The organism is Streptomyces sp. NPDC001153, from assembly GCF_053598315.1.
Map to the genome: position 1 here is coordinate 56,828 of NZ_JBSFJZ010000007.1, position 222,898 is coordinate 279,725.

Below are 222,898 nucleotides of genomic sequence, written 5' to 3' on the forward strand. Positions count from 1 at the left end.
CCAGGTCCTGCCCGGACCGCTCGTCGAAGATCTGCATGGCCTTGGCGGTCACCGGACCCGGGGTGCCGGGCAGCTCGCGGTCGTCGACCCGGTGGTGGTCATCACCGGTGTTCTACCCGCGGCCGGCCGTCGAGTCAGCCCGTTTTCCGGTACCGGGCGCCGGGCCCCGCAGGCCCGGCTCAGGGGTCCAGGTCCTGCCCGGACCGCTCGTCGAAGATCTGCATGGCCTTGGCGGTCACCGGACCCGGGGTGCCGGGCAGCTCGCGGTCGTCGACCCGGTGGACGGCCTGGACGTCGCGCAGGGTCGAGGTGAGGAGGACCTCGTCGGCGCGCCGCAGGACGTCCAGCGGCAGGTCGGTCTCCTTCGCACCGGTCCACTCGACGGCCAGCGCGCGGGTGATGCCGGGCAGGCAGCCGGAGGCGACCGGCGGGGTGTGGATCTCGCCGTCGAGGACAACGAAGACGTTCGACCCGGTGCCCTCGCAGAGCTGTCCGACCGTGTTGCCGAACAGCGCCTCCGACGCGCCGTGTTCATGGGCGCGGGCGAGGGCGACGACGTTCTCGGCGTAGGAGGTGGTCTTCAGGCCGGTGAGGGCGCCGCGCTCGTTGCGGGTCCACGGGACGGTGATCACGGCGGTGGAGTCCGGGCGGCGGGTGGTCTCGCCGAGGGCGACCACGAGGGTCGGGCCGTGCTCGCCGCGGTCGGAGCCGAGCGGGCCGTGGCCGCCGGTGTAGGTGATCCGCAGCCGGCCGAGCGGCATCGGGTTCGCCTCCAGGACCGCGGCGCAGGCCTCGCGGACCTCGTCGTGGTCGGGGTCGGGCAGGCCCAGGCCCCGGGCCGAGCGGGTGAGCCGGTCCAGGTGCCGGGTGAGGGCGAAGGGCCTGCCGTGGACCGCCTTCACCGTCTCGAAGATGCCGTCGCCGACCGTCAGCCCGTGGTCGAACACGGAGACACGCGCGGATTCCAGGTCCCGCAGCCCGCCGTCCAGCCAGATCCTCATGCCAACACCCCTCCGCTTGCCTCGTACGTCCCCGACGCTACCGCGAGCAGCCGGGACGCCTTCAGCTCGGTCTCCCGCCACTCCCCTTCGGGGTCCGAGCCCCAGGTGATGCCGGCGCCGGTGCCGAAGCGCAGCATCCCGGTCTCCCGGTCGATCCAGAAGGTACGGATGCCCACGGCCAGCTCGCCGGTGCCCCGGTCGGCGTCGACCCAGCCGATGCCGCCGCAGTACGGCCCGCGCGGAGCGGTCTCCAGCGCCTCGATGATCCGCAGGGCGCTCGACTTGGGCGCACCGGTGACCGAGCCGGGCGGAAACGCGGCGGCCAGCAGGTCCGGCCAGCCGGCCCCGTCCCGCAGCTCGCCGTGGACCGTGGAGACCAGGTGGACCAGGCCAGGGTGCTTCTCCACGGCGCACAGATCGGGGACGGTCACACTGCCGGTGGCGCAGACACGCCCGATGTCGTTGCGGACCAGGTCCACGATCATCACGTTCTCGGCGTAGTCCTTCTCCAGCAGGTCCGCCTCCGTGCGTCCGGTGCCCTTGATGGGCCCCGACTCCACGACACGCCCGACCCGGCGCAGGAACAGCTCGGGTGAGGCGGTGGCGATCTCCACGCCGTGCTGCGGCAGCCGGATGGTCCCGGCGTACGGTGCCGGGTTGCCGCGGGCCAGCAGGGCGGTCAGGGCGTCGACGTCGGCGTCCGGGGCGACCGGCGCGCTGAGCACGCGGCAGAGGTTGGCCTGGTAGACCTCACCGGCCGCGATGTACTCACGTATCCGGCGGACGCCCGCCGTGTACGCCGCCCGGTCCAGGGACGAGGTCCACTCCCCCACCGCCGGGCCCCGCCAGTCGCCCGGCACCGGGACGGGCACCGGTTCCTCGCGTACGTCCGCGAAGCGGGCGCAGGTCAGCCGCCCCTCGAAGTCCGCGCAGACGGCCCAGAAGCCGGTGGAGTCCAGGGCGGCGGGGTCGCTGGTCACGTCGAGGAGGCCGGTGGCGACGCGGTCGCCGAAGCGGGCCAGGGGCGGGAGGCCGGAAGGGTGGTGCAGCACGTGGTCGAGTCTAGGTCGGGTGTCCGACAGGTGGCCCGGGAGTGTCCCGGAGGAGGCTCCGGCCACGGGGTCCCCAGGGGGCAGCGCAGCACGCTGCGCAAACGCGTTTTTGTACTGGCCCGGGAATCCGCTAGAGTTCAACACGTCGCCGGGACGCGGAAGCGGACCGAAACGACAGGCGGACGTAGCTCAGTTGGTAGAGCGCAACCTTGCCAAGGTTGAGGTCGCGAGTTCGAGCCTCGTCGTCCGCTCGAAGGAAGAGGGGTCGTTCCGATCCCCTACACTCCTGGTGGAGTGGCCGAGAGGCGAGGCAACGGCCTGCAAAGCCGTCTACACGGGTTCAAATCCCGTCTCCACCTCCAAGGACGATTAGCTCAGCGGGAGAGCGCTTCCCTGACACGGAAGAGGTCACTGGTTCAATCCCAGTATCGTCCACTGGATCTTCTCGCAGGATCCACGGGTCTTCTCGAAGATCCCCGCCCGCGCGATTAGCTCAGCGGGAGAGCGCTTCCCTGACACGGAAGAGGTCACTGGTTCAATCCCAGTATCGCGCACTGTCCGTGACTCGCGGGTCACGGCCTGCGGACGATTAGCTCAGCGGGAGAGCGCTTCCCTGACACGGAAGAGGTCACTGGTTCAATCCCAGTATCGTCCACACAGCAAGAAGCCCCCGGCCGACTCGGCCGGGGGCTTCTTCGTGCCCTCAGCTGGAGAAGAGCATGTGCGCCCAGCTCTTGTGGTGGCCGTCGTGGTGTCCGTGGTGGTCGTGGTGTCCATGGCCGCCGTGGTGACCGCCGTGCGGGGCACCCCAGGCCGGCGCGGGCGCCGTCGGGTACGCCTGCGGGGCGGGAGGCACCGGCCTGGACCACTGGGCCTCCAGCTGGGTCAGCGCCTCCAGCTCGCCGTAGTCGAGGAAGATGCCGCGGCAGCCGCTGCACTGCTCGATCTGGACGCCGCTGCGGTTGTAGGTGTGCATCGGCGCGTGGCATTTCGGACAATGCATGGTCGGCTCAACTCCTCGCCGGTCGGTCCCGCTTCGTGCTTCCCCAGGACAGACTCCGTCCGGCCCAGGACGGTTGCAGCCTAGTCGGTGGCTTCGGGCGCCAACTGGTGTGGAATCAGGGCCATTCGGGCACATGCGTCGATGACCGCCTGTTCCACCTCGTCCAGCGGACGGCCGGCCCCGAGCGCCTTGGTGACCGCGAGGGCGGCCGTCTGCACGGTCAGTGCGCGGGCCGGGACGTCCAGGGCGGGCCAGGGGTCGCCGGCCGCGGGCACGGCCGGGCCGCCGGCCCGCTGGTACGCGCCGAGGAAACGGGTCCACTCGTCCGGCGAGAGGAGCCCGCAGGCGTACCAGGCGGCGGGGCGGGCGAGGTCCCAGGCCGGGACACCGGTTCCCAGGTCGTCGACGTCGATCAGGCGCCAGGGGCCGTCCGGTGCCGGGTGGCGGACGAGCTGGCCGAGGTGCAGGTCGCCGTGACAGAGGGCGGGCGCGCCGGGCATGGGCGCTTCGCCGCGGGCCCAGGCGGGGAGCGCGGCCCAGGCGGCGAGGACGGCACCGGCCGCCGGACGGGGCTCGGCGCGCAGGACCGAGCGCAGCCGGGCGATGGCGCGGGCGGCCTTGACAGGGCCGCGCATCGGGGGCAGGCCGGCGTGCGGGAGCGTGCGGTGCAGACGGGCGAGGAGGGTGGCGCCGGCCTCCCAGGGCGCCGCGTCCCGGTCGTCGGGGTCCACGGGGGCGCCGTACGGCCAGAAGGTCACCAGGCGGTCCAGTACGGCCGCGGGGGCCGGGGAGAGCGGGGGCAGCAGCACGTCCGGGAGGCGGGCGGCCAGGGCGAGGCGCCGGGTCAGCTCGGCGCGGTCGGTACCGGGGGCGTGGGCCTTCACGACGGTGTCGGCGTGCCGTACGACGGTGGCGTCGGGGCGGTCGGCGAGGACGGCCGGGCCGGCCGCACAGGTGCAGGGGGCTCCGCCGGTGTCCGGGTGTACGGCGGCTCTCGCCTTTGCGGTGAGTGCGGGTATGAGGGCGGGGCTGTCTGCGGTCAACGGTGCCTCGGATGGGTGGACTGGCACCTGAGCGTACTGGCGTCGGCCGGGGGCGGGACCGCCTGCCCGCGCCGGCGGGGTGCCGCACAGCTCACGGCGTCCCGGAAACGGCGCATGCCGGCGCAGCTCCCCAGCTGCGCCGGCATTTGTGCCGTCCGCCGCACCCCCGTCCCCACGGGGTTTCCTGGATGGATGTCCCCGCCCGGACCGCTCTTCCGGGCCTGGGGTCGCCGCTCAGCGCCCCAGCATCACACCCACGGACGACGCCTGTGTGGCCACCGTCTCCCAGCCGTCGCAGACGAGCAGGAGCAGGGCCGCCAGGGGAAGGGCCATGAGCGTCGCCACCAGGGGGTGGCGGCGGCCCGTCCGGCGCGGTGCGAACGCCGGGCGTCGCGGTGCCGTGTGGGCCATGGTCCCTCTCCTGACCGTGTCGGTTGTCTTCGGCAGCGGCGGGTGTCTGACCTCGGGGGACGAGTGCTGCACCCGCCGCTTGACCTCAAATCTAGGCGCGGGGCGGCTGCCGGGCGTCATGCCCTCGTATCGATTGCCGGGCCTCCCCGAGGATGAGCCACAACTCGGGACGTACTCCCCTGGGTGGAGACGCGGGCCGGGGTCTCGGGGTCTTCCCGGAAGGGGTGGCCACTGTGTCCGGTCTTTTCCGAAGCGTCCGACGACCACGAGGAGTGACTTCGATCACTCCGGCCGGGTGCGGGACCTGTGCCGCGCCAGGTGCCCGGCCCGTCCCGCGCCCGGGTTCGCGGCCGGTCCGCGGCGGGTGTCGGACGGCCGCCCGAACCGGCACCACCTGACGTCTCCCGACCTCAACACCCGGACGCCGAGGATCGGTTGAGGGGATAGGCGCCCCAAGGGCCCCGCGCACGCCTGCTTCCTGACCGCCTTTCATGTCGTGCCGGTGGTCGGCACAATCCGTCCGGCCCGGAGGGCGCGGCCTCTGCGCGCAGGCGGCCGTGGAAACGTAAGCTGTGCCACGTCACAGGGACCGGGCAGCGGGGATGAACATGGCGATGATGCGCCTGAGGCGCGAGGACCCGCGCGTCGTCGGCTCGTTCAGGCTTCACCGACGGCTCGGCGCGGGCGGGATGGGTGTGGTCTACCTCGGCTCCGACAAGAAGGGGCAGCGGGTCGCGCTGAAGGTGATCCGGCCCGATCTGGCGGAGGACCAGGAGTTCCGTTCGCGGTTCGCCCGTGAGGTCTCGGCGGCCCGGCGGATCCGGGGCGGCTGCACGGCCCGGCTGGTCGCCGCGGACCTGGAGGCCGAGCGGCCCTGGTTCGCCACGCAGTACGTACCCGGACCCTCCCTGCACGACAAGGTCGCCGACGAGGGTCCGCTGAGCGCGGCCGACACCGCGGCGGTCGGCGCGGCGCTCTCCGAGGGCCTGGTCGCGGTGCACGAGGCCGGTGTCGTCCACCGGGACCTCAAGCCGTCCAACATCCTGCTGTCCCCGAAGGGGCCGCGGATCATCGACTTCGGCATCGCCTGGGCCACCGGCGCCTCCACGCTCACCCACGTCGGTACGGCGGTCGGCTCCCCCGGTTTCCTCGCGCCCGAGCAGGTGCGCGGCGCGGCCGTCACCCCGGCGACGGACGTGTTCTCCCTGGGCGCGACCCTCGCCTACGCCTCCACCGGCGACTCGCCCTTCGGGCACGGCAGTTCCGAGGTGATGCTGTACCGGGTGGTGCACGAGGAGGCGCAGCTGCACGGCGTACCGGACGCGCTCGCCCCGCTGGTGCGGGCCTGTCTGGCGAAGGACCCCGAGGACCGGCCCAGCACGCTGCAGCTGTCCCTGCGGCTCAAGGAGATCGCGGCCCGCGAGGCCCAGGGCCTGGACGGCGTACGGCCGCCGGCACCGCGCGCCGCGGAGGCGGACCGGCCCACCGGGCGGCTCCTCGACACCTACCCCGAGCAGCAGCGCACCCAGCGGCGCACCGCCCCCGGCACGCCGGTGCCGCGCGCCGGTGCGCCCGCCCGGGGCGGTGCGCCGTCGCGCGGCGGAGCGCCCGCGCGGACCGGCAGCGGCTCGCGCGGCAACGGCACGGGCGCCTCCGCGCGGCCGGGCCCGGCGCGCTCGGGCGGCGGGAGCCGTCCCGCTGCCCGGGGCGGTTCCGGGCGGCCGGCGCAGCGTACGACGGGCACCGGGCTGCGGCCTGCCAATCCCCGGCTGCTGCGCCAGCGGCTGTTCGTGTTCGTCGTGGTGACGCTGCTCGTGGCGCTCGGCATCGCGGTGGCCCAGGGCTGCCAGGGCCCGGCCCGCGGCCTCGGCGACGACGGCGGCCGGCGCCAGCGGTACGCACAGCCGAGCCGTCCGCCGGCGGACACCGAGGGGGCGATGTCCGACCGGTACGGGTCGGCACCGGGCCGGGTTTCCGGGAGCTGAGGCGCGCTCCGGGACCCCGGCCGGGGAGGGCCGGAGCGAAGGCGCCGAAGGTCAGGCCTCCGGGCGGCCGCTGGTCACCGCGTAGAAGGCGACCGCCGCGGCCGCGCCCACGTTGAGCGAGTCGACGCCGTGGGACATCGGGATGCGGACCCATTCGTCGGCGGCGACCAGGGCCTGGGTGGACAGTCCGTCGCCCTCGGCGCCCAGCATCAGGGCCACCCGGTCCATCCGGTGCGGGGCGGCCTCGTCCAGGGTGCGGGCCTTGTCGTCCGGGGTGAGCGCCAGCAGGGTGAAGCCGGCCTCCCGGACCGACTCCAGCCCCTTCGGCCAGGTCTCCAGCCGGGCGTACGGCACGGAGAACACCGCGCCCATGGAGACCTTGACGCTCCGGCGGTACAGCGGGTCGGCGCAGTCGGGCGACAGCAGGACCGCGTCCATGCCGAGGGCGGCGGCCGAGCGGAAGATGGCGCCGATGTTGGTGTGGTCGTTGACCGACTCCATGACCACGACCCGGCGTGCGGAGCGCAGCAGTTCGCCGGCCGTGGGCAGCGGCTTGCGCTGCATGGAGGCGAGCGCGCCGCGGTGCACGTGGTAGCCGGTGACCTGCTCGGCGAGTTCGGGGCTCACGGCGTAGACCGGGGCGGGCAGTTCGTCGATGACGTCGCGCATGACGTCGATCCACTTGGCCGAGAGCAGCATGGAGCGCATCTCGTAGCCCGCTTCCTTGGCCCTGCGGATGACCTTCTCGCCCTCCGCGATGAACAGGCCCTCGGCGGGTTCGCGCTTGCGGCGCAGCTCGACGTCGGTCAGGCCTGTGTAGTCGCGCAGGCGCGGGTCGTCGGGATCCTCGACGGTGATGAGATCGGCCACAGGGTGATACTGCCTTGTCCTGGGTGTGCTGCCAACGGCTGGGAACGGGTAGGTTACCCCGGGTTACGCGTGATCAAGCGGTGGATGATCAGGCGGCGGGCTGCGGGCCGACCGTCACGACCTCGCCGATGACGATGACCGCCGGGGGCCTGACCTCCTCGGTCCGCACCGTCTCGGCGACCGTGGCCAGGGTGGCGTCGACGCGGCGCTGCGCGGCCGTCGTCCCCTCCTGCACCAGCGCGACCGGGGTGTCCGGGGACCTGCCGTGCGCCACGAGCGTCTCGGCGATCTTCCCGATCTTGTCGACGCCCATCAGGATCACGAGCGTGCCGGTCAGCTTCGCCAGCGACGGCCAGTCGACCAGCGAGCGCTCGTCGTCGGGGGCGACATGGCCGCTGACGACCGTGAACTCGTGCGCCACGCCCCGGTGGGTGACCGGGATGCCGGCCGCGCCGGGCACGGAGATCGAGCTGGAGATGCCGGGGACGACGGTGCAGGGGATGCCGGCCTCGGAGAGCGCCTGGACCTCCTCCATGCCCCGGCCGAACACGAACGGGTCGCCGCCCTTGAGCCGTACGACCGACTTGCCCTGCTTGGCGTGCTCGATGAGCGCGTTGTTGATGGCCTCCTGGGCCATGAACCGGCCGTACGGGATCTTCGCCGCGTCGATCACCTCGACGTGCGGCGGGAGTTCGGCGAGCAGGTCGCGCGGTCCGAGCCGGTCGGCGATGACGACGTCCGCCGCGGCGAGCAGCCGGCGCCCGCGGACCGTGATCAGGTCCGGGTCGCCGGGGCCGCCGCCGACCAGGGCGACGCCGGGGGTGCGGGTGCGGTGGTGGGGCGCCACCAGGGTGCCGTCGCGCAGGCCCTCCACCACCGCGTCCCGGATGGCGGCGGTGTGGCGCGGGTCGCGGCCGCGCGCGTCCGTGGTCAGTACGGCGACGGTGACGCCCTCGCTGTGACCGGTGGCCGGGGTCCAGGCGGTGGCCTGGTCGGCGTCGTCCGAGCGCACGCACCAGACGCGGTGGCGCTCCGCTTCGGCGGAGGCGGCGGTGTTGGTCTCGGGGTCGCTGGTGGCGATGAGGGCGTACCAGGCGTCGGCGAGGTCGCCGTCCGTGTAGGGGCGCCGCTCCCAAGTGATCTCGCCCGCGTCCGCCATGGCCTCGACCGAGGGGGTCGCCTCGGGGGACACGAGCACGATGTCCGCGCCTGCCGCGATCAGTGCGGGGAGGCGGCGCTGGGCGACCTGACCGCCGCCGAGGACGACCACGCGGCGGCCGGAGAGGCGGAGGCCTACGGGGTAGGCGGGGTGTTCGGCCATGGCGGCGGCTCCTCGTGCAGTTGTGCGGTGGGGCGCGGGGCGCGCTGCACCTTCGGAGCGGCCCTGACGTGCGATTTTAGCTATGCGCAGGGCAGGGGGCACCGGGTGGTCCGGCAGCTGAACACCGGACCGCCCAGGCCGTGTCGCCTACTTCTCGGTGACCCCCGCCGAATCGAACGTCGCCACCTCGTGCATCGCCCGCGCCGTGCTCTGCACCAGCGGAAGCGCCAGCAGCGCGCCCGTGCCCTCGCCCAGGCGCAGATCGAGGTCGACCAGCGGGCGCAGGCCCAGCTTGTTCAGGGCGGCCACATGGCCGGGCTCGGCGCTGCGGTGGCCCGCGATGCAGGCCGCCAGCACCTCGGGGGCGATCGCACGGGCGACCAGGGCCGCGGCGCCGGCGCTGACGCCGTCCAGGATCACCGGCGTACGCAGGGAGGCGCCGCCGAGGAGCAGGCCGACCAGCGCCGCGTGCTCGAAGCCACCGATCGCGGCGAGGACACCGATCGGGTCGGCCGGGTCCGGCTGGTGGAGTTCCAGGGCGCGGCGGACGACCTCGGTCTTGCGGGCCAGGGTCTCGTCGTTGATGCCCGTGCCGCGACCGGTCACCTCGGCCGGGTCGGCACCCGTGAACACCGAGATGAGGGCGGCCGAAGCCGTGGTGTTGGCGATGCCCATCTCACCGGTGAGCAGCGCCTTGTTGCCGGCCGCCACCAGGTCGCGGGCGGTCTCGATGCCGACCTCGATGGCCGCCTTGGCCTCCTCGCGGGTCATCGCGGGTCCGGTGGTCATGTCGGACGTGCCGCCGCGGATCTTGCGGGGCAGCAGGCCGGGGGTGGCCGGGAGGTCGGCGGCGACACCGACGTCCACGACGCAGACCTCGGCACCGACCTGGCTCGCGAAGGCGTTGCAGACCGCTCCCCCGCCCAGGAAGTTGGCCACCATCTGGGCGGTGACCTCCTGCGGCCAGGGGGTGACGCCCTGGGCGTGCACGCCGTGGTCACCGGCGAAGATGGCGACGGCGGCGGGCTCCGGGATCGGCGGCGGGCACTGCCGGGACAGCCCGGACAACTGCGCGGAGATGATCTCCAGCATGCCGAGTGCGCCGGCCGGCTTGGTCATGCGCTTCTGGCGCTCCCAGGCCTCGCCGAGGGCCTTGGCGTCGAGCGGGCGGATCTGTGCGACGGTCTCGGCAAGCAGGTCGTGGGGTTCCTCTCCGGGCAGGGCGCGGCGGCCGTACGTCTCCTCGTGCACCACCCAGGACAAGGGGCGCCGCTTGGACCAGCCGGCCTGCATCAGCTCGGGCTCGTCCGGGAATTCGTCGACATACCCGACGCAGAGGTAGGCGATGACCTCCAGGTGCTCGGGCAGGCCGAGGGCACGGACCATCTCACGCTCGTCGAAGAAGCTGACCCAGCCGACGCCGAGGCCTTCGGCGCGGGCGGCGAGCCAGAGGTTCTCGACGGCGAGAGCGGCGGAGTACGGCGCCATCTGCGGCTGGGTGTGCCGGCCGAGGGTGTGCCGGCCGCCGCGGGTGGGGTCGGCGGTGACGACGATGTTGACCGGGGTGTCGAGGATGGCCTCGATCTTCAGTTCCTTGAACTGCTTGGCCCGGCCCTTCGGCAGCGACTTGGCGTAGGCCTCACGCTGACGCATCGCCAGTTCGTGCATGGTCCGCCGGGTGTCGGCGGAGCGGATGACGACGAAGTCCCAGGGCTGCGAGTGCCCCACGGAGGGCGCCGTGTGGGCGGCCTCCAGGACGCGGAGCAGCACCTCGTGCGGGATCGGGTCGTCGCGGAAGCCGTTGCGGATGTCGCGGCGCTCGCGCATGACCTTCAGGACGGCCTCGCGCTCGGCGTCGTCGTAGCCGGGCGCGGCCGGGCCGGTGGACTGTCGTGCTTCCGCCACGGCGGCCGTACTCTCTTCCTCCTGGTCGGCGGCCCTGGTCTGCAGGTCCTCCGCGTGCTGTACGACATCGGGGGCCGGCGCGGGTGCGGGTTCGCCCTCGCGCGGCGCGGGCACCATGGCCACCGGCTCCTGCGCCTCCTCGGTGGGGAGGACCAGGGGCTGCGGCGGGGTCGGCGCCAGGTGCGGGGTCGTGGGCACCTGGCCCTCGACCTGGACGAACTGCCCGAGCGGCTGGGCCGGGTGCCCCTGCAGCGACACGTGGGACGGCAGCGGCTCGGCCTGCCCGGCGGTCTCGGGGTGCGCGGAGGCACCGTCGGTGGGGTCGCCCGGCGTGGCCCCGGCCTCGGCGGCGGCCGGCACCGGGGCGCCCTCGGCGGCCGGCACGGCGGCGGGCTCGGCGGGCTGCGTCTGCGGTCCTGCGGGCGCGTCCAGGCCGTTCACGGGGGCCGGCCCGGCGGCGGCAGCGACCTGGGCGACCTGCTCGGCCGCGTCCTGGGCGATCGGCTCCTCCTGAGCCTGCGGCCGCGCTACGACGGCGGGCTGGGCCGTGCCGGGCACGGGCTCGGCCGGGGTCTCGGCGGTGGCCGCGACGGGCTCTGCCAACTGGGGGCCCTGCGCCGGGTAGGGCTGCGGCTCCTGCGCGCCGGTGCCGTCGGCGGCGGCTGCCGGTGCGGCGTCCTGTGTCGGTGCGGGTGCGGGGGCCGCTGCCTGCGCGGGCTCCGGAGCGTGGGCCGCAGTCCCGGGCTCGGGTGCCAGTACGGCTTCGGCGGCGGAGGGCTGACCCTCCGTCACTCCGGCCGGGCCCTCGACCATGACCGGCTGCGCCTCCACGGCAACGGGGCCGTTCGGGTCCGGCTGTGCCGGGGCGGCGGCCTGGGCGGAGACGGCCTCCTCGGCGAACGGGGCCGCGCCCGGCACCTGCTGTGCGGGAAGGGAGTCCGCCGTCTCGGCGGCGCCCGGCGCGGTGACGGTGCCCGCGGCGGGCGTGGCGGTCTGGCCGGCGTCGGCGACCGGCGCGCCCTCGCCCCGCTCCGAGGTCTCGCCGGGTCCTGCGGGAGCCGACGGCTGGGTTGGCGCGGCCGGCTCGGCGGCGGTGGCCGCCCGAGCGTCGTCCGGCACCTGACCGGGCACGGGCTCGTCCGGCACCGCCTGGACCTGGGCCGCATGAGCCGCGCCCGGACCGGCGGGTTCCACCGGCTCCGTCTCCGGCGCGGCGGCGGCGTCGGCCGGCGGCTCAGCCGCAGCCCGATCGGCTGCCGCGTCGGGGTCCACGGTGGCGGCCTGCTCGGCCTCGGGCACCACCATGGCACCCTCGGCAGCCGGGCCGGTCTCCGCCGCCACCCCGGGCACACCGGCACCGGCGGCACCGTCCACGGCGGCCGCAGCGTCCTGATGCCGCGCACCGGCCACGCTCTGACCGGCCTCGCCCGCCTCGCCGGCGAACTGCTGGGCGCCCTCGGCACCCTGACCGGTAACGGGCGCGGGCATGCCCTCGGGACCCGGGGCCGCGGCAGGGTCGAAGGCGCCCTCGGGCCCGTGGCCCGCGACAAGCGGCTGGACGTCTTCCGGCGTCCCGCCCGCGGGAGCCGCGTACACACCGTCGTGGGCATGGACCGGCTGTACGCCGTCGTGGCCGTGGACCACCTGCGGGGTGCCCGGTGCCGGTGCGGCCGCCTGGTTCGTGAGGCGGGCGACGGCGGCCTGGGCCGCGCCGGACGGGTCGGCGGCGGCCGCCGAGGCCGCGGCCGGATCAACCGTTTCGGCAGCCGGCGCCTGGGTGCCGACCTGGGCCACCGCGGCCGGTGCCGGTACGCCGGCCTCGGCCGCCGCGGCGGCGGGCGCCGCACCCCAGGGAGCCGCGCTCTGCGGCGCCGTGTCGCGCAGTGGCTGGGCGTCGGCGTACTCGGGACCGGCCGTGGGCGGAACGGGCTGCCGTACCGGCGCCCCGGCCGGGCCGCGGTCGGCGAGGGAGCGGACCGGGCCGGCGGAGACGTTCGGGATCGGCGGGCCGAGGTGCAGCGGACGGCGCGGCTGCTGCGGGGCGGCCGGCTGCTCCTGCGGCGCCGAGAGGACCGGCGACGCCGGCATGGGCGCCGGGGCCGGGTTCGGCAGGCGGACGCCGCTGAGGTCGACGGAGCCGCTGTCACGGCCGGCCGTCTCGTGCGGGCCCGGCTCGTGGACGGCCTCGACGACCGGTTCCGGAGCGGGTGGCGCAACCTCGTTGCCCCACGCGCCCTGGGCACCCGGCAGCAGCAGGTCTTCGTCCTCGGCGGGTGCCTCGGAGAGGTAGGCGTACGCACCGGGCGCGGAGACGCCCGGCTGCTCCACCATGCCTGCGCTCTCCGGCTGCCCCTCGCCCGGGACCTGGCCGGTGTCGGTCATGCGTACCCCTCGCCCATCGGTTTAGTGCTCCTACGACCAGCTCACCCGGAACGGCGCACCGACCGCCCGTAGTGAAGAACGAGCGTCCGTGCCCAGCGGCACGAACGACCCGCCGGAATAGGCGACAAAGCCATTCAGTGGCATTGTCCCGGCCGTCACGCCGTCGCGACAGCATGATCCGCGACAGCCCGCTGTGGACTGCGCCACGTTGCGCGTCCTCCGGTTCCGCAGTACCACACCCACCCCAAAACGGGCGTGCTTTCCGGACATTGGCGAACGAAGTTCCGGGCCGCCCGGTGTGGCACAACGATCGGCCAGCCTACCGCGCGCAGTACGACAACAGGATCACGGGCCGCGATCCGGAAGGGCCCGCCCGCCGCCCGGCCGCCACCCCTCAGCGAGGCGCTTCGCGCCGCAGCAATTCTCCGGTGAGCAGGAAGGCGACGCTCCGCTCGGTCTCGGTCCAGACGCGGGTGTCGAGTTCGACGGACTGCACCAGCGCGCACTCGACCCGGTATCCGTGCTCGGTCAGGTCGCGCCCGACGAGTTCGGCCGTGTCGCGGGTGGCGGCGTGCGTGACGATGCGCTGCGGGCGCCGGTCGGCGACCGCCGAGACCACGGCCGCTCCCCCGCCGCCGACCCGGACGACGTCCGGTTCGGGCAGGTTCTCCAGGACGTGGGGGGCGGTGCCCTGGACCACTTGGAGCTGGACGCCGTACCGGCGTGCGGCCGCGTCGGTCCGGGCGCAGGAGCCCGGGTCCCGGTCGACGGCGATGACGGCCGCTCCGGCGCGCGCGGCCTCGGCGGCGAACGCGCCGGAGCCGCAGCCGATGTCCCAGACCAGGTCGCCGACCCGGGGCCCGAGGCGGGCCAGTTGGGCGGCGCGCAGCAGCTCCGTCTCGCCCTCGCCGAGACCCCCACCGGGCCCGGCGCCGTACGACGCGTCGGGCTGCACCCAGCCGCGCGGTCCGGCGCCCGGGTCGCGCCCCGCGGTCCAGCCGCCGCTCTCACCTGCTCCCACGGGTCCGCCGATGACGATGACCACATTGGGGTCCCGCCAGGTGTGGTCGGCGGCCTTGTCGGAGGTGACGACGGTGACCTGCTCGCGTTCGGTGCCCAGTTCCTCGCAGATGACGAAGGTCCGGTGCACGCCCTCCAGCAGGAGTCCGAGTTCGGCGGGTCCGGCGCCGGGTGCGGTGAGGACGGCGACCTTGGTGTGGGCGCGGCACACGTTCACGGCCCGGCGCAGGGTGCGGGGGTGGGCGACGACCACCTGGGCGTCGTCCCAGGGCATGCCGGCGCGGGCGAAGGCGGCGGCCACGGAGGAGACGGCGGGGACGACCTCGACCTCCAGGCCGAACTCCGGGGCGCGCAGGGTGCGTACGACGCCGAAGTAGCCGGGGTCGCCGTCGGCGAACACGACGGCGGTGCCGCGGTGCGCGGCGATCCGGCGGGCGGCGAGCGCGACGCTGCCCAGGCGGACGCGTTCGGCGGTGGGCGGGACCTCGGGCAGCGCCAGGTGGTGGGCCGCGCCGGCCACGAGCGTGGCGGCGCCGAGGGCGGCGCGTGCCGCGTCGGTCAGCGGCGAGCCGTCCCAGCCGATCACCGTGACCCGGTCGGCCATCGTCGTTTCTCTCCAGGTCTTCGCAGGTCGTCAGGGGCGCGGGCCCATAGCGGGCTCCCTGAGCGTACCTGGTGGGGCCGGGGGGCTCAGTTCCAGTCGGAGTACGACGTGAAACCGCCCGTGTCGGCCAGCTGCTCGCCGGCCCCGGCCAGGTCCTCCGGCAGCAGGCTCCAGACGATGACGTCGGTACGGACGTCGGTCCATGTACCGTCCGCTGTTCTGCTGCGCGCTATCCAGGCGCCCCGCAGGACACCCTCGCTGATGCAGCCGATCTTCTGGGCGACCTGCTGGGAAGCGGTGTTGTCGGCGGCGGTGCGCAGCTCCAGGCGTTCGAACTTCTGGTCGTGGAACAGCCACTGCGCGGTGGCCAGGGCGGCCTCGGAGGCGTAGCCCTCGCCGCGGGCCCATGGCGCGACGACGTAGGCGATCTCCGTCGAGCGTACCCGCCAGTCGGTGTTCTGAAGATGGACGATGCCGACGAGGCGCTGGGTGAGGAACTCGTCGACCGCAAAGACGATGCCACGGCCCCCGGCGCGTTCGGCCGGGGCGATCTCGGTGATCCAGGCCCGGGCGTCGGCCTCGGTGTAGGGCTGGGGGACGGAGGTCCAGGTGGTGACCAGTTCGTCGTTCATCATCTCGGCGAAGGCCTCGGTGTCCGACTCCTCGAAGGGGCGCAGAACCAACCGCTCCGTGCTGATGGAGACGTTGGGAAAGGTGCCAGTCATGCGCCGCTCCGTAACTTCTGAAAAACCTTCAGGGCCTGCTGAACTGCCCAGCATGCAGCATGAAACCACTGAACCGCACGACGGGGTCCACCCCTGGTGAGGGAGTGGACCCCGTCGATGTGCGAGGGGGCTCAGAAGGACGGGATGACCGAGCCCTGGTACGTGTCCTCGATGAACTTCCTGACCTCGGGCGAGGTGAGGAGCCTGGCGAGCTTCTTGACCCGCGGGTCCTTCTCGTTGCCCTTCTTCACGGCGAGGAAGTTGGCGTACGGGTTGTTCTTGGCGGACTCGAGCAGGACGGCGTCCTTGGCGGGCTTCAGACCGGCCGAGATGGCGTAGTTGCCGTTCACCACGGCCGCGTCCACGTCGTCCAGGGACCGCGGGGTCTGGGCCGCCTCGACCTCCTTGAACTGGAGGTGCTTGGGGTTCTCGGCGATGTCCTGCGGGGTGGCCTCGTTGCCGGCGCCGGGCTTCAGGGTGATGAGGCCGTTCGCGGCGAGCAGCTTCAGGGCGCGGGCCTCGTTGACGGCGTCGTTCGGGACGGCGACGGTCGCACCGCTCTTCAGGGCGTCGGCCTTCTTGACCTTGTGGGAGTACAGGCCGAGCGGCTCCAGGTGCACCGTGACGACGGGCACGATGTGGGTGCCGCGCTTGGTGTTGAAGTCGTCCAGGTACGGCTGGTTCTGGAAGTAGTTGGCGTCCACCGAGCCGTCCTCGGTCGCCGTGTTCGGCGTGATGTAGTCCGTGAACTCCTTGACCTCCAGGTCGAGACCCGCCTTCTTCGCCAGGTTCTTCTTGACGAAGTTCAGGATCTCGGCGTGCGGGGTCGGGCTCGCGGCGACGACGAGCGGGCCGCTGTAGTCGTGGGAGGCGGAGGAGCTGCCGGAGCCGCAGGCGGTCAGCCCGAAGGTGAGGGCTCCGGCGGCGAGGACGGCGGTGGTGAGCTTGGCGGTGTTACGCACGAAAAGTGCCTTTCCTTAAGGGTGGTGCGACCCCGTGTATGGGTGTACGGGGAGTCTTTGAGGGCCTCAGGCGGCCTTGCCGACGTCGGCCGCGGCGGGCTCCTTCGCCTTGAGCAGGCGGAGCCTGGGCGCCGGGCCGGAGCGGCCGCCGCGGCTGTGCAGGGAGCGGGCCGCGAAGTCGCCGGCGAACTGGATGAGGGAGATCACGACGGCGAGGATCGCGACGGTGATCCACATCAGCTCGGTCTCGAAGCGCTGGTAGCCGTAGCGGACGGCGAGGTCGCCGAGGCCACCGCCGCCGACCGTGCCGGCCATGGCGGAGTAGCCGATGAGCGCGATGACCGTGGTGGTGGTGCTCGCGATCAGCGAGGGCAGGGCCTCGGGGACGAGGACCTTGCGGACGATGGTCCAGCTGTTGCCGCCCATGGACTGCACGGCCTCGACGAGACCGTCGTCCACTTCGCGGACAGCCGTCTCGACCAGCCGGGCGAAGAACGGGATGCCGCCGATGGCGAGCGGCACGATCGCGGCGGTCGTCCCGATGGTCGTCCCGGTGACCCAGCGTGTGAAGCTCATCAGGGCGACCATCAGGATGATGAACGGCATGGACCGGCCGATGTTCACGATCTGGCCGATCACCTTGTTGGCGAGGACGTTCTGCAGCAGACCGCCCCGGTCCGTGAGGACGAGGAGGATGCCGAGCGGGAGGCCTGCGGCGACGGCTATCAGCGTCGACCAGAGCACCATCCGGAACGTCTCGCCGCACGCCTGCGACAGCAGCGGCTGCATCTCGGACCAGGTCACTTGGCCCCCTCCTTCACGAGCAGAGCCTCCTGGCCCACGACGTCGATCTGGAGCCCCTGTTCGCGCAGGAACCCGATCGGCACCACGTTGTCCTCGTAGCGGCCGGGCAGCTCGATGCGCATCCGGCCGATCTGCAGGCCGCCGACGGTGTCGATGGCGGCGCCGAGGATCGAGATGTCGATGGTGTAGGTGCGCGCGAGCTGGGAGATGACCGGCTGGGTCGCGGCCTCGCCGTGGAAGGTGACGTCGACGACGGTCCGGTCGGCGCCCGTGCGCTCGCCGCTCACCGGGAACAGCGCGGCGGCCAGCTCGGAGCCGGGGGTGGCGAGCAGCTCGCTGACCGTGCCGGACTCCACGATCCGGCCCTTCTCCATGAGGGCGGCGGAGTCGCAGACCGACTTCACGACGTCCATCTCGTGGGTGATGAGCAGGACGGTCAGGCCCAGCTGCCGGTTCAGGTCGCGCAGCAACTGGAGGATGGAGCGGGTGGTCTCGGGGTCGAGGGCGCTGGTGGCCTCGTCGGAGAGCAGCACCTTGGGGTCGCCGGCGAGGGCGCGGGCGATGCCGACGCGCTGCTTCTGCCCGCCGGAGAGCTGGGCGGGGTAGGCCCTGGCCTTGTCGGCGAGGCCGACCAGGTCGAGGAGCTCCAGCGCCTTGCGCGAGCGCTCCTTGCCGGACGTGCCGAGGATCTCCAGCGGCAGCTCGACGTTGTCCTGCACGGTCCGCGAGGAGAGCAGGTTGAAGTGCTGGAAGACCATGCCGATGCGGCTGCGCGCCCGGCGCAGCTCCTTGCCGGCGCGCGTGCCGCGGCCGGCGAGGGCGGTGAGGTCCTGTCCGGCGACGGTCACGGTGCCGGAGGTGGGGCGCTCCAGCAGGTTGACGCAGCGGATGAGGGAGGACTTGCCGGCGCCGGACTGGCCGATGACGCCGTAGACCTCGCCTTCGCGGACGTGGAGATCGACGCCGTCGAGGGCGGTGACCTCGCGGCCGCGGGAGCGGTAGACCTTGGTCAGGCCCGAGGTGGTGATCACAGGATTTCCGTCACTGTCGAGTGCGCGGGCGTGGGTGTGCCCGGGCACGGGTGCATGCGGTTCAGGCATGGGAAGTGGACGTGCGTCTCGTACGGACTGCGGCGCACGGACATGCCACGGCTCTCGCTTCGGGGCGCGAGGCTCTCAGCTGATGCGGGGGCCCTCTGGAAGGCTCACATTCGGCACATCAGGCGACACATACAACGAGCACCGGGCGTCATGGTCGCCTCGGTCGCAAAGGTGCGGCAGCTCGTCGTGGTCATGCGATCAGTAAACCAGACCTACGGTCCTGACCGGTCGCCGCTGTCCGGATGGTGGACAGCGGCGGACACCCCGGACCTGGGGCTCAGCGGCGGACGGAGATCTCCACGCCCCCGTCGGTGACCAGTGCGGACAGGGCCGACAGGTCCTTCACCACGAGGTCGGCGTCGAGTTCCTCCGCCCGGTGGGTTGTGGCCAACGCCACGGTGGTCATTCCGGCGGCGCGGCCCGCCTGGAGTCCGGCCGGGGCGTCCTCGAAGACGACGCAGTGCGCCGGGTCGACGCCGAGCTGCCGGGCGGCGAGCAGATAGGGCTCGGGGTCGGGCTTGCCGCGCGTGATGTCGTCGGCGGCGATCAGCGTCTTGGGCAGGATGCCGACGGCGTCCAGCCGGGCCTCGGCGAGCCGCCGGGTGGCGGAGGTGACGACGGCCCAGACCTCGGCGGGCAGCGAGTGGAGGAGGTCCCGCGTGCCGGGCAGCAGCCGTACGCCGCCGCCAGGTACGTCGTCCACCTCCAGTTGCTCGACCCGGGCGACCCCCTCCGGGACCAGGTGGGCGGGCAGCAGGTCGGCGACTATCTCGGCGGCGGGCCGCCCGTGCAGTGCCACGCGCCCGAACTCCTCGGCGGTGATCCCGTACTCGCGGGCCCAGCGGGTCCAGCAGCGCTCGACGGAGTCGAGGGAGGAGACGAGGGTGCCGTCGTTGTCGAAGAGAAGGGCGTGCGCGTGGATCGTCATGCCTTGACCCTACGGTGTGGTCTAGACCCTGTGGCCTACAGGCGGGGTCGGGGGCCGGCGCCCGTTTCGGCCGTAATAAGGTCACCGCATGCTCAATGCCCTGACGCTGGTGACCGGGGTCGCCGCGCTGCTGCTCGCCGCCTGGTGCGGCTGGGCCGCCTACCGTGACCAGCCGACCAAGGACTGGCACTTCATCGGCATGGCCGTCGTGTCGCTGCTGGCCGTGGTCCAGCTGGTGGTCGGGATCGTGCAGCTGGCGCGGGGCGAGAAGCCGGAGCAGGGCACGACGATCTTCGTGGCGTATCTGCTGGGCGCTTTCGCGTGCGTCCCGGCGGCGGGGTTCATGTCCCTGGCCGAGCGGACCAAGTGGGGCTCGGTGACGGTGGCCGCGGGCGGTGTGGTGCTGGCTGTACTGGAGGTGCGGCTCTATGACATCTGGGGAGGCTGAGACCGAGATGACGGCGGTGGAGGAGAAGCCGGCCCGGTTGATCAGCGGGCCGGGCATGCTGCTCGTCTGGTTCTACGGCGTGATGGTGGTCGGGGCGGTGTCGCGGTCGGCGTACCAGATCTCCACGGAGTTCGACCGGGCGCCGCTCGCCTATGCACTGTCGGCGGTGGCGGGCGTGGTGTACGGGTTCATCACGTACACGCTGGTCCGGGGCGGGGAGACCGCTCGGCGGGCGGCGTTGGTGTGCTGCGCCGCCGAGCTCGCGGGCGTGCTGATCGTCGGTACGTGGACGCTGGTCGACCGCTCGGCGTTCCCGGACGCGACCGTGTGGTCGTACTACGGGGCGGGGTACATCTTCATCCCGGTGCTGCTGCCGGTCTCCGCGATGTACTGGTTGCGGAGGGCGCAGCACACCACCGTCACGCAGTAGCCGCGTACGTGCCCGCCTGCTTTTCCAGGATGATCAGTTCCACTCCGTCCGTGCCCTTGGACCTGCCCACCGTCTCGTAGCCGGAGCGGCGGTACAGGCGGAGGTTGCCCTCGCTGCGGTGGCCGGTGAAGAGGCGGAAGCGGGTGGCGCCCCGCTCCTCGGCCAGCGCCGCCTCGGCCGCGCGCAGCAGCCGCGCGCCGATGCCGTGGCCCTGCAGGCGGGGGTGGACGCAGAGCTTGCCGATGGCGGCCGCGCCGTCCTCGCCGACCTTGCCGCGCACCGAGCCGACCACCTCCTCGCCGAGCCGGGCGACGAAGACACAGTCGGAGGCGACCTCCTGGCGGACGGAGTCCAGGGTTTGGACGAGCGGGTCGATGCGGTAGTTGCCGTACAGCGCCGCCTCGCTCTGGAAGCACAGGTACTGGAGCCTGAAGATCTGCTCCGCATCCTGCTCGGTCGCCACCGAGATGGTCACGCTCATGCCCATGTGCGCACGCCTCCCGCTCACCTGATCACCTGTCGTCCCTCACTCCTATCCCCGCACTTCGCGGGACGCAACCTCCGGCGTGAGCAATCGGCGCAGACATCCCAGACATCTGGAGCGTTCCGGACCGAGACTGCCCTGTGAGATACCCAACTCCCCCGCGATCTCCCGGTATGTCAGGTCCTGCGGGGACAGCAGGGCCTCGATGAGCCGGGGGCAGCGGCCGGGCAGCCGGCGCACCGCGTCGCGCAGGGCGCGGTACCGGGCGGCCGTGAGCGCGTGCTGCTCGGGGTCGGTGTGTGCGCCGTCGGCCGGCTCGGCGCCGTACGGGCGTTCCCGGCGGGTGGTACGGCGGCTGCGGCGCGCCTCGGCGCGGACGGCCCTGCGCAGCCAGCCCTGCGGGTCCGGCGGCGGGCCTTCGGTCTCCAGCCGCTCCAGCAGGCGGAGCCAGACGGCCTGTTCCAGGTCGCCCGGCTCGCTTCCGGCCGCATATGCCTCGGCCGAGGCCTCGGCGGTGAGCAGCGGGCCCAGGGCGGCTACCAGGTCATGCGTCATATGCGGAACGACGCGCCGCCCCGGGAGGGGGTTTCCGGGGCGGCGCACAGTCACCCCGAAAGAGGTGACTACAGGACTATCGGTTGACGTGCTCAGCCGGCCAGGAAGTCCGCGCGGGCGAGCAGGCCGGTGTCGGCGTTGTCGGTGAAGACGCCGTCGATGCCGGTCGCGAAGTACGTCCTGAAGGCGCCGAAGGGGTCGCCGTAGCCGTCGGCCGCGCTGCCCTTGCGGTACTCGGCCGGCAGGAAGGGGTTCTCGTTGCGCATGGTGTAGGGGTGCAGGACCAGGCCCACCTTGTGCGCGTCGGAGACCAGGGTGGTCGGCTTGGTGAGGTTGCCGTTCGCGTCCTTCGGGATGATCAGGTCCAGGGTGGGGCCGATGCCCTGGGCGTAGCCGGCGATCTCCCTGAGGCCCTTGGGCGTGATCAGGTCGGCGACCGTACGCGGGTCGCCCGCCTCGACGAAGTCGTAGGGGCGGCTGTCCGCCGAGGAGAGCAGCACCACGAGCGGGTTGTCGACCAGCTGGTTCAGCTTCTGGATGCTGCTGGGCTCGAAGGACTGCAGGATGACGGGCGAGTAGCGGCCGTCCTTGCCGTACTTGCGCAGCAGCTTCGCCACCCGCTCCTCCAGGCCCAGGCCCAGCTTGCGGAAGTAGGTGGGGTGCTTGGTCTCGGGGTAGATCCAGACCTGCCTGCCGCGCCTGCGGGTCTGCTCGTCCTGCCACTTCAGGACCTCTTCGAACGTGGGGATCTCCCAGCGCCCGTTGTAGAGGGTGTTGTGCGGACGGTTGGCCGGTATGCGCTCGACCGCGCGCAGGGTCTTCAGCTCGGCGAGCGTGAAGTCCTCGGTGAACCAGCCGGTGGTGGCGACCCCGTCCAGCGTCTTGGTGGTCCTGCGGTCGGCGAACTCCGGGTGGGAGGCGACGTCGGTGGTGCCGCCGATCTCCGGCTCGTGCCGGCACACCAGATGGCCGTCCTTGGTGGGCACCAGGTCACCCGCCTCGACGACGTCCGCGCCCAGGTCCAGGGCCAGGTTGTAGGAGCCGAAGGTGTGCTCGGGGCGGTAGCCGGCGGCACCCCGGTGGCCGATGATCGTCGGCACCGGCAGGCTCTTCAGGCCCCGGCCGCCCGGTGCGGCCGGCCGGGTCTCGGCGGCCTCGGCCGCGCCCGGCAGCCCGAGGGCCGCTCCGCTCACGCCGAACACCGCCGCACCGAGGATCGCCCGCCGCCCGGTGCCCTGTGTCTTCTCGTTCGCCTGGTCGCTGCCCATCAGCGCCCTCCTGCCGTCCGCTCGTGAGTGCGGGCCGATCGTAGGGGCGTACACATGACCGAAGGGAGTACCCCTCCGGAACACGCGGGTGACGCGGTATGTCCTGTGGGAGGTGGATGGTGACGGGCCGTCGTATCCGCGGCCGGACCGGGCAGCCGAGCGGGTGAGGGCGTCACGCGATCTCCGTCACATCGCCGCAGCGGTGTGACGGCGCGTCCTCGTGACGTCACCGCAGGTAAACCTACGTCAACACTTCGTAAGACCTCGGTGAACCGGCCGCACCCGATGTGCGCCCTGCCCGTGGCCGCGAGTAATGTCCTCACCTGCACAGACTCATATCGACCCCTCGGCATCGGAGGACCCGTTGTCCCGCTTCGCGCTCATCAAGGCAGTGCTCGGACCGATCATGCGCCTGATGTTCCGCCCACAGGTGGAGGGCGTGGAGCACATCCCCGGCGACGGGCCGGTCATCCTGGCCGGCAATCACCTCACCTTCATCGACTCGATCGTGCTGCCGGTCGTCACCAAGCGGCAGGTGTTCTTCATCGGCAAGGACGAGTACGTCACCGGCAAGGGCGTCAAGGGCCGGCTGATGGCGTGGTTCTTCACCGGCGTCGGCATGATCCCGGTGGACCGGGACGGCGCGAGCGGCGGCGTGGCCGCGCTGATGACCGGGCGTCGGATCCTGGAGGAGGGGAAGGTCTTCGGCATCTACCCCGAGGGCACGCGGTCGCCCGACGGCCGGCTGTACCGGGGGCGCACCGGTATCGCGCGGCTGACGCTGATGACCGGCGCGCCCGTCGTTCCGTTCGCCATGATCGGCACGGACAAGCTTCAGCCGGGTGGGGCCGGGATTCCGCGGCCCGGCAAGGTCACGGTCCGGTTCGGTGAGGCGATGGAGTTCTCCCGGTACGAGGGGATGGACCGGGACCGGTATGTGCTGCGCGCTGTCACCGACTCCGTGATGGCCGAGGTCATGCGGCTGTCCGGGCAGGAGTACGTCGACATGTATGCGACCAAGGCGAAGGCCGCGTAACGCCTCTGGCAGTTCGGCCGGTTGTTCGGGTGCGGGTGCGTTGTGGTTTCTCGCGCCCACGCGGCGGAGCCGCATATCGATACCGCCCCGCGCCCCTTTGGGGCGCTTCACTCACGCGGCACTGTCCAGGTTCTGCCCCTTCAGCAAGAACCACGCCGCCGCTGCCGTTCCCAGGAGGACCACCGCTCCCGCGCCCGACGCCAGGTGCAGGCCGTGGACGAAGGAGTCGCGGGACGCGTTCAGCAGTGCCTCCGCCGTGTGCGGGGGCATTTGTGTTGCCGCCTCCACCGCCGCGCCCAGTGATTCGTGCGCCTGGGCCGGGGTGCCGGCCGGGCCGGTGAAGTCGCGGTAGGTGCCCGTGACGATGGAGCCGAGCAGCGCGATGCCCAGGGCCGCGCCCAGTTCGTACGCCGTCTCGGAGACGGCCGAGGCGGCGCCCGCCTGTTCCCTGGGCACGCTGGAGAGGATCACGTCGGCGGTGACCGTGAAGGAGAAGCCCGCGCCGATGCCCACGACCAGGAGCGCGGCGCCGAGGACCGGGTAGCCGGTGGACCGGCCGAGTGCCGTCAGCGCCGCCAGGGCCAGGCCGACGGCCGCGAGGCCGCCCGAGACCACGGCGCGGACCGAGAAGCGGCGGGCCGCGCGGCCCGCGACCAGGCCGGCCGCCACGGCGCCGACCGCGGCGGGCAGTTCGGCCAGGCCCGCCTCGAACGGGCGCCTGCCCTGGACGAGTTGGAGGTACTGGGAGAGGAAGAACACCAGGCCGGACATGCCGAGCACGGTCAGCAGGTCGGCGAGGACCGCCCCGCTGAAGCCACGGCGCCGGAACAGCCGCATGTCCAGCAGCGGGGCCGGCATGGTGAGCTGGCGGTGGACGAAGCCGGACAGGGCCGACGTGCCGAGCAGCGCCGTGGCGAGCACCGGCCAGGTGAACCCGTGCGTGGCGGCCTCCTTGACCGCGTACACGACGGCGATCATGCCGACCAGCGACAGGACGACGCTGATCAGGTCCCACGGGCCGGGGTTCGGGTTGCGGGACTCGGGCAGGGTGCGGATGCCGACCAGGACCAGGACCGCCATCACCGGCAGGTTGATCAGGAAGACCGAGCCCCACCAGAAGTGCTCGAGGAGGAAACCGCCGGTGATCGGGCCGACGGCCGTGCCGGCGGAGGCGGTCGCGCCCCAGATGCCCACGGCCAGGCTGCGCTCGCGCGGGTCGTGGAAGAGGTTGCGTATCAGGGCAAGGGTGGCGGGCATCAGGGTCGCGCCCGCGACACCGAGCAGCGCCCGCGCCAGGATCATCAACTCCGGTGTGGTGGCGTAGGCGTTGAGGACCGATATCGCGCCGAACGCCGTGGCACCGCCGAGCAGGATCCGCTTGCGGCCGATGCGGTCGCCGAGGCTGCCCATGGAGACCAGCAGACCGGCGATGACGAAGGAGTACACGTCGCCGATCCACAGGAGCTGGGTGCCCGAGGGGCCCAGGTCTTCGCTGATGTAGGGGGTCGCCAGGCCGAGGACGGTGGCGTCGACGGCCACCAGCAGCACGGCCAGGACGAGGACGGAGAGCGCGAGCCAGCGGCCCGGGCGCGTCACCGCCTCCGTCGTCGCGGCCGGCTGCAGGGTGCTGGTCATGATTCCTCTCTTCTCACGCGTTCGTACGTCGTACGCCGCCGAGCAGCAGCTCGACGATCATGTAGGTGAAGTCCTTCGTGGCCACCCGGCCCTCCGCCACCGCCCAGGCGCCGGAGGCGAGCAGGCCGTACAGCGCCTCGGTGAGCCAGGCGGGGGTGAGGTCGATGCGGAACTCGCCGCTCTCCTGACCGCGCCGGAACAGAGCCGTCAGGCGTTCGTCGATGCGGGCCCAGCCCTGGTTCTGCTGCTCGCCCTCGAACAGCTGGTTCTCGGTGTAGAGGAAGGCGAGCAGTCCGGCCGAGGGTTCGACGGCGCGGACCAGTCGGCGAACGGCCTCGCTCGCCGGGCCCTCGTCCAGGCGGGCCGCGTCCAGCGCCGCCTCGCACTCCTCGATGCCGAGCGCCTCCAGCGCCCGTACGAGAGCGTCGCGCCCGGCGAAGTGGCGGTGCAGTGTCGCCCGGCTGATCCCGGCGGCCTTGGCGACCTCGTCCATGGTCGCGGTGGATTTACGGGTCAGCAGGGCGGCCGCGCTGCGCAGCACCTGGTCACGATCGAGAGCCATGACACAAGGGTAGCGCAAGTGAGACATCAGTGTCTCATTCTGGGCGTGCGTGACTCAAAATCACCCGTCGGAGCGAGTGACGTCAGTGCCAGGGCAGCTGTCCGCGCCGCTCCCAGTAGGCGTGCGGGTCCTCGGCGAGCGTGGCAAGGCGGGTCAGCTGGTCCACGTCGAGATCGACGGCGGGAGCGTGGAGGTTGGAGACGAGCTGGGCGACCGTCGCGGCACCGGAGAGCACGACACCGGCCCAGGGCTGGCGCAGGATCCAGGCGAGGGCCACCGCGTCGCAGCCGAGACCCGTCTCCTCGGCGACCGTCCTGAGCATCTCGGGGGCATGCGGCGCGGCCAGCCGGCCGTTGGCCATGCCCTCCTTGACGATCACGGTGAGCCCGGCGTCGTGCGCCTCGGCGAGCGCGGCCGCTGCCGAGGTCTCGAGCACGTTGTACGTCGACTGGACGGTGCGGAAGAGGGGCTCACCGTCGGCGGTCAGCTGGAGTGCGGCGCGGATCGTGTCCGCCTGGGCGGGGCCGCTGGTCGAGAAACCGATGGTCAGACCCTGGGCGGCAGCCTCGGCGAGCCGGGCGTGGAGGTCCTTGTCGGTGAGGGCCGGGCTGTCCGGGGTCACCGAGTGGATCTGGTAGAGGTCGAGCCGGTCGCCGAGCACGGCGTCGGTCTCGGCGCGCTGCCGCTCGTACGCGGCGAGGCTGTGGTCCTTGACCTCGTGCGTCTCGGCGTCCGCCGACCAGCCGGCGGTGTAGGTGTAGCCCCATTTGCTGCCGATGACCACGTCGTCGATGTCGGGGCGGGTGTTCAGCCAGTCCGCGAGGAACTCCTCGGAGCGGCCGTAGGAGCGGGCCACGTCGAAGTAGCGGACGCCCTGGGCGTAGGCGGCGTCCAGGAGTTCGTGGGTGCGGGTGCGCAGCGAATCCGCGCTGCGGTTCTCGCCGAGGTCCTTGTCGCGGTCGAGGTTGATGTAGCCGGGGCGACCTACTGCGGCCAGACCGAGGCCGATGTGGCAGGTGGGGGTGGTGGCGGTGGCGAGGCGGGAGAAGGGCATCGCGGGTTCCGTTCGGTCGGCTCCGGTACGGGTTCCGACCAACGTAACCTGCGATGACCTTCGGGTCCGCCCATGAACTCGGTTCGTTCAGTGCTTTGGCGGGTTCGGGCGCGATGTGGTTGCTCGCGCCCACGCGGCGGAGCCGCATGTCGACAACAGCCCCGCGACCCCTTCGGGGCGCTCCCGCTCAGCTCTTCTTCCTGGCTTCCGCCCACTCGTGCTGGGCCGCAACGTCCGCTTTGACCTCCGTCAGCTGTACGGCGACCGCGCTCGGGGCCGTACCGCCGCGGCCGTTGCGGGAGGCGAGGGCGCCGGGGACGTTGAGGACCGTACGGACCTCGGGGGTGAGGTGGGAGGAGATCTTCGCGAACTGCTCGTCCGTGAGGTCGTCCAGCTCCTTGCCCTCGGCCTCGGCGACCTTGACGCACTCCCCCGCGACCTCGTGGGCCACGCGGAAGGGCACGCCCTGCTTGACCAGCCACTCGGCGATGTCGGTGGCGAGGGAGAAGCCGGCCGGGGCCAGTTCCTCCATGCGCTCGCGGTTGACGGTGAGCGTGGCGATCATGCCGGTGAAGGCGGGGAGCAGGACCTCCAGCTGGTCGCAGGAGTCGAAGACCGGCTCCTTGTCCTCCTGGAGGTCGCGGTTGTAGGCCAGCGGGAGGGCCTTGAGGGTCGCCAGCAGGCCGGTCAGATTGCCGATCAGCCGGCCGGACTTGCCGCGCGCCAGTTCGGCGATGTCCGGGTTCTTCTTCTGCGGCATGATCGACGAGCCCGTGGAGAACGCGTCGTGCAGGGTCACGAAGGAGAACTCCTTCGTGTTCCAGATGATGATCTCCTCGGCGATCCGGGAGAGGTTCACGCCGATCATCGCGGTGATGAAGGCGAACTCGGCGACGAAGTCCCGCGAGGCCGTGCCGTCGATGGAGTTGCCGACGCTGCCGTGCTCGAAGCCGAGGTCCCGCGCGACCGCCTCCGGGTCCAGGCCCAGGGAGGAGCCGGCGAGCGCGCCGGAGCCGTACGGGGAGACGGCCGTGCGCTCGTCCCACTGGCGCAGGCGCTCGGCGTCCCGGGACAGGGCCTGGACGTGGGCGAGGACGTGGTGGGCGAAGAGGACCGGCTGGGCGTGCTGGAGGTGGGTGCGGCCCGGCATCGCGACGTCCGGGTGGGCCTCGGCCAGGCCGATCAGGGCGTCCTGGAGGCCGGCGATCAGGCCGCCGATCGTCCGGGCGTGGTCCCTGAGGTACATCCGGAAGAGGGTCGCCACCTGGTCGTTGCGCGACCGGCCCGCGCGCAGTTTGCCGCCGAGGTCGAGGCCGAGGCGCTCCAGCAGGCCGCGTTCCAGGGCGGTGTGCACGTCCTCGTCGGCGATCGTGCCGACGAACGCGCCGGACGCGACGTCGGCCTCCAGCTGGTCCAGCCCGGCGATCATGCGCTGCAGCTCGTCCTCGGTGAGGAGGCCCGCCCTGTGCAGCACGCGCGCGTGGGCACGGGAACCGGCGATGTCGTAGGGCGCGAGCCGCCAGTCGAAGTGGACGGACGCGGACAGCTTCGCCAGGGCCTCGGCGGGACCGTCGGCGAAACGGGCGCCCCAGAGCCGTACGTCACCGCTGTTGCTGCTCACTTGCGCTGCTCCTAGGGAAGTGGGTCGGTTACGCGGGTGTGCGTCAGGCTATGCCCGCAGGTCACGCCGGGCGGCGATCCGCGACGACAGGCTGTGGATGTCGATGAAGCCCTTGGCCGCGGACTGGTCGAACGTGTCGCCCGTGTCGTAGGTCGCCAGGTTGAAGTCGTACAGGGACTCGGCCGAGCGGCGGCCGGTGACGACCGCGCGGCCGCCGTGCAGGGTCATGCGGACGTCGCCGGTCACGTGCTGGTTGGCCTCGTCGATGAAGCCGTCCAGGGCACGCTTGAGCGGGGAGAACCACTGGCCGTCGTAGACGAGTTCGCCCCAGCGCTGCTCTACCTGGCGCTTGTAGCGGGCGAGTTCGCGCTCGACGGTGACGTTCTCCAGCTCCTGGTGGGCGGTGATCAGGGCGATCGCGCCGGGAGCCTCGTAGACCTCGCGGGACTTGATGCCGACGAGGCGGTCCTCGACCATGTCGATCCGGCCGACGCCCTGGGCACCGGCGCGGTCGTTGAGCTGCTCGACGGCCTGCAGGACGGTGACGGGCCTGCCGTCGATCGCGACCGGGGCGCCCTGCTCGAAGGTGATGATCACCTCGTCGGCCTCGCGCGGCGTGGCCGGGTTGGCGGTGTACTCGTAGATGTCCTCGACCGGGGCGTTCCAGATGTCCTCCAGGAAGCCCGTCTCGACCGCGCGCCCGAAGACGTTCTGGTCGATGGAGTACGGGGACTTCTTGGTGGTGGCGATCGGGAGCTGCTTGGCCTCGCAGAAGGCGATCGCCCTGTCCCGGGTCATCGCGTAGTCGCGGACCGGGGCGATGCACTTCAGGTCGGGGGCGAGGGCGAGGATGCCGGCCTCGAAGCGGACCTGGTCGTTGCCCTTGCCGGTGCAGCCGTGGGCGACGGTCGTGGCGCCGTGCTTCCCGGCGGCGGCGACCAGGTGCTTGACGATCACCGGCCGGGAGAGGGCCGAGACCAGCGGGTAGCGGTCCATGTAGAGGGCGTTGGCCTTGATCGCGGGGAGGCAGTACTCCTCGGCGAACTCGTCCCTGGCGTCGGCCACTTCGGCCTCGACGGCACCGCAGGCGAGGGCGCGCTTGCGGATGACGTCCAGGTCCTCGCCGCCCTGGCCGACGTCCACCGCGACGGCGATGACCTCGGCGCCCGTCTCCTCGGCGATCCAGCCGATGGCGACGGAGGTGTCCAGACCGCCCGAATAGGCGAGTACGACGCGCTCGGTCACGGGTTTCTCCTCACACTGCGCTTGCGTCATGCATGAGTATGCAGAGCTCTGCATGATTCGTCAATCGAGTTCCGGGGTGAACGGATGAAACCGCTTTCCCGTATCCCCCTCCGAACGCAGGCGCCGCGTTGCCCAGAGACCGACCCGACCCAAGTGAGGCATCCGCATGTCCAGGGCTCTTCCGAAGTACAACAAGCGTCGCGTGGCGTTCATCGGCGGCACAGCGGCCGTGGTGCTGTCCGGTGCGGTGATCGCGGGCTCCGCCCTCGCCGGAACCCCTGCCGGGAGCGGCGGCGCGGCACAGGCCCGCACGCTGGCGAGCCCCGGCACGATCAGCTGCCCGGACGTCGCCGCCAAGCTGCCCGCGATCCCCGCCTCCGCCAAGGCCGAGGTCGACCGCAACCTCGCCCTCCTCCAGACCCAGATCCAGGAAGCCGACAAGCGTTTGCAAACCACCGTCGGCCAAGGCGGACCCCACTTCGTCGACAACGCCATCCTCGGACCCCTCAAGGACAAGCGCGCCTCCACCATCGACCGCATCGCCATCGCCATCGGCCGCACCACCACCAAGCCCACCGGACTCGGCTCCCTGGCCGCCTGCACCCTGAACGCGAGCGGCACCGGCACGGCGGGCGGCGGTGCCGGCACGCCGAGCACGGCCGCGCCCCAGCAGCCGGGCACCGCCACGACGGCGGCGGGAAGCGCCGGCAGCACGGGCGGGAAAACCGGCGGGAGCACCGGTGTGGGCTCGATCAGCTGCCCGGACGTCGCCGCCAAGCTGCCCGCCGTCCCCGCCTCCGCCAAGGCCGAGGTCGACCGCAACCTCGCCCTCCTCCAGACCCAGATCCAGGAAGCCGACAAGCGTTTGCAAACCACCGTCGGCCAGGGCGGACCCCACTTCGTCGACAACGCCATCCTCGGACCCCTCAAGGACAAGCGAGCCTCCACCATCGACCGCATCGCCATCGCCATCGGCCGCACCACCACCAAGCCCACCGGACTCGGCTCCCTGGCCGCCTGCACGCTCACCAAGTGACGTGACAGGTGTCCGTGGCCGCCCCGACGAGCGCCGGCCGGGGCGGCCACGGCAATTCCTTAGACAGACGAACGAGTTCCGTCGATAATCGTCGGACATGGGAAAGACCTACGAACGCATCGACGGCAGGCTCCGGACGTTCATCGAGGAGCAACCCCTCTTCTTCACCGCGACCGCCCCGCTGTCCGGCGACGGCACGGTCAACCTCTCCCCCAAGGGCCTCAAGGGCTCCTTCGCCGTGCTCGACGAACTGACCGTGGCCTACCTGGACTTCGCCGGGTCCAATGCCGAGACCGTCGCGCACCTCAGGGAGAACGGCCGGATCACCCTGATGTGGTGCGCCTTCCAGGGCCCGCCGAACATCGTGCGGGTGCACGGCCGGGGCGAGCCGGTCTTCCGGGACGACCCGCGCTTCAAGGAGCTCCTCACCCACTTCCCCGGCATCGACCCGAACCCGCACGGACTGCGCGCGATCATCGTCGTGCACGCGGAACTGGTCCGGGACACCTGCGGGTACGCCGTCCCCTACATGGCGTACGAGAGCGACCGCGACCTGCACGGGAAGCGTTTCGCGCGGGAGGACGACGTCTCGCTGAACGCCTACTTCGAGAAGAAGGAGCACGTCGCGACCAGCCTGGACGGACTACCCGGGCTGCCGTTGCCGCTTCCGCCGTCTACCGTCTGAGCCATGCGCCCCGGTGTCGTGCTCACCCTCGTGTCCGCCTCCTCGCTCGCCCTGCTCGGCCTCGCACCGGGCCACGGGTCCGCACCGCTGCCCGCGCAGCTGGCGGACACCGGCGGAGGCAGCCAGCTGATCATCGCTCAGGCACCGGGCACCGGCTCGGCATCGGGGACGCTCACCTGGTGGGACCTGAAGGACGGCCAGTGGGTCCAGGCCGGTTCGGCACCGGCGCGCTTCGGGGCGAACGGGCTGGTGGAGGGGGCCGCGCGGCAGCAGGGCACGAACACGACACCGACCGGCTTGTACGGCCTTCCCTTCGGCTTCGGGATCAAGGCCGCGCCGAGCGGGACGCGCGTCGAGTACCGGGCGGTGAAGGAGAGTTCCTGGTGGTGCCAGGACAACGACTCGGCGGCGTACAACCGCTGGGTGGATCCGCTGCCCGCCGACTGCCGCGCCTCCGAGTCCGAGCACCTCGTCTCCTACTCGACGCAGTACGCGTACGCCCTGGTCATCGGCTTCAACTACGACCAGCCTGTACGAGGCCGCGGGGCCGGGATCTTCCTCCATGTGAACGGGCAGGCGGCGACGGCCGGGTGCGTGTCGGTGCCGGAGAACGCGATGCAGCGGATCCTGCAGTGGGCGGAGCCGCAGCGGAAGCCGCACATGGCCATCGGGACGGTGGACGGGGCCACTGCCGTCACCCGGTACTGAAGGGCTCAGCCCGCCGGAAGCCGCACCGTGAACGTCGTGGATCCCGGCCTGCTCTCCAGTCCCACACTCCCCCCGTGCGCCTCCACCACCGCCGCCACGATCGACAGGCCGAGGCCCGCGCCGGAGCCGGAGGCACCGGCGGGGCGGCGGTGTTCGGCCCGGGTGAAGCGTTCGAAGACGCCCGGCTGGACCTCCTCGGGGACGCCGGGGCCGTCGTCGTGGACGGAGAGGACGGCCGAGTCGGCGCCGGCTTCCAGGGTGACCGTCACCTTGGTGCCAACGGGCGTGTGCAAACGCGCGTTGGCCAACAGGTTGGCCAACACCTGTTGGAGGCGGTGGGCGTCGCCCGGGACCGTCACCGGGTCCTCGGACAGGTCCAGGGTCCAGCGGTGGTCGGGGCCGGCGGCGCGGGCGTCGGTGACCGCGTCCAGGACCAGGTGGGTCAGGTCGACGGGCCGGCGCTCCAGGGGGCGGCCCGCGTCGAGGCGGGCAAGGAGGAGCAGGTCGTCGACCATCAGGCCCATGCGGGAGGACTCGGCGGCGATGCGCCGCAGGGCACGGGTGACCTCCGGCGGCACCGGGCCGGGGTGCAGCAGGGCCAGCTCGGCGTGGCCGCGGACCGAGGCGACCGGGGTGCGCAGCTCGTGGCTGGCGTCGGCGGCGAAGCCGCGCAGCCGCTCCTCGCTGGCGTGCCGTTTGGTCAGGGCGTCCTCGACGTGCCGGAGCATGCGGTTGAACGCCGCCGCCACCCGGCCGACCTCGCTGCGCGGGTCGCTGTCCGGGGCGCGCGGCGGCAGCGCCACCTCACCGCTGGCCAGGGGCAGCTCGCTGACCCGGGTGGCGGTCGCGGCGACCCGGCTCAGCGGGCGCAGCGACCAGCGGACCCACAGCGCCCCGGCGACCCCGGCGGCGGTCAGGGCCAGGCCGAGGACGACCACCGCGACCAGTTCGAGGCGGGTGACCGCGGCCCGTACCGGCTCCGTCGGCAGGCCCGTCACCAGGACGTCGCCGTCCTTCCCCCGCCACGCCATCAGGCGGTAGTCGTGCAGGTGCGACAGGCACACGGTGTGGCCCCGGCCGTCCACCGGCAGCCCGGCGAGGGCCGCGCGGTCCGCGGCGGTCAGGGTGATCCCGGGGTCCTGCCGGTCGCTGGCGGGCACCACCGCCGCGTTGGTGACCCGGCCGTTCAGCAGGCGGGCACCGAACGTCTCGGCGGCCTGGCGACGGGTGTCGCCGTGCTCGTCGCCGTCCTGGTCCGAGGGCTTCGAGGGCTGGTAGGTGCCGTGCTCCAGGCTCTGCGGGAAGGCCGGTCCGGCCTGCACGATCTGCTGGTCGAGCCGGCGGGTGAGAAAGCCGTTGAGCTCGACGACGGCGGCCGCGCCGACCGCGGCGCAGCTGATCGCGAGCAGCACGACCAGGCCGGCGGTGAGCCGGGCGCGCAGGGTGCGGGGCCGGGGCAGCCGGGCCAGGGCGCCACGCAGGCCGAGGCGGCTCACCTGGCCGCCGGTTTCAGGACGTATCCCGCCCCGCGCACGGTGTGGATCATGGGCTCGCGGCCCGCGTCGACCTTCTTGCGCAGGTAGGAGATGTACAGCTCGACCACATGGGCCCGGCCGCCGAAGTCGTAGGACCAGACCCGGTCGAGGATCTGTGCCTTGCTGAGCACGCGGCGCGGGTTGCGCATGAGGAAGCGCAGGAGCTCGAACTCGGTGGGTGAGAGTTCGATCAGTTCGCCGGCCCGGGTGACCTCGCGGGCCTCCTCGTCCATCGCCAGGTCGCCCACGACCAGCCGCGGCCCCTCCTCCTGCTGCCGGACCATGCCCGCCCGGCGCAGCAGGCCGCGCAGCCGAGCCACGACCTCCTCCAGGCTGAAGGGCTTGGTGACGTAGTCGTCGCCGCCGGCCGTGATGCCCGCGATCCGGTCCTCGACCGCGTCCCGTGCCGTGAGGAAGAGCACACACACGTCCGGCTTCACCTCGCGCAGCCGGCGCAGCACGGCGAAGCCGTCGGTGTCCGGGAGCATCACGTCCAGGACGACGGCGTCGGGCAGCAGCTCGCGCGCGGTGGAGAGCGACGAGGCGCCGTCGCCGGCCGCGCACACCTCCCAGCCCTCGTAGCGCAGGGCGCCGGTGAGGACCTCGGCGAGGTCGGGGTCGTCGTCGACGACGAGGACGCGCAGCGGGGTGCCGTCGGGTCGGGTGAGGGCCGGACGGCCGGAACGGGTGGTGTTCATCGCGCCTTCCAGCATCACCCATGGGGAGGGGTGCGTGGCACCGGCACCGCTCTGAGTTTTCTCTGAGAGCCCTGAGGTCCGCTGAACGCAGTCTGAGAACCGGCTCTGAGGCTGCTCTCAAAGGCCCTGGTCAGCGCCTCGCTCAGAGGTCCCTCAGAGCTTTGCGCCGCACAGTGGCCCGGTACGGCGGACGAAGGGACGGCGACTGATGACGACCGTGGATGTGCGGCGGGCGGCCCAGCCCGTGACCGCGCGGCGCTCCCCCGCGGGGCCCGTGCTGGCCGCGCTGTGGGCCGGGGCGGCGGCCGTGGTCGCGCTGTGGTGGACGGACACCGGGTCCGTGGTCGGTACGGCCGGCTGGCTGACCGGCGCCGGGCGGATAGCCGGGCTGCTGTGCGGGTACGCCTGCGCGGTGCTGGTCGGCCTGATGGCGCGGGTGCCGCTGCTGGAGAGGCGGATCGGCTCGGACCGGGTGGCGCGCTGGCACGCGATGGCCGGCCGGTACACGGTCTGTCTGCTCGTGGCGCACCTCGTGCTGATCCTCTCCGGGTACGCCGCCCAGGACCGGGCCTCGCTCTGGCACGAGACGGTGACCGTCGTCCTGGACTACCCGGACATGCTCAAGGCCACCGCCGGCACGGTGATCCTCTTCGCGGTCGGCATCACCTCGGCCCGGGCCGTGCGCCGCCGCACCAGCCACGAGTTCTGGTACTACGTCCACCTGCTGACGTACGCGGCCGTCTTCCTGGCCTTCTTCCACCAGCTGACGCTGGGGAACGAGTTCAACGGCAAGCCGGTCGCGACCGCCGTCTGGTACGCGCTGTACCTGGGCGTCGCGGGCCTGGTGCTGTGGTTCCGTGTCCTCGCCCCGGTCCGCCTCAACCGCCGCCACCAGCTGCGTGTGGACTCGGTTCACATGGAAGCACCGGGTGTGTACTCGGTCGTCGTTCGCGGGCGGCACCTGGACGAGCTGGACGCGCGGCCGGGACAGTTCTTCCGCTGGCGGTTCCTCGGCGAGGGCCTGGGCTGGACGTCGACGCCGTACTCCCTGTCGGCGCCGCCGCGCCCGGATCTGATGCGCATCACCGTCAAGGCGCTCGGCGACCACAGCGCGGCCGTCGCCCTGCTGCGGACCGGCACCCGGGTGTGGGCGGAGGGCCCGTACGGCTCCATGACCACCGACCGGGCCACCAGCCACCGCTCGCTGCTGATCGCGGCCGGCGTCGGCATCACGCCGCTGCGGGCACTGTTCGAGACGCTGCCCGGTGAGGTCACCCTGCTGTACCGGGCGCGCACCGCCGAGGACCTGGCGCTCGGCGGCGAGCTGGAGGCCATCGCCCGCTGGCGCGGCGCCCAGGTGCTGTACGCGCTGAACGGTCCCCGGGGCGAGCGCCCGGCCATCACGGCGCAGTCGCTGCACGCGACCTTCCCGGGCCTCGCCGGCCACGACGTCTACATCTGCGGGCCGCACGGCTTCGCGCAGGACGTGTACGAGGCGCTGCGGGCGGCCGGGGTGCCCGACCGTCGTATCCACCACGAGTCGTTCGAACTGTGAGAGCTGTGAGGCAGATCACGTGCATGCCCTGAAGAAGAACCGCCCCCTGCGCCGGATCGTGCTGGCCAGTGCCGCCACCGTCTCCGGGATGGTGCTGCTGCTGTCGCTGAAGCCGCACACGAGCCCCACACTGGCCACGGCCGGCACCAAGTCGCCCACGGTGTCGAGCAGTTCGGCCCCCTCGGCCGGATCGAGCGGATCGCCGGCCGGATCGAGCGGCTCCTTCGGCGGCTCCAGCTCGGGTACCAGGGGCGGCGTCTCCAAGACCGTCACCGGCGACACCGTCCAGACCCGCTGGGGCCCGGTCCAGGTGCGGGTGACGATCAAGACCGGGAAGCTGACGGACGTGACGGCGGTGCAGTACCCGTCGGACAACCCGCGCGACCAGGAGATCAACAGCTACGCCCTGCCCCAGCTGCGGCGCGAGGCGCTGGCCGCGCAGAGCGCGGAGATCGACATGGTGTCGGGCGCCTCGTACACCAGCACCGGCTACAAGCAGTCCCTGCAGTCCGCGCTGGACTCGGCGGGACTGTGACGCGGGGACTCTGAACACTCAGCACATCCGGCACGTATCTGTGGGCCAAGGGTCAAGTCCCCACGGAGGAACCGTGTCCACCACGCTCGCAGGCGGACGTGCCGCCCGCCGCCAGACGATGCGCCGCATCCGCCCGCGCCGCTCCCCGGCCGTACCGCTGCTGCTCGCCGTCTGGGCGGGCGCGGCGGCCGTGCTGTGGCTCTGGTGGCACAACACCCCGTCCATCGCCGACGACAACGGCAGGATCCTCAACGCGGGCCGGATCACGGGCCTGCTGGCCGGCTATCTGATGGCGCTGGTCGTGCTCCAGATGGCGCGCGTGCCGGCGCTGGAGCGGCGGGTCGGCTCGGACCGGGTGGCCCGCTGGCACGCGATGAGCGGCCGCTACACGCTCTGCCTGATCGTGGCGCACGTCTTCCTCACCATGTGGGGGTACGCGCTCCAGGCGGGCAAGTCGCTCGGCGACATCGTCCAGCAGACCATCGACTCCATCAACCAGCTTCCGGACATGGGCAAGGCCGCCATCGGCACGGGCCTGTTCGTGCTCATCGGCCTGACCTCGATCGGCCCGGTCCGCCGCCGGATGCCGTACGACACCTGGTACCACGTGCACCTGATGACGTACGCGGCGGTGTTCCTGACGTTCTGGCACCAGATCACCACCGGGAACGACTTCGCGGTCGAGCCCATGGCGAAGACCTTCTGGTACGGCCTGTACGGCACGGTCACCGCGCTCGTCATCTGGTACCGGATCCTCACCCCGATCCGGCTGAACCTCCGGCACCGGATGCGCGTCGAAGCGGTCATCGAGGAGACGCCGGGCATCGTGTCGGTGCTGATCGGCGGGCAGCGGCTGCACCGGATGGGCGCGGAGGCGGGCCAGTTCTTCCGCTGGCGTTTCCTCGCGCCGGGCATGCGCTTCAGCTCGCACCCCTACTCGCTGTCGGCGGCGCCCCGCCCCGGCATGCTGCGGATCACGGTGAAGGCCATCGGCGACCACAGCGCGCGGCTGCGCGAGCTGACGCCCGGCACCCGGGTGTGGGCGGAGGGCCCGTACGGGGCGATGACCGCCCAGCGCCGCAGCCGGGGCAAGGTGCTGCTGGTCGCGGGCGGGGTCGGCATCACCCCGATGCGGGCGCTGTTCGAGACGCTGCCCGGCGCGGCCGGTGACATCACCCTGCTCTACCGGGCCAACAGCACCCAGGACCTGGCGCTGTGGGACGAGCTGGCGAAGATCGCCGACGAGCGGGGCGCCCGGCTGATGTACGCGGTGAACAGCCCCGACGGGGAGCGGCCGGACATCTCCGCGGAGAACCTCCGGCGGAAGATCCCGGACATCGACCGGCACGACGTGTTCATGTGCGGCCCGACCGGGTTCGCGCAGTCGGTGTACGAGGCACTGCGCGGCGCGGGGGTCCCCGCCCGCCGCATCCATCACGAGTCGTTCGAGATGTGAGCGGGAGCTAGGAAAGCGATGAGGAAGAGCCACCCCATTCGGCGGGTCGTGCTGGCCACCGCCGCGACCGTGTCCGGTGTCGTACTGCTGCTGTCGCTGAAGCCGGCGTCCGATCCGGCCGCGGCGTCGGCGGCGGGCGCGGCACAGCAGCAGACGGCGGCGGGCCAGAAGTCCCCGCAGGGCGGTCAGCAGGGCGGTGCCCAGGCGTCCGCCGGCGCCGGCACGGTGACCGGCGACGCCACGCAGACCCAGTACGGCACGGTGCAGGTACGGCTGACCGTCAGCAACGGCAAGATCACCAAGGCGGAGGCCGTCCAGGCGCCCAAGGGCGGACTCAGCGACCAGAAGACCGCGTTGGCCGTCCCCAAGCTCAACCAGGAGGCCGTCGCGACGCAGAGCGCGCAGATCGACGCGGTGTCCGGGGCGACGTACACGAGCAACGGCTACAAGAAGTCGCTGCAGTCGGCACTGGACAGGATGAAGACGTCCGCCGGATCCTCGAAGGGGACCTCGGCCGGGTCCTCTTCGTCCGGTGCGGCGCAGGCCCGTACGGTCACCGGGAAGGTCGCGCAGACGCAGTACGGCCCGGTCCAGGTGCGGATCACCGTCAGCGGTGGCAAGATCACGAAGGCGGAGGCCGTCCAGGCGCCCAAGGGCGGACTCAGCGACCAGAAGACCGCGTTGGCGGTCCCGAAGCTGAACCAGGAGGCCGTCACGGCCGGCAACGCGACCATCGACGCCGTCTCCGGCGCCACCTACACCAGCACCGGCTACAAGCAGTCGCTCCAGTCGGCGCTGGACCAGGCCGGTGGCTGACACGGTGGCCGAGTCGGCCGAAGCGCCCGCCGCGGTGCGTCATGCGGAGGAGGTCATGGGGACCGTCTTCTCCCTCGACGTCCGCGGCGGGGAACCCGGTGCGGTGCGCGAGGCGCTGGCCGAAGCCGTCGCCGGTCTGCACCGGGCGGACGCGGTGTTCAGCACCTACCGCGAGGACAGCGAGGTCTCACGGCTGGCCCGGGGTGAGCTGACCGTGGCGGAGTGCGCGCCGGAGGTCGCCGAGGTGCTGGACCTCGCGGCCGAGGCGGAGCGGGTGAGCGAGGGCTGGTTCAGCACCCGTTACCGGGGCTCGCTGGATCCCACCGGCATCGTCAAGGGCTGGGCCGCCGAGCGGGCCGCGCGGCTGCTGGCGGAGGTGCCCGGGGTGCGCGGGGTCAGCGTCAACGGCGGCGGGGACGTCCAGCTCCTCGGTGCGCCGGAGCCGCAGCGGCCGTGGCGGGTGGGGGTGGCCGATCCTCTTCGGCCGGGCGGTCTGGCGGCGGTGATCTCGACGGCGGGTGTGGCCGAACTGTCGGTGGCGACCTCGGGTACGGCGGAGCGGGGCGCGCACATCGTGGATCCGCGCACCGGGAAGTCCGCGGTGTCGGACCTGGTGGCCGTGACGGTGGTCGGTCCTCGTCTGACCTGGGTCGACTGCTGGGCCACGGCGGCCTTCGCGATGGGCTCCCGGGCGGGCCTGGCATGGCTGGAGTCGCTGCCGGACGTGGAGGGCCTGCTGATCACCGCCGGCGACGAGGTGCGGTGCACCGGGGGGCTGGCGGCCCGCCTGGGGTGACATTTCCCGTTTCTCCAGAAAGTTCTTCCGGAACGCCATCCGACTCCGGTCCCGGGACGTATCTCGGGTACCGGATGTTTCGGGAGGAACCAGATGGCGATCTTCAGCAGGCTCATGCCTGCCCTCCACCATGACGACCACGACGACCACCACAGGAAGGACTTCACTTCGGGGCGCGACGACGGGACCATGCACCGCCGCCGCCGTGACCGTCACAGCCACCACGGTCACGACGGTCACCACGGCCACCGGTGGTGACCACCGATGCGGGCCGAGCGGGCCGGGGGCCGAGGGATCCGGTCCGCTCACGCCGTCGTGCCGCCCGCGCCCGCCGTGCCGCCGCGCGAGGTGTTCCGGCGCTTCTGGCCGTACACGCGCGGCGGCCGGCGCTGGCTCGCGCCTCTCGTCGTCCTCGGTGTGGCGGGGCCGGCCGTCGACGCGGCGGAGCTCTGGCTGTTCAAGGTCGTCGTGGACGATGTGCTGGTCCCGCGGAATCCGAGCCCCTTTCTGTGGATCGCACCTACCTGTCTGGGGCTCGTGCTGTGCTCCGGAATCCTGGGCTTCGCCGACGACGTCACGTCCACCTGGCTCGGCGAACGCTTCCTGCTCGCGCTGCGCTCCGACGTGTTCCGGCACGTCCAGGGGCTGTCGCTCGGCTTCTTCGAGCGCCGGCGGCTCGGGGACCTGATCTCCCGGATCACGGGCGATGTCGACGCGGTGGAGACGTTCCTCCTCTCGGGCGTCGCGGACGTCCTGTACCACGTGATCCAACTGGGCGTGTTCCTCGCCCTGTTGTTCTACCTGCGCTGGGACCTCACCCTGCTCGCCCTGGCCATCGTGCCGCTGTTCTGGGGTGCCGCCCGGCACTTCTCCCGGCGGATCAAGGAGGCGTCGCGGGAGCGCAGGCGGCGTGGCGGCTCGCTCAGCGCGATCGCCGAGGAGTCGCTGGGCAACGCGGCACTGGTGCAGGCGTACAACCGGCAGGGCTGGGAGGAGCGCCGGTTCGACCGGGAGAACACCGGCCGGTTCCGGGCGGTGATGGACTCGGCGCGGATCCATGCCGTGTACCGGCCCGTCGTCGAGCTGATCGAGGTGAGCGGGGGCCTGGCGGTCATGGGGCTGGGCACCTGGAAACTGGCGCAGGGTCAGCTCACGCTGGGCGGTCTGCTGGTCTTCCTGGCGCTGATCGGCAGGCTCTACAGCCCCGTTCACGGCCTGTCCCAGCTCGGCACCACCTTCTACGCGGCCTCCGCCTCGGCCGAGCGGATCATCGAGCTGCTGGACCAGCGGCCGCAGGTCGTCCAGGCGCCGGGTGCCCGCCGGCTGGGCCGGGCGCGGGGCGCGCTGGAGTTCGACGGGGTGTGGTTCCGCTATCCGGGCAGCTCCTCCTGGGCGCTGTCGGACGTGTCCTTCGAGGTGGCCCCGGGCGAGACACTGGCGCTGGTCGGCGCCAGCGGGGCCGGCAAGTCCACGGTCGCCAAGCTCCAGTTGCGGTTCTACGACCCCGGACGGGGAACGGTCCGGCTCGACGGGTCCGATCTGCGGGAGCTGCGGCTGTCCGACGTACGGGAGAGCGTGGCCGTGGTGCTCCAGGAGACCCTCGTCCTTCATGGCACCGTGCGGGAGAACATCGCCTACGGGCGGCCCGGCGCGAGCGAGGCGGACATCGTCGCGGCGGCGCGCGCGGCGGACGCCCACGAGTTCATCGAGCGGCTCCCCGAGGGCTACGACACCCTGGTCGGACAGCGCGGCCGGACGCTGTCCGGCGGGCAGTGCCAGCGTCTGGCGATCGCCCGCGCCATGATCAGGGACGCGCCCGTGCTGCTGCTGGACGAGCCGACCACCGGCCTCGACGTGCGGTCGGGCCGGCGGATCATGGGTCCGCTGCGCCGGCTGATGGCCGGGCGGACGACCGTGGTCATCTCCCACAACCTGCTGACCGTCCGCGACGCCTCGCGGATCGTGGTGCTCGACCACGGCCGGGTCGTGGAACACGGCGCCCACGAGGACCTGCTGCGCGGCCAGGGGCCGTACGCCCGGCTGCACCGGCTGAGCGCGGACACGGTGCTGTCGTGAACGGTCCCCTCGCCCAGGGCAGTGGCCCGGCGCCCCTCGTACCCGGGACGAGACCGGCGCCCGGGTACGGGATCCTGGCGCATCTGACCCGCACCGGCTGGCTCGACGTGTACGACGCGTGGAGCGAGGAACGGGCCTGCCGGTGTGTGATCAAGGTGCTGCGACCGGACCGTCGGGGCGAGGAGCGGCTGGGCGAGCGGCTGCTGCGCGAGGGCCGGTGGCTGCGCGAGTTCAGCCATCCGCATCTGGTCCGGGGCTACGAGACCGTCGAGTCGCCCGAGCCGCTCGTCGTCCTGGAGACGCTGACCGGCGAGTCCCTGTCCCACCTGGTGCACCGGTTGCGGCGCCGGATGCCCGCCGCCGATGTGGCGCTGCTCGGTGTGCAGTTGTGTTCCGCGGTCCACTACCTCCACGGCCGGGGTCTGCTGCACCTGGACCTGAAACCGTCCAACGTGGTGGTGGAGCGCGGTCATGCCAAGGTGCTGGACCTGAGCGTCGCCCGGCCGCCCGGACCGGCGCCCGCCGGCGTGGGCACGTTCTGCCGTCTCGCGCCGGAGCAGGCCCGCGGTGGTCCGCTCACGGCCGCGGCCGACGTGTGGGGCATCGGCGGCACGTTGTACGAGGTCGCGTGCGGTGACCTGCCCTTCGGCTGCGGGGACCCCGCGGACGAAACCGACGAGTCCGGCGAGGGCGGCGCGGACGACTGGTACGCGCAGGCCGACGAGGCGGCACCGCCGATCGCGTCCCGGCGGCGGCTGCCGCCCGCGCTCGCCGCCGCGATCGACGCCTGTCTGCGGGCCGACCCGGCTGAGCGGCCCACGGTCGCCGGGCTGGCCGCGGCCCTGGAAGCGACCTTGCCGCAGCGCCCCTGACGGGGGCCGGCCCCGTTGCCTACGACGGCTCCACGACGTGCCCCATCCCCAGGTGGGCGGTGGCGAGGACCGTGCCGTCGGGTGTCGTCAGCCGGGCGCCGGAGAGGGTCGACAGGTCACCGGGAGCGGCCACACCCCACTCGCCGCGTCCGGCGGTCAGGGGGAAGTCGCCGACCCGGACGGTCGTGCCGTCGGAGTGCTGCAGGAGACAGGTGACCTTGCCGGTGTACGAGCCGCGGGGGCCGGCGGAGTCGACGGACACGAAGATCCAGCCGGGGGTCCCGGGGTGGGCGTAGACCTCGCCGACCTTGCCGCCGCCGTTCGTGGCCGAGATCATGTCCCCGACCAGCATGGGCTCGGATCCGGCGGCGGGCGCGGTCGAGGCGACGACGGCCTCTACGGCGGTGCCGATCCCCCAGCCGGCGAACCCGACGGCGACGGTGAGCGCGGCGGCGACGGCCGCGAGCCGCAGCCGTCCCCGCCGGACACGCCCGCGCAGGTCCCGGGACACACGGCCGGAGGCGCCCCCGGGGGCGTCGGGCGCCGCAGCCTGCTCGGCCAGCCGGCGCGCCACCCGCGCCTCGAACCCGGCCGGGGGCTCGCTGTCCGGCAGCAGGCCGATCAGCCGGTCGCCGACCAGGGTGAGCCGGCGGACGTACTCCCGGCAGTCCGCGCACCGGTCCAGATGGGCGACCGCCTCGGCGCGCTCCCGGCCGGGCAGCACGCCCAGCGCCAGTTCGGCACCGATCTCCCGCAGCTTGTCGCAGTTCGTGTCACTGGACATGGTCGCCTCGCTTCAAAGGCGCGAGTGTGGTGCGCAGTTTCGCCATGGCGGCCCTGATCCGGGTCTTGGCGGTGCCCAGCGGGATGTGCTCGGCGTCGGCGATCTGCTGGGCCGTCATTCCGTAGATGCCGGCCATCACCAGGGCCCTGGCCTGTTCCCGGGGCAGCCGTGCCACGGCGGCCCGCAGCTGGGAGGAGGCCTCGTCGGCCAGCGCCCACTGCTCGGGGGTCTCGGTGACGGCGCCGATGACGGCGTCGAGGTCCTCGGGTGCCATCGGCTCGGTCCGCCGGGCCCGGACGGCGTCGACGGCGAGGTTGTGCGCGATGGTCGTCAGCCAGGTGGCGACCGAGCCGCGGCGCGAGTCGTAGATCTGGGCGTGCCGCCACGCGCGCTCGAACGTCGACTGGGCGACGTCCTCGGCGAGTTGCGCATCCCCGGTGACGGCCATGGCGACCCCGAAGACCCGGTGCTGGAACCGGCGCACGAAGATCACCGCGAGTTCCGGATCACCGGTGGCCAGCCCGGCCAGCAGGGCTTCGTCCGGGAGGCGGCCCACGGGGAACCGGAAACCCGACACACCCCTGTATACGGCCGACGGCCGCCAGGGGATTGCCCGCCCGCCGCGGAAGATCACACTGTCATTCTCCGCCGCCGGGCGGGGGGTCGCATGCGGGCTCAGTGGCCGTTCTGCGCCAGCCGGAGCAGGTGGTCCGCGAGGGCCTGTCCGCCGGTCGGGTCCCGGCTGATCAGCAGCAGCGTGTCGTCACCGGCGATCGTGCCCAGGATGTCGTGCAGCTCCGCCTGGTCGATGGCCGAGGCGAGGAACTGGGCGGCCCCCGGCGGGGTGCGCAGGACGACCAGGTTGGCGGAGGCCTCCGCGGAGATCAGCAGCTCCTGGGAGAGCCGCCGCATACGCTCCTCCTTGGCCGACTCCCCCAGGGGGGCACGGGGGGTGCGGAAACCCCCCTCGCTCGGCACCGCGTAGATCAGCTCGCCGTCGGTGTTGCGGATCTTCACCGCGTTCAGCTCGTCGAGGTCCCGGGAGAGCGTCGCCTGGGTGACGCTCAGCCCGTCGTCGGCGAGCAGCTTCGCCAGCTGGCTCTGCGACCGCACCGGCTGCCGGTTGAGGATGTCCACGATCCGGCGGTGCCGCGCGGTACGGGTCTGCGGCACGGCCGGTCCGGCACCCGCCACCTGCTCGTGGTCCTGCGCCTGGCTCATCGTCGTCCTATTCTCCGGATCGTCCGTCCCCATTCGCTGGGTTCGCTGCGTCGAGGATGCCGGGCAGCGCCCGGAGGAAGGCACCCACCTCGTCGTCGGACAGGTTCAGCGGCGGCATGAGCCGTACGACGTCGGCGGCGGGCGCGTTCACCAGGAACCCGGCCTCCTGGGCCGCCTGCTGCACCTGTGGCGCGTGCGGCCCGGTGAGCACGATACCCAGGAGCAGGCCGGCGCCCCGCACATAATCGATCAACGGGTGGCCGAGACCCTCGATTCCCTCGCGCAGCTTCTCGCCCTGCCGCTTGACGTTCTCCAGCAGCCCGTCGTCGGCGATGGTGTCGAGTACGGCGAGTCCGGCGGCGCAGGCGACCGGGTTGCCGCCGAAGGTCGTACCGTGCTGGCCCGGCCGGAGCAGTTCGGCGGCCCGGCCGAAGGCCACGGTGGCGCCGAGCGGCAGTCCGCCGCCGAGCTGCTTGGCGAGGGTGACGACATCGGGCAGGACGCCCTCGTGGGCCTGGTACTCGAACCAGGTCCCGGTGCGGCCGACGCCGGTCTGCACCTCGTCCAGCACCAGCAGGGCGCCGGTGGCGGCGGTGATCGCGCGGGCGGCCTTCAGATAGCCGGCCGGGGGCACGATCACACCGTTCTCGCCCTGGATCGGCTCGATGACGACGAGCGCCGTCTCCTCCGTGACCGCGGCGGCGAGCGCCTGGGCGTCGCCGTAGGGCACGTGGGTGACCTCGCCGGGCAGCGGCAGGAAGGGCTCCTGCTTGGCGGGCTGGCCGGTGAGCGCGAGGGCGCCCATCGTACGGCCGTGGAAGCCGCCGGTGGTGGCGACCATGTGGGTGCGCCCGGTGAGCCGGCCGATCTTGAAGGCGGCCTCGTTGGCCTCGGCACCGGAGTTGCAGAAGAAGACCCTGCCCTCCCGGCCGAAGAGCTGGAGCAGCCGTTCGGCGAGGGCGACGGACGGCTCGGCGATGAAGAGGTTGGAGACGTGGCCGAGGGAGGAGATCTGCCGGCTCACGGCCTCCACGACGGCCGGGTGCGCGTGCCCGAGCGCGTTGACCGCGATCCCGCCGACGAAGTCCAGGTACTGCTTGCCGTCGGCGTCCCACAGCCTGGTGCCCTCGCCGCGCACCAGCGGCAGGCGCGGGGTGCCGTAGTTGTTCATGAGCGCGCCCTGCCACCGCGCGGTCAGCTCCTGGTTGCTCATGACTCCCCCTGTTCGTCCGGCACGACCATGGTGCCGATGCCTTCGTCGGTGAAGATCTCCAGCAGGATCGAGTGCTGGACCCGGCCGTCGATGACGCGGGCGGTGTGCACCCCGTTGCGCACGGCGTACAGACAGCCCTCCATCTTCGGCACCATGCCGGAGCTCAACTCCGGGAGCAGCTTCTCCAGTTGGGAAGCGGTCAGGCGGCTGATCACCTCGTCGGAGTTCGGCCAGTCCTCGTAGAGGCCCTCGACGTCGGTGAGGACCATGAGGGTCTCGGCGCCCAGTGCCGCAGCGAGTGCCGCAGCCGCCGTATCAGCATTGACGTTGTAGACATGTCCGTCGTCCTGACTTCGGGCGATGGAGGAGACGACCGGGATGCGGCCGTCGGCGAGCAGCGCCTCGATGGCGCCGGTGTCGATCGCGGTGATCTCGCCGACCCGCCCGATGTCGACCAGTTCGCCGTCGATCTCGGGCTGGTGCCTGGTCGCGGTGATGGTGTGCGCGTCCTCGCCGGTCAGGCCGACCGCGAGCGGCCCGTGCCGGTTGAGCAGACCGACCAGCTCCCGCTGCACCTGTCCCGCCAGCACCATCCGTACGACGTCCATGGCGTCCTCGGTGGTGACGCGCAGGCCCGCCTTGAACTCGCTGACGATGCCGTGCCTGTCGAGGGCGGCGCTGATCTGCGGGCCGCCGCCGTGCACGACGACCGGCTTGAGGCCGGCGTGGTGAAGGAAGACGACGTCCTGCGCGAACGCGGCCTTCAGGTCCTCGTCGATCATGGCGTTGCCGCCGAACTTGATGACGACCGTCCTGCCGTTGTGCTTGACCAGCCAGGGCAGCGCCTCGATGAGGATCTGGGCCTTCGGCAGGGCCGTGTGCTTGCGAGTGCTCATGAGGAGTAGGCGCTGTTCTCGTGGACGTAGTCGGCGGTCAGGTCGTTGGTCCAGATCGTCGCGGTCTCCGTGCCCGCGGCCAGGTCGGCGACGATGTGCACCTCGCGGTAGCGCATGTCGACCTTCTCGCGGTCCTCGCCGACCGAACCGTTCTTGCACACCCAGACGCCGTTGATGGCGACGTTGAGCCGGTCCGCCTCGAAGGCGGCCCGGGTGGTGCCGATCGCGGAGAGCACCCGGCCCCAGTTGGGGTCCTCGCCGTGGATCGCGCACTTGAGGAGGTTGTTGCGGGCGATGGAGCGGCCCACCTCGACGGCGTCCTCCTCGCTCGCCGCGTTGATCACCTCGACCTTGATGTCCTTGCTGGCGCCCTCGGCGTCCCGGATGAGCTGCTGCCCGAGGTCGTCGCAGACCTGCCGTACGGCATCGGCGAAGTCCTCGGACTCCGGGGTGATGCCGGAGGCGCCGGAGGCGAGCAGCAGGACGGTGTCGTTGGTGGACATGCAGCCGTCGGAGTCGACGCGGTCGAAGGTGACCTTCGTGGCACCCCTCAGCGCCTGGTCCAGTACGCCGTTGTCCAGTTCCGCGTCCGTGGTGAGGACGACCAGCATGGTGGCGAGGCCCGGGGCGAGCATGCCCGCGCCCTTGGCCATGCCGCCGACGGTCCAGCCGTCCTTCGTCACCACGGAGGTCTTGTGGACGGTGTCGGTGGTCTTGATGGCGATGGCGGCCTTCTCACCGCCGTGCTCGGACAGCTGGGCGGCGGCCGTCTCGACGCCCGGCAGCAGCTTGTCCATGGGCAGCGGCACGCCGATGAGCCCGGTGGAGCAGACGGCCACCTCGATGGCGCCCCGGCCGAGCACCTCGGCCACCTTCTCGGCGGTGGCGTGGGTGTCCTGGAAGCCCTTGGGGCCGGTGCAGGCGTTGGCGCCGCCCGAGTTGAGGACGACGGCGGAGACCTGGCCGCTCTTCAGGACCTGCTCGGACCACAGCACCGGCGCCGCCTTCACACGGTTGGAGGTGAAGACGCCCGCGGCGGCACGGCGCGGCCCGTTGTTGACCACGAGGGCCAGGTCGGGGTTGCCGTTCTCCTTGATCCCGGCGGCGACGCCCGCCGCCGTGAATCCCTTGGCTGCCGTGACACTCACGGTGCGACTCCGATCGTGGAAAGCCCCGTGGTCTCGGGAAGACCCAGGGCGATGTTCATGCTCTGGACGGCACCGCCCGCGGTGCCCTTGGTCAGGTTGTCGATGGCGCTGATCGCGATGATGCGGCCCACGGACTCGTCGTACGCGACCTGGATCTGAACGGCGTTGGAACCGTGGACGGACGCCGTCGCGGGCCACTGGCCCTCGGGGAGCAGACGGACGAAGGGCTCGTCGGCGTAGGCCTTCTCGTAGGCGGCGCGGACGGAGTCCGCCGTCACGCCCGCGACGGCGGTCGCGCTGCACGTGGCGAGGATCCCGCGCGGCATCGGCGCGAGCGTCGGCGTGAAGGAGACCTTCACGGATTCCCCCGCCACCCCGCTGAGGTTCTGGATCATCTCGGGGGTGTGCCGGTGGCCGCCGCCGACGCCGTACGGCGCCATGGAGCCCATGACCTCGCTGCCGAGCAGATGCGGCTTGGGTGCCTTGCCGGCGCCCGAGGTGCCGGACGCGGCGACGATCACCGCCTCCGGCTCGGCGATCCCGGCGGCGTAGGCCGGGAACAGGGCGAGGGTGACGGCGGTGGGGTAGCAACCGGGCACCGCGATGCGCTTGGACCCCTCCAGCGCGGAGCGGGCACCCGGAAGTTCGGGGAGGCCGTAGGGCCAGGTACCGGCGTGTGCGGAGCCGTAGAACCTCTCCCAGTCGGCCGGGTCCTTCAGCCGGAAGTCGGCGCCCATGTCGACCACGAGGACGTCGGGCCCGAGCTGCTCGGCGACGGCGGCGGACTGCCCGTGCGGCAGCGCGAGGAAGACGACGTCGTGCCCGGCGAGCGCCTCGGCCGTGGTCTCCGTCAGCACGCGGTCGGCCAGAGGCAGCAGATGCGGCTGCAGCACGCCGAGCCGCTGACCGGCGTTGGAGTTTCCGGTCAGGGCACCGATCTCGACCTCGGGGTGCGCGAGGAGCAGGCGCAGGGCCTCGCCGCCCGCGTATCCGCTCGCTCCGGCCACCGCCGCACGTACCGCCATGTCCATCCTCCTCGTGATGGCATGACTATACGTATCGCCGCAGTTTTATGCAATGGACTATGCGAGGGACGCGGGGAGCATCACCCAGCGGGACACGACGAAGGTGACGGGGATCGCCGCCGCCGAGGCGAGCAGCGGGGCGAAGCGGCTGCCGGCGTGCAGGACGTCGACGATCACGTAGACGCCGGCTGTCGTGATCAGGAAGTTCGTGACATTGGTCAGCGGGAACAGCAGGAATTTACGCCAGGTGGGCCGGATCCGGTAGGTGAAGCGGGCGTTCAGGAAGAAGGAGCCGACCATGCTGAGCACAAAGGCGAGCACATGCGCCGCCAGATAGGGCAGCCATATGAGGAACAGCAGGTAGAGACAGTAATAGACAGCGGTGTTGAGCACACCGACCGCGGCGAAGGTGAGGATCTGTCGCTTCAAGGAATCAGGTCTTTCGTCCGTTCCGCATCGGTCGCCCTCACCAGGAAGTGCGGGCGACCCTTCACCTCGTAGTAGACGCGGCTGGTGCGCTCCCCGATCACTCCCAGCACAGAGCCGGGCGTCCGGTTTCCCTCCCCGACGCATATTCCGGCCGGCCACCTCCGCTTGATCACCTCTGCTTGATCGCCTCTGCTTGATGCGGAGGAACGTGACGGAGTCGGCCGCGAAGGAGTAGGTGAACCTGCCGGCGACCCCGGTGAAGGTGGACGTCTGCGGTGCGACCGCCGTGGACGTCTCGCTGTTCACCGCGTCGGGAGCGGCGGCGAGCGTCGTCACCTTCGCCCTGGAGGCGACCCTCGCACCGCCGAGGTCGATCGCCGCTCGCGCCGCCGAGGACTGGTCGTTGACGACCTTGACGATCAGTGAAGCCGCCCCACTGCTGTCCGTCGAGGTGGAGGGCGACCTGCCGGCCGCGCACCTTGATGTCGGCGTCGTAGGCGCGGCCGCTCTCGACCGAGCCCGGCTCGGCGATCAGGGCGGACTTGCCGCCGTCCACCGCCTGCTCCACGGCGGTCTGGGTGTTGCTCCAGCGGCCGATGTTCCACCAGTAGTAGGTGCCGGTGTCCTTGACGCCGAAGGCGACGAGGAAGCCCTCCTGACCCGCCTTCTTGGCGGCCTTCACATGGAGGTCGTAGTCGTGCCAGGACGGGTCGCCGGCGGAGACCACGGTGTTCTGGGCGGTGGCGTCGGTCTGCACGTACTGCCCGCCTGGACGCTCCAGCTGCCGGTGCCGGTGTGGGACCACGTCGAGGCGTCACCGGAGAAGTCGTCGCCGAGCAGGGCCGAGCCGTCGGCGGCGGTGACCTTCACGTCGTCGTAGGCGGCGCTGGTGTTCCAGGCGGACAGGCCGACGGCGCCCGTGACGGGGCCGCTCACGTCCTGCGCAGAGTCCTCGTCGGCGAACAGCGGGGCGTAGGAGGCGACGAACTCGATGTGGGTGAAGTGGAAGGGCCTGGGGTGGCCCATCTCCGCCCGCACCCTGCCCCCACTTCGAGGCCGCCGAGCCGTTGGCGAACGGGATCAGGTCAAGGGTGTCCTGGATGTGCCGCTTGAGCAGGGCGTCGTCGTCCACGGCCCTGTTCATGGCGCCGATGTCCTCGGCGAAGCGGAAGTACTCGTAGTAGCCGAGGCCGTAGGACTGGTTGTAGCCCCAGAAGTTGGCGTTGGTGGCTCGCCGCTCGACCGGGCCGATGGTGTCCTTCCACGGCCTCGGAGCCGACGGTGAGCCGCCCGGTGGTGCTGGTGCGGCTCGCGGTGAAGGTGGCCTTGTACCGGGCCCAGCCGCCCTTCTTCACGGCGATCCGGCGGGCGGTCGCCAGGCTGCCGCCGGAGTCCTGGAGGGTGACGGTGAGCGTGGTCCCGGCGCCGGCGCGGGCCCATACCGAGAAGTCGTACCTCGCGGGCCCCTGCGCCGTGGGGTCGATGTTCGAAATATCACACATTGGTCAGCACTTCGAACGCACGGTAAGAGGAGGGGTGTGAGCACATCCATGGGGCGGGCACGGCCGGCCGTAAGCTCGCCTCATGGATGTGCAGCCCCGGTACTGGCCGGTCCCCGATGTGCTGACCCATCTGGCCGGCCGCTGGCACGTCGAGCGGACGGTCCGGGATCTGGCGGGCGCTGCGGAAGGGCACTTCTCAGGGGTGACGGTCTTCACCCCGCTCGAGGCCGGAGGGCTGCTGCACGAAGAGTCCGGCGACTTCACCTGGCAGGGCGTGACCCGGCCCGCCACCCGCACACTGCGGTTCCTGCCGGGGTCCACGCCGGGCACGGCGGACGTGCGGTTCGCGGACGGGCGGCCCTTTCACGCGCTGGACCTGAGCTCGGGGTGGTACGTCGCCGAGCACCCGTGCGCGGCCGACCTCTACCGGGGTGAGTTCACCGTGCGGGACGCCGACCGCTGGCGCTCGGTGTGGCGGGTCGGCGGGCCGGCGAAGGACCTGGTGCTGACCACGGACTATGCCCGCGAGGGCTGAGCCGAGGCGGCGTCGAGGCGGAGGTTCCAGCGACCCGCGCGGCCGGTGACGGTGGACGTGGACAGCGGACGCACGTCGATGTTCCAGTAGGTCGCGGGCGGCGCCTTCAGGGCATAGACCAGGGCCGCGCGGATCACGGCGGGCTCGGCGACGGCCACGATCCGGCCGCCGTCCTCGGCCGGCCGGGTGTCCAGCCAGCCGCCGACCCGGGAGATGAAGGTCAGCAGGGACTCGCCGCCGTGCGGAACGGCGCGCGGGTCGGCGAGCCAGGCGTCCACCGCCTCCGGCTCGCGGGCCATCGCCTCGCCCAGGGTCATCCCGCGCCAGCGGCCCATGTCGCAGTCCCGCAGCGCCGGCTGGACCAGCGGGGCGTACCCCAGGGCGTCGCCGGTGGCCCGGCTGCGCGGGGTCGGCGAGCAGTACCGCAGCTCGGCCGCGGCCAGCGGCAGCAGGTCCCCGGCGGCGCGCCGCACCTCGTCCCAGCCGGCCTGGTCCAGCGGCCGGTCGTCCGCGAAACGCTCGGCGAGCAGCGGGGCGCTGCGCGCGGCGGCGACAAACGTCACCCTCAGTGGCATGCGGTGATGGTGTGACGGTCGTGTGCGAAGGTCAAGGGCTGACCCCTGTGAGCTACTCAGGGTGTGCGGCCGCTTACCCCGCGGGACGCGGCCTCCACGTGCCGCCGCGATCCAGCGGCCGGGCGCCCGGCCGCTCGCGCCCCGCGTTGTCAGTGGTCCCTGGCAAGCTGCACTCATGACCGAGATCACGACGGCCGCCGACTACGGCTGGCTCAGGGAGCGGCACCAGGACCTCCTGGAGGCCTACTGCGTCACACTGGTGCAGGACATGACACCCGACCGGTTGCTGCGGGAGCTGCGGGCGGAACCCGACGGGCGGGTGACCGGGGTGGCGGCGCTGGCCGAGCCGTCGTACGACGCCTGGGACGAGTACGAGGACGACAGACTGCTCGTCGGTGTCGCGGCCGTCGGCGACTGGACACTGATGGTCGAGTACAACGGGTACGTGGGCAACCGCTCCGAACTGATGGATCCCGTCAGCCGGGGCCGTACGGTGGTCTCGCACTTCCGGAACGTCAACGCGGTGGACAGTTTCCACTGGTCGGAGGACGGCGAGATACGTCTCGGCTTCGAGCCGCTGTTCCCCTCCCATCGCCATGGCACCGACCCCGACGGGCTCCTCACCGAGATGCGGGAGTCCGGCTTCGACCTGAGAGCGGACGACGAGCGGGACTTCACCGGGCACACCGAGGCCGCCTTCGCGCTCGCCCACCGGATCACCGGAGTCCGGCTGACCCCGGAGCTGTTCGCGTCGCTGGAGTTCACCTGCGCCCTGGTCACCGTGCCCTAGAACACCTCGTCGCAGGCCGCCCGCAGCCGCCGTACCCCCTCGGCGATCTCCCCCGTGCCGGCGACGGCCGCGAAGCTCAGGCGGAGGTGGGCCGCGGGAGGTTCGGCGCTGAAGTAGGGGCGGCCGGGGGTGAGGGCGACGCCCGCGCGCAGGCCGGCCGCGGTGAGGGCGGACTCGTCGGTCCGGTCGGGCAGCCGGAGCCAGAGGTGGTAGCCGCCGGACGGGACGTGCGGCAGGGCGAGTTCGGGCAGGTGCACGGCGAGCGCGGCCGTCATGGCGTCGCGGCGGGCCTTCAACTCGGCCGACAGCGCCCGCAGATGACGGGGCCAGGCCGGGGAGCCGACCAGTTCGAGGGCCGCCTCCTGCAGCGGCCGGGGGACGAAGAAGCTGTCCACGACCTGGATGGCCCGCAGGCGTTCCAGCACCGGACCGCGCGCGGCCAGGGCGCTCACCCGGAAGCTGGGCGAGGTCGCCTTGGTCAGCGAGCCGACGTGCACGACCACGCCGTCCGGGTCGTCGGCGGCCAGCGGGCGGGGCAGCGGGCCCGCATCGGCGTGCACCAGGCGCCGTACGAAGTCGTCCTCGATGACGAAGGCGCCGGCCTCGCGGGCGATGCGCAGCACCTCGGCGCGCCGGTCGGGGGCCAGGACGGCACCGGTGGGGTTCTGGAACAGGGGCTGGCAGACGAACACCCGGGCGCCGCTGGCCCGGAAGGCGTCGGCGAGCAGCTCGGGGCGCACTCCGTCGGGGTCGACGGGCACCGGGACCGGGCGCAGTCCGGCGGCGCGGGCGAGGGCCAGCATGCCGGGGTAGGTGGGCGACTCGACGAGGACGGGGGCGCCGGGCGGGGCGAGCGCGCGCAGGGCGGTGGCCAGCGCGGACTGACCGCCGGCCGCGATCAGCACCTCGGCCGCGGTGACGCCCCCGCCGATGCCGCGCGCGAACCACTCCCGCAGCTCCGGCAGTCCCTCCAGCGGCGGCCTCCCCCAGGCCCCGGGCCGCCGCCCGGCGCGGGCGAGTGCCGCCGCCATGGCCCGCTCGGGCTGGAGACAGGGGTGCAGATAGCCGCCGTTGAACTCCAGCACGCCGGGCGGCGGCGCGGCCAGCGAGACGGTGACCCCGGAGGCGTCCACCGTACGCGGTACGAGCTCGGCGGCGCCGTCGGCGCTCAGCGCGACCTCCTGCCAGGAGGTGTCCCCGGCCGGGGTCTGCGCCGTGCCGGGCCGGGCCCGGAAGGCGCCGGCCCCGGGCCGGGTGACCACCAGTCCCTCGGCGACGAGCTGGGCGAGGGCGCGCGAGACGGTCACCGGGCTCACGTGGAACCGCTCGACCAGCGTCCGGCTCGACGGGAGCTTTCCACCTGGAGAGTAGCGGTCAAGGTCTCGCCGGAGCTGTTCTGCCAAATCATTGACACTGCTACGCTGATGCATGAGAACCCAGAGTAGCGCTACTGCCCCCAGTGCGATAGCGGTCACCGCTCCCCGCGAGCGCCGCGGCCTCGGCACCGGTCTCGCCGCCCTCGGCGTGGCCTCCTTCTCCCTGACCTTCCCTGCCACCGCCTGGGGTCTGCAGGGCTTCGGTCCCTGGTCGCTGGTGGCCGTGCGCAGTGTGCTCGCCGCGCTGGTCGCGGGCGGCTGCCTCCTCGCGCTGCGGGTACCGCTGCCGGAGCGCCGGCATCTGCCGGGTCTCGCCGTCGTCGCCGCCGGCGTGGTGGCCGGCTTCCCGATGCTGACGACGCTCGCCCTGCAGACCTCCACCACCGCGCACGCCGCCGTCGTGGTGGGGCTGCTGCCGCTGACCACGGCCGTGTTCTCGGCGCTGCGCACCGGCAGCCGCCCCTCGCGCCGGTTCTGGACGGCCGCGCTGGCGGGCGCCGCGGCCGTGGTCGCCTTCACGGTCGGGCAGAGCGGCGGCGCGCTCACGACCGCCGACGGGTATCTGTTCGCGGCCCTGCTGGTGTGCGCGGCCGGCTACACGGAGGGCGGCCGGCTGGCCCGGATCATGCCGGGCTGGCAGGTGATCGGCTGGGCGCTGGTGCTGTGCCTGCCGCTGAGCGTGCCGGCCGCCGCGGTGGCCCTGACGTACGAGCCCGTCCAGCTCACCGGGCACGGCATCGCCGGCCTGCTGTGGGTGGCGCTGGGCTCGCAGTTCCTCGGCCTGGTCGTCTGGTACCGGGGGATGGCGGTCATCGGCATCCCCCGGGCCAGCCAGTTGCAGTTGGCTCAGCCGCTGCTCACACTGGTGTGGTCGGCGCTGCTGCTGGGCGAGCACTTCACGGCCGCCGCCCCGGTGACAGCCGTCGCCGTGCTCGTGTGCATCGCCGTCACCCAGCGGTCGTGATCATGAGGAGGGCCTGCAATATGCGTGCATCCAAGGGCGACCATCTTGTGCAGCACGGCAGGGTGGTCGGCCAACACGACCAGGAATCGGAAGTAGTCGAGGTCCTGGGTGCCGAGGGCAGCCCGCCCTACCGCGTACGGTTCAAGGACGGACACGAGGCGATCATGTCCCCCGGACCCGACTGCCAGGTCAAGCACCGCGACGAGCGGGCGATCGATCAGCGGGGCGGCTTCGCCGATCGCCCGTAGTGGTCGGTGATCACACGTGACATCGCCCCGATCGGATCGGCCGCCACGTCCTTGGCGGCGAAGAACACATGCCCGCGCACCTGCGGGTAACGGGCGGCGAAGGTGAGGTGCCGGGACAGTTCGGCCGGGTCCTGCCAGGCCGAGGGCTGCCCGGCGGCCCCGGCCTTGTACAGGGCCTCGCCGATGTAGAGGCGTGTCCTCGTGCCCTTCGCGACCGCCGCCCACCAGTCGACCAGCTTCGCGTAGTCGGCGGCGGCGAAGCCGATGTGCCAGTACAGCTGCGGCACGATGTAGTCGATCCAGTGCTCGCGCACCCATCTGCGGGTGTCCGCGTGCAGGTCGTCGTAGGTCTGCACGCCCGCCTGCGTGTCCGAGCCGAGCGGATCCGTCGAGGCGTTGCGCCAGACCCCGAAGGGGCTGATCCCGAACCGGGTGCCGGGCCGGACCCGCCTGATTCCGGCGGCCGTCTCCCGCACCAGTCTGTCGATGTTGTCCCGCCGCCAGTCGGCCCGGCTCGGGAAGTCGCCGCCGTAGCGGTCGTAGGCGTCATCGTCGTCGAAGGTCTGCCCCGCGACCGGGTACGGGTAGAAGTAGTCGTCGAAGTGGACGCCGTCGACCGGGTACCGGGCGACCGCGTCGAGCATCGCCCGCTGGACGAAGGCGCGGACCTCGGGCAGACCCGGGTTGTAGTAGAGCTTCCCGCCGTAGGGCACCACCCAGTCCGGGTGCCTGCGGGCCGGGTGCGAGGCCGCGAGCCGGCCGAGGTCGGTGTGGTTCGCGATCCGGTACGGATTGAACCAGGCGTGCAACTCCAGGCCCCGCGCATGGGCCTCGCGCACCGCGGTGCCCAGCGGGTCCCAGCCGGGGCTCTTGCCCTGGGTGCCGGTGAGGTACTCGGACCACGGCTCGTACGGCGACGGCCACAGCGCGTCGGCGGTGGGCCGTACCTGGAAGACCACCGTGTTGAGCCGGTCGCGGGCCGCCCGGTCGAGATGGGCGGTCAGCTCCGCCCGCTGTGCCGCGGCCGTGAGCCCGGGCCGGGACGGCCAGTCCCGGTTGGACACGGTCGCGAGCCACACGCCCCGCATCTCGGCGGCCGCGCGGGGCCGATGACCCGCGGCCGCTGCCGCGCCCTGCGCCGTGGCCAGCGTCGACAGCGCCGCCAGCGTGAAGGCCCGCCGTGACAGATGCCCCATGTGCACACCCCCATACGCTCCGGATCCGCTCCCTCACGGATCGTCCCGCGCCACAGGATGCACCCACCCGGCCGATCGATCATCGATACTTGACGGTAACGTGCTCGATCGGAGCAGGCGCCGAAACCCGGTGTCCTGCCGGCGAGCCGGAGAACCAGCGAAGGGGACGATGTGACGGGCATCCCAGCGGGAGACATTGCGCGCGTCGGAGTCGTGGGCTGCGGCCAGATGGGCGCCGGCATCGCCGAGGTGTGCGCCCGCGCAGGACTGGACGTGAAGGTCGCCGAGACCACCGGCGAGGCCCTGGAGATCGGCCGTACCCGGCTGTTCACCTCCCTGGCCAAGGCCGCCGAGCGCGGCAAGATCACCGAGGAGGAGCGGGACGCCACGCAGGCGCGGCTCACCTTCACCACCGACCTCGGCGAGTTCGCGGACCGCGACCTGGTGATCGAGGCCGTGGTGGAGAGCGAGCCGGTGAAGACGGAGATCTTCCAGGTCCTCGACCAGGTGGTGACCCGCCCGGACGCGATCCTCGCCTCCAACACCTCCTCGATCCCGCTGGTGAAGCTGGCGGTCGCCACCTCCCGCCCGGACCACGTGGTCGGCATCCACTTCTTCAACCCGGCCCCGGTGCAGCAGCTGGTCGAGCTGATCCCGGCGCTCACCACCTCCGAGGGCACCCTCAGCCGCGCCCAGGTCTTCGCGGAGAAGGTGCTCGGCAAGCACGCCATCCGCGCCCAGGACCGCTCCGGCTTCGTGGTCAACGCGCTGCTCGTGCCCTATCTGCTCTCCGCGATCCGGATGTTCGAGTCGGGCATCGCGAGCCGCGAGGACATCGACAACGGCATGGAGATGGGCTGCGCCCACCCGATGGGCCCCCTGAAGCTGTCCGACCTGATCGGCCTGGACACCATCGTCTCCATCGCCAACAGCATGTACGCCGAGTACAAGGAGCCGCTGTACGCCGCTCCCCCGCTGCTCCAGCGCATGGTCGAGGCGGGCCGGCTGGGCCGGAAGACCGGCTCGGGCTTCTACACCTACGGCTGATCGCGCACAACGGCGCTTCACACTCCGTGTGTGCGACGGGCACGCATATGCCCGTCGCACACGCTCCCCACGTGTCCGCCGGGCGAGTTGACTCCTCATGCCCATGCAAGGGATGCAACACCGTCCGACTACGGAAAGGAGTGGACACGTGACCGCCCATCCGGAGCATCCCGTGGTCCAGGGAGAACTCGCAGAGTTACGGCGCCGCCTCGACGTGGCCTACGCACACGTCGAGGGAGGGCTGGCGCTGCTGCGGCACCGGACCGACGAGACCACCAAGGAACTGGACGAGCTGGACACCCGCCTGAACGCGCTGGAACACGCACGCTGGCCGCTGCCCTCGCTCGCCGTGCTCACCTCACTGGGCGCGCTCCTCGTGACGATCTGGCAGGCCCTGGCCCGCTAGCCCTCGGCGAGCCTGAGGTGGTGCAGCAGGAGTAACGCGGCCGCCATGTTGGCGGCCGGGACCTCCCCACGGGCGATCAGGTCGGGAACGAGTTTGAGGGGGACCCAGTCCCGGCGGTCCGACTCGAAGTCGTCCACGGGATGCCCGATGTACTCGCCCCGGTCGGACCAGTAGATGTGGTGCCGGGCGTCGGTGAGGCCGTTGGACGGCTCCACGCTCATCAGGTGGTGCAGGGGCCCCGGCCGCCAGCCGGTCTCCTCCTCCAGTTCCCTGGCGGCCGCGCTCGCTATGTCCTCGCCGTCCTCGACGACGCCCGCGGCCAGCTCCCAGCCCCAGCTGTCGGTGATGAAGCGGTGCCGCCACAGCAGCAGCACCTCGTTGGCCTCGTTGACCACGGTCGCCACGGCCACGGGCCGCAGCCGGATCAGGAAGTGGTCCAGGTGCCGGCCGTCCGGCAGCTCGACATCTGCGAGATTGACGCTGAACCAGCGGTTTTCATACACAGTTTGTTCGTTCTGCTTCGTCCACTGCACGGTTCTGCCACCTTCCGTCGAGTAAGTGGCAATATCGCAGCAGGGACTGTGCACCTACAGGGGGCCTACAGCGGTACGCGCAGTGCCCCGTCGATGAGTTCGGCGGCTTCGGCGGTGCCGGCCGAGCCACAGCGCGCCAGGTGTTCGCGTACCGCGCGGAGTCTGTCGCGCAGCCGCTGGGACTCCATTCCGCGTGCCTGCTCGGCCATCTGCACAGCGGTGGCCACCGCCTTGTCGGCGTTGCCCTGGCGCAGCTCGATGGTGCTGAGCATGGCGAGCCGGTGCACCCGCCCCCGGTCGTGGGCCGGGTTGTCGACGGCCGCCGCCGCGTGCTCCCGGGCGGCGGCCAGCTCGCCGAGGCTGAGCAGTGCCTCGGCCACCTGCACATTGACCAGGCCCGGCTGGACATAGCCGGTCTCGTCGGGCTCGTGGCCGCGCCGGATCCGCTCGGCCGCCGCCTCGGCGCGCCGGATGCAGGACAGGGCCCCCGCGGAGTCGCCGAGGTGGGCGTACGCCTTGGCTTGCATCGCGTACAGGTCGGAGGCGAGCGCCGGGGTGATGTGCTTGCCGGCGGCCCGCAGCGCGGCCTCGGCGAAGGCGACGGCCTGCCGGTACTCCCGCATGAACAGCGACTGGTTGACCAGCAGCGCTATGACGTACGCGCCAAGTCCCCGGTCGCCGCTGGCCTTCGCCAGCCGGAGCGCCTGGTGGAAGTAGCGCTGGGCGAGACCGTGGGCGTCGGAGTCGTAGGCGCAGATGCCCGCGATGGCCACCAAACCGCCGGTGGCGCGGTGCAGTTGGCGTCCGGTGGCGTCGGTGTAGCTGCCGCGCAGCAGCGGAGCCGCCTCGGCGTTGAGGAAGCCGACGATCCGGGTGCGCGTCGCGATGCCGCCGGCCTTGCGGTACATCTGCTCGTAGTGCGTCCGCGCGGCGCGCAGCATCTCGATGTCGGCCGGGGTGACCCGGTGCCGGCCGCCGCGGGAGACATCGACGTCCTCGGGCGGGTTCTCCCACTCCCAGACCGGCATCACGGCCGGGGTCCCGGTGACGGCGGGGGCGCCCAGGACGTGCGGCCGCTGCTGTTCGTCGGAGCGCCACAGGGCGGTCGCCCGCTCCACGAAACCGTTCAGCGAGCCGACGTGCGGGGTGCTGGGCTCGCCGGGTACGCCCAGGCCGATGTCGTCGAGGGTGACGGGACGATGGAGGCGGGCGGCGAGCACCTCGCAGATCAGGTCGGGGACCTGGCCGCGCGGTCGCTGGCCTTTCAACCACCGTGCCACGGCGGTGTGTTCGTACCGGAGCGCGAGGCCCCGTCTCCGGCCCGCCTGGTTGACGTGGGCGGCGAGACCGGCGTGCGAGATCCCCGCCTCGTCCAGGATCGCGTCGAGCAGAGTGTTGGGCTGCATGGGATGCCCCCCGGGTGGCCTGGTGCCGTTCAGCGTAGTGCGCTCGCCTTCACACGGGGTGTGAACGGAACACGTGCATCCGGGCTGTGCACGCGGTGTCGCTCAGCGTGCCGGACCGCTTGACTTAGGTGCCGGCCAAGCCGCCGGCTCCCCCTCGAAAAGCGGTGGCTTGGCCGGGTCGACCACGAGGGTGCCGCGCCCCCGGGCAGGAGGGCTCGCCCCACGTTCGGTCGTTCCGCAGGACCAGTAGCGCTGTGTCGTCCGTGGGTTTGCCGGACGTGTGCTGCAGGAGCGCGGCGAAGACGGTGCGCAGGACCGTCTGGGGAGAGACGGGGTGATCCCGTACGACGTCGCTCAGCGTCCCCGGCAGCGAGAAGAACCGGCCCCGGCTGTCCCGCGCGTCCTCCACTCCGTCCGTGAACAGAACCAGGGACTCACCCGGAACCAGATGACCACAGGACTCGGCCTCCAGCTCGGCCGGAAGCGGGAAGGGACCCAGTGGCGGAAGCGGGTCGACGCGCGTCAACGGCTCGACTCTCGTGCCGCTGAGCAGATACGGCCACGGGTGACCGCAGTTGAGGGCGCGCAGCCGTCCGTCGCGGTCGATCTCCAGGAGCAGGACGGTGACGAACTCCTCGGCGACCGGGTGGTCGGGGTCCTGGCCGCCGTTCGCGGGGTGTTCGGCGCGGGCGCGTTCGCGCAGGTGCCGGGCGAGGGCGCGGTCCAGCCGGCCCAGGACGCCGCCGAGTTCGGGCTCGTCGTGGGCGGCCTCGCGGAAACTGCCCAGCACGGCGGCGACCGTGCCGAGCGCGGCCAGACCGTGCCCGCGTACGTCGCCCATCACCACCCGCACCCCGTGCTCGGTGGCGATCGCCTCGTACAGGTCACCGCCGACGCACGCGCCCCGGTCCGCGGACAGCTGGGCGGCGGCGACGTTCAGCCCGTCGAGGCGTGGCGGCAGGGGACGCAGTACGACGCTCTGCGCGGCCCGCGCCACCCGGCGGACCTGCCGCAGCTCCCGCAGCAGCGCGCGGCGCACATGGAAGATCAGCCCGGTGCCGACGGCGAAGAAGACGGCGCTGGTGACGATGCGCGCGCCGAGGCCGTTCTGCTGGGCGAGCGGGCAGCCGAACTTGTAGGCGACCGCCACGGCTCCCCAGACCGTGGGCAGTACGGCCCCCCGCGCGGTGGGCGCCCGTGCCTTGATGCGGATCATGCCTCTGGTCCCCCATGTGGGCCCTGAAAGAGCAGACGGACCGACCCCGAAAGGCCGGTCCGATTCTGTCGAGGGCATGGCCGGGATGGGTCGGCTCACCCCCCGTTGCCACTCGAATGAGTGAGCAAGCAGCCGGTCAACCTGCATTTATGCAGTCGGCCGACCATGGGAGCTGAATCTCGGAAGGTCCGCACGTCCCCTTCCGGGTGGGGCCATGTGTCGCCCGGTTCCCCATGATCGACCGGAGTCCCGCGCCCCGAACGGGCGCGGGACTCCGGTCGATAAGCGGCTGCCCGCCCGGTCGACGGGCTAGCCCCTCAGAACCGCACCGGTCCGCTCGCCCGCGAGGGCAACCGCCGCGTCCCGGGCGGCAGACGCCTCGTCCACCGTCAGCGTCCGGTCACCGGCCCGGAACCGCAGCGCGTACGCCAGCGACTTCCTGCCCTCGCCCAGCTGCTCCGCGTTCTCGTACACGTCGAACAGCCGGATGGACTCGAGGAGTTCACCCGCGCCCTCACGCAGCGCCGCCTCGACCTCCCCGGAGGGGACGGGCCTGTCGACCACGAGGGCGACATCCTGCGTGGCGACCGGGAACGTCGAGATCCGCGGTGCCTGCGGAGCGCCGTCGCCCACCGTCTCCAGGGCGTCCAGGTTGAGCTCCATCGCACAGGTGCGCTCGGGCAGCCCCAGGGCCTTCAGCACCCGCGGGTGCAGCTCGCCCGCATGGCCGACGACCTGCTCCGCCCCCTCGGCGACGACCACCAGCTCGGCACAGCGGCCGGGGTGCCAGGGGCCGTACTGGCCCTTGCGGACGATCAGCTCGGCGCCGGCCTCCCGTGCCACGGCGCGTCCGGCCTCCACCGCGTCCGCCCAGTCCGCCGGACGGCCCTTGCCCCACCAGCCGGCCTGCTCACGGGCGCCGGTGAGGACCACGGCCACGTGCCGCGGCTGCACGGGCAGCGCGGCGTTCAGCGCGGCGATCTCCTCGTCGGTGGGACGCCGGTCGACCGGCAGGTGCATGGCGACACGCTGTTCCTCACGGGGGTGGAACACCAGCCCCGTCTCGAACAGCGCCAGGTCGTGCGAGCCCCGGCCGTCGTTGCGCCGCAGGGCACCGAGCAGGCCCGGCAGCAGCGTCGTGCGCAGCGCGGGCTCCTCGTCGCTGAGCGGGTTGACCAGCTTGACCACGCGGCGGGCCGGGTCGTCGGCCGCCAGGCCGAGCTGGTCGAAGACCTGCTCGCCGACGAAGGGGTAGTTCGGCGCCTCGACATAGCCCGCGCCGGCCAGCGCGCGGCCGACCCGGCGGTGCAGCCGCTGGCGGTGGGTCAGCCCACGGCCGGAGGGGAGCTTGGGCAGGGTGGAGGGCAGGTTCTCGTAGCCCTCGAGGCGGATGACCTCCTCGGCGAGGTCGTTCGGGTCGACCAGGTCGGGCCGCCAGGACGGGACGGTGACGATCAGCTCGTCCTGCCCGTAGACGTCGCAGCCGACCTGCTGGAGGCGGCGGACGACCGTCTCACGGCCGTAGACGACACCCGCGACCTTGTCCGGATGGTCGGCCGGGATGGTGATGGTGTGCGGCGCCGAGGGCGCGATGACCTCGGTGACGCCGGCCTCGGCCGTACCGCCCGCGAGCAGCACCAGCAGGTCCACGGTGCGCTGCGCGGCGGCCGCGGCGGCCTGCGGGTCGACGCCGCGCTCGAAGCGGCGGGACGCCTCGGACAGCAGCTTCTGGCGGCGGGACGCACGGGCGATCGCGACGGCGTCGAAGTGGGCCGCCTCGATGACCACGTCGGTGGTCCCGTTCACCCCGTCCTCGGTGACCTCGTGATCGGCGATCTCGGTGTTGGCGCCGCCCATCACGCCGGCCAGGCCGATGGGGCCGCGGTCGTCGGTGATGACCAGGTCCTCGGCGTGCAGCTTGCGCTCGACGCCGTCGAGGGTGACGAGCTTCTCGCCCTCCCGGGCCCGGCGCACGCCGATGGTGCCCTGGACCAGCCTGCGGTCGTAGGCGTGCAGCGGCTGGCCCAGCTCCATCATCACGTAGTTCGTGACGTCGACGGCGAGCGAGATCGGGCGCATGCCGACCTTCTGCAGCCGGCGCTGCAGCCAGATCGGCGAGCGGGCCTCGGGGCGCAGGCCGGTGACCGTGCGCGCGGTGAACCGGTCGCAGCCGAACGGGTCGGAGACCTGGACGGGGTAGCCGTAGGCGTTCGGGGCCGGTACGTCGATCAGGGCCGGGTCGCGCAGCGGCAGGCCGTAGGCGATGGCGGCCTCGCGGGCCACGCCGCGGATGGACAGGCAGTCGCCGCGGTTGGCGGTGACGGCGATGTCCAGGACCTCGTCGACCAGCTCCAGCAGCTCGATGGCGTCCTTGCCGACCTCGGTCTCCGGCGGCAGCACGATGATGCCGTGGTTGCCGTCGTCGCCCATGCCCAGCTCGTCGCTGGAGCAGATCATGCCGTGCGAGACCTTGCCGTAGGTCTTTCGGGCGGCGATGGAGAAGCCGCCGGGCAGCGTGGCGCCGGGGAGCACCACGACGACCTTGTCCCCGACGGCGAAGTTGCGGGCGCCGCAGACGATCTCCTGGGGCTCGCCGGTGCCGTTGGCCTGGCCGACGTCGACGGTGCAGAAGCGGATCGGCTTCTTGAACTCGGTCAGCTCCTCGATGGTCAGCACCTGACCGACGACCAGCGGGCCCTTGAGGTCGGCGCCGAGCTGCTCGACGGTCTCGACCTCGAGGCCGGCCGACACGAGCTTCTCCTGGACGTCGCGGCCGGTTTCCGTCGCCGGCAGGTCGACGTACTCCCGCAGCCAAGAAAGCGGGACCCGCATCAGATCTCCATCCCGAACGGCCGGGTGAACCGGACGTCACCCTCGACCATGTCTCGCATGTCTTCGACGTTGTGGCGGAACATCAGCATCCGCTCGATGCCGAACCCGAAGGCGAAGCCGCTGTACTTCTCCGGGTCGACGCCGCAGGCGGTGAGCACCCGCGGGTTGACCATGCCGCAGCCGCCCAGCTCGATCCAGCCCTCGGACGAGCAGGTGCGGCAGGGCCGGTCGGGGTTGCCGACGGACTCGCCCTTGCAGACGTAGCAGAGCATGTCCATCTCGGCGCTCGGCTCGGTGAAGGGGAAGAAGTTCGGCCGCAGCCGGGTCTTCATGCCCGCGCCGAACAGCGACTGGACCATGTGGTCCAGGGTGCCCTTGAGGTCGGCCATGGTCAGGCCCTCGTCCACGGCGAGCAGCTCGACCTGGCGGAAGACCGGGGTGTGGGTGGCGTCCAGCTCGTCGGTGCGGTACACGACGCCGGGGCAGATCACGTAGACCGGCAGCTCGCGGCCGAGCAGCGAGCGGATCTGCACGGGCGAGGTGTGGGTGCGCAGCACGACGCCGGACTCGGTGCCGCCGTCCGGGCCCTGCACGAAGAAGGTGTCCGCCTCGCCGCGGGCCGGGTGGTCCGGGCCGATGTTCAGGGCGTCGAAGTTGAACCACTCCGCCTCGACCTGCGGGCCCTCGGCGACCTCGTAGCCCATGGCCACGAAGATGTCCTCGATGCGCTCCGAGAGCGTGGTCAGCGGGTGGCGGGCGCCGGCCGGGACGCGGTCGTACGGCAGCGTGACGTCGACGTCCTCCTCGACCAGCACGCGGGCGTCCCGCTCGGCCTCCAGCTCGGCCTGCCGGGCGGCGAGGGCCTTGTTCACGGCGCCGCGGGCCATGCCGACGCGCTTGCCGGCCTCGGCCTTGGCGTGCGGGGGCAGGGCGCCGATCTCGCGGTTGGCGAGGGCCAGCGGTGAGGCGGGGCCGGTGTGGGCGACCTTGGCCTCGTGGAGCGCGTCGAGGGAGTCCGCGGCGGCGAAGGCGGCGAGCGCCCCGTCCCGCATGCGCTCGATCTCTTCCGGTTTCAACGCCTCGACCTCTACAGGGTCGTACGACTTATTCGGTGCCGACATCTCTTCCCGTGCTTCCGATTGTCCCCCAGCTGACGCTGGGAGGTGCCCCCAGGCGGATGGTCCCCGTCACCGACTCGCGAGGGCCGCGTGAAGGACACAAAGCTGCCAAAGGCCGAGTCTAACGGGGTGGAGGTGGGCGAATGCGCCCGCGGGCTGCTCCGGGTCTCGTCAGGCGAGATACGCCGGTGCCCCCACGGGCAACGTAAATCGGAACTCGGCGCCGCCGCCGGAGGCGCGGCCGACCGTGATGGTGCCGCCGTGGGCTTCGACGATGCCCTTGACGATGTACAGCCCGAGGCCGGTGCCGCCGCGCTTGCTGCCCCGCCAGAAGCGGGTGAAGACGCGGTTCATGGACTCCTCCGGGATGCCGGGCCCCTCGTCGCTCACCGTGACCGACGTGCCCGTTTGCTCGCCCTCGCGCGGGGACGCGCAGGGTGTGACGTCTATGGTGACGGTTCCCTCGCCGTGCCGCACGGCATTTTCGAGGAGATTGCTGAGCACCTGGTCGATCTTGTCCGGGTCGGCCCACAGGGCGGGCAGCGGCTGCTCGATGCGCAGCAGGAAGCGGTCGGCCCTCTGGCCGGCGGCGACATAGGCCTGGATGTGCCGGGAGACGGCGGCTCCTATGTCGACGGGCTGCCGGCGCACCTCCAGCCGCCCGGAGTCGATCCGTGAGATGTCCAGCAGCTCGGCGATGAGCCGGGTGACCCGGTCGGCGTCGGCGTCGACGGTCTCCAGCATCAGCCGCTTCTGGTCGTCGGTGAAGCGTTCCCACTTGGCGAGGAGCGTGGCGGTGAAGCCCTTCACGGAGGTGAGGGGCGAGCGCAGTTCATGGGCGACCGTCGCTATCAGCTCGGCGTGGCTGCGCTCGGTACGGCGGCGGGCCTCGGTGTCCCGGAGCGAGACGACGACACGCTGCACGGGCCCGAGGGGCGCGGCGCGCACATAGCGGGCGGAGACGAGCACTTCCCGCACCCCGGGCAGCAAGAGGTTGCGCTCCGGCTGCCGGGTCCGGATCGCGAGCCCCCCGTAGGGATCGGTGAGCTGCCACCAGCGGCGGCCCTCCAGGTCCTCCAGCGGCAGCGCCTTCTCCAGGGGCCGGCCGAGGGCGTCGGCGGCGCGTACGGCGGTGATCCGGGCGGCGGCGGCGTTGAAGCAGACGACGCGGCCGTGCTCGTCGGCGACGACGAGGCCGTCGGGCAGCTGGTCGGGCTCGAGGCCGCAGCCGTGGTCACCCTGCCGGGGCACGGGTGTGCGCCGCGCGTCCCGCCCCTGCGGCGCGGTGCTCGTGCCGGCCACGCTCATCCCCGTACCCCACCTCTCAGACCGCGCAGGGTCCCGAGTTGGTCACCCTACTAGCTCTGGGTGACGGTGCGGCACCCTCCGGAGGCGCGCTGTGCACGCGCCGACGCGTAGAGACATACGGCGGCGGCGGTGGCGAGGTTCAGGCTCTCGGCCTTTCCGTGGAGGGGCACGCGTACGACGGCGTCGGCGAGCGCGCGGGTCTCCTCCGGCAGCCCCCAGGCCTCGTTGCCGAACACCCACGCGGTCGGCCCGCCCATGGTGCCCTTGTCGAGTTCCTCGTCGAGGTCACGGTCCCCCGCCCCGTCGGCCGCGAGGATGCGCACACCGGCGTCCTGCAGGCCCGCGACGGCCCGCTCGACGGGCACGCCGACGGCCACCGGCAGATGGAAGTGGGAGCCCACGGAGGCGCGTACGGCCTTGGGGTTGTACAGGTCCACGGAGGCGTCGGTGAGGACGACCGCCTCGGCGCCGGCGGCGTCGGCGCAGCGCAGCACGGTGCCGGCGTTCCCGGGGTCGCGCACGTGGGCGAGGACGGCGACGAGCCTCGGCCGGGCGGCGAGGATCTCCTCGAAGGGCGTGTCGAGGAACCGGCACACCCCGACGAGCCCCTGCGGGGTGACGGTGGTGGAGATGTCGGCGATGACCTCTTCGGAGGCGAGGTGCACCCGGGCACCGGCGTCGCGCGCGGCCCCGATGATGTCGGCGTACCGCTCCGCGGCCTCGACGGTGGCGAACACCTCGACGAGGGTGGGCGTGCCGTCGACCCGATGCCCGGCCGCTTCCCTGACGGCCTGCGGCCCCTCCGCGAGAAACAGCCGGTCCTTACCCCGGAGGTTCCGCTTGGCGAGCCGGCGGGCGGCGGCGACTCGGGCGGAGCGGGGCGAGATCAGCTCGGGGGTGGGCATCCTGTCCTTCACCTTCAGAAAGTCTTCTCTTTGTGACGCCACCGGGTTGCAGCGCCCGTCAGGGGCGCGGGGAACTGCGCGACAAGCCACGACGCACCCGCGGCCGAACGACGGCGGAAGCCCTCAACAGCAGGACCCGCAAGCCCTGAGGCCTGCGGGTCCAGTGAGCGTCGGCTCAATGCCAGCGCAGCGTCACGCGGCCTTGGGCGCGTTGACGTCCGACGGCAGCGCCTTCTGCGCGACCTCGACGAGCGAGGCGAACGCGTTGGCGTCGTTGACGGCCAGCTCGGCCAGGATCTTGCGGTCGACCTCGACGTTCGCGGCCTTCAGACCCTGGATGAAGCGGTTGTAGGTGATGCCGTTGGCGCGGGCAGCGGCGTTGATGCGCTGGATCCACAGCTGACGGAAGTCGCCCTTGCGCTTCTTGCGGTCGTTGTAGTTGTAGACCAGCGAGTGGGTGACCTGCTCCTTGGCCTTGCGGTAGAGGCGCGAACGCTGACCGCGGTAGCCGGAGGCCTGCTCGAGGATCGCCCGGCGCTTCTTGTGGGCGTTGACTGCCCGCTTGACGCGTGCCACTTGTTAACTCCTTGTAGCGGGGCCGTGGGGGTACTCACACGACCCGGAAACGATTCGGTCCCGGTCCAGACAGACGGCGCTCAGACGGCGCCGCAGGTCACTTGCCGAGAAGCTTCTTGATCTTCGCGGCGTCGCCCGGGGCCATCTCGGCGTTGCCGGTGAGGCGACGCGTGACGCGGGACGACTTGTGCTCGAGCAGGTGGCGCTTGCCGGCGCGCTCGCGGAGCACCTTGCCGGAGCCGGTGATCTTGAAGCGCTTGCTGGCACCGCTGTGCGACTTGTTCTTCGGCATAGCGCCGTTATCTCCTCGTCGGTGGCGCTCCGGTGCCCGGTTGCGAAAACCGGGCACGGTGGAGCGTCGCTCTTCTATCGGTTACATCCTCGGGGACCGAAGTCCCCCGGGATCACGCCTCGGCGGGCTCCTCGGCGGACGCCTCAGCCTCGGCAGGGTTCTGCGACTTACCGGGGTTCGCCTTCGCTTCGGCCTTGCGGGCCTCCTGCGCCTGGCGGGCCTCGGCCATGGCCTCGGTCTTCTTCTTGTGCGGACCGAGGACCATGATCATGTTGCGGCCGTCCTGCTTCGGGTTCGACTCCACGAAACCGAGGTCCTGGACGTCCTCCGCGAGGCGCTGCAGCAGTCGGTAGCCCAGCTCGGGACGGGACTGCTCGCGACCACGGAACATGATCGTGATCTTGACCTTGTCGCCCTGCTTGAGGAACCGGACGACGTGACCCTTCTTGGTGTCATAGTCGTGCGGGTCGATCTTCGGCCGGAGCTTCATCTCCTTGATGACCGTGTGCGCCTGGTTCTTGCGCGCCTCACGGGCCTTCATGGCCGACTCGTACTTGAACTTCCCGTAGTCCATGAGCTTGCACACGGGCGGACGGGCGTTCGCCGCGACCTCGACCAGGTCGAGGTCGTACTCCTGCGCAAGCTCCAGTGCCTTCGCGAGCGGCACGATGCCGACCTGCTCGCCACTGGGACCGACAAGTCGCACCTCGGGAACGCGAATCCGGTCGTTGATGCGGGGCTCGGCGCTGATGGATCCTCCTCGGTAGCACCACACGGTTGTCTGGCGGACAGCCGCGTACGTCTTTTCGCTAGACCTAACCGCGCCGAAGCAGCAAAAATGCCCCGGACGATCACAGGCGGGGCTCCAATGACAGCCGGAGCACCGCCGCGGGGACCGCGGGGCGCAGTTCGGGCGGCTCCATCGTCCGTACGGAACGATGGTGGCCGCCTGACCGGGTGACCCGCCGTCCCGGAGGACGGTCAGGTGGGAGATCGGAGCCTCCACTTGTGGGCTGGGCAGGATGCTGTCCAGCCGGTCGTCACACAAGGTTAGCAGCACGGGCCGGGAAGGGCGAATCGGACCCGTCATCGCGAAGGCGCAACGGGGCCACCTATCGTGTGGGGCATGAGTGAGACCCCTCCTGAGAACCCCGACTTCGACGCGATGACCCGGGACATCGCCGAGGTCCCCGCCGTCGAGGTGATCGTGACGGTCGCCGTCAACCTGATGAGCGCCGCCGCCGTGAAGCTCGGGCTGAGCGAGGAGGGCGAGAAGTACAAGGACCTGGACGAGGCCCGCAAGCTCATCACCGCGCTCGCCGGCCTGCTGGACGCGAGCGCGACCGAGGTCAGCTCCTTCCACGCGGCGCCGCTGCGCGACGGTCTGAAGTCGCTGCAGCTGGCGTTCCGCGAGGCCTCGATCGTCCCGGACGAGCCGGGCCAGGGGCCGGGCGAGAAGTACACCGGCCCGGTCTACGGCTAGCTATTCCTTCACGTACAGGGGCTCGCCCGGAGCCGTGGTCCCGGCCGGCAGCAGTGCCAGGTCGAGGCCGTGCACCAGGCGGGCCCTCAGTGTTTCGTCGGCGGCGAGCCGCTCGGCGACCGCGCGGGCGGCCTCGGCGGGCGGGGCGGCCGGGGCGAGGACCAGGGCGAGGGTGCCGTCGGTCCGCCCCGCCCCGAGGTGGGCGCGCAGTACGGCGGGCTCCGCCGCCACGGCCGTACGGACGGCCTCGAGCACGGCCGGGTCGGCGAGCGGGTCGGTGCTGGTGCGGCCCTCGGCGAGGGCGAGCAGCGCCGGGCCGGTCAGCTCGAAGGGCACGGGCCCGGCGAGGTCCAGCACGACCGTGTCGGCCTTCTCGTGGGCGGCGGCCTGCAGCGCCTGGTGCAGCGGTACGGCGACCGGGCGGGCCGCGGGGTCCCAGCGGGCGAGGGAGTCGGTGGAGGTGAAGGCGGGCAGCGCGGTGCGGTCGCCGGCCTTCAGGGTGGGTACCGCCATGTCGCTGGTCTTCTCGCGGCGCAGCCCGTTCGCGTCCTCCTCGACCTCGCCGAGCACGGCGACGACCGGGACGAGCAGGCGCGCGCCCTTCAGCGCCTCGAGGACGGGCCCGAGGGCGCCGCGGTCCTCGGCCCAGGCGGCGAGCGCGGCGCTCAGCCGGGGGTCGGCGGAGCCGTCGTCGTCGGAGAAGCCGGGGTCGGGAATGTTCTTGTTCGCCACGGTCACCGACCCTATAGCCACCTCGCCGGCCCGCCGCACGGGAGCCTTCACCGGAATCTCAGCGTTCCCTGAACCCCGTCTCATGGCGGTCCGACCCGGTGCACAGTCACCGCCCGAAGCATCGCGGCCATGGAGTCCCCCAGAGCCCGTCGCGGCCGTCGTGCGCGCCCGTCCCGGCGCCGTCCCCTTCTGTACACCGCTGTCGCCGTGGCCGCCGTGAGCGGGGTGACGGCCGCGGGCACGACCTGTGTGCGGGCACGGGCGCACTCGGGCACGGCGGCCGTATCGTCGGCGGCGACGCCCTCGGCCGCCTCCTCGGCCGGGGCGGGCGAGGAGGACTCGGTGGAACCGGTGACGGAGCCGGCGGTGGACCGGACGGCGCTGCTGGGCAAGGCGATGGCGGCGGTGAGCGTGCCGCCGGGCGCGCAGGTGTCGGCGGCGGTGCTGGCGATGGACTCCGGGGAGAGCGCGGCGTACGGGGACGCGGCCTTCGACACGGCGAGCATCGTGAAGGTCGACATCCTGGCCACGCTGCTGCTCCAGGCGCAGGACGCGGGCCGGACGCTGACGGCGGCCGAGAGGGCGCAGGCCACGAAGATGATCGAGAACAGCGACAACGCGTCGGCGACGGAGCTGTGGCACACGATCGGGCGGGCGGACGGCCTGGACGCGGCGAACAAGCGCTTCGGGCTGACCGCGACCTGTGGCGGCGAGGGTGAGCTGTGGGGGCTGACGCAGACCACGGCCGCCGACCAACTCGTCCTGCTCCAGCAGGTGTTCGGAGAGGATTCCCGGCTGAGCGCGGCCTCCCGGACCTATGTGCGGGGGCTGATGAAGTCCGTCCAGGCGGACCAGCGGTGGGGGGTGTCGGCCGCCGCGGAGGGCAACTCCTGGGCGCTGAAGAACGGTTGGCTGGCACGCAGTACGACCGGGCTGTGGGACGTGAACAGCATCGGGCGGATCACGGTGGACGGCACCGGCTGTCTGGTGGCGGTGCTGTCGAAGGGCACGCGGACCCAGGCGGAGGGCATCGCGCTGGTGGAGGCGGCGGCGAAGGCGGCGGTGTCGGCGTTCGCCGGTGAATGACGCGGCGCCCGGCGCCGAGCGAGGCGGGGTTCGCCGGTGAGCGATCCGGCGCCCGGCGCCGAGTGATCCAGGCTTCCGGGCGCCCCGCCGGGGAGCCGCCGCCGGACGTCTCGTTCAGACCCTCTGCCTGCGGCCCCGCCACAGCACCACGCCCGCCACCAGCAGGACCCCGCCGGTGCCGCCGGCCAGGGGGCCCGCCCAGTCGGCGGTCGAGGACGTGGCCCTGGGGGCGTCCGGGCCTCCGCCGAAGTACTTCTTCCCGTACGACGCCGCGCGCAGGCGCTGCGGCCTGAGGCGGTCGGCCGCCCGCAGCGCCGCCGCCGGGTCGATCATGCCGAAGCCACGGGAATCGTCCCGGCCGCCGACCGGCGCGTCCCGGGCGGTGTCCTCCAGGAGCTTCTTGATCTGGGCCGGGCCGAGCTCGGGGTGGGCGGCTCTGACCAGGGCCGCGGCGCCGGAGACGAAGGCCGAGGCGGCCGAGGTGCCCCAGCCCTCGTAGTACTTGTGGTCGGGGTCGGCGATGACCACGTCGACGCCGGGCGCGCTGACCGCGGCGTACCAGCGGCGGGTCGAGAAGGAGGCGCGGGTGCCGTAGCGGTCGACGGCGGTCGCTGCGATGACGCCGGGGTAGGCGGCCGGGTAGGAGACATGGTCGCCCTTGTCCCCGCCGTTGCCCGCGGAGGCGACGACCACCACGCCCTTCTTCAGGGCGTACTGCACCGCCTCGTCCTCGCTGGGCTCGGGGTGAGCGGAGTTCGAGTCGTCGCCGAGGGAGAGGTTGATGACGTCGGCGCCGTGGTCGGCGGCCCAGCGGATACCGTCGGCGAGGGCGTTGCCGCGGCTGGTGCGGGCCTTGGCGCGGGCGGGGTCGCCGTCCTCCAGGATCACGCGGACGGGCAGGATCTTGGCCTCGGGGGCGACGCCCATGACACCGGCGCTGTCGCCGGGGCCGTGGCCGTGTCCGGCGATGATGCCGGCCATGGCGGTGCCGTGCCGGGCCCAGTCGCGGTCGCCCTGCCCGGCGCCGAAGCCGATCATGTCCTTGGCGGGCAGGACGTTGCCGACGAGGTCCGGGTGGTCGGCCTCGACGCCGGTGTCCAGGACGGCGACGGTGACGCCCCGGCCCTTGGTGGTCCGCCAGGCCTCGTCCAGGTGCAGGGCGTCGAGACCCCACTGCTGGGCGCGGATGCCGTCGGCGTGGGCCGTGGTGGCCGGTGCCAGGACGAGGGTGCCGGTGAGCAGCAGGCTCAGCGCCGCGCCGACGGGTTCCACGCGTCGGCGGCCGCGTATCGACTGCCTCGATCGCCTCATGCCCGATCGCCTCATGACGGTTTCTCCGTGGCCGTGCCGATGCTCTGGCGCAGGCGCCGTTCGATGCGGTCGGCCAGGCCCTGGGCCTCGTTGCCGAGCCCGGCCTGGGCCGGTGCGGTGGTGGCACCGGCACTGATGGCGTCGGCGGCGGGCTGGGGTACATCGACGCCGCGGCCGTCGGCCCAGCCGGAGACGGCGTAGGCGACGACGGGGGCGTCGGTGAGGACGGAGATGGTCCAGGAGGCGCGCTGCTTGTCGCCGAAGCCGGCCGCGTCGGTGCCCTCGGCCGCGTACGGCCGGGGCATCAGGTCGGCGCGCCGGTCCAGGCGCTCGGTGCGGAAGCGGTGGGCGAGCGCGGCCATGGCGGCCGGGTCGGCCTTGGTGAACAGCAGGCCGACGGTGGTGACGTAGCTCTGGGTGGCGTCGGTGTAGGTGGCCCGCAGCAGCCGCCCGCAGCCGACCGGGGCGAGCACCTTGGCCAGCAGCGGGTCGAAGGCGTGCGCGCAGCCGGTGTCCGGGGCCACGGCGATCCTGGTCCAGCTGCGGTCGGCGCCGCCGGGTCCGGCGCCCGTGCCCTGGACGGTGGGCGGGAACAGCTGGTCGACGGGCACGCTGTGCCAGAGCGACCCGGCGGTGGCGAAGTGGTCGCCGGAGGCGTCGTCCGCGCCGTCGTCGGTGAGCCAACTCCCGGTCACGGCACCGCCGACGAGACCGAGTCCGAGTACGAGACAGGCGGCAGCGGCCGCGGTGCGGGGCCCCACCCGGTACCAGGTCCGCCCACCGAACGCCTCGGGTTCCCCGGCCCACGTCACGGGCCGCGCGGCAGCTGTGGCGCTCCAGGACAGCGTGGGGTCCGGCGCGGCGCCGCCGGCCGGTGGCGGGCCGACGGGATGCGCCGGCGCCATGGGACTCCAGGCGGACACCGTCGAAGGGGACGCGGAGGCGGTACGGCGCTCTCCACCGGCCCCGGCGGCCGGCCGACCGGGCGCGGCAGCGGGGCGCGCTGCCTTCGGAACGTCGGCTACCGGCCGAAGCCGCGCCGTGGTCTCCGACGCGGCGACCGGGCGGGACGGGGCCGTCGCGCCGGGCGCGGTGACCGGCCCGGACGGGGTCGTCTCGGGTGCGGTGACCGGCCGGGGCGGAACCGTCGTCTGCGACGCGGCGACCGGCCGGGACAGGGCCGTCGCCTCGGGCGCGGTGACCGGCCGGGGCGGAACCGTCGTCTGCGACGCGGCGACCGGCCGGGACGGGGCCGTCGCCTCGGGCGCGGTGACCGGCCGGGGCGGAACCGTGGACTCTGACGCGGTGACAGGGCGGAGCCGGGCCGTCGTCTCCGCGGCGGTCTCCGCCGGGGCTCCGGGCCTCCGGGGCTCCCGGCCGGGGTGGTGCGCCTCGCGCCCCGTGCGCGGCGGCGCGTCGGGGAACCGGGCCGAGGCCGGCGGCGGAGGCGGACTCACGGGTGCACCGGCGGCGGGTACAACAAGCTTCGGTGTGCCGGGCCGAGGACCCTGCTCGGCCCGAGCACCGGCGCCGCCACGGGAAGCCCGGCCGTCACGCCCGGCGGCCCCGGCGGAAGGCGAGCCGTCACGCGCGGACCGATCGGCTGAGGACGAGCCGTTACCCGCGGACCGACCCGCCGCGGACGAGCCGCCACCCGCAGACCCCGCGGCCGAAGGCGAGCCGTCGCGTACGGGGCGCCAGGCCGAGGGCGAGCCACCGGTCATGGACCGCCCGGTCGAGAGCGAGGAGTCACCCCCGGACGCCCCGGCGGAAGGCGAGCCGCCACGCGCGGACCGATCGGCTGAGGACGAGCCGCCACCCGCGGACCGACCCGCCGCGGACGAGCCGTTACCCGCGGACCCCGCGGCCGAAGGCGAGCCGTCGCGTACGGGGCGCCAGGCCGAGGACGAGCCACCGGTCATGGACCGCCCGGTCGAGGGCGAGGAGTCACCCCCGGACGCCGCGGCAGAAGGCGAGCCCTGTCCCGCGAAGCCTCCGGCGGAGACCGGCCCCGCAGTCGCGGCCGCCCCGTCCGAAGCCGCGCCCCTACCGGCGAAGCTCCCGGCGGAGCCGCGACCCTCGGCCGCAGCGGACCCGCCCGACGGCCCGCCACCACCGGCGAGACCCCCGGCCGACGGGCGGCCCTCGTTCGGGGCTGTCTGCGGAGAAGCTCCCTCCCCGCCTGCCGCACCCGGGTTGGACAAGCGACCGGCGCGCGGCGTGAAGACCGACGGCTCGTCGTCGGGGTCGTCGGGCGGGGTGGACGGGCGCGGCGGGATGGGAGCGTGGCGCGCTTCCGTGCTCATGCACCCCCCGTTTCCTCGTGCCCGGGCCGTCCTCACGTACGCGGGCCGCTGCGCTGCTCCGCCGCGCCCGGCGCGCAAGCATCCGTCCGGGCACGCATACCCGTACGGCCGGACCGGCATCCCGGTTCAGGTGAAGCGGCCGGGCGCGTTCCGCCGTACGTGCGCGTCACTCTACGGGTTGTCCGGGCCGGAATCAGAACCAGTCCGGGGCGCCGGGGCATCTGCCCGGAACGTCCCCCTACCCTGCGGTAATCCTGTCTGGCAGGCTTCCGTCATGACTGCGCGCGCCGCCGACCGGGCCCGTTACGACAGGGCCACCGCCCATCTCGACGCCCCTCTCGCGATCGTGGACCTGGACGCCTTCGACGCCAACGCGGCCGATCTCGTCCGCCGGGCCGCAGGCAAGCCGGTCCGGGTCGCCAGCAAGTCCGTGCGCTGCCGGGCCCTGCTGGAACGCGTCCTGGCCAGGGACGGCTTCCAGGGGATCATGTCGTTCACCCTGGCCGAGTCGCTGTGGCTCGCCCGTTCCGGGTTCGACGACGTCCTGCTGGCCTATCCGTCCGCCGACCGGGCAGGTTTCGCCGAGCTGGCCTCCGATCCCAAGCTCGCCGCTGCGGTGACCGTGATGGTGGACGATCCGGCACACCTCGACCTCATCGACGCCGCCCGCGACGGCGGACGCGAAGTGGTGCGTGTCTGCCTGGAGTTGGACACCTCGCTGAAGCTGCTCGGTGGCCGGGTCCGGGTCGGGGCCCTGCGCTCTCCGCTGCGCTCCCCCGCCCAACTCGCCGAGCTGGCCCGCTCGGTGGCCCGGCGGCCCGGCTTCCGGCTGGTCGGGATCATGGCGTACGAGGGGCACATCGCGGGTGTCGGCGACGCGGTGGCCGGGCGGCCGCTGCGGTCCCGGGCGATCCGGCTGATGCAGGCGGCGGCGCGCCGGGAGCTGGCCGAGCGGCGGGCCGCGGTCGTGCGCGCGGTGCGGGCCGTCGTCCCCGGCCTGGAGTTCGTCAACGGCGGTGGCACGGGCAGCGTGCAGCACACCGCCGCCGAGGACGCGGTGACCGAGATAGCGGCCGGTTCGGGGCTGTACGTGCCGCGGCTCTTCGACAACTACACGTCGTTCACCGGCCGTCCGGCGGCTCTGTTCGCCCAGCCCGTCGTACGACGGCCGGGCGTCGGCGTGGTCACCGTGCTCGGCGGCGGCTACCCGGCCTCCGGTGCCGCCGGGCCCGACCGGCTGCCGGTGCCGTACCTGCCCGAGGGCCTGAAGTACGACCCCCAGGAGGGCCCCGGCGAGGTGCAGACCCCGCTGCTCGGCTCGCCCGCCGACGACCTCCTCGTCGGCGACAAGGTGTGGTTCCGGCACGCCAAGGCGGGCGAGCTGTGCGAGCGGTTCGACACCCTGCACCTCATCGAGGGGGACACGGTCACCGCGACCGTGCCCACCTACCGGGGTGAGGGGCAGACCTTCCTCTGACCGGCCGGCCTACAGGGGCGTGACGTACGCGCCGGCGATCCCGCCGTCCACCAGGAAGTCGGTGGCGTTGACGAAGGAGGAGTCGTCGCTGGCCAGGAAGGCGACGGCGGCGGCGATCTCCTCGGCCTCGGCGAACCGGCCGACCGGGATGTGGACGAGACGCCGCGCGGCCCGCTCGGGGTCCTTCGCGAACAGCTCCTGCAGCAAGGGGGTGTTGACCGGTCCCGGGCACAGGGCGTTGACGCGGATCCCCTCCCGGGCGAACTGCACGCCCAGCTCCCGGGACATGGCGAGGACGCCGCCCTTGGAGGCCGTGTACGAGATCTGCGACGTCGCCGCGCCCATCCGCGCCACGAAGGACGCGGTGTTGATGATGGATCCCTTGCCCTGGCGCCGCATGTAGGGGATGGCGGCCTTGCAGCACAGGTAGACGGAGGTGAGGTTGACCTCCTGGACCCGCTTCCAGGCCTCGAGGCCGGTCTCCAGGATGGAGTCGTCGTCGGGCGGGGAGATGCCGGCGTTGTTGAAGGCGACGTCGACGCTGCCGTAGGTGTCGTACGCCGTCCTGAACAGCGCCTCGACCTGCTCGGGATCGGTGACGTCGACCTTCACGAAAAGCCCGCCGACCTCGTCGGCGACGGCCTTGCCGCGGGCCTCGTCCACGTCCGCGCAGACCACGTGGGCGCCCTCGGAGGCGAGCCGGCGGGCGGTGGCGAGGCCGATGCCGCTGCCGGCTCCGGTCACGACGGCGGTACGGCCGGCCAGGCGGCGGCAAACAGATTCTGCGGTCACTGTGCGGAGCCCTCCGTGCTGGGGGAGACGTTGCTGATGAAGACGTTCTTGGTTTCGGTGAAGGCGGTCAGGGCGTCGGGGCCGAGTTCGCGGCCGAGGCCGGACTGCTTGAAGCCGCCGAACGGGGTCCAGTAGCGGACGCTGGAGTGGGAGTTGACGGACAGGTTGCCCGCGCGGACGGCCTGGGAGAGGCGCAGGGCGCGGCCGAGGTCCCGGGTCCACAGGGAGCCGGAGAGGCCGTAGGGGGTGTCGTTGGCGAGGCGGATCGCGTCCTGCTCGTCGGTGAAGGGGAGGAGCACGGCGACGGGCCCGAAGATCTCCTCACGGGCCGCCCGGCTGTCCTCCCGCTCACCCGTCAGGACCGTCGGCGGGAACCAGAAGCCGGGGCCGTCGGGGGCGCTGCCGCGCAGGGCGGGGGCGTCCTCGGGGACGCAGGACCGTACGCGGTCCAGCTGCTGACGGGAGATCAGCGGGCCCATCTGGGTCTTCTCGTCGGCCGGGTCGCCCACGACGACGGAGGCGAGGGCGTCGGCGAGGAACTCGCGGGCCTCCTCCAGCACCGTCTCCTGCACGAGGATGCGGGTGCGGGCACAGCAGTCCTGGCCGGAGTTGTCCAGGAAGGAGAACGGGTCGAGGGCCGTCTTCAGCTCGGCGTCGGCGAAGACGATGTTGGGGCTCTTGCCGCCGAGTTCGAGGGTGACCGGTTTGACGAGCCTCGCGCAGCGCTCCATGACCTCGCGGCCGGTGCGGGTGGAGCCGGTGAACACGATCTTGGCGACGTCGGGGTGCTCGACCAGGGCGCGTCCGGCGGTGTGGCCGTGACCGGGCAGCACCTGGAGGACATGCTCGGGCAGGCCCGCCTCCAGGGCGAGTTCGGCGAGGCGGAGCGCGGTGAGCGGGGTGGTCTCGGCGGGCTTGAGGACGACCGCGTTGCCGGCCGCGAGCGCCGGGAAGGAGCCCCAGGCGGCGATCGGCATCGGGAAGTTCCAGGGGGCGATCACGCCGACGACACCGAGGGGTTCCTGGAAGGTGACGTTCCAGCCGCCGGGCACCGGGATCTGCTTGCCGAGAAGGCGTTCGGCGCCGCCGGCCGCGTACAGCAGCAGATCGCGGGCGTTGCCGGCCTCCCAGCGGGCGTTGCCGACGGTGTGGCCGGCCTCGCGGACCTCCAGCTGGGCGAGTTCCTCGAGGTGGGAGTCGACGGTGTCGGCGAAGCGGCGCAGCAGCCGGGCCCGGTCGGCGGGGGCGAGGGCGGCCCACCCGGTCTGGGCGCGTGCGGCCCGTACGACGGCGGCGGCCACGTCCTCCTCGCTCGCGGCGGGGACGGTGGCGACGACCTCTTCGGTGGCGGGGTTGAGGACGACGAGCTCGTGCGGGTCGGACACGTGGTGACCTTTCACAGGCGTTCGAAGGAGCGGCGCAGCTCCCAGTCGGTGACCGCGGCGTCGAAGGCCTCCAGCTCTACGCGCGCCATGTTGCGGTAGTGCGCGACGACCTCGTCGCCGAAGGCGGCCTTCGCGATCGGGCTGTTCTCCCACAGCTCGGCGGCCTCGCGCAGGGTGGTCGGGACGTGCTCCAGGCCCGCGGTGTAGGCGTTGCCGGAGCAGGGCTCGGGGAGTTCGAGCTTGTGCTCGATGCCGTACAGGCCGGCCGCGACGAGTCCGGCGACGGCGAGGTAGGGGTTGACGTCCCCGCCGGGGAGGCGGTTCTCGAAGCGCAGGGAGCGGCCGTGACCGACCACGCGGAGCGCGCAGGTGCGGTTGTCGTGGCCCCAGGCGACGGCGGTGGGGGCGAAGGAGCCCGGCTGGAACCGCTTGTAGGAGTTGATGTTCGGGGCGTAGAGGAGCGAGAAGTCGCGCAGGGCGGCGAGCTGTCCGGCGAGGAAGTGCCGCATGACGTCGGACATTCCGTCGCCGTCGGCCATCGCGTTGGTGCCGTCGGCGTCGGCGAGGGAGAGGTGGATGTGGCAGGAGTTGCCCTCGCGCTCGTTGTACTTGGCCATGAAGGTGATCGAGACGCCCTCCTGGGCGGCGATCTCCTTGGCGCCGGTCTTGTACAGCGCGTGCTGGTCGCAGGTGACGAGGGCCTCGTCGTAGCGGAAGGCGATCTCGTGCTGGCCGGGGTTGCACTCGCCCTTGGCGGACTCGACGGTGAGGCCGGCGCCGGCCATGTCGTTGCGCAGGCGGCGCAGCAGGGGCTCGATGCGGCCGGTGCCGAGGATGGAGTAGTCGATGTTGTACTGGTTGGCCGGGGTGAGGCCCCGGTAGCCAGCGTCCCAGGCCTGTTCGTAGGAGTCCTTGAAGACGATGAACTCCAGCTCGGTGCCGACCTGGGCGGTGTAGCCGAGCTCGGCGAGCCGCTCCAGCTGGCGGCGCAGGATCTGGCGGGGCGCGGCGACGACGGGTGAGCCGTCGTTCCAGGCGAGGTCGGCGACGAGCAGGGCGGTGCCGGGGTGCCAGGGGATGCGGCGCAGGGTGGCGACGTCGGGGTGCATGGCGAAGTCGCCGTAGCCGCGGTCCCAGGAGGACATCGCGTAGCCGTCGACCGTGTTCATCTCGGTGTCCACGGCGAGGAGGTAGTTGCAGCCCTCGCTGCCGTGCCGCAGGACTTCGTCCAGGAAGAAACGGGCGGCGAACCGCTTGCCCTGCAGCCGCCCTTGCATGTCGGGGAAGGCCAGGACGACAGTGTCGATCTCACCGCTCGCGACGAGGGTGTGCAGTTCCTCGACACTGAGCGGGGGTGTGCGGTCTGCCACGGGAGAGCCTCCTTCGGCGCCTTCGCGCTTTTTCGGCCGGGCCGGGAGCCATAAGGTATTGCTCAGAACCATTGCTTGGGAAGGGGGTACGGCGGATGTCGCAAGAGACGGAGTGGCACGGGGCGCATGCGCCGGGAGTCGACCGGCTCGCTCCGGTGCTGCGACCGGTGCGGGCGGGCAACGGCTTCGAGGAGGCGCTGGAGCAGATCCTCCAGGTCGTGCGGCTCGGTCTGGTGCCGGGCGGGGAACGGCTGCCGGCCGAGCGGGAGCTGGCGGAGCGGCTCGGGATCAGCCGGGTGACGCTGCGCGAGGTGCTGAAGGTGCTCCACGACCAGGGGCTGGTGGAGGCGCGGCGCGGGCGCTACGGCGGAACGTTCGTGCTGCCGCGCGCGGACGCCGGCGGCGAGGACGAGCTGCGGCGGCGGATCGCCGAGGTCGACATCGAGGACGTACTGCGGTTCCGCGAGGTGCTGGAGGTGGGCGCGGCCGGGCTCTGCGCGGCGCACGGGCTGACGGACGAGCAGGCGGACCGGCTGCGCGAGGCCCTGGCCCGCACGCACGACGCCCCGCTGGCCGACTACCGCCGGCTGGACACCCTGCTCCACCTGACCCTCGCCGAGCTGTGCGGATCCCCGTCCCTGACCGCGCAGTACGCGGCGGTCCGGGCCACGGTGAACGACCTGCTCGACTGCATCCCGCTGCTGGTGCGCAACCTGGAGCACTCGCAGCGCCAGCACGCCGCGCTGGTGGAGGCGGTGCTGGACGGGGACGCGGACGGCGCGCGGGAGATGATGCGGGAGCACTGCGCGGGCACGGCGGCGCTGCTGCGGGGCTTCCTGGCGTGAGGCAGGTCTGGAAAGGTATGGATGCGAACCTTTGGCTTCCATGGAGGGCGGCATGACCGTACGACCGCTGATCGGCATCAGCACCTATCTGGAGTCCGGCGCGCGCTGGGGGGTGTGGGAGCTGGACGCGGCGCTGCTGCCGGCCGGCTATCCGCGACTGGTGCAGCGGGCAGGCGGGCTGGCCGCGATGCTGCCGCCGGACACTCCCGAGCGCGCGGCGGAGACGGTGGCCCGGCTGGACGCCCTGGTGATCGCCGGCGGCCCGGACGTGGACCCGGCCCGGTACGGCGCCGAGCGCGAGCCCCGCACGGGCCCGCCCGCCCCGGCCCGTGACGCCTGGGAACTGGCCCTGATCGAGGCCTCGTTGGACGCCGCCATGCCGGTGCTGGGCATCTGCCGGGGCATGCAGCTGCTGAACGTGGCCCTCGGCGGCACTCTGGTCCAGCACGTGGAGGGGCACGCGGAGGTGGTCGGCGTGTTCGGCGGTCACCCGGTGAAGCCGGTGCCGGGGAGCCTGTACGCCGGGATCGTCCCGGAGGAGACCACCGTGCCCACCTACCACCACCAGGCCGTGGACCGGCTCGGCGCGGGACTGGTGCCGTCGGCCTACGCGGCGGACGGCACGGTGGAGGCGGTCGAGCTGCCCGCGGACCGGGGCTGGGTGCTGGGCGTGCAGTGGCACCCCGAGATGGGCGAGGACCTGCGGGTGATGTCGGCGCTGGTGACAGCGGCCGCACGGGGCACGGCCGGACAGCCGTAGCACCGGCCCCGGACAGCCGTGGCCCCGGACTGGATCACGGCCGCTTTCCGAGCCACTGTCGATACCGCGCCGCGCCCCTTGGGGAGCTGCAGGGCCGCCGGCTTCGAGGCGCCGCCGCTGCGGGCGGTCCTGCCGCTGGGGCGGCACGGGTGAGCGACCCCGCCCCCGGCCGGCACCGATCCCGGCCCGCCGCGGAGCGCCGGCCCCTCACCCCCGCGTCAGCGACAGCAACTCCCGGGCCGGGCCGGCAGGCCGGTGCCCCGTCGGCCAGACCGCGCGCAGGTCGCGGCGCAGGGAGAGGCCGTCCACCGGGATGCTGACCAGGCGTCGCATCGCCAGCTCCTCCCCCACCGCCAGCTCGCTGAGGACCGAGGGTCCCGCGCCGCTGACGGCCGATGCCTTGACCGCCGTGGTCGAGGACAGCTCGATCAGGGGCCGGGCGAGGCCGCCGAGCGCCGCGTCCAGCACCTGCCGGGTGCCGGAGCCGCGCTCACGGAGGATCAGCGGGGTGCCCGCCAGCTCCTCCGCCGTCACCGGGCGCCGGCGGCGGGCCCAGGGATGGCCGGGCGCGGTGACGACGATCAGCCGGTCGCGGGCGATGACCGCGGAGTCCAGTCCCGTCGGGACCGACAGGCCCTCCACGAACCCGAGGTCCGCCTCCCCGGCCAGCAGGAGTTCCGCGACCTTCGCCGAGTTGCCCGCGAGCAGCGACACGGCCGTGTCGGGCCGCTCGGCGTGCAGCGCGAGGAGCCAGCCCGGAAGCAGGTACTCGGCGATGGTCATGCTCGCCGCGACCCTGAGGCGCGAGTCCCGCCGGTCCCGCAGCGCGCGTGCGCCCGCGTCGAAGGCCGCCGCCGCCTCGACCACACGGCGGGCCCAGTCCGTCACCAGGGCTCCCGCGTCCGTGAGCCGGGAGCCGCGGGGCGAGCGGTCGACGAGGGCCACACCCAGTTGCCGTTCCATGGAGCGGATCCGGCTGCTGGCGGCGGGCTGGGTGATGCCGACCTCGCGCGCCGCCGCACCGAGACTGCCCAGCCGTGCCACCGCCAGCAGCAGCTCCAGCGCGGCCAGGTCGGGCACCCGGTGCGCCAGTGACGCCGTGCGCTCCGGTTCCGTGCGCTCCCGCTGCCGCCCCTCCACCTCGCTCATAAGACCAGCTTATGCCCTGATAGAAATGAACTCCCTGGTCAGGAGTGAGCGGCGGCGGCACGGTGGTGCCATGGTCACCGCAGCCCAGCCCTTGCACACCCCTTCCGTCCCCCGTACCGCCCGGGTCCGCCACCTGGGCCCCAACTGGTACGCCGCCGTCATGGGCACCGCCATCCTCGGCTCGGCCGGCGTCGCCCTGCCGGCACACGCGGCGGCTCTGCGCCATGTCTTCGCCGGAGCCTGGGCCCTGTCCCTGATCATGCTGGTGACCCTGCTCGGGGCCCGGGCCCTGCACTGGACCCACCACCGCGACCTGGCCCGGGGGGATCTCCTGGACCCGGCCATGGCCCCCTTCTACGGCTGCCTGTCGATGGCCCTGCTGGCGGTCGGCGGCGGGGCCATGACGGCCGGGCAGGACCTGATCGGCGTCGAAACGGCCGTCGCCCTGGACGCCGTACTGTTCACCGCGGGCACGGCGGTCGGGCTCGCCGCCGCCGTGGCCGTGCCGTACCTGATGGCCGTACGGCATCGCGCCGAGCCCGCGCAGGCGAGTCCGGCCTGGCTGCTGCCGCTGGTCGCGCCCATGGTGTCGGCCGCGCTCGGCCCGCTGCTGGTACCGCATCTGCCGGCGGGCCAGCCCCGCGAGACCCTGCTGCTGGCCTGCCTCGCGCTGTTCGGGATGAGCCTGCTCGCGACACTGCTGATGCTGTCGCTGGTCTTCGCCCGGCTGGTCTCGGGCCCGCTGCCGCTCGCCCTCACCCCCACCCTGTTCCTGGTCCTCGGCCCGCTCGGGCAGTCCACCACCGCGGTCGGCAAGATCGCGGACGCGGCTCCGGGCGTCGTACCGGCCGCGGACGCCCGTGGCCTCCCGGTCTTCGCCGTCCTGTACGGGGTGCCGGTCATGGGGTTCGCGCTGCTGTGGCTGGCGCTGGCGACCGCGCACGTGGTGCGGGCCCGCCGGCGGGGCATGGGGTTCGCGATGAGCTGGTGGGCGTTCACCTTCCCGGTGGGCACATGTGTCACCGGCGCCATGGCGCTCGCCCGGCACACCGGTCTGGAGGTCTTCGACGCGCTGGCCGTCGGTCTGTACGCCGTGCTCGCCGCGGCCTGGGCGGCGGCCGCCGCCGGCACCGTACGCGGTCTGCTCAGCGGCGAGCTGCTCGCAGCGCCTCGGCAAGCACCTGTGGCGCCTCGGCCAGAGACGGGCCGTACCAGGTCAGGTGCCGCCCGCTGACCAGGGCGCAGGGCAGGCCGGGGAAGGCCTCCGGGCCGTCGTCGGCGGTGAAGCGGTAGGGCTCGTCGGGCAGCACCACCAAGTCCGGCGCCGCCGCTCGCAGCTCCTCCAGCGGGACCCGGGGGTAGCGGTCGCAGTGGCCGGCGTACAGGTGGTCGACGCCCAGCCGGGCCAGGACGTCGCCCGCGAACGTGTCCCGGCCGAGGACCATCCAGGGCCGCCGCCAGATCGGTACGACGGCGCTCGTACGGTCCTGCGGCCGCGGCAGCGCCGCCCAGGCCGCCTCCGCCCCGGCCAGCCAGCGCGGGCGCCCCGGCGCGCCGCACGCGGTGAGGACGCGTTCCAGCTCGGTGAACGCCTGGGGCACGCTGCGCACCTCGGTGACCAGCACCTTGAGCCCTGCGGCGCGCAGGGCGTCCAGATCGGGGGCCCGGTTCTCCTCCTCGTTGGCGATCACCAGGTCGGGCGCGAGGGCGAGGACGCGGTCGAGCTCGGGGTTCTTCGTCCCGCCGATCCGGGTGACCTCCAGGTCCGCCGGGTGGCTGCACCAGTCGGTGGCCCCGGCCAGCACCCCGGGCAGCGTCACCGCCACCGCCTCGGTGAGGGACGGGACCAGGGAGACGACCCGCACTACCGCGACCGGTCCTGAACGGCCTCGATGTGCTCGGCGACCGCCACCACGATGACCCGGGTGTCCGGCACCGTCGCCCGCCACCGATGGCGGACCCCACCCGTCAGATACAGGGTGTCACCGCGCCCGAGGCGATACGCGCGCCCCTCCGCCTCTATCTCCACCGCGCCGTCGGCGACGTACATCAGCTCGTCGTTGCGGTGCTGGAACTCGCGGCCTGCGTCGTGGTCGCCGGTGATCTCGGAGGCGTGCAGCTGGTGGTGGCCGCGCACCAGGGAGCGGGTCCGGGGCTCGAAGTCGCCCTCGACGACCGGGTCGGCGCGGACGACGTCCACACTGGCCGCCGGGTCGGCGGCGGCGAGGAGTTCGACGGCCGTGGTGCGCAGGGCGTCGGCGAGCTTCTCCAGCGAGGTGCGGCTGGGGCGGGCCCGGTCGTTCTCGACCTGGCTGAGGAAGGGCACCGACAGACCGCTGCGCTCGGCCACGGCGGCGAGGGTCAGCTCCAGGGCACGGCGGCGTCGGCGGACGGCCGCGCCCACCCGCACGGGCTGTTCTTTGTGGTCGCCCATCGCTCCGGCTCCCTCCCTCGCTCGTCGTGCCACGGTCCGGGTGCCCGGGTCGGGGCACACCTCTTCTGATGACTTCTCTGCACCCTACGCATGTTCGGCAAACCGTTTCACGTGGCTCTCACATACCCGACATGCTGCCGAGGCACCACCCTCACGGTTCGCGCCGCAGTGACGGGGCCCCGGGCCGGTCCCGGGCGGCGTCCGGCCCCGGGCCGAACATGCCGACCAGCAGGGCCGGGCCACCGGGCGGGGGCCAAGGTTCGTCACGGAACGTGGTTGGCCGGATCCTTGCCATGCCGGGCAAAGGCGCTGCGCCAGTGCGGGACCACGGGGCGACCACGACCGGCTGCTTCCCGGCACAGGTGCGCTCGAGCCCGGCGGGCATGGCAGTGTCGGTGCGGTGCGGCATGATGCGAGCGTGACCGGACGACTCATGCTGCTCGACACCGCATCGCTGTACTTCCGCGCCTATTTCGGCGTCCCGGACTCCGTGAAGGCACCGGACGGCACGCCCGTGAACGCCGTGCGCGGACTGCTGGACTTCATCGACCGGCTGGTCAGAGACCATCGGCCGCAGCACCTGGTGGCCTGCATGGACGCCGACTGGCGGCCGCAGTGGCGGGTGGACCTCATTCCCACCTACAAGGCGCACCGGGTCGCCGAGGAACACGAGGACGCGCCGGACGAGGAGGTGGTGCCGGACACCCTCTCGCCGCAGGTGCCGGTCATCGAGGAGGTGCTGGACGCCCTCGGCATCGCCCGGGTCGGCGTCGCGGGGTACGAGGCGGACGACGTGATCGGCACGTTCACCGCGCGCGCCGGGGGTCCGGTCGACATCGTCACCGGCGACCGCGATCTGTACCAGCTGGTGGACGACGCGCGCGGGATCCGGGTGCTGTACCCGCTGAAGGGCGTCGGCACCCTGGCGCTGACCGACGAGGCGGTGCTGCGCGAGAAGTATGGGGTCGACGGGCGGGGGTACGCGGATCTGGCGCTGCTGCGCGGCGACCCGAGCGACGGCCTGCCGGGCGTGGCCGGGATCGGCGAGAAGACGGCCGCCAAGCTGCTCGCCGAGTTCGGCGACCTGGCCGGGATCATGGCGGCGGTCGACGACCCCCGGGCCAAGCTCACGCCGTCGCAGCGCAGGCGGCTCACCGAGGCCGGCCCGTATGTCGCGGTCGCGCCGAAGGTGGTGCGGGTGGCGGACGACGTCCCCCTGCCGGACGTCGACACGGCCCTGCCGCACGCCCCGCGGGACCCGGCGGCCCTGGAGCGGCTGGCCGAACGCTGGGGGCTCGGCGGCTCCCTGCAGCGGCTGCTGACCACACTCGCCGTGGAACCCGGGGGACGGTGACCGGAATGGTGACCGGAATACCGAGGTGTGACCGCGGAGCGAGATGCTAGCTTAGGTAAACCTAACCATCTTGCTGGAGGTCGTGATGGCAGATCGTCCGGTGCGAAAGCCGCGCAGGACCCGCACCGCCCATGTGGTCCGCACCGAGCGGCTGACCCCGCACATGCAGCGTGTGGTGCTCGGCGGCGAGGGCCTGGCCGACTTCGCGGCGGACACCTGCACCGACCACTATGTGAAGCTGCTCTTCGGCCCCGAGGGCGTGACCTACCCGGAACCCTTCGACCTGGAGCGGATCCGGGCGGAGTTCCCGCGGGAGCAGTGGCCGGTGACCCGGACCTACACCGTGCGCGCCTGGAATCCCGAACACCGCGAGCTGACCCTGGACTTCGTCGTCCACGGTGACGAGGGCCTGGCCGGCCCGTGGGCATGCCGGGTGCGGCCGGGCGAGACGGTGCGCTTCATGGGCCCCGGCGGCGCCTATGCCCCCGACCCCGCGGCCGACTGGCATCTGCTCGCCGGTGACGAGAGCGCGCTGCCCGCGATCGCGCGGTCCCTGGAGGCGCTGCCCGCCGGCGCCCGCGCCCATGCCTTCGTGGAGGTGTCCGGCCCGGAGGAGGAGCAGAAGATCGACTCCGATGTGGCGGTCGTCTGGCTGCATCGCGGGGACCGCCCGGTGGGCGAAGCCCTGGTGGAGGCCGTACGCGGCCTTCGGTTCCCCGAGGGCCGGGTGCACGCGTTCGTGCACGGCGAGGCGGGCTTCGTGAAGGAGCTGCGCCGGCTGCTGCGGGTGGAGCTGGACATCCCGCGCGAGGACCTGTCGATCTCCGGCTACTGGCGCCTGGGGCACAACGAGGACGGCTGGCAGGCCTCCAAGCGGGACTGGAACGCCCGTATCGAGGCCGAGCAGGAGAGCGGCGCGGCGGCGGCCTGAGGCCGGCCCCGCTCAGGTCTCGTTGATCCTGCCGAACGGGATGTGCACGCTCGGCGTGGTCCGGGACGTGCTGTGCAGGTGTGTCACCTGGTCGTCGAAGAAGATGTGCGGTCTGAGCACCGTCAAGACCGCGCTCTTCTCGATGCCGCCGAGGAAGAAGGCGCCGTTGACCGTCACGCCCCACTGCTTCAGGCTCCGCACGGCCCGTTCGTGGGCCGGCGCGGCGCGCGCGGTCACGATGGAGACGTGGACCCGGCTCGGATAGTCCGGGTCGGTCCTGCGCCGCTCCTCCTCCCGGCGCTGTATCCGGTTCACACCGGCGAGGAAGTCCCGCAGTGGTCCAGGGTCGTGCGGGGTCGCCGCGTTACGGGTCTCGTGCGCGCGGAACTCCTCCAGACCGCCGGACTGGTACACCTGCTCGGCGGCATCACTGGCGAGCACCCCGTCGAAGTCGAACGCGATCCGCAGTTCCCGGTCGGCCGGGTCGTCCGCGTACGACGATCCGAGCACATGTCCGGCCGGCAGGCCGGCCGCGACCGCCTCGCGCACGTCGTCGCCGTTCGCGGACAGGAACAGGGACATGTTCAGCGCGGTCATGAACGCGTACGGCGCCCTGCCCTGCATGAACACGGCCCGGCTGACCGGCAGTTCATGGGCCTCGATCGACCGCATGACCCGCAGGCCGGTGTCCGGGTCGTTGCGGGAGAGGATGATGACCTCGACGAGCGGGTCTCCCGGCTCGCCGAGGTCGTTCAGCGACAGCAGCCGGCGGATGAACGCGAACGCGACCCCGGGGCGGAGCGTGTTGCCGGCGTTCTCCTCCTGGTAGGCCCGGTAGGCCTCCTCGCCCTGCTCGCGGAAGACCGCGTCCGACTCCCGCAGGTCGAACAGGGCGCTGGAGGCGACGCCGACGACGAGTCGGTTCGCGAGGTCGTAGGCCGGCATGTCCTACATCATCACACCGACCGCTGGTAGGAACGGAAGGTGCGGATCGACAGCCACACCGCCGCGACCGCGAGCGCGAGCAGCGCGCCGCCGCGGCTGAGGACCTCGCCCCGGCCGGGCTGCCCGGACATGGCCGAACGGCCCGCCACCATGGCCCAGTTGAGCGGGTTGAAGTCGGCGATGTGCCGCATCCAGCCGGGCATCTGCGAGGGTGCCATGAAGGCGCTGGAGAGGAAGGTCAGCGGCAGCAGCAGGAAGGTGTTGATGCCGATGATCGACTCGCGTTCGCGCACGAGCATGCCGAGCGCGTTGGACAGGGCGCCGAAGACCGTGCCGAGCAGGACGGCGGCCAGCACGAGGATGACGACGCCGACGACGCCGCCGGGGTAGTCCGCGCCGCCGAGCAGGCCGAGCAGCACGATGACCACCGACTGGAACGCCGTGACCAGGCCGTTGTTGACGACGTTGCCGTTCATCAGCGCGGCCCGGCTGACCGGGGTGGTCAGGAAGCGGTCGAGGGTGCCGCGCTGGATCTCCTCCAAGGTGGCCATCCCGGCCCACATGTTGGAGCTGAGCGCGCTCATCACGACCACGCCCGGCACCAGGTAGTCCAGGTACGAGGTGGTGCCGAAGCCGCCCAGTTCGACGACCTTCCTGAACAGGTTGCCGAACAGGAACAGCCAGATCACCGGCTGAATCAGGGTGATGACCGCGTAGGCGGGCTGCCGGGCGAACACCCGGAGCTGACGCTGCGTCATGTACCAGGTCTGGGTGAGGGCGACGCTCATCGCACACCTCCGGCGAGCACGGCCGCGGTCTCGGCCTCGGCCTCCGCGTACCGGCGGCCCGCGTGGCGCAGATAGACGTCGTCCAGCGAGGGCCGGGCGACGGTGGCCGAGGAGACGGTGACCCCGGCCCGGTCCAGCGCGGCGAGCAGGGCGGGCACCGTGGCCGCCCCGTCGTCGGCGCGGACGCTGATCCTGCGCCCCTCGCACAGCGCCTCGTGCACCCCGGGCAGGGCGGTCAGGGCGCCGGTGAGCAGGGTGCGGCCGGCCTCGCCGAGCGGCTCGCCCAGCTCCAGGTGGACGGCGTCGCCGCGCAGTTCGCCCTTGAGGGCGTCCGGGGTGCCCTCGACCACGATCCGGCCGCGGTCGACGATCGCGATGCGCTCGGCGAGCCGGTCGGCCTCCTCCAGATAGTGCGTGGTGAGCAGGATGGTCAGCCCCTCGTCGCCGGCCAGTCGGCCGATCTCCTCCCACATCGCGGTGCGCGCCTCCGGGTCGAGGCCGGTGGTCGGCTCGTCCAGGAAGAGCACCTCGGGCCGGTGCACCAGTCCGAGGGCGACGTCCAGGCGGCGCCGCATGCCGCCCGAGTAGCCCTTGACCGGCCGGCGGGCGGCGTCGGCGAGGCCGAACCGCTCCAGCAGTTCGTCCACCCGGCGGTTCAGTGCCGTACCGCTCAAACCGTGGAGGCGGCCCTGGAGCTGGAGGTTCTCCCTGCCGGTCGCGACCGGGTCGGCGCCGGACTGCTGGGCGACCACGCCGATCGCGCGGCGCACCCGGTCGGGGTGGCGCAGCACGTCGTGCCCGGCGACGGTCGCAGTGCCGGAGTCGGGGCGGGCCAGGGTGGTGAGGATCTTGACGGTGGTGGACTTGCCGGCGCCGTTGGGGCCGAGGAGTCCGAAGACGGTGCCCGGTGCCACGGTGATGTCCATGCCGTTCAGGGCGGTGACGTCACCGGGATAGGTCTTGACGAGCCGGCGCGCCTCCACTGCGGGCGCACGGGTGTTCATGACGACTGCTCTCCTGCGGGTGTGAAGGACGGAAGATCCACGTGAAGAGCGCCGGGCTATCCTGGGTGTGCCGCACCTCGATGGCCCGGAGCCGCCGCACGGCGGATCCGTTTCGGGGTTCGAGACCCCGGCGGAGCTGCTGCAACAGCCTCGCCGGGGTCGTGTTCTCTCTCAGGTGGTCACGGTGAAGTCCGGTGGCAGCTCCCCGGTTTCGTGGAAGTGCCGCCAGCCGTCGACGCCCGGCAGCGTGCCCTCCTCCATCTCCGCCAGGAAGCCGCGCACCCACTGGGCCTGCGCCGCGGTCATGTGCAGCTGGTACTCGATCTCGACGAGGAAGAGCCGCGGCAGCGTCTCGGACAGCTTGTCCAGCGCTCCCCGCCCGCTCGCCACCTGGACCTCCAGAGCACTGAGCCGCTCCCGAAGCAGCCGCACCACCTCGTCGGGGTGCAGCGCACCCATGAGCGAGAGGGCGGTTTCGAAGATCGGGTACTCCTTCACCGGGACGGCGATGAGGTCCGACAGCCACTCGGTCAGCTCCTCGCGCCCGGCGTCGGTCAGTCCGTACACCGTGCGTTCGGGGCGGTTGCCCTGCCGCTCGACGTCGGTCACCTCGACGAAGCCGTGCTTCTCGAGGTTCTGCACGACCGTGTAGAGCGAGCCGTAGTTGATCTTCGTGCTGGTGTCCTTGCCCTGGCGGCGCAGGGTCTGGGCGATCTCGTACGGATGCATGGGCTTCTGCCAGAGGGTCGCCATCACCGCGAGCGCCAGCGGGTTGCCGAGCTTGCGGCGCTTCATGGCCACGGCGATCACCTCGCTTCCGAATATCCGTACACGAACATATCGCGTCCCAGTCGCGAGCGTCAAGATTTACGATGTATCGCGTTTTGCTCGAGAGTGTGGCGGTGGCCCGGACCGCGACACCCCGGCCGCCGTTCTCCCCCTCGTACCCTTGACCCCGATGAGACGCCGTACGCCACCCCCGCCTGCCCCGCTCCCCCAGCGCGACGGGGTCGACCCCGTGCGGGTGCGGCTGCCGTACGGGGGGACGTGGGCCACCGTGCGGGAGCATCTGGTGGAGCGGCTGTCAGGAGCCGCGCCCGGGATGATCGAGTCGATGTTCGACGCCGGGCTGATCGTCGGCGCCGACGGGCGCGCGGTGGCGCCGGACGCGCCGTACGAGCCGGGGATGTTCGTCTGGTTCCACCGCGAGCTGCCCGCCGAGGTACCGGTGCCGTTCCCGGTGGAGGTCGTCCACCAGGACGCGCACATCGTCGTCGCCGACAAGCCGCACTTCCTCGCCACGACGCCGCGCGGCAGTCATGTGACCGAGACCGTGCTGGCCCGGCTGCGGCGCGAGCTGGACATCCCGTCACTGACCGCGGCGCACCGCCTGGACCGGCTGACGGCGGGGCTGGTGCTGTTCACCGTGCGGCCCGAGGAGCGCGGGGCGTATCAGACGCTGTTCCAGGACCGGCGGGTGCGCAAGGAGTACGAGGCGATCGCGCCGTACGACCCCTCGCTCGCCCTGCCCCGGACCGTGCGCAGCCGGATCGTCAAGGAGCGCGGGGTGCAGGCGGCCCGGGAGGTCGAGGGCGAGCCGAACGCGGAGACGTACGTGGAGTCGGCCGGGCGGCGGGGCGGGCTGGCCCGGTACCGGCTGGTCCCGGCGACCGGGCAGACCCATCAACTACGGGTGCATCTGAACGCGCTCGGCGTGCCCATCCTCGGCGACCCGCTGTATCCGGAGGTGACCGCCCCGGTGCCGCCCGGCGACTTCCGGCGCCCGCTGCAACTGCTCGCCCGCAGGCTGGAGTTCACCGATCCGGTCACCGGCACGGAGCACACGTTCGTCAGCGGACGCGTGCTCCAGGCCTGGGCGTCGTACGACAGCTGGGCGGGCCGGGGCTGAGCGCCCTTCCGGAAGGACCGCGGTGGGCCGTCCTTCAGGGCGCGGTCACTCCCCGCGCCACCAGTTGAGCAGCCGCCGCCAGACGCCCCGTCGGCGCGCCGCCGGTTGCGGAGCCGCGGGGTAGGGCTCGGGCACGACGGGACGGGGCGGGGTGGGGCGGGGCTCTTCGGCCGCCGGCCGGTCGGAGCCCGGGGTGCCGGGCTGCCAGGTGCGTTGCGGCGGGAGGGGCACGGGCCTCGGCAGGACGTTGACGTCCTGCTGCGGCTTCGGCTCGAAGCGCACCGGCAGCGACACCAGGTGCCGGGAGGCGATGGACGAACGCCAGCTCAACTCCTCGACAGAGCAGTCGAGTTGGATGTCGGACAGGCGAATCAGCAGCGCGTCCACGCCGACGTCGGCGATGGCGCGGCCGATGTCCTGGCCGGGGCACTCGTGCGGGCCGCCGCCGAAGGCGAGGTGGGAGCGGTTGCCCTGCATGCTGGCGGACAGGTCGGGGCGGATGCGCGGGTCGAGGTTGCCCGGCGCGGGCGCGAAGAGCAGGCCGTCGCCCTTGCGGATGCGCTGCCCGCCCAGCTCGGTGTCCTGCTTGGCGTAGTAGCCGAGAACGGTGCTGAACGGCGGCTCGTCCCACAGGGACTGCTCGATCGCCTCCGGCACGGTCATCTGGCCGCCGCTGAGCTGGGCGCGGAAGCCCGGCTCGGTGAGGACCATGCGCAGCGCGTTGGCGAGGAGGTTCGCGGTGGCCTCGTAGGCCGCGAAGAGGACGAGCCGCAGGTGTTCGCGGACCTCGTCGTCGCTGAGTCCGGCCGGGTGGGTGATGAGGTGACTGGTGAAGTCCCCCTCGGGCCGGGCGCGGCGCCGGGTGGTGAGCCGGTTCAGCGCGTCCATGACGTAGGCGTGGCTCTGGATGGCGGTCTCGGTGCCCTTCAGGGCGTCCCGTGCGGCCTGCACGATCCGGTCGTTGTACTCGTCGGGCATGCCGAGGATCTCGCACATGACGGCCATCGGCAGATGCTCGGCGAACTGGGAGACCAGGTCGGCCCGGCCGCGTTCGCAGAAGCTGTTGACCAGTCCCTGGGTGTGGCGGCCGATGTGGCGGCGCACGGTGCGGTGGTCGATGGTCTCCATGGCCGCGGTGACGGCCGCGCGCAGCCGCTGGTGCTCGTCGCCCTCGGCGTGCGAGCAGATCGGCTGCCAGGCGATGTGCGGCATCAGCGGGTGGTCGGGCTTGACCATGCCCTCCACCAGCGGGGACCAGACCCGGCTGTCACGGGTGTACACGGAGGGGCTGCGCACCAGTTGCTGGTTCTCGGCGTGCCCGAGGACCACCCACATCGGTACGTCGTCGTGCAGCAGCACGGGAGCCACGGGGCCGTACTCGTCCCGCAGCCGCTCGTAGAGGCCGCCGAGGTCCTCCGCGTCGGGGCCGTAGAGCCGGTGCAGCCCGCCGGGTCCCGGGCGGTGCGCGGGGCAGCCCGGCGGCGGTCCGGGGGTGTGGTCTGTGTCGGTCAGGGAGGAGGATTCAGACGTCACGGTGTCGCTCCGGAACGGAAGGGGAGGGGGTCGGTCGGGTGGGGGATCAGGCGAGGGCGCGGGACAGGGCGATCGAGTGCAGGAAGCGCATCAGGGTCATCAGCACGTCCTTGCTGGAGGCCCGGCGGCGTACGTCGCAGTCGACGATCGGGATCTCCGGGGTCAGGTCGAGTGCGGCGCGCAGTTCCTCGACGGGGTAACGAGGCGCGTCCGGGAAGGAGTTGATGGCGACGACGAAGGGCACGCCGCGCTCCTCCAGCCGGCCCATGACGTCGAAGCTGACCTCCAGGCGCCGGGTGTCGACGAGGACGACCGCGCCGAGCGCGCCCTCGAACAGCCCGTTCCACAGGAACCAGAAGCGTTCCTGGCCGGGGGTGCCGAAGAGGTAGAGCACCAGCTTCTCGGTGATGCTGATGCGGCCGAAGTCCATGGCCACGGTGGTGGCCGTCTTGGACTCGGAGCCGTAGTTGTCGTCCACGCCGATGCCGGCCTGGGTCATGGTCTCCTCGGTGGTCAGCGGCCTGATGTCGCTGACGGAACCGACCATGGTCGTCTTGCCGACGCCGAAGCCGCCCACGATCACGATCTTCACCGCGGTCTCGGCCGTGTGCGGCAGATGATCCTCGGTGCGTGGTCCGGGGATGGTGTCAGAGCCGTTGAAGTCCATGCATCACCGCTTCGAGGAGTGACCGGTCGGGGAGCGCCCGGCGGACGACCGGGGCGCGCACCTGCACCAGTTCGGCCGTGATCAGCTCGGTGATCAGGACGGTCATCGCGCTGAACGGCAGGTTCAGATAGGCCGAGAGTTCGGCCACGGACAGGGGGTTGGCGCAGAGCCGCAGGACCGCGGCCTGCTCCGGTGAGGCGGCCATCTGGGGCGCGTCGCGCGCCACGATCAACGTCACGAGGTCGAGTTCGGCGCGTGCGCCGTCCTCGGATCCGGCGACGGTGTAGAGCCGTTCGGGGTTCTTGGGCTCGGCCTCGCCGTCCGCCGGCTCGGGTGCCGGTGGCTGCGGCCGGGGAGGCGGCGGGGGCTTCGGCTCGCGCCGTTTGCGTCGTGGAGGAGTCATACGCTCTGCCCGTTCCGCCGGGGCGGACTGGTGAGATGGGCGCCGATCCGGACGACGAGGTCGCGCATCATGCCGCTCATCCGGCCCGGTTCGCAGGTCACGTCGGCGAGTACGGCGAGGAAGGCGTTGTCGCCCGCGTTCATCAGGTAGAAGTAGCCGCCGTCGATCTCGAAGACGACGACCTGCATGTCGCCGGCGCCGGGGAGCTCCTTGATGATGGCGCCGGCCAGGCTCTGCACGCCCGCGCAGGCGGCGGCCACGCGGTCGGCGGCGTCGGGGTCGCCGCCGTAGCGGGCGATGCGCAGTCCGTCCGCGGAGAGGACCACGATCATCTCGATGCCCGGCACGCCGTCGTTGAGCTGCTTGAGCATCCAGTCGATGTTGCCTCGCTGCTGGATCACTTGAGGTCCCCCTCGTCGTCGGCCTCGGTGGTGCCCTCGACGGGCTCGTCCGCATAGTCGTTGAGCAGGTGCACGTACTTTTCCGGGTGCCTCGTGAAGTCGGTCAGTTCGGGGCCGGTGGCGCCCTCGGGCATGCCCTTGCGCAGGCCGTTCCAGAAGTCCTCGATGCCCTGCCCGAGCGGCCGCTCCATGAGCTTCTTGCGCTCGGGGTCCATCTCGGGCTCCCGCTGGGGCTTGGGCTGCGACCAGACGGTGGGCCTGCCCTCGCGCTCGGCCTGCTCGACCTCGGCCTGCTCGGCGAAGCGCTGGCTGATCGGGGTCTTCATCCGGCTGCGGCGCTGCGGCAGCCCACCCGCCGTCCACTCGGTGACCACCGGGACGTCGTCCTCCATGGAGATCCCGGCCGGGATCTTGGGGCTGGTGGGGCGGCGCCGCTTCGGCGGGCGCTTGGGTCCCTCGACCGCGCCGAGCGCGGGGATCGGGGTACCGGTGGCACCGATGCCGTGGGCGGCGCCGACACCGGGCTCGGTGGTCGTCATCACGCGCGGCACGATGAGGATCGCGCGGCAACCGCCGTACGCGGAGGCCCGCAGCGAGACCTCCATGTCGAACATCTTGCACAGGCGGCCGACGACGGCGAGGCCGAGGCGCGGGTTCTCGCCCAGGTTGTGGGCGTCGTCGAGGTTCTTGGCGTCCTCGATCATCTTCTCGATGCGGGCGCGGGACTCCTCGCTCAGGCTGACGCCGGCGTCCTCGATCTCGATGGCGATGCCGGTCTGCACCTCGGTGGCGGTGACGTGCACCTTGGCCGTGGGCGGCGAGTAGCGGGTGGCGTTGTCGAAGAGCTCGGCCGCGGCGTGGATGACCGGCTCGACGGAGGTGCCCTTGATGTTGATGTTGACGATGGAGTTCAGCTGGATGCGGCGGTACTCCAGGATGCGCGACATGGCACCGCGCAGGGTGCTGTAGAGGGAGACCGGCAGCGGCCACTGGCGGCCCGGGCGGCCGCCGCCGAGGACGGAGATGGTGTCGGCGAGACGGCCGATCAGCGAGGTGCCGTGGTCGATGCGCAGCAGGTCGTCGAAGACCTCGGGGTTGCGGCCGTGGTCCTCCTCCATCTCCCGCAGTTCGTTGGACTGCTGGTGGACGATGGCCTGGACGCGACGGGCGATGCTCACGAAGGAGCGCTCGGTGGCGTCGCGCATGTTGATCTCGCGGTCGGCTCCCTGCATCGCGGCGCGGAACATCTCGCGGTAGGAGTCGGGCAGGCTGCGCAGTTCGGGGTCGACGTCGTAGCCGTTGGCCATCACGTCGCGCAGCGGTTCGCCGGCCCGCAGCCGCAGATGGCCGTGCGGGATGATGTCGCTCGCGAAGCGCCCGATCAGATCGTCGTGGGCGGCGAGCCGGTGCTCCAGATACGCGGTGTGACGGGCGTGCTCGGCCTGTTCCTCGCGGAGCCTGCGGCCGCGGCGGGCGGCCTCCGCGCCCGTGGCGAGGATCAGCAGGAGGGCCACGGCTCCGACCACGCCGATGCCGATACGGGCCGACGCCGGCCCCAGGGCGACGGCCGCCCCGGTCGCGGCTGCCATCAATATGGCCGGCGGCAACAGTACGCGGGCGTAAGGACGTTCACGGCCACCGGGAGGCTTCTGAACACTCACCATGGATGCCTTCTGAGATGAGTCGGCTGGGTGTCGGGGGAGCATGTGTGGGGAAGGTTCATGGAACTGTCGGGATTTATCGCATGTTTGGGAACAGACGCACGAATTCGGCTCAACTCGGTGCGCCGCGGGCGAGCTTAGTCCGACCGGATCATCGCCGTGTCATATTCGGCAAGCACCTGAAATGCCCCATGCACCAGGAGTACGCTCGACTCCATTTACACGCTCAGCGCCTATTCGAACACGTTCGGTCACGGTGTACGGGCATGCGAAAGCGACTCACCGTGATAGGCGAATGGGGGCCCCGAAAGGACCCCCGACATAGTCACCCACTCCGGCGAACCGGAGATCACCCCACCGACGAGTAGGCGACGACCCCCCGCAGCACCTGCTCCACAGCCTTGCGCGCGGCCTTGGCCACGGTCGAGCCCTCGGAGGGCGCCGCCGCGGAGATCTGGCCCAGCACGTCGATGACCTGCTTGCACCAGCGCACGAAGTCCCCCGCGGGCATCTCCGCCTCACGCAGCACCTCGTCGAGCCCCTTGCCCGAGGCCCACATGTACACGGCCCAGGCGAAGCCGAGATCCGGCTCGCGCTGCCCGACGCCCTCGGTCTGGTTGATCCGGAACTCCTCCTCCAGACCGTCCAGCCGGCCCCAGATCCGGACCATCTCGCCGAGCGCGGCCTTCCCCTTGCCCGAGGGCAGCTTGGGTGCCATCGCGTCGTCGCCGACCCGTGCCTCGTACACCAACGCCGAGGCGCAGGCGGCGAGTTCGGCGGGGCTGAGCCCCTCCCAGACCCGCTCGCGCAGGCATTCGCTGGCCAGCAGGTCCAGTTCGCCGTACAGCCGGGCCAGGCGCTTGCCGTGCTCGGTGACCTCGTCGCCGCGCAGGTAGTCGAGCTCGGTCAGCAGGGCCACGATCCGGTCGAAGGTCCGCGCGATGGTGTTCGTACGGCCCTCGATGCGGCGCTCCAGCTGTGAGGTGTCGCGCAGCAGCCGGTGGTAGCGCTCGGCCCAACGGGCGTGGTCCTCGCGGTCGTTGCAGCCGTGGCAGGGATGCGCGCGGATCGCGGTGCGCAGGCGGGCGATCTCGCGGTCGTCGGCGGCCTGCGAGCGCTTCTTGCGGGCCCGCTCCGGCGGGATGTGCCCGGCCTTGGTGCGCAGCGCGGAGGCGAGGTCCCTGCGGGACTGCGGCGAGCGCGGGTTGAAGGACTTCGGGATCCGCATCCGGTCCAGCGGCTCGACCGGCACCGGGAAGTCCATCGACGCCAGCCGCTTGACCTGCCGTTCGGCGGTCAGCACCAGCGGGCGCGGACCGTCGAGGTGGTCCAAGCCGCGGTGGCCGTTGGAGCGGCCGGCGGGCAGGCCCGGGTCCAGCACGAGCGCCAGCCCCGCGTACTTGCCCGTCGGGACGTGGATGACGTCGCCCGGCTTGAGCTTCTCCAGCGCCACGGCCGCCTCGGCGCGGCGCTGGTTCGCCCCCTGCCGGGCCAGTTCGGTCTCCCGGTCCTTCAGCTCGCGGCGCAGGCGCGCGTACTCGTCGAAGTCGCCGAGGTGGCAGGTCATGGAGGCCTTGTAGCCGGCCAGGCCCTCCTCGTTGCGCTGCACCTGGCGGGAGATCCCGACGACCGACTTGTCGGCCTGGAACTGCGCGAAGGAGGTCTCCAGCAGCTCGCGGCTGCGGTGCCGGCCGAACTGCTCGACCAGGTTGACCGCCATGTTGTACGACGGCTTGAAGCTGGAGCGCAGCGGGTAGGTGCGGGTGCCCGCGAGGCCGGCGAGGTGCTCGGGGCTCATGCCGCGCTGCCACAGCACGACCGCGTGGCCCTCGACGTCGATGCCCCGGCGGCCGGCGCGGCCGGTGAGCTGGGTGTACTCGCCCGGCGTGATGTCGGCGTGCTGCTCGCCGTTCCACTTGACGAGCTTCTCCAGCACCACCGAGCGGGCGGGCATGTTGATGCCGAGCGCGAGGGTCTCGGTGGCGAACACCGCCTTGACCAGGCCGCGTACGAACAGCTCCTCCACGACCTCCTTGAAGGTCGGCAGCATGCCCGCGTGGTGGGCGGCGATCCCGCGCTCCAGGCCCTCCAGCCACTCGTAGTACCCGAGGACGTGCAGATCCTCCGGCGCGATGTGGGCGGTGCGCTCCTCGACCAGGGCGCGGACCTGTTCCCGCGCCTCCTCGTCGTTCAGCCTCAGGCCCGCGTACAGGCACTGCTGGACGGCGGCCTCGCAGGCGGCGCGGCTGAAGATGAACGTGATGGCCGGCAGGAGGCCCTCGGAGTCCAGGCGCTCGATGACCTCGGGCCGGCCCGGTGTCCACACGCGCGAGCGCTGTCTGCGCTCCCGCTCCCGGTCGGCCTCGCGCATCGCGCGGCCGCGTCTGCGGTCCTGGTACGACGGCCGGGTCGCCTCCATGCGGGCGAGGCGGGCCAGGTCGGGGTTGACGGCCTTCTTGTGGCCCTCGCCCTCCTCGAACAGGTCGTACATCCTCCGCCCGGCGAGGACGTGCTGGAACAGCGGCACGGGGCGGTGCTCGGAGACGATCACCTCGGTGTCGCCACGGACGGTGTCCAGCCAGTCACCGAACTCCTCGGCGTTGGACACGGTCGCGGACAGTGACACCAGGGTCACCGACTCGGGGAGATGGATGATCACTTCCTCCCAGACGGCACCGCGGAAGCGGTCGGAGAGGTAGTGCACCTCGTCCATGACCACATAGCCGAGGCCCAGGAGGGTCTGGGAGCCGGCGTAGAGCATGTTCCGCAGGACCTCGGTGGTCATCACGACCACCGGGGCGTCGGAGTTCACGCTGTTGTCGCCGGTGAGCAGGCCGACCTTGCCGGTGCCGTAGCGCCGGCACAGGTCGGCGTACTTCTGGTTCGACAGCGCCTTGATGGGTGTCGTGTAGAAGCACTTCTTGCCCTGCTTGAGGGCGAGGTGGACGGCGAACTCGCCCACGATCGTCTTGCCCGAGCCGGTGGGGGCGGCCACCAGTACGCCCTTCCCCGCCTCGAGTGCCTGGCAGGCCTCGATCTGGAAGGGGTCGAGGCCGAAGTCGTACATCTCGCGGAAGGACGCGAGCGCGGTGGCCTGCTCGGCTGCCCGCCTGCGGGCTGCCGCGTACCGCTCGGCCGGAGAGAGGTCCTCTGTCATCGTGCTTTCGAGCGTACCGGGCCCCACTGACAACAGGACGATCATTATCCGGAAGTGGGCTGATCGACAAAGGCGGATGCCCCCGTCCCTGAGGGCGGGGGCATCCGGCGCGGTGCGGTGCGGCGCGAGGCTCAGGTCACGTCGTCGAAGCCGTTGACCCGGTCGGTGCCCGACTGCTCGGGCAGGGCCCGGCTGGCCGCGACGGGCTCGATCTCGCCGATGTCCTCGGGGGTGAGGTCCAGCTCGGAGGCCTCGTCGTCGGCGGGCCCCGCCGCCTCGCGGCGGGCCCTGCGCCGGTCGTTGAACAGCGAGATACCCACCGCGACGAAGTACAGGGCCCAGATCGGCGCGGCCAGGGCCAGCATCGTCAGCGCATCGGTACTGGGGGTCGCCACGGCCGCGAAAGCCGTGATGCCGATGATCATGCCGCGCCACCAGCCGAGCATGCGGCGGCCGGTGAGGATGCCGGTGAGGTTGAGCATGACGAGCAGCAACGGCATCTCGAAGGAGAGACCGAAGACCACCACCATGCGCGTGACCAGGTTGATCAGGCCGTCCAGCGGCAGCAGGTTCTCCACCCCGGAGGGCAGGAAGTCCTTCATCACCCTCGCCGTGGTGGGCAGCACGTTGTAGGCGAGGTAGCCGCCGCCGAGGAAGAGCGGGAAGCCGAATCCCACGAACGCGTAGGCGTACTTCTTCTCGTGCCGGTGCAGGCCCGGCGCGACGAACGCCCACAGCTGGTAGAGCCACACCGGCGACGCCAGCACCACGCCGGCCATCAGCGAGACCTGCAGCGCCAGCGTGAAGGGCGTCAGCAGACCGTTGATCGTGATCCGCGCACAGGAGACGTCCTTCGACGACTTCGCCAGTTCCTCGAAGGACTGCGTGCACCCCACCGAGTCCAGCACCGGCTTGGTGATGACGTTGACGATGTCCTTGTAGAAGAAGGCGGCCACGATGGTGACGACGATGATCGCCAGCACACCCTTCGCAAGCCGGTTGCGCAGCTCACGCAAGTGATCCGCGAGCGGCATCCGCCCCTCGGGATCCCTCTCGTTGTTGCGGGCAGACTTGAGCAACCCACATCCTCATCTCGTGCAGCGGACCGGATGCCCCGGTCCTCGCGTCAGCGCTGGGTCGTGTCCGTCTGCTCGTTGACCGGCCGGGCGCTGGTCACGTCGCCGGGCGCCGCCTGGATCGTGCGCTGAGCCGGGGTCTGCTCCTCGGCGGGCTGGGCGGGGGTGGAAGACTGCTTGCCCTCGTCCTTCATCGCCTTCGCCTCGCTCTTCAGGATGCGGGCGGACTTGCCGAGCGAGCGCGCCATGTCCGGAAGCTTCTTGGAGCCGAACACGAGGACGATCACCAGAACCAGGAGCACCAGGTGCCACGGCTCAAGTGCGTTGCGGAACATAAGTCTTCACCTTCTCACTGAGGCGGGGCGGCGGGGCTGTGTCCGACCGGTCGGACATGCGTCCGAGCATCGTGCTGGCAGCGATCGTAACGCCCGGGGGTGAACGTAGGACAATCCCCATGCGTACTCCCACTCCCTCTGCGGACCGCGCCTCGTTCTCCGGGCCGCGATCGTCAGCGTACCTGGACGGGCCCGTCGGGTGACAGCGCGAAGTAACCCAAAGCGCACAGCCTTGCGGGTATCACAGCGCATCCACGGCACGGCCCGCGCTGACCGCCGCCCGCTCCAGATCCTCGGCCGCCCTGTTGATACGGCGCGCCGAATCCGCGACCTGCTGCCCGAGACGCCGCGCCTCCAGGAAGACCCGGACAGCGAGCACCCCCAGCACCGCGAGACCCAGGAAACCCAACGCTACCGCGCACATCGGCCAGAACATGACGTCGAGACTAGACGGTGCTGTGCAGCCGCAGCGTGCGGACCCCGCCACCGGTGAGCAGCTCGACGATGCGCTCCCCGGCGGGCTTGCGGACGGCGGCCCCGCACTCGGGGCAGGTGAAGGAGTAGAACGTCGTACGGCTGCTGGCACCGATGGCGAGGCGCAGCGCGCTCGCGGCGAGCTCGAAGCGGCCCCGGCAGTCCGGGCAGCCCGCCTTGAACACCACGGGGACCGCTCTCCTCATCCCGGCGAAGGCGGCCGCCACCGTCATCTCACCCGCACGCTCGCTCACAGCCCTCGCTCCTTCTCCTGGTCGTTCGCCGGCCGGCGGTGCGCCGGAGCCCCGCCGGGCGGGCCGCGACGCGCCGCCCTTCGTCTCCGGCGCCGTCGTGGCTGGTCGCGCGGCCCCTCGCCGGCTCTGCACAGCGCGCCGGCAGCTCACTCCGGCGGCGTGTCGTACGCCGTCAGCGCCTGCGCCGCCGCCCTGCGGGCGCTGTCGGCCAGCTCCGGCGGGGAGACGATCCGGCCGTCGCGGCCGAGTCGCAGTGCCAGCCGGCGCAGGGAGGCCGGATCGGGGGTGCGCAGAGTGATACGCAGCCCGCCGTCGGGAAGCTCATCGGCGCTGTCGTGCGGGTAGTACTCGGCCACCCAGCGGCCGCCGGGGCCGACCTCGACCACCACCTCCGGGTCCTCGGCCGCGGGCTGCACCAGGGCTTCGGAGAGGTCGCGCAGCTCTATCTCGGGCGGCGCGGACGGCTCGTCCAGGATTCTGATCTCCGCGACCCGGTCGAGCCGGAAGGTACGCCGGGCCTCGGAACGGCGGCACCAGGCCTCGACATAGGTGTGACCGACGCTGACCAGGCGGATCGGGTCGATCTCGCGCTCGGTGACCTCGTCGCGGGCCGGGGAGTAGTAGCGGATCCACAGCCGGCGGCGCTCGGAGATCGCCCGGTCGACGTCGGCGAAGACCCCGCCCTCGGACTCGAAGGTCACCGACAGCCGCGCGCTGGCCCCGGCGGCCTCACCGGCGGCGGCCTCCACCTTCGCGGTGGCCCGCAGCAGGGCCTGACGGTCGCCCTCGCGCAGGCCCGGCAGGGTCGAGACGGCCCGGGCGGCCACCAGCAGCGCGGTGGCCTCGTCGGCGGCCAGCCTGAGCGGCTCCGCCGCCTCCTCGCCCAGTGCGGCCGGGTTGTGCCACCAGATCCGCTCACCGTCGGTGTCGATGTCCAGCAGATCGCCGCCGCGGAAGCTCGTGCCGCACATCGGCAGCAGATCGAGGTCGGCGACCAGCTCGTCCTCGGTGATGCCGAAGGCACGCGCGACGTCCGCGATCCGGGCGCCCGGGCGCTCCCTGAGGTACGTCACCAGGGAGAGCATCCGCCGGGTCTGGTCGATGGCGTTCACGGGCCTGACCGGTTTGCCTGCCACAGTCCTGCTCCCCCTCAGCCCTTGGCCACGGCACGTAGCCGGTCCACCACGTCCGCGCGCAGCTCGGCCGGCTCCAGGACCACCACGTCCGGCCCGAACTCCACCAGCCAGGCGTCCAGGCCGTGCCCGTACGGAATCTCCAACTCGTCCCAGCCGTCGCCGAGTTCCCGCACCCTGGCGGCCTTCGCCCGAAGGGGGTAACCGGCACCGGAACGCAGCCGGATCAGCGCCGTACCGTCGGCGATCTCACCCGCCCAGCTCGCCACGGTCTCGCGCACGGTGACGACGTCGGGCACGGGAGCGGTGAAGCCCGTGCCGCGCGAGCGGACCCGGCCGGTGATCCGCGAGAGCCGGAAGACCCGCTCGGCGCCCCGGTCCCGGTCGAAACCGGCCAGATACCAGTGCCCGCGCCAGCACTCCAGCGCCCACGGCTCCACATTCCGGGGCTCGGGGCGGGCGGCGGAGGCCTTGCGGTAGTCGAAGACGACCGGGCGGCGGTCCCGGCAGGCCAGCATCAGCGGCTCGAACGCGGTCTCGTGCACCGGGATACGGGGCTCCAGGGCGCCGTGCGCCTCGTACGGGTCGACGTCCTCCGGGAGCCCCGCGGCCCGCAGCTTCTGCAGGGCACCGCTGGCCGCGCCGGCGAGACGCGCCTGCTGCCACACCTTCGCGGCCAGACCGAGCGCCGCGGCCTCCTCGGCGTCCAGGGTGATGGGCGGCAGCCGGTTGCTGTCACGGCGCGCGAGATAGCCGACCTCGCCGTCCAGGTTCTCCACCGTCTCGATGACCAGGCCCAGCTCGCGCAGGTCGTCCTTGTCCCGCTCGAACATCCGGTTGAAGGAGTCGTCGGAGCCCGCCTCCAGGTAGGCCTCGATGCTCTCCCGCAGCTCGCGCTTGCTGAGCGGCCGCCGTGTGCCGAGCAGACACAGCGCCAGGTTCATCAGCCGCTCGGCCTTGGCAATGGCCATCGACGCCCTTCGCCTTTCCTATGGTGCTTCCGACCGATGACCGTACCGCTCCTCAGGGCGGTCACAAAAGCCGAGGGCCCATGCCCGAGCAGGCATGGGCCCCAGGTGATCGGAACCGGTCGCACACGACCGGTCGATCAGGTGTGGATCACGTGTGGATCACAAGGGGACCGGGCGCGATCAGACGCCCAGCAGGTCGACCACGAAGATCAGCGTCTCGCCCGGCTTGATCGCCGGGGTCGGGCTCTGGTCGCCGTAGGCGAGGTGGGCGGGGATGGTCAGCTGACGACGGCCACCGACCTTCATGCCCTGCACACCCCGGTCCCAGCCCGCGATGACACGGCCCGCACCCAGCGGGAAGCGGAACGGAGTGCCACGGTTCCAGCTGGCGTCGAACTCCTCGCCGGTGCTGAAGGCGACACCCACGTAGTGGACGGTGACGGTCTGACCCGCCTGCGCCACCGGCCCGTCGCCCTCCCAGATGTCCTTGATCTCGAGGTCCGCCGGGGGCTCGCCGCCCGGGAAGTCGATCTCGGGCTTCTCGATGCTCACGTCAAAAGCTCCTGCTTGTGTACGACACGAAACGCGGACAGTCTTTCATCTCCGCACCCCCGCCGCCCGCCACGGACACCGGCTCCCCCGCCCGCCACGGACGCCACCGGCTACATCGCGGCGAGGATGTCCACCGTGTAGACGAGCGTGGAGTCCTTCTTGATGACCCCGCCGGGCGGGACGGTGGTGTAGCCCAGCTCCGGCGGCACGACGACCAGCACGCGGCTGCCCACCTTCTTGCCGGTCAGACCCTGCGCCAGCCCCGGGACCACCTGCTGGATCTGCGCCAGCGAGAACTGGCTCAGCCGCCCCGAGCCGTACGTCCGCTCGAAGGTCTTGCCGCCCTCCCAGACCAGCCCCTGGAACTGGCACAGGACCGTCTGGTCCGCCTTGAGCTCGGGGCCGTCGCCCTCCAGGACGTAAGTGGACACGAGCTTCTTCGGCGGGTGCGGCTGCCGGATGGTGACCTTGGGAACCTTGCCGTCGGTGTTCGTGGCGACCTCCGGCAGCGACGCGTCGCTCTGCGGGACCGGCTTGCCGTGGGAGGAGCTCTTGGAGTTGAACACATCGATCAGATCGACGACGAACACCATCGTGTCGGTGCCCTTGATACCCGCCTGCGGTTGGCCCTCCTTGCCGTAACCCCAGGTGGGCGGCACCGCCATCAGGACCCGGCTGCCGGTCTTCCGGCCCGTCAGCCCATACCGCCAGCCGTCGATGCTGCTTCCCTGGGCGAGTTGAATGACCAGCGAGGTCTTGCGGTCGTAGGAGTTGTCGAAGACCTTGCCCGTGTCCCAGATCTGACCCAGGTAGTTCGCCTGGACGAAGTCGTTCTCCGCGACCGTGCGACCACCGCCCGCGATCACCGTCTTCACCGCCAGGTTCTTCGACGGCTCGCCCGGCCCCTTCGCCACGGTCGGCTTCTCACCGAACTTCGTGCCCGCCGTGATCGCCGGCAACGGCCCCTCCACGATCTTCGGCGGAGGCACCGTGGACACCGACGGGGACGGCGACACACTGGACTTGCTGGAGCCGGACTTGCCGTTACCGCACGCGGCCAGTGTGACCAGCCCTGCGGGAACGGCGGCGAGAAGAAGTGAACGTCGACGCACGGAAGAGCCTCGTAATCGATCGATCTTGCGGATGGCGTGCGCGCAACTCTACGACGCGAGAAGGGCGCCGTACGGGAAACGTACGACGCCCGTGTGGCGCTCCGGCATTTCACACCCGAAACGCTTGACTCACCCGCTTTCGACTACATTCCGGCGATCAGCTTCTCCACCCGGTCGTCCACCGAACGGAACGGGTCCTTGCACAACACGGTGCGCTGCGCCTGGTCGTTGAGCTTCAGATGCACCCAGTCGACCGTGAAGTCCCTGCGCTGTTCCTGTGCCCGCCGGATGAAGTCACCGCGCAGCCGCGCCCGAGTGGTCTGCGGCGGAACCGACTTGCCCTCGAAGATCTTCAGGTCGTTGCAGACCCGGGTCGCCTGGCCCTTCTTCTCCAGCAGGTAGTACAGACCACGACGACGATGAATGTCGTGGTAGGCGAGGTCTATCTGAGCGACCCGCGGATGCGACATCGTCATGTTGTTCTTGGCCCGGTACCGCTCGATGAGCTTGTACTTCATCACCCAGTCGATCTCGGTGGCGATCCGGTCCAGTTCCTCGGTCTCGATCGCGTCCAGGGTGCGGCCCCACAGCTCCAGGACCTGCGCGACCGTGCCGGTACGGATCCCCCGGCGGTCACAGAAGTCCACGGCCTTGTCGAAGTACTCCCGCTGCACCTCCAGCGCCGACGCCTCCCGGCCGCTGGCCAGCCGCACCTTGCGCCGGCCCGTGATGTCATGACTGACCTCGCGGATCGCCCGGATCGGGTTCTCCAGCGTCAGGTCACGCATCACCGTGCCCGCCTCGATCATGCGCAGCACCAGGTCCGTCGCGCCGACCTTCAGCAGCATCGTCGTCTCGGACATGTTCGAGTCGCCGACGATGACATGCAGCCGTCGGTAACGCTCGGCATCCGCGTGCGGCTCGTCACGCGTGTTGATGATGGGCCTCGAACGCGTCGTCGCCGACGACACACCCTCCCAGATGTGCTCCGCCCGCTGACTCACGCAGTACACGGCACCACGCGGCGTCTGCAGCACCTTCCCCGCGCCGCACAGCAGCTGCCGCGTCACCAGGAACGGGATGAGGATGTCCGCGAGCCGCGAGAACTCCCCGTGCCGTGCCACCAGATAGTTCTCATGGCAGCCGTACGAGTTGCCCGCCGAGTCCGTGTTGTTCTTGAACAGGTAGACGTCGCCCGCGATTCCCTCCTCGTGCAGGCGTCGCTCCGCGTCCACCAGGAGTCCCTCGAGAATGCGCTCGCCGGCCTTGTCGTGGGTGACCAGTTCGATCACGTTGTCACATTCGGGGGTCGCGTATTCCGGATGTGAGCCCACGTCGAGATAGAGCCGGGCGCCGTTTCGCAGAAAGACATTGCTGCTGCGGCCCCATGACACGACACGGCGGAAGAGGTACCGCGCCACCTCGTCAGGAGACAGGCGCCGCTGTCCCCTGAACGTGCACGTGACGCCGTACTCGTTCTCCAGCCCGAAAATGCGGCGGTCCATGACTGAACATTACGCCCGATCCCCCGAGCTGAAACGGGGTTCGACGGCACGATTTGGATCATTTTCCGGTGAAGACGCAACGACCCCGCCCCGCGCGGGAGCTGCGAGGACCCGTCCCATGGCGAGCAGCACCAGCAACGACACCGCCCCCGCCGCCCCCGGAACGGCGAACCCCCACACCGTGCCACCGGCCTGGACCACCGGCCCCGCCACGCCCGTCCCCACCGAGGCACCCACGGTGAACGTCGTCACAAGCCAGGAGAACGCCTCGGTGACCGTCCCGCTCGGCGCATGCCGGTCCACGATGATGAACGCACAGGCGATACACGGCGCGAGGAACACCCCGGACAGCACCGAGAGCAGCACCATGGCCGGCGCACCCGGCGTCAGCATCAAAGGCAGGTAACACACCGCCAGAAGGGCCACGAGCACACTCAGTCGCCGCTCGGGCGAACCGCTCCACCGACGGGCCCCGTACACCGAGCCCCCCACCAGCGCACCCAGACCCAGCCCCGCCATCATCCAGCCGTACACCGCGTCACCGCCATGACCATCGGCGTACGACACCGACGCGACCGTGATCGAACCCAGCGCGATCCCCACGAACAGGAAAGCACCGAGCAGCACCAGCAGACCCGGCGAACGCAGCGCACCGAGCCAGTGCGCCTCACGCGGCGCCGACCGCCACGCCCGCGAGGGCGGCGACACGACCACCCAGAGCGCACCCAGCACACCCAGCAGGTTCAGCACCAGCAGAGCGGCACGCTCGTCCCACAGCGCCACGCACAACGTCACCAGCAGCGGCCCCACCGTGAACATGATCTCCTGCGCGATCGCGTCCATCGCGTACGCCGTGTGCACCTGCTCCTCGCGCCCCAGCACCGACGGCCACAGCGCGCGCAGGCCCCCCTCCAGCGGCGGCGTGAACAGACCGGCCGCCGCCACGGCCGCATACGCCAGCGGCAGCGGATCGGTGCCGGAGAACGCGAAGACCGCCATGGACAGGGCCGCCAGCACCGCCGCCGGCAGCTGCACGCGCGGCTGGCCGTGCAGATCAACCAGCCGGCCCAGGACCGGCTGGCCCACGGCATTGGCGACGCCGTAGACGGCGGCGAGGGCACCCGCGAGGCTGTACGTACCGCCCTCGGCACGCACGAACAGCACCAGGGCGATCGCCGCCGTCGCGTTCGGCAGCCGCCCCACCAGCGTGCCGGTGAGCAGCCGCAGCGCATGCCGCGCCCGGAGTATCTCCAGATAACCCGCGGCCATCCGCCGCCTCCAGCCTCACGTTGTACGTATAACGTCCCTCCTCATACGTACCATGTGCGCTGTTCGGACGTCCAGACGAAAAGGCAGGCCCACGGTGGCACGCAGCAGCACGCGCCCGACCAGCCGGGACGTCGCCCAGGCAGCCGGGGTCTCCCAGGCAGCCGTCTCCCTCGTCCTGGGCGACAAATGGCGCGGACGCGTCTCCGAACCCGTCGCCGAGCGAGTCCGCGAAGCGGCCCGCGAACTCGGCTACCGACCCAACCTCGCCGCCCGCAACCTCCGCCTCGGCCACACCCGCACCGTCCTGCTCGTCGTCCCGGCCCTCACCACCGAGTTCTTCGCCGGCGTCTACACCGGCGCCGCACGCGTCGCCGCCGAAAACGGCTTCGGCGTCGTCCTCTACCCCTCGCCCGAAGGCATCGGCCTCGCCCGCGACCCCTTCGCCTCCGCCCAAGCCGCCCTCGACGGCGTCATCGCCTCCTCCATGGCCGCCGACGCCCTCACCGCCATCCGCGGCGACCAACTCCCCCTCGTCATGCTCGACAGCGACCCCCGAGGCAGCCTCGGCGCCGCCACCGTCAACCTCGACATCGCCGACGGCTTCCGTCAGGTCACCGACCACCTGCTCACCCTCGGCCACCGCCGCATCCTCCACCTGGCCGCCGACGTACCCTCCTGGACCTTCGAGGTACGCGCGCGTGAACTCGCATCACGCATGTCCGCCGTACCGGGGACGGAAGTCCGCACAACCCGGGCCCCGATCTCCATCGAAGGCGCCCTGACCGCAACCGAGACCGCACTCACCGCCCCCGGCCCCCGGCCCACCGCCGTCGTCTGCGACGACGACAAACTCGCCGCCGGCGCCTACAAGGCCCTGCGCCGCCTCGGCCTGCGCATCCCCGACGACGTCTCCGTCACCGGCGTCGACGACCTCGGCCTCGCCACCGCCATCGACCCCGAACTGACCACCGTACGACTCGACGCCGAGCTCTTCGGCGAACGCGGCATGCACGCCCTCCTCGCCGTCCTGGAAGGCCGCAAGCCCGACAGCGGAGACATCCCGGTCCACCTTGTCGTACGCGGCTCCACGGCCCCACCACGCGCCGCCCAGCCGCCCCGGTGACCCACCGGAACGCCGTGTGCCCCGGCCAGGACAACGGCCGGGGCACACAGGAACAGGCAAACGGGGCGACGGATCACTCCTCCTCGGAGCCGTCCTCCTCCTCCGAGCTCTCCGCCTCGGTGGCCGCACCGTCCGCCGCCAGCAGACGCGACAGCTGACGACCGACGATCCGCTTGAACTTGCGCTTCTGCGGACGCGTACGATCCAGCACCGCCACCTCCAGCCGCTCCGCGGGAATCTCCCGCTCGCTGCCATTGGTGTCACGGGACAAGGCCTGCACCGCCAGCTTCAGAGCCTCCGCCAGCGACATGCCGTCACGGTGACGCTGGTCCAGGAAACTGCTGATCTGCTCGGCGTTGCCGCCCACCGCGACCGAACCGTGCTCGTCCACGATCGACCCGTCATGCGGCAACCGATAGATCTGATCACCCTCCGGGGTCTCCCCCACCTCCGCCACGACCAGCTCCACCTCGTACGGCTTCTCGGCAGCCGACGAGAAGATCGTGCCGAGCGTCTGGGCATAGACGTTCGCCAGACCACGAGCGGTCACATCATCACGGTCATAGGTGTAACCCCGCAGGTCGGCGTAACGGACACCACCGATGCGCAGGTTCTCGTACTCGTTGTACTTACCGGCGGCCGCAAAACCGATCCGGTCATAGATCTCGCTGAACTTGTGCAGCGCACGGGACGGGTTCTCGCCGACGAACACAATGCCGTCGGCATACTGCAGCACGACCAGGCTACGGCCACGGGCGATGCCCTTGCGGGCATACTCCGCCCGATCGGCCATGGCCTGCTGGGGTGAGACATAGAACGGCGTCGACACCGGTTATCCGTCCCTTTCTGTCATGGTCACTGGATCACCTTGATAAGAACCGGGGCCCGCACTCAGAGCAGGGCGGCCTTCGGGCCGTCCGGCTCCTCCAGGCGCCTCTGCAGCACCGCACGAGCGAGCTCGGAGGACTCCTCCTCCGTCAGCCGGCGGAAACCGTCCTCGGTGATCACGGTGATGATCGGGTAGATCCGGCGGGCGACATCGGGACCACCGGTCGCCGAGTCGTCGTCAGCCGCGTCGTAGAGAGCCTGCACCACCAGCGTGGTCGCCTGCTCCTCGGTCAGGTCGTCACGGAACAACTTCTTCATCGCGCCACGCGCGAAGATCGAGCCGGAGCCGGTGGCTGCGAAATTATGCTCCTCGCTGCGGCCACCCGTGACGTCATAGGAGAAGATCCGCCCCTTCTCCCGGTCCACGTCATACCCCGCGAACAGCGGCACGACCGCCAGACCCTGCATCGCCATACCGAGATTCGACCGGATCATCGTCGACAACCGGTTCGCCTTGCCCTCCAGCGACAGCTGCGCACCCTCGACCTTCTCGAAGTGCTCCAGCTCCAGCTGGAAGAGCTTGACCATCTCCACGGCAAGACCGGCGGTGCCGGCGATACCCACGGCCGAGTACTCGTCCGCCGGGAACACCTTCTCGATGTCCCGCTGAGCGATGATGTTGCCCATGGTGGCGCGACGGTCACCGGCCAGCACCACGCCCCCCGGGAAGGTCACGGCCACGATGGTGGTGCCGTGGGGCGCCTCGATCACGCCCTGCGTGGGCGGCAGCTGCCGGTTGCCCGGCAGCATCTCGGGCTGGTGCTCGGACAGGAAGTCCATGAAGGAGGAGGACCCTGGCGTCAGGAAGGCAGCTGGTAGACGCCCGGTGCTACGAGTGTTGGCTTCCACGCGTTTCCTTCCACGTATGCAGCAGCCCGCCTTATGGCCTCGGGCTGATCCTTGAACTGCCCCAGCGCGGCGTTGCAGCTGAAGCACAGTACGCCACGGACCCTACCCGTCTCATGGCAGTGATCCACATGTGCGGGCGGAGCCGCAAGACATATGCAGCAGACGCCGCCTTGGGAGGCGATCAACTCGTCGCGTTCGGCTTTGGTGAGGCCGTACTCGCGCCTCAGATGGTCCTCTCGTCCGAGCGCAGCCCGGCACGCCTTACAGCGCGTCGACAGACCATCGGAAGCGGTCGCGTTGCGATGCCATTCGCTGTGCGGCTTCACCTGGCCACAGCTCCGACAGAGCTTGTGCCCGACCGGGACATCCACCTTCTCCCGGACCGGCTTCCCCATGGCCTCCCGGCGATGCCGGTAGTGCGCGGCGCTGTACTCCGCCACGCACTCCCGGCAGTACACCTGGAGGCCGTCGCATCGATTCCTGTCGCGCGCGAAGGCGGCAAGAGGCAGCTCCCGCCCGCATTTCCCGCACTCCTTCGCGTCCGGCTCCTCTGCCACCCGACCCCCGCCGCCTTTACTTCGAAGGCATCGTGACCGATTCGCCTTTACTCTCCACCTTTTTGCACGAAGGAGCGCACGAAATCCTCGGCGTTTTCCTCGAGTACGTCATCGATTTCGTCCAGGACGGAGTCCACGTCGTCGCTCAGCTTCTCGTGCCGCTCCTTGAGGTCCTCCGAAGCCTGCGCGTCCTGCGCCTGCTCCTCGACCTCTTCGGTAGCCCGCGTGGCCTTCTGCTGACCGCCGCCGGTGTCCTTGGTTGCCATAACCCTCACCCCGCTCAGTTCGCCTGCCGATCGGTGATGATCAGACCCTACAAGCCGGGTCCGACATCGGCCCCGCAGTTTCTCCAACGTACGGGGGCCACCCCGATGATTCCCGGGCGGTAGGGGTTTCCACCCTGTCCGCCCGGGCCGCACCGAGTACCCCCCTGGCCCGCTCACCCGCCTGACAGGACCCTGACCAGGTCTTCTGCGGTGCGGCAGCGGTCCAGCAGTTCCTTGACGTGATTTCGCGTTCCGCGTAGCGGTTCCAGGGTTGGAACGCGCTGGAGGGAGTCCCGGCCGGGGAGGTCGAAGATGACCGAGTCCCAGCTCGCCGCGGCGACGTCGTCGGCGTACTGCTCCAGGCAGCGGCCGCGGAAGTACGCCCGCGTGTCCTCCGGCGGCTTCCTCATGGCCTGCTCGACGTCCGTCTCGTCCAGGAGGCGCTTGATGCGGCCACGGGCCGCGAGCCGGTTGTAGAGGCCTTTCTCGGCGCGTACGTCGGCGTACTGGAGGTCGACGAGGTGGAGGCGTGCGGCGTCCCAGTCGAGGTTGTCGCGGCGGCGGTAGCCTTCCATCAGCTCCCGCTTGGCGACCCAGTCCAGCTCGCCCGCCAGGCTCATCGGGTCGTTCTCCAACCGGGTGAGGGTGTCTTCCCAGCGGGTCAGGATGTCTTTGGTCTGGTCGTCGGCGTCGGCCCCGTAGCGCTCCTCCACGTATTTGCGGGACAGCTCGTAGTACTCCATCTGGAGCTGGACGGCTGTGAGGGTCCGACCGCTACGCAACGTGATCAGGCGCTTCAGGGACGGGTCGTGCGAGACCTGGTGCAACGTCCGTACCGGCTGGTCGACGGCGAGGTCCACCGCGATGAAGGCGTCCTCGATCATGGACAGGACCAGGGAGGTCGTGCCCAGTTTGAGGTAGGTGGAGATCTCGGAGAGGTTGGCGTCGCCGATGATCACGTGGAGGCGGCGGTACTTTTCCGCGTCGGCGTGCGGCTCGTCCCGCGTGTTGATGATGGGCCGCTTCAGGGTCGTCTCCAGGCCGACCTCGACTTCGAAGTAGTCGGCGCGCTGGCTGATCTGGAAGCCGTGTTCGTGGCCGTCCTGGCCGATGCCGACGCGGCCGGCGCCGGCGAAGACCTGGCGGGAGACGAAGAAGGGGGTGAGGTGGCGCACGATGTCGGAGAAGGGGGTTTCCCGCTTCATCAGGTAGTTCTCGTGCGTGCCGTAGCTGGCGCCCTTGTTGTCGGTGTTGTTCTTGTAGAGGTGGATGGGCTGGGCGCCGGGGAGCTGGGCGGCTCGTTCGGCGGCTTCGGCCATGATGCGTTCGCCGGCCTTGTCCCAGAGGACGGCGTCGCGGGGGTTGGTGACCTCGGGGGCACTGTATTCGGGGTGGGCGTGGTCGACGTAGAGTCGTGCGCCGTTGGTGAGGATGACGTTGGCGAGGCCGATGTCCTCGTCGGTGAGCTGGCTGGCGTCGGCGGCCTCCCGGGCGAGGTCGAAGCCTCGTGCGTCGCGTAGCGGGTTCTCTTCCTCGAAGTCCCAGCGGGCCCGGCGGGCCCGGTGCATCGCGGCCGCGTAGGCGTTGACGATCTGGGACGAGGTGAGCATGGCATTGGCGTTGGGGTGGCCGGGGACGGAGATTCCGTACTCCGTCTCGATGCCCATTACTCGCCGTACGGTCATGCGGCCCTCCTTGCCCGGCGGCACCCTCGGTCGTGGGCGCCGCTCACGTACCGCTGGCGCTCCGGTGCGTGTGCGGTGCCCGTCCCCGCACTGCGCGACTCGGCGGTAGGAACGAGCCTAGAACGCCTTTGCACTGGTGGGGAGATCATTTGCGTCATTGGCTGCTCCGGTCGTGGCCTGAAAAACGCGAGGGCTGCGGGTACCCCCCGGTGAGGGCACCCGCAGCCGCCCTGCTGTTACAGGTACTGACCGGTGTTCGCCACCGTGTCGATGGAGCGTCCGGTGTCTGCGCCCTGCTTTCCGGTGATGAGGGTGCGGATGTAGACGATCCGTTCGCCCTTCTTTCCGGAGATGCGGGCCCAGTCGTCGGGGTTGGTGGTGTTGGGGAGGTCTTCGTTCTCCTTGAACTCGTCCACGCAGGCCTGGAGGAGGTGGGAGACGCGGAGGCCCTTCTGGTTCTTTTCGAGGAAGTCCTTGATCGCCATTTTCTTGGCGCGGCCGACGATGTTTTCGATCATGGCGCCGGAGTTGAAGTCCTTGAAGTAGAGGACTTCCTTGTCGCCGTTGGCGTAGGTGACTTCCAGGAAGCGGTTTTCCTCGGATTCGGCGTACATCTGCTCGACCGCCGTCTGGATCATGCTCTGGACGGTGGTGGCCTTGTCGCCGCCGTGTTCGCCGAGGTCGTCGGCGTGCAGCGGGAGGCGTTCGGTGAGGTATTTGCCGAAGATGTCCTTGGCGGCTTCGGCGTCGGGGCGCTCGATCTTGATCTTCACGTCGAGGCGGCCGGGGCGCAGGATGGCGGGGTCGATCATGTCCTCGCGGTTGGAGGCGCCGATGACGACCACGTTCTCCAGGCCTTCCACGCCGTCGATCTCGGCGAGCAGCTGGGGGACGATGGTGTTTTCCACGTCGGAGCTGACGCCGGAGCCTCGGGTGCGGAAGAGGGATTCCATCTCGTCGAAGAAGACGATGACGGGGGTGCCCTCGCTGGCCTTCTCGCGGGCTCGCTGGAAGACGAGGCGGATCTGCCGCTCGGTCTCGCCGACGTACTTGTTGAGGAGCTCGGGGCCCTTGATGTTGAGGAAGAAGCTCTTGCCGGCGGCCTGGCCGGTGACCTCGGCGACCTTCTTGGCGAGCGAGTTGGCCACGGCCTTGGCGATGAGTGTCTTGCCGCAGCCGGGGGGGCCGTAGAGCAGGACGCCCTTGGGTGGGCGCAGCTCGTGCTCCTTGAACAGGTCGGGGTAGAGGTAGGGCAGCTCGACCGCGTCGCGGATGGCTTCGATCTGGTTGCCGAGGCCGCCGATCTGCTCGTAGCCGATGTCGGGGACCTCTTCGAGGACGAGTTCCTCGACCTCGCTCTTGGGCACGACCTCGTAGACGTAGCCGGAGCGGGGTTCGAGCAGGAGGGCGTCGCCGGCGCGGATGGTGACGTCCAGCAGCGGCTCGGCGAGCCGTACCACCCGTTCCTCGTCGGTGTGGCCCAGTACGAGGGCGCGCTCGCCGTCCTCGAGGATTTCCTTGAGGGTGACGATGTCACCGACGCGCTCGTACTCCATGGCTTCGACCACGTTGAGCGCTTCGTTGAGCATGACTTCCTGGCCGCGCCTGAGGTCGTCGAGGTCGACGCTGGGGCTGACGTTCACGCGGAGTTTGCGGCCTCCGGTGAAGATGTCGGCGGTGCCGTCCTCGTTGGCCTGCAGGAAGACGCCGAAGCCGGCGGGCGGCTGGGCGAGCCGGTCGACCTCTTCCTTGAGGGCCACGATCTGGTCGCGGGCCTCGCGGAGGGTGTTGGCCAGCCGTTCGTTCTGGGCGGACACGCCGGCCAGGTTCGTCTGCAGCTCGACGATCCGCTCTTCGAGAATCCTCGTGTGTCGCGGAGAGTCGGCGAGCTTGCGTCGCAGGACGGCGATCTCCTGCTCAAGGTAGGCGATCTGCCCGGCCGGGTCTTCGGACCCTCGTCCCGGGCGGATGCCGCGGTTCATGTCGTCGTCGTGGGCTGCCACGGTCCTCACCTCCTCCAAGGGGAGCTGGACGCTTCCAGACCCTACCTGGGTGGGTGTCGATTGAAACCCCTAGATCACCAAGACTGTCAAGGTGTGTCGTCGGTCACCCGTTGCGCTCTCCCTCGCACGGAGGGGATACCCACTCAACGTGATGCGGAAGCGGCTTGTTCCGGGCATCGGGTGGTCAAAACCCTTCGGGAGTGGCCGGAGTTGTCCGGTCCGGGCTGATGGGCCCGGAGGTGGGCAGCCTGCGGGGCTCCGCCGTGTTTCATCACGCTGAGCGACGGTTCGGGCGGAGGGTGTCACGGCCGGCCTGGCTTGATGTGGCGGGTGTCATGCCGGAGGTGTCTCTGTCCTGATCGAGCGCTGGTACCCGAGGGGGCGGGGGTGGAAACCCGGTGGCGGTGGAGGGTGGCCGGAACGGGGGCGGAGGTAGGGTCGAGGGTGTTCAACAGCCGCTGGTGCGGACCCGGCTGGCCCTCGTGGTGCCGGTTCCGCCCGGTGTATCGACGGCAGGAGAGGTGACCGTGCAGCAGGAGGCCCTGGGCGGGGAGGCGCTGGAGGTCTGGATCGATCAGGATCTGTGTACCGGTGACGGGATCTGCGCCCAGTACGCGCCTGAGGTGTTCGAGCTGGACATCGACGGGCTGGCCTATGTGAAGGGTGCGGACGCGGAGCTGTTGCAGGCGGTGGGTGCGGCGGCGCCGGTGCCGTTGCCGCTGCTGGTGGATGTGGTGGACTCGGCGCGGGAGTGTCCCGGTGAGTGCATTCATGTGCGCCGGGTTTCGGACAGGGTCGAGGTGTACGGGCCCGACGCGGAGTGAGTCCGAGCCGGGCCGTGTGTCAGACGCCGTGGGTGTCGGTGGGGGTGGAGCGGATGAACGCGGTGCCGTTCCAGTGCCACTTGGCCGGGGTTCTGACGTCGGGGCAGCAGTTGGGGACGGCGTCGGAGGAGTAGCCGAGCAGGGTGGCGGTGACGGTGCCCGCGCGTATCGAGAAGTCGGTGACGGTGAGCCGGTCCTTGGGGTCGACGAGGGTGGCGACGATGCGTGGTTGGTCGCTGTCCGGGGAGCGGGTGAGGACGTAGACCCCGTCGGGCGGTGTGCCCATGGCGGAGTCGCAGTGGACCACGGCGGCTGTTTCGGGTCTGCCGTCGCCGTCGAGGTCTCCGGTGGTTTTCCTGGCGACGACGGCTTTGACGGGTCCGCATTGCAGGGGGAAGGTGACGCCGGTGGTGCTGGGCGGTGCAATGGCGGCGGGGACGGACGTGCCGCGTGTGTCGGTGTGGGTCTGGGCGGCCGTGGCCGATCCGGGTTGTACGACGGAGGAGAGGGCGACGACGCCGGCGACGGCCGTGGCGGTGGCGACCCAGTGGATGGGTCGGGTCTGGGCGTGAGCGAGCTCCGGAACGGCGGATTGCTGCACTAGGAGTGTCTCCTGTGAGGGCTGTGCCGGTGGGGTGGCCAGCATGGTGCCACACGTCACAGTGCTGGGGAACGGCGGGGTCGGGGATCGCCGAAGGCGGCGGCCCGCGCGCGTGGTGGGCGTTCGCGTTGTGCGGGTGGGTCCCTGGTGCCCTGTCAACGAACGGGCGCCGTGCCGCAGTTCCCGTCGGTGTGCGGGAACTGCGCCACGGCGCCCTTGCGTTGTGCTGTGTGGGAGGTCGGTCAGCGGCCGGGGCCGCCGTCGGCGTTGGGTCCGGCGTAGTCCTCGCCGTAGGCGCCCTTGGCGGGGCGGCGGCGGCGCATGGGGGGCTCGACGCCGTCGGCGAGGCGGCGGGCGGTGAGCAGGAAGCCGGTGTGGCCGATCATGCGGTGGTCGGGGCGGACGGCGAGGCCTTCGATGTGCCAGTTGCGGATCATGGTTTCCCAGGCGGTCGGCTCGTTGAAGCAGCCGATCTCCCGGATGGACTCCACGGTCCGGGCGAGCTGGGTGGTGGTGGCCACGTAGCAGCAGAGGATGCCGCCGGGGACGAGTGCCTTGGAGACGGCCTCGAGGCATTCCCAGGGGGCGAGCATGTCGAGGATGACGCGGTCGACGTCGGTGTCGGACAGGTTGTCCTGGAGGTCGCCGACGGTGAGCTGCCAGGCGGGGTGGGGGCCGCCGAAGTAGCGTTCCACGTTCTGCTGGGCGATCTCGGCGAAGTCCTCGCGGCGCTCGTAGGAGTGCAGCATGCCCTGGTCGCCGATGGCGCGCAGCAGGAAGCTGCTGAGCGAGCCGGAGCCGACGCCGGCCTCGACGACGCGTGCGCCGGGGAAGATGTCGGCGAAGGCGAGGATCTGCCCCGCGTCCTTGGGGTAGACGACTGCTGCCCCGCGGGGCATGGACAGGACGTAGTCGGGGAGCAGGGGGCGCAGCGCGAGGTAGGCGACGTTGCCGGTGGTGCGGACAACGCTGCCCTCGGGAGCGCCGATCAGTTCGTCGTGCGGGAAGGAACCCTTGTGGGTGTGGAAGTTCTTTCCGGCTTCGAGCGTGAACGTGTAGTGGCGGCCCTTGGGGTCGGTCAGCTGTACCTGGTCCCCGACCTTGAAGGGCCCGCGCCTGCGGGCGGCACCGGTCGGTTCGGACATGTGACCAGCGTACCGGTTCCGGTCCGGGGGTTTGGCCGACGGAAGGGGGTGGGGCCGGGGCGCGTGCCTTTCGGGGCGGCGCTCGGGCGCGGGGCGTTATGAGGCGGGGCGTGCCATCGCCTTGACGAAGGCTCGTTCCACATCGGCGGCGGACAGGACGCCGTAGATCTCGCCGGTCTCCTCGACCACCAGGTATTCGGTGGCGGGGGTGGCGCGCAGGACGTCGAGGAGTTCTTCTCCGGCGAGCTCGGCGGAGACTCGCATGCCGTCGGTGAGCTCCTGGGCGAGGCCGCTGACGGCGACCCAGGGGCGGCGGTGTTCGGGTACGCCGACGATGGCGGACTCGCGGACCAGGGAGATGGGGTTGCCGTGGGCGTCGACGACGACGAGGGCGCGGGCGCCGGCGGCGTTGGCGCGGCGCAGCGCTTCCGACAGCGGGGTGTGGGTCTCGACGGGTACGGCGCGCCGGGTGAGGGTGCGGGCGCGCAGTTCGGGGAGGTGTTCGCGCAGGCGGGCCATCCGCAGGCTGTTGCCGGCGCCGGTCCAGATGATGGCGGCGAGGATGGCGGCGAGCAGGGCGTCGGTGACGGTGTCCATGCCGCCGGTGTCCTCGGTGTTGCCGCCGAGGACTCCGGACTGGTTGAGCAGCGGCAGGCCGATCAGGACGGCGACGGCGAGGGCGCGGCCGACCCAGGCGGCGGCGACGGTGCCGCTCATGGGTTTGCCGGTGATGGCCCAGACGACGGCGCGGAGCATGCGGCCGCCGTCGAGGGGCAGGCCGGGGAGGAGGTTGAAGATCGCCACGATGAGGTTGGAGATCATCAGGCCGGCCAGCAGGACGCCGGGTACCGTGCCGGGTTCGACGGGCTTCATGGCGAGGTAGAACAGGCCGGCGAGGACGAGCGAGAGCAGTGGGCCGACGAAGGCCAGGACGAACTCGCGGCCCGGGGTCTCGGCCTCCTTCTCGATCTCGGAGACGCCGCCGAAGAACTGCAGCTGGATGCGGCGGACCGGGAGTTTGAAGCGGATCGCCGCGACGGTGTGGGCGAGCTCGTGGACGAGTACGGAGGCGTAGAAGGCGACGGCGAAGAACAGGGAGACCAGGTAGCGGGCGGCGCCGAGCTCGGGCAGTACGCGGTCGAGCTGGCCGCCGAAGACCCAGGTGATGAGTGCGGCGACGAGGAACCAGCTCGGTGCGACGTACACCGGTACGCCGAAGGGGCGGCCCATGAGGATGCCGCCACCGGGCTCTTTGGGCCGTGGCTGGGGCGGCTCGCCCTTGGCGATTCCGGAGTGGGCGAGGGTCCGGTGCTGCTCGGGGCGGGTGTCGTGCGGGGTGCCGGTGTCGGCCGGGCCGCCGTCGGTCCTCTCGGTGTCCGAGGCGCCGTCGGCGTCGGCGTCGGGCGTATGCCCCGAAGGCACAGTGGCATCCGAACCGGTGCCGGTGCTGTCCGTGCCCTCCGGGTTGGCGGTGGTGTCCGCGTCGGCCTGGGCAGGTCGTGGGGTGGGCTCGGGTTCCGGGCCCGCATGGCCGGCGGGGTCGGTCGTCGGGGCCGTTGGACCTGCGGGGTGCTCGGCCGGCTTGTCTTTGCCGGACCGCGGCTGCCCGCTCCCGCCGCTCACGTCCACGGTGTCCCCTCGTTCGAAGCGTCTTCCGTACCTGCCGGACGGAAGGGTCTGTGGTCGATGGTATGCGGCCTTGGTGACGCGTTTCGCCCCGGCACCCCTTGAGTTTGCCGCGCGGACGCGCGGCCGGGCGGGCGGCGGCTGGGTCACTGTCAGTGGTGGGCCGTAAGGTCTGTGGACATGGACAGCAGCATCGAGGACGCGGGAGCCCTGTCGGGCGGTGCCGAGCAGACGGATCCGGCCGGGGCGCCGCAACCGACGCCCATGGCGGCTTCGGTGCCGGGGCCGTCGACAGCTGTGGAGGCCTCGGAGCCGGACTCGGCCGTGCCGGCTCCGCCGGAGGCCGGTGCCGAGCGTCTGGCCATGGCGCCCACCTCGCTGTCCCCGTCCCGGGCGGGCGATTTCATGCAGTGTCCGCTGCTGTACCGGTTCCGGGTGATCGACCGGCTGCCGGAGAAGCCGAGCGCGGCGGCGACCCGGGGCACGCTGGTGCACGCGGTGCTGGAGCGGCTGTTCGACGCGCCCGCGGCGGAGCGGACCGCGCCCAGGGCCAAGTCGTTGATCCCGGGCCAGTGGGACCGGCTGCGGGAGAGCAGGCCGGAGCTGGTGGAGCTGTTCGCGGACGATCCGGACGGGGAGCAGCTGGCGGGGTGGCTTCAGGAGGCGGAGCGGCTGGTCGAGCGCTGGTTCACGCTGGAGGATCCGACGCGGTTGGAGCCGGCCGAGCGGGAGCTGTTCGTGGAGACCGAGCTGGAGTCGGGGCTGCGGCTGCGCGGGATCATCGACCGGGTGGATGTGGCGCCGACCGGTGAGGTGCGGATCGTCGACTACAAGACGGGGAAGGCGCCGCGGCCGGAGTACTCCGAGGGCGCGCTGTTCCAGATGAAGTTCTACGCCCTGGTGGTGTGGCGGCTGAAGGGGGTCGTGCCGCGGCGGCTGCAGCTGGTGTATCTGGGCAGCGGGGATGTGCTGACGTACGACCCGGTTCTCGCCGATCTGGAGCGGGTGGAGCGCAAGCTGCACGCGCTGTGGGACGCCATCAGGCAGGCCACGGAGACCGGGGAGTGGCGGCCGCGTCCGACGAAGCTGTGCGGTTGGTGCGACCACCAGGCGCACTGCCCGGAGTTCGGCGGCACTCCCCCGCCGTATCCGTTGCCGGTGAGGGCGCGTGAGTCCGGGAGCGTGTCGCAGGGCAGAATGGGCCCGGACTAGCGAAGGAGTGTCACGTGGCCATCCGTGTCCTACTGGTCGACGACCAGCCCCTGCTGCGTACGGGTTTCCGGATGATCCTGGAGGCCGAGCAGGACATCGCGGTCGTGGGCGAGGCCGGTGACGGTCTGCAGGCCCTCGATCAGGTGCGGGCTCTGCAGCCGGACGTGGTCCTGATGGACATCCGTATGCCGCGGATGGACGGGGTGGAGGCGACCCGGCAGATCACCGGGCCGGACCGGTCCGGTCCGGCGAAGGTGCTGGTGCTGACCACGTTCGATCTGGACGAGTACGTGGTGGAGGCGCTGCGGGCCGGGGCGAGCGGTTTTCTGCTGAAGGACGCGCCCGCGAACGAGCTGGTGCAGGCGATCCGTGTGGTGGCGGCGGGTGAGGCGATGCTGGCGCCGAGTATCACGCGCCGGCTGCTGGACAAGTACGCCACGCATCTGCCCTCCGGTGAGGAGCCGGTGCCGGACACGCTGAACACTCTCACCGACCGTGAGGTGGAGGTGCTGAAGCTGGTGGCGCGCGGTCTGTCGAACGCGGAGATCGCCGCGGACCTGTTCGTCAGTGAGACCACGGTGAAGACGCATGTGGGGCATGTGCTGACCAAGCTGGGTCTGCGGGACCGGGTGCAGGCGGCGGTGTACGCGTACGAGAGCGGTCTGGTGCGTCCCGGCGCGCAGTGAGCGCGTTCACGTCCGGTACGACGGCGAAGGGCGCCCCTCCCGCGTGGAGACGGGCGCCCTCGGTGTCAACGGGCGTCAGCTCTTGCTGAGTTCCCAGAACCGGAACACCGTGGAGGCGTCCAGGCAGTACTCCAGGCCGTAGACGCCGTCGCGGGCGACCGCGTACTGCTTGCCCTGCCAGACGGGCAGGAGGGGCAGTTCGGTGGCGACGATGTTCTGCAGCCGGCCGAAGTCCTTGTCGGTGGCGGCCCGGTCGCTCTGCGCGGCGGTGTCGGGGATGAGGGTGCCGGTGATGGTGCGGTTGCTGTAGTTGTTGTCCAGCACGTTGCCCTTGCCGAAGAAGGGTGCGGTGAAGTTGTCGGCGTCGGGGTAGTCCGGTACCCAGCCCTTGACGTAGACGCCGTACTTGCCGGCCTCGATGTCCTTCTCGTACTGGTCGAAGGCGACCGACTTGACGTCGGCCTGGAACAGGCCGCTGGCGTTGAGCTGGCCGGCGATGGCCTTCAGCTCCTCGTCGGTGGCGGGGCCGTAGCGCGACGGCGTGGACCACAGGGTGAGCTTGACCTTGCCGTTGATGCCGGCGGCGCGCAGTGCGGCGGCGGCCTTGGCCTGGGAGGGGCGGGCGCCGTAGGTGTCGAAGAAGGCCGTGTTGTGGCCGACGATGCCCGCCGGGATGATCGAGTACAGCGGGGTGGCGGTGCCCTGGTAGACGTTCTTGATGAGGGCGTCGCGGTCGATGAGGTAGGCCATGGCCTTGCGGACGCCGAGGTTGCCCGCGACCGGGTCCTTCATGTTGAAGACCAGGTGCTGGACTTCGGCGCTGCTTCCTTCGATGACGTCGACGCCCTTGCCCTGCTGCTGGTCGAGGCCGGCGACGTCGGAGGCGGACAGGCCGCGGTAGGCGATGTCGACGTTGCCGTCGAGGAGGGCCTTCTTCAGGGCGGCGCGGTCGCCGTGGAAGAACTTCAGGGTGACGCCGGAGTTCTTGACCTTGGCGGTGCCCTGGTAGTTGCCGTTGACGGAGAACACCGCGTGGTCGTTGTCGAAGGAGTCCAGCTTGTAGGGGCCGGAGCCGATGGCCTTGTGGTCGGTGCGCAGGCCGTTCGCGTCGTACTGGAGGTGGTCGACGATGGAGCCGGCGCCGGAGGCGATCTTGCTGGGGAAGGTGGCGTCGGAGGTCTTCAGGTGGAAGACGACCGTCCTGGCGTCCGGGGTGTCGATGCCGGCGAGCATCGGAAACATGACCGCGGGCCCGGACGGGTCGTTGATCTTCAGCGTGCGGTCGAAGGAGAACTTCACGTCCTTCGAGGTGAGGGCGTCACCGTTGCTGAACTTCAGGCCGTTCTTGAGGGTGCACCGGTAGACCGTGGCGCGGGAGTCGGTGAAGGTGCATTCCTTCGCGAGTTCCGGCTGGGGTTCGGTCTGGCCCTTGGGGAAGCTGAGCAGGGACTGGAAGACGTTGTCGAACAACAGCCAGGAGCCGGGGTCGTAGCCGGAGGCCGGGTCCGTGGCGAGGACGTCGTCGGACATCCCCATCACCACGGAGGAGCCGGTGCCCCCGGAATCGCCGCTCTGCGAGCCGCAGCCGGTCAAAAGGCCGGAGGCCAGCCCCGCCACGACGGGCAGGACTGGCCACTGGTTGCGCATGTTCACTTGAAATGTGCCTTGTCGTCGGTTCGTCACCCGGGGCCGCCGTCCTGGCCCTCGGGATGTCCGGGGCAGCCGTCCCTGGTCCCCGGACGAGAGAGCCGTCAGCCGCTCACACCGCGGCCGAGCTCCCACAGCTGGAGCGTAGACGAGGAGTTGAGGGCGTAGGCGACGCCCGTGACGTCGGTCCGTGCGGCGACGTACTGCTTGCCCTGCCACAGCGGCAGGATCGGAACGTCGTCGGCGACGATGTCCTGGATCGCCGTCAGGCTCTTGGCGGCGTTGAGCCGGTCGGCCTCGCGGCGGGACTCCGGGATCAGGGTGCGCTGGATGGTGCTGTTGGAGTACGGCGAGCCGAGGAAGTTGTCCTTGTCGAGGAAGGGCGCGAGGAAGTTGTCGGCGTCGGGGAAGTCGGGGAACCAGCCCATGCCGTAGACGTCGTACTGACCCTTCTGCTCGGCGGGGCGGAAGGTCTCCCAGGGGTGGCCCTGGATGGACGCGTTGAACAGGCCGCTGTCGTTGAGCTGCTGCTGCAGGACCTCGAACTCCTTCTTGGTGGCGGAGCCGTAGTGGTCGGTGGTGTAGTGCAGGGTCAGCTTGACCGGGGTGGTGATGCCGGCCTTGGTCAGCAGGTCCTTGGCCTTGGCGACGCTGGGGTTGCCGTACTTGTTGAAGAACGAGTTGGAGTGGCCGGTGACGGTGGCGGGGACGAGCGAGTACAGCGGCTCGGCCTGGGTGCCGTAGACCTTGGAGACCAGTTCCGCGCGGTCGATGAGCTGGGCCATGGCCTGGCGTACGGCCTTGGACTTCACGCTGGACGCGTTGGTGTCGAAGGCGAGGTAGCGGATCTCCAGGCCCGGCATGTCGACCAGGTCGGCGTTCTTGTCGCTGCCGGCGTCCAGCTTCTGGATCTGGTCGGGCGACATGGTGCGAGTCATGACGTCGATGTCACCCTTGTCGATGGCGGCGCTCATGGCGTCGGCGTCGGCGAAGGAGCGCAGTTCGACCTTGTCGTTGTTCACCTTCACGGCGCCCTTGTAGTTGGGGTTCTTGGTGAAGGTGGCGACGGACATCGCGTTGCCGCTGACGTCGGCCTGCAGGGTGTAGGGGCCCGAGCCGTCGACCTCGAAGCCGTCGCGCAGCTTGTCCTTCTGGTAGTCCTTCGGGTTGATGATGCCCGCGACCGGGGTGGACAGCTTGTACGGGAAGGTGGCGTCGGCGGTCTTGAGGTGGAAGACGACCTCGCGGTCGCCCTGCGTCTCGATGGTGTCGATGGTGTTCAGCAGGGAGGCGACACCGCTGCTGGACTTGATGCGCAGGGCGCGCTCGATGGAGTACTTGACGTCCTGGGCGGTCACCGGGTCGCCGCTGGCGAACTTCAGGCCGTCGCGGAGCTTGCAGGCGTAGCGCTCGCTGCCGCTGTCGGTGAAGGAGCAGCTCTCGGCGGCGTCCGGGACGGGGTCGCCCTCGCCCTTGGGCTGGGCCATCAGGGTCTGCACCGTCTGGCGCAGGATGTTCCAGGTGCCGACGTCGTAGGCGTAGGCGGGGTCGAGGGGCGCCGGGGCGTCGCTGGTGGTGGTGAACCGGTCCGTGGTGCCGACGACGATGGCGTCACCGCTCTTGCTCCCGCTGCCGGATCCGCCACACGCGGCGAGAACCGGGGTGAGCAGGCCGGCCACCGCCGGCAGCACCAAAGTCTTGCGGTTCATGCGGGAGTTTCTCCAGAGCTGTTCGGGTCCGTGTATCCGGCATGCATGGGTGGTGCGGCGGATCACGGGGGGTTGCGGCGATGTTCTCGCGATGAGATTAGTCCGCGCCCGCAGGAGGGTTCACGGCCCCGTGAGTTGAGCCCCCATCACGCAGTGGAACCGGGTGTGGACGCACCGAAAACCCGACAGCGGCAGGATTAGTGCAGCATCCCATCAATCGGGACACAAAGACCCTTCATTCCGGGCCGAACGGGGCCGTTCAGCACACTTGACCCAGGATGTCGAGGGCTGTCGGGGTGGGGAACGTCACACTTCCAACTGTGCGGCGAGTCAGTGGAATTCGGCCGGGTGGTCCGCCGTGAATTCCACTTGGGTGTACTTCCTCGGAAATTTGTCCAGCCGGGCCAATGGACTTTTCACGCTGGGTGAACGGCTAGAGCATTTCCGTCATCAGGCCGCGCAGAAATGGCAGGTCGACCTGTTCCAGAGAGGTCACCACGGTGCGTCCGGCGGCCGGGCTGATGGGGGCGACGGAGGGTACGGCGACGACGCGGCAGCCGGCGGCCTCGGCGGCGGCGACACCGGTCGCGGTGTCCTCGACCACCGCGCATCTGTCCGGCCGGGCCCCGAGCCCCGCCGCGGCGAGCAGGTAGGGGTCGGGAAAGGGTTTGGTGCGCGAGACCTCGTCGCCTGCGATGGACAGGGCGAAGTGGTGGGCGCCGAGGATGCTCAGCACACGGTCGATGATGCGCCGGTGGGAGGCGGAGACCAGGGCGGTGGGGATGCCGTGCTCGTGGAGTTCGGCGAGCAGGCGGGCGGCGCCCGGCATCAGCGGCAGGGCCCGGCCGATGCGGTCCTCGAAGCCCTCGTTGAGCAGCACGGTGAGTTCGGCGAGGGTGATGTCGGCGCCGGTGGCCTCGATGAGGAAGCCGGCGCTGCGGGTCATCGGTCCGCCGACCACGACGTGTCGCCAGGACTCGTCCAGGGTGTGACCGAGGGAGGCGAAGACCTCGACCTCGACGTCCCACCAGAATCCCTCGGTGTCCACCAGGGTGCCGTCCATGTCGAGGAGCACCGCCTGCAGGGCGGAGCCTTCGGCGGTAAGGGTTCCGAGCGCGGGGACCGTGCTGGTCATCCGGGCGCACCTCCTTGAGGGACGATCAGGCCGGTTCCCGGACAGGGAACCGGCCTGGTGGACCGACCAGTGTACGTCTCCGGCGGCGGAAACGCCTCGTTTATCACTCGGGCGCGGGGGTACCCCTTCAAACACCCCCGCGCAGGCCGGAGGGCCGTCGATGTGCCGTGAAGCCGACGGCGCCGCGGCTGCGGCCAGGCCCGGGGGGCTCAGCGGGCGTTGAAGTACTTCGCCTCCGGGTGATGGATCACGATCGCGTCCGTGGACTGCTCGGGGTGCAGCTGGAACTCCTCGGACAGGTGGACGCCGATCCGCTCCGGCCGGAGCAGGTCCGCGATCTTGGCGCGGTCCTCGAGGTCGGGGCAGGCGCCGTAGCCGAGGGAGAAGCGGGCGCCCCGGTACTTCAGGGCGAACATGTCCTCGACGTCGGCCGGGTCCTCCCCGCCGAAGCCGAGTTCGGCGCGGACGCGTGCGTGCCAGTACTCGGCGAGTGCCTCCGCCAACTGGACGGACAGGCCGTGCAGTTCGAGGTAGTCCCGGTAGGAGTTGGCCTCGAAGAGCTTGGCGGTCTCCTCGCCGATGCGCGAGCCGACGGTGACGACCTGGAGGCCGACGACGTCGGTCTCGCCGGACTCCTCCGGGCGGAAGAAGTCGGCCAGGCACAGCCGGCGGCCGCGGCGCTGGCGCGGGAAGGTGAACCGGGTGCGCTCGTTGCCCCGCTCGTCCAGGATGATCAGGTCGTCGTCCTTGGACACGCAGGGGAAGTAGCCGTAGACGACCGCCGCTTCCAGCAGGTTCTCCGTCTGGAGCCGGTCCAGCAGGCCGCGCAGCCGCGGGCGGCCCTCGGACTCCACCAGTTCCTCGTACGACGGCCCCTCGCCGGTGCGGGCCTGCTTCAGGCCCCACTGGCCCTTGAACAGCGCGCCCTCGTCGAGCCAGCTGGCGTACTCCTTGAGCTGGATGCCCTTGACGATCCGGGTGTCCCAGAACGGCGGGGTCGGCACCGGGTTGTCGGTGGCGACGTCGGAGCGGACGTGCCCCTCCTCGGGACGTTCCTCGACCTCGACGGTGGTGGCCCGCACCCGGCGCGGGCGCAGCTCGGGCAGCTTGGCGCCCGGCACACCGCGCTTGACGCCGATCAGGGCGTCCATCAGGCGCAGGCCCTCGAAGGCGTCGCGGGCGTAGCGGACCTCGCCCTCGTAGATCTCGTGCAGGTCCTGCTCGACGTAGGCGCGGGTGAGGGCGGCGCCGCCGAGGATGACCGGGAAGCGGGCGGCCAGGCCGCGCTGGTTGAGCTCCTCCAGGTTCTCCTTCATGATCACCGTGGACTTCACGAGCAGCCCGGACATGCCGATGACGTCGGCCCGGTGCTCCTCGGCCGCGTCCAGGATCGCGGAGACCGGCTGCTTGATGCCGAGGTTGACGACGTTGTAGCCGTTGTTGGACAGGATGATGTCGACCAGGTTCTTGCCGATGTCGTGCACGTCGCCGCGCACGGTGGCCAGCACGATCGTGCCCTTGCCCTCGGCCTCCGACTTCTCCATGTGCGGCTCGAGATGGGCGACGGCCGCCTTCATCACCTCGGCCGACTGCAGCACGAACGGCAGCTGCATCTGCCCGGAACCGAACAGCTCACCGACGACCTTCATCCCGTCCAGCAGCGTCTCGTTGACGATGTCGAGCGCCGGACGGTCCTTCAGCGCCTCGTCGAGGTCGGCCTCCAGGCCGTTGCGCTCGCCGTCGATGATGCGCCGCTTGAGGCGCTCCTCCAGCGGCAGCGCGGCCAGTTCCTCGGCCTTGCCCGCCTTCAGCGACTTCGCGGTGGCGCCCTCGAAGAGCTGCATCAGCTTCTGCAGGGGGTCGTAGCCCTCGCGGCGGCGGTCGTAGATCAGGTCCAGGGCCGTGGTGACCTGCTCCTCGTCGAAGCGGGCGATCGGCAGGATCTTGGAGGCGTGCACGATCGCCGAGTCCAGGCCCGCCTTCACGCACTCGTCCAGGAAGACGGAGTTCAGCAGGATGCGGGCGGCCGGGTTCAGGCCGAAGGAGATGTTGGACAGGCCGAGGGTGGTCTGGACGGCCGGGTGGCGCTTCTTCAGCTCGCGGATCGCCTCGATGGTGGCGATACCGTCCTTACGGGACTCCTCCTGACCGGTGCAGATGGTGAAGGTCAGGGTGTCGATGAGGATGTCGTCCTCGCGGATGCCCCAGTTCCCGGTCAGGTCGGCGATCAGCCGTTCGGCGATCTCGACCTTCTTCTCCGGCGTGCGGGCCTGGCCCTCCTCGTCGATCGTCAGCGCGATCAGCGCGGCGCCGTGCTCCTGGGCGAGCTTGGTGACCTTCGCGAAACGGGAGTCGGGGCCGTCGCCGTCCTCGTAGTTCACGGAGTTGATCACCGCGCGACCGCCGAGCTTCTCCAGGCCCGCCTGGATGACGTCGACCTCGGTGGAGTCCAGCACGATCGGCAGGGTGGAGGCGGTGGCGAAGCGGCCGGCGAGTTCCTCCATGTCGGCGACGCCGTCGCGGCCGACGTAGTCCACGCACAGATCCAGCATGTGCGCGCCCTCGCGGATCTGCTCCCGGGCCATCTCCACACAGTCGTCCCAGCGGCCTTCCAGCATGGCCTCGCGGAACTTCTTGGAGCCGTTGGCGTTGGTGCGCTCGCCGATGGCCAGGTAGGAGGTGTCCTGGCGGAACGGCACCGCCTGGTAGAGGGAGGCCGCACCGGGCTCGGGGCGCGGCTCGCGCGCGGCCGGGGTCAGCCCCTGGACCCGCTCGACGACCTGGCGCAGATGCTCGGGGGTCGTACCGCAGCAGCCGCCGATCAGGGACAGGCCGTAGTCCCGGACGAAGTTCTCCTGGGCCTCGGCAAGGCCCTCGGGGCCGAGCGGGAAGTGGGCGCCGTCCTTGGTGAGGATGGGCAGTCCGGCGTTCGGCATGCACAGCAGCGGGATGCGCGAGTGCCGGGCCAGGTGGCGCAGGTGCTCGCTCATCTCGGCGGGACCCGTCGAGCAGTTCAGGCCGATCATGTCGATGCCGAGCGGCTCCAGCGCGGTGAGGGCCGCGCCGATCTCGGAGCCGAGCAGCATGGTGCCGGTGGTCTCGAAGGCCATGGACACCAGCAGCGGGACGTCGAGGCCGAGGCGTTCCATGGCGCGCCGGGCGCCCAGGACGGACGCCTTGGTCTGCAGGAGGTCCTGCGTGGTCTCCACGATCAGGGCATCGGCGCCGCCGGCCAGCAGGCCCTCCGCGTTCGCCTGGAAGCCGTCCCGGAGGGTGGCGTAGCCGATGTGGCCGAGGGTGGGCAGCTTGGTGCCGGGGCCGATGGAACCGAGGACCCAGCGCCGGCGGCCGTCCCCGGCGGAGAACTCGTCGGCCACGTCGCGGGCGATGCGAGCGCCGGCCTCGGACAGCTCGTACACGCGGTCGGAGATCTCGTACTCCGCCATTGCCGCGTGGTTGGCCCCGAAGGTGTTGGTCTCGACGCAGTCGACACCCACGGCGAAGTACGCCTCGTGGACGGAGCGGACGATGTCGGGGCGGGTGAGGTTGAGGATCTCGTTGCAGCCCTCGAGCTGCTGGAAGTCCTCGAGGGTGGGTTCCTGGGCCTGGAGCATGGTGCCCATGGCTCCGTCGGCGACCACCACACGTGTGGCGAGCGCCTCTCGGAGCGCGGACACACGGGTCCGGCTGTCGGCGGAAGGGGACGGTGGCAACGAGGCCATGAAGGGGCTCCCTAGGTGCGACGGCTGTCGGCTATGCGGTGTCCCCGGGCTGGCGGGAGGCCGCACGGCGCCAGACTAACCGGGAGTCGGCTTGGATGGGCACCGGCGTCCACGAGGCGGACGCCGGGTGGCGGGTACCCCACGGCCAGGCCACGTGTGATGTAACAAGTGCCGTCCGACCATTGGCGGGAGATCGGCATGGACCGGTAGTGTTCGGCATTGCCGAACGGTGTTGTCGAGCACCCGGCGGCAGTCGAGGAAGACGGAGGCAGGACGGCGATGGCACGGAACATCCAGTCGCTCGAACGGGCGGCCGCGATGCTGCGGCTGCTCGCGGGCGGCGAGCGACGGCTCGGCCTGTCGGACATCGCCTCGTCTCTCGGCCTCGCCAAGGGCACGGCCCACGGCATTCTGCGCACCCTCCAGCAGGAGGGCTTCGTGGAGCAGGACGACACCTCCGGGCGCTACCAGCTGGGCGCGGAGCTGCTGCGCCTGGGCACCACCTATCTGGACGTGCACGAGTTGCGGGCCCGCGCCCTGGTGTGGACCGACGACCTGGCCCGTTCCAGCGGGGAGAGCGTGTACCTGGGGGTCCTGCACCAGCAGGGCGTGCTGATCGTGCACCACGTCTTCCGGCCGGACGACAGCCGGCAGGTGCTGGAGATCGGCGCCATGCAGCCGCTGCACTCCACGGCGCTCGGCAAGGTGTTGTCGGCCTACGACCCGGTGGCGCACAGCGAGGCGCTGGAGGCCGACCGGAAGCCCTTCACGGACCGCACGGTGTGCGACATGGAGGACTTCGAACACCTTCTCGACATGACACGCGCCCGTGGGTACGCGGCCGACGTCGAGGAGACCTGGGAGGGCGTGGCGTCGGTCGCCGCACCCATCCACGACCGGCGCCGTATGCCCGTGGGCGCGGTCGGCATCACCGGGGCCGTGGAACGGCTGTGCCGGGACGGTCGGCTGCTTCCCGAGCTGATCGCGGCGGTGCGCGACTGCGCCCGCGCGGTGTCCAGGGACCTGGGCGCGGGACGGTTCTGAGCGCTGAGCGCTCCTTGTGAGGCACGCCTGGGGACACCCCGGGCAACGACCGGAACGCCGGGCGGCGTTCCGGTTCTCGCCCTACCCTGAAATCGACATATCGGGCCAATAGCCACGTCAGCGTGCGAAGAGTGACAACCGGCAGCGATCAATAACGATCCTGTTTTCGATAACAGAACCCTTGACGCATCCGTAACACCGAAGCAAGACTCCCGTCCATCGGTCGGCATTGTCGAACACCTACCGGCAATACGCGCTAGAGTGTGACAACGCCAAGGGCCGGCATCGCTCTCACCCCCTGAGGGCGCCAGAACCCCGGCGGGACCCGGGGTTCGGCTACCCCTGGACGAAGGACAAAGGAGTCGCGGGTGTCCAGCTCCGACATCTTCATCGGCGAGACCATCGGTACCGCCATACTCATCCTGCTCGGCGGCGGCGTCTGCGCGGCCGTCACGCTGAAGGCCTCCAAGGCCCGTAACGCCGGTTGGCTCGCCATCACCTTCGGGTGGGGCTTCGCCGTCCTGACGGCCGTGTACATCTCCGGACCGCTCTCCGGTGCCCACCTCAACCCGGCCGTCACGGTGGCACTGGCCATCAAGAACAGCGACTGGAGCAACGTCCCGGTCTACCTCGCCGGACAGCTGCTCGGCGCGATGATCGGCGCGACCCTGGTGTGGGTCGCCTACTACGGCCAGTTCCACGCCCACCTGACCGACAAGGAGATCGTCGGCGGTCCGGGCGCACAGGCCACCGCGGCCAAGGCGGTCGAGGCCCAGGAGAAGGGCGCCGGCCCGGTCCTCGGCATCTTCTCCACCGGTCCGGAGATCCGCAACGCGGTGCAGAACCTCGCCACGGAGATCATCGGCACGGTCGTGCTGATCCTCGCGGTCCTCACGCAGGGCCTGAACGACAAGGGCAACGGCCTCGGCACCCTCGGCGGTCTGATCACCGCGTTCGTGGTGGTGTCGATCGGTCTGTCCCTCGGCGGCCCGACGGGCTACGCGATCAACCCGGCCCGTGACCTGGGTCCGCGCATCGTGCACGCCCTGCTGCCCCTGCCCAACAAGGGCGGTTCCGACTGGGCCTACGCCTGGGTCCCGGTCGTCGGTCCGCTGATCGGCGGCGCCATCGCCGCGGGCATTTACAACGTCGCCTTCGCTTAGACAACGCCTCGAAGCACGCGCCGTACGGACAGACCCCCTACCACGGATCTTTTCAGGAGCACACAGTGACCGACGCCCACACCGCAGGCCCGTTCATCGCCGCGATCGACCAGGGCACGACCTCCAGCCGTTGCATCGTCTTCGACCGGGACGGCCGTATCGTCTCCGTCGACCAGAAGGAGCACGAGCAGATCTTCCCCAAGCCGGGCTGGGTCGAGCACAACGCCAACGAGATCTGGACCAACGTCCAGGAGGTCGTCGCCGGGGCCATCGCCAAGGCCGGCATCACCCGTGACGACATCAAGGCCATCGGCATCACCAACCAGCGCGAGACCACCGTGCTGTGGGACAAGAACACCGGTGAGCCCGTCCACAACGCCCTCGTCTGGCAGGACACCCGCACCGACGCCCTGTGCAAGGAGCTCGGCCGCAACGTCGGCCAGGACCGCTTCCGCCGCGAGACCGGCCTGCCGCTGGCCTCGTACTTCTCCGGCCCCAAGGCCCGCTGGCTGCTCGACAACGTCGACGGCCTGAAGGAGCGCGCCGAGGCCGGTGACATCCTCTTCGGCACCATGGACACCTGGGTCATCTGGAACCTGACCGGCGGTGTCAACGGCGGCAAGCACGTCACCGACGTCACCAACGCCTCCCGCACCATGCTGATGAACCTGCACACCACGCAGTGGGACGAGAAGATCGCCGAGTCCATCGGTGTGCCGCTGCAGATCCTGCCGGAGATCCGCTCCTCCGCCGAGGTCTACGGCGAGGTCACCGGCGGCAAGCTGGGCGACCTGCTCGGCGGCATCCCGGTCGCCTCCGCGCTCGGCGACCAGCAGGCGGCCCTGTTCGGCCAGACCTGCTTCTCCGAGGGCGAGACCAAGTCCACCTACGGCACCGGCACCTTCATGGTGATGAACACCGGTGACAAGATCATCAACTCCTACGCCGGTCTGCTGACCACCGTCGGTTACAAGATCGGCGACCAGCCGACGGTCTACGCCCTCGAGGGCTCCATCGCTGTCACCGGCTCGCTGGTGCAGTGGATGCGCGACCAGATGGGGCTGATCTCCACCGCGGCCGAGATCGAGACGCTCGCGCTCTCGGTCGAGGACAACGGCGGCGCCTACTTCGTACCGGCCTTCTCCGGCCTGTTCGCCCCGCACTGGCGCTCCGACGCCCGCGGTGTGATCGCCGGCCTGACCCGGTACGTCACCAAGGCGCACCTCGCCCGCGCGGTCCTGGAGGCGACCGCCTGGCAGACCCGCGAGATCGCCGACGCCATGGTCAAGGACTCCGGCGACGAGCTGGTGGCCCTGAAGGTGGACGGCGGCATGACCTCCAACAACCTGCTGATGCAGACCCTCGCCGACGTTCTGGACGCACCGGTGGTGCGCCCGATGGTCGCCGAGACCACCTGCCTCGGCGCCGCCTACGCCGCCGGCCTGGCCGTCGGCTTCTGGTCCAGCACGGACGAACTGCGCGCCAACTGGCGCCGGGCCGCCGAGTGGACCCCCCAGATGGACGCGGACACCCGCGACCGTGAGTACAAGAACTGGCTCAAGGCCGTCGACCGGACCATGGGCTGGATCGAGGACGAGAGCTGAGCGGCCCGACACAGCTCAGACATCTCTGACGAGGAGTAAGTACCCGACATGACCAGTCAGTCCACCCTGAGTTCCGTGCCTGCCCTGGGGACGCACCCGGCCTCCGGCTCCAACCCGAGCCGGGCCGAGACCAGGGAGCAGCTCTCCAAGGCGTCGTACGACCTTCTGGTGATCGGCGGCGGCATCCTGGGCATCTCCACCGCCTGGCACGCCGCGCAGTCCGGCCTGAGGGTGGCTCTGGTCGACGCCGGCGACTTCGCCGGTGCCACCTCCTCCGCCTCCTCCAAGCTGCTCCACGGCGGTCTGCGCTATCTGCAGACCGGCGCGGTGAAGCTGGTGGCGGAGAACCACTTCGAGCGCCGTGCGGTCTCCCGGCAGGTGGCCCCCCACCTGGCGAACCCGCTCACCTTCTACCTCCCCGTGTACAAGGGGGGGCCGCACGGCGCGGCGAAGCTCGGCGCGGGCGTCTTCGCCTACTCCGCGCTCTCCGCGTTCGGTGACGGCGTGGGCCACCTGCTCTCCCCCGCCAAGGCGGCGCAGGACGTGCCCGAGCTGCGCACCGAGAACCTCAAGGCCGTGGCCGTGTACGGCGACGACCAGATGAACGACGCGCGCATGGCGCTGATGACGGTCCGCGCGGCCGTCGAGGCGGGCGCGGTCGTCCTCAACCACGCCGAGGTCACCGGCCTGCGCTTCACCCAGGGCCGGGTCACCGGTGCCGAGCTCAAGGACCGCCTCTCCGGCGAGGAGTTCGGGGTCAGCGCCCGTCTGGTGCTGAACGCGACCGGCCCCTGGGTCGACCACCTGCGCCGGATGGAGGACCCGAACGCGGCACCGTCCATCCGTCTGTCCAAGGGCGCGCACCTGGTCCTGAAGCGCACCTCCCCCTGGAAGGCCGCGCTCGCCACCCCGATCGACAAGTACCGCATCACCTTCGCCCTCCCGTGGGAGGACATGCTGCTGCTCGGTACCACCGACGAGGAGTACGAGGGCGACCCGGCGGACGTGTCCGTCAACGACAAGGACATAGCGCAGATCCTGGACGAGGCCGCGTTCTCGGTCCGCGACCAGCAGCTGCGGCGCGACCTGATCACCTACGCCTTCGCCGGTCTGCGGGTGCTGCCGGGCGGCCCCGGGGACACCGCCAAGGCCAAGCGCGAGACGGTGGTGACCGAGGGCAAGGGCGGCATGCTGTCCGTCGCGGGCGGCAAGTGGACCACGTTCCGGCACATCGGCCGTACGGTGATGCAGAAGCTGGAGGCGCTGCCGGGCCACCCGCTGGGCGACGACTTCGAGCCCATCTCCTCCCTGCCGAAGAAGCTGCCGCTGCCCGGTGTCGCCAACCCGCGCGCCGTCGCCCACCGCCTGCTGGTGGACCGGCCGGCTCCCGGACCGCGCATGGCCGCCGACACCGCCAGGCACCTGGCCACCCACTACGGCTCGCTGGCCTTCGACATCGCCCGCCTGGCGAACGACGACCCGGAGCTGGCCGAGCGCGTCCACCCCGACGCGCCGGAGATCTGGGCACAGGTCGTCTGGGCCCGTGACCACGAGTGGGCCGAGACGCCGGACGACGTGCTGCGCCGCCGCACCACGCTGACCATCCGGGGCCTGGACACGGACGAGGTCCGCGCGAAGGTGCGGGACCTGCTCGACAAGAAGTAGGCCCCGGTGACGGCCGGTCCGCCTCCCTGACCGGGACCGGCCGCCGCCGCAGCGCCGGACCTCCGCACCGGGTCCGGACAACCGAGAGGGGCGGCCCCACGCCGATGGGGCCGCCCCTCTCGTCTACCGGGGCGTTGTCAGTGCCGGGTGCTTCCATCGGGGCATGAACAACGATCAGGCGGATCCCGCCGAACTGGCGGCTCTGCGGGAGGCCTTCGCGGTGGACGACGGCGGCGAGTCCGCCCTCGGCTGGGCGGCGGTGCACGCCTTCGAGGCGGAGCACCACGTGGTGCTGCCCGAGCCGTACCGGACGTTCGTGGCCGAGGCGACCGACGGGTCCTGCCAGGGGCCGCCGGAGTACGGGATGGCGGGGCTGCGCGGGGGCGCCGAGCACCAGCGGCTCGACGAGCCGTTCCCGCTCACCCGGGCGTGGCTGTGGGAGGAGGACGACGGCCCGTACGAGGACCCCGAGGCCGTGATCGAGCGGGTCGCGCACGACGGTTCCCTGCGGCTGGGGACCGACGGCTGCGGCATGGACTGGCACCTGATCGTCACCGGCCCGCACCGGGGTCACATATGGCAGATCACCGGTGAGGGAGCGGTGCCCTTCGGGGCGGAGTTCGGCCACACCACCGCCGAGCCCGGCTTCGCCGGCTGGGTGCGGCACTGGGCGGACAGCAGGGAGTGGTTCGACGCCCCGCCCGCATAATGGCCGCTGAGACATCCGATGTCTGGCGACCAGGGAGGCCGGTCATGGCAGTCACCGACGAGGCGATCGAGAAGATCAAGGGCATGATCGTCTCCGGTGCGCTGCGGCCCGGGGACCGGTTGCCCAAGGAGAGCGAGCTGGCCGCCGAGCTGGGGCTGTCGCGGAACTCGCTGCGGGAGGCCGTACGGGCGCTGTCGCTGATCCGGATCCTGGACGTGCGGCAGGGCGACGGCACGTACGTCACCAGCCTCGATCCGCAACTGCTGCTGGAGGCGCTGAGCTTCGTCGTGGACTTCCACCGCGACGACACCGTCCTGGAGTTCCTCGCGGTGCGCCGCATCCTGGAGCCGGCCGCGACCGCGATGGCGGCCTTCCGGATCGGCGAACAGCAACTGGACGCACTGTCTGCCCAGTTGGAGGCCCTCGGTGACGAACCCTCGGTGGAGGAGCTGGTCGCCGCCGACCTGGAGTTCCATCGCGGCATCGTGCGCGGCGCCGGCAACTCGGTGCTGTGCTCGCTGCTGGACGGCCTGTCGGGGCCGACCACGCGGGCCCGGATCTGGCGGGGTCTCACCCAGGAGGACGCGGTCGGCCGCACCCTGCGCGAGCACCGGGCGATCCTGGCCGCGCTGCGCGACCGGGACGCGGAGGCGGCCCGCTCCTGGGCGACCGTGCACATCGCGAGCGTGGAACAGTGGCTGCGCAGCACCCTGTGAGAGAGGGCCGGCACCTGGACGGATCCGGTCGGGCTCCGGGTTGACGAGGGGTGTTCGACGGTGGCGAACGGGGCAGTGATCCGGTCACTGGCCCGCGCAAGGGGGCTGCGGGCGCCCCCGCCGGACGCCGTAAGGTTGGTGAGTCAAGCGAGGGCTCGTCGGAAGGAGGCACTGGGTGATCGAGCTGGAGGGGGTTCCCGAGCTGATCGACCCAGTCATGGTGGCCGCGTTCGAGGGCTGGAACGATGCCGGCGACGCCGCCTCCACGGCGGTCGCTCATCTGGAACGCGAGTGGAAGGGCGAGGTGTTCGCGGCGCTGGACGCCGAGGACTACTACGACTTCCAGGTGAACCGGCCCACGGTGTTCATGGACGCCGGTGTGCGCAAGATCACCTGGCCGACGACCAGGTTGTCGGTGGTGCGGGTCGGCGGCGAGAAGCCGCGTGACCTGGTGCTGGTGCGCGGCATCGAACCGTCCATGCGCTGGCGCTCGTTCTGCAACGAGCTGCTCGGCTTCGCGCACGAGCTGGGCGTGGAGCTGGTGGTCATCCTGGGCGCCCTGCTCGGTGACACTCCGCACACGCGTCCCGTGCCGGTCAGCGGGGTGACGTCCGACCCGGACCTGGCCGAGCGGATGGACCTGGAGGAGACCAAGTACGAGGGCCCGACGGGCATCGTCGGCGTCCTGCAGGAGGCGTGCACCCACGCCGGCGTCCCGGCGGTGTCGCTGTGGGCGGCCGTACCGCACTACGTCTCCCAGCCGCCGAACCCGAAGGCCACGCTGGCGCTGCTCAACCGGCTGGAGGACCTGCTGGACCTGCGCATCCCGCAGGGCGAGCTGCCGGAGGACGCACGTGCCTGGCAGGTGGGCGTGGACCAGCTGGCCGCCGAGGACAGCGAGGTCGCCGAGTACGTCCAGACGCTGGAGGAGGCCCGGGACACCGCGGAGCTGCCGGAGGCCTCGGGCGAGGCGATCGCCCGCGAGTTCGAGCGGTATCTGCGGCGCCGGGATGTCAGCCCGCCGGGCGGACACGCCACGGCCGACGGCGGGGACGGTGGTTCCTTCCGCAGGGACAACCCCGGCGGAAGGAACCGGCCGCCGAAACCGCCCAGGCCGGATGCGGCCGAGGGTGACGACGAGGACAGCTCGGAGGAGTGAGGACACCACAAGGGGCGGTTCCCGAGGAGGGAACCGCCCCTTGTGCATCCACCGGAGCTGCGGGAACTACAGCGCTACCCCCAGCAGCGCGTCCACCGCGCGCGTGACGACGCCCGGGGCGCCCGTGTCGGTGCCGCCCTCCTGCTCCTGCCTGGCCGCCCAGCGGTCCACCGCCGCGAGGGCGGCGGGGGCGTCCAGGTCGTTGGACAGGGCCTCGCGGATCTCCTCGACGAGTGCGTCGGCGGACGGGCCGTCGGGACGGGAGACGGCCGCGCGCCAGCGGCCGAGGCGGGCGACGGCGTCCTGGAGGACCTGGTCGGTCCACTCCCAGTCCGCACGGTAGTGGTGGGAGAGGAGGGCCAGGCGGATGGCGGCGGGGTCGACGCCGTCTCGGCGCAGCTTCGAGACGAAGACGAGGTTGCCCTTGGACTTGGACATCTTCTGACCGTGCAGGGCGACCATGCCGGCGTGGACGTAGGCCTTGGCCATGGGGAACTCGCCGGTGAGCACCTGGGCGTGCGAGGCGCCCATCTCGTGGTGCGGGAAGGCGAGGTCGGAGCCGCCGCCCTGGACGTCGAAGCCCATGCCGAGGTGGTCGAGGGCGATGGCCACGCACTCGATGTGCCAGCCGGGCCGGCCCCGGCCGAGGGAGCCGCCGTCCCAGCTGGGCTCGCCCTCGCGGGCCGCCATCCACAGCATCGGGTCGACGGGGTTCTTCTTGCCCGGACGGTCCGGGTCGCCACCGCGCTCGGCGGACAGCAGCCGCATGGCGGCCGCGTCGAGGTTCGAGACCTGCCCGAAGTGCGGGTCGGACTCGACGGAGAAGTAGATGTCGCCCTCCAGCTCGTAGGCCGCGCCGAGGTCGCGCAGCCGCTCCACGAGCGGGACGATGCCGGGTATCGCCTCCACGGCACCTATGTAGTGCCGCGGCGGGAGCATCCGCAGGGCGGTCATGTCCTCGCGGAAGAGGGCCGTCTCCTTCTCGGCGAGGGCGACCCAGTCGACGCCGTCCCGCTCCGCGCGCTCCAGCAGCGGATCGTCGACGTCGGTGACGTTCTGGACGTAGTGGACCTGCCGCTTGGTGTCGAGCCACACGCGCTGCACGAGGTCGAACGCGTTGTAGGTCGCCGCGTGCCCCATGTGGGTGGCGTCGTACGGGGTGATGCCGCAGACGTAGATACGGGCGACGGGACCGGGGTCGAGGGTGACGAGGCCGCCGGTCGCGGTGTCGTGGATCCTCAGGTCGCGGCCCTGACCAGGCAGGGCGGGGACCTCGGAAGCGGGCCAGGCATGCATGTACATGAGCCTAACCGGCCACGAGCTGCGTATACGAACGGGATCTCGTCGGATGGCCGGTTGTGCGCTCTTGTGGATCGGCGCGCGATGTGCTGAGCCTGCTCACACCGGCGGCCAGGGGATGGCGGGCCACTCGCCGTTGGGTTCCGGGTGCACTCCCGTGGTGAGCAGGTCCTCGACACGCGCGCGTGTGGCGTCGATCTCGGCCGGTGTGAGCAGGGCGGTCAGCCGTTCGCCCAGCGGCCCGCCCAGGGCCCCGCGCAGTGTCCGGAGGGCGTCGACGGCCTCGGAGGTCAGCGGCTCCCCGGCCCAGCCCCACAGCAGCGTGCGCAGCTTGTTGTCGACGTTGAAGGTGACGCCGTGGTCGATGCCGTAGAGCCGGCCGTCGGTGGTGGGCAGCAGATGGCCGCCCTTGCGGTCGGCGTTGTTGATCACGGCGTCGAGGACGGCGAGGCGGCGCAGCCGCTCGTCGTCGGCGTGCACGAGGAGCGCGGTGCGGCCCTCGCCGACGTCGGCCAGGCCGATCGCCTTCCAGCCCGGCTCCGGTTCCCCGGCGTCGACCAGGGCGAGCAGCTCCGCCTCGGCCTGGACGTCGATCCACAGCTGGCACATGCCCTCGCCGTACGGCCCGTCGCGCAGCACGGTCGGCGGGACGAGCCCCCAGCCGGTGGCCTCGGAGACCTCGTAGGCGGCCACCTCGCGGCCTGCCAGGGTGCCGTCGGGGAAGTCCCACAGGGGGCGCTCCCCGGCCACCGGCTTGTAGATGCAGGAGGCTTCCTGGCCGTCGAGGGCGATGGTGCAGAACAGCGCGGCGTTGGACGCCTCGCGGATCCGTCCGCGTACGGTCAGCTCACCTCGCGCGAGCAGCTCGGCGGCGGCCGAGCCGGTCCCGGTGCCGGTGCCGGTGGGCGTCACGCTCCGCGGCGGTATCCGTTCTGGCGCGGACATACGTGTCCTTCCGGATCGAGCGGGAGGCTGCACAGCGGGCACGGCGGCCGCCCGGCGTTGACGACGTCGAGGGCGCGCTTGGCGAAGGCCCGGGCCTGCGCGCCGGTCAGCCGGACCCGCAGCATCGGGGGCCCGTTCTCCTCGTCCTGGAGCAGCCGCTCCTCGGCCTCGGCGAGGTCCTCCTCGGTGTCGGCGTCCAGTTCCACCAGGGCCTGCGCCTCGACGATCATGCGCTGTTCCTCGCCGTCCCAGGCCAGCGCCATGGTGCCGACGCGGAACTCCTCCTCGATGGGGGTCTGGAGCGGGGCGGTGTCGGCGATCTCGGTGGGCGCCATGGCGGGGACGGCGGCGCTGCCGCCACTGCGCCGTACGACCTCGTCGAGCAGTTCGTCCATGCGCTCGGCGAGCGCGGCCACCTGGGTCTTCTCCAGAGCCACGCTGGTCACCCGGGAGCCTGCGGTGGCCTGGAGGAAGAACGTACGGCGTCCGGGCAGCCCGACCGTGCCGGCCACGAAGCGGTCCGGCGGGTCGTAGAGGAACACCTGACGGGACACGTCCTGTCTCCATTGAGAGTGAGTGCGGAGAGTGGTTCGTAGGTTTCAGCGGTGCGGGCCGCCCACGGATGCGCGACTGTTGGATCGCTTCACCCTACTGCGGCCGACGATCACGGTGCGCCCGCACCACCTCCGACCGGTGCGTCGCCCTCACCAGGTTCGTCGCGCGGGACGAGCGAGGCGAAATCCCCGGTGTCGCCGAGGCGAACGAGGAACGGCCGCAGCCGGGTGTAGCGGATCGCGGTGACGGAACACGGTTCCACGGAGATCCGCTGGAACAGGTCGAGGTGGAGTCCGAGGGCGTCGGCGACCAGGGATTTGATGATGTCACCGTGGGAGCACATGAGGTAGACGGCGTCGGCGCCGTGATCGCGCTCCACGCGCGCGTTCCACTCGCGTACGGCCTCGGCGGCGCGGGTCTGCATGGCGCGCATGGACTCACCGCCGGGGAAGGCGGCGGCCGACGGGTGGGCCTGGACCACCTCCATCAGCGGCTCGTCCTTGAGCTCGGCGAGCTTGCGGCCGGACCAGTCGCCGTAGTGGCACTCCCCGATCCGCTCGTCGGTGTGGGCGCGCAGGCCGGGGCGGGCCTCGAGCAGCGGCCGTACGGTCTCCTGGCAGCGCTCCAGGGGGCTGGTGACGATCTCGGAGATGGGCAGTGCGGCGAGCCGGCCGGGCAGCGCGGCGGCCTGGGCGGCGCCGCGCTCGTCCAGGGTGACGCCGGGCGTCCAGCCGGCGAGCAGACCGGAGGTGTTGGCGGTGGAGCGTCCGTGCCTGACGAGGATCAGCGTGGGCATGCGGCCCAGGGTAGGCGTATCAGCACATGCGCCGCCGACCGGGCGAAGGGAGAATGCGCACCGTGATCGTGGACTGCGCCATCTACCGGCACGGGCTCCGCACCGAGGGGCCGGAGGACCTGTCCGACGCGCTCTCCGAGGCGCGGGCCGAGGGCGGGTTCGTGTGGATCGGCCTGTACGAGCCGTCCGAGCGGGAGTTCGACCTGGTCACCCAGGAGTTCGGGCTGCATCCGCTGGCGGTCGAGGACGCGCTGAACGCGCATCAGCGGCCCAAGCTGGAGGTGTACGACGACTCGCTGTTCATGGTGCTGAAACCGGTCGTGTACGAGACGGAGAGCGATGCCGTCTCGGCGGGCGAGATCATGGTCTTCGTCGGCGACGGTTTCGTGGTCACCGTGCGCCACGGCGAGGGCTCGCCGCTGGCCGCCGTGAGGCGCCGGCTGGAGGAGGAGCCGGAGATGCTCGACAAGGGCCCGACCGCCGTGCTGTACGCGATCTCCGACGCTGTCGTCGACCACTATCTGGAGGTGGCGACGGAGCTGGGCAACGACCTGGAGGAACTCGAGGCGGAGGTGTTCCGGCCGGAGGGCGGCGGCTCGCGGGGCACCGCGTCCCGGATCTACGGCTTCAAACGGCAGGTCCTGGAGTTCCGCCGGGCCACCGGCCCGCTGGCGCTGCCCCTGACCCGGCTGGCCGGCACCGGACCGCTGGGTGCCTCGGTACCGTTCGTGAACGACAAGGCGCGCCCGTTCTTCCGGGACGTGGGCGACCACCTGTTGCGCGTGAACGAGTCGGTGGAGGCTCTCGACCGGCTGGTGTCGGACATCCTGTCGGCGCATCTGGCGCAGATGAGCGTGCGGCAGAACGACGACATGCGGAAGATCTCGGCGTGGGCGGCGATGGCCGCGGTCCCCACGATGATCGCGGGGATCTACGGCATGAACTTCGACCACATGCCGGAGCTGCACTGGCTGTGGTCGTATCCGGCGGTAATCCTGGCGATGGCCGCCCTGGAGGTGCTGCTGTACCGCTTGTTCAAGCATCGTGGCTGGCTGTGAGGCCTCAGGGCTGCGTGCGTCCGCGGCTCAGGCGAACTCGTGGGCGGGGGTGGCGGGGCCCCCGAGGGGGTCGCGGCGCTCGGGGACGGTGAGGGTGACCATGCGGCGCCAGCCGGCGAGGCGCTCGTAGGCGTACACCGCGTGGATGCCGGCCGCGAGGAGGGCGTACCTGGCCCTGGACCAGCCCAGGATGCGGCCCATGCGGGCCATCACGGCGAGGCTGACGTCCCGGTGGACGCGGATCTCGGCGAGGGCGCACGCGCGCAGGGTGCGCTGGATCAGCCGGCCATGCCCGGCGGCGGCGAACCGCAGCAGTTCCTCGTGGGTGTAGGCGAGGTGGTTGTCCTCGTCGTCGGAGATCATGCGTATGGCCCTGCCCACCTCGGGATGGGCGGCGAACAGCCTGAGCAGCAGCTGCATCTGCTCGGCGGCGCGCTGTTCGGTGACGCGGCTGTGGGCGAGGTAGACGATGATGTCCCGCTCGGTGAGCGGCTCGTCCCGCCGGAGCCTGTCGTGGGCGAGGCCGATGCCCTGCCGCTCCAGCAGCATCGTGTAGTCGGTCTCGGGCGGTACGGCGACGGGGGCGAGCCCGCGTTTCCTCATCAGGGCGTGGAAGATGCGTCCGTGTTTGTCCTCGTCGGCGCCGTGCCGGGCGATCTTCGGGGCCAGGGCGCGTTCGCCGGGCGGGACCAGCGCGGCGATCCGCCGGTTCTCCCAGCCACCCTGGGACTCCCCGCCGGCGGCGACGGAGCAGAAGAGCCGGAACGCCTCGTCGTTGTCGAGGATCTCCTGGAACACACTCTTGGCCGAAAGCATAGAACGAGTCAAATGCGGACAGTCTGGGGCGTGCAACAGCTGTGCGTGTCCGCTCGGCCAAAAGGATGACGCCACGGTCGTAACCGCGCGGCTCCCGGCGCGTTGTTTCCGGTGACGGCCGTGGCGGGGAAGACCCCCGAGCCCCCACCACGGCCGCTGAAGTCTCCTAGGCCAGTCCCGCGCGCTCCAGGGCCTCGCGGCCGGCCCGCAGGGAGGCGAGCCGCTCGTCCAGGGTGAAGCCGGCCGGCGACAGGCTGAGGGTGGTGACACCGGCGGCGGCGTAGGCCTTCATCCGGTCGGCGATGCGGTCGACGGAGCCCAGCAGAGTCGTCTTGTCGATGAGATCGTGCGGGACCGCGGCCGCGGCGCCCTGCTTGTCGCCGGACAGGTACTTCTGCTGGATCTCGGCGGCCTCCTTCTCGTATCCCATGCGCTGGGCGAGCTGGTTGTAGAAGTTCTGCTTGGCGCTGCCCATGCCGCCGACGTACAGCGCGGTGTACGGCCGGAAGGTGTCGGCGAGCCGGGCCACGTCCTTGTCGTCGCCGACGGCGATGGGCAGGGTCGGGCACACGTCGAAGCCGTCGAGGGTCCTGCCCGCCTTCTCCCGGCCGGCGCGCAGGTACTTGAGGGTGGTGTCCTCGAGGTGGTCGGCGGCGGGGAAGATCAGCAGGGCGCCGTCGGCGATCTCACCGGTCTGCTCGAGGTTCTTCGGGCCGATCGCGGCGATGTACAGCGGGATGTGCTCGCGCTGCGGGTGCACGGTCAGCTTGATCGGCTTGCCCGGGCCGCCGGGCAGCGGCAGCGTCCAGTGCTCGCCCTCGTACGTCAGCCGCTCCCGGGTCATGGCCCTGCGTACGATCTCGACGTACTCGCGGGTGCGGGCGAGCGGCTTGTCGAACTTGACGCCGTACCAGCCCTCGGAGACCTGCGGGCCGGACACGCCGAGCCCGAGCCGGAAGCGGCCGCCGGACAGCGAGTCGAGCGTCGCGGCCGTCATCGCGGTCATCGCGGGCTGGCGGGCCGGGATCTGGAAGATGGCCGAGCCGACGTCGATGCGCTCGGTCTGGGCGGCGACCCAGGACAGCACCGTCGCCGCGTCGGAGCCGTAGGCCTCGGCGGCCCAGCACACGGAGAAGCCCAGCCGGTCGGCCTCCTGGGCCACGGCCAGATTGTCCCCGTCCATTCCGGCACCCCAGTAGCCGAGGTTGATCCCGAGTTGCATCGCCGATCCCCTTACCCATGAGTAACGTTCTGGTGGGGCGACCTTAGCGCGGGGACGGAGGCGGGGGCAGGCGCCGGGCACCTGGAAAAGACGGGTCCGCGGCCCGGCCAGGTTATCCACAGGCAACCCACCGCACCGGTTCTGGCCAGTAATCTCGCCCGCATGGAGCAGAGGCATCTCGGCCGTACCGGCCTGCGTGTGTCCCGGATCGGACTCGGCACCCTCACCTGGGGCCGGGACACCGACGAGCACGACGCCGCGGACATGCTGAAGGCGTTCTGGGAAGCCGGCGGCACCCTGGTCGACACCGCGGACGTGTACGGCAACGGCGAGGCGGAGTACCTGCTCGGTCAGCTGATGGACGGCCTGGTGCCGCGCCGGGACCTGGTGCTCTCCACCAAGGCCGGCAGCGTCCCCGACCCCGACCGCCGTTTCGACGGCTCCCGCGGCCATCTGCTCGCCGCCCTCGACGCCTCCCTGGCCCGCCTGGGCACGGACTACGTCGACGTGTGGCACATCCACGCCTTCGACCCCGGGACCCCACTGGAGGAGACCCTCCAGGCCCTGGACATAGCGGTCAGCAGCGGCCGCGCCCGGTACGCAGGCGTCTCCAACTTCTGCGGCTGGCAGCTCGCCAAGGCCGCGACCTGGCAGCTCGCGGCGCCGGGCATGCGCACGCGACTGGCCAGCACGCAGATGGAGTACTCACTGCTGCAGCGGGGCGTGGAACGGGAAGTGCTGCCCGCCGCGCTGGATCTCGGGGTCGGGCTGCTGCCCTCCTCCCCGCTCGGCCGGGGCGTGCTCACCGCCAAGTACCGGCACACCACTCCCCCGGACTCGCGCGGCGCCTCCGAGCACCTGGCGCCGTTCGTCGAGCCCTACCTGGACGACACGGCGACCCGGATCGTGGACGCGGTGACGACGGCCGCCGACGGACTCGCCGTGACCCCGCTCCAGGTGGCCCTCGCCTGGGTCCGGGACCGGCCCGGCGTGGCCGCGCCGATCGTCGGCGCGCGCACCGCGCAGCAGCTCACGGCGGCATTGTCAGTGGAGGCCCTTAGTCTTCCTGACGAGATCTGCCGGGCGCTGGACGATGTGTCGGCGCCCGTGCACCGCTATCCCGATCACGACTGGAGCACGCTGTGAGCACGGAGCCGGAGACCACGGAGAAGGCCGGGCCGGGGACACCGGACACACCCGAGGGCCCGGGTGGGGCGGCCGCGTCCGGGGCGAGCCGTGCGAACGGCCTTGCGGCGAGCGGCACCGAGGGCCGGAGCGGCGCGGGGGCGAGCGCGGTCGGGGGCGGAGGCCGGAGCGGGGACGGCGCGGGCGGCGGCGAGGAGGCGGGCGCCGAGGGGGCAGCGATCGCGGACGGCACCGAGGGCGCCGAAGAGGCGGCGGGCTCGGGCGGCGGCGAGGGCGCAGAGGCAGACTCCACCCGGCGGTCCGAGGCCGAGGGCGAAGGCGCCGACTCCCTCCAGCCGTCCAAGCCCGGGGCCGGAAGCGAGGGCGCCGGCCCTGCCCAGTTGTCCGAGGCCGAGGCCGAGTTGGCTGCGCAGCGGCTCGAGCGGGAGCGGATCGCGCGGCGTAAGGCCGAGAAGCAGGGGCCGATCGAGAGCGGCGCCAAGCTGAGCGGCAAGGCGGCCGACCTGCTCGCGGCGGTGCGGGCGATGGAGAGCGGCGAAAAGCCGGCGGCCACGGTCTTCGCCGAGCCCGCACGCGCGCCGCGCCGCCCGGCCCCGGAACCCGTACCCCGACCGCAGCCCGCGCCGGCCCCGGCCGCCGCCCCGGCACCGGAGACGGTGGAGGACGTACGCCGGGTGCTGGCCGAAGGCGGTGCGCCCGAGGCCCTGGCTCCCCAGGTGGCCGCGGCACTGGGCGAGGGCGCCGATGCGGCGCTGCGCGAGGACCCCTGGCAGCTGCTGCGGATCAGCGGCGTACGGCCCGACCAGGCCGACGGCTTCGCCCGCGCCCTGCTCGGCGCCGCCTGCGGCCCGGGCGACGAGCGGCGGGCTCGTGCGCTCACCGTCTGGCTGCTGGAGCAGGCGGCCCTGGCCGGGCACACCGCGCTGGAACTGCCCACGCTCACCGCGGCGCTGGGCAAGCAGGGCGTCCCGGACCCGGACGCGGCGGTGCAGAGCACGCTCGCGGAGGGCGAGGCCCTGGCGTTCCAGGACGCCCTGGAGGAACCGGGAGCCGGCGCGGCGCAGGAGGCGGAAGAGGGCGCGGACGAGGAGGAGCGGCCGGTGCGGGTCCTCGTCGGCCTGGAGCGGTACGCACTGGCCGAGGAGAGCCTCGCCGACGGCCTGGCCCGGCTGGTCAACTCGCTGCCCAAGGAGACCGAGCAGGCCTGGCAGGCGGCGGTCGACGCCGCCTCCGGCGGCGCGGCCGAGCTGGTCCGCGCGGTCGCCGGGCACGGCCTGGTGCTGCACACCGGCGGGGAGGCGGCCCGCGCCGAACCGGCCGCGCTGCTCGGTGCCGCCCGCACCGCGGGCCTGCGGGCCTTCGCCGTCTGCCACACCCCCGACGGACGCCACCGCCTCGCCGCCCTGCTGGGCACGGACCCGGCGGAGCACAGCGTGGGCACGACCGCCGGTCTGCTGTCCGGCGCCGAGGGACCGGGCCGGGACACGGACGGCGCGCTGGAACTCGATCTGCTGGTCGTGCTGGACGCGCCGCAGCTCGACGTGGAGAGCGCCGCCATGCTGGTGGAGTCGCTGTCCGACGGGGCCCGGCTGGTGCTCAGCGGCGACCCGGCGGTGCTGTGGTCGGCCGGACCGGGGCGGGTCTTCGCCGATCTGCTCGCCGCCCGCGTCTGCCCGCAGCTCGCCTCCCGCATCCCCGACCTGGGCCCGATCGGCGAGCTGGTCTCCGGCATCGGCGTCGGCGAGCTGAACCAGGTCGCCGCCCCGGGCAAGGAGATCGTCATCGTCCCGGTGCGGGACGCGGGCGAGGCCGTGCACCGGACCGTCCAGCTGGTCGCCGACTCGGTGCCGCGGGCGCTCGGTGTCCCGGCCGACCAGACCGTGGTGATCACCCCCGGGCACGGCGGCGCCGCGGGCACCCGCGCCCTCAACTCCGCGCTGAAGGAGCGCCTCAACCCCGGCCCGGGCCGCTTCGGCGGCTTCGACCCCGGCGACCGGATCGCCTACTCCCCCGCCCCGGGCCGTACGGTGCCGGGCACGGTGGTGAAGGCCGACGCGGACGGGCTGCACCTGTCGTGCGCGGGCACGGCGGTGGTCGTACCGCGCGAGCGGGTGGAGGGCGCCGTACGGCACGGGTGGGCGCTGACCGCACACCAGGCGGTGGGCGCGCGCTGGCCGGCGGCGGTCGTCGTGCTGCCCGGCGACGCCGCGCAGGCGCTCAGCAGACCCTGGGTGTACACGGCCTTCGGCCGGGCGGAGCGGCATCTGTCGGTGGTCCACGGTGTGGAACAGGCCCTGCCGAAGGCGGTGGCGGAGACGCCGGCGAAGCCCCGCACGACGCGCCTGCAGACGCTGCTGCGGGTGTGAATCTCCTTCCGCCGCGACGCCGACCAGCCTCGACGGCGGAATCCGGCGGTGCCGAAGCGGCCTCAGGCCGCCCCGGCACCGCCGGCCCCGCTCACTTCTCGGCGTCCAGCGGCTCCAGGTCCTCGTCCTCGGCCTGGTCGTCGTCCGCGTCCTCGTCCTCGTCTTCTTCGAACCCGAGATCGTCCTCTTCGTCGGACTCGTCCTCGTCGTCGAAGACGGCGCTGACGTCGAAGCGGCACACCACCCCTTGCGGATCGAAGTGCTCGAAGGGCGCCTCCAGCCACTCCCCCGCCTCGGGCGCCTCGTCCGCGGCGGTGACCCAGAGCGTGGAGTCGCCCTCCTCCAGGCCGAACTCCTTGTGCCGGGAAGCGATCTCGTCCGGTTCGAACTCGCCGAAGAGGATGCCCAGCGCGCCCGGAACCGTGCCGGCGGCGTCCTCGGCCAGGCCGCCCGCGGCCTCGTACTCCGCCGCCTCGACCCGCTGGGCCTGCGCCAGCAGTCGCTGGGGTTCCACCACGGCGTAGTCGCGGCGGATCAGCACGCTGATCGCGTTCGGTTCCTCGGGACCCGCGTACGGCGGCAGCTCCTCCGCACCGGGGATCTCGAAGGGCGTGACCTCGTCGTAGCGGTCGTAGAGCAGCTCGTCGTACACCTCGGCGGCCGCGGCCAGCTGGTTGAACGCCTCCAAGACCGCCGGGTCGTCCTCACCCGACCTGCGTTCGACCGCGGCCAGATGACGGTCGAGCGCGGTCTTGACCGCCTCGGCGGCGGCGCGTACCTCGGCAGCGGTGGGCTGCGCAGCATCAGACATAGTGCAGACGCTATCCGTACCGGGCCCCAGCCCGCACAATAGATGCGATGCCGGAATACGAATTTGTCGACGTGTACGTGCCTCGCGGGGTGTCCCGCAAGGAGGCCACACGCCTGCTGACGGACCATGCCGAGTACGGACACTGGGAGTTGGACCGACTGAGCCTGCTGCGCGACGGCAGCCGAAGGGTGCGCCTGCGCCGGCGGATCATCCGCCAGGTGCGTGCCACGTGGTGAGGTCGGCGAGCTGAACCGGAGCGGGCCCCGTCTGTCATGGCGGGGCCCGCTCCGTTCACCGCATCCCGTACCCGGGGCTGCCGGCTACGAGGTGGCCCGGGCCTTGCGGTAGAGCACCGCGCCCGCGAGCAGCGCGCCCGCTCCGACCGGCAGCACGAGGTCCAGCGGCAGCTCGCTGCCGGTGTGCGCGAGCTGGGCGTTGGTCAGAGGCTGGGCGGAGCGGCCGCCGTGCTGCTCGACCTGGGTGGACCCGTGGTGTCCCTGGGGCGTGTGACCGCCCTGGCCGGGCGGGGTGGTCGGGCCGCCCGGATGACCCGGCTGCCCGGGGTGCCCCGGGTGGCCGGGGTGTCCCGGATGGCCGGGGTGCCCCGGGTGTCCAGGATGGCCAGGGTGTCCCGGATGGCCGGGGTGTCCCGGCTGCCCGGGCGGGTTGCCGTGGCCGCCGCCCGGCGGCTGGCTGGAGTGACCGCCGCCTCCGTTGGCGCAGTCGTTGCCCGCGGTGGCGTTGCCGACCCCGATGACGTTCACGCTGTTGCCGCAGACGTTCACCGGAACGTCGATCGGCGCCTGGACGGTGTTGCCGGAGCCGACGCCGGGTGAGCCGGCGGTGTGGCCGCCCGCGTGCGAGCCGCCGGAGCCGCCGTGGCCCCCGGACGTGCCGCCGTGGTTGGCGCAGCTGTTGCCCACCGCCGGGTTGAGCAGCCCGACGACGTTCACGGTGTTGCCGCACACGTTCACCGGCACATGCACCGGCGCCTGCACCGTGTTGCCGGACAGTACGCCGGGCGAGCCGGCGGCGGTGCCGAACGCGCCCGCGTCGGCGTGGGCGTAGCCGCTTGCGGCGGCGATCACACCCGTGGCCGCCGCCATGGTCATCAGGCCCTTACGGGTGCCCTGTCGCATTTCCGTTGTTCCCCTGCCTTCGATCCTGCTGTGCGTGCCTCGCGGTGGCGTGGCGCGCCCGGTCCTCGCGGACCGTGCCGCCACGCAAGAGGCCGGTCGGCCCCGGAACGCATGGCACGCGCTCCGGGGCCGGCGGCTCGAAAATGACGCCCCCCTCAGGAGGTCGTCGTCAGTCGTTGAAGCACTTGTTGCCGAAGGCGGGGTTCAGGAGCCCGATCACGTTGACCGTGTTGCCGCAGACGTTCACCGGGACGTGCACGGGCACCTGCACGACGTTGCCGGAGACGACACCCGGGGAGTGCACGGCGGCACCCTGAGCACCCGAGTCGGCGACGGCGAGGCCCGCGCCCGCGAGAACCAGCCCACCGGTGGCAGCCGCAGCAGCGACGACCTTCTTGATCATTATTCCTCCTTGTTGGCAAAGCGACCCCAAGGTGCGGAGTCACATCACCTGTAACGAGGAGGAACTAATGAAGCTACGAACCGATCGTCGCATTCACCCGTTCCAGTCGATCTCGTACGAGCGCCCGAATATCTGGGCCGTCTCGGCCCAGAACCTCACGATGCGTCGATGAACCGGTCGAGGACCCGAACGCCGAACCGCAGCCCGTCCACCGGCACCCGCTCGTCCACGCCGTGGAACATGCCGGCGAAGTCCAGCTCCGGCGGCAGCTTCAGCGGGGCGAAGCCGAAGCCGCGGATGCCGAGATCGTCGAAGGACTTGGCGTCGGTGCCGCCGGAGAGCATGTAGGGGATCGCCTTGGCCGTGGGGTCCTCGGCGAGCAGCGCGGACTGCATGGCCTCCACCAGCGCCCCGTCGAAGGTGGTCTCGACCGCCTTGTCGGTGTGCACGTCCTCGCGGCGGACGTGCGGTCCGAGCAGCCGGTCGAGGTCGCCGAGGAACTCCTCCTCGTAGCCGGGCAGGAAGCGGCCGTCGATGTGCGCGGTGGCCTCGCCCGGGATGACGTTGACCTTGTAACCGGCGTTGAGCTGGGTGGGGTTGGCGGTGTTGCTGAGGGTGGCGCCGATGAACTTGGCGATGCCGCCGAGCCGGAGCAGGGTGGACTCCATGTCCTCCGGGTCCAGTTCGGTGCCGAGCGCGTCGCCCAGCTCGTCGAGGAACGCCCGGGTGGTCTTGGTGACCCGCACCGGGAACCGGTGCCGGCCGACCCGGGCCACGGCCTCGGACAGCTCGGTGATGGCGTTGTCGCGGTGGATCATCGAGCCGTGCCCGGCGGTGCCGGCCACGGTCAGCTTCATCCAGTGCATGCCCTTCTCGGCCGTCTGGATCAGGTAGAGCCGGCGCTGCTCGTTCACGGTGAACGAGAAGCCTCCGACCTCGCTGATCGCCTCCGTGACGCCCTCGAACAGCCCGGGGTGGCGGTCGACCAGGTGGCGGGCGCCGTACGTGCCGCCCGCCTCCTCGTCGGCGAGGAAGGCGAGCACGATGTCGCGCGGGGGCCGCCGCCCGCTCCTGAGCCGGTCGCGCACGACCGCGAGAGTCATGGCGTCCATGTCCTTCATGTCGACGGCCCCGCGCCCCCACACGCACCCGTCGGCGACCTCGCCGGAGAACGGGTCGTGGGTCCAGTCCGCGGCGTTGGCCGGTACGACGTCCAGGTGGCCGTGGATCAGCAGCGCGGGCCGGGACGGGTCCTCCCCCTCGACGCGGGCCACCGTCGAGGCGCGCCCCGGGTGCGACTCGAAGACCTTCGGTTCGAGACCGACCTCGGCGAGCTTCTCCGCGACCCACTCGGCCGCCTTGCGCTCGCCGGGGCCCGAGTGGTCGCCGTAGTTGCTGGTGTCGAACCGGATCAGCTCGCGGCAGAGGTCCACGACCTCGTCCTCGCCGGTGACGCTCCTGGCCGTGTCCGTCTCGCTCACGTGCTTCCTCCCGCGCTGTCGCTGCTGGTGGTCCTCCTCATCCTCCCTCTCCCCCGCCCGCCGCCCAAGACCGGTCCCGGCCCGTCACACGCCGTTCACGCACGACGCGCTCCGGGGGCCGGGGGGTGATCAGCCACCCCCGAAAGCCTGGTAATGTTTCCTTCGTCGCCGCGAGGGAAACCCCGCCGAAAGGGATCCCCGAGCACGACAGACACCTTGTCCGGGTGGCGGAATGGCAGACGCGCTAGCTTGAGGTGCTAGTGCCCTTTATCGGGCGTGGGGGTTCAAGTCCCCCCTCGGACACCAGTGAGGGCCCCTGCTCAGCAGGGGCCCTCTGCTTTTCCGGTTTCCCAGGAGCTCGCGGGAGCGCCAACTGCCCCGGAGTGACCGCCCCTTGACGGTGTGTGTGGGCCATCTCTCGTCCGGCGCGGAGATCGGCAGGTCAGCGGGCCGGGGCCGGGTCTGCGTACTCACCCGAACGGGCCTTTCGAGCGGCTCGGCACAGGGCCGGAGCATAACGTCGTACTAATATTTCCGGCTTGTCACCCAGCCGGACCCGACGTGAGGACCCGATGGCAGCCATAGACGAGAGCAGCGCTCTCGGCCTGCTCGACGAAGAGATCCGCACGCAGTTCGGCGACCGGGCCCGCTTCTCCGCGCGCCCCGCGGCGTCGCCGCGCACGCTGGTCGACGTCTTCGACGCGACCGTGCGGTCCCATCCGGACGAGCCGGCACTGGACGACGGCACGACGTGTCTGACCTACCGTGCGCTGGCCGGCGAGGTGGAGCGGCTGCGGCGGCGGCTCGCCGGTGCGGGCGTCGGGCTCGGGGACCGGGTCGGTGTGCGGGTCCCCTCGGGGACCAACGAGCTCTACGTCGCGGTCCTCGCCGTGCTCGCCGCCGGTGCCGCCTATGTCCCGGTCGACGCCGAGGACCCGGACGAGCGGGCGGAGTTGGTGTTCGGGGAGGCTGAGGTACGGGCCGTCGTCGGGGCCGGGCACACCATCACCGTCCAGGGCGCCTCCGGCACCGTCGCGGGCACGTCCGGCGCCCTCCAGAGCACCTCCCGCTCCTCCGCCGCGCGGCCCGGCGCCGAGCAGGACGCCTGGATCATCTTCACCTCCGGGTCCACCGGGAAGCCCAAGGGCGTCGCCGTCACCCATCGCAGCGCCGCCGCCTTCGTGGACGCCGAGGCGGCCCTGTTCCTCACGGAGGAGCCGATCGGGCCCGGCGACCGGGTGATGGCCGGACTCTCCGTCGCCTTCGACGCCTCCTGTGAGGAGATGTGGCTGGCCTGGCGGTACGGCGCCTGTCTGGTGCCGGTGCCCCGGTCGCAGGTCAGGAGCGGTGCCGATCTCGGGCCGTGGCTGGTCGAGCAGGAGATCACCGTCGTCTCGACCGTGCCCACGCTGGCCGCGCTGTGGGAGCCGGAGACGCTCAACGACGTACGCCTGCTGATCTTCGGCGGCGAGGCCTGCCCGCCCGAGCTGGCGCAGCGGCTGGTCACCGAGGGGCGCGAGGTGTGGAACACCTACGGCCCGACCGAGGCGACCGTCGTGGCCTGTGCGGCACTGCTGACCGGTGCGGAGCCCATCAGGATCGGGCTGCCGCTCGACGGGTGGGAGCTCGCCGTCGTCGACGAGGCCGGTGAGCCGGTACCCATGGGGGCGAGCGGGCAGCTCGTGATCGGCGGGGTCGGGCTCGCGCGCTACCTCGATCCCGAGAAGGACGCCGAGAAGTACGCGCCGCTGCACTCGCTGGGCTGGGAGCGGGCCTATCGCAGTGGTGACCTGGTCAGGGCCGAGCCCGAGGGGCTGATCTTCCTGGGCCGGGCCGACGAGCAGATCAAGCTGGGCGGGCGGCGGATCGAGCTCGGTGAGGTGGATGCCGCGCTGCAGGCCCTGCCCGGGGTCGCCGGGGCCGCGGCCGCCGTGCGCACCGCCCGCGGCGGCAATCAGCTCCTCGTCGGTTACGTGGTCACCCAGGAGGGCTGGGACCGTGCCGCCGCCGTCGAGGAGCTGCGCGCCGGGCTGCCCGCCGCGCTGGTGCCGCTGCTCGCGCCCGTCGCCGAGCTGCCGACCCGGACGTCCGGCAAGGTGGACCGCAACGCCCTGCCGTGGCCCCTGGAGGGCGTCGAAGCGCCCAAGGCCGAGCTGTACGGCACCGAGGCCTGGCTCGCCGAGCAGTGGGCGGAGGTCCTGGGCATCCCGGTGACCAGCGCCCAGGACGACTTCTTCGCGATCGGCGGCGGCTCGCTGGCCGCCGCCCAGCTCACCACCCGGCTGCGCACCCGCTACCCGAGCGCCGCCGTCCTCGACATCTACCAGCAGCCCGTCCTGCGCAAGCTGGCCCGGCGGCTGGAGGCCTCGGCACAGGACGACGGCGGGGCCCGCACCATCGCGCCGGTCCCGGTCCGCGCCCAGGCCGTGCAGCTCCTGCTGCTGCTTCCGCTGTTCACCGTGCTCGGGCTGCGCTGGACGGTGGTCCTGGCCGCCGCCGGGAACCTGTTGCCCGGCTACTCCTGGCTGCCGACCGCCCCCTGGTGGCTGCTCGCGGCCGGTGCGCTGCTGCTTTTCACGCCGCCCGGCCGGATCGCGCTCGCGGCGGGCGGGGCGCGGCTGCTGCTGCGGGGCGTGGCACCCGGCCGGTACCCGCGTGGTGGAGGCGTGCATCTGCGGCTGTGGGCGGCCGAGCGGCTGGCCGAGTTCAGCGGGGCCACCTCGCTGACCGGGTCCTGGCTGGAGCGGTATGCCCGTGCGCTGGGTGCGAAGGTCGGGCCCGAGGTGGACCTGCACTCGCTGCCGCCGGTCACCGGCATGCTCAAGCTGGGCCGGGGCGCGGCCGTGGAGTCCGAGGTCGACCTGTCCGGACACTGGCTGGACGGCGACCGGCTGGAGATCGGGCCGGTCAAGGTCGGCGCGCACGCCACCGTCGGCACCCGCAGCATGCTCTTCCCGGGCGCCCGCGTCGGCAAGCGGGCCGAGGTGGCTCCCGGCTCGGCGGTCGGCGGGCAGATCCCGACCGGCCAGCGCTGGGCGGGCGCGCCCGCGGTCAAGCTCGGCAAGGCCAAACGCACCTGGCCGAAGGAGCGGCCGCGGCGGGGCACGTACTGGCGGGTGATGTACGGCGTCACCGGCCTGGCGCTGAGTTCGCTGCCGCTGGTGGCGGGGGTGGCCGCGCTGCTGGTCGCCCGTCTCTTCGTGGCACCCGGGGGCTCGCTGCCCCAGGCGCTGCGCGGGGCCGCGCTCGGGCTGGTGCCGGCCACGCTCGCCTACGGGCTGGCGTACGCGCTGCTGATCCTGGTCGCCGTACGCGTGCTCAGTCTGCGGCTGCGCGAGGGCACGCATCCGACGCACAGCCGGGTCGGCTGGCAGGCGTGGACCGTGACGCAGCTGATGGACCGGTCCCGGGAGACGCTGTTCCCGCTGTACGCGGGGCTGGTCACGCCGGTGTGGCTGCGGCTGCTGGGGATGCGGATCGGGCGGCGGGCCGAGGTGTCGACGGTGCTCGCGCTGCCGAGCCTGACCACGGTCGGCGACGGGGCGTTCCTGGCGGACGACACGCTGACGGCGCCGTACGAGCTGGGCGGCGGCTGGATGCGGATCGGGCGCGCGGAGATCGGGCGGCGGGCCTTCCTCGGGAACTCCGGGATGACCGGGCCGGGCCGGAGCGTGCCGGACGGCGGTCTGGTCGGCGTGCTGTCGGCGACGCCGAAGAAGGCGAAGAAGGGCACCTCGTATCTGGGGCTGCCGCCGGTGAAGCTGCCGCGCAGTGCGGCCGGCGGGGATCAGAGCCGCACGTACGAGCCGCCCGCGCGGCTGCTGTGGGCGCGCGGTCTGGTGGAGCTGTGCCGGATCGTGCCGGTGCTGTGTTCGGCGGCGCTGGCCGCGGGGACGGTGGCGGTGCTGTGCGCGCTGGGGCCGTGGGCCTGGGCGCTGTCGGGTGCGGTGCTGCTGGGGGCGGGTGTGACCGCGGCGGTCGTCTCGGTCCTCGCGAAGTGGCTGCTCGTGGGGCGGCACCGGGCCGGGGAGCATCCGCTGTGGAGTTCGTTCGTGTGGCGGAACGAGCTGGCGGACACGTTCGTCGAGGTGCTGGCGGTGCCGTGGCTGGCCGGGGCCGTGCCGGGGACGCCGGTGCTGACGGCGTGGCTGCGCGGGCTCGGCGCGCGCATCGGCAGGGGCGTGTGGGTGGAGAGCTACTGGCTGCCGGAGACGGACCTGGTGACCCTTCAGGACGCGGCGACCGTCAATCGTGGCTGTGTGCTGCAGACACACCTCTTCCACGACCGGATCTTGCGGACGGATACTGTGGTCCTCCGTGAGGGCGCCACGCTGGGCCCTGGCGGGATCGTGCTGCCCGGCAGCACGGTCGGGGCCCGTACGACCCTGGGGCCCGCGTCGCTCGTCATGGCGGCGGAGTCCGTCCCGGACGACACCCGCTGGCTCGGCAACCCGATCGAGGCATGGCGTCCCTGAACGCGGGCCATCCGGGTGCGGCCCCGGCACCCGGTGGTGGCACAGCGCAGGGAGCGGACACAGCAGTGGCAGTTCAGCAGTCGGTCGGCCGGGACCCGTACTTCCCGGACAACGGTGACTCCCGCTACCGGGTGCACCGCTACGAACTCGCGCTGGACTACCGCCCCGGTCCGAACCGGCTGTCCGGCACGGCCCGGATCAACGCCATAGCGGGCCATGCGCCGCTCACGGAATTCGAGCTCAACCTGGCCGACTTCAGGATCGGCCGGGTGCGGGTGGACGGCCGGCCGCCGCACTTCACGCACCGCGGCGGACGGCTGCGGATCCGCCCGGCCAAGCCCGTCCGGGCCGGCGCCGCGTTCACGGTGGAGGTCCACTGGTCCGGCAACCCCAGGCCGGTGGCCAGCCCGTGGGGCGGGCTCGGCTGGGAGGAGCTGGCGGACGGCGCGCTGGTGGCGAGCCAGCCGGTCGGGGCGCCGTCCTGGTACCCGTGCAACGACCGGCCCGCCGACAAGGCGTCCTACCAGATCTCGGTCACCGTCCCGTCCGCGTACGCGGTGGTCACGGGCGGGCGCCTGCTGACCCGTACGACGAAGGCCTCCACGACGACGTGGGTGTACGAGCAGTCCGCGCCCACGTCCAGTTATCTGGTCGGCCTGGCGATCGGCCGGTTCCAGACGGTGCTGCTGGGCGATCCGGGCCCGGGGGGCGTGCCGCAGCACGGGCACATCCCGGCGCGGCTGCTGCCCGAGTTCTCCCGGGACTTCGCGCGGCAGCCGGCGATGATGGAGCTGTTCCAGGAGCTGTTCGGGCCGTACCCGTTCGACGGTTACGCGGTCGCGGTGACCGAGGAGGAGCTCGATGTGCCGGTCGAGGCACAGGGGTTGTCGCTGTTCGGCTCCAACCACGTGGACGGCGCCCGGGGTTCGGAGCGGCTGGTGGCGCACGAGCTGGCGCACCAGTGGTTCGGCAACTGCGTGTCCATCGCCGACTGGCGGCACATCTGGCTGAACGAGGGCTTCGCCAAGTACGCGGAGTGGCTGTGGTCCGAGCGCTCCGGCGGCCGCAGCGCCCAGCAACTGGCCGCCGCCGCACACCGGTTGCTGGCCACGCTGCCGCAGGACCTCAGGCTGGCCGACCCGGGCCGCAAGGCGATGTTCGACGACCGGCTCTACGAGCGGGGCGGCGTGACCCTGCACGCGGTGCGCTGCGCGCTGGGCGACGACGCGTTCTTCCACATGCTGCGCGGCTGGGTGCGGCTGCACCGGAACGGCTCGGTGACGACGGAGACGTTCACCGCGCACGTGGCCCGGTTCACGGACGAGTCGCCGGCCGGGCTGTTCCAGGAGTGGGTCTACGGGACGAAGCTGCCGCCGCTGCCGGTGCTCCGGAACGTTCCGTAGAGGTTTGCCCGGATCCGTGAAGGTTTTTCTAGACTTGAAGGGTGGCCCGGCCCAATGACGAGGTCGAGGCGCTCCTGCGGGAGTACGCGGACCTCATCGCGATCACGGGAGGCGACGCCTTCAAGGCGCGCGCCTACGAGAAGGCGGCGCGTGCCATCGGCGGCTATCCGGCCGACATCTCCAAGCTGGACGAGGGCGGCCTGAAGGAGATCCCGAACGTGGGGAAGTCGATCGCCGACAAGGTGGCCGAGTACCTGCGCACGGGGAAGATGGCGGTGGTCGAGGAGCGCCGGGCGAAGATCCCCGCCGGGGTGCGGGAGCTGATCACGATCCCCACCCTGGGCCCGAAGAAGGCGCTGCGGCTCTACGAGGACCTGCACATCTCCTCGGTGAACGAGCTGGCCGCGGCGATCGAGGCGGACGCGCTGGCCGATCTGAAGGGCTTCGGCGAGAAGACGCAGGACAACATCCGCCACGGCATCGAGCTGCTCCAGCGGGCGGGCGCGCGGGTGCCGCTGTCGCTGGCCCTGGACACCGCCGAGGAGATCGTCGCGGAGCTGTCCGCGGTGACCGGGTGCAAGCGCTGCGCGTACGCCGGCTCGCTGCGCCGTATGCGGGAGACCGTCGGGGATCTGGACCTCCTGGTCGCGGCGAAGAGGTCGGAGGCGTTCATGGCGGCGCTGTGCGAGCTGCCGGCCACCGCGGAGGTCATCGCGCGGGGCTCGAAGAAGACGTCGATCCGCACGGGCAAGGGGCTCCAGGTGGATCTGCGGGTGGTGCCGCCGGAGTCGTGGGGTGCCGCGATGCAGTACTTCACCGGTTCGAAGGCGCACAACATCCGCACCCGTACCATCGCCGTGCACCAGGGGCTGAAGCTGTCCGAGTACGGCCTGTTCGACGCCGAGAGCGGGAAGTCGCTGGCCTCGCGCACCGAGGAGGAGGTGTACGCCCGGCTCGGGCTGCCGTGGATCGAGCCGGCGTTGCGGGAGGACCGCGGGGAGATCGAGGCGGCCCTGCACGGCGAGCTGCCCGAGGTGGTGACCGAGAAGGACATCCGCGGCGACCTGCACACCCACACCGATCTCACCGACGGGCTGGCTCCGCTGGAGGAGATGGTGGCGGCGGCCGCCGAGCGCGGCTACGCGTACTACGCCGTCACGGACCACGCACCCAACCTGTACATGCAGCGCATGACCGACGAGAAGATCCTCGCCCAGCGGGAGCGGGTGCGGGAGTTGGACGGCGCCCGCCACAGGATGCGGCTGCTGCACGGCACGGAGCTCAACATCGGCCCGGACGGCTCGGTGGACTGGCCGGAGGAGTTCCTGGCCGGCTTCGACCTGTGCGTGGCCTCGCTGCACTCGCACTTCGACCTGGGCCGGAAGGCGATGACCCGGCGGCTGGTGCGGGCCTGCGAGAACCCGTACGTCAACATCATCGGGCACCCGACGACCCGGCTGATCGGCAAGCGGGCGGGTGTCGACGCCGACTGGGACGAGGTGTTCGCGGCCTGCGCGCGCACCGGCACCGCGCTGGAGGTCAACGCCCAGCCGGACCGTCTCGACCTGCGCGACGAGGACATCCTGCGCGCCAGGGAGCACGGCGTGCGGTTCGCCGTGAACACCGACGCGCACTCCGTCCCGCATCTCACGCAGTTGCGCTACGGCGTCGGCACGGCGCAGCGGGGCTGGCTCACCCGGGACGACGTGATCAACACCTGGCCGCTGACGAGGCTGCGCCGTTTCCTGCGGAAGGGACGGAAGGGGAGGTGAGGGGAGGCGAGGGGCGTCATTCCCGGTCCAGCCACAGGGGTGACAGGTCCTCCTCCGTGTCGGCCGCTCCCACCGCCCTGATGTCCCCGTCCGCGGCGCGCAGCAGCCTGCGGCCCATGGCGATCAGGGCGCGTCCGGCGGCGAGTTCGTCGCCTATCTCCGGTACGTCGGGGTCGTAGGGGTTCCGGCGGGCCTCCGCATGGCTCTCCAGGACGTTGTCGCCGGTGTCCAGGATGATCCGGGCGGTGGTGTCGGGGTCGTGCTCGGACAGGTACAGGTTCAGCCGCCACTCCTTGACGGCCGGTGCACGGCTGGTCGTGGGTCGGGTCATGGTCCGCCACCTCGCTCCGCGGGTCGTGCCGCGATGGGCCGTGGGTCGTGTGCGGCGCCGTCGTGGCCCGAGCACAGCCCCGCGCCCCTTGCGGGGCACACAGTTCCAGCGCTTCTACTGTGCACCCCGGCACCAGCGGGCGCCTCCCCTCGGCCAGGCAGAATGTGGCCCATGACCTCGCGCACCTGCCCCTGCGGACTCCCCCGGCCCTACGCCGCCTGCTGCGGCCGTTTCCACGCGGGGCCGGCCGCCGCGCCGACCGCCGAGCTGCTGATGCGGTCGCGGTACAGCGCGTTCGTGACGGGGGACGCGGGGTATCTGCTGCGCACCTGGCATCCGCGGACCCGGCCGGAGCGGCTGGACCTCGATCCGCGGATGAGGTGGACGGGGCTGGAGATCCTGGACACCACGGACGGGTCCGCCTTCCACAACACGGGCACGGTGACCTTCCGCGCCTCCTACCGGGGCGGCTCGCTGCACGAGCGGAGCCGGTTCGAGCGGGTCGACGGGGCGTGGGTGTATGTGGACGGGGACTTCCTGGAATAGCTCCGGCTAGGGCGCCAGGATGTCCAGTTCCTGCAGGGCGCCCACGGTGATCTCCCTGGTCAGCTCCTCGGCGCGGGTCGCGTCGCCCGCCCGGACCGCCTCCGCCACCCGCACATGCAGGGTGACGGCGGCCGGGTCGGGGTCCTCGAACATGACCTCGTGATGGGTGCGGCCGGCCAGGACCTCCGCGACGACGTCGCCGAGCCGGGCGAACATCTCGTTGCCCGAGGCGTTCAGGATGACCCGGTGGAAGGCGATGTCGTGGACCAGGTACTCCTCCAGCTTGTGGCCGCGTGAGTTGGCGACCATGCCGAGCGCGCACCGGGTGAGTTCGGCGCACTGCTCCGCCGTGGCGTGCCTGGCGGCGAGGCCGGCCGCGACCGGTTCGACCGCGGAGCGCAGCACGGTCAGCGAGCGCAGCTGGTGCGGGCGGTCGGCGCCCGCGAGCCGCCAGCGGATGACCTGCGGGTCGTAGACGTTCCACTCGGACTTGGGGCGGACGGTGACGCCCACGCGGCGGCGGGACTCCACCAGATGCATCGACTCCAGCACGCGGACCGCCTCGCGCATCACGGAGCGGGACACCTCGAAGTGCTGGGCCAGTTCGTCGGTGCGCAGCACACTGCCGGGCGGGTACTCGCCCGCCGTGATCGCGGGGCCGAGGGTGTCCAGTACATGGCCGTGCAGCCCCCGGCCCGGTGTGGTCATGCACTCAGCGTACGGCGTGGATCACCGACGGAAAAAGTCAGACTTATATGTCACAGGCTCTTGAATTCGTCGTACCTAATGGGTTTCAGTGTGGCGACGCCGCCGTGGCGTCGGATGTCGAGGAAGACAGCGAGGCAGTGATGCGAACCCCCCAGGTCGTCGTCGTGATGGGCGTCGCGGGGACGGGCAAGACCACGATCGGTCCCTTGCTCGCCGCGCGGCTGGGCGTCCCGTACGCCGAGGGCGACGACTTCCACCCGCAGGCCAACATCGACAAGATGTCGGCCGGGATCCCGCTCGACGACACCGACCGGTGGCCCTGGCTGGACGCCATCGGTCACTGGGCGCACGGGCGGGCCGGACTGGGCGGGGTGGTCAGCAGCTCGGCGCTGAAGCGGTCGTACCGCGACCGGCTCAGGGCCGCCGCTCCCGGAGTGGTGTTCGTGCACCTCACCGGCGACCGGAAGCTGATCGAGGACCGGATGACGCAGCGCCAGGGGCACTTCATGCCGACCGCGCTGCTGGACTCCCAGTTCGCCACGCTGCAGCCCCTGGAGCCGGACGAGGCGGGAGTCGCCGTGAACGTCGGCGGCAGCCCGCAGGAGATCACCGAGCGAGCCGTGAAGGCACTCGAGGCGCTTCCCGACACCACCGCGTAACACCCACCCCCGTCCCCCCCGTAACGCAAGGGAACACCCGTGACCAGACTCAGCGTCGAGATGCTGGCAGCGGACACACCTCCGCCGATCACCTCCGCCGGACACGCCCAGCTCGGCATCGCCGTCCTGGTGGGCATGGCCGTGATCGTCCTGCTCATCACCAAGTTCAAGCTCCATGCCTTCCTGGCGCTGACCATCGGGTCACTGGCGCTCGGAGCGGTCGCCGGAGCGCCGCTCGACAAGGCCATCACCAGCTTCACCACCGGGCTCGGCACCACGGTGGCCGGCGTGGGCGTCCTGATCGCGCTCGGGGCGATCCTGGGCAAGCTCCTCGCCGACTCCGGTGGCGCCGACCAGATCGTCGACACGATCCTCGCCAAATTCGGCGGGCGACGGGCGGGCGGGCGTGCGATGCCCTGGGCGATGGTGCTCATCGCCTCCGTGATCGGCCTGCCGCTGTTCTTCGAGGTCGGCATCGTCCTGCTGATCCCGGTCGTGCTGATGGTCGCCAAGCGCGGCAACTACTCCCTGATGCGCATCGGCATCCCGGCGCTCGCCGGTCTGTCCGTGATGCACGGCCTGATCCCGCCGCACCCCGGCCCGCTGGTCGCGATCGACGCGCTCCACGCCAACCTGGGTGTGACCCTCGCGCTCGGCATCCTCGTCGCCATACCGACCGTGATCGTCGGCGGTCCGCTGTTCTCGAAGGCCGCGGCCCGCTGGGTCGACGTCCCGGCACCGGAACGGATGCTCCCGCAGCGCCCCTCGGAGGAACTGGAGCGCCGCCCCGGCTTCGGCGCGACCCTGGCGACCGTGCTGCTGCCGGTGGTGCTGATGCTGGCCAAGGCGCTGGTGGACATCGTCGTCGACGACCCCACGAACATGAACCAGCGGGTCTTCGACATCATCGGCACCCCGATGATCGCCCTGCTCGCCGCCGTGATCGTCGGCTTCTTCACGCTGGGCCGGCCCGCCGGGTTCAGCAAGGAGCGGCTGCGGCAGACCGTCGAGAAGGGCCTGATGCCCATCGCCGGCATCCTGCTCATCGTCGGCGCGGGCGGCGGCTTCAAGCAGACGCTGATCGACTCCGGTGTGGGCCATATGATCCTGGACATCTCCAGGAACTGGTCGATCCCGGCGGTGCTGCTGGCCTGGCTGATCGCGGTGGCGATCCGGCTGGCGACGGGCTCGGCGACGGTGGCGACGGTCTCGGCGGCCGGTCTGATCGCGCCGCTCGCGGCCGGCACGTCGACCACCCACACCGCCCTGCTCGTCCTGGCCATCGGCGCCGGCTCGCTCTTCTTCAGCTTCGTCAACGACGCCGGCTTCTGGCTGGTGAAGGAGTACTTCGGGCTGAGCGTCGGGCAGACCGTCAAGACCTGGTCGATCATGGAGACGATCCTCTCGGTGGTCGCCGGCGGTCTGGTCCTGCTGCTGTCGCTGGTCCTGTAGGAGGGGTACGACGATGACGGCCCACCCCCTCTTCGACATCGGCGGCCGCACCGCCCTGGTCACGGGCTCCAGCCGGGGCATCGGCCTCGCGCTGGCCCGGGGCCTGGCCGAGGCCGGCTGCACGGTCGTCCTCCACGGGCGCGACCCGGACCGGCTGGCCGAGGCCGCGTCCGGGCTGCCCGGCGACCGGGTCCGCACGGCGGTCTTCGACGTGACCGACGGTTCCGCCGTGGCCGCCGGAATCGCGGACATCGAGGAGCGGGTGGGCCCGCTCGACATCCTCGTCAACAACGCGGGCATCCAACTGCGCGCCCCGCTGCTGGAGTTCACCGACGCCGACTGGCACCGGATCCTGGACACCAACCTCACCAGCGCGTTCCTCGTCGGCCGCGAGGCCGCCCGGCGGATGACGGAACGCGGCCACGGCAAGATCGTCAACATCTGCTCGCTGCAGAGCGAGGTCGTACGCCCCGGCATCGCGCCCTACGCCGCCGCCAAGGGCGCGCTGAAGATGCTCACCAAGGGCATGTGCGCCGACTGGGGACCGTACGGCGTCCAGGTCAACGGCCTCGGCCCCGGCTACATCGAGACCGAGCTGACCCGGCCCCTGGTGGAGGACGAGGAGTTCAGCGCCTGGGTCCGCCGGCGCACCCCGGCCGGCCGCTGGGGCCGTACCGAGGATCTGGTGGGCGCCCTGCTCTTCCTCGCCTCGCCGGCCTCCGACTTCATGGGCGGCCAGGTCCTGTACGTCGACGGCGGCATGACGAGTGTGCTGTGAAGGGCGCTGTGCTCTGAAAGGGGCTGCGGGAATGCTGGGTTGTGTGATCCACGGTGCGGGCGATCTGCGGGTGGCGGAACTGCCCGTTCCCGAACCCGGGCCCGGCGAGGCCCTGGTGGCCGTGCGTTACGGCGGGGTGTGCGGCTCCGATCTGCACTACTGGCGGCACGGCGGGGTCGGGGACTTCCGGCTCCGGGAGCCGATGGTGCTCGGGCACGAGGTGGTGGGCACGGTGGTGGCCCACGGCGCCGGGGCCGGCGGTCCCGCGCCGGGTACGGCCGTCGCCGTGCACCCCGCCACCCCGTGCGGACGCTGCCCGGAGTGCGCCGAGGGACGGGCGAACCTGTGCCGGGACACCCGGTATCTGGGCAGCGCGGCCCGCTTTCCGCATGTGCAGGGCGGCTTCGCCGAGCGGATCGCCGTTCCGGCCGGGCAGCTGCGGGTGCTGCCGGAGGGCCTCGGGCTGCGGCGGGCCGCCCTCGCCGAGCCGCTGTCGGTCGCGCTGCACGCGGTGCGGCGGGCCGGGCACGTGTCCGGTCGGCATGTGCTGGTGACCGGGGCGGGGCCGATCGGGTGCCTGGTCGTCGCGGCGGCGAAGGCGGCCGGCGCGGCACGGGTGACGGTGACCGACCTGGTGCCCCGGGCCCTGGGGTACGCGGCCGTCGCCGGGGCCGACACGCTGGTGCGGGCCGACGACCCGGGTGATGCCGGGTGGCCCGGCGAGGTGGACGTGGCCGTCGAGGCGTCGGGGGCCGCGGCCGGGCTCGACACCTGCCTGCGGCGCGTACGGCGCGGGGGTGTGGTCGTACAGCTCGGGATGCTCCCGCCCGGGCAGTCGCCGTTCGCCGGGAACCTGCTGGTGAGCCGGGAGGTCGAGCTGCGGGGGGCGTTCCGGTTCGACGCCGAGTTCGACGACGCGCTGGAACTGCTCGCCGCGCGGGAGGAGTTCGACGGGCTGGTCAGCGCGGTGGTTCCGGTACGGGAGGCCGAGGACGCGTGGGTGCTGGCCGCGGATCGGAACCGGTCCTGCAAGGTGCTGCTGGAGTTCGGGAACTAGGGCCGCCACAGCGGGTGTTGCCGCTTCGCCCACTCCCTGCTCACCGTCCCCGTGCGCAGGCCCTTTCTCGCCTCCGGGTCGCCCAGGGCCATGCCGATGTGGCCGGCCAGGACCACGCCGATGGTCAGGGCGAGCCAGTCGTGGACGAAGGTCGCCGAGGTCCGCCACATCAGCGGGGCGAGGTGGGTGAACCACATCAGCAGGCCGGTGCCGAGCATGACCAGGGTGGCGCCGGCGATCCAGGCGGCGTAGATCTTCTGGCCGGCGTTGAACTTGCCCGCCGGACGGGAGCCGCGACGCTTGTCGCGGACCAGCGCGGCGTGCAGCCAGACCTTGTCGTGCGGGCCGAAGCGGTTGAGGAAGCGCAGGTCGGCGCGGAAGGCGCGGGAGGCGAGGCCCAGCAGGACCGGGACGGGGAGGGCGATCCCGGCGCACTCGTGGATGCGGACGACCAGTTCGCGGCGGCCGACCATGATCGCCAGCTGGGGGATGTAGAGGATGGCGGCCGTGACCACGCAGACCCCCATCAGCGCGGCCGTCGTGCGGTGGACCCAGCGCTCGGCACGGCTGAAGCGGCGGACACGGGCGCCGGGCGGGGCCGGGGCATCAGCTCGTAGGCTCATCGGTCCGTCCGTTCGAGCGGCCGACCCAGGCGTCGACGTCGTAGCCGAGGTTCTCCCAGTAGCCGGGCTCGACCCGGTCGGTGACCGTGATCCCGGAGAGCCACTTGGCCGACTTGTAGAAGTACATGGGGGCGACATAGAGGCGGACCGGGCCGCCGTGGTCGTGGGAGATGTCCTTGTCCTGCATGCGCAGGGCGACCAGCACGTCGGGGCGGCGGGCCTGGTCGAGGGTGAGGCTCTCGGTGTAGGTGCCGTCGAAGCAGGTGAAGCGGATCGCCTTCGCGGTGGGGCGCACCCCGGCCGCGTCCAGCAGGTCGGAGAGGCGTACGCCCTCGAAGGGGGTGCCGGGGACCCGCCAGCCGGTGACGCACTGGACGTCCTTGACCAGCCGGGTCTGCCGCAGGGCGCGCAGATCGGCCAGGGTGTAGGTGCGCGGGCGGTCGACCAGGCCGCCGATCTTCAGGTGGTAGTCGGCGGCGTTCAGCTGGGGGACCGAGGCGGCGACGGAGTAGTAGCGGAATCCGCCGCCGTTGGGCAGCAGGCCGGTCAGGCCCGTGGGGTCCTTGCCGGCGACGGCGCCGAGGAAGCCCTCCAGGCCGCGTTGCAGCGTGGGCGCGGCGACGAGGCCGAGCGCGCCCAGGCCGAGGGTGCCGAGGAAGACGCGGCGGCCTATGGGGGTGCCGTCCCGCTCCTCGGATGGTTCGGAGTTCACGCGTTCATTCGAGCACTCGGGGCCCTGGGGGGCCAGGGCATGCGGTCAGTGGTCAGGGTTCTGTAATCACTTCTTACGTACGCGGCGCAACGGCGCGCCGTTCAGTGCCCGAGCGCGTGGGCGCGGGCCGCCCGGAAGGCCGCGCGGGGGTCGCGGTGGACGTAGGACCAGGGTGCCCGGCTGGTGTGCCGGCCGATGCGCCGGAAAAGGGCCGCCGCCTCGGCCGGTCGGCCGGCGCAGGACAGGGCGAAGGCGAGGTGGTTGAGGTCGATGTGCCGGCGGGGGTGTTCGTCGTGTTCCCACTCCAGCCACCAGTCGAAGCAGGAGCGCAGGATGCGGCGGGCCCGGGGGCCGGACCAGTGCCCGGAGGCGGCGGGGTCGGCGGGGGCCAGGCCGGTGGCGGCGAGGACGCGGTAGCGCTCGGCGTAGGCGACGACCGGCAGGACGGCGAGCGGGGAGTCGGCCGGGGCCTCGGCGGCGGCCAGCTCGGCGAGGTCGTACACCTCGTGGTCCTCGGCGGCCCGGCCGCCGGAGGGCCGTTCGGCCAGGCGGGCGAGGAGCAGATGGTGGGCGTGGTGGTGCTCGGGGTGGCGGCGGCGCAGCTCGGCGAAGGCGGCGAACACCTCGCGCTCCGGGCCGAGGGTGCGGGCCAGCAGGAGTGAGCCGAGCCAGGGGGTGGGGTCGTCGGGGGCGTGCGCGGCGGCGGTCGCGCAGGCCTCGCGGGCCCGGTCGGGGTCCTCCTTGCCGCGCAGGGCGCGCCGGACCAGGGCGAGGGCGTACAGCGCGGCGGCGTCGGCGGAGCCGGGTTCGGCATGCAGCCAGTCGCGGGCCCAGGCCACGGCGTACGGTTCCCCGGCGAGCACGGTGAGGCGGTGGCCGCGGCGGTCCCAGTCGTCGCCGGTGTGCCGGAGCAGGGAGCGGGCGGCCTGGCGCCGGCCCTGGGTGAACGCGGCGCGGGCGGTGTGCAGTTCGGCGTCGTCGAAGGAGTCGTCGAAGGAGTCGTCGAAGGAGTCGTCGAAGGAGTCGTCGAAGGAGTCGTCGAAGCTGCCGTCGAAGTCGCTGTCCACACCGCGGTCGACAGCGCCGGAGTCGTCCGGGGCGGTGTCGCCGGACTGGTCCGTGGGGTCCCGGCGAGCGCCGAGCAGGGGTGGGAGAGGGGGCACCGCGGGACTTCCTGTTTCTCGGGCTGCCATCGACCGATCACTCACAGCAAACCCCCAGCCAAGGTTTGCGTCAAGCGGAACGGGGCTGTTCCCGGCTTCAACTACCGTTACGCATAGGGAACTTGGTGAACTTCGCGCAGGTGGGCCGGGGCCCGGGCGGGGGTACCCGACGGTCCGCTGTGGCGTACGCCATGGCGCCGGGCCGGCCGGCCCCGGAGCATGGCGGGTCAACCGCCCTGTTCCGCGCACTTCCGGGTCCATGCCGTCCCGGGGGCGCTACAGTCGGCCACTACGCACCCGTGGTCCGGCCGGATGATCGAGGTACGCAGCGTGTCCGTTCTGGTTCTCCTTCTCGCCGTGAGTGCTGCCTGCTGTCTGGGCTTCGGGTTCGTGCTCCAGCAGAACGCGGCGCAGAAGGCACCGCTGAGCGACTTCCTGTCCTTCCGACTGCTGCTCGACCTGATGCGGGTGCCGCGCTGGCTGGGCGGGCTCGGCCTGATGATCGCCGGCATGGTGCTCGGCGCGATCGCCCTCGGCAACGGCGAGATCTCCCTGGTCGAACCGCTGCTCGCGACGAACCTGCTGTTCGCCCTCGCTCTGTCCCGGCACCAGACCAGGCAGCCCCTGGGCCGCCAGGGCTGGGCGGGGCTGCTGCTGCTCGCGGGCGGGGTGAGCGCGTTCATCATGGCGGGCGAGCCGCGGGCCGGCCACGCCATCTCCGATCCGCTGCGGCACTGGCTGATCGTCGGCGCGATGGTCGGCGCGGCCCTGGTGCTCACGACGTACGGCAAGCGCTCCCGGCTGAGCTGGGGTCCGGTGCTGCTGGCCACCGCCGCCGGGCTGCTGTACGGCGTGCAGGACGCGCTGACCCGGGTGAGCGGCACCCGCTTCTCCGAGGGCGGCTTCACCGAGCTGTTCACCGGCTGGCAGCCGTACGGCGTGCTGGCCTGCGGGGTCACCGGTCTGGTCCTGGTGCAGAGCGCCTTCGAGACGGCCCCGCTGCGCATGTCGCTGCCGGCCCTCACCGCGGCCGAGCCACTCGCCGGGATCCTCTGCGGCGTCGGCTTCCTCGGCGACCGGCTGCGCACCGACACCGGGGCGCTGGCCTGGGAGGCGACGGGGCTCGCGGCGGTGGTCACGGGCATCGTGCTCCTCGGACTGCACCCGGCGATGCCATGCGGCGCAACCGAGCCGCACCCCTCGGCCCGCGACCTCCAGCGGCGCTAGCCCCTGCGACACGGCCCCACCGCGCACGGCGCGACCGAACCCCTCACCCGACATCGACTTCCCCGGGCGACCAGCCGCGCACCGACACCGGCGCACCGGCCCAGGAGGCGACCGGGCTCGCGGCGGTGGTCACCGGCATCGTGCTCCTCGGACCGCACCCGGCGATGCCATGCGGCGCAACCGAGCCGCACCCCTCGGCCCGCGACCTCCAGCGGCGCTAGCCCCTCCGACACGGCCCCACCGCGCACGGCGCGACCGAACCCCTCACCCGACATCGACTTCCCCGGGCGACCAGCCGCGCACCGACACCGGCGCACCGGCCCAGGAGGCGACCGGGCTCGCGGCGGTGGTCACGGGCATCGTGCTCCTCGGACTGCACCCGGCGATGCCATGCGGCGCAACCGAGCCGCACCCCTCGGCCCGCGACCTCCAGCGGCGCTAGCCCCTCCGACACGGCCCCACCGCGCACGGCGCGACCGAACCCCTCACCCGACATCGACTTCCCCGGCAACCGGCCCCACACCGGACACCGGGGCGCTGGCCTGGGAGGCGACGGGGCTCGCGGCGGTGGTCACGGGCATCGTGCTCCTCGGACCGCACTCGGCGACGCCATGCGGCGCGACGGAACCTCCAGCGGCGCGGAGCCCTCTGCTTGGATGGCTCGCATGAACCCCGCTGACGAGATCCTCGACATCGTCGACGAGCAGGACCGGGTCGTCGCCCAGTGTCCCCGCGGTGAGGCGTACGCCCGCGGACTGCGCCACCGGTGCGTGTTCGTCCAGGCCAGGGACGCGGACGGCCGGCTCTTCGTCCACCGGCGCACGGCCACCAAGCTGGTCTTCCCGGCGCTGTACGACATGTTCGTCGGCGGCGTCGTCGGAGCGGGCGAGTCCTACGACGAGGCCGCGCTGCGCGAGGCGGAGGAGGAGCTGGGCGTGACGGGGCTCCCCCGGCCGGAGTATCTCTTCAAGTTCCTGTACGACGACGGGGCCGGGAACAGCTGGTGGTCGGCGGTGTACGAGGTGCGCTGCGAGCTGCCCGTGCGGCCGCAGGCGGAGGAGGTCCAGTGGCACGACTTCCTGCCCGAGGAGGAGGTCGAGCGGCGGCTCGGCGACTGGGAGTGGGTGCCGGACGGGCTGGCGGCGTACCAGAGGCTGCGGGCGTTTCGGGCGGGTCGGTGACCGACCGGTAGGGTCGGCCGCGTGAGCGAATTCGTACGGAACATCCGGCTGTGGTTCGCGCCGGAGCAGGTGCGGGCGGAGGGCGGCACGCCCGACTACCGGTTCTCGCTGGCCAACGAGCGCACGTTTCTCGCCTGGCTGCGCACGGCGCTCGCACTGATCGGCGGCGGATTCGCGGTGGACCAGTTCCTGCCGGACCTGCGCTGGCCCTGGCGGGTAGGGCTCGCGCTCGCGCTGCTCGGCGCCGGGGTGCTGTGCTCCCTGCGCGCGGTGAACCACTGGGTGCGCTGCGAGCGGGCGATGCGGCGCGGTGAGGACCTGCCCGCGTCCCGGTTCCCGGCGCTGCTGGGCCTGGTCGTCGCGGTGGTGGCCGTGGCGATGGTCGTGGTGGTGCTCGCCGGATGGGCGGGGTGAGCACGGCCGGGCGCGACCCGGGGCTGCAGCCGGAACGCACCCGGCTGGCCTGGCGCCGTACGACCCTGTCGGCCACCGTGGCCGCCGTACTCGCCGTCAGGACCGCCCTGCACGGCGGCGTCTCGGCCACCGGAGTGACCGTCTGCGCCCTGTGCTGTGTGCTGTTCCTCGGCTTTCTGGCGGTGGCCCACCGCCGGATCCGGGCCCTCGCGACCGGTCCCCGCCCGCCCGCGCTCGCTCCCCGGCACGCGACGGCGGCGGCGCTGTGCGCGGTGGCGCTGGCGTTGTGCGCGGCCGCGCTGGTCGTCTAACCCGCCCGGCCTTCCCCGCGGTTCCGGTCCACGGTGACCACGATCTTCCCGCGGGTGCGGCCCTCCTGGTTCAGCCGGTGCGCGTCCGCCGCCCGCTCCAGCGGGAACGTCTCCTGGACGTGCACCGAGACGACCCCCTGCTCGGCCAGCCGGGAGAGCGCGCTCAGGTCCTCGGCGTCCGAGCGGACGAAGCAGTAGCGGCCGCCGTGGGTCACCACCTGCGGGTCGGTGATCGACGCCAGCCGGCCTTCCGGGGCGAGCAGGTCGGCCGAGGTCCTCAGGGTGTCGCCGCCGACGGTGTCGAAGGCCGCGTCCACGCCCTCCGGGGCGAGCGCGCGCACCCGTCCGGCCAGGCCCTCACCGTAGGTCACCGGCTCGCCGCCGAGGCCGCGCACATAGTCGTGGTTGCGCTCGCTCGCCGTACCGATGACCCGGGCGCCGAGGTGGGCGGCGATCTGGACGGCGAGGGAGCCGACCCCGCCGGCCGCCGCGTGGACCAGCACGGTCTCGCCGCGCCCCACCTCCAGCGCCTTGACCAGCACCTGGTAGGCGGTGAGCCCGGCGAGCGGGAGGCCGGCGGCCTCCTCGAAGGAGAGGTTGCGGGGTTTGCGGGCCAGGGTGCGCACGGGCGCGGCGACGTACTCGGCGAAGGTGCCGCGGGAGAGGAAGTCCTCGCGGCAGTAGCCGATGACCTCGTCGCCGGCGGCGAACTCCGTGACCGCGGCACCGGGCCGGACGACCACCCCGCTGACGTCCCAGCCGGGGATCACCGGGAAGACGGCGTCCAGGACCGCGTCGAGGTACCCCTCGCGGCACTTCCAGTCGACCGGGTTGACGGCCGCGGCACGGACCTCGACCAGGACCTGGTCGGGGCCGACCTTGGGGTCGCGCACCTCGCCGTACTCCAGCACCTCCGGTCCGCCGTAGTGGCGGTAGCTGATGGCCTTCATGCCCTCGACCCTCCGGGGTACTCGCACAGCACGCAAGCGGTACGAAGGTGAGCACCATGACCACCCTGCACCGGGAACACACCGGACACGGCACGCACCGCCACGGTCCGGGCTGCGGGCACAACGCCGTGCCGCACGGCGACCACCTGGACTACGCGCACGAGGGGCATCTGCACCGCGAGCACGAGGGTCACTGGGACGAGTGCGAGCCGGCCGGGCACACGGTCCATGAGGGCCATGAGCACCTGCACTACGACGAGTGCGGACACGCCCAGGTGGCGCACGGCGACCACATCGACTACCTGCACGGCGGCCACCGGCACGCCGAGCACGAGGGCCACTGGGACGAGCACTGACCGCGGACGGAACCGACGCGACAGAGCGGACGGAACCCACGGGACAGCGGCCAACGGCTTCCCGGGCAGCGCGCCGGGGAGCCGTCGGCCTATCGTGGCTCCGGTCACGTTTCACCTCCTGACGGGTACATCCACTGGACGGCATACCGACCGGTCGGCATCATGGGTTGCGTCCTGTTCACCCGTTCGTAGGAGTGATGCATGAGCGCCGACCACCCGCCCGGACTCGACCTGGACCGGCTGCGCGCCCACCTCGATCGCGAGCGCCCCGGTCTGGTGACCGGCCCCCTCACCGGCCGGCTGATCGAGGGCGGACGGTCGAACCTCACCTACGCGTTCTCCGACGGCACCTCCCGCTGGGTCGCGCGCCGGCCCCCGCTCGGCCATGTCCTGGCCACCGCGCACGACATGAAGCGCGAGCACCGCGTGATCAACGCCCTGCACCCGACCCGGGTACCGGTGCCGCGTCCGGTGCTGCTGTGCGAGGACGAGGAGGTGCTCGGGGCGCCGTTCTACGTCATGGAGTTCGTCGAGGGCACCCCGTACCGCACGGCGCAGCAGCTCGCCCCGCTGGGCCCCGAGCGCACCCGGAACGCGGTGCTGTCCCTGGTGGACACGCTGGTCGAACTGCACGCGGTCGACCCCGCCGCGGTGGGCCTCGAGGACTTCGGCCGCCCCGAGGGCTTCCTGGACCGCCAGCTGCGCCGCTGGGGCAAGCAGCTGGACGCCTCCCGCAACCGCGAACTGGCCGGCATCGACGAACTGCACGCGGCCCTGGGCCGGGAGCTGCCGCGCTCCCCCGCGCCCGCCGTCGTACACGGTGACTACCGGCTCGACAACGTGCTGATCGGGGACGACGACGAGATCAGGGCGATCCTCGACTGGGAGATGTCCACCCTCGGCGACCCGCTCACCGACCTGGGGCTGCTCGTGATGTACAGCCAGCCGCTGGGCATGGCGGACTCCCCGGTCTCCACCACCGCCGAGGCCCCGGGACACCCGTCCCCGCGGGAGCTGATCGAGCGGTACGCCGAGCGCTCGGGGCGGGACGTCTCCGGCGTCTCCTGGTACACGGCGTTCGCCTGGTTCAAGCTCGCCGTGATCCTCGAGGGCATCCACTACCGGTACACGCTGGGCCAGACGGTCGGGCGCGGCTTCGACCGGATCGGCGACCTCGTGCCCGTCTTCATCGGCCACGGACTGACCACTCTTCAGGAAGGCTGACCGCTCATGGACTTCGCGTTCGACGCGCGCACCGAGGAACTGCGCGCCAAGCTGCTCACCTTCATGGACGAGTACGTCTACCCGGCCGAGGCGGTGGCGGAGGAGCAGCGGGCCGCGCTGGCCTCGCCGTGGGACACCCCGGCCGTGGTCGAGGAGCTGAAGGCCGAGGCCCGCAGGCAGGGCCTGTGGAACCTCTTCCTGCCCGACGACGAGTACGGCGCGGGGCTCACCAACCTCCAGTACGCGCCGCTCGCCGAGATCACCGGCCGCTCCCCGCAGCTGGCGCCCACCGCGACCAACTGCGCCGCGCCCGACACCGGGAACATGGAGGTGCTGGCGCAGTTCGGCGACGAGCGGCAGCGGAAGCAGTGGCTGGAGCCGCTGCTGGCCGGTGAGATCCGCTCGGCGTTCGCGATGACCGAGCCGGAGGTGGCCTCCTCGGACGCCACCAACATCACCACGCACATCGAGCGAGCCTCCGACGGCTCGGACGAGTACGTCATCACCGGCCGCAAGTGGTACATCTCCGGCGCGATGAACCCGGACTGCAAGATCTTCATCGTGATGGGCAAGACCGACCCGGACGGCGCCGACATCCGCCGCCAGCAGTCCATGGTGCTGGTCCCGCGCGACACGCCCGGCGTGACCGTCAAGCGCGCCATGCAGGTCTTCGGCTACGAGGACCACTCGCACGGCGGCCACGCCGAGGTGGTCTTCGACCACGCGCGCGTACCGGTCACCAACCTCATCGGCGAGGAGGGCGGCGGCTTCGCCATCGCCCAGGCCCGGCTCGGCCCCGGCCGGATCCACCACTGCATGCGGCTGATCGGCATGGCCGAGCGGGCCATCGAGCTGATGTGCCGGCGGGCCGTCGCCCGTACGGCGTTCGGCAAGGCGCTGGCCCAGCAGGGTGTGGTCCAGAACTGGATCGCCGACGCGCGGGTGACGGTGGAGCAGCTGCGGCTGCTGGTGCTGAAGACGGCCTGGCTGATGGACACCGTCGGCAACAAGGGCGCCCACGCCGAGATCCAGGCCATCAAGATCGCCACGCCGCGTGCGGTGGTCGGCATCCTGGACCGCGCGATCCAGCTCCACGGCGCGGGCGGGGTGAGCCAGGACTTCCCGCTGGCCGAGCTGTACGCGAGCGCCCGCACCCTGATGCTGGCCGACGGCCCGGACGAGGTGCACCAGCGGTCGCTGGCCCGGCGGGAGCTGAAGAAGTACCTGTAAGTGAGCACAGGTAAGGGGCGGCCGCTCGGGCGGCCGCCCCTTACTCGTGCCGTTCGTTCCGCCCTAGACTAGGGCCGCAGCGCCCGCAGCAGCAGGTCGGCGAGGTGGTCGGCGACCTGCTGCGGGGTGAGCGGGCCGTCCGGGCGGTACCAGGTGGACAGGTGGTGGACGGAGCCGAAGTGGTAGTCCACGACCAGGTCGGCCGGGGTCGCCGTGGAGAAGACGCCCGCCTTCTGGCCCTCCTCGATCAGCGCGCGGAACCGTTCGTGGTAGAGCCGGCGCTCGGCGCGGACCTGCTTGTTCTTCTCCGGGCTGAGGTGGTGCATGGACCGGAAGAAGATCATCGCGTCGTCGAGGTTGTCGATCGTCGTGACGACCACGTCCGCCGCCGCGGCCCTGAGCCGCTCCTCCACCGGCGCGTCCATCCCGGCGAAGTGGTTCAGCCGCTCCTGCTGGATGCGCAGCACGCGCGCGTACACCTCGTGCAGGAGGTCGTCCTTGGAGCCGAAGTAGTGGTACAGCGCCCCCTTGGTGACGCCGGCCGCCTCCACGATCTCCTGCACGGAAGTGCGGTCGTAGCCCTGCTCGGCGAAGAGCCGGGTGGCGGCGGCCAGCAGCCGCTGCGGAACGGGCGTCCCGTCTCCGTCCGTCGTCCTGGGCACTGCCGCCACCTGCCTTTCCATGATGCTTACCGAATGTCCTGCGCGAGGTCCTGCACGAGGTCCTGCGCGAGGCCCTGCACGCGGGAACGCAGTTCCCGCCGGAGGATCTTCCCACTTGCCGTCTTGGGCAGGTCGGGCAGGATCTCCACCTGCCGGGGGTATTTGTAGGCGGCCAGTCTCTCCTTGCAGTACACCGCGAGTTCATCCGGGGCCGCCACGGCGCCCGGACGCAGGCTTATGTACGCCTTCACGGTCTCGCCACGGTAGCCGTCGGGGACGCCGACGACGGCCGCCTCGCGCACCGCCGGGTGGGTGTACAGCACGTCCTCGACCTCGCGGGGCCACACCTTGAAGCCGGACGCGTTGATCATGTCCTTCTTGCGGTCGACGACGTAGAGCCAGCCCTGTTCGTCCATGAAGCCGATGTCGCCGGTGCGCAGCTCGCCGTCCGGGAAGGACTCGGCGGTGGCGTCCGGGCGCCGCCAGTAGCCGGGGATCACCTGGGGGCCTCGTACGACGATCTCGCCCTGCTCCCCGAAGGGCACCTCCGCGCCCTGCTCGTCGAGGATCCGCACGAGCGTGTCGGCGCCGGGCACGCCGACCGACAGCGTCCCGGAGACGGGGTCCACGGGTGCCTCCAGGCCGGGCGGGACGGCGGCACAGGGGCCCGAGCACTCGGTGAGGCCGTAGCCGACGCGGATGTAGGGCCCGAAGCGCTCGCGGAACCTCTCCACCAGGGCCGGGGGCACGGGCGCGCCGCCGGAGGACATGTTCACGAAGGAGGCGAAGTGCTCGCGGGTGACGTCCGGGTGGGCGGCGAGCGCCATGTAGGCGGTGGACGGGCCGACCGTGTAGTGCGGGTGGTGCTCGGCGAAGGCCTCCAGGACGAGGCCGGGCTCGAAGCGGTAGGCGAGCACCAGGGTGCCGGCGCTGTTCAGGCAGGCACCGAACTGGCAGACCATGCCGGTGATGTGGAACAGCGGCGCGAGCGCGTAGTAGACCGGCGCCTCGGGCAGCGCGAGCCCGGTCCGCTGCCGCTCGGCGTTGTGCATGATGTTGCCGTGCGTGTTGGTGGCGCCCTTGGGGGTGCCACTGGTGCCGGAGGTGTAGCTGATCAGCGCGATGTCGTCGGGGCGCGGGTCGCGGCCCTCGGGCGCCTTGCCGCCCCGGCGGGCGACGGCCACGAGGTCGTCCGCGTCCGGCGCCTGGGGCAGCCGCTCGAAACCGAGCACGCGCGCGTCGTTGCGGGTTTGGAAGTCCAACTCGCTTGCGGTGAGCACGATCCGCAGCGGCGCCTCGGCCGCCGTCCGGCGCAGGTACCCCTCCCAGGCCCGGTCGGAGCAGATCAGCGCGGCGACCTCGCCGTCCCGCAGGATGTGGCCCATTTCAGCCGACTTGTACATCGGGTTGACCGGGACGACGGTCGCGCCGGCCTTCCAGGCGCCGAGGACGGCGAGCACGAAGTGCGGGGAGTTCTGCAGCAGCACCGCCACCCGGTCACCGCGCTCCAGCCCGCGCGCGGCGAGGTGGGCGGCGACGGAGTCGCTCAGCTCGTCCACCTCGCGGTAGCTCAGCCGGGCGTCGAAGTAGGCGAGGAAGGTGCGCTCGGGCGCCTCGGCGACGGCGGTCCGCAGGGCGTGCACCAGGGAGTCGGCGGGGTCGACCGGGCCGCGCTGGGCGTCGTCGAGCAGGGTCAGCCAGGGGCGTGCCGCGTATCGGGAGGCGCTCACCTGGTCTCCTCCCACTTGCGCTGGATGTGGTTCATGCCGCTCAGCCAGCGGTCCGGATCGGTGGCCCGCGCCTGGTAGTACTCGGCCACCTCGGGGTGCGGCAGGATCAGGAAGCGGTCCTCCTCGATGCCCCGGAACAGGGCGTCGGCGACGGCCTCCGGTTCGATCGCGGTCGGGTGCAGCACCAGGTCCCCGGCGCTGCCGGTGGCGGCCAGCATGTCCGTGCGCACGCCCTGCGGACAGATCGCGTGCACCTTCAGGCCCCGGTGGCGGTACGTCAGCGACAGCCACTCGGCGAAGGCGTAGGCGCCGTGCTTGGTGACGCTGTAGGAGGGCGCGCCGATCATGGTGAGCAGCCCGGCGGCCGACACCGTGGACACGAACCGCCCGGCTCCCCGCTCCAGCCAGGACGGCAGCAGCGCGTGGGCGGCGCGGACGTGCGCCATGAGGTTGACGTCCCAGGCGGTCGCCCAGGACCTCTCGTCGAGCGGCCCGCCCTCGCCGCCGTCCTCGAAGGCGACACCGGCGTTCGCGCAGTAGACGTCGATGGTGCCGCCGAGCGCGTCACGGGCGTCGCCGACGATCGCGGAGGCGTCGCCCGGCACGGCGATCCCGCCGATCTCCCCGGCCACCGCCTTGGCCCGCTCGCCGTCCAGGTCGTTCACGACGACCCGGGCACCCTCGGCGGCGAACCGCCGGGCCAGCGCGGCCCCGATTCCCCCGCCGGCCCCGGTGACGACCACTCCCGCATCCTGTACGGCTTCCACCATCGGTCTCCCTCGACACGACTTCGCGCGGCGCGCGTCGGCTCTGACCGGGCCAGACTAACCGGTCGGTATGTGTGAAGGAAGGGCCACCGCACCAACCTCTAGCCATGCATCTGTCCCGACGCACCCTGCTCGCATCCGCACCCATGGCCGCCCTTGCCCCCACGCCCGCACACCGTACGGAGCTGCGCACCGGGTTCGAAAGACTCGCAGCCGACGGCTACTCCCTGCTGAAGGGCCGGCGCGTCGGCATCGTCACCAACCCCACCGGCATCGCCAGGGACACCGCCCACATCGTCGACGTCATGCACCAGGACCCCCGCGTGCGGCTGACGGCGGTCTTCGGTCCCGAGCACGGCTTCCGGGGCACGGCTCAGGCGGGCGGCTCCGAGGGCAGGTACGACGATCCGGCGACGGGCCTGCCCGTCTACGACACCTATCTGAAGAGCGGGCGGCAACTCGCCGACATCTTCACCGCCGCCGGCGTCGACACGGTCGTCTTCGACATCCAGGACGTCGGCGCCCGCTTCTACACCTACATCTGGACGCTCTACGACTGCATGGAGGCCGCGCAGCTCGCGGGCAAGCGGTTCGTCGTCCTCGACCGGCCCAACCCGGTGACCGGCCGGGAGGCGCTGGGGCCGGTCCTGCACAAGGAGTTCGCCACGTTCGTCGGCCGGCAGCCGGTCGCGCAGGCGCACGGGATGACCGTCGCGGAGCTCGCGCGGCTGTTCAACGGGGAGTTCCTGAGCAGTCCGGTCGCGCTGGACACCGTACTGATGACGGGCTGGAGGCGCACGCAGTTCTACGACGCCTCGGGGCTGCCCTGGGTGCCGCCGAGCCCGAACATGCCGACCCCGGACACCGCTGTCGTCTACTCCGGCACCTGCATGTTCGAGGGCACCAACGTGTCGGAGGGCCGGGGCACGACCAGGCCGTTCGAGCTGCTCGGCGCCGAGGGCGTCGACGGCCGCTGGGCCGCCGCGGCGAACGAACTCGCCCTGCCCGGCGTGCGGTTCAGGGAGGCGTACTTCGCGCCCACCTTCTCCAAGTTCCAGGGCAGGACGGTCGGCGGGGTGCAGGTCCATGTGCAGGACCGGGCCGCCTACGACCCCGTGCGCACCGGAATCGCGCTGCTGGTGACCGTGCGGAAGGTCTGGGCCGGCTTCGCGTGGCGGCCGGACAACTGGATCGACAAGCTCACCGGCTCCACCCGGGTACGCACGATGATCGACGCGGGGGCGGCCACCGACGAGGTGACCGGTGCCTGGCAGGAGGAGCTGGCCGCGTTCCGGCGGGTGCGAAAGGAATATCTCCTGTACAGGTGAGGCACGGTGTATGGCCAACGCCGCGCCCGCGCAGGACGATGCGTGCGCACCACATCGTGACGCACCGTTTCCGGCGGGACGAGGGAGCCTGGCATGGCGGATCCCGGGATGAGCGTGACTCCCTACTGGGAGCTGACCTTCGACGCGGACGGGGACGTGGACGGCCCCGAACGCGACCAGCTGGTGGCGCAGGTCACGGCACAGGGTGTCCGTGACCTGATCGTCTTCGCGCACGGCTGGAACAACGACCGCTCGGGCGCGACCGCGCTGTACCGGCGCTTCTTCGCACCGGTCCCCGCGCTCGCGCCACGGGCCCGGCTCGGGTACGTGGGCGTGATCTGGCCGTCGATGCGGTTCAGCGACGAGCCGATCCCGGACTTCCCGAAGTCGGTGGCGGCCGTGGCTGCGCAGACGGCACCGGGTCCGGCGCTGGACAAGGACACCCGGAGTGCCCTGTCGGCGGTCTTCCCGGGGCGGGCCCCGGTGATCGACCAGCTGGCCCGGATGCTGGACGAACGACCGGACGGCGACGGCCGGTTGGCCGAGTTCGGGCGGCTGGTGCGGCTGCTGGTGGACGGGGAGCGGTCCGGGGTCGCCGACACCGGACAGGAGGGCGAGCCGGTGGTGTTCACCGAGGACCCGGCGACCGCCTGCGCCGCGTTCGCCGAGGCGCTGGCCGCCGTCCGGTCGCCCGGCGCACCGGCCGACTTCAGCATCCCGAACCCCTGGGAGGGCGCCAAGGAGCTGCTGCGACAGGCGACGTACTACACGATGAAGCGGCGGGGCGGGACGGTCGGCGAGCACGGACTCGGGCCGGTGATCGGGCAGTTGGCGCAGGCGGCGCCCGGGATGCGGGTGCACCTGGTCGGGCACAGCTTCGGCGGGCGGCTGGTGTCGTTCGCGCTGCGCGGGCTGCCGGACGGGGTGGGCACGGTGAAGTCGGTGACGCTCCTTCAAGGCGCTTTCTCGCACTACGCGTTCGCGGACCGGCTGCCGCAGGACCCGGGCAAGGCGGGGGCGCTCAAGGACCGGCAGCGGCGGATCGACGGCCCGCTGGTGTGCTGCTACTCGCACTTCGACGCGGCACTCGGCACGTTCTATCCGCTGGCCTCCCGGCTCGCCGGGGACGACCGCTCGTGCGCGGGCAGCGAGATCGCGGCCGTGCTGGGGCCGGAGTGGGGCGCCCTGGGCCACGACGGGGTGCAGGCGGTGCCGGGCACCGCCCGGCTGGACCTCGCGGCGGCCCTCGCCGGACCGCTGCCCGCGTCGGGGTGCGTGAACGTCGACGCGGCCGCGGTCGTCTGCCACGGCGGCCCGCCGGCCGGGGCGCACAGCGACATCGTGCACCCCGAACTGGCACGGCTGGTGCTGGCGGCGGGCCGCATCACCTGACCCGCCGCCCACCTCACCCCGATCGGTTCACCGGTGCGAGGTGTACTCCACCACCTGCTGGAACGTCGGCCGGTTCTGCCAGCTGATGTTGCCGTGCTTGATGCCGCCCAGGGTGCGCTGGACGATCGAGTCGGCGCACCACTGGTCGCCCGCCGAGCACAGGCTGTCGCCCGGGTAGACCTGGGCGGCGGTCGTCCCGGCCGCCTGGTCGAGGGTGCTGATCAGGGCGTCCCGGCAGGCGCCGAGGCTGCCGCCGCCGCAGTACTTCTCGGCGAGCCCGCCCTGCACGTTCTCCCCGAGCACCGCCCGGATGTCCTTGTCGACATAGCTCCACCAGCCGTACTGGAAGGAGCTTCCGGCGTGCGAGCCGGTCGGGCCGTGACCGGCGGACGGGGCCTCGTCGACCGACAGGTTGTTCGTGAAGGCCGTGTACAGGTCGCTGCCGAGGCCCGGTTCGAACTCCGCCTTGACCAGCAGCGGCCACCAGGCGTCCAGGATGCGGATCGCGTCGGCGTCGGCGTAGGTCTTCGAACCCGCGGACGTCTCCGTGCGCCTGGCGCCCGCGTCCACCCACGCCTGCAGCTTGCTCACCGCCGCGGCGGCCGTGGGGTCGGTCACCGCCGAGGAGTCGATCACCTTGAGCAGCTTCGGCAGCACGTCCTCGGCGCGCAGGTCGGCGAGGGCCGCGTCCGCCATGGCCTGCACCAGTTGGGTCCGGGTCACCCCACCGGCCGCGACCAGCTTCTTCACCCGGTCGTCCAGCAGATTGCCGCGGTGCACCGAACCGTCGCCCCAGGACGCGGTCGTGTAGTCCCTGGCCTGCTTGTTGTTCCAGGAGACGTAGTAGTCCTGGTCGACGGAGTTGGGGTGCGCGGAGGCCGGGGTGTAGTCGGCGGTGTTGGTGGCCGGGTCCCAGTTCTGCCACTCGTACGCGGGCTGCGCCCAGACCGGGAACTCGGCGTCGACGCCGGCCGCCCGGACGGGGTTGTCACCGCTGTTGTAGTACGCGGTGTGCCGGGAGTCGGCGTAGAACCAGTTGAAGGTGTAGTTGATGTGCTGGGCCGCGCTCTGGAAGTCCTGCGGGCCCTTGACGAAGCCGGGGTCGTTCAGCATCTGGAAGCCGATGATCGAGTCGGCCTCGTGCAGATACGAGGAGCGCAGGGTGGTGTAGGCGACCTTCTTGCCGCCGACGGTCGCCCGGTACTGGACCGGGCCGTACTTCGTCCGCCACACCCGCATGGTGTACGACCCCGCCGGCGTGCTGTCGGCCATGGTCGGCGACCAGGAGTTCTTCTGCTCGACCTTGTCCATCGCCGTACAGGTGCCGTGGTACAGGTAGTGGTAGTCGTCCTGGCACAGCTCGACGGCGTAGGTGTCGATGATGTCCTGGCCGGAGGTGGTCGCGCTCCAGGAGTAGTCCTGGCCGCGGCCGAGTTCGACGTACATGCTCAGGCCCGCGAAGGAGGCGCCGCGGGCACTGATGCCCGGCCCCTGGATCTCCTGGAGCATGAGCAGCTGCGGGGCGAAGTAGCCGGTCTGCGGTCCGAAGACGGCGATCGGGTGGCCGCTCGCGGTGTACTTGCCGCTCACGACGAGGGCGTTGGACATCCCGCGCCTGGCCGAGCCGAGTGTGGCCTTGGCGGCGGTGGCGGACGTGCTCTTGGCGGCCACCGTGGTCGCGTTGCCCGTACGGTCGTAGACCAGCGGTTCCTGGGTGACCGAGCCGGCGTCGGGCAGCGCCTCGCCCTTGGCGTCGGCGGGCTTGCCGCCGTAGGGGAAGCTCCCGCCGTCGTGGACGGTCAGCACGGCCTCGGGGTCGTTGCGCTCGCGGAAGGACTCCCAGACCTTGGTGCCCTCCTCGACGCCGTACTTGGCCTGGGCGGCGAGCAGGGACAGGGCGTTGCTGACCTCGCCGCCCCCGCCGGCGCCGAACAGCGAGCCGATCACGGAGGCCAGCGCCACCAGGTCGGTGACCTTGAAGTGGTCGATGGTGCCGGAGTTGGTGATCGGGTCCTTGTGGCCGGTCAGGTCGTACTCGCCGGGGAAGTAACGGCCGCTGTCGGAGGCGTCGATGTAGGCGTTGACGCCGTCGAGATAGGCCTTGACGTCGGCGAGGGCCTGCTGGCCGCGGGCCCCGTTCTTCGCCACGGCGTTGTCGATCTGCGCCTGCAGGTCGGCCTCGGTGTAGGGGGCGTTACGGTAGAACTGCTGCTCCAGGCCCTGGTTGGCGGCCGCGCCGCCGGCGAAGGAGGTCAGCCGGCCGCGGCCGACGTGCCGGAAGACGTCCATCAGCCACAGCCGGTCCTCGGCCGCCGCGTACCCGGCGCCGTACTCGGTGCCGTAGCGGGTGGTGCCGGTGATGTGCGGCACACCGGACTTCTTGTCCCGGACGATCGTCACGTCACCGCGTCCGCCCGGTTGCTCGGTGGAGGCGACCTGGTCGGACGGGACGCCGAAGGAGGCGTCGTTGAAGAAGTTGTTGATCGTACCGTCCGTGAGGCCCTTGTAGCCGCCGGCCAGGCCCGCGTAGGGGCCGAGCTGGTCCTCGGCGTGCGAGGGCTGGGTGCCGAAGGCCTGGTTGAGCAGGATCTGGGCGAGCGTGGCGTTGCCGTTCTCGCCGGGCGGAAGGATGTCCGAGCACTGGCCGCCGCAGTAGTCGTTCGCGGCCGTGGCCGCGGCGGCGGACGCGGTCTGGGTGAGGGGAGAGAGAAGTCCGGCGACGAGAACGCATATGGACGCCGTCTTCAGGAACCCGTTGAAGCGGCGGGACGTTCTCAGTCTGTCAAGGGTGATACGTGGGGTTCGCCGTGGCATGGCAGCTCCTAGCGACAGAGGTGGCCGAACGTTACCGCCGGTATCCCCAGCTTTAAAGATGAACATGCGTCACTTTCCGGAGTCCGCAAGCAGGAAGCAGAAGACAGCACGCGAAGAGATGGAGCCGAATCGCCTGTCGATACGTCTATTCGGCGACGTCCGTGCGACGACGCCGAAGTGACCGAAGTACAGGTGCAGGTGTGACGGAGGTGCAGGGCGATGGCCGGTTTCCGGAGTCTGGCGAGACAGGTACGCGATCCGGGCTGCGATCTGGCACTGCGGCGCTACTCACTGCGCAAGTGCCTTGAGAAGTTCGCCCCTTACGGGCATCGGGCGACCTGGGACCATCTGTGCTCCCGGGCGGGCTTCGGCCCCGAGGACCGCTCCCCCGACCCGGCGCGGCTCGTGGCCGCACTGGAGGAGCTGGAGGAGGCCCGGTCCGTCTGGCTCGCCTATGAGACCGACTTCACCGAGCGGCGCAGGAAGGAGAAGCACGACGGGCTGCGCCGGCCCGGCAGTGTGGACGACTGGCACCGGCTGACCTGGGGAGGGTTCGGGGTCGCCTGGTGCGACAATCCGCGGGTCCACCCCGGCGCGCCGCTGGCCGAGGTGCTGCGCCGGCTGATCGCCGCCCTGGAGCGCGAGCCGGGCTCGGGCTGCCCGGTGTGCGGCGCCGACCGCCTGGTCTGGCGGTACGGCCTGGACCACGAGCCGTCGTCCGGCCCGGTCTGCACGGACTGCGGCATCCTCGTGCCGCGTCCGGTACTGACGCCGCAGGCACTGGAGTTCGCGAGGCGGGGGCGGCTGCTGATGTCGGCCTGAGCAGTGCTGTACCAACGGGGGGCATGTCCGGGGGGTGCGTGGGGGATGCCGCGCCCCCCTGCGGTGCGGGGACCGGGGGGCCGTTGTCAGCGGTGGCAGGCACCATCGACAGCATGATGCAGGTGTGTCTCAACGGAAGCCGTTCGGCTGCCGAGGGTGCGGGGCTGCCGATGTCCCCCGAGGAGATGGCCCGTTGCGCGGCGGAGGCCGTGGCGGCCGGGGCCACCTCGGTCCACGTCCACCCGAAGACGCCGTGCGGACACGACAGTCTCTCCCCGCGCGTCCTCGCTCCGGCCCTGGAAGCGATCCGGGCGCGGGTGCCGGTGCCGGTCGGGGTGACGACCGGCGCCTGGGCGGAGCCCGATCCCGAAGCCCGGCTCGCCCGGGTGCGCGGCTGGTCCGTGCTGCCCGACTTCGCCTCGGTCAACTGGCATGAGCCGGGCGCCGAAGCGGTCGCCGGACAGCTCATCGCCATGGGCGTGGGCGTCGAGGCGGGCATCTGGTCCGGCACCGACGGCGCGGCCCGGTTCGCGGCCTCGCCGCTCGGGCCGAGGGTGCTCCGCGTGCTGGCGGAGGTGACCGACCCCGACCCGGCGACCGCCGAGGCCTCGGCGCGGACCCTGCTGGCCGGGCTGGGCACGGCCCACGGCCGGCCGGTGCTCCTGCACGGCGAGGAGGGTGGCACCTGGCCGGTGCTGCGGCTGGCCGGACGGCTGGGCCTCGCCACCCGGATCGGTCTGGAGGACACCCTGTTCCTGCCGGACGGCCGACGGGCGGCAGGCAATGCCCAGCTGGTCGCGGAGGGGCTGGTCCAGTACGGGTCGTGGCGGCGGTCGTCGTAGGACAGGCCGACGAGCCGGGCTGGGATCGCCAGGTCCGGCCCGCCCTGGGCGCGCAGCCGCGTGCAGGATCGAGGCGCACGTGTCGAAGACGTACTCGGCCGGGTACGGCGGCTCGGGCGCCGCGAGCACGTCCTCTCACCAGGCGAGCACGAACACCCCGACGGCCAAGGCCTGCTCGGCCGGCCAGGACCGCCGGTCGGCAAGTGCGGGAGATCACAGGGGAGTTGGACCCCAATCGATACTCCGTGCACGGCGCCGGGGCCGGCCGAAGGGGCCGACGCTACCAGCCGCAAATCCGTTCGCTCCACCGGATTCCGGCCCGGACAGTGGAGCCGATGAAACCGAATCGATGAACACGGGGAGTCCCATGTCCACCCTGCGGGTCACCGCCGAAGTGCTGACCGTCCACGAGCATCCGAACGCCGACGCGCTCGAGCTGGCCCAGGTCGGCCTGTACCGGGCCGTCGTCGCCAAGGGGGCGTACCGCACCGGCGAGGCCGCCGTCTACGTCCCCGAGCAGTCCGTGCTCCCGGCCGATCTGATCGAGGAGCTGGGGCTGACCGGACGGCTGGCGGGCGGCGAGGCCAACCGGGTCAAGGCGGTGCGGCTGCGCGGCGAGCTGTCGCAGGGCATCGTGTGCCGGCCGAAAGCACTGGCGGACGTCGACCTGGCGCGGGCGGCGGCCGAGGGGACGGACTTCGCGGAGCGGCTGGGCATCACCAAGTGGGTGCCGCCGATCCCGCCGACCATGAACGGCGAGGTGGAGTCCGCTCCCGGCCTGCTGCCGTGGGTCGACATCGAGAACATCCAGCGCTACCCGGACATCTTCACCCCGGGCGAGCCGGTAGTCCTGACGGAGAAGCTCCACGGCTCGGCCTGCCTGCTGACGTATGTCGCCGACGAGGGGCGGGTGTACGTCTCCTCCAAGGGCTTCGGCGCCAGGTCGCTGGCCCTGAAGGAGGATCCGGGCAACCTGTACTGGCGGGCGGTGCGCGGGCATGGGGTCGCCGAGGTGGCCGCCCGGCTGGCCGAGCGGCTCGGGGCGCGCCGCGTCGGCATCTTCGGGGAGGTGTACGGCGCGGGGGTGCAGGACCTGTCGTACGGCGCCGACGGGCGGCGGGACACCTTGGGGTACGCGGCGTTCGACGTCTCGGCGGAGATCGACGGCGCCGTGCGCTGGCTGGACGCGGCGGAGCTGCTGGAGGGGGAGCTGGCGGTGGTGCCCCGGCTGTACGCGGGGCCGTACGGCATCGAGCGGGTGCGGGAGTTCGCGAGCGGGCGCGAGACGGTGTCCGGGCGGGGGCTGCATCTGCGGGAGGGTGTGGTGATACGGCCCGCCGTGGAGCGGTACAGCGCGGTGACCGGGGGCCGGGCGATCGCGAAGGCGGTCAGTCCGGCGTACCTGACGCGTAAGGGCGGCACCGAGTACGAGTGAGGCAGCGGCGCTGCGGTTCCCCGGAACTCAGCGCCCCTCCGCCAGCAGCCGCGACCCCGTCAGCCGTTCGCCGAACACGTCGTCCGGGTTGGACAGCACGCAGTTCTCCAGGGACAGGCACCCGCAGCCGATGCAGTCGGTCAGGTGGTCGCGCAAACGGTTCAGCTGCCTGATGCGTTCGTCGAGCTCCGAGCGCCACTTCTCCGACAGCCGTGCCCAGTCCTCCCGGGTCGGCGTGCGTTCCTCGGGGAGCTCGGCCAGGGCGTCCCGGATCGTGGCCAGCGGGATGCCGACCCGCTGCGCGGCCCGTACGAAGGCGACCCGGCGCAGGGTGTCGCGGCTGTACCGGCGCTGGTTGCCGGACGTGCGGCGGCTGGTGATCAGGCCCTTGGACTCGTAGAAGTGCAGGGCGGACACCGCGGCGCCGCTGCGCGCGGACAACTGGCCGACGGTCAGCTCGTGGATCTTCTCGGGAAGCTGGGGCACCCCTCAGAGCCTAGTCGCCCGGTGCCGGTCCGATCGTTGACAGGCGCCCCTCACACGACCATGCTAAGCGGTTGCTTAGAGACGTGAGCGAGATGCGAGCGAGAGGCCGGGAACATGGCAGAACCGAGGACCTTCACCTCCCCCGACGAGCTGAAGGCGGCCGTCGGCGAGCAGCTGGGGTACAGCGACTGGCTGGAGGTCGACCAGAAGCGCATCGACCTGTTCGCCGAGGCCACGGGCGACCACCAGTGGATCCACGTGGACCCGGAGAAGGCCGCGGCGGGCCCCTTCGGGACCACCATCGCCCACGGCTATCTCACGCTCTCCCTGCTCCCGCTCTTCGGCCCGCAGCTGATCCGGGTCGAGGGCGTGACGATGGGCGTGAACTACGGCACCAACAAGGTCCGCTTCCCCTCCCCCGTCCCCGTCGGCTCCCGGCTGCGCGCCACCGGCAGGATCACCGGCGTCGAGGATGTCACCGGCGGTGTCCAGGTGACCGTGGCCTTCACCGTGGAGCGCGAGGGCGGCGACAAGCCGGTGTGCGTCGCGGAGTCGGTCGCCCGGTACTACATCTGAGACCAGGGGCCCCTACTTCGCCCCGACCATCCGGAGCACGAGGTCGGCGTAGAGCGCGCCGACCTCCTCGGGGGTGCGCGGGCCGTCCACGGTGAACCAGCGGGCCACGTCGATGCACAGGGACAGCACGGCGAGCGTGGTGCCGTGCACGTCCAGCACGTCGAACTCGCCCGAGGCCACGCCGTCCTCGATGATCCCGCGCACCTCGGCGTCGACCTGGCGGCGCAGCGCGACGATCTCGGCGCGGGCCTCGGGGCCGAGGGCGTCGAGTTCGTACTGCACGACCCGGGCGGTGGTGCGCCGCCCCGCGTGCCAGCGGACGAAGGAGCTGACGGCGTCGGCCAGCCGCTCGGTCGCGGTGCCCTCCCGGCGCGCGGCCGTGCGCAGGATGTCGAGGGCCTTGTCGTGGCCGATCCGGCTGATCCGGTGGAGCAGCTCTTCCTTGGTCTTGTAGTGGATGTAGAGCGCGGCCGGGCTCATGCCGGCCCGGCCCGCGATGTCGCGGGTGGTCGTCGCGTGGTAGCCGCGCTCGGCGAAGGCCTCCACGGCGGCGACGAGCAGCCGCCGGGCCGCGTCCGGGGTGACCTCTTCCCACGGCTCCACTTCGCCGCCGGTCGTCTCCTCCGCCGTACTCATCGCTCGCTCGCCCCTCTCGATGGCAGGAGCACCACCATACCGCCGACGGTGAGCGAGCGCTTAGCGCAGCCGGTCAGAGCTTCTCGAAGGGGTCGTGTTCGGCCAGCAGCTTCTCCAGCCGCGCCTGGTCGACGCGGCTGACGATCTGCCCGGCCTCCTGGCGGTCCCGGACCACCTTGGCGAGCGTGAAGGCGGAGGTGACCAGGTAGAGGACGGCGATGGCGAGGAAGGCCCGGACCCAGGCGCTGGTGTCCAGCTGGTAGATGCCGACGGCCGTGGCCGCCATGGCGATGGAGAAGGAGGCGACGGCCTGCCCGTAGAACGCGGCCGTGCTCTGCTGCTTGACCGGTGTGTCACTCATGGCAGAAGCATCGGCGGACGCGGCCCGCGCCACATCCGCCGAAGTACTCAGACACGTACTCAGGGACCTGGGTCCGGGACGTGCTCAGAACGCCGAAACCCCGGTCAGGGAACGCCCGATGAGCAGCTTCTGGATCTGGCTGGTGCCCTCGTAGAGGGTCATCACGCGGGCGTCGCGCAGGAGTTTGCCGGCCGGGTACTCGTCGATGTAGCCGTAACCGCCGAAGACCTGCAGGGCGTTGTTGGCGGCGCGGACGGCGGCCTCGGAGGCGAACAGCTTGGCCTTGGAGGACTCGACGGCGAACGGCCGGCCGCGGTCGATCAGATCGGCGACGCGCCAGGTGAGCAGCCTCGCGGCGTCCACGTCCACGGCGATGTCGCTGATCAGCTCCTGCACCAGCTGGTGGCGGGCGATCGGCTTGCCGAACTGCTCGCGCTCGCCGGCGTACCGCACGGCGGCGTCCAGCGCGGCCTGGGCTATCCCGACACAGCCCGCCGCCACCGACATCCGCCCCTTGGCGAGCGCGGACATGGCGACGGAGAAGCCCTTGCCCTCCTCCCCCAGCATCGCCGACGCGGGCACCCGCACGTCCTGAAGGACGAGTTCGGCGGTGGCCTGGCCGCGCAGGCCGAGCTTGCCGTGGACGGTGCGGCGGGTCAGCCCGGGGGTGTCGGCGGGCACGAGGAAGGCGGAGACGCCCTTGTGGCCGGGGGCGTCGGTGGAGCGGGCGAAGAGCAGCACGACATCGGCCCAGGTGCCGTTGGTGATGAACATCTTCGTGCCGTTGATGACATAGTCGTCGCCGTCACGTACGGCACGGGCGGTGAGGTTGCCCGCGTCGGAGCCGGTGCCGGGCTCGGTGAGACCGAAGCAACCGACGTACTCGCCCGCGGTCAGCCCCGGCAGCCAGCGCCGCTTCTGCTCCTCGTCACCCCAGGCGGCGATCGTCTTGGCGACGAGCCCGAGGGAGACCGAGACGATCCCGCGGACCGAGGAGTCCCCCCGGCCCAGCTCCTCGGTGACCAGGCAATAGGCGAGGTGGTCGCCGCCGGAGCCGCCGTACCGCTCGTCGATGGTCAGCCCCAGGAAGCCGACCTCGCCGAGCTTCTTCACGATGCCCCGGTCGACCTCCTCGGCACGGTCCCAGGCGACGACGTGCGGGGCGATCTCGCGCGCCACGAAGTCCCGGGCGAGCTGCCGTACGGCGGCCTGCTCCTCGCTCAGCTCCAGGTTCACCACGCGATCACCCCACACAGAAGACGTCCATCGACGGATCTTGAAAGCCGTACATTTAAATTAGCACTGCTAGTTTCTTTCCGCAGCCCTACTATGTGCGCCATGGCCCGACCGCGCAAGCCCCTCCTCAGCACCGACCGGATCGTCGAGACGGCCCGGGAACTCGTGGACCGGGAGGGCCTGGCGGCCGTCTCCACCCGCCGGCTCGCCGCCGAACTGGGGGTGAGCGGGCCCTCGCTCTACAACCACTTCCGCACCAAGGACGAGATCCTGGAGGCGGTCGCCGACTCGGTGAGCGGTCTGGTGGACCTGTCGATGTTCGAGGACGGCCGGGACTGGCGCACCGCGCTGCACGACTGGGCCGTCTCCTACCGGGCCGCCCTGCGCGACCACCCGAACATCGTCCCGGTGCTGGCCCGGGGCCCGGGCCGCCGCCCGGCCGCCCTGCGGCTCGCGGACGCGGTGTACGGCGCGATGGTCGACGCCGGCTGGCCACCGGCCCAGGCGACCTCCATCGGCGCGCTGATGCGGTACTTCATCATGGGCTCCGCGCTCGGTTCGTTCGCCGGGGGCTTCGTGGACGACGCGAGTGCGTACGACCCGGCCGACTATCCCCACCTCGGCCAGGCCCATCTGCTCGCCGAGCAGCAGGAGAAGATCGACGAGCGGGCCTTCGAGACCGGCCTGACGGCGCTGCTGGACGGGCTGGCGCAGCAGTACGAGCAGGTACGGCAGCAGGTACAGCAGAGCGTGCAGCGATAATTCGGTGGGGGCCGAAGTGTCCGTGTCGCATGCTGGGCGGTATGACCGCCAAGGATCCGCAGGCCGCCGGTCTCGCCGCGCTCGCCGCCCTGATCGCCGACGAGACCCGGGCCGCCTGTCTGCTGGCCCTGCTCGACGGGCGGGCCTGGACGGCCGGTGAGCTGGCCCGGCACGCGGGGGTCGCCGCGTCGACGCTCAGCGAGCACCTGGGCAAGCTGGTGGCCGGGGGCCTGCTCGTGGAGGAACGGCAGGGCCGCCACCGGTATGTGCGGCTCGCCGACGCGCGCGCGGCGGAGCTCGTCGAGGACCTCGCCGCGCGGCTGCCTCCGGCGGCGGTACGGCGCCCTCCGCGGACGCTGCGCGAATCGAGTGCCGGCTCCGCGATGGCTCGGGGGCGTACCTGTTACGACCATCTCGCCGGGCGGCTCGGGATCGCGGTCACCGACGCGCTGACCCTTCGGGGGTTGCTGCGGCAGGACACCGGGTTCGCGCTCACGGACGCGGGCGTGGAGTGGTTCCGTACGGCGGGGATTCCGCTGGACGTCTCGAGCCGGCGTCCGCTGGCCCGTGCGTGCCTGGACTGGACCGAACGGCGGCCCCATCTCGCGGGAGCGGCGGGGGCCGCGTTGTGCCGGCATGCGCTGGAGGTGGGGTGGTGTGTGCGGATCGGGTCGGAGCGAGCGGTGAAGGTGACTCCGTCGGGGGAGCGGGAGTTGTCCGCCTTGCTCGGTATTCCTTCCAGCGCCCTGTGCTGAGTTCGGGGCGCTGCAGGCGCCCTGTCCGTTTTCCGCCAGCCAAGACAATGTCCTCCACCTAACCTCGGGAGCATGATGAACGCCGTCCCACGCCACCGCCTGTTGCCCGCCGGTGCCGCCGTCGTCACCGTCGTCCTCTGGGCGTCGGCCTTCGTGGCGATCCGGAGTGCGGGGCAGGAGTACTCCCCCGGTGCGCTGGCCCTCGGGCGGCTGGCGTCGGGGGCCCTTGCGCTGGGTGTCATATGGGCCGTACGCCGGGAGGGGCTGCCGCCCAGGGCCGCCTGGCGCGGCATCCTGCTCTCCGGGCTGCTCTGGTTCGGCTTCTACATGGCCGTCCTGAACTGGGGCGAGCAGCAGGTGGACGCTGGTACCGCCGCCCTCGTCGTGAACGTCGGCCCGCTGCTGATCGCCCTGCTCGGCGCCCGGCTGCTCGGTGATCCGATGCCGCCGCGGCTGCTGGCCGGGATGGCCGTGTCGTTCACGGGCGCGGTGACCGTGGGGCTGTCGATGTCGGGCGGCGGCGGCAACTCGCTGCTCGGCGTGGTGCTGTGCCTCCTCGCCGCCGTGGCGTACGCCTCCGGCGTCGTCGCGCAGAAGCCGGCCCTGGGGCACGCCAGTGCCCTGCAGGTGACGACGTTCGGGTGCCTGGTCGGAGCGGTGGCCTGTCTGCCGTTCGCCGGGCAGCTGGTGCACGAGGTCGCGCACGCACCCGCGTCGGCGACCCTGAACATGGTCTACCTCGGCGTCTTCCCGACCGCCCTCGCCTTCACGACCTGGGCCTACGCCCTGGCCCGCACGACCGCCAGCCGGATGGGCGTGACGACGTACGCCGTGCCCGCACTGGTGGTGCTGATGTCGTGGCTGGTGCTCGGCGAGGTGCCGGGCGCGCTCACGCTGGGCGGCGGTGTGCTGTGTCTCGCGGGCGTGGCGGTGTCGCGGTCCCGGGCCCGTGGTGGCCGGACGGTCCGGGTCGCGGCCGGTGCGGAGCCGCGACCCGAGAAGGTCACCTGACCCTCAGAACACCACCAGCGCCCGGCCGCCCTTGCCCGCGAGCATGTTCTCGAAGGCGGCCGGGATGCCCTCCAGGGCGATGCGCTCCGTCACCAGCGCGGAGAGGTCCAGGCGGCCCTCCCGCACGTGCTCGGCGAGCACCGGGATGTCGCGGGCGGGGTCGGTGTTGCCGTAGACACAGCCCGACAGGGTGCGGCCCCAGTGGAAGATCTCCAGCGCGTTGAAGGTGACCTCCTGGTCCTTGCCGCCGATGCCGACGACCGTCGTACGGCCGCCCCGGCGGGTGGAGTCCCAGGCGGCGCGGATCGACACCGCGCGGCCCACGCACTCGACCGCGACGTCGACGCCCTGCCTGCCGGTGAGGGCGCGGATCTCACGGGGGGTGTTCTCGGAGGCGAGGACGAAGTCGGTGGCGCCGGCCGCGCGGGCCAGCTCCTCCTTCGCCGGGGAGACGTCCACGGCGATGATCCTGGACGCGCCCGCGATGCGCGCCGACTGGAGGGTGGCGAGGCCGACCCCGCCCGCGCCGAAGACGGCCACCGTCTCGCCCGGGCGGACCTTCGCCGAGTGGTGGACGGCGCCGTAGCCGGTGAGGACGGCGCAGCCGAGGAGGGCGGCGTCCACCAGCGGCACGCCCTCCGGGAGGGGCAGCACGCAGGACGCGGAGACGACCGTCTCCTCGGCGAACGCGGCCACGTTGAGGCCGGGGTGCAGGTCGGTGCCGTCGGCGGTGCGGGCATGGACGTCGGCGGCGCCGTTCAGGGCGTTGGCGCACAGCCAGACCTCGCCCAGCGTGCAGGCGTGGCAACTCCCGCAGGACGGAGCCCAGTTGAGGACCACGGGGTCGCGCTCGGCGACATGGGCGACGCCCTCGCCCACGGCCACGACCGTGCCGGCGCCCTCGTGGCCGAGGACGGCCGGGACCGGGACGCGCATGGTGCCGTTGGACAGGGACAGGTCGGAGTGGCAGACACCGGCGGCGGCGAGGCGGACCCGGACCTGTCCGGGACCCGGGTCGGGCAGCTCGATGCCGGTGATCTCCAGGGGTGCGCCGATGGCGGGCAGGACGGCGGCTCGTACGGCCATGGCTCGCGTACTTCCTTAGAACTGGAGGGACTTGGTCTGGAGGTACTCGGTGAGTCCGTGCGCCCCGAGTTCCCGGCCGACTCCGGACTGCTTGTAGCCGCCGAAGGGGGCGAGGGGGTTGAACCGGCCGCCGTTGATGTCGACCTGGCCGGTGTCCATGCGCCGGGCGAAGGCCACCGCCTCGGCCTCGTCGCCCGCCCAGACGGCGCCGGCGAGGCCGTACACCGTGCCGTTGGCGATGCGCAGGGCGTCCTCCTCGTCGTCGTACGGCAGAATCGACAGGACCGGGCCGAAGATCTCCTCCTGGGCGACGGTCATCTCCGGGGTCACGTCCGCGAAGACCGTGGGGCTGATGAAGTAGCCCTTCTCCTGCGGGGATTCGGGGCCGCCGGCGACCAGGCGGGCGCCCTCGGCGACGCCCTTCTCGATGTAGCCGCGCACCCGCGCCTGCTGCTTGGCGCTGACCAACGGGCCGATCCGGTCGCCGTACCTGGCGGCCGCCGCGGCGGCCAGCTCGACGGCCTCGTCGTACCGGTCGCGGTGGACCAGCATGCGGGTCCAGGCGCTGCAGGTCTGTCCGGAGTTGGACATCACGTTGGCCACGCCGACGTTCACCGCCTTGGCGAGGTCGGCGCTCGGCAGGATGACGTTGGCGGACTTGCCGCCGAGTTCGAGGGCCACCCTCTTGACGGCCGCGCCGGCCACCGCGCCGATCTGCCTGCCGACCGCGGTGGAGCCGGTGAAGGAGACCAGGTCCACGCCGGGGTGCTCGGCGAGGGCCTGGCCTGCGACCGGGCCGAGGCCGGTGACCAGGTTGAACACACCGGCCGGCACGCCCGCCTCGTGGACGGCCTCGGCGAACAGCTGGGCGGTGAGCGGGGTGTCCTCGGCGGGCTTGAGGACGATCGTGCAGCCCGCGGCGAGCGCCGGGGCGACCTTGGCGACGATCTGGTGCAGCGGGTAGTTCCAGGGGGTGATCGCGCCGACCACCCCGACGGGCTCGTGCAGCACGGTGGAGTTGCCGACCTTCTCCTCGAAGGAGTGGGTCGCGGCCAGTTCGGCGTAGGAACCGGCGACGGCGATCGGCACGGCCGCGTGCACGGCCTGCGAGAACTGCGGCGGGGCGCCCAGCTCGGCGGTGACCGTCTCGGCGATCTCGTCCTTGCGGGCCACGAGGACGTCGCGGAGGGCGGTGAGGCGCGCGGCACGCTCGGCCGGCGGCGTGGCGGCCCAGGCGGGCAGGGCGGCGCGGGCCGCGCGCACGGCGGTGTCGACATCGAGGGCACCGCCCGCCGGGACCCTGGCGATGACCTGCTCGTCGGCCGGGTTCACGACCTCGATGACTTCCGTGTTCTCGGCGGGGCGCCAGGCGCCGTCGATGTACAGGCCGTCGTGTGCCTTCATGCTGCTGCCTCCCGGCGGGTCTGGGTCGTCCGGCACACAAACTAGCGACGTTAGTTTTTTGGCGCCAGACGTACCAGGACATCATCGCCGGGGCGGCCGATGCTCACTCGTGCAGGTGGGGCAGCTCACTCGTCCAGGTCGGGCAGCCGGTCGGGGGACGGGCAGATGCGGTCGCCCTGCTGGTCGAAGACGAAGAGATGGGCGAGGTCGACGAGGAGCGGGACCTGCATGCCGTGGTGCAGCCGGAGGTCCGGGGTGGTGCGCACCACCAGGTCGCCGGGGAGCCGGCCCTCCGGCGGCGCGGGTTCGGGCGCGGTGTCCCCGGGGTGTTCGAGCACCACCACCGGCCCGGCGCGCCGTGAACCGGCCCGTTCCCGCAGCCGGTCCAGCACGGTCGCGCCTTCCCTGCGCCGCCGTCGCGCCGGCCGGGCGGCGGGGCGCGGGGCCTCCAGTTCGGGTACGACGGCGGGGCGGGAGCCGGTGTTGAAGTGGACGAGGATCTCGTGCCCCTGGAACTCCACGTGCTCCACCAGACCGGTGATGGCCACCTCCCCCGGCCGGGCGGAGCTGTGCCTGGCGATGCGCACCGCCTCCGAGCGCAGTCCCACGATGACCTCGCGGCCCTGCTGCACGCGCAGCAACTGGTGGTCCAGACAGAGCGGTTCGGGCAGCCGGAGGGCCTGTTTGCCGAGGCTGATGGTCATGGCGCCGTCCAGCGGGGCGCGCACCAGGCCGCGCAGCAGGTTGATGCGCGGGGTGCCGATGAAGGCGGCGATGAAGACGTTGCGGGGCAGTGCGTAGACCTGGCGCGGGGTGCCGACCTGCTGGAGCACTCCCCCGCGCAGCACGGCGACCCGGTCGCCGAGGGACATCGCCTCGGCCTGGTCGTGGGTGACGTACACCGTGGTCACCCCCAACTCGCGGGTGAGCTGGGATATTTCGGCGCGCAGGTGGTTGCGCAGCTTGGCGTCGAGGTTGGACAGCGGCTCGTCCATCAGGAAGGCGGAGGGGTGGCGGGCGATGGCCCGGCCCATGGCGACGCGCTGCCGCTCGCCGCCGGAGAGCTGGCTGGGGAAGCGGTCGAGCAGGTCCTCGATGCCCAGCATGCGGGCGGTGGCCGAGACGCGCGGGGCGGGGTCGGCGCCGGGGTCCTCGATGCGCAGCGGGAAGCCGATGTTGTCGCGGCCGGACATGTTCGGATAGAGGGCGAAGTTCTGGAAGACCATGGCCATGCCCCGCTCGGAGGGCTGCCAGTGGTTGGCGTACTCACCGTCGAGCAGCAGCTCGCCCGCGTCGATGTCCTCCAGGCCGGCGATCATCCGCAGCACGGTGGACTTGCCGCAGCCGGACGGGCCGAGCAGGACCAGGAACTCGCCGGGCGCGATGTCCAGCGAGAGCCCGTCGACCACGCGCGGGCCGCGTGCGTAGGCCTTGCTCACGTCGTGCAGTGCGATGGCGCGTGTCATGCGTGCCGCCCTCGGGGGCTGTCCGGAGCGCCGCTGCTCCGTGGTCCGAAGACCCCGCGGGTCGAACGGGGCCTGTCGGTCACGGAAGTTAACGGAAAGTGGCGGGCGGGGGGAAGACATCGCACGGCCCGTCCCGTCACCTGGTCGCGGTCAGGTGCGCGAAGACCACCGCGTTGCTGGTGTAGCCCGTGCGCCGGCTGTAGAAGCCGCCGCAGGTCAGCAGGCGGAGTTCCGGTCGGTCGGTCGGCGCGTAGACCTGCTTGTCCGGAAAGCCCGCCTTGTCGAAGACCTTCATCCCGTCCACGGTGTAGACGGCGGTACGGCCGTCGGCGCGGCCGACCTCGATGACCTGGCAGGGTTTCACCTGGGCGAGCGCGGCGAAGACGGCGGGGCCGGTCCTGGTGTCCCGGTGGCCGACGGCGATCGCGGTGCCGGACTCGCCCGGCGTGGGGCCGCCCTCGTACCAGCCGATCAGCTTGGGCTTGTCCACGGGCGGGGTCTCCAGCTGTCGCTCCTTGTCGAGCCCGATGGCCGTGATCGGTGCGTCGATGCCCAGCGAGGGGATGCGCAAGGACGTCGGCCGGGACCGGGGCAGCGGGCCGGGCGGGGGCCCGGCAGGGGGCTCGCAGGACGCCTTCCCGCTGCCGCCCGGTCCGCCGGCGGCCGCCACCGCGTCCGGGTCGCCCGACCGGCCGGGGCCGGCGTGCCCGCCCCCGCACCGGCCGCCCACCGTCACCAGGACGGCCACCAGCAGGGCGGTCCTGGAGAGGCGGTAGGCGCGGGTCCGGTACCAGGGCCTTCTTCTCCGTCTACGCGGCGCCATGAGGCCGGCGGCGGTTCCGGCGGACGTACACGCCACCGGCGACCGCGATCAGACCCACGGCACCCGCGGCGGCCACGGGCGAGTACGCGGCGGCCGTGTCCATGAGTCCGCCGCCGCCCGCGTGCACACCGCCCCTCGGCGGATCGAAGTCGTCCCTCCTGCCCCAGCCCGGGCCGTCCTGGTCCCTGTGGTCGTGGTCGCGGTGGTCCTCGATCTGCCCGTTCGGACCGTGCCCCTCGTCGTGCCCCTCCTCGTGCCGGTCATGGCAGTTGACGCGGAAGAGCTTCTCCTTGACGGCACCCGCCGCGACCCAGGTGAGCTTGTACTGGCCGTCGGTCAGGCCGATCGCATCGGTGTGTCCGGCGCCGCCGGCGAGCTGGATGACGCCGGTGACGGTGGCGGCGCTGGGCAGGGGGGGTTGGGCCTGGATGATGTAGGGGATGTTGGGCAGGATGTCGAAGTTGACGGCGTCCAGGTAGAACCTGCAGACCGTCGGCTCGTCCTTCGTCACACCGTAGGGAACGCCCACGCTGTGCACCCTGATGTCGCCGTTCTCCCCTTGGGCCGCAGCGGTCGGCGCCACCCACGACGCACCCGCCGCGGCGAGGGCGGTGAGGACGACGGTGGCGCCGGCACGGGAGCGGAAGGCACGTGGTGAGGTTGTGGTGGGCATGCACATTCCTCCGAGTCAGACGATTTTCATACAAATCGTTCTTTCGATGGGACTGTGCTCGATGTCCACCACTACTGACGCATCGACACCCGGCGTGCCGTCAGATTTCGCTCGTGTGGCGCAACGCGAACGTCCAGAGAGGGCGGGTCACAGGCTTGCGGCGAGTTCGACGGGTACGCCGTTGAGCACCGCGTTGCCCGAGAGCGGGTCGAGCAGGCTGCCGTCGAGGAGCTGGTTGACGTTGACGCCGGGCGCGGTGGCGGCGTGGCCGAGGCGGGTGCCGGGACGGTCGTGGCCCCAGCCGTGCGGCAGGCTCACCACCCCGGGTCGTACGGCGTCGGTGACCTCGGCCGGTGCCACCACCTCTCCCCCGGCGCCCCGCACGCGCACGTCCGCCCCGTCCCGGACGCCGAGCCGGGCCGCGTCCTCGGGGTGGATGTGCAGGGTGCAGCGGTTGGAGCCGCCGGTGAGGGCGGGCACGTTGTGCATCCAGCTGTTGTTGGAGCGAAGGTGGCGGCGGCCGACGAGGACGAGGCCTTCGGGCCGCTCGCGCAGGGCCTGGCGCAGCCGGGGCAGGTCGGCGGCGATCGGCTCGGGCAGCAGCTCGACCTTGCCGCTGCGGGTCCTGAGCGGCTGCGGCAGACGCGGGCGCAGCGGGCCGAGGTCGATGCCGTGCGGGTGGGCGAGCAGCCCGGCCAGGGTCAGCCCGTCGGGCCGTACGCCGAAGCCGTCGCCGTACGGGCCGAGGCGGAGCATCATGTCCAGCCGCCGCTCGGGGCCGGTCTCTCCGGTGAGCTGCCCGGCGAGTTCCTTCGGGTCACGGCCGTACACCGGCGAGTGCTTCTCCTGGACGGCCTTGCCGAGGGTCTGGTCGACGACCATCGCGTCCACGGCGGCCGGGTCGGCGCCGTGCATGCCGGTGACCGCGAGGATCAGCCGGGCGAGGATCTCGCTCTCGGCCATGCGGCCGGGCTCCAGCGGGACCGCGGGGCGGGTGTAGCGGACCTGGTTGCGCACGGCGAGGGTGTTGAAGGCGAAGTCGTGGTGCGGGCTCTGCGAGGGCGGGGGCGGGGGCAGCACGACGTGGGCGTGGCGGGAGGTCTCGTTCAGGTACGGGTCGACGCTGACCATGAAGTCGAGGGAGTCCAGGGCCTTGTCGAGGCGGTCGCCGTCGGGCGCGGACAGCACCGGGTTGGCGGCCACGACGATCAGCGCACGGACCGGCTCGCCCTCGTCGGTCGCGGTGTCGATCTCCTCGGCGAGCGCGGAGAGCGGCAACTCTCCCTTGGCCTCGGGCAGTTGCCGTACCCGGGAGTGCCAGCGGCCGAGCGTGAAACCGCGGCCCGGACCGGCCGGGCGGGGCGTCCTGTCGGTGGCGGCCTGCGGGAAGAGGGCGCCGCCGGGCCGGTCCAGGTTGCCGGTGAGGATGTTGAGGACGTCCACCAGCCAGCTGGCCAGGGTGCCGTGCGGGACGGTGCAGCTGCCGATGCGGGCGTAGACGGCGGCGGTGGGGGCGGCGGCGAGTTCGCGGGCGAGGGTACGGATGGTCGGCGCGTCGATGTCACAGGCCTCGGCCACGGCCTCGGGAGTGAAGTCCCGTATGGCCTCCCGGAGTTCGTCGAGGCCCTGGACGTGCGGGGCGAGGTCGGCGAGGCCGGCCAGGTCCTCCGCGAAGAGGGTGTGCGCCATGGCCGCGAGCAGCAGGGCGTCGGTGCCGGGGCGGATCGCCAGGTGCCGGTCGGCGAGCCGCGCGGTACGGGTGCGGCGCGGGTCCACCACGGTCAGCCGGCCGCCGCGGGCCTTGAGCGCCTTGAGCTTGCCCGGGAAGTCGGGGGCGGTGCACAGACTGCCGTTGGACTCCAGCGGGTTGGCGCCGATGAGCAGCAGGTGGTCGGTGTGGTCCAGGTCCGGCACGGGGATGGCGTTCGCGTCGCCGAAGAGCAGCCCGCTGGAGACGTGCTTGGGCATCTGGTCGACCGTGGAGGCGGTGAACAGGCTGCGGGTGCGCAGTCCGGCGAGGAGGACCGGCGGGTAGAGGGCGCCGGCCACGGTGTGCACGTTGGGGTTGCCGAGGACCACGCCGACGGAGTCCGCGCCGTGGGTCTCCACGACGGGGCGGAGCCCTGCGGCGACCGCGTCGAAGGCCTCCTCCCAGGTGGCCTCGCACAATTCGCCGTCCCGGCGCACGAGCGGGCCGCGCAGCCGGTCGGGGTCGGAGTCGACGGCCCCGAAGGAGGCGCCCTTGGGGCAGATGAAGCCCTTGCTGAAGACGTCCTCGCGGTCACCGCGGGCGCCGGTGACACGGGTGCCCTCGATGGTGAGGGTCAGCCCGCAGGTGGCCTCGCACAGGGGGCAGATTCGCAGGGCGGTGCGGGACACGGGTCCTCCCGGAGGTCGGCGGCGGTGCCGGGCGAGCGCGGAGTGGCTCGGGGTGAGCATACCGACCGGTATGCATGGAGGGGAGGTCTCTTCACGTGAACGATGACCGCCGAAGGTCAGTCGAGGACGCGGGCCAGATACGCCCGCAGCAGCTCCCGGGTCTCGGCGATGATCGCCTCGTCACCGTCCGGGTCGGTCCGGAAGGCCAGCTGGACCAGGGCGTCGGCGCTCTCCACGGCGACCAGGAAGACCCGGCGCAGGTCGTCGTCGGGGGTACGGCCGAGATAGCCGGAGAGCAGGTCGGTGAGGCGGTCGGCGACGCGGGTGTTGGGCTCGGCGTGGCGGGCGCCGACCGGTATCTGGTTGCCGAAGTCGACCAGGGAGAAGCCGGGTGCGGTGCGCTTCATGGCCAGGTACTCGTCCAGGACGGCGTCCATCGCGGCCCGCCAGTCGCCCCTGTCGGTCTTCTTCAGCCGCTCGGTGACCCGCTCGGTGTACCGCTCCAGGTTGCGCTGGGCCAGGGCGTCGGCCATCTGCCGCTTGTTGCCGAAGAAGCGGTAGACGGAGCCGATGGGCACACCGGCGCGCAGGGCGACCGCGCGGGTGCTCAGGTCGTCGTAGCCGACCTCGTCGAGGAGTTCGGCGCAGGCGTCGAGGATCCTGGTCAGCCGTTCGGCACTGCGCCGCTGGACGGGCGCGCGGCGGAGCGATGTCGCGTGGGGCACGGGCTTCATGATGCCTCTCCGCCGGGATCCGGTGAACCTCGCCCTCCCGTACGGAGAAGAGTGGCCGGTGCACTCACTTCCCGGCGGCCGGGGCGGCCGCGCCGCCCGGTCGCTCGCCCGACGCCGTCCGCGCGTCCGACACCGTTATGTCGGCGCTGCTCTGCACCGGCATTCCGTGTACGGCCCACACCGTGCCGTCGTCGGCGTACAGGCGGGCGGTGACATGGTGGGTGCCGTGCGGGACGAGACCGTCGGGCAGGTGGTACTCGCGGGAGCGCAGCCGGGTGATCCCGCGGCCGTCGACGAAGAGGTACACGAGCCCGCGCCCGCCGACCGCCGCCGGCCCGGCACCGGGTGCGGAGCAGCGGAAGCGGTGGAACGTCAGCCGGACGTCCCAGCCGCCGCCGGAGTCCGGGGTCACCTCGACACCGACCTGCGGTGCGCCCTTCCTGCCGACCTCGCGCAGATGCCGTCCGGTGGAGTCGGTGTCGTCCAGGACCTTGCCGACCGGCGAGGGCGAGACCGCGCCGTCGTGGGTGTGCCCGGACGCGCAGGCCGCCGCGCCGAGCGGCAGCAGGACGCCCGCCGCGAGCGCGGCGAGCGTCCTGCGGATCCATGACGTCCTCGGCATGCCTGGAGAGTAGAACAACCCTCCGGTCCCCCGAATCCGCCTGAAGTCTGGTTCCGTCCGCCCCACGGGGTCCCCCTGACGGAGTACGCGCGGTCGGCTCGCCGACGGAGTGCCGCGGCCCTCTTGCGCCCGCCCCCACCTATTCCTACGGTGTTGCATAGGAATCGGGAGCGCGATCAACAGCGCGATCAGGAGCGCAAGGGAGCGATCATGAGCGGGGACGCGCGGAAGACCGCCGCGGGACTGTCGTATCTGACCGGGTTCGGCAACGAACACACCTCGGAGGCCGTGCCGGGCGCCCTGCCCGAGGGCCGCAACTCGCCGCAGCGCGCGCCGCTCGGGCTGTACGCGGAGCAGCTGAGCGGTACGGCCTTCACCGAGCCGAGGGCGCACAACCGCCGCTCGTGGCTCTACCGCATCCGCCCCTCGGCCGCGCACCCGGCGTTCACCCGCGCCGGCAACGGCGCGCTCCGCACGGCCCCCTTCACCGAGACCGTGCCCGACCCCAACCGGCTGCGCTGGAACCCGCTGCCCGAGCCGCCGGCCGGCACCGACTTCCTCGCCGGCCTGTGGACGCTCGGCGGCAACGGCGACGCCACCCAGCGCACCGGCATGGCCGTGCACCTGTACCACGCGAACGCCTCCATGGAGCGCGTGTTCAGTGACGCCGACGGGGAACTGCTCATCGTCCCGGAGCGCGGCGGGCTGCTCCTGCACACCGAGTTCGGCCGCCTCGCCGTGGAGCCCGCACAGGTGGCGCTGATTCCCCGTGGGGTGCGCTTCCGTGTGGAGCTGCTGGACACTGCGTCCGATGGCGGGCAGAGCCCGACCGCGCGGGGTTATGTGTGCGAGAACTACGGCGCGCCCTTCCAGCTGCCCGACCTCGGCCCGATCGGCGCCAACGGCCTCGCCAACGCCCGGGACTTCCAGGCACCGGTCGCCGCGTACGAGGACGTGGCGGGCCCGGTGGAGGTGGTGAACAAGTTCTGCGGCAACCTCTGGACGGCCACCTACGACCACTCCCCGCTCGATGTGGTCGCCTGGCATGGCAACCATGTGCCGTACGTCTATGACCTGCGCCGTTTCAATGTGATCGGCACCATCTCCTACGACCACCCGGACCCCTCGATCTTCACGGTCCTGACCTCCCCGTCGGACACCCCGGGCCTGGCCGGCGTCGATTTCGTCGTCTTCGCCCCGCGCTGGCTGGTGGGCGAGGACACCTTCCGGCCGCCGTACTTCCACCGGAACGTGATGAGCGAGTACATGGGCCTGATCGAGGGCGCGTACGACGCCAAGGCGGAGGGCTTCGTGCCCGGCGGCGGCTCGCTGCACAACATGATGTCGGCGCACGGCCCGGACCGGGAGACCTTCGACCGGGCCAGCGCGGCCGAGCTCAGGCCGCAGAAGATCGACGACGGTCTGGCCTTCATGTTCGAGACCCGCTGGCCGGTGACCCTCACCCCGCACGCGGCCGGAGCCGACCACCTCCAGCAGCGCTACGACGACGTGTGGCAGGGGCTCGAGCGCCACTTCCGCGCATGACGCCTCTGTTGCGCCTGACGTTCATCGACAGGTACGGATAGCCGAGTGACCTCCTTCGCCCCGGATTCGATCGTCCTGAACCGCAAGCTGCCGCTGTGGTACCAGGTGTCGCAGTCGCTGCGCGCCTCGATACTCGGCCGCTCTCCCGAGGACCCGCTGCGGCTGCCCACCGAGGAGCAGCTGGCGGAGCACTACGGCGTGAGCGTGCTGACCATGCGGCAGGCGCTGAAGGAGCTGGAGGACGAGGGGCTGATCAGCCGTCACCGTCGGCGCGGCACGTTCATCGAGCCCGGCGTCCGGCGGGGCGCGCCCGTCCGGCTGCTGGGCTCGGTGGACGCGATCGTGGCCCAGCAGTCCGGGATGACCACCGAGCTGCTGGACCACGGCATGACACCGGTGCCGGCCGGTGTCACCGAGTACTTCCCGGACCTCGCGGAGGTGATGACGTACCACCGCCTCCGCAGCGACGAGAAGACCGGCGAGCCGACCAACCACGCCGTCAACCACGTCCGCCCCGGACTCGCCGCGCGCATCGACCTGGAGGACCTGGTCCGCTGGCCGATGACGAAGGTGCTGCGGGACGTGGTCGGGGCGGACATCAGCCGCATCACGGACACGGTGGAGGCGCGGCTCGCGGACCCGGAGACCGCCCGGCTGCTGCAGGTGCCGCTGCTCAGTCCGATCCTGCACTACACGGGGGTGACGTATGACAGCGGTGGGAGGGTGCTGGATGTGGCGGTGATCCAGTACCGGGGGGACCGGTTCTCGTTCACGGTCACCCTGGACGCGACCTGATACCGGGCCGGGGACAGGCCGTACCATGCCCTGCGTGACGCACGACGACGCTCCGCTGCTGGCGGACCTCATGCCGTGGTCCGTCGCACCGCTGCGGCCCGGCCGCACCTGGCCGACGGCACCCGATCCCGGCTCCCTGAAGGCACGCTGGGAGGCCCTGCTCAAGGCCGAGGGACCGGACCGCGAGGCCCTCTTCGAGCCGACCCGGGCCCGCACGCCGAACTCCGCGGTGGGCCAACTCCCGGGCCAGGCCACCGGTACCGAGCGGCTGGCCCGCGCCGAGGGCCCCTGCGCCGAGCCGGTCCGCGTCCTGGCGGCGCCCTTCGACGCGCAGTGGCTGATCCCGGACCACCGGCTGATCGACGCCGCGCGCCCGGAGTTGTGGCGGGTGGCGGACGCGCACCAGGTCTTCACGGTGGAGACGGGGGACGAGGCCGGCCCGCTCCTGGCGACCTCGCTGCTGCCCTCCCTCCGCACCGGCCGCGTCCGCCCGCTGTACCGCCGCCCCGGCGGCAGGGAACCGAACCTCGCGCCGGGCCTCACGGCCCACCTCGCCGCCCGCCTGGGCGAGTCCCCCACTCCGGTCGACGTCCTCTCCTGGATCCTGGCGGCCACCACTCCCGCGCTGACCGTCCCGCTCACCGACGACCCGGACCTGTGGTCGACCGGGGTCGAACTGGGCCGCCGCATGCTGTGGCTGATGCGCCGTGACGGCGAACGCCCCAAGCTGCCGGGCGGCCGCCGCCCCTACGTCCGCGCACCCCTGCCGGCCCGGCCCGTCGCTCTTCTCTACGACGCCGACGACGAGACCCTCCACGTCGACGAGGGCCGCATCTCCCCCGTACCACCGGAGGCCTGGGACTACGAGGTGGCCGGGGTCCGGGTCCTGGAGTCCTGGTTCACCGCCCGTACGGCACCGGCCGAACCCGGCACCCTGGCCGCGATCCGCCCGCCCGGCTGGCCGCAGACCTGGACGTCGGAACTGCTGGAACTGATCACGGTCCTGGCCCTGCTGGCGGAACTGGGGCCGCAGCGCGCCGAGTTGAAGGTGACGACCTCCATCACGGCGACCGGCCTCCGGGAGGCGGGCGTCCTCCCGGCCCCGGAGTCCTCCCGCCGCCCCGCCTCGGTCCTGGACCACCACGAGGAGGGCCCGGAGGGCCAGTTCGCGCTGATCTAGCGGGGCTTGGGAGCGCGTCCGGCCGTGCGACGTCCTCGATCCGGGCGCGAGCCGAGTCGTCCGCGGTTCACCCGCCGGCGCATCCGGGGTCGAAGCCGTCGAGCACCTTCCCCAACGCCCGCTCGAACACCGCCTCCAGGTCGATCGGCCCCGCGTCCTCCGCGAACGCCGCCGCCATCCTCGGATACGCACCCGAGGCCACCTGCCGACCGAGATAGGCGATCCGCACCGCGTTCTCCTCGTCCTCCGACCACGGCAGTGCCCGGACCCGCTCGGCCGTGTCGAGTTCACTGCGGACGTAGGCCGTCACGACGCCGTTCAGCATCGCGATGAGCTCCAGCTTGGTGCCGTACGACGCCTCCAGCGGATCCAGGCAGGCCAGGCAGTGCTCCAGGTACCGCAGGGCGTGCGGGCTGAAGCCGTACACCGGGGACATCAGCCGCGGAACCCAGGGATGGCGGCGCATCAGCGACCGCGTGTCCCGGGCCACCCGGAGCATGTCGGCCCGCCAGTCGCCGCTCGGCTCCCACGGGACGTGTTCCGCGCTGACCGCGTCCATCATCAGCTCGTACAGGTCCTCCTTGCGGGGGACGTAGTTGTACAGCGACATCGTGCCGCAGCCCACCTCGCCCGCGACATGCCGCATCGACACCGCGTCGAGTCCCCGCTCGTCGGCGATCCGGACGGCGGCCGCCGCGATGTCGTCGCGGGTGTACGCCGGCTTCGGACCCCGGCCGGTGCGCTCGGGGCGCGCCCAGATCACTTCGGGGACGGCCCCTCGGACTGCCATCGGTCATCACCTCGGCCACCATCCTAGTTCCGTACAGCGTACGTAGTGCGGTAGGGTCGCGGCATGACAACTACGTACGCTGTACTTAGTGAGGGGCTGGAGAAGCGCTTCGGCGCTGTGCACGCCCTGCACGGGCTCGATCTGGCCGTGGCCGAGGGCTCGGTCTGCGGGCTGCTCGGGCCCAACGGTGCGGGGAAGACCACGGCCGTGCGGCTGCTGACCACGCTGCTGCGGCCGGACACCGGCTCGGCGCGGGTCGCCGGGCACGATCTCGTCCGCGAGGCGGACGCCGTGCGCCGCCGTATCGCCGTGACCGGGCAGTACGCCTCGGTCGACGGCGACCTCACCGGCCGGGAGAACCTCCGGCTGTTCGCCCGGCTGCACCGGGTGCGCGGGCCGGCCGCACGGGCGGACGAGCTGCTGGAGCGCTTCGGACTGGCCGAGGCCGCCGGCCGCAAGGCCTCGACCTACTCCGGCGGCATGCGGCGCCGGCTGGACCTCGCGGCGAGCCTCGTCCGCCGCCCCGACGTACTGTTCCTCGACGAGCCGACCACCGGACTCGACCCGGCCAGCCGCGCCCGCATCTGGCAGGCGGTGCGCGCGCTGCAGGCGGACGGTACGACCGTGCTGCTGACCACCCAGTACCTGGACGAGGCGGACCAGCTCGCGGACGACATCGCCCTGGTGGACCGGGGCCGGGTCGCGCACACCGGCTCGCCCGCCGAGCTCAAGGCGCTCATCGGGTCCTACGCGGAGGCCGTGGTCACCGACGGCGACGCCCTGCCGAAGGCGGCGGCCGTACTGGACCGGCTCACGGGCCGCGAGCCCGTGTTCGACCGCGAGCGCAACGCCGTCGGCGCCGTCACCACCGACTCCACCCTGACGCTCCCCCGCCTGGTGCGCGAACTCGACGCGGCGGGCGTGCCGTTGTTCGACGTGAGCCTGCGCCCGCCCACCCTCGACGACGTCTTCCTCCGGCTCACCGGAGAGTCGACGCGGACCAAGGAGCTTGCCGCATGAGTGTGCCCGCGTTGACGCACGACGGACTGGCGATGACCGGCCGGCAGCTGCGCCGGGTCCGCAACAGTCCGGGGCTGGCGATCCTCACCCAGATGATGCCGGTCAACATGCTGCTCTTCTTCGGCTATGTGTTCGGCAGCGCGCTGGCCATGCCCGGCCGCGAGTACCGGTCCTTCCTGGTGCCGGGGCTGCTGGTCGCGACCGCCGCGGGCGGGCTGATGACCGGCATGTTCCAGGCCGCCGCGGACACCCACCGGGGCGTGATGGACCGGTTCCGCACGATGCCGGTGAGCCGGGCCGCGGTACCGCTCGGGCAGGCGCTCGCGGACCTCGTCGTGACGGCCGCGGGGACCGTACCCCTGCTGCTCGTGGGGCTCGCGGTGGGCTGGCGGGTCGAGGGGTCCGCGATCGACGCCGCCGGCGCGGTGGGGCTGCTGCTGTTCTTCCGGTTCGCCTGCACCTGCGCCGGGATCTGGCTGGGGCTGCTCACCCGCAGCGAGGACGCGGCCGGGCAGCTCGGGGCCTCCTCCTTCGTGCTGCCGCTGCTGTCCGACGCCTACATCCCCACCGGCAACCTGCCGGGCTGGCTGCGCACCCTCGCCGAGTGGAACCCGATCAGCGCGGTGACGACCGCCCTGCGGGACCTGTTCGGCAACGCGACGGCCCCGCGCGACTCCGCCTGGCCGGTGGCGCACCCGGTGGCCGGATCGCTGGCCTGGTGCCTGGTCCTGACCGCGGTGTTCCTGCCGCTCGCCGTGCGCCGGTACGGCCGGGGTGGCCGCTGACGGGCTGCTGACAAACCCGCCGGTCACGGGCCATGATCCGGTCATGGAACAGCCCATGGACAGCCAGCCCCTGCCTCTTGCGGGCATCACCGTCGTCGCCGTCGAACAAGCCGTGTCCGCGCCCTTCGCGACCCGGCAGCTCGCCGACCTGGGAGCCAGGGTCATCAAGGTGGAGCGCGTCGACGGCGGCGACTTCGCGCGCGGCTACGACACGGCGGCCCGCGGTCTCGCCTCGCACTTCGTGTGGTGCAACCGCGGCAAGGAGTCCCTGGCGCTGGACCTGAAGGACCCGCGCGGCCTGGATGCCGTGCGGCGGCTGATCGCCGACGCGGACGTGTTCGTGCAGAACCTCGCCCACGGGGCGGCGGCCCGGCTCGGTCTCGACGCGGCCACGCTGTGCGCGGCGCATCCGCGGCTGGTCGCCGTGGACATCTCCGGGTACGGCTCCTCGGGGCCGTACGCGGACAAGCGGGCGTACGACATGCTCGTGCAGTGCGAGGCGGGGCTCGTGTCGGTGACCGGGACGCCGGAGCAGCCGGTGAAGGCGGGCGTCCCGGCGGCGGACATCGCGGCGGCCATGTACGCGTTCTCGGGCGTGCTGGCGGCCCTCGTGCGGCGGGGGACGACGGGCCGGGGCGGGCCGGTGGAGGTGTCGATGCTGGAGGCGCTCGCCGAGTGGCTGGGGCATCCGCTGCACCATGCGATGCATGGAGGTGAGCCCCCGGCGCGCACCGGCCTCGCGCACGCCGTCATCGCGCCCTACGACGCCTATCCGACGGCGGACGGCGGGCGGGTGCTGCTGTCCGTGCAGAACGACCGGGAGTGGCGGCGGCTGGCCGAACAGGTCATGGGCCGCCCGGAACTGGGGACGGACCCGGCGTACGCGACGAACGCGTCACGGGTCGCGAACCGGGAGGAGACGGACGAGCTGGTGGCGCGGGCGCTCGGCGCGCTGGACGCCGAGGAGGCGCTGGCCCGGCTGGAGAAGGCCGGCATCGCCTGCGCCCGGCTGCGTGATCTGCACGAACTGGCCGGGCATCCGCAGCTGGCGGCCCGGGAGCGGTGGCGTGAGGTGGGTTCGCCGGTCGGGCCGCTGAAGGCGCTGCTGCCTCCCATCACGCTGCCGGGCGGGGACGAGGCACGGATGGGTGATGTGCCCGCGCTCGGGCAGCACACCGGGGCGCTGCTGCGTGCCGTGGGGATGACGGACGACGAGATCGCGGCGATGCGCCGGGACGGTGTGGCGGCCTGAGCGCCGGCGACCCGGAAGGGGTCCAGGGGCCGCGTGTGGCCGGGTCGGCGGCGGCTCGGTGGTGGCTCGACGGCCGGTCAGCGGCTGCTCGGTGGCCGGTCAGCAGCCGGCCGGCAGCCGCTCAGTGACCGCCGAACAGCGAGCGGCGCAGCCGGCGCAGCGGTGCGAAGAGGGAGACGCGGCTGACCCGCCTGCCCCGGTCGCTGCGCTGCTGTGCGGTGTCACGCGCCGTCAGCTCGCGCATCAGCGAGGTCGCCTCGACCGTCTCGCGCTGCGGTATGGCGGGACCCGCCAGCACCGACAGATGGCGGTCGAGGCGCGAACTGGTCGCGCTGCTGCCACAGGTGATCGCAGGGACCCTGGCCCTGCTGCGCACTGTTATCTGCTCCATGTCACTCCCCACCCGTACGAGTCCACCCGGCCCGGGCAGAGTAACCCTATCGCCCCAGGGGGGCACGCGTGTATCGCGTCCACGGGATTCACCTTCCCTGCAAGGAGGTTGACCATCCCACGTTGACTACTCTCCGAATCCGACCGATTTCAGGGTGAGTTGGACAATGGGCTGGCTGGTGGGCTGGGCTGAGCCACCGTCAGGCTCGACGGTTACGGCGAGTGACGTCGAGGAGGTGGCGAGACCTCTCGCGACCAAGGGCGTGTCGCCCGCGAGGAGCCCGAGGGAGCGCGGTTGCGCCCGGGGGCGCATGAGCCAGAGCTGGCGGACGCGGCCGGCGGGCGGGCTGCCGTATCCGCTGAGGGTGACGACCGCCTCTCCCTGCGAGGCGGAAGCGATCACTCCGATCGCGCGGCCCCGTGCGTCCTTGCTGGTGGTGGCGCGGGCGTCGGGCGCGGCCAGAACGTGGGCGATCTCACGTCCCCGGGCCTTCTCCGCGGTGAGCCGGTCCTCGGTGCGCTGCGCCTGCACGGCGAAGAGCGAGGCGACGACGAGGGCCGCCGCCGCGGTGGCCGTGGCGAACGGCACGAACAGGGGGCGCGTGCGGGGCGTACGGGTGCGTCCCGGCGGGGGCTGGGTGCCCCAGACGTGCGGCGGCAGCTGGGGCGTGCGCTCCCGGGCCGGTGCCTGGGCCTGGGTCCGGGCCTGCTCCTGCGGGATGGTGCGTACGGCGGCCAGCACGCGGCGGCGCAGGTCGGGGGGCGCGTGGGCGGCCGTGGACCAGGCGAGGCGCACCGCGTCCTCGGCCAGCTCCCGCACCTCGGCGGCGCACCGGTCGCAGCCCTGCAGGTGTTTCTCGAACCGGCGCCGCTCGCCGGGTTCCAGGGCGTCGAGAGCGTAGGGCGCGGCGAGGGAGTGCAGGTCCTCGCGGCGCAGCAGCTTGCCGAGGATGCTCATGCGGCGCCTCCCAGGCATTCGCGGAGCCGGGTGAGCCCGTCGCGCATCCGTGTCTTGACCGTGCCGAGCGGCAGCGAGAGCCGCTCGGCCACCTCACGGTAGGTGTAGCCGTCGTAGTAGGCGAGGGTCACGGACTGCCGCTGCAGGTCCGTGAGCCGGCGCAGGCAGCGGCGCACCCACTCGCGTTCCATGCCGGCCTCGACCTCCTCGGCGACCTGGTCGAAGGCGGGCTCCCCGCTGCGCAGGGCCTCCCGCTGCTCGCGTTCGCCGGCCGCGCGGGCGCTGCGCACCCGGTCGACGGCGCGGCGGTGGGCGAGGGTGAGGATCCAGGACAGGGCGCTGCCCCGGCCGGGGTCGTACCGGGCGGCCGAGCGCCAGGTCTCCAGCAGCACCTCCTGGGCGACCTCCTCGGACTGTGCCGGGTCACGCACCACCCGTCGTACGAGCCCGTACACCGGCCCGGACACCAGTGCGTACAGGTCCTCGAACGCCCTCTGGTCGCCGCCCGCGACGAGCACCAGCAGCTCGTCCGCCCGCATGCGGGCCCCCTCTCCGTGGCCGCAGCCGGCCCTTCCGCGCACCCCTCGCATCCGCACGTAGGCACACCTCCCGCGGGAGATACGGATCAGCGGGCCGAAAACGCGGGTCGGGACGGGCCCGAAGTTTTTTCCGCGGATTTTCTCCGTCCGACCAATCCGTCCGGCGGGCCCGCTCCGAAGACCCGTCCGTCAAAGGCAAGTTCGGCACTGAGGACGGACGCATGACACCTCTCTTCTCCAGGAGTCCCCTCTGCGGAAGCAACGGGGGACGTACGGGCCTGGCCGCGCTCCTGTGCGGTGCGCTGGCGGTCGGAGGGCTCGCGGCCGCCGGCGTCGCCACGCTGGAACCCGGGGCGGCCTCCGCCTCCTCCCACCGGGAGGCCCCGCTGATCTCGGGGACCCCGCAGTACGACAACACCGACCTGTACGCGTTCGTCAGCCCGGACAAGCCCGACACGACGACGATCGTGGCGAACTGGATCCCGTTCGAGGAGCCGGCGGGCGGGCCGAACTTCTACACCTTCGCCGACGACGCCCAGTACGACATCCATGTCGACAGCAACGGTGACGCGCAGGACGACATGGTGTTCCGCTACACGTTCAAGACGCACACCAGGAACGGCAACACGTTCCTGTACAACACGGGTGCCGTGAAGAGCCTCGACGACCCCAACCTCAACGTCACGCAGACGTACGACATCGATCTGATCCGGCTGAAGCACGGGCGCGAGGCGTACAGGACCAGACTCGCGGACAAGGTGCCGGTGGCACCGTCGGACGTCGGCAAGGCGTCCATGCCGGACTACGGCAAACTGCGCGCGCAGGCCGTGTACAAGACGGCCGGCGGCGCCGCGACCTTCGCCGGGCAGGCGGACGACCCGTTCTTCGCGGACCTGCGCGTCTTCGACCTGCTGTACGGCGGGAACCTCAGCGAGGTCGGCCGGGACACCCTGAAGGGCTACAACGTCAACACCATCGCCCTGCAGGTGCCGAACGACCTGATCCGGGAGTCGGCGGGGCAGCCGGTCGTCGGCATCTGGTCCACCACCCAGCGCCGCAACGCGCAGGGCTACTACACACAGGTCTCCCGCCTGGGCAACCCCCTGGTCAACGAGGTGGTGAACCCACAGAAGGACAAGGACAGGTTCAACGCCTCGCAGCCCGCGTACGACGCCCAGTTCCTGAAGAACGTCACCCACCCCGAACTGCCGAAGCTCATCGAGTCGATCTACAAGATCAAGGCGCCGAGCGAGCCGCGCAACGACCTGGTCGACGTGTTCCTGAAGGGCGTCAAGGGCCTCAACCAGCCCCCGAACGTGCGCCCTTCGGAGGAACTGCGCCTGAACACCTCCATCAAGCCGGCCATGCACCCCAAGCGGCTCGGCGTCCTCGACGGCGACAACGCGGGCTTCCCGAACGGGCGCCGGCTCACCGACGACGTGGTCGACGAGGCACTGCAGGTCATGGAGGGCGAACTGGTCGGCTCCAAGAACGACTTGGGCGACGCGGTGGACCAGAACGACAAGGGCTTCGAGAAGTACTTCCCGTACGTCGCCGAGCCCACCTCGGGTTCACGCGGCCCGCTCGCCAAGGGCACGACGGCGGGCACGGACGTCCGCAGCCAGCTGGGCGACGCCCTGCAACCGGCCGGGTCCTCCGGTGGCTCCGGTTCCGGCAACACCGTGCTGATCGCCGCGTCGGCGGCCTCGGGCGCGGCCGGAATCCTGCTCCTCGGCACCGCCGTGGGCTGGTGGCGCCGGCGCATACGCCGCCCGTACTGACCCCCGCCCCCACCCAGACCGGCGCGGCCCGCATCTTCCCCTCCCCCACGGCGGGCCGCGCCATCCGACACGACCGAGGCACGCAGGAGACGGCATGGGCCCGCGCAGACAGGACGACGACGCCATGGACGGGCGGAAGGGCAGCACAGGGCTGAAGGGCGACAGCGAGCGGAAGAACGGCGCCGGGCAGGAGGCGATGGACGGGCGGGCGGGCAGCGTCGACGACCGCGCCACCCCCGGCCGCGCAGAGCCCGCCGTCAGCGGCTCCGGCTCCCCCTCCGCCGAGGACATCACCCACCGCCCCGCAAAACCCTCACCCGCCGACTCCCCGCAACCCGCGCCCGATGAGCCCTCGGAGGCGCCCTCCGTCGTCTCCGGCCCCGACCAGCGCGTGGCGGCCGTTCGGCGGTTCGCCGCTGCGGGGCGGCGGTGGCGGGGCGCGCAACTCGTGGGGTGCGCCGCCCTGTTGGCGGTCGCGCTGACCGGCGGGGCCATCGCCCTGGGGGCCGGTCGGGCGCCCGTCACCGTGCCGGCGGCCTCCGCCGCCGTGGACCCCGGGGTGCTCGGCGGCGGTGACCTGGACGCGAGCATCGCCGCTCTCCAGGCGCATCTGCGGACCCAGCCCAAGGACTCCGGAAGCTGGGCGACGCTGGGCCTGGCCTACGTCGAGCAGGCGCGGACCAAGGGCGATCCCGCCCGCTACCCGCAGGCGGAGCGGGCGCTGAGCCGCTCCCTCGCGCTGGCCCCGGACAACGACCAGGCGCTGGCCGGCCGCGCCGCCCTCGCCGCCGCCCGGCACGACTTCAAGGACGCCCTGGCGTACGCGGACCGGGCGCTGCGGCAGAACCCGTACAGCGAGCGCGCGCTGTCCTCCCGCATCGACGGCCTGGTCGAACTCGGCCGGTATGCGGAGGCGTGGAAAGCCGCCGAGACCGCCGACACACGCAAACCGGGGGTGCCGGTCTTCACGCGGTACGCGTATGTGCATGAGCTGCGAGGCGACGTGGCGACCGCACGCCGGGTACTCGAGCAGGCACTGGCGGGCGCCACGTCGCCCGGCGACATCGCGTACGTGGCCGCCCAGCTCGGCCAACTCGCCTGGAACCAGGGCGATTACCGGACCGCCCTCGCGTACTACGCCCGTGCACTCGCCGCCGACGACACCTACCTGCCCGCGCTGGAGGGCCGGGCGCGGGCGCAGGCGGCGAGCGGGGACCGCGCCGCGGCGATCAAGGGGATGGAGACCGTGGTGTCCCGGTATCCGCTGCCGGGTCCGCTGGTCGAACTGGGCGAGCTGTACGAGGCGCGGGGCGCGGCCGGCGACCAGGCGCGGGCGCGGCGGCAGTACGCCCTCGTGGACGCCTGGATCGCCCTGGCCAAGGCCAACGGAGTCAACGCCGACCTCGACACCGCGCTGGCCGCCGCGGACCACGGCGACAAGGCGGCCGCCCTGCGCGCGGCCCGCGCCGAATGGGCCCGCCGGCACACCGTGCACACCGCGGACGCGCTGGCCTGGGCGCTGCATGTGAACGGCCGGGACGCCGAGGCGCTGCCGTACGCCCGCCAGGCCACCGCCACCGGTTACCGCAATGCCGCCTTCCTGTACCACCGCGGCGTGATCGAGCTGGCCACGGGCGACCGCCCGGCCGGCCGCGCCTCCCTCACCGCGGCCCTGCGCCTGAACCCCGGCTTCTCCCCGCTCGGCGCGGCCGAGGCCCGCACGGCCCTGGAGGCGACGAAGTGAAGCTCCGCCTCCCCTTCCTGCTCCTCGCCATGAGCGCGCTCGCGCTGCTGCCGGCCGGCCCGGCGAGCGCGCATCCGCTCGGGAACTTCACCGTCAACCGCTACGACGGCCTGGTCGCCGCTCCCGGGCAGCTCCGCATCGACCATGTGGAGGACCTCGCCGAGATCCCGGCGACCCAGGCCGGGCCCGACCTGCAGCGGCTGGGCACGGCGCAGTGGGCCCGGCAGCGGTGTGCGCGGGCCGCCGAGGACAGCAGGCTCACGGTCGACGGCCGTACGGCCACGCTGACCGCCGTCGGCTCCTCGGCGCGACTGCGTCCCGGTCAGGCCGGGCTGCACACCCTCCGGGTGGAGTGCCGGCTGACCGCCCCGCTCCCCCGCGGCGCCACCGTGACCCTCGGCTTCCACAGCGCGGAGGCCACCGGCGGACCCGGCTGGCGGGAGATCACCGCACGCGGCGACCGGATGACACTGACCGGGACCGACGTACCGGGGACATCGGTCTCGCACGAACTGACCACGTATCCGAAGGACTTGCTGTCCTCGCCGGCCGACACCACCACCGCCTCCGTACGCCTGCGCCCCGGCGGCCCGGCCCTCGCCGAGGAGCGGCAGGCCGAACCGGGGGCCGCGATCCTGCCGCGGGGCGCCGACCGCTGGACCCGCGCGCTGGACGACCTGGTGGCCCGCCACGACCTCACCGTCGGCTTCGCCGCGCTCGCGCTGCTCGTCGCGGTCGTCCTGGGCGCGATGCACGCGCTCGCGCCGGGCCACGGCAAGACCCTGATGGCCGCGGCAGCGGCGGCCCGCGGGGGCCGGGCGAGGCTTCGGGACGTACTGCCGCTGGCCGCCTCGGTCACCGTGACCCACACCCTGGGCGTGGTCGCCCTGGGCCTGCTCGTCACCGCCGGTTCCGCCGCCACGCCCTCGGTGATCGCCTGGCTGGGCATCGCCGGCGGGGCCCTGGTGCTGGCGGCCGGCGCGAACCTCGTACGGAGGGTGTGGCCGACCCGCCACCCTCACCCCCATCCCGGGCACACCCACAGCCACGGGGGCCACACGCACACGCACACGCACGGGGGCCACACCCATACCCACCCGACCGCCCCCACCCTCCGCGGCACCCTCCTGCTCGGCTTCGCCGGCGGCCTGGTGCCCAGCCCCTCCGCCGTCGTGGTGCTCGTCGGTGCCGCCGCGCTCGGGAAGGCCTGGTTCGGGCTGCTGCTCGTCGTGGCCTACGGCGCCGGGCTCGCGCTGACGCTCACCGCGGCCGGGTTCGCCGTGGTGCGGCTGGGTTCCGGGGTGAGCCGGGTGCTGGAGCGGCGTCCGCGCTGGACCGCCCACCCGGTGACCGGGCTGGTGCGCCGCTCCGTACCGCTCGCGTCCGCGCTGGTCGTCATGGCTCTGGGCGCCGGTTTGGTGCTCAAAGGGGCCGCATCCGCCCTCGGCTGAGCTAACTTGGGGTGAATCACGCGACGGGGAGAAATCACACGACTTGCCTTGGGGGCGCCCGTGTCCGAAGAGCCGGGCCGCGAACGTGTGATCGCGGGCCGCTACCGTCTGCTGTCCCCGCTGGGCGAGGGCGGCATGGGCACCGTGTGGCGCGCCCGCGACGAGGTGCTGCACCGCGAGGTGGCCGTCAAGGAGGTGCGGGCCCCGGCCGGGCTGCCTTCCTCCGACGTGGAGCGGATGTACGCGCGCCTGGAGCGGGAGGCGTGGGCGGCGGCCCGGGTCGCCAACCGCAACGTGGTCACGGTGTACGACGTGGCCATGGAGGGCGGCCGGCCCTGGATCGTGATGGAGCTGGTGCGCGGGCTGTCGCTCGCCGACCAGTTGGAGGCGGAGGGTCCGCTGTCGCCGCAGCGGGCGGCGCACATCGGTGCCGAGGTGCTGTCCGCGCTGCGGGCCGCGCACGCCGCCGGGGTGCTGCACCGGGACGTGAAGCCGGCCAATGTGCTGCTCGCCAACGACGGCCGGGTGGTGCTGACCGACTTCGGGATCGCCTCGGTCGAGGGCAGCTCCGCGCTGACCATGACCGGTGAGGTGATCGGCTCACCCGAATTCCTCGCTCCCGAGCGGGCGTTGGGGCGGACACCGGGGCCGGAGTCGGACCTGTGGTCGCTGGGCGTGCTGCTGTACGCGGCGGTGGAGGGCGTCTCACCGTTCCGGTACGACACCCCGATCAGCACCCTGCGTGCCGTGGTGGACGAGGAGTTGCCGCCGCCGCGCCGGGCCGGTCCGCTGGCTCCGGTCATCGAGGGGCTGCTGCGCAAGGACCCCGCCGAGCGGCTGGACGGCGAGCGGGCGGAACACGAGCTGCGGATCATCGCCGCGGGAGGCACGCCCCGGGCGGCCACGCTGCCGGTGCCGCCGTACACCGCCCCGACGGTCGCCGCCCCGTACCGGCAGCCCTCCCCCACCCCGCCGCCGCCCGTCTCCGGCGCCACGGCGCCCATGGCGCCCACGGCGTCCACGGGCTCCGACGCGCCGCGGCGCGGCCGGCGGGCGGGCGCGGTGCTGGTGGCGGGCCTGCTCGTCGTCGCGCTTGCGCTGGCGGGGCTGACGTACGCGCTGCTGAACCTGAACCACGGCGGCGGTCAGGGGAGCGCGGGCGGGGGCACCCGGGCGAGCGGCGGCGCGGGGACGCCGACCGCGCACGGCAGCACCGGCTCGGGCACGACACCGCCGCCGTCGCCGAGCGGCAGCACGTCGTCGAGCGCACAGCCGGCGCAGTCCGTGGAGGTCACCGTGGCCGGCGCGCACACGACGTACTCCGGGAGCTGTCCGCCGCCGGACGGGCAGACACCGTCGTTCACGGCGACGTTCACGGTGGGGAGGCTGCCCGCGCAGGTGGAGTACCGGTGGGTGACGACCCGCGGCTCGGTGTCCGACCCGGGGTGGCACACGCTGTCGTTCCCGGACGGCGGCGGGAAGAGCCGGCAGGTGCGGGTGACCCTGGCGGTGTACCGCGGCAGCGGGACGACCGCGGACCAGATCAGTGTGAAGGTGCGCGCTCCCGTGCAGACCACGTCGAACGCGGTCCCGTTCTCGGTGGGCTGTACGACGGGCACGGCGACGGAGACCCCGTCGGGCGGGGCCTCCGCTTCGGCATCGGGCTCACCGACGAGTTCACCCTGAGGGGCGAGCCCGTTCGGGTCACGCGTTGTTGGTGAACACCGGCAGATAGCCGCCGGAGTGGCCGGCCGCGGTGGGGTGGTACGACTCGCTGATGTCGAGCCAGTTGACGCTGTGCAGCCACGAGTCGCCGGAGCAGATCTCGTGAGTGGAGAAGGCGGTGCGGACGTCGCCGAAGACGAACCCGTGGGCCTGGGCGCGCTTCTGGATGGCGGCGTCGATGTAGTCGGCCGCGCCGTTGATCGCGGACCGCTTGGTGTCGGAGAGCCCGAGGCAGGTCTGGCCCAGCAGGTAGAAGCGGGGGTAGCTGAGCACGACCACCCGGGCGCCCGGAGCCTTGGCGCTGATCGCGTTGTAGACGGTGTCCAGCTTGCCGGGGAGCGTGGAGTCGACGTACGCCTTCGCGGTGTTGATCCGGTCGATGCAGGCGCTGTCGGACTGGATCACACAGGTCGTCATGACGTCGGAGAAGCCGGCGTCGTTGCCGCCGATGGTGATGGACACCAGTGAGGTCGAGGAGCTGAGCGAGCCGAGCTGGCCCGCCATGACATCGTCCGTCGTCGCGCCCGAGCAGGCGTTGAACGCGAACGAGGACGGGCTGTGGGCGACGTTCCACAGGTACGGGTACGCCTTGGTGCTGCGGTCGCAGGAGCCGCTGGAGCTGATGTAGCTGCCCGCGCCGACTCCGGAGGAGTAGGAGTCGCCGAGGGCCACATAGCCACCGGTGGCGGCGGTCGCATGGCCGGCCCCGGTGAGACCGAGGCCGGCGGCGAGGAGGAGCGAGGTAACGAATCCGGTAAGTCGGGAACGTCTCATGGAACCTCCCTTTAGCAGGATCTCTGCCACAACTGTCGTAGCAACTACGCGTGTTGACGGGAAGTGTTCATGCCAAGACTTTTGGGGTCTCAACAGGATCAACGCGAAACGTTCACCGCTCATCTATTGCATGGACATGCCAGTTCTGTTGACGGTTCGACAACCACCGTCTTGACGACCCCACATGAACTGCGCCACATTGAAGCCCGGCATCCGGCGCGTCGGGGGGCAAAGTCGGTCATGCAGACCATACGCATCAAGACATCTTCATTGCCGCTGCTCGCGGGAGCCGCGACCGCCGTCGCGGGGTTCGGCGCGCTGCTCGCTCTCATCGACTCCGCTTCTCCGCTGCGCGGCCCGTGCACCCTGTTCTTCCTGATCACGGCGCCGGCCGTGGCGCTCGCCGCGGCGCTGCGCGGGCTGGATCCCTTCGGCCGGGTGCTCTGCGCGCTTGCGGGGTCGGTCGTCGTCAACATGCTGGTTGCCCAGGGCATGCTCGCGGTCCACCGCTGGTCGGTCCGCGGCGGGGTGGTCGCGGTGACCGTGCTGAGTCTGCTGCTCCTGCTCCTGGTCCTGATCCGGGAACGAATTTCCGGAAAACGCACACAAACCCGAGCAGCAATGGCCAAAGTTGTGTAACGGCCAAACCAACAAAACTGTGAGGCAGTCCCCCAGGGGTTGCCTTTCGGGTTCAATCGTCAATAACGTCGTACAACTCACCCGCACCGGCACGTCGGCACACGGCTCCAGGGGAGGGCTCAGGGCCGCGGCGTCCACCGGCGCGGGGCGCGGTAGGGGGGTGCCGTACTCGGTGACCGCAACTGTGACCGAGTCGTGCCGCGCGACCGGCTGCCGTTCTTCTCCGGCATACCGGCCAGCTTTGCCAGCTCATCGACATACACGGAGATCAGTTCCGAGATCGATCCCGAGATCGGTTCCGACATCGGTTCCCCGTGCCGAAGATGAGAAGAACCCCCCTTTCGAACCGGACACAGAGCCGGGCCGCCCGGGGGTGGGCGGTCCACCGGACGAGAGGGAAAAGACTCATGAGTTCCGTCCTGCGCCCGCCGAGTTCGGGCCAAGATCCTTTAATCGCCGCGCACTACCGGCCGATCTCCTCTCACCTGGCGATCACGCCGCCGGTGAGCGTGGTGATTCCCGCCATGAATGAGGCGGAGAACCTGCCCTACGTCTTCAAGACCCTTCCGGACTGGATACACGAAGTCGTCCTGGTGGACGGCAATTCCACGGACGACACCGTCGAAGTGGCCCGGTCCCTGTGGCCGGACGTCAAGGTCGTGGAACAGCGGGGCAAGGGCAAAGGGGATGCCCTGATCACCGGGTTCGAGGCCTGCAGCGGCGACATCATCGTGATGGTCGACGCGGACGGCTCCGCCGACGGCAACGAGATCGTGTCGTACGTCTCCGCCCTGGTCTCCGGCGCCGACTTCGCCAAGGGCTCGCGCTTCGCCAACGGCGGCGGCACCGACGACATGACCTTCATCCGCAAGCTCGGCAACTGGGCGCTGTGCACGGTCGTCAACCGCAAGTTCGGCGCCCGCTACACCGACCTGTGCTACGGCTACAACGCGTTCTGGCGGCACTGCCTCGGCAAGATCGACCTCGACTGCACCGGCTTCGAGGTCGAGACGCTGATGAACATCAGAGTGGTCAAGGCCGGCCTGAAGGTCCAGGAGATCCCCAGCCACGAGTACCTCCGCATCCACGGCACCAGCAACCTGCGGGCCGTGCGCGACGGGTTCCGGGTGCTCAAGGTCATCCTCAAGGAGCGCTCCAACCGGCGCGAACTGCGCCGCCAGGAACACCACTCGCCGATGCTCGACGCGGTCCGGGGAGAGGTGTCTTGAGAGATCCCGGCATCTCCGTCGTGATCTGCGTGTACACCGAGGACCGCTGGGAGGACATCCTCGCGGCGGTCTCCTCGGTGCGCGCGCAGTCGTACCCGGCGCTGGAGACGCTCCTGGTCGTGGACCACAACCCGGCCCTGAAGGACCGGCTGGAGCGCGAGTACAAGGAGAGCGCGGGCGTCCGGGTGCTGGCCAACGCGGGCCCCCGCGGCCTGTCCGCCGGCCGCAACACCGGTATCGCCGCCTCCCACGGCGAGGTCATCGCCTTCCTGGACGACGACGCCGTCGCCGAACGCGACTGGCTGCGCCGCTTCGCCGAGGGCTACGCCGACCCGCGCGTCATGGCGGTCGGCGGCCGTACGGTGCCCGTCTGGGCGTCGGGCCGGCGGCCGGCCTGGTTCCCGGAGGAGTTCGACTGGGTGGTGGGCTGCACCTACAAGGGGCTGCCGCCGGGCCGGGTCCGAGTGCGCAACGTCCTCGGAGGAAACGCTTCCTTCCGGCGTACGGCGTTCGAGGCGGCGGGCGGCTTCGCCACCGGAATCGGCCGCGACGGCGACCGCCGCCCGCTGGGCTGCGAGGAGACGGAGCTGTGCATCCGGCTCACCCGGGCCCGCCCCGACGCCGTCCTGCTCATCGACGACCGCGCGGTGATCCACCACCGGGTGCCCGAGCCCCGCGAGCACTTCGCCTACTTCCGCACCCGCACCTACGCCGAGGGCCTGTCCAAGGCGCTGGTCGCGAAGAGCGTCGGCGCGGACAAGGGCCTGGAGTCCGAACGCCGGTACGCCACCAGGGTGCTGCCCGCGGGGGTCGCCCGTGGCCTGCGGGACGCCCTGCTGGCCCGGCCGGGCGGCGCGGGACGCGCGGGCGCGATCGTCGCCGGGGTGCTGAGCGCCGCCGGCGGCTACGCGCTGGGCAGCCTGCGGGCGCGGCGGGGCGGTACGACGTTCTCGGTGGCGCCGATCGAAGGGGGAACAGGTGAGTGACACGCCCGTACCGATCCTCATGTACCACTCCGTCGCCACCGCGCCCAACGACGCCACCCGCGCCCTGTCGGTCGCGCCGGAGGCCTTCGCCGAGCAGATGGCGCTCATCGGCGACCTGGGCCTGACCCCGGTCACCACCGCCGACCTCGCGGCCCGCTGGCGCTCCGGCCGCCCGCTGCCCGCCCGGCCGGTGCTGATCACCTTCGACGACGGCTACGAGGGCGTGCACCGGCACGGGCTGCCCGTCCTCACCAAGAACGGCTTCCCCGCCACCCTGTTCGTCTCCACCGGCTGGATCAGGGGCGCGTACGACACCGGGGGCGGCCTGGACGCCATGCTCGACTGGCCGCAGGTGCGCGAACTGGCCGCCGCCGGCGTCGAGATCGGCGGGCACAGCCACACCCACCCACAGCTCGACCAGCTGGGCGACGAGGCGCTGCGCACGGAACTGGCCCGCTGCACGGAGCTCGTCCGGGACGAACTCGGCGCACGACCGGTGTCGTTCGCCTACCCCTACGGCTACTCCGACCGCAGGGTCCGCCGGGCCGTGCGCGAGGACGGGTACGTCCAGGCCCTCGCCGTCGGCAACGCCCTCGCCCGCCGCCGCCAGGGGCCGTACGCCCTGCAGCGGGTCACGGTCCGGCGCTCCACCGGCGTGGAGGAGTTCGAGCGGCTGCTCCACGGCCGCGCCGTCGCCCGCACCTTCGCCAGGGACCGCGCCCTCACCAAGGGCTACGCCCTCGTCCGCAGAGCCCGTCAGGTCCGCCGGAAGGCCATCCGTTCCCGTGTCTGACACGACGACCACGACCGAGTCCACGACGACCGGCGCCGAGCCGCCCCACAAGTCCGGGCGCCGCCTCCGGCTGCCCGGCACCGGCCGGTCCTCCGACGGCAGCCCGCTGTTCCGCAACGCCTACGCGCTGATGCTCAACACCGGCATCTCCGCCGTGCTCGGACTGGGCTTCTGGCTGGCCGCGGCGCGCTACTACTCCGAGTCGGCGGTCGGGCAGGGCTCGGCCGCCATCGCCGCGATGAAGTTCCTCGCCGGGCTGACCGCGGTGACCCTGACCGGCGCCCTGGCCCGGTTCATCCCGGTGGCCGGGAAGCGCACCGGAACCCTCGTCTTCCGTACCTACGCGGGCAGTTCCCTGCTGGTGGCGGTCGCGGCGGGCGTCTTCCTGCTGACCCTGGACACCTGGGGGCCGTCGTACCGCTTCCTGCACGGGACGGTCAACGGGCTCGGCTTCATCGCGGCCGTCATCGCCTGGAACGTGCTCACCCTGCAGGACGGTGTGCTGACCGGACTGCGCAGCGCGACCTGGGTGCCGGTGGGCAACACCGTGTTCTCGGCCGTGAAGCTCGCCCTGCTCGTCGCGTTCGCCGCCGCCATCCCGACCACCGGTGTCTTCGTCTCCTGGGTGGCCGCGATCGCCACCTCGGTGGTGCCGCTGGGCTGGCTGGTGTTCCGCCGGCTGGCACCCCGGCACGTCAGGGCGACCGAGGGACGCGCCGAGCCGCCGACGCTGAAGCAGGTCGGCCGGTTCCTGGCCGGGGACTACACCGGCTCGCTGTTCTCCCTCGCGGTGATCTACCTGGTTCCGGTGATCGTCGCCTCGCAGGTCAGCTCGGCGGAGAACGCGTACTTCTACATCGCCACCACCATCGGCGGCACGACCGACCTGCTCGCCATCAACATGGGCGCGTCCCTCACGGTCGAGGGCTCGCACGACCCGGCACGGCTGGCCGCCTACACCCGAGCCGCGCTGAAGCGGATGGCCCGGATCATGCTGCCCATCGCGGCCCTGTGGATCATCGGGGCGCCGTGGATCCTCGGCGTGT

At 71.9% G+C, this 222,898-nt stretch carries 207 protein-coding genes, 6 tRNA genes and 2 pseudogenes (1 of these 215 only partly in view); 89 read left to right on the forward strand and 126 right to left on the reverse strand.

The window, feature by feature from the left end; all coding sequences use genetic code 11:
• The 3 genes and pseudogenes from ACWDEN_RS10015 to ACWDEN_RS10025 all read right to left on the reverse strand — a co-directional run.
• A pseudogene (locus ACWDEN_RS10015) lies at positions 1 to 94 on the reverse strand (4-amino-4-deoxychorismate lyase); the annotation flags it as partial.
• Between the two features lie 85 nt (positions 95 to 179).
• Positions 180 to 1,001, reverse strand: a complete 822-nt coding sequence (locus ACWDEN_RS10020; protein ID WP_450858298.1) for an aminotransferase class IV — start codon at positions 999 to 1,001, stop codon at positions 180 to 182.
• Positions 998 to 2,053: a chorismate-binding protein gene (locus tag ACWDEN_RS10025; RefSeq protein WP_351619910.1), complete on the reverse strand. Its 1,056-nt coding sequence runs from the start codon at positions 2,051 to 2,053 to the stop codon at positions 998 to 1,000. The genes ACWDEN_RS10020 and ACWDEN_RS10025 overlap by 4 nt, the downstream gene beginning before the upstream one ends.
• A 178-nt stretch (positions 2,054 to 2,231) precedes the next feature.
• On the opposite strand from ACWDEN_RS10025, the gene ACWDEN_RS10030 reads away from it, so the two are divergent.
• The 5 genes from ACWDEN_RS10030 (at position 2,232) to ACWDEN_RS10050 (ending at position 2,708) form a co-directional block, all read left to right on the forward strand.
• Positions 2,232 to 2,304: transfer RNA gene (locus ACWDEN_RS10030), tRNA-Gly, on the forward strand.
• Between the two features lie 37 nt (positions 2,305 to 2,341).
• A tRNA-Cys gene (locus ACWDEN_RS10035) sits at positions 2,342 to 2,415 on the forward strand.
• Position 2,416: 1 nt separating this feature from the next.
• Positions 2,417 to 2,488, forward strand: a tRNA-Val gene (locus ACWDEN_RS10040).
• 47 nt (positions 2,489 to 2,535) lie between these two features.
• Positions 2,536 to 2,607: transfer RNA gene (locus ACWDEN_RS10045), tRNA-Val, on the forward strand.
• Positions 2,608 to 2,636: 29 nt separating this feature from the next.
• Positions 2,637 to 2,708: transfer RNA gene (locus tag ACWDEN_RS10050), tRNA-Val, on the forward strand.
• Between the two features lie 48 nt (positions 2,709 to 2,756).
• On the opposite strand, the gene ACWDEN_RS10055 is transcribed toward ACWDEN_RS10050, so the two are convergent.
• The 3 genes from ACWDEN_RS10055 to ACWDEN_RS10065 all read right to left on the reverse strand — a co-directional run bounded on the left by ACWDEN_RS10055 (position 2,757) and on the right by ACWDEN_RS10065 (position 4,510).
• Positions 2,757 to 3,056: a TFIIB-type zinc ribbon-containing protein gene (locus ACWDEN_RS10055; RefSeq protein ID WP_351619907.1), complete on the reverse strand. Its 300-nt coding sequence runs from the start codon at positions 3,054 to 3,056 to the stop codon at positions 2,757 to 2,759.
• An 80-nt stretch (positions 3,057 to 3,136) separates the two neighbouring features.
• Positions 3,137 to 4,099, reverse strand: a complete 963-nt coding sequence (locus tag ACWDEN_RS10060) for an aminoglycoside phosphotransferase family protein (protein WP_351619905.1) — start codon at positions 4,097 to 4,099, stop codon at positions 3,137 to 3,139.
• Positions 4,100 to 4,333: 234 nt separating this feature from the next.
• Positions 4,334 to 4,510 (reverse strand): hypothetical protein, encoded by a 177-nt coding sequence (locus ACWDEN_RS10065; protein ID WP_351619902.1) that lies wholly within the window; start codon positions 4,508 to 4,510, stop codon positions 4,334 to 4,336.
• A gap of 602 nt (positions 4,511 to 5,112) precedes the next feature.
• Between ACWDEN_RS10065 and ACWDEN_RS10070 the strand changes: the two genes are divergently transcribed.
• Positions 5,113 to 6,495, forward strand: a complete 1,383-nt coding sequence (locus ACWDEN_RS10070; protein ID WP_450858301.1) for a serine/threonine-protein kinase — start codon at positions 5,113 to 5,115, stop codon at positions 6,493 to 6,495.
• A 51-nt stretch (positions 6,496 to 6,546) separates the two neighbouring features.
• Here the strand turns inward: ACWDEN_RS10070 and ACWDEN_RS10075 are convergent, their stop codons facing one another.
• The 9 genes from ACWDEN_RS10075 to ACWDEN_RS10115 all read right to left on the reverse strand — a co-directional run bounded on the left by ACWDEN_RS10075 (position 6,547) and on the right by ACWDEN_RS10115 (position 19,116).
• Entirely contained in the window at positions 6,547 to 7,365 is an 819-nt protein-coding gene (locus ACWDEN_RS10075) for a TrmH family RNA methyltransferase (RefSeq protein ID WP_351623378.1), read from the reverse strand.
• A gap of 88 nt (positions 7,366 to 7,453) precedes the next feature.
• Positions 7,454 to 8,686, reverse strand: coding sequence for a uroporphyrinogen-III C-methyltransferase (gene cobA / locus ACWDEN_RS10080; protein WP_351623377.1), 1,233 nt, complete (start codon positions 8,684 to 8,686; stop codon positions 7,454 to 7,456).
• A 147-nt stretch (positions 8,687 to 8,833) separates the two neighbouring features.
• Positions 8,834 to 12,973: a nicotinate-nucleotide--dimethylbenzimidazole phosphoribosyltransferase gene (gene cobT, locus ACWDEN_RS10085; RefSeq protein WP_450858304.1), complete on the reverse strand. Its 4,140-nt coding sequence runs from the start codon at positions 12,971 to 12,973 to the stop codon at positions 8,834 to 8,836.
• A 394-nt stretch (positions 12,974 to 13,367) separates the two neighbouring features.
• Positions 13,368 to 14,597 carry a precorrin-6y C5,15-methyltransferase (decarboxylating) subunit CbiE gene (gene cbiE / locus ACWDEN_RS10090; protein WP_450858306.1) on the reverse strand — a complete coding sequence of 410 codons (1,230 nt, stop codon included), beginning with the start codon at positions 14,595 to 14,597 and terminating at the stop codon, positions 13,368 to 13,370.
• An 86-nt stretch (positions 14,598 to 14,683) separates the two neighbouring features.
• Positions 14,684 to 15,322 carry a GNAT family N-acetyltransferase gene (locus tag ACWDEN_RS10095; protein ID WP_450858308.1) on the reverse strand — a complete coding sequence of 213 codons (639 nt, stop codon included), beginning with the start codon at positions 15,320 to 15,322 and terminating at the stop codon, positions 14,684 to 14,686.
• A gap of 131 nt (positions 15,323 to 15,453) precedes the next feature.
• Positions 15,454 to 16,284, reverse strand: a complete 831-nt coding sequence (locus tag ACWDEN_RS10100; protein ID WP_351622498.1) for a MetQ/NlpA family ABC transporter substrate-binding protein — start codon at positions 16,282 to 16,284, stop codon at positions 15,454 to 15,456.
• Positions 16,285 to 16,350: 66 nt separating this feature from the next.
• Complete coding sequence (locus ACWDEN_RS10105) at positions 16,351 to 17,088, reverse strand: methionine ABC transporter permease (protein WP_351622495.1); 738 nt, start codon at positions 17,086 to 17,088, stop codon at positions 16,351 to 16,353.
• Positions 17,085 to 18,119 (reverse strand): methionine ABC transporter ATP-binding protein, encoded by a 1,035-nt coding sequence (locus ACWDEN_RS10110; RefSeq protein WP_351622493.1) that lies wholly within the window; start codon positions 18,117 to 18,119, stop codon positions 17,085 to 17,087. The genes ACWDEN_RS10105 and ACWDEN_RS10110 overlap by 4 nt, the downstream gene beginning before the upstream one ends.
• Before the next feature lie 346 nt (positions 18,120 to 18,465).
• Positions 18,466 to 19,116 (reverse strand): HAD family hydrolase, encoded by a 651-nt coding sequence (locus ACWDEN_RS10115; RefSeq protein ID WP_450858311.1) that lies wholly within the window; start codon positions 19,114 to 19,116, stop codon positions 18,466 to 18,468.
• Positions 19,117 to 19,204: 88 nt separating this feature from the next.
• On the opposite strand from ACWDEN_RS10115, the gene ACWDEN_RS10120 reads away from it, so the two are divergent.
• Together ACWDEN_RS10120 and ACWDEN_RS10125 are read left to right on the forward strand one after the other, a co-directional pair.
• Positions 19,205 to 19,564 carry a hypothetical protein gene (locus ACWDEN_RS10120; RefSeq protein WP_351021782.1) on the forward strand — a complete coding sequence of 120 codons (360 nt, stop codon included), beginning with the start codon at positions 19,205 to 19,207 and terminating at the stop codon, positions 19,562 to 19,564.
• 7 nt (positions 19,565 to 19,571) lie between these two features.
• Positions 19,572 to 19,994 carry a hypothetical protein gene (locus ACWDEN_RS10125; RefSeq protein WP_351622509.1) on the forward strand — a complete coding sequence of 141 codons (423 nt, stop codon included), beginning with the start codon at positions 19,572 to 19,574 and terminating at the stop codon, positions 19,992 to 19,994.
• Here ACWDEN_RS10125 and ACWDEN_RS10130 read toward each other — a convergent pair.
• From ACWDEN_RS10130 to ACWDEN_RS10140, 3 genes are all read right to left on the reverse strand, one after another.
• Positions 19,984 to 20,481 carry a GNAT family N-acetyltransferase gene (locus tag ACWDEN_RS10130; protein ID WP_450858458.1) on the reverse strand — a complete coding sequence of 166 codons (498 nt, stop codon included), beginning with the start codon at positions 20,479 to 20,481 and terminating at the stop codon, positions 19,984 to 19,986. The genes ACWDEN_RS10125 and ACWDEN_RS10130 overlap by 11 nt on opposite strands.
• 45 nt (positions 20,482 to 20,526) lie before the next feature.
• A complete protein-coding gene (locus tag ACWDEN_RS10135) occupies positions 20,527 to 21,033 on the reverse strand; it encodes an RNA polymerase sigma factor (protein ID WP_351622488.1) in 507 nt (168 codons plus the stop codon).
• A 92-nt stretch (positions 21,034 to 21,125) separates the two neighbouring features.
• Positions 21,126 to 22,301: a glycerophosphodiester phosphodiesterase family protein gene (locus tag ACWDEN_RS10140; protein ID WP_450858313.1), complete on the reverse strand. Its 1,176-nt coding sequence runs from the start codon at positions 22,299 to 22,301 to the stop codon at positions 21,126 to 21,128.
• Between the two features lie 364 nt (positions 22,302 to 22,665).
• Between ACWDEN_RS10140 and ACWDEN_RS10145 the strand changes: the two genes are divergently transcribed.
• Positions 22,666 to 23,337, forward strand: coding sequence for a lysophospholipid acyltransferase family protein (locus ACWDEN_RS10145; RefSeq protein ID WP_351622482.1), 672 nt, complete (start codon positions 22,666 to 22,668; stop codon positions 23,335 to 23,337).
• Positions 23,338 to 23,448: 111 nt separating this feature from the next.
• Here the strand turns inward: ACWDEN_RS10145 and ACWDEN_RS10150 are convergent, their stop codons facing one another.
• From ACWDEN_RS10150 to ACWDEN_RS10170, 5 genes are all read right to left on the reverse strand, one after another.
• The gene (locus ACWDEN_RS10150) at positions 23,449 to 24,972 is read right to left on the reverse strand and encodes an MFS transporter (protein WP_450858316.1); all 1,524 of its coding nucleotides are present in this window, start codon (positions 24,970 to 24,972) and stop codon (positions 23,449 to 23,451) included.
• A 13-nt stretch (positions 24,973 to 24,985) separates the two neighbouring features.
• Positions 24,986 to 25,534, reverse strand: a complete 549-nt coding sequence (locus tag ACWDEN_RS10155; protein WP_351617268.1) for a TetR/AcrR family transcriptional regulator — start codon at positions 25,532 to 25,534, stop codon at positions 24,986 to 24,988.
• Between the two features lie 82 nt (positions 25,535 to 25,616).
• A complete protein-coding gene (locus ACWDEN_RS10160; RefSeq protein ID WP_450858318.1) occupies positions 25,617 to 26,588 on the reverse strand; it encodes an aldo/keto reductase in 972 nt (323 codons plus the stop codon).
• A 187-nt stretch (positions 26,589 to 26,775) separates the two neighbouring features.
• The gene (argH, locus tag ACWDEN_RS10165) at positions 26,776 to 28,209 is read right to left on the reverse strand and encodes an argininosuccinate lyase (protein ID WP_450858320.1); all 1,434 of its coding nucleotides are present in this window, start codon (positions 28,207 to 28,209) and stop codon (positions 26,776 to 26,778) included.
• 48 nt (positions 28,210 to 28,257) lie between these two features.
• Positions 28,258 to 29,454: an argininosuccinate synthase gene (locus tag ACWDEN_RS10170; RefSeq protein WP_351617259.1), complete on the reverse strand. Its 1,197-nt coding sequence runs from the start codon at positions 29,452 to 29,454 to the stop codon at positions 28,258 to 28,260.
• 166 nt (positions 29,455 to 29,620) lie between these two features.
• On the opposite strand from ACWDEN_RS10170, the gene ACWDEN_RS10175 reads away from it, so the two are divergent.
• The 3 genes from ACWDEN_RS10175 to ACWDEN_RS10185 all read left to right on the forward strand — a co-directional run bounded on the left by ACWDEN_RS10175 (position 29,621) and on the right by ACWDEN_RS10185 (position 31,883).
• Positions 29,621 to 30,490 carry a hypothetical protein gene (locus ACWDEN_RS10175; protein WP_450858323.1) on the forward strand — a complete coding sequence of 290 codons (870 nt, stop codon included), beginning with the start codon at positions 29,621 to 29,623 and terminating at the stop codon, positions 30,488 to 30,490.
• A gap of 97 nt (positions 30,491 to 30,587) precedes the next feature.
• Positions 30,588 to 31,175 carry a pyridoxamine 5'-phosphate oxidase family protein gene (locus ACWDEN_RS10180; RefSeq protein WP_351617253.1) on the forward strand — a complete coding sequence of 196 codons (588 nt, stop codon included), beginning with the start codon at positions 30,588 to 30,590 and terminating at the stop codon, positions 31,173 to 31,175.
• Between the two features lie 3 nt (positions 31,176 to 31,178).
• Positions 31,179 to 31,883, forward strand: coding sequence for a L,D-transpeptidase family protein (locus tag ACWDEN_RS10185; RefSeq protein ID WP_351617247.1), 705 nt, complete (start codon positions 31,179 to 31,181; stop codon positions 31,881 to 31,883).
• Between the two features lie 5 nt (positions 31,884 to 31,888).
• Here ACWDEN_RS10185 and ACWDEN_RS10190 read toward each other — a convergent pair whose 3' ends face one another.
• Positions 31,889 to 33,379, reverse strand: coding sequence for a sensor histidine kinase (locus tag ACWDEN_RS10190; protein ID WP_450858325.1), 1,491 nt, complete (start codon positions 33,377 to 33,379; stop codon positions 31,889 to 31,891).
• Entirely contained in the window at positions 33,376 to 34,116 is a 741-nt protein-coding gene (locus ACWDEN_RS10195) for a response regulator transcription factor (RefSeq protein WP_351617244.1), read from the reverse strand. Before ACWDEN_RS10195 ends, ACWDEN_RS10190 begins: the two co-directional genes overlap by 4 nt.
• A 208-nt stretch (positions 34,117 to 34,324) precedes the next feature.
• On the opposite strand from ACWDEN_RS10195, the gene ACWDEN_RS10200 reads away from it, so the two are divergent.
• The 7 genes from ACWDEN_RS10200 to ACWDEN_RS10230 all read left to right on the forward strand — a co-directional run bounded on the left by ACWDEN_RS10200 (position 34,325) and on the right by ACWDEN_RS10230 (position 42,222).
• Positions 34,325 to 35,671 (forward strand): ferredoxin reductase family protein, encoded by a 1,347-nt coding sequence (locus tag ACWDEN_RS10200; RefSeq protein WP_450858327.1) that lies wholly within the window; start codon positions 34,325 to 34,327, stop codon positions 35,669 to 35,671.
• Between the two features lie 19 nt (positions 35,672 to 35,690).
• Positions 35,691 to 36,206, forward strand: a complete 516-nt coding sequence (locus ACWDEN_RS10205; protein ID WP_351617239.1) for an FMN-binding protein — start codon at positions 35,691 to 35,693, stop codon at positions 36,204 to 36,206.
• A gap of 73 nt (positions 36,207 to 36,279) precedes the next feature.
• A complete protein-coding gene (locus tag ACWDEN_RS10210) occupies positions 36,280 to 37,662 on the forward strand; it encodes a ferredoxin reductase family protein (protein ID WP_351617236.1) in 1,383 nt (460 codons plus the stop codon).
• Between the two features lie 18 nt (positions 37,663 to 37,680).
• On the forward strand, positions 37,681 to 38,478 hold the full coding sequence (locus ACWDEN_RS10215; protein ID WP_450858330.1) for an FMN-binding protein: 798 nt from the start codon (positions 37,681 to 37,683) through the stop codon (positions 38,476 to 38,478).
• Positions 38,471 to 39,274 carry an FAD:protein FMN transferase gene (locus ACWDEN_RS10220; protein ID WP_450858332.1) on the forward strand — a complete coding sequence of 268 codons (804 nt, stop codon included), beginning with the start codon at positions 38,471 to 38,473 and terminating at the stop codon, positions 39,272 to 39,274. Before ACWDEN_RS10215 ends, ACWDEN_RS10220 begins: the two co-directional genes overlap by 8 nt.
• 264 nt (positions 39,275 to 39,538) lie before the next feature.
• Complete coding sequence (locus ACWDEN_RS10225; protein WP_450858334.1) at positions 39,539 to 41,350, forward strand: ABC transporter ATP-binding protein; 1,812 nt, start codon at positions 39,539 to 39,541, stop codon at positions 41,348 to 41,350.
• Positions 41,347 to 42,222 (forward strand): serine/threonine-protein kinase, encoded by an 876-nt coding sequence (locus ACWDEN_RS10230; RefSeq protein ID WP_450858336.1) that lies wholly within the window; start codon positions 41,347 to 41,349, stop codon positions 42,220 to 42,222. The genes ACWDEN_RS10225 and ACWDEN_RS10230 overlap by 4 nt, the downstream gene beginning before the upstream one ends.
• A 19-nt stretch (positions 42,223 to 42,241) precedes the next feature.
• Here the strand turns inward: ACWDEN_RS10230 and ACWDEN_RS10235 are convergent, their stop codons facing one another.
• The 9 genes and pseudogenes from ACWDEN_RS10235 to ACWDEN_RS10275 all read right to left on the reverse strand — a co-directional run.
• Positions 42,242 to 43,006 carry a hypothetical protein gene (locus tag ACWDEN_RS10235; protein ID WP_450858338.1) on the reverse strand — a complete coding sequence of 255 codons (765 nt, stop codon included), beginning with the start codon at positions 43,004 to 43,006 and terminating at the stop codon, positions 42,242 to 42,244.
• A complete protein-coding gene (locus ACWDEN_RS10240; RefSeq protein WP_351617223.1) occupies positions 42,996 to 43,583 on the reverse strand; it encodes an RNA polymerase sigma factor in 588 nt (195 codons plus the stop codon). The genes ACWDEN_RS10235 and ACWDEN_RS10240 overlap by 11 nt, the downstream gene beginning before the upstream one ends.
• Before the next feature lie 98 nt (positions 43,584 to 43,681).
• A complete protein-coding gene (locus ACWDEN_RS10245) occupies positions 43,682 to 44,227 on the reverse strand; it encodes an arginine repressor (RefSeq protein ID WP_351617220.1) in 546 nt (181 codons plus the stop codon).
• A 7-nt stretch (positions 44,228 to 44,234) separates the two neighbouring features.
• Entirely contained in the window at positions 44,235 to 45,440 is a 1,206-nt protein-coding gene (locus ACWDEN_RS10250; RefSeq protein WP_351617218.1) for an acetylornithine transaminase, read from the reverse strand.
• Positions 45,437 to 46,336, reverse strand: a complete 900-nt coding sequence (argB, locus tag ACWDEN_RS10255) for an acetylglutamate kinase (protein WP_351617215.1) — start codon at positions 46,334 to 46,336, stop codon at positions 45,437 to 45,439. Before argB ends, ACWDEN_RS10250 begins: the two co-directional genes overlap by 4 nt.
• Positions 46,333 to 47,484, reverse strand: a complete 1,152-nt coding sequence (gene argJ / locus ACWDEN_RS10260; RefSeq protein WP_450858341.1) for a bifunctional glutamate N-acetyltransferase/amino-acid acetyltransferase ArgJ — start codon at positions 47,482 to 47,484, stop codon at positions 46,333 to 46,335. Before argJ ends, argB begins: the two co-directional genes overlap by 4 nt.
• On the reverse strand, positions 47,481 to 48,509 hold the full coding sequence (gene argC / locus ACWDEN_RS10265; protein WP_351617210.1) for an N-acetyl-gamma-glutamyl-phosphate reductase: 1,029 nt from the start codon (positions 48,507 to 48,509) through the stop codon (positions 47,481 to 47,483). Before argC ends, argJ begins: the two co-directional genes overlap by 4 nt.
• A 57-nt stretch (positions 48,510 to 48,566) precedes the next feature.
• Positions 48,567 to 48,938 carry a GtrA family protein gene (locus tag ACWDEN_RS10270; RefSeq protein ID WP_450858460.1) on the reverse strand — a complete coding sequence of 124 codons (372 nt, stop codon included), beginning with the start codon at positions 48,936 to 48,938 and terminating at the stop codon, positions 48,567 to 48,569.
• Between the two features lie 186 nt (positions 48,939 to 49,124).
• Positions 49,125 to 50,371: pseudogene (locus ACWDEN_RS10275) on the reverse strand (hypothetical protein); the annotation flags it as partial.
• A gap of 151 nt (positions 50,372 to 50,522) precedes the next feature.
• Here ACWDEN_RS10275 and ACWDEN_RS10280 point away from each other — a divergent pair.
• Positions 50,523 to 50,975 carry a DUF6314 family protein gene (locus tag ACWDEN_RS10280; RefSeq protein WP_450858343.1) on the forward strand — a complete coding sequence of 151 codons (453 nt, stop codon included), beginning with the start codon at positions 50,523 to 50,525 and terminating at the stop codon, positions 50,973 to 50,975.
• Here ACWDEN_RS10280 and ACWDEN_RS10285 read toward each other — a convergent pair.
• Positions 50,957 to 51,550, reverse strand: coding sequence for a histidine phosphatase family protein (locus ACWDEN_RS10285; protein WP_450858345.1), 594 nt, complete (start codon positions 51,548 to 51,550; stop codon positions 50,957 to 50,959). The two genes, ACWDEN_RS10280 and ACWDEN_RS10285, sit on opposite strands and share 19 nt — an antisense overlap.
• A 175-nt stretch (positions 51,551 to 51,725) precedes the next feature.
• Here ACWDEN_RS10285 and ACWDEN_RS10290 point away from each other — a divergent pair, with 175 nt between their 5' ends.
• Positions 51,726 to 52,340 (forward strand): DUF6461 domain-containing protein, encoded by a 615-nt coding sequence (locus ACWDEN_RS10290; protein ID WP_351617203.1) that lies wholly within the window; start codon positions 51,726 to 51,728, stop codon positions 52,338 to 52,340.
• Here the strand turns inward: ACWDEN_RS10290 and ACWDEN_RS10295 are convergent.
• Complete coding sequence (locus tag ACWDEN_RS10295; protein WP_450858347.1) at positions 52,337 to 53,770, reverse strand: aminotransferase-like domain-containing protein; 1,434 nt, start codon at positions 53,768 to 53,770, stop codon at positions 52,337 to 52,339. The genes ACWDEN_RS10290 and ACWDEN_RS10295 overlap by 4 nt on opposite strands.
• On the opposite strand from ACWDEN_RS10295, the gene ACWDEN_RS10300 reads away from it, so the two are divergent.
• Both ACWDEN_RS10300 and ACWDEN_RS10305 read left to right on the forward strand, forming a co-directional pair.
• Positions 53,769 to 54,680 carry a DMT family transporter gene (locus ACWDEN_RS10300; RefSeq protein ID WP_351617197.1) on the forward strand — a complete coding sequence of 304 codons (912 nt, stop codon included), beginning with the start codon at positions 53,769 to 53,771 and terminating at the stop codon, positions 54,678 to 54,680. The two genes, ACWDEN_RS10295 and ACWDEN_RS10300, sit on opposite strands and share 2 nt — an antisense overlap.
• Before the next feature lie 20 nt (positions 54,681 to 54,700).
• Entirely contained in the window at positions 54,701 to 54,928 is a 228-nt protein-coding gene (locus ACWDEN_RS10305; RefSeq protein WP_351617194.1) for a DUF1918 domain-containing protein, read from the forward strand.
• Here the strand turns inward: ACWDEN_RS10305 and ACWDEN_RS10310 are convergent.
• Complete coding sequence (locus tag ACWDEN_RS10310) at positions 54,898 to 56,124, reverse strand: glycoside hydrolase family 10 protein (protein ID WP_450858350.1); 1,227 nt, start codon at positions 56,122 to 56,124, stop codon at positions 54,898 to 54,900. The two genes, ACWDEN_RS10305 and ACWDEN_RS10310, sit on opposite strands and share 31 nt — an antisense overlap.
• A 171-nt stretch (positions 56,125 to 56,295) precedes the next feature.
• On the opposite strand from ACWDEN_RS10310, the gene ACWDEN_RS10315 reads away from it, so the two are divergent.
• Both ACWDEN_RS10315 and ACWDEN_RS10320 read left to right on the forward strand, forming a co-directional pair.
• The gene (locus tag ACWDEN_RS10315) at positions 56,296 to 57,171 is read left to right on the forward strand and encodes a 3-hydroxybutyryl-CoA dehydrogenase (RefSeq protein ID WP_351617188.1); all 876 of its coding nucleotides are present in this window, start codon (positions 56,296 to 56,298) and stop codon (positions 57,169 to 57,171) included.
• A gap of 148 nt (positions 57,172 to 57,319) precedes the next feature.
• Positions 57,320 to 57,577 (forward strand): hypothetical protein, encoded by a 258-nt coding sequence (locus ACWDEN_RS10320; protein WP_351617186.1) that lies wholly within the window; start codon positions 57,320 to 57,322, stop codon positions 57,575 to 57,577.
• Here the strand turns inward: ACWDEN_RS10320 and ACWDEN_RS10325 are convergent.
• The 10 genes from ACWDEN_RS10325 to infC form a co-directional block, all read right to left on the reverse strand.
• Positions 57,574 to 58,110 (reverse strand): NUDIX hydrolase, encoded by a 537-nt coding sequence (locus ACWDEN_RS10325; RefSeq protein ID WP_351617184.1) that lies wholly within the window; start codon positions 58,108 to 58,110, stop codon positions 57,574 to 57,576. The two genes, ACWDEN_RS10320 and ACWDEN_RS10325, sit on opposite strands and share 4 nt — an antisense overlap.
• Positions 58,111 to 58,175: 65 nt before the next feature.
• Positions 58,176 to 59,516 (reverse strand): transcriptional regulator, encoded by a 1,341-nt coding sequence (locus ACWDEN_RS10330; RefSeq protein WP_351617181.1) that lies wholly within the window; start codon positions 59,514 to 59,516, stop codon positions 58,176 to 58,178.
• Positions 59,517 to 59,640: 124 nt separating this feature from the next.
• Positions 59,641 to 60,732: a PP2C family protein-serine/threonine phosphatase gene (locus ACWDEN_RS10335; RefSeq protein WP_351617179.1), complete on the reverse strand. Its 1,092-nt coding sequence runs from the start codon at positions 60,730 to 60,732 to the stop codon at positions 59,641 to 59,643.
• Positions 60,733 to 61,041: 309 nt separating this feature from the next.
• On the reverse strand, positions 61,042 to 63,564 hold the full coding sequence (gene pheT / locus ACWDEN_RS10340; protein ID WP_351622291.1) for a phenylalanine--tRNA ligase subunit beta: 2,523 nt from the start codon (positions 63,562 to 63,564) through the stop codon (positions 61,042 to 61,044).
• Positions 63,564 to 64,685 (reverse strand): phenylalanine--tRNA ligase subunit alpha, encoded by a 1,122-nt coding sequence (pheS, locus tag ACWDEN_RS10345; RefSeq protein ID WP_351622288.1) that lies wholly within the window; start codon positions 64,683 to 64,685, stop codon positions 63,564 to 63,566. Before pheS ends, pheT begins: the two co-directional genes overlap by 1 nt.
• A 168-nt stretch (positions 64,686 to 64,853) precedes the next feature.
• Positions 64,854 to 65,990: a sensor histidine kinase gene (locus tag ACWDEN_RS10350; RefSeq protein WP_351622285.1), complete on the reverse strand. Its 1,137-nt coding sequence runs from the start codon at positions 65,988 to 65,990 to the stop codon at positions 64,854 to 64,856.
• A 50-nt stretch (positions 65,991 to 66,040) separates the two neighbouring features.
• On the reverse strand, positions 66,041 to 66,895 hold the full coding sequence (locus tag ACWDEN_RS10355; protein ID WP_351622282.1) for a TrmH family RNA methyltransferase: 855 nt from the start codon (positions 66,893 to 66,895) through the stop codon (positions 66,041 to 66,043).
• Positions 66,896 to 67,087: 192 nt separating this feature from the next.
• Positions 67,088 to 67,471, reverse strand: coding sequence for a 50S ribosomal protein L20 (gene rplT, locus ACWDEN_RS10360; protein ID WP_351622279.1), 384 nt, complete (start codon positions 67,469 to 67,471; stop codon positions 67,088 to 67,090).
• Between the two features lie 97 nt (positions 67,472 to 67,568).
• Positions 67,569 to 67,763: a 50S ribosomal protein L35 gene (rpmI, locus tag ACWDEN_RS10365; protein ID WP_003977225.1), complete on the reverse strand. Its 195-nt coding sequence runs from the start codon at positions 67,761 to 67,763 to the stop codon at positions 67,569 to 67,571.
• Positions 67,764 to 67,875: 112 nt separating this feature from the next.
• On the reverse strand, positions 67,876 to 68,538 hold the full coding sequence (infC, locus tag ACWDEN_RS10370; RefSeq protein WP_228618720.1) for a translation initiation factor IF-3: 663 nt from the start codon (positions 68,536 to 68,538) through the stop codon (positions 67,876 to 67,878).
• A gap of 351 nt (positions 68,539 to 68,889) precedes the next feature.
• On the opposite strand from infC, the gene ACWDEN_RS10375 reads away from it, so the two are divergent.
• On the forward strand, positions 68,890 to 69,246 hold the full coding sequence (locus ACWDEN_RS10375) for a DUF1844 domain-containing protein (RefSeq protein ID WP_351622276.1): 357 nt from the start codon (positions 68,890 to 68,892) through the stop codon (positions 69,244 to 69,246).
• On the opposite strand, the gene ACWDEN_RS10380 is transcribed toward ACWDEN_RS10375, so the two are convergent.
• A complete protein-coding gene (locus ACWDEN_RS10380; RefSeq protein ID WP_450858356.1) occupies positions 69,247 to 69,978 on the reverse strand; it encodes an SseB family protein in 732 nt (243 codons plus the stop codon).
• Between the two features lie 129 nt (positions 69,979 to 70,107).
• On the opposite strand from ACWDEN_RS10380, the gene ACWDEN_RS10385 reads away from it, so the two are divergent.
• Positions 70,108 to 71,064 (forward strand): serine hydrolase, encoded by a 957-nt coding sequence (locus tag ACWDEN_RS10385; RefSeq protein WP_351622270.1) that lies wholly within the window; start codon positions 70,108 to 70,110, stop codon positions 71,062 to 71,064.
• Positions 71,065 to 71,178: 114 nt separating this feature from the next.
• Here ACWDEN_RS10385 and mycP read toward each other — a convergent pair whose 3' ends face one another.
• Both mycP and ACWDEN_RS10395 read right to left on the reverse strand, forming a co-directional pair.
• A complete protein-coding gene (mycP, locus tag ACWDEN_RS10390) occupies positions 71,179 to 72,375 on the reverse strand; it encodes a type VII secretion-associated serine protease mycosin (RefSeq protein ID WP_351622267.1) in 1,197 nt (398 codons plus the stop codon).
• An 11-nt stretch (positions 72,376 to 72,386) separates the two neighbouring features.
• Entirely contained in the window at positions 72,387 to 73,832 is a 1,446-nt protein-coding gene (locus ACWDEN_RS10395; RefSeq protein WP_450858359.1) for a hypothetical protein, read from the reverse strand.
• 1,123 nt (positions 73,833 to 74,955) lie between these two features.
• On the opposite strand from ACWDEN_RS10395, the gene ACWDEN_RS10400 reads away from it, so the two are divergent.
• Positions 74,956 to 76,158 carry an amino acid deaminase/aldolase gene (locus ACWDEN_RS10400; protein ID WP_351603558.1) on the forward strand — a complete coding sequence of 401 codons (1,203 nt, stop codon included), beginning with the start codon at positions 74,956 to 74,958 and terminating at the stop codon, positions 76,156 to 76,158.
• Positions 76,159 to 76,167: 9 nt separating this feature from the next.
• Here ACWDEN_RS10400 and ACWDEN_RS10405 read toward each other — a convergent pair whose 3' ends face one another.
• From ACWDEN_RS10405 to ACWDEN_RS10415, 3 genes are read right to left on the reverse strand one after another with little or no spacing between them, the layout of a single operon-like run.
• Complete coding sequence (locus ACWDEN_RS10405) at positions 76,168 to 76,950, reverse strand: 3-oxoacyl-ACP reductase (RefSeq protein ID WP_351603556.1); 783 nt, start codon at positions 76,948 to 76,950, stop codon at positions 76,168 to 76,170.
• Positions 76,947 to 78,335, reverse strand: a complete 1,389-nt coding sequence (locus ACWDEN_RS10410) for an aldehyde dehydrogenase family protein (protein ID WP_351603554.1) — start codon at positions 78,333 to 78,335, stop codon at positions 76,947 to 76,949. Before ACWDEN_RS10410 ends, ACWDEN_RS10405 begins: the two co-directional genes overlap by 4 nt.
• Positions 78,336 to 78,346: 11 nt before the next feature.
• Complete coding sequence (locus tag ACWDEN_RS10415) at positions 78,347 to 79,705, reverse strand: glutamine synthetase family protein (RefSeq protein WP_351603552.1); 1,359 nt, start codon at positions 79,703 to 79,705, stop codon at positions 78,347 to 78,349.
• Positions 79,706 to 79,800: 95 nt separating this feature from the next.
• Here ACWDEN_RS10415 and ACWDEN_RS10420 point away from each other — a divergent pair, with 95 nt between their 5' ends.
• Together ACWDEN_RS10420 and ACWDEN_RS10425 are read left to right on the forward strand one after the other, a co-directional pair.
• On the forward strand, positions 79,801 to 80,550 hold the full coding sequence (locus ACWDEN_RS10420; RefSeq protein WP_351603550.1) for a FadR/GntR family transcriptional regulator: 750 nt from the start codon (positions 79,801 to 79,803) through the stop codon (positions 80,548 to 80,550).
• Positions 80,551 to 80,602: 52 nt separating this feature from the next.
• The gene (locus ACWDEN_RS10425; protein WP_351603548.1) at positions 80,603 to 81,310 is read left to right on the forward strand and encodes a gamma-glutamyl-gamma-aminobutyrate hydrolase family protein; all 708 of its coding nucleotides are present in this window, start codon (positions 80,603 to 80,605) and stop codon (positions 81,308 to 81,310) included.
• 207 nt (positions 81,311 to 81,517) lie between these two features.
• On the opposite strand, the gene ACWDEN_RS10430 is transcribed toward ACWDEN_RS10425, so the two are convergent.
• On the reverse strand, positions 81,518 to 82,459 hold the full coding sequence (locus ACWDEN_RS10430) for a LysR family transcriptional regulator (protein ID WP_351603546.1): 942 nt from the start codon (positions 82,457 to 82,459) through the stop codon (positions 81,518 to 81,520).
• Between the two features lie 70 nt (positions 82,460 to 82,529).
• On the opposite strand from ACWDEN_RS10430, the gene ACWDEN_RS10435 reads away from it, so the two are divergent.
• On the forward strand, positions 82,530 to 83,693 hold the full coding sequence (locus ACWDEN_RS10435) for a TDT family transporter (protein ID WP_351603544.1): 1,164 nt from the start codon (positions 82,530 to 82,532) through the stop codon (positions 83,691 to 83,693).
• Here ACWDEN_RS10435 and ACWDEN_RS10440 read toward each other — a convergent pair.
• On the reverse strand, positions 83,605 to 84,324 hold the full coding sequence (locus ACWDEN_RS10440; RefSeq protein WP_351603542.1) for a helical backbone metal receptor: 720 nt from the start codon (positions 84,322 to 84,324) through the stop codon (positions 83,605 to 83,607). The genes ACWDEN_RS10435 and ACWDEN_RS10440 overlap by 89 nt on opposite strands.
• Complete coding sequence (locus ACWDEN_RS10445; protein ID WP_351603540.1) at positions 84,324 to 84,893, reverse strand: helix-turn-helix domain-containing protein; 570 nt, start codon at positions 84,891 to 84,893, stop codon at positions 84,324 to 84,326. Before ACWDEN_RS10445 ends, ACWDEN_RS10440 begins: the two co-directional genes overlap by 1 nt.
• Positions 84,894 to 85,311: 418 nt before the next feature.
• On the opposite strand from ACWDEN_RS10445, the gene ACWDEN_RS10450 reads away from it, so the two are divergent.
• On the forward strand, positions 85,312 to 86,247 hold the full coding sequence (locus ACWDEN_RS10450; protein WP_351603538.1) for a 5'-3' exonuclease: 936 nt from the start codon (positions 85,312 to 85,314) through the stop codon (positions 86,245 to 86,247).
• Positions 86,248 to 86,332: 85 nt separating this feature from the next.
• Entirely contained in the window at positions 86,333 to 87,178 is an 846-nt protein-coding gene (locus ACWDEN_RS10455) for a siderophore-interacting protein (RefSeq protein WP_351603536.1), read from the forward strand.
• 12 nt (positions 87,179 to 87,190) lie between these two features.
• Here ACWDEN_RS10455 and ACWDEN_RS10460 read toward each other — a convergent pair whose 3' ends face one another.
• From ACWDEN_RS10460 to ACWDEN_RS10475, 4 genes are all read right to left on the reverse strand, one after another.
• Entirely contained in the window at positions 87,191 to 88,123 is a 933-nt protein-coding gene (locus ACWDEN_RS10460) for a 5'-nucleotidase (protein ID WP_351603534.1), read from the reverse strand.
• 11 nt (positions 88,124 to 88,134) lie between these two features.
• Positions 88,135 to 88,911, reverse strand: a complete 777-nt coding sequence (locus ACWDEN_RS10465) for an ABC transporter permease (protein WP_351603532.1) — start codon at positions 88,909 to 88,911, stop codon at positions 88,135 to 88,137.
• Positions 88,908 to 89,915, reverse strand: coding sequence for an ATP-binding cassette domain-containing protein (locus tag ACWDEN_RS10470; protein WP_351603530.1), 1,008 nt, complete (start codon positions 89,913 to 89,915; stop codon positions 88,908 to 88,910). The genes ACWDEN_RS10465 and ACWDEN_RS10470 overlap by 4 nt, the downstream gene beginning before the upstream one ends.
• Before the next feature lie 171 nt (positions 89,916 to 90,086).
• Complete coding sequence (locus tag ACWDEN_RS10475) at positions 90,087 to 90,710, reverse strand: PadR family transcriptional regulator (protein ID WP_351603570.1); 624 nt, start codon at positions 90,708 to 90,710, stop codon at positions 90,087 to 90,089.
• A 163-nt stretch (positions 90,711 to 90,873) separates the two neighbouring features.
• Here ACWDEN_RS10475 and ACWDEN_RS10480 point away from each other — a divergent pair, with 163 nt between their 5' ends.
• Positions 90,874 to 91,824, forward strand: a complete 951-nt coding sequence (locus ACWDEN_RS10480) for an RluA family pseudouridine synthase (protein WP_351603528.1) — start codon at positions 90,874 to 90,876, stop codon at positions 91,822 to 91,824.
• A gap of 45 nt (positions 91,825 to 91,869) precedes the next feature.
• Here ACWDEN_RS10480 and ACWDEN_RS10485 read toward each other — a convergent pair whose 3' ends face one another.
• From ACWDEN_RS10485 to ACWDEN_RS10560, 16 genes are all read right to left on the reverse strand, one after another.
• Positions 91,870 to 93,357: a cytochrome P450 gene (locus ACWDEN_RS10485; RefSeq protein WP_450858366.1), complete on the reverse strand. Its 1,488-nt coding sequence runs from the start codon at positions 93,355 to 93,357 to the stop codon at positions 91,870 to 91,872.
• 46 nt (positions 93,358 to 93,403) lie between these two features.
• The gene (locus tag ACWDEN_RS10490) at positions 93,404 to 94,024 is read right to left on the reverse strand and encodes a GTP-binding protein (protein WP_351603524.1); all 621 of its coding nucleotides are present in this window, start codon (positions 94,022 to 94,024) and stop codon (positions 93,404 to 93,406) included.
• Positions 94,005 to 94,427 (reverse strand): DUF742 domain-containing protein, encoded by a 423-nt coding sequence (locus ACWDEN_RS10495; protein WP_351603522.1) that lies wholly within the window; start codon positions 94,425 to 94,427, stop codon positions 94,005 to 94,007. The genes ACWDEN_RS10490 and ACWDEN_RS10495 overlap by 20 nt, the downstream gene beginning before the upstream one ends.
• Positions 94,424 to 94,828, reverse strand: coding sequence for a roadblock/LC7 domain-containing protein (locus ACWDEN_RS10500; RefSeq protein ID WP_228618682.1), 405 nt, complete (start codon positions 94,826 to 94,828; stop codon positions 94,424 to 94,426). Before ACWDEN_RS10500 ends, ACWDEN_RS10495 begins: the two co-directional genes overlap by 4 nt.
• On the reverse strand, positions 94,825 to 96,492 hold the full coding sequence (locus ACWDEN_RS10505; protein WP_351603520.1) for an ATP-binding protein: 1,668 nt from the start codon (positions 96,490 to 96,492) through the stop codon (positions 94,825 to 94,827). Before ACWDEN_RS10505 ends, ACWDEN_RS10500 begins: the two co-directional genes overlap by 4 nt.
• A gap of 346 nt (positions 96,493 to 96,838) precedes the next feature.
• The gene (locus ACWDEN_RS10510) at positions 96,839 to 99,691 is read right to left on the reverse strand and encodes a DEAD/DEAH box helicase (protein WP_351603518.1); all 2,853 of its coding nucleotides are present in this window, start codon (positions 99,689 to 99,691) and stop codon (positions 96,839 to 96,841) included.
• 86 nt (positions 99,692 to 99,777) lie between these two features.
• The gene (gene tatC / locus ACWDEN_RS10515) at positions 99,778 to 100,725 is read right to left on the reverse strand and encodes a twin-arginine translocase subunit TatC (protein WP_351603516.1); all 948 of its coding nucleotides are present in this window, start codon (positions 100,723 to 100,725) and stop codon (positions 99,778 to 99,780) included.
• Positions 100,726 to 100,772: 47 nt separating this feature from the next.
• A complete protein-coding gene (gene tatA / locus ACWDEN_RS10520; RefSeq protein WP_351603514.1) occupies positions 100,773 to 101,057 on the reverse strand; it encodes a Sec-independent protein translocase subunit TatA in 285 nt (94 codons plus the stop codon).
• A 241-nt stretch (positions 101,058 to 101,298) separates the two neighbouring features.
• The gene (locus tag ACWDEN_RS10525; RefSeq protein WP_351603512.1) at positions 101,299 to 101,493 is read right to left on the reverse strand and encodes a hypothetical protein; all 195 of its coding nucleotides are present in this window, start codon (positions 101,491 to 101,493) and stop codon (positions 101,299 to 101,301) included.
• 10 nt (positions 101,494 to 101,503) lie between these two features.
• Positions 101,504 to 101,764, reverse strand: coding sequence for a hypothetical protein (locus ACWDEN_RS10530; RefSeq protein ID WP_351603568.1), 261 nt, complete (start codon positions 101,762 to 101,764; stop codon positions 101,504 to 101,506).
• Positions 101,765 to 101,931: 167 nt separating this feature from the next.
• A complete protein-coding gene (locus tag ACWDEN_RS10535) occupies positions 101,932 to 102,921 on the reverse strand; it encodes a helix-turn-helix transcriptional regulator (RefSeq protein WP_351603510.1) in 990 nt (329 codons plus the stop codon).
• Positions 102,922 to 102,935: 14 nt separating this feature from the next.
• Entirely contained in the window at positions 102,936 to 103,889 is a 954-nt protein-coding gene (locus tag ACWDEN_RS10540; protein ID WP_351603508.1) for a helix-turn-helix transcriptional regulator, read from the reverse strand.
• Between the two features lie 180 nt (positions 103,890 to 104,069).
• Positions 104,070 to 104,441, reverse strand: a complete 372-nt coding sequence (locus ACWDEN_RS10545; RefSeq protein ID WP_351603506.1) for an FKBP-type peptidyl-prolyl cis-trans isomerase — start codon at positions 104,439 to 104,441, stop codon at positions 104,070 to 104,072.
• Positions 104,442 to 104,551: 110 nt separating this feature from the next.
• Positions 104,552 to 105,553 carry an FKBP-type peptidyl-prolyl cis-trans isomerase gene (locus ACWDEN_RS10550; RefSeq protein ID WP_351603504.1) on the reverse strand — a complete coding sequence of 334 codons (1,002 nt, stop codon included), beginning with the start codon at positions 105,551 to 105,553 and terminating at the stop codon, positions 104,552 to 104,554.
• Positions 105,554 to 105,696: 143 nt separating this feature from the next.
• Positions 105,697 to 107,058 (reverse strand): Pup--protein ligase, encoded by a 1,362-nt coding sequence (gene pafA, locus ACWDEN_RS10555; RefSeq protein ID WP_351603502.1) that lies wholly within the window; start codon positions 107,056 to 107,058, stop codon positions 105,697 to 105,699.
• A 9-nt stretch (positions 107,059 to 107,067) separates the two neighbouring features.
• Positions 107,068 to 108,327, reverse strand: a complete 1,260-nt coding sequence (locus ACWDEN_RS10560; protein ID WP_351603501.1) for an MFS transporter — start codon at positions 108,325 to 108,327, stop codon at positions 107,068 to 107,070.
• A gap of 94 nt (positions 108,328 to 108,421) precedes the next feature.
• Between ACWDEN_RS10560 and ACWDEN_RS10565 the strand changes: the two genes are divergently transcribed.
• Positions 108,422 to 109,450 (forward strand): LacI family DNA-binding transcriptional regulator, encoded by a 1,029-nt coding sequence (locus tag ACWDEN_RS10565; RefSeq protein ID WP_351603500.1) that lies wholly within the window; start codon positions 108,422 to 108,424, stop codon positions 109,448 to 109,450.
• Between the two features lie 73 nt (positions 109,451 to 109,523).
• Here ACWDEN_RS10565 and prcA read toward each other — a convergent pair whose 3' ends face one another.
• The 6 genes from prcA to arc form a co-directional block, all read right to left on the reverse strand.
• On the reverse strand, positions 109,524 to 110,279 hold the full coding sequence (gene prcA, locus ACWDEN_RS10570; RefSeq protein ID WP_351603498.1) for a proteasome subunit alpha: 756 nt from the start codon (positions 110,277 to 110,279) through the stop codon (positions 109,524 to 109,526).
• A gap of 62 nt (positions 110,280 to 110,341) precedes the next feature.
• Positions 110,342 to 111,187, reverse strand: a complete 846-nt coding sequence (gene prcB, locus ACWDEN_RS10575; protein WP_351603496.1) for a proteasome subunit beta — start codon at positions 111,185 to 111,187, stop codon at positions 110,342 to 110,344.
• Positions 111,139 to 111,744 (reverse strand): endonuclease VII domain-containing protein, encoded by a 606-nt coding sequence (locus tag ACWDEN_RS10580; RefSeq protein ID WP_351603494.1) that lies wholly within the window; start codon positions 111,742 to 111,744, stop codon positions 111,139 to 111,141. The genes prcB and ACWDEN_RS10580 overlap by 49 nt, the downstream gene beginning before the upstream one ends.
• Before the next feature lie 47 nt (positions 111,745 to 111,791).
• On the reverse strand, positions 111,792 to 112,010 hold the full coding sequence (locus tag ACWDEN_RS10585) for a ubiquitin-like protein Pup (protein WP_153544461.1): 219 nt from the start codon (positions 112,008 to 112,010) through the stop codon (positions 111,792 to 111,794).
• A 173-nt stretch (positions 112,011 to 112,183) separates the two neighbouring features.
• Positions 112,184 to 113,695, reverse strand: coding sequence for a depupylase/deamidase Dop (gene dop / locus ACWDEN_RS10590; protein ID WP_351603492.1), 1,512 nt, complete (start codon positions 113,693 to 113,695; stop codon positions 112,184 to 112,186).
• A gap of 236 nt (positions 113,696 to 113,931) precedes the next feature.
• Positions 113,932 to 115,698, reverse strand: a complete 1,767-nt coding sequence (gene arc, locus ACWDEN_RS10595) for a proteasome ATPase (RefSeq protein WP_351603490.1) — start codon at positions 115,696 to 115,698, stop codon at positions 113,932 to 113,934.
• Positions 115,699 to 116,219: 521 nt separating this feature from the next.
• Between arc and ACWDEN_RS10600 the strand changes: the two genes are divergently transcribed.
• On the forward strand, positions 116,220 to 116,522 hold the full coding sequence (locus ACWDEN_RS10600) for a ferredoxin (protein ID WP_351603488.1): 303 nt from the start codon (positions 116,220 to 116,222) through the stop codon (positions 116,520 to 116,522).
• A gap of 19 nt (positions 116,523 to 116,541) precedes the next feature.
• On the opposite strand, the gene ACWDEN_RS10605 is transcribed toward ACWDEN_RS10600, so the two are convergent.
• The 3 genes from ACWDEN_RS10605 to ACWDEN_RS10615 all read right to left on the reverse strand — a co-directional run bounded on the left by ACWDEN_RS10605 (position 116,542) and on the right by ACWDEN_RS10615 (position 119,897).
• Positions 116,542 to 117,123 (reverse strand): hypothetical protein, encoded by a 582-nt coding sequence (locus ACWDEN_RS10605; protein WP_351603486.1) that lies wholly within the window; start codon positions 117,121 to 117,123, stop codon positions 116,542 to 116,544.
• 242 nt (positions 117,124 to 117,365) lie between these two features.
• Positions 117,366 to 118,268 carry a tRNA (adenine-N1)-methyltransferase gene (locus ACWDEN_RS10610; protein WP_351603484.1) on the reverse strand — a complete coding sequence of 301 codons (903 nt, stop codon included), beginning with the start codon at positions 118,266 to 118,268 and terminating at the stop codon, positions 117,366 to 117,368.
• Positions 118,269 to 118,364: 96 nt separating this feature from the next.
• Positions 118,365 to 119,897, reverse strand: a complete 1,533-nt coding sequence (locus ACWDEN_RS10615; protein ID WP_351603482.1) for a site-2 protease family protein — start codon at positions 119,895 to 119,897, stop codon at positions 118,365 to 118,367.
• Between the two features lie 177 nt (positions 119,898 to 120,074).
• Here ACWDEN_RS10615 and ACWDEN_RS10620 point away from each other — a divergent pair, with 177 nt between their 5' ends.
• Positions 120,075 to 121,106, forward strand: coding sequence for a RecB family exonuclease (locus tag ACWDEN_RS10620; RefSeq protein ID WP_351603480.1), 1,032 nt, complete (start codon positions 120,075 to 120,077; stop codon positions 121,104 to 121,106).
• A 14-nt stretch (positions 121,107 to 121,120) separates the two neighbouring features.
• Complete coding sequence (locus tag ACWDEN_RS10625) at positions 121,121 to 121,792, forward strand: response regulator (protein WP_228618649.1); 672 nt, start codon at positions 121,121 to 121,123, stop codon at positions 121,790 to 121,792.
• A 75-nt stretch (positions 121,793 to 121,867) separates the two neighbouring features.
• On the opposite strand, the gene ACWDEN_RS10630 is transcribed toward ACWDEN_RS10625, so the two are convergent.
• The 4 genes from ACWDEN_RS10630 to metH form a co-directional block, all read right to left on the reverse strand.
• A complete protein-coding gene (locus tag ACWDEN_RS10630; protein ID WP_351603478.1) occupies positions 121,868 to 123,445 on the reverse strand; it encodes an ABC transporter substrate-binding protein in 1,578 nt (525 codons plus the stop codon).
• A 98-nt stretch (positions 123,446 to 123,543) separates the two neighbouring features.
• Positions 123,544 to 125,148: an ABC transporter substrate-binding protein gene (locus ACWDEN_RS10635; RefSeq protein ID WP_351603476.1), complete on the reverse strand. Its 1,605-nt coding sequence runs from the start codon at positions 125,146 to 125,148 to the stop codon at positions 123,544 to 123,546.
• Between the two features lie 433 nt (positions 125,149 to 125,581).
• Complete coding sequence (locus ACWDEN_RS10640; RefSeq protein ID WP_351603474.1) at positions 125,582 to 126,283, reverse strand: HAD family hydrolase; 702 nt, start codon at positions 126,281 to 126,283, stop codon at positions 125,582 to 125,584.
• A 209-nt stretch (positions 126,284 to 126,492) separates the two neighbouring features.
• Positions 126,493 to 130,005, reverse strand: a complete 3,513-nt coding sequence (gene metH / locus ACWDEN_RS10645; RefSeq protein ID WP_351603473.1) for a methionine synthase — start codon at positions 130,003 to 130,005, stop codon at positions 126,493 to 126,495.
• 279 nt (positions 130,006 to 130,284) lie between these two features.
• On the opposite strand from metH, the gene ACWDEN_RS10650 reads away from it, so the two are divergent.
• The 7 genes from ACWDEN_RS10650 to ACWDEN_RS10680 all read left to right on the forward strand — a co-directional run bounded on the left by ACWDEN_RS10650 (position 130,285) and on the right by ACWDEN_RS10680 (position 138,065).
• Positions 130,285 to 131,049, forward strand: coding sequence for an IclR family transcriptional regulator (locus tag ACWDEN_RS10650; RefSeq protein WP_351603472.1), 765 nt, complete (start codon positions 130,285 to 130,287; stop codon positions 131,047 to 131,049).
• Positions 131,050 to 131,417: 368 nt separating this feature from the next.
• Complete coding sequence (locus ACWDEN_RS10655) at positions 131,418 to 132,212, forward strand: MIP/aquaporin family protein (protein WP_351603470.1); 795 nt, start codon at positions 131,418 to 131,420, stop codon at positions 132,210 to 132,212.
• A gap of 65 nt (positions 132,213 to 132,277) precedes the next feature.
• Positions 132,278 to 133,816: a glycerol kinase GlpK gene (gene glpK / locus ACWDEN_RS10660; protein WP_351603468.1), complete on the forward strand. Its 1,539-nt coding sequence runs from the start codon at positions 132,278 to 132,280 to the stop codon at positions 133,814 to 133,816.
• 48 nt (positions 133,817 to 133,864) lie between these two features.
• Positions 133,865 to 135,481 carry a glycerol-3-phosphate dehydrogenase/oxidase gene (locus ACWDEN_RS10665; protein ID WP_351603466.1) on the forward strand — a complete coding sequence of 539 codons (1,617 nt, stop codon included), beginning with the start codon at positions 133,865 to 133,867 and terminating at the stop codon, positions 135,479 to 135,481.
• A gap of 163 nt (positions 135,482 to 135,644) precedes the next feature.
• Entirely contained in the window at positions 135,645 to 136,190 is a 546-nt protein-coding gene (locus tag ACWDEN_RS10670) for an SMI1/KNR4 family protein (RefSeq protein ID WP_351603464.1), read from the forward strand.
• 44 nt (positions 136,191 to 136,234) lie between these two features.
• The gene (locus tag ACWDEN_RS10675; RefSeq protein ID WP_351603462.1) at positions 136,235 to 136,906 is read left to right on the forward strand and encodes a FadR/GntR family transcriptional regulator; all 672 of its coding nucleotides are present in this window, start codon (positions 136,235 to 136,237) and stop codon (positions 136,904 to 136,906) included.
• 175 nt (positions 136,907 to 137,081) lie between these two features.
• Positions 137,082 to 138,065, forward strand: a complete 984-nt coding sequence (locus ACWDEN_RS10680) for a PAC2 family protein (RefSeq protein WP_351603460.1) — start codon at positions 137,082 to 137,084, stop codon at positions 138,063 to 138,065.
• Positions 138,066 to 138,131: 66 nt separating this feature from the next.
• Here the strand turns inward: ACWDEN_RS10680 and mshC are convergent, their stop codons facing one another.
• From mshC to ACWDEN_RS10700, 4 genes are all read right to left on the reverse strand, one after another.
• Positions 138,132 to 139,361, reverse strand: coding sequence for a cysteine--1-D-myo-inosityl 2-amino-2-deoxy-alpha-D-glucopyranoside ligase (gene mshC, locus ACWDEN_RS10685; protein ID WP_351603458.1), 1,230 nt, complete (start codon positions 139,359 to 139,361; stop codon positions 138,132 to 138,134).
• Between the two features lie 102 nt (positions 139,362 to 139,463).
• The gene (locus ACWDEN_RS10690; RefSeq protein ID WP_351603456.1) at positions 139,464 to 140,309 is read right to left on the reverse strand and encodes an SCO1664 family protein; all 846 of its coding nucleotides are present in this window, start codon (positions 140,307 to 140,309) and stop codon (positions 139,464 to 139,466) included.
• Positions 140,273 to 140,863, reverse strand: coding sequence for a DUF3090 domain-containing protein (locus ACWDEN_RS10695; RefSeq protein ID WP_351603454.1), 591 nt, complete (start codon positions 140,861 to 140,863; stop codon positions 140,273 to 140,275). The genes ACWDEN_RS10690 and ACWDEN_RS10695 overlap by 37 nt, the downstream gene beginning before the upstream one ends.
• 110 nt (positions 140,864 to 140,973) lie before the next feature.
• The gene (locus ACWDEN_RS10700) at positions 140,974 to 141,660 is read right to left on the reverse strand and encodes a histidine phosphatase family protein (protein ID WP_351603452.1); all 687 of its coding nucleotides are present in this window, start codon (positions 141,658 to 141,660) and stop codon (positions 140,974 to 140,976) included.
• Between the two features lie 62 nt (positions 141,661 to 141,722).
• Here ACWDEN_RS10700 and corA point away from each other — a divergent pair, with 62 nt between their 5' ends.
• Positions 141,723 to 142,718 carry a magnesium/cobalt transporter CorA gene (corA, locus tag ACWDEN_RS10705; protein ID WP_351603566.1) on the forward strand — a complete coding sequence of 332 codons (996 nt, stop codon included), beginning with the start codon at positions 141,723 to 141,725 and terminating at the stop codon, positions 142,716 to 142,718.
• Between the two features lie 27 nt (positions 142,719 to 142,745).
• Here the strand turns inward: corA and ACWDEN_RS10710 are convergent, their stop codons facing one another.
• Positions 142,746 to 143,534 carry a ferritin-like domain-containing protein gene (locus ACWDEN_RS10710; RefSeq protein ID WP_351603450.1) on the reverse strand — a complete coding sequence of 263 codons (789 nt, stop codon included), beginning with the start codon at positions 143,532 to 143,534 and terminating at the stop codon, positions 142,746 to 142,748.
• Positions 143,535 to 143,700: 166 nt separating this feature from the next.
• Positions 143,701 to 144,756, reverse strand: coding sequence for an LLM class F420-dependent oxidoreductase (locus ACWDEN_RS10715; protein ID WP_351603448.1), 1,056 nt, complete (start codon positions 144,754 to 144,756; stop codon positions 143,701 to 143,703).
• A gap of 162 nt (positions 144,757 to 144,918) precedes the next feature.
• Here ACWDEN_RS10715 and ACWDEN_RS10720 point away from each other — a divergent pair, with 162 nt between their 5' ends.
• Together ACWDEN_RS10720 and ACWDEN_RS10725 are read left to right on the forward strand one after the other, a co-directional pair.
• A complete protein-coding gene (locus ACWDEN_RS10720) occupies positions 144,919 to 145,902 on the forward strand; it encodes an aldo/keto reductase (RefSeq protein ID WP_351603446.1) in 984 nt (327 codons plus the stop codon).
• On the forward strand, positions 145,899 to 148,268 hold the full coding sequence (locus tag ACWDEN_RS10725; protein ID WP_351603444.1) for a helix-hairpin-helix domain-containing protein: 2,370 nt from the start codon (positions 145,899 to 145,901) through the stop codon (positions 148,266 to 148,268). The genes ACWDEN_RS10720 and ACWDEN_RS10725 overlap by 4 nt, the downstream gene beginning before the upstream one ends.
• Positions 148,269 to 148,359: 91 nt before the next feature.
• Here the strand turns inward: ACWDEN_RS10725 and ACWDEN_RS10730 are convergent, their stop codons facing one another.
• Positions 148,360 to 149,079, reverse strand: coding sequence for a hypothetical protein (locus ACWDEN_RS10730; RefSeq protein WP_351603442.1), 720 nt, complete (start codon positions 149,077 to 149,079; stop codon positions 148,360 to 148,362).
• Between the two features lie 47 nt (positions 149,080 to 149,126).
• On the opposite strand from ACWDEN_RS10730, the gene ACWDEN_RS10735 reads away from it, so the two are divergent.
• Positions 149,127 to 149,315, forward strand: a complete 189-nt coding sequence (locus ACWDEN_RS10735) for a DUF5703 family protein (RefSeq protein ID WP_014671721.1) — start codon at positions 149,127 to 149,129, stop codon at positions 149,313 to 149,315.
• An 84-nt stretch (positions 149,316 to 149,399) separates the two neighbouring features.
• On the opposite strand, the gene ACWDEN_RS10740 is transcribed toward ACWDEN_RS10735, so the two are convergent.
• From ACWDEN_RS10740 to ACWDEN_RS10750, 3 genes are all read right to left on the reverse strand, one after another.
• A complete protein-coding gene (locus ACWDEN_RS10740; RefSeq protein WP_351603440.1) occupies positions 149,400 to 150,218 on the reverse strand; it encodes a chaplin in 819 nt (272 codons plus the stop codon).
• 169 nt (positions 150,219 to 150,387) lie between these two features.
• Positions 150,388 to 150,621, reverse strand: coding sequence for a chaplin ChpH (chpH, locus tag ACWDEN_RS10745; protein WP_351603438.1), 234 nt, complete (start codon positions 150,619 to 150,621; stop codon positions 150,388 to 150,390).
• A gap of 155 nt (positions 150,622 to 150,776) precedes the next feature.
• A complete protein-coding gene (locus ACWDEN_RS10750; RefSeq protein ID WP_351603437.1) occupies positions 150,777 to 152,102 on the reverse strand; it encodes a M20/M25/M40 family metallo-hydrolase in 1,326 nt (441 codons plus the stop codon).
• Between the two features lie 218 nt (positions 152,103 to 152,320).
• Between ACWDEN_RS10750 and ACWDEN_RS10755 the strand changes: the two genes are divergently transcribed.
• The 4 genes from ACWDEN_RS10755 (at position 152,321) to polX (ending at position 159,752) form a co-directional block, all read left to right on the forward strand.
• Positions 152,321 to 152,408 (forward strand) — tRNA-Leu (locus ACWDEN_RS10755).
• 266 nt (positions 152,409 to 152,674) lie between these two features.
• A complete protein-coding gene (locus ACWDEN_RS10760; protein WP_450858384.1) occupies positions 152,675 to 156,577 on the forward strand; it encodes a Pls/PosA family non-ribosomal peptide synthetase in 3,903 nt (1,300 codons plus the stop codon).
• A gap of 65 nt (positions 156,578 to 156,642) precedes the next feature.
• A complete protein-coding gene (locus tag ACWDEN_RS10765) occupies positions 156,643 to 157,980 on the forward strand; it encodes a M1 family metallopeptidase (protein ID WP_351603433.1) in 1,338 nt (445 codons plus the stop codon).
• Between the two features lie 41 nt (positions 157,981 to 158,021).
• Complete coding sequence (gene polX / locus ACWDEN_RS10770; protein WP_351603431.1) at positions 158,022 to 159,752, forward strand: DNA polymerase/3'-5' exonuclease PolX; 1,731 nt, start codon at positions 158,022 to 158,024, stop codon at positions 159,750 to 159,752.
• A 16-nt stretch (positions 159,753 to 159,768) separates the two neighbouring features.
• Here the strand turns inward: polX and ACWDEN_RS10775 are convergent, their stop codons facing one another.
• Entirely contained in the window at positions 159,769 to 160,083 is a 315-nt protein-coding gene (locus tag ACWDEN_RS10775) for a dsRBD fold-containing protein (protein ID WP_351603429.1), read from the reverse strand.
• Between the two features lie 171 nt (positions 160,084 to 160,254).
• On the opposite strand from ACWDEN_RS10775, the gene ACWDEN_RS10780 reads away from it, so the two are divergent.
• Positions 160,255 to 160,629: a YchJ family protein gene (locus ACWDEN_RS10780; RefSeq protein WP_450858387.1), complete on the forward strand. Its 375-nt coding sequence runs from the start codon at positions 160,255 to 160,257 to the stop codon at positions 160,627 to 160,629.
• Positions 160,630 to 160,635: 6 nt separating this feature from the next.
• Here ACWDEN_RS10780 and ACWDEN_RS10785 read toward each other — a convergent pair whose 3' ends face one another.
• A complete protein-coding gene (locus ACWDEN_RS10785) occupies positions 160,636 to 161,337 on the reverse strand; it encodes a FadR/GntR family transcriptional regulator (protein ID WP_351603425.1) in 702 nt (233 codons plus the stop codon).
• Between the two features lie 140 nt (positions 161,338 to 161,477).
• Here ACWDEN_RS10785 and ACWDEN_RS10790 point away from each other — a divergent pair, with 140 nt between their 5' ends.
• The 4 genes from ACWDEN_RS10790 to ACWDEN_RS10805 are packed head-to-tail and all read left to right on the forward strand — an operon-like array spanning position 161,478 to position 165,283.
• A complete protein-coding gene (locus tag ACWDEN_RS10790) occupies positions 161,478 to 161,996 on the forward strand; it encodes a gluconokinase (protein WP_351603423.1) in 519 nt (172 codons plus the stop codon).
• A gap of 39 nt (positions 161,997 to 162,035) precedes the next feature.
• On the forward strand, positions 162,036 to 163,448 hold the full coding sequence (locus tag ACWDEN_RS10795) for a GntP family permease (protein WP_351603421.1): 1,413 nt from the start codon (positions 162,036 to 162,038) through the stop codon (positions 163,446 to 163,448).
• A gap of 13 nt (positions 163,449 to 163,461) precedes the next feature.
• Positions 163,462 to 164,226 (forward strand): SDR family oxidoreductase, encoded by a 765-nt coding sequence (locus ACWDEN_RS10800; RefSeq protein ID WP_351603419.1) that lies wholly within the window; start codon positions 163,462 to 163,464, stop codon positions 164,224 to 164,226.
• Between the two features lie 31 nt (positions 164,227 to 164,257).
• A complete protein-coding gene (locus tag ACWDEN_RS10805) occupies positions 164,258 to 165,283 on the forward strand; it encodes an L-idonate 5-dehydrogenase (RefSeq protein WP_450858390.1) in 1,026 nt (341 codons plus the stop codon).
• Here the strand turns inward: ACWDEN_RS10805 and ACWDEN_RS10810 are convergent.
• The 3 genes from ACWDEN_RS10810 to ACWDEN_RS10820 all read right to left on the reverse strand — a co-directional run bounded on the left by ACWDEN_RS10810 (position 165,280) and on the right by ACWDEN_RS10820 (position 167,781).
• Positions 165,280 to 165,906: a cytochrome b/b6 domain-containing protein gene (locus tag ACWDEN_RS10810; RefSeq protein WP_351603415.1), complete on the reverse strand. Its 627-nt coding sequence runs from the start codon at positions 165,904 to 165,906 to the stop codon at positions 165,280 to 165,282. The two genes, ACWDEN_RS10805 and ACWDEN_RS10810, sit on opposite strands and share 4 nt — an antisense overlap.
• Positions 165,890 to 166,618: a molybdopterin-dependent oxidoreductase gene (locus ACWDEN_RS10815; RefSeq protein WP_351603413.1), complete on the reverse strand. Its 729-nt coding sequence runs from the start codon at positions 166,616 to 166,618 to the stop codon at positions 165,890 to 165,892. The genes ACWDEN_RS10810 and ACWDEN_RS10815 overlap by 17 nt, the downstream gene beginning before the upstream one ends.
• A gap of 101 nt (positions 166,619 to 166,719) precedes the next feature.
• The gene (locus ACWDEN_RS10820) at positions 166,720 to 167,781 is read right to left on the reverse strand and encodes a hypothetical protein (RefSeq protein ID WP_450858392.1); all 1,062 of its coding nucleotides are present in this window, start codon (positions 167,779 to 167,781) and stop codon (positions 166,720 to 166,722) included.
• Between the two features lie 312 nt (positions 167,782 to 168,093).
• Between ACWDEN_RS10820 and ACWDEN_RS10825 the strand changes: the two genes are divergently transcribed.
• From ACWDEN_RS10825 to ACWDEN_RS10840, 4 genes are all read left to right on the forward strand, one after another.
• Positions 168,094 to 169,008 (forward strand): DMT family transporter, encoded by a 915-nt coding sequence (locus tag ACWDEN_RS10825; RefSeq protein WP_450858394.1) that lies wholly within the window; start codon positions 168,094 to 168,096, stop codon positions 169,006 to 169,008.
• Positions 169,009 to 169,673: 665 nt separating this feature from the next.
• Positions 169,674 to 170,189 (forward strand): NUDIX domain-containing protein, encoded by a 516-nt coding sequence (locus ACWDEN_RS10830; RefSeq protein WP_351603407.1) that lies wholly within the window; start codon positions 169,674 to 169,676, stop codon positions 170,187 to 170,189.
• 21 nt (positions 170,190 to 170,210) lie between these two features.
• On the forward strand, positions 170,211 to 170,603 hold the full coding sequence (locus ACWDEN_RS10835) for a YidH family protein (RefSeq protein WP_351603405.1): 393 nt from the start codon (positions 170,211 to 170,213) through the stop codon (positions 170,601 to 170,603).
• Positions 170,591 to 170,914 (forward strand): DUF202 domain-containing protein, encoded by a 324-nt coding sequence (locus ACWDEN_RS10840; protein ID WP_450858397.1) that lies wholly within the window; start codon positions 170,591 to 170,593, stop codon positions 170,912 to 170,914. Before ACWDEN_RS10835 ends, ACWDEN_RS10840 begins: the two co-directional genes overlap by 13 nt.
• Here the strand turns inward: ACWDEN_RS10840 and ACWDEN_RS10845 are convergent.
• Positions 170,911 to 171,864 (reverse strand): NADP-dependent oxidoreductase, encoded by a 954-nt coding sequence (locus tag ACWDEN_RS10845; protein ID WP_351603401.1) that lies wholly within the window; start codon positions 171,862 to 171,864, stop codon positions 170,911 to 170,913. The genes ACWDEN_RS10840 and ACWDEN_RS10845 overlap by 4 nt on opposite strands.
• A 56-nt stretch (positions 171,865 to 171,920) precedes the next feature.
• Between ACWDEN_RS10845 and ACWDEN_RS10850 the strand changes: the two genes are divergently transcribed.
• The 3 genes from ACWDEN_RS10850 to ACWDEN_RS10860 all read left to right on the forward strand — a co-directional run bounded on the left by ACWDEN_RS10850 (position 171,921) and on the right by ACWDEN_RS10860 (position 174,674).
• Positions 171,921 to 172,220, forward strand: coding sequence for a hypothetical protein (locus ACWDEN_RS10850; RefSeq protein WP_351603399.1), 300 nt, complete (start codon positions 171,921 to 171,923; stop codon positions 172,218 to 172,220).
• Between the two features lie 201 nt (positions 172,221 to 172,421).
• The gene (locus ACWDEN_RS10855) at positions 172,422 to 173,444 is read left to right on the forward strand and encodes a phosphotransferase family protein (protein ID WP_351603397.1); all 1,023 of its coding nucleotides are present in this window, start codon (positions 172,422 to 172,424) and stop codon (positions 173,442 to 173,444) included.
• A gap of 6 nt (positions 173,445 to 173,450) precedes the next feature.
• Positions 173,451 to 174,674: an acyl-CoA dehydrogenase family protein gene (locus ACWDEN_RS10860; RefSeq protein WP_351603395.1), complete on the forward strand. Its 1,224-nt coding sequence runs from the start codon at positions 173,451 to 173,453 to the stop codon at positions 174,672 to 174,674.
• A gap of 68 nt (positions 174,675 to 174,742) precedes the next feature.
• On the opposite strand, the gene ACWDEN_RS10865 is transcribed toward ACWDEN_RS10860, so the two are convergent.
• From ACWDEN_RS10865 to ACWDEN_RS10875, 3 genes are read right to left on the reverse strand one after another with little or no spacing between them, the layout of a single operon-like run.
• Complete coding sequence (locus tag ACWDEN_RS10865) at positions 174,743 to 175,336, reverse strand: TetR/AcrR family transcriptional regulator (protein WP_351603393.1); 594 nt, start codon at positions 175,334 to 175,336, stop codon at positions 174,743 to 174,745.
• 26 nt (positions 175,337 to 175,362) lie between these two features.
• Positions 175,363 to 177,066, reverse strand: coding sequence for a class I adenylate-forming enzyme family protein (locus ACWDEN_RS10870; protein ID WP_450858400.1), 1,704 nt, complete (start codon positions 177,064 to 177,066; stop codon positions 175,363 to 175,365).
• The gene (locus tag ACWDEN_RS10875; protein WP_450858402.1) at positions 177,063 to 177,836 is read right to left on the reverse strand and encodes an SDR family oxidoreductase; all 774 of its coding nucleotides are present in this window, start codon (positions 177,834 to 177,836) and stop codon (positions 177,063 to 177,065) included. The genes ACWDEN_RS10870 and ACWDEN_RS10875 overlap by 4 nt, the downstream gene beginning before the upstream one ends.
• A 104-nt stretch (positions 177,837 to 177,940) precedes the next feature.
• Between ACWDEN_RS10875 and ACWDEN_RS10880 the strand changes: the two genes are divergently transcribed.
• Entirely contained in the window at positions 177,941 to 179,161 is a 1,221-nt protein-coding gene (locus tag ACWDEN_RS10880) for an exo-beta-N-acetylmuramidase NamZ family protein (protein ID WP_450858404.1), read from the forward strand.
• 93 nt (positions 179,162 to 179,254) lie between these two features.
• On the forward strand, positions 179,255 to 180,553 hold the full coding sequence (locus tag ACWDEN_RS10885; protein WP_450858406.1) for a serine-threonine protein kinase: 1,299 nt from the start codon (positions 179,255 to 179,257) through the stop codon (positions 180,551 to 180,553).
• 27 nt (positions 180,554 to 180,580) lie between these two features.
• Here the strand turns inward: ACWDEN_RS10885 and ACWDEN_RS10890 are convergent, their stop codons facing one another.
• Entirely contained in the window at positions 180,581 to 183,367 is a 2,787-nt protein-coding gene (locus tag ACWDEN_RS10890) for a penicillin acylase family protein (protein WP_450858408.1), read from the reverse strand.
• A 219-nt stretch (positions 183,368 to 183,586) separates the two neighbouring features.
• Here ACWDEN_RS10890 and ACWDEN_RS10895 point away from each other — a divergent pair, with 219 nt between their 5' ends.
• The 3 genes from ACWDEN_RS10895 to ACWDEN_RS10905 all read left to right on the forward strand — a co-directional run bounded on the left by ACWDEN_RS10895 (position 183,587) and on the right by ACWDEN_RS10905 (position 186,466).
• Complete coding sequence (locus ACWDEN_RS10895) at positions 183,587 to 184,189, forward strand: hypothetical protein (protein ID WP_351603381.1); 603 nt, start codon at positions 183,587 to 183,589, stop codon at positions 184,187 to 184,189.
• A 113-nt stretch (positions 184,190 to 184,302) separates the two neighbouring features.
• On the forward strand, positions 184,303 to 185,031 hold the full coding sequence (locus ACWDEN_RS10900) for a 3-keto-5-aminohexanoate cleavage protein (RefSeq protein ID WP_351603380.1): 729 nt from the start codon (positions 184,303 to 184,305) through the stop codon (positions 185,029 to 185,031).
• Between the two features lie 367 nt (positions 185,032 to 185,398).
• Positions 185,399 to 186,466, forward strand: a complete 1,068-nt coding sequence (locus tag ACWDEN_RS10905) for an RNA ligase (ATP) (RefSeq protein WP_351603379.1) — start codon at positions 185,399 to 185,401, stop codon at positions 186,464 to 186,466.
• Between the two features lie 27 nt (positions 186,467 to 186,493).
• Here ACWDEN_RS10905 and soxR read toward each other — a convergent pair whose 3' ends face one another.
• The gene (gene soxR, locus ACWDEN_RS10910) at positions 186,494 to 186,952 is read right to left on the reverse strand and encodes a redox-sensitive transcriptional activator SoxR (protein ID WP_351603378.1); all 459 of its coding nucleotides are present in this window, start codon (positions 186,950 to 186,952) and stop codon (positions 186,494 to 186,496) included.
• A gap of 114 nt (positions 186,953 to 187,066) precedes the next feature.
• Between soxR and ACWDEN_RS10915 the strand changes: the two genes are divergently transcribed.
• The gene (locus ACWDEN_RS10915; protein WP_351603376.1) at positions 187,067 to 187,528 is read left to right on the forward strand and encodes a MaoC family dehydratase; all 462 of its coding nucleotides are present in this window, start codon (positions 187,067 to 187,069) and stop codon (positions 187,526 to 187,528) included.
• 12 nt (positions 187,529 to 187,540) lie between these two features.
• Here ACWDEN_RS10915 and ACWDEN_RS10920 read toward each other — a convergent pair whose 3' ends face one another.
• The 3 genes from ACWDEN_RS10920 to ACWDEN_RS10930 form a co-directional block, all read right to left on the reverse strand.
• Positions 187,541 to 188,164, reverse strand: a complete 624-nt coding sequence (locus ACWDEN_RS10920) for a TetR/AcrR family transcriptional regulator (RefSeq protein WP_351603375.1) — start codon at positions 188,162 to 188,164, stop codon at positions 187,541 to 187,543.
• A 73-nt stretch (positions 188,165 to 188,237) separates the two neighbouring features.
• Complete coding sequence (locus ACWDEN_RS10925) at positions 188,238 to 188,525, reverse strand: YiaA/YiaB family inner membrane protein (protein ID WP_351603373.1); 288 nt, start codon at positions 188,523 to 188,525, stop codon at positions 188,238 to 188,240.
• Between the two features lie 84 nt (positions 188,526 to 188,609).
• Positions 188,610 to 189,761, reverse strand: coding sequence for an acyl-CoA dehydrogenase family protein (locus ACWDEN_RS10930; RefSeq protein WP_351603564.1), 1,152 nt, complete (start codon positions 189,759 to 189,761; stop codon positions 188,610 to 188,612).
• Between the two features lie 102 nt (positions 189,762 to 189,863).
• Here ACWDEN_RS10930 and ACWDEN_RS10935 point away from each other — a divergent pair, with 102 nt between their 5' ends.
• The 3 genes from ACWDEN_RS10935 (at position 189,864) to ACWDEN_RS10945 (ending at position 192,289) form a co-directional block, all read left to right on the forward strand.
• Positions 189,864 to 190,523: a TetR/AcrR family transcriptional regulator gene (locus ACWDEN_RS10935; protein WP_228618549.1), complete on the forward strand. Its 660-nt coding sequence runs from the start codon at positions 189,864 to 189,866 to the stop codon at positions 190,521 to 190,523.
• Positions 190,524 to 190,564: 41 nt separating this feature from the next.
• Positions 190,565 to 191,278, forward strand: a complete 714-nt coding sequence (locus ACWDEN_RS10940) for an ArsR/SmtB family transcription factor (RefSeq protein WP_450858413.1) — start codon at positions 190,565 to 190,567, stop codon at positions 191,276 to 191,278.
• A gap of 72 nt (positions 191,279 to 191,350) precedes the next feature.
• Entirely contained in the window at positions 191,351 to 192,289 is a 939-nt protein-coding gene (locus ACWDEN_RS10945) for a DMT family transporter (RefSeq protein WP_351603368.1), read from the forward strand.
• Between the two features lie 3 nt (positions 192,290 to 192,292).
• Here the strand turns inward: ACWDEN_RS10945 and ACWDEN_RS10950 are convergent, their stop codons facing one another.
• The 8 genes from ACWDEN_RS10950 to ACWDEN_RS10985 all read right to left on the reverse strand — a co-directional run bounded on the left by ACWDEN_RS10950 (position 192,293) and on the right by ACWDEN_RS10985 (position 201,476).
• Complete coding sequence (locus ACWDEN_RS10950; RefSeq protein ID WP_450858415.1) at positions 192,293 to 193,375, reverse strand: Zn-dependent alcohol dehydrogenase; 1,083 nt, start codon at positions 193,373 to 193,375, stop codon at positions 192,293 to 192,295.
• 15 nt (positions 193,376 to 193,390) lie between these two features.
• On the reverse strand, positions 193,391 to 194,779 hold the full coding sequence (locus tag ACWDEN_RS10955) for an aldehyde dehydrogenase family protein (RefSeq protein ID WP_450858417.1): 1,389 nt from the start codon (positions 194,777 to 194,779) through the stop codon (positions 193,391 to 193,393).
• Positions 194,780 to 194,904: 125 nt separating this feature from the next.
• Positions 194,905 to 196,245, reverse strand: a complete 1,341-nt coding sequence (locus ACWDEN_RS10960) for an ABC transporter ATP-binding protein (RefSeq protein ID WP_450858419.1) — start codon at positions 196,243 to 196,245, stop codon at positions 194,905 to 194,907.
• A gap of 136 nt (positions 196,246 to 196,381) precedes the next feature.
• The gene (locus tag ACWDEN_RS10965) at positions 196,382 to 197,068 is read right to left on the reverse strand and encodes a class F sortase (protein WP_351603360.1); all 687 of its coding nucleotides are present in this window, start codon (positions 197,066 to 197,068) and stop codon (positions 196,382 to 196,384) included.
• Positions 197,055 to 197,741 carry a hypothetical protein gene (locus ACWDEN_RS10970; RefSeq protein WP_351603358.1) on the reverse strand — a complete coding sequence of 229 codons (687 nt, stop codon included), beginning with the start codon at positions 197,739 to 197,741 and terminating at the stop codon, positions 197,055 to 197,057. Before ACWDEN_RS10970 ends, ACWDEN_RS10965 begins: the two co-directional genes overlap by 14 nt.
• A gap of 147 nt (positions 197,742 to 197,888) precedes the next feature.
• Complete coding sequence (locus ACWDEN_RS10975) at positions 197,889 to 200,120, reverse strand: molybdopterin oxidoreductase family protein (protein ID WP_450858422.1); 2,232 nt, start codon at positions 200,118 to 200,120, stop codon at positions 197,889 to 197,891.
• Between the two features lie 116 nt (positions 200,121 to 200,236).
• Positions 200,237 to 200,854, reverse strand: coding sequence for a TetR/AcrR family transcriptional regulator (locus ACWDEN_RS10980; RefSeq protein WP_351603354.1), 618 nt, complete (start codon positions 200,852 to 200,854; stop codon positions 200,237 to 200,239).
• Positions 200,855 to 200,918: 64 nt separating this feature from the next.
• On the reverse strand, positions 200,919 to 201,476 hold the full coding sequence (locus tag ACWDEN_RS10985) for a hypothetical protein (RefSeq protein WP_450858424.1): 558 nt from the start codon (positions 201,474 to 201,476) through the stop codon (positions 200,919 to 200,921).
• Between the two features lie 210 nt (positions 201,477 to 201,686).
• Between ACWDEN_RS10985 and hmgA the strand changes: the two genes are divergently transcribed.
• Genes hmgA through ACWDEN_RS11000 form a run of 3 tightly spaced genes read left to right on the forward strand, consistent with a single transcriptional unit; the run spans position 201,687 to position 204,996 of the window.
• Entirely contained in the window at positions 201,687 to 203,021 is a 1,335-nt protein-coding gene (gene hmgA / locus ACWDEN_RS10990; protein ID WP_450858426.1) for a homogentisate 1,2-dioxygenase, read from the forward strand.
• Between the two features lie 45 nt (positions 203,022 to 203,066).
• On the forward strand, positions 203,067 to 203,816 hold the full coding sequence (locus ACWDEN_RS10995; protein ID WP_351603350.1) for a GntR family transcriptional regulator: 750 nt from the start codon (positions 203,067 to 203,069) through the stop codon (positions 203,814 to 203,816).
• Positions 203,817 to 203,841: 25 nt separating this feature from the next.
• On the forward strand, positions 203,842 to 204,996 hold the full coding sequence (locus tag ACWDEN_RS11000; RefSeq protein WP_351603348.1) for a type ISP restriction/modification enzyme: 1,155 nt from the start codon (positions 203,842 to 203,844) through the stop codon (positions 204,994 to 204,996).
• A 67-nt stretch (positions 204,997 to 205,063) separates the two neighbouring features.
• Here the strand turns inward: ACWDEN_RS11000 and ACWDEN_RS11005 are convergent, their stop codons facing one another.
• Complete coding sequence (locus ACWDEN_RS11005; protein WP_450858428.1) at positions 205,064 to 205,786, reverse strand: TetR/AcrR family transcriptional regulator; 723 nt, start codon at positions 205,784 to 205,786, stop codon at positions 205,064 to 205,066.
• Between the two features lie 63 nt (positions 205,787 to 205,849).
• Between ACWDEN_RS11005 and ACWDEN_RS11010 the strand changes: the two genes are divergently transcribed.
• The 3 genes from ACWDEN_RS11010 to ACWDEN_RS11020 are packed head-to-tail and all read left to right on the forward strand — an operon-like array spanning position 205,850 to position 208,843.
• Positions 205,850 to 206,806 carry an ATP-binding cassette domain-containing protein gene (locus ACWDEN_RS11010; RefSeq protein WP_450858430.1) on the forward strand — a complete coding sequence of 319 codons (957 nt, stop codon included), beginning with the start codon at positions 205,850 to 205,852 and terminating at the stop codon, positions 206,804 to 206,806.
• Positions 206,803 to 207,591 carry an ABC transporter permease gene (locus tag ACWDEN_RS11015; protein ID WP_351603342.1) on the forward strand — a complete coding sequence of 263 codons (789 nt, stop codon included), beginning with the start codon at positions 206,803 to 206,805 and terminating at the stop codon, positions 207,589 to 207,591. The genes ACWDEN_RS11010 and ACWDEN_RS11015 overlap by 4 nt, the downstream gene beginning before the upstream one ends.
• Positions 207,592 to 207,646: 55 nt before the next feature.
• Complete coding sequence (locus ACWDEN_RS11020; RefSeq protein WP_351603562.1) at positions 207,647 to 208,843, forward strand: CaiB/BaiF CoA transferase family protein; 1,197 nt, start codon at positions 207,647 to 207,649, stop codon at positions 208,841 to 208,843.
• 121 nt (positions 208,844 to 208,964) lie between these two features.
• Here the strand turns inward: ACWDEN_RS11020 and ACWDEN_RS11025 are convergent, their stop codons facing one another.
• From ACWDEN_RS11025 to ACWDEN_RS11035, 3 genes are all read right to left on the reverse strand, one after another.
• Positions 208,965 to 209,234: a hypothetical protein gene (locus ACWDEN_RS11025; protein ID WP_228618522.1), complete on the reverse strand. Its 270-nt coding sequence runs from the start codon at positions 209,232 to 209,234 to the stop codon at positions 208,965 to 208,967.
• Positions 209,235 to 209,360: 126 nt separating this feature from the next.
• Positions 209,361 to 210,191 (reverse strand): anti-sigma factor, encoded by an 831-nt coding sequence (locus ACWDEN_RS11030; RefSeq protein ID WP_351603339.1) that lies wholly within the window; start codon positions 210,189 to 210,191, stop codon positions 209,361 to 209,363.
• Positions 210,188 to 210,730 carry a sigma-70 family RNA polymerase sigma factor gene (locus ACWDEN_RS11035; RefSeq protein WP_351603337.1) on the reverse strand — a complete coding sequence of 181 codons (543 nt, stop codon included), beginning with the start codon at positions 210,728 to 210,730 and terminating at the stop codon, positions 210,188 to 210,190. The genes ACWDEN_RS11030 and ACWDEN_RS11035 overlap by 4 nt, the downstream gene beginning before the upstream one ends.
• 221 nt (positions 210,731 to 210,951) lie before the next feature.
• Here ACWDEN_RS11035 and ACWDEN_RS11040 point away from each other — a divergent pair, with 221 nt between their 5' ends.
• The 4 genes from ACWDEN_RS11040 to ACWDEN_RS11055 all read left to right on the forward strand — a co-directional run bounded on the left by ACWDEN_RS11040 (position 210,952) and on the right by ACWDEN_RS11055 (position 217,392).
• Positions 210,952 to 212,511 carry a DUF4331 domain-containing protein gene (locus ACWDEN_RS11040; protein WP_351603335.1) on the forward strand — a complete coding sequence of 520 codons (1,560 nt, stop codon included), beginning with the start codon at positions 210,952 to 210,954 and terminating at the stop codon, positions 212,509 to 212,511.
• Positions 212,512 to 212,605: 94 nt separating this feature from the next.
• Entirely contained in the window at positions 212,606 to 214,255 is a 1,650-nt protein-coding gene (locus ACWDEN_RS11045) for a tetratricopeptide repeat protein (protein WP_450858434.1), read from the forward strand.
• 29 nt (positions 214,256 to 214,284) lie between these two features.
• Positions 214,285 to 215,706, forward strand: a complete 1,422-nt coding sequence (locus ACWDEN_RS11050; protein WP_450858464.1) for a nickel transporter — start codon at positions 214,285 to 214,287, stop codon at positions 215,704 to 215,706.
• 60 nt (positions 215,707 to 215,766) lie between these two features.
• Complete coding sequence (locus ACWDEN_RS11055) at positions 215,767 to 217,392, forward strand: serine/threonine-protein kinase (protein ID WP_450858436.1); 1,626 nt, start codon at positions 215,767 to 215,769, stop codon at positions 217,390 to 217,392.
• Between the two features lie 18 nt (positions 217,393 to 217,410).
• On the opposite strand, the gene ACWDEN_RS11060 is transcribed toward ACWDEN_RS11055, so the two are convergent.
• On the reverse strand, positions 217,411 to 218,205 hold the full coding sequence (locus tag ACWDEN_RS11060) for an SGNH/GDSL hydrolase family protein (RefSeq protein WP_450858438.1): 795 nt from the start codon (positions 218,203 to 218,205) through the stop codon (positions 217,411 to 217,413).
• A 240-nt stretch (positions 218,206 to 218,445) separates the two neighbouring features.
• Here ACWDEN_RS11060 and ACWDEN_RS11065 point away from each other — a divergent pair, with 240 nt between their 5' ends.
• The 5 genes from ACWDEN_RS11065 to ACWDEN_RS11085 form a co-directional block, all read left to right on the forward strand.
• Complete coding sequence (locus ACWDEN_RS11065) at positions 218,446 to 218,844, forward strand: hypothetical protein (protein WP_450858440.1); 399 nt, start codon at positions 218,446 to 218,448, stop codon at positions 218,842 to 218,844.
• Between the two features lie 407 nt (positions 218,845 to 219,251).
• Positions 219,252 to 220,073: a glycosyltransferase family 2 protein gene (locus tag ACWDEN_RS11070; protein WP_351610625.1), complete on the forward strand. Its 822-nt coding sequence runs from the start codon at positions 219,252 to 219,254 to the stop codon at positions 220,071 to 220,073.
• Complete coding sequence (locus ACWDEN_RS11075) at positions 220,070 to 221,059, forward strand: glycosyltransferase (protein ID WP_351610627.1); 990 nt, start codon at positions 220,070 to 220,072, stop codon at positions 221,057 to 221,059. Before ACWDEN_RS11070 ends, ACWDEN_RS11075 begins: the two co-directional genes overlap by 4 nt.
• Positions 221,052 to 221,852 (forward strand): polysaccharide deacetylase family protein, encoded by an 801-nt coding sequence (locus ACWDEN_RS11080; RefSeq protein ID WP_450858443.1) that lies wholly within the window; start codon positions 221,052 to 221,054, stop codon positions 221,850 to 221,852. Before ACWDEN_RS11075 ends, ACWDEN_RS11080 begins: the two co-directional genes overlap by 8 nt.
• A protein-coding gene (locus tag ACWDEN_RS11085) for a lipopolysaccharide biosynthesis protein (protein ID WP_351610632.1) crosses the window boundary here: on the forward strand, positions 221,845 to 222,898 show its beginning. Its footprint extends 2,765 nt past the window's final position; the window shows 1,054 of its 3,819 coding nt (coding positions 1-1,054); its start codon is at positions 221,845 to 221,847; its stop codon lies beyond the right edge, outside the window. The genes ACWDEN_RS11080 and ACWDEN_RS11085 overlap by 8 nt, the downstream gene beginning before the upstream one ends.

What these genes read in the sequence shown, in the direction of transcription:
- ACWDEN_RS10185 (WP_351617247.1), top strand. Translation starts at nt 31,179, where the DNA reads ATGCGCCCCGGTGTCGTGCTCACCCTCGTGTCCGCCTCCTCGCTCGCC.
- ACWDEN_RS10905 (WP_351603379.1), top strand. Translation starts at nt 185,399, where the DNA reads ATGTCCACCCTGCGGGTCACCGCCGAAGTGCTGACCGTCCACGAGCAT.
- ACWDEN_RS10800 (WP_351603419.1), top strand. Translation starts at nt 163,462, where the DNA reads ATGACGGCCCACCCCCTCTTCGACATCGGCGGCCGCACCGCCCTGGTC.
- ACWDEN_RS10690 (WP_351603456.1), bottom strand. Translation starts at nt 140,309, where the DNA reads ATGTCCGCGCCAGAACGGATACCGCCGCGGAGCGTGACGCCCACCGGC.
- ACWDEN_RS11035 (WP_351603337.1), bottom strand. Translation starts at nt 210,730, where the DNA reads ATGCGGGCGGACGAGCTGCTGGTGCTCGTCGCGGGCGGCGACCAGAGG.
- ACWDEN_RS10530 (WP_351603568.1), bottom strand. Translation starts at nt 101,764, where the DNA reads ATGACGGTGGCGGCCGCCTTCGCCGGGATGAGGAGAGCGGTCCCCGTG.
- ACWDEN_RS10070 (WP_450858301.1), top strand. Translation starts at nt 5,113, where the DNA reads ATGAACATGGCGATGATGCGCCTGAGGCGCGAGGACCCGCGCGTCGTC.
- ACWDEN_RS10950 (WP_450858415.1), bottom strand. Translation starts at nt 193,375, where the DNA reads ATGGCCGTACGAGCCGCCGTCCTGCCCGCCATCGGCGCACCCCTGGAG.
- ACWDEN_RS10125 (WP_351622509.1), top strand. Translation starts at nt 19,572, where the DNA reads ATGACGGCGGTGGAGGAGAAGCCGGCCCGGTTGATCAGCGGGCCGGGC.
- ACWDEN_RS10875 (WP_450858402.1), bottom strand. Translation starts at nt 177,836, where the DNA reads ATGGTGGAAGCCGTACAGGATGCGGGAGTGGTCGTCACCGGGGCCGGC.
- hmgA (WP_450858426.1), top strand. Translation starts at nt 201,687, where the DNA reads ATGAGCGGGGACGCGCGGAAGACCGCCGCGGGACTGTCGTATCTGACC.
- ACWDEN_RS10640 (WP_351603474.1), bottom strand. Translation starts at nt 126,283, where the DNA reads ATGACCAGCACGGTCCCCGCGCTCGGAACCCTTACCGCCGAAGGCTCC.
- ACWDEN_RS10935 (WP_228618549.1), top strand. Translation starts at nt 189,864, where the DNA reads ATGGCCCGACCGCGCAAGCCCCTCCTCAGCACCGACCGGATCGTCGAG.
- chpH (WP_351603438.1), bottom strand. Translation starts at nt 150,621, where the DNA reads ATGATCAAGAAGGTCGTCGCTGCTGCGGCTGCCACCGGTGGGCTGGTT.
- ACWDEN_RS10115 (WP_450858311.1), bottom strand. Translation starts at nt 19,116, where the DNA reads ATGACGATCCACGCGCACGCCCTTCTCTTCGACAACGACGGCACCCTC.
- ACWDEN_RS10065 (WP_351619902.1), bottom strand. Translation starts at nt 4,510, where the DNA reads ATGGCCCACACGGCACCGCGACGCCCGGCGTTCGCACCGCGCCGGACG.
- ACWDEN_RS10825 (WP_450858394.1), top strand. Translation starts at nt 168,094, where the DNA reads ATGATCGAGGTACGCAGCGTGTCCGTTCTGGTTCTCCTTCTCGCCGTG.
- ACWDEN_RS10980 (WP_351603354.1), bottom strand. Translation starts at nt 200,854, where the DNA reads ATGAAGCCCGTGCCCCACGCGACATCGCTCCGCCGCGCGCCCGTCCAG.
- ACWDEN_RS10180 (WP_351617253.1), top strand. Translation starts at nt 30,588, where the DNA reads ATGGGAAAGACCTACGAACGCATCGACGGCAGGCTCCGGACGTTCATC.
- tatA (WP_351603514.1), bottom strand. Translation starts at nt 101,057, where the DNA reads ATGTTCCGCAACGCACTTGAGCCGTGGCACCTGGTGCTCCTGGTTCTG.
- ACWDEN_RS10620 (WP_351603480.1), top strand. Translation starts at nt 120,075, where the DNA reads ATGGACAGCAGCATCGAGGACGCGGGAGCCCTGTCGGGCGGTGCCGAG.
- ACWDEN_RS10760 (WP_450858384.1), top strand. Translation starts at nt 152,675, where the DNA reads ATGGCAGCCATAGACGAGAGCAGCGCTCTCGGCCTGCTCGACGAAGAG.
- ACWDEN_RS10285 (WP_450858345.1), bottom strand. Translation starts at nt 51,550, where the DNA reads ATGCCACTGAGGGTGACGTTTGTCGCCGCCGCGCGCAGCGCCCCGCTG.
- ACWDEN_RS10155 (WP_351617268.1), bottom strand. Translation starts at nt 25,534, where the DNA reads ATGGCTCTCGATCGTGACCAGGTGCTGCGCAGCGCGGCCGCCCTGCTG.
- ACWDEN_RS10895 (WP_351603381.1), top strand. Translation starts at nt 183,587, where the DNA reads ATGGCCGGTTTCCGGAGTCTGGCGAGACAGGTACGCGATCCGGGCTGC.
- ACWDEN_RS10150 (WP_450858316.1), bottom strand. Translation starts at nt 24,972, where the DNA reads ATGACCAGCACCCTGCAGCCGGCCGCGACGACGGAGGCGGTGACGCGC.
- ACWDEN_RS11005 (WP_450858428.1), bottom strand. Translation starts at nt 205,786, where the DNA reads ATGGCAGTCCGAGGGGCCGTCCCCGAAGTGATCTGGGCGCGCCCCGAG.
- ACWDEN_RS10245 (WP_351617220.1), bottom strand. Translation starts at nt 44,227, where the DNA reads ATGAGCCAGGCGCAGGACCACGAGCAGGTGGCGGGTGCCGGACCGGCC.
- ACWDEN_RS10305 (WP_351617194.1), top strand. Translation starts at nt 54,701, where the DNA reads ATGCGTGCATCCAAGGGCGACCATCTTGTGCAGCACGGCAGGGTGGTC.
- ACWDEN_RS10890 (WP_450858408.1), bottom strand. Translation starts at nt 183,367, where the DNA reads ATGCCACGGCGAACCCCACGTATCACCCTTGACAGACTGAGAACGTCC.
- ACWDEN_RS10195 (WP_351617244.1), bottom strand. Translation starts at nt 34,116, where the DNA reads ATGAACACCACCCGTTCCGGCCGTCCGGCCCTCACCCGACCCGACGGC.
- ACWDEN_RS11070 (WP_351610625.1), top strand. Translation starts at nt 219,252, where the DNA reads ATGAGTTCCGTCCTGCGCCCGCCGAGTTCGGGCCAAGATCCTTTAATC.
- ACWDEN_RS10650 (WP_351603472.1), top strand. Translation starts at nt 130,285, where the DNA reads ATGGCACGGAACATCCAGTCGCTCGAACGGGCGGCCGCGATGCTGCGG.
- ACWDEN_RS10235 (WP_450858338.1), bottom strand. Translation starts at nt 43,006, where the DNA reads ATGTCCAGTGACACGAACTGCGACAAGCTGCGGGAGATCGGTGCCGAA.
- ACWDEN_RS10880 (WP_450858404.1), top strand. Translation starts at nt 177,941, where the DNA reads ATGCATCTGTCCCGACGCACCCTGCTCGCATCCGCACCCATGGCCGCC.
- ACWDEN_RS10020 (WP_450858298.1), bottom strand. Translation starts at nt 1,001, where the DNA reads ATGAGGATCTGGCTGGACGGCGGGCTGCGGGACCTGGAATCCGCGCGT.
- ACWDEN_RS10175 (WP_450858323.1), top strand. Translation starts at nt 29,621, where the DNA reads ATGTCCAGGGCTCTTCCGAAGTACAACAAGCGTCGCGTGGCGTTCATC.
- cobA (WP_351623377.1), bottom strand. Translation starts at nt 8,686, where the DNA reads ATGGCCGAACACCCCGCCTACCCCGTAGGCCTCCGCCTCTCCGGCCGC.
- ACWDEN_RS11060 (WP_450858438.1), bottom strand. Translation starts at nt 218,205, where the DNA reads ATGAGACGTTCCCGACTTACCGGATTCGTTACCTCGCTCCTCCTCGCC.
- ACWDEN_RS11025 (WP_228618522.1), bottom strand. Translation starts at nt 209,234, where the DNA reads ATGGAGCAGATAACAGTGCGCAGCAGGGCCAGGGTCCCTGCGATCACC.
- ACWDEN_RS10055 (WP_351619907.1), bottom strand. Translation starts at nt 3,056, where the DNA reads ATGCATTGTCCGAAATGCCACGCGCCGATGCACACCTACAACCGCAGC.
- ACWDEN_RS10505 (WP_351603520.1), bottom strand. Translation starts at nt 96,492, where the DNA reads ATGGTGAGTGTTCAGAAGCCTCCCGGTGGCCGTGAACGTCCTTACGCC.
- ACWDEN_RS10280 (WP_450858343.1), top strand. Translation starts at nt 50,523, where the DNA reads ATGGATGTGCAGCCCCGGTACTGGCCGGTCCCCGATGTGCTGACCCAT.
- ACWDEN_RS10420 (WP_351603550.1), top strand. Translation starts at nt 79,801, where the DNA reads ATGTCGCAAGAGACGGAGTGGCACGGGGCGCATGCGCCGGGAGTCGAC.
- ACWDEN_RS10775 (WP_351603429.1), bottom strand. Translation starts at nt 160,083, where the DNA reads ATGACCCGACCCACGACCAGCCGTGCACCGGCCGTCAAGGAGTGGCGG.
- rpmI (WP_003977225.1), bottom strand. Translation starts at nt 67,763, where the DNA reads ATGCCGAAGAACAAGTCGCACAGCGGTGCCAGCAAGCGCTTCAAGATC.
- ACWDEN_RS10635 (WP_351603476.1), bottom strand. Translation starts at nt 125,148, where the DNA reads ATGAACCGCAAGACTTTGGTGCTGCCGGCGGTGGCCGGCCTGCTCACC.
- mshC (WP_351603458.1), bottom strand. Translation starts at nt 139,361, where the DNA reads ATGCATGCCTGGCCCGCTTCCGAGGTCCCCGCCCTGCCTGGTCAGGGC.
- ACWDEN_RS10140 (WP_450858313.1), bottom strand. Translation starts at nt 22,301, where the DNA reads ATGGGCAGCGACCAGGCGAACGAGAAGACACAGGGCACCGGGCGGCGG.
- ACWDEN_RS10845 (WP_351603401.1), bottom strand. Translation starts at nt 171,864, where the DNA reads ATGAAGGCCATCAGCTACCGCCACTACGGCGGACCGGAGGTGCTGGAG.
- ACWDEN_RS10130 (WP_450858458.1), bottom strand. Translation starts at nt 20,481, where the DNA reads ATGGGCATGAGCGTGACCATCTCGGTGGCGACCGAGCAGGATGCGGAG.
- ACWDEN_RS11065 (WP_450858440.1), top strand. Translation starts at nt 218,446, where the DNA reads ATGCAGACCATACGCATCAAGACATCTTCATTGCCGCTGCTCGCGGGA.
- ACWDEN_RS10480 (WP_351603528.1), top strand. Translation starts at nt 90,874, where the DNA reads ATGAGACGCCGTACGCCACCCCCGCCTGCCCCGCTCCCCCAGCGCGAC.
- ACWDEN_RS10490 (WP_351603524.1), bottom strand. Translation starts at nt 94,024, where the DNA reads ATGGACTTCAACGGCTCTGACACCATCCCCGGACCACGCACCGAGGAT.
- ACWDEN_RS10945 (WP_351603368.1), top strand. Translation starts at nt 191,351, where the DNA reads ATGATGAACGCCGTCCCACGCCACCGCCTGTTGCCCGCCGGTGCCGCC.
- ACWDEN_RS10840 (WP_450858397.1), top strand. Translation starts at nt 170,591, where the DNA reads ATGGGCGGGGTGAGCACGGCCGGGCGCGACCCGGGGCTGCAGCCGGAA.
- ACWDEN_RS10735 (WP_014671721.1), top strand. Translation starts at nt 149,127, where the DNA reads ATGCCGGAATACGAATTTGTCGACGTGTACGTGCCTCGCGGGGTGTCC.
- pafA (WP_351603502.1), bottom strand. Translation starts at nt 107,058, where the DNA reads ATGGACCGCCGCATTTTCGGGCTGGAGAACGAGTACGGCGTCACGTGC.
- ACWDEN_RS10925 (WP_351603373.1), bottom strand. Translation starts at nt 188,525, where the DNA reads ATGAGTGACACACCGGTCAAGCAGCAGAGCACGGCCGCGTTCTACGGG.
- cbiE (WP_450858306.1), bottom strand. Translation starts at nt 14,597, where the DNA reads ATGGCCGACCGGGTCACGGTGATCGGCTGGGACGGCTCGCCGCTGACC.
- ACWDEN_RS10670 (WP_351603464.1), top strand. Translation starts at nt 135,645, where the DNA reads ATGAACAACGATCAGGCGGATCCCGCCGAACTGGCGGCTCTGCGGGAG.
- argC (WP_351617210.1), bottom strand. Translation starts at nt 48,509, where the DNA reads ATGGCGGTACGTGCGGCGGTGGCCGGAGCGAGCGGATACGCGGGCGGC.
- ACWDEN_RS10335 (WP_351617179.1), bottom strand. Translation starts at nt 60,732, where the DNA reads ATGATCCGCATCAAGGCACGGGCGCCCACCGCGCGGGGGGCCGTACTG.
- ACWDEN_RS10430 (WP_351603546.1), bottom strand. Translation starts at nt 82,459, where the DNA reads ATGAGCGAGGTGGAGGGGCGGCAGCGGGAGCGCACGGAACCGGAGCGC.
- ACWDEN_RS11050 (WP_450858464.1), top strand. Translation starts at nt 214,285, where the DNA reads ATGAGCGCGCTCGCGCTGCTGCCGGCCGGCCCGGCGAGCGCGCATCCG.
- ACWDEN_RS10300 (WP_351617197.1), top strand. Translation starts at nt 53,769, where the DNA reads ATGAGAACCCAGAGTAGCGCTACTGCCCCCAGTGCGATAGCGGTCACC.
- ACWDEN_RS10425 (WP_351603548.1), top strand. Translation starts at nt 80,603, where the DNA reads ATGACCGTACGACCGCTGATCGGCATCAGCACCTATCTGGAGTCCGGC.
- ACWDEN_RS10665 (WP_351603466.1), top strand. Translation starts at nt 133,865, where the DNA reads ATGACCAGTCAGTCCACCCTGAGTTCCGTGCCTGCCCTGGGGACGCAC.
- ACWDEN_RS10790 (WP_351603423.1), top strand. Translation starts at nt 161,478, where the DNA reads ATGCGAACCCCCCAGGTCGTCGTCGTGATGGGCGTCGCGGGGACGGGC.
- ACWDEN_RS10225 (WP_450858334.1), top strand. Translation starts at nt 39,539, where the DNA reads ATGCGGGCCGAGCGGGCCGGGGGCCGAGGGATCCGGTCCGCTCACGCC.
- ACWDEN_RS11000 (WP_351603348.1), top strand. Translation starts at nt 203,842, where the DNA reads ATGCCCTGCGTGACGCACGACGACGCTCCGCTGCTGGCGGACCTCATG.
- argB (WP_351617215.1), bottom strand. Translation starts at nt 46,336, where the DNA reads ATGAGCACTCGCAAGCACACGGCCCTGCCGAAGGCCCAGATCCTCATC.
- ACWDEN_RS10250 (WP_351617218.1), bottom strand. Translation starts at nt 45,440, where the DNA reads ATGAGCAACCAGGAGCTGACCGCGCGGTGGCAGGGCGCGCTCATGAAC.
- ACWDEN_RS10445 (WP_351603540.1), bottom strand. Translation starts at nt 84,893, where the DNA reads ATGGGCGACCACAAAGAACAGCCCGTGCGGGTGGGCGCGGCCGTCCGC.
- ACWDEN_RS10850 (WP_351603399.1), top strand. Translation starts at nt 171,921, where the DNA reads ATGACCACCCTGCACCGGGAACACACCGGACACGGCACGCACCGCCAC.
- ACWDEN_RS10510 (WP_351603518.1), bottom strand. Translation starts at nt 99,691, where the DNA reads ATGATCGTCCTGTTGTCAGTGGGGCCCGGTACGCTCGAAAGCACGATG.
- ACWDEN_RS11010 (WP_450858430.1), top strand. Translation starts at nt 205,850, where the DNA reads ATGACAACTACGTACGCTGTACTTAGTGAGGGGCTGGAGAAGCGCTTC.
- ACWDEN_RS10700 (WP_351603452.1), bottom strand. Translation starts at nt 141,660, where the DNA reads ATGCCCACGCTGATCCTCGTCAGGCACGGACGCTCCACCGCCAACACC.
- ACWDEN_RS10525 (WP_351603512.1), bottom strand. Translation starts at nt 101,493, where the DNA reads ATGTTCTGGCCGATGTGCGCGGTAGCGTTGGGTTTCCTGGGTCTCGCG.
- ACWDEN_RS10560 (WP_351603501.1), bottom strand. Translation starts at nt 108,327, where the DNA reads ATGGCCGCGGGTTATCTGGAGATACTCCGGGCGCGGCATGCGCTGCGG.
- ACWDEN_RS10970 (WP_351603358.1), bottom strand. Translation starts at nt 197,741, where the DNA reads ATGCCCACCACAACCTCACCACGTGCCTTCCGCTCCCGTGCCGGCGCC.
- ACWDEN_RS10900 (WP_351603380.1), top strand. Translation starts at nt 184,303, where the DNA reads ATGATGCAGGTGTGTCTCAACGGAAGCCGTTCGGCTGCCGAGGGTGCG.
- ACWDEN_RS10830 (WP_351603407.1), top strand. Translation starts at nt 169,674, where the DNA reads ATGAACCCCGCTGACGAGATCCTCGACATCGTCGACGAGCAGGACCGG.
- ACWDEN_RS10715 (WP_351603448.1), bottom strand. Translation starts at nt 144,756, where the DNA reads ATGCAACTCGGGATCAACCTCGGCTACTGGGGTGCCGGAATGGACGGG.
- metH (WP_351603473.1), bottom strand. Translation starts at nt 130,005, where the DNA reads ATGGCCTCGTTGCCACCGTCCCCTTCCGCCGACAGCCGGACCCGTGTG.
- ACWDEN_RS10720 (WP_351603446.1), top strand. Translation starts at nt 144,919, where the DNA reads ATGGAGCAGAGGCATCTCGGCCGTACCGGCCTGCGTGTGTCCCGGATC.
- ACWDEN_RS11020 (WP_351603562.1), top strand. Translation starts at nt 207,647, where the DNA reads ATGGACAGCCAGCCCCTGCCTCTTGCGGGCATCACCGTCGTCGCCGTC.
- ACWDEN_RS10455 (WP_351603536.1), top strand. Translation starts at nt 86,333, where the DNA reads ATGGCAGATCGTCCGGTGCGAAAGCCGCGCAGGACCCGCACCGCCCAT.
- ACWDEN_RS10465 (WP_351603532.1), bottom strand. Translation starts at nt 88,911, where the DNA reads ATGAGCGTCGCCCTCACCCAGACCTGGTACATGACGCAGCGTCAGCTC.
- ACWDEN_RS10610 (WP_351603484.1), bottom strand. Translation starts at nt 118,268, where the DNA reads ATGTCCGAACCGACCGGTGCCGCCCGCAGGCGCGGGCCCTTCAAGGTC.
- dop (WP_351603492.1), bottom strand. Translation starts at nt 113,695, where the DNA reads ATGACCGTACGGCGAGTAATGGGCATCGAGACGGAGTACGGAATCTCC.
- ACWDEN_RS10730 (WP_351603442.1), bottom strand. Translation starts at nt 149,079, where the DNA reads ATGTCTGATGCTGCGCAGCCCACCGCTGCCGAGGTACGCGCCGCCGCC.
- ACWDEN_RS10160 (WP_450858318.1), bottom strand. Translation starts at nt 26,588, where the DNA reads ATGCCCTTCTCCCGCCTCGCCACCGCCACCACCCCCACCTGCCACATC.
- ACWDEN_RS10965 (WP_351603360.1), bottom strand. Translation starts at nt 197,068, where the DNA reads ATGGCGCCGCGTAGACGGAGAAGAAGGCCCTGGTACCGGACCCGCGCC.
- ACWDEN_RS10780 (WP_450858387.1), top strand. Translation starts at nt 160,255, where the DNA reads ATGACCTCGCGCACCTGCCCCTGCGGACTCCCCCGGCCCTACGCCGCC.
- ACWDEN_RS10960 (WP_450858419.1), bottom strand. Translation starts at nt 196,245, where the DNA reads ATGACACGCGCCATCGCACTGCACGACGTGAGCAAGGCCTACGCACGC.
- ACWDEN_RS10810 (WP_351603415.1), bottom strand. Translation starts at nt 165,906, where the DNA reads ATGAGCCTACGAGCTGATGCCCCGGCCCCGCCCGGCGCCCGTGTCCGC.
- ACWDEN_RS10310 (WP_450858350.1), bottom strand. Translation starts at nt 56,124, where the DNA reads ATGGGGCATCTGTCACGGCGGGCCTTCACGCTGGCGGCGCTGTCGACG.
- pheT (WP_351622291.1), bottom strand. Translation starts at nt 63,564, where the DNA reads ATGCGGGTCCCGCTTTCTTGGCTGCGGGAGTACGTCGACCTGCCGGCG.
- ACWDEN_RS10495 (WP_351603522.1), bottom strand. Translation starts at nt 94,427, where the DNA reads ATGACTCCTCCACGACGCAAACGGCGCGAGCCGAAGCCCCCGCCGCCT.
- ACWDEN_RS10955 (WP_450858417.1), bottom strand. Translation starts at nt 194,779, where the DNA reads ATGAAGGCACACGACGGCCTGTACATCGACGGCGCCTGGCGCCCCGCC.
- ACWDEN_RS10475 (WP_351603570.1), bottom strand. Translation starts at nt 90,710, where the DNA reads ATGAAGCGCCGCAAGCTCGGCAACCCGCTGGCGCTCGCGGTGATGGCG.
- ACWDEN_RS11030 (WP_351603339.1), bottom strand. Translation starts at nt 210,191, where the DNA reads ATGAGCATCCTCGGCAAGCTGCTGCGCCGCGAGGACCTGCACTCCCTC.
- ACWDEN_RS10940 (WP_450858413.1), top strand. Translation starts at nt 190,565, where the DNA reads ATGACCGCCAAGGATCCGCAGGCCGCCGGTCTCGCCGCGCTCGCCGCC.
- ACWDEN_RS10915 (WP_351603376.1), top strand. Translation starts at nt 187,067, where the DNA reads ATGGCAGAACCGAGGACCTTCACCTCCCCCGACGAGCTGAAGGCGGCC.
- ACWDEN_RS10095 (WP_450858308.1), bottom strand. Translation starts at nt 15,322, where the DNA reads ATGACTGGCACCTTTCCCAACGTCTCCATCAGCACGGAGCGGTTGGTT.
- pheS (WP_351622288.1), bottom strand. Translation starts at nt 64,685, where the DNA reads ATGTCGGCACCGAATAAGTCGTACGACCCTGTAGAGGTCGAGGCGTTG.
- ACWDEN_RS10805 (WP_450858390.1), top strand. Translation starts at nt 164,258, where the DNA reads ATGCTGGGTTGTGTGATCCACGGTGCGGGCGATCTGCGGGTGGCGGAA.
- ACWDEN_RS10350 (WP_351622285.1), bottom strand. Translation starts at nt 65,990, where the DNA reads ATGAGCGTGGCCGGCACGAGCACCGCGCCGCAGGGGCGGGACGCGCGG.
- ACWDEN_RS10855 (WP_351603397.1), top strand. Translation starts at nt 172,422, where the DNA reads ATGAGCGCCGACCACCCGCCCGGACTCGACCTGGACCGGCTGCGCGCC.
- ACWDEN_RS10785 (WP_351603425.1), bottom strand. Translation starts at nt 161,337, where the DNA reads ATGACCACACCGGGCCGGGGGCTGCACGGCCATGTACTGGACACCCTC.
- ACWDEN_RS10385 (WP_351622270.1), top strand. Translation starts at nt 70,108, where the DNA reads ATGGAGTCCCCCAGAGCCCGTCGCGGCCGTCGTGCGCGCCCGTCCCGG.
- ACWDEN_RS10330 (WP_351617181.1), bottom strand. Translation starts at nt 59,516, where the DNA reads ATGCAGCCCAACACTCTGCTCGACGCGATCCTGGACGAGGCGGGGATC.
- ACWDEN_RS11015 (WP_351603342.1), top strand. Translation starts at nt 206,803, where the DNA reads ATGAGTGTGCCCGCGTTGACGCACGACGGACTGGCGATGACCGGCCGG.
- ACWDEN_RS10120 (WP_351021782.1), top strand. Translation starts at nt 19,205, where the DNA reads ATGCTCAATGCCCTGACGCTGGTGACCGGGGTCGCCGCGCTGCTGCTC.
- ACWDEN_RS10710 (WP_351603450.1), bottom strand. Translation starts at nt 143,534, where the DNA reads ATGCTTTCGGCCAAGAGTGTGTTCCAGGAGATCCTCGACAACGACGAG.
- ACWDEN_RS10885 (WP_450858406.1), top strand. Translation starts at nt 179,255, where the DNA reads ATGGCGGATCCCGGGATGAGCGTGACTCCCTACTGGGAGCTGACCTTC.
- ACWDEN_RS10740 (WP_351603440.1), bottom strand. Translation starts at nt 150,218, where the DNA reads ATGCGACAGGGCACCCGTAAGGGCCTGATGACCATGGCGGCGGCCACG.
- ACWDEN_RS10375 (WP_351622276.1), top strand. Translation starts at nt 68,890, where the DNA reads ATGAGTGAGACCCCTCCTGAGAACCCCGACTTCGACGCGATGACCCGG.
- ACWDEN_RS10675 (WP_351603462.1), top strand. Translation starts at nt 136,235, where the DNA reads ATGGCAGTCACCGACGAGGCGATCGAGAAGATCAAGGGCATGATCGTC.
- ACWDEN_RS10540 (WP_351603508.1), bottom strand. Translation starts at nt 103,889, where the DNA reads ATGGCCATTGCCAAGGCCGAGCGGCTGATGAACCTGGCGCTGTGTCTG.
- ACWDEN_RS10920 (WP_351603375.1), bottom strand. Translation starts at nt 188,164, where the DNA reads ATGAGTACGGCGGAGGAGACGACCGGCGGCGAAGTGGAGCCGTGGGAA.
- ACWDEN_RS10295 (WP_450858347.1), bottom strand. Translation starts at nt 53,770, where the DNA reads ATGCATCAGCGTAGCAGTGTCAATGATTTGGCAGAACAGCTCCGGCGA.
- ACWDEN_RS10215 (WP_450858330.1), top strand. Translation starts at nt 37,681, where the DNA reads ATGAGGAAGAGCCACCCCATTCGGCGGGTCGTGCTGGCCACCGCCGCG.
- ACWDEN_RS10985 (WP_450858424.1), bottom strand. Translation starts at nt 201,476, where the DNA reads ATGCCGAGGACGTCATGGATCCGCAGGACGCTCGCCGCGCTCGCGGCG.
- ACWDEN_RS11040 (WP_351603335.1), top strand. Translation starts at nt 210,952, where the DNA reads ATGACACCTCTCTTCTCCAGGAGTCCCCTCTGCGGAAGCAACGGGGGA.
- ACWDEN_RS11045 (WP_450858434.1), top strand. Translation starts at nt 212,606, where the DNA reads ATGGGCCCGCGCAGACAGGACGACGACGCCATGGACGGGCGGAAGGGC.
- ACWDEN_RS10585 (WP_153544461.1), bottom strand. Translation starts at nt 112,010, where the DNA reads ATGGCAACCAAGGACACCGGCGGCGGTCAGCAGAAGGCCACGCGGGCT.
- cobT (WP_450858304.1), bottom strand. Translation starts at nt 12,973, where the DNA reads ATGACCGACACCGGCCAGGTCCCGGGCGAGGGGCAGCCGGAGAGCGCA.
- ACWDEN_RS10290 (WP_351617203.1), top strand. Translation starts at nt 51,726, where the DNA reads ATGACCGAGATCACGACGGCCGCCGACTACGGCTGGCTCAGGGAGCGG.
- ACWDEN_RS10460 (WP_351603534.1), bottom strand. Translation starts at nt 88,123, where the DNA reads ATGCCGGCCTACGACCTCGCGAACCGACTCGTCGTCGGCGTCGCCTCC.
- ACWDEN_RS10470 (WP_351603530.1), bottom strand. Translation starts at nt 89,915, where the DNA reads ATGAACACCCGTGCGCCCGCAGTGGAGGCGCGCCGGCTCGTCAAGACC.
- ACWDEN_RS10355 (WP_351622282.1), bottom strand. Translation starts at nt 66,895, where the DNA reads ATGCCCACCCCCGAGCTGATCTCGCCCCGCTCCGCCCGAGTCGCCGCC.
- ACWDEN_RS10200 (WP_450858327.1), top strand. Translation starts at nt 34,325, where the DNA reads ATGACGACCGTGGATGTGCGGCGGGCGGCCCAGCCCGTGACCGCGCGG.
- ACWDEN_RS10860 (WP_351603395.1), top strand. Translation starts at nt 173,451, where the DNA reads ATGGACTTCGCGTTCGACGCGCGCACCGAGGAACTGCGCGCCAAGCTG.
- mycP (WP_351622267.1), bottom strand. Translation starts at nt 72,375, where the DNA reads ATGAGGCGATCGAGGCAGTCGATACGCGGCCGCCGACGCGTGGAACCC.
- ACWDEN_RS10435 (WP_351603544.1), top strand. Translation starts at nt 82,530, where the DNA reads ATGGTCACCGCAGCCCAGCCCTTGCACACCCCTTCCGTCCCCCGTACC.
- ACWDEN_RS10135 (WP_351622488.1), bottom strand. Translation starts at nt 21,033, where the DNA reads ATGACGCATGACCTGGTAGCCGCCCTGGGCCCGCTGCTCACCGCCGAG.
- ACWDEN_RS10400 (WP_351603558.1), top strand. Translation starts at nt 74,956, where the DNA reads ATGACTGCGCGCGCCGCCGACCGGGCCCGTTACGACAGGGCCACCGCC.